The 230,686-nt window shown below is 70.9% G+C and carries 189 protein-coding genes and 2 pseudogenes (2 of these 191 cut by a window edge); 80 read left to right on the forward strand and 111 right to left on the reverse strand.

Annotation, left to right across the window (positions count from 1 at the left end; translation table 11 throughout):
- From ABH935_RS08930 to ABH935_RS08940, 3 genes are all read left to right on the forward strand, one after another.
- Positions 1–372, forward strand: the 3' portion of a protein-coding gene (locus ABH935_RS08930) for a DinB family protein (RefSeq protein WP_370377332.1). It extends 162 nt beyond the left edge of the window; the window shows 372 of its 534 coding nt (coding positions 163–534); the start codon falls outside the window, past its left edge; it ends in the stop codon at positions 370–372.
- 63 nt (positions 373–435) lie between these two features.
- Positions 436–2,430 carry a hypothetical protein gene (locus tag ABH935_RS08935; protein WP_370377333.1) on the forward strand — a complete coding sequence of 665 codons (1,995 nt, stop codon included), beginning with the start codon at positions 436–438 and terminating at the stop codon, positions 2,428–2,430.
- Positions 2,427–2,651 (forward strand): hypothetical protein, encoded by a 225-nt coding sequence (locus tag ABH935_RS08940; protein ID WP_370377334.1) that lies wholly within the window; start codon positions 2,427–2,429, stop codon positions 2,649–2,651. Before ABH935_RS08935 ends, ABH935_RS08940 begins: the two co-directional genes overlap by 4 nt.
- 54 nt (positions 2,652–2,705) lie before the next feature.
- Here ABH935_RS08940 and ABH935_RS08945 read toward each other — a convergent pair whose 3' ends face one another.
- Positions 2,706–3,125 (reverse strand): DUF4232 domain-containing protein, encoded by a 420-nt coding sequence (locus ABH935_RS08945; protein ID WP_370377613.1) that lies wholly within the window; start codon positions 3,123–3,125, stop codon positions 2,706–2,708.
- On the opposite strand from ABH935_RS08945, the gene ABH935_RS08950 reads away from it, so the two are divergent.
- The 5 genes from ABH935_RS08950 (at position 3,067) to ABH935_RS08970 (ending at position 10,157) form a co-directional block, all read left to right on the forward strand.
- Positions 3,067–3,387, forward strand: coding sequence for a hypothetical protein (locus tag ABH935_RS08950; RefSeq protein WP_370377625.1), 321 nt, complete (start codon positions 3,067–3,069; stop codon positions 3,385–3,387). The two genes, ABH935_RS08945 and ABH935_RS08950, sit on opposite strands and share 59 nt — an antisense overlap.
- Before the next feature lie 481 nt (positions 3,388–3,868).
- The gene (locus tag ABH935_RS08955) at positions 3,869–5,497 is read left to right on the forward strand and encodes a M4 family metallopeptidase (protein WP_370377335.1); all 1,629 of its coding nucleotides are present in this window, start codon (positions 3,869–3,871) and stop codon (positions 5,495–5,497) included.
- A gap of 155 nt (positions 5,498–5,652) precedes the next feature.
- Positions 5,653–6,417 carry a Clp protease N-terminal domain-containing protein gene (locus ABH935_RS08960; RefSeq protein WP_370377336.1) on the forward strand — a complete coding sequence of 255 codons (765 nt, stop codon included), beginning with the start codon at positions 5,653–5,655 and terminating at the stop codon, positions 6,415–6,417.
- Positions 6,418–6,444: 27 nt separating this feature from the next.
- Positions 6,445–8,247 carry an ABC transporter ATP-binding protein gene (locus ABH935_RS08965; protein ID WP_370377337.1) on the forward strand — a complete coding sequence of 601 codons (1,803 nt, stop codon included), beginning with the start codon at positions 6,445–6,447 and terminating at the stop codon, positions 8,245–8,247.
- Positions 8,244–10,157 (forward strand): ABC transporter ATP-binding protein, encoded by a 1,914-nt coding sequence (locus ABH935_RS08970; RefSeq protein ID WP_370377338.1) that lies wholly within the window; start codon positions 8,244–8,246, stop codon positions 10,155–10,157. The genes ABH935_RS08965 and ABH935_RS08970 overlap by 4 nt, the downstream gene beginning before the upstream one ends.
- Positions 10,158–10,160: 3 nt before the next feature.
- Here ABH935_RS08970 and ABH935_RS08975 read toward each other — a convergent pair whose 3' ends face one another.
- From ABH935_RS08975 to ABH935_RS08985, 3 genes are all read right to left on the reverse strand, one after another.
- On the reverse strand, positions 10,161–11,078 hold the full coding sequence (locus tag ABH935_RS08975; protein WP_370377339.1) for an NAD-dependent epimerase/dehydratase family protein: 918 nt from the start codon (positions 11,076–11,078) through the stop codon (positions 10,161–10,163).
- Between the two features lie 40 nt (positions 11,079–11,118).
- Positions 11,119–12,231 (reverse strand): glutamate-cysteine ligase family protein, encoded by a 1,113-nt coding sequence (locus tag ABH935_RS08980; RefSeq protein ID WP_370377340.1) that lies wholly within the window; start codon positions 12,229–12,231, stop codon positions 11,119–11,121.
- Positions 12,232–13,411: 1,180 nt separating this feature from the next.
- Complete coding sequence (locus tag ABH935_RS08985) at positions 13,412–14,314, reverse strand: LysR family transcriptional regulator (protein WP_370377341.1); 903 nt, start codon at positions 14,312–14,314, stop codon at positions 13,412–13,414.
- Between the two features lie 83 nt (positions 14,315–14,397).
- Between ABH935_RS08985 and ABH935_RS08990 the strand changes: the two genes are divergently transcribed.
- Entirely contained in the window at positions 14,398–15,441 is a 1,044-nt protein-coding gene (locus ABH935_RS08990; RefSeq protein ID WP_370377342.1) for a DMT family transporter, read from the forward strand.
- On the opposite strand, the gene ABH935_RS08995 is transcribed toward ABH935_RS08990, so the two are convergent.
- Entirely contained in the window at positions 15,345–15,890 is a 546-nt protein-coding gene (locus tag ABH935_RS08995; RefSeq protein WP_370377343.1) for a hypothetical protein, read from the reverse strand. The two genes, ABH935_RS08990 and ABH935_RS08995, sit on opposite strands and share 97 nt — an antisense overlap.
- Positions 15,866–16,735 (reverse strand): thioredoxin family protein, encoded by an 870-nt coding sequence (locus tag ABH935_RS09000; protein ID WP_370377344.1) that lies wholly within the window; start codon positions 16,733–16,735, stop codon positions 15,866–15,868. The genes ABH935_RS08995 and ABH935_RS09000 overlap by 25 nt, the downstream gene beginning before the upstream one ends.
- A 187-nt stretch (positions 16,736–16,922) precedes the next feature.
- Between ABH935_RS09000 and ABH935_RS09005 the strand changes: the two genes are divergently transcribed.
- Positions 16,923–17,789: an Fpg/Nei family DNA glycosylase gene (locus ABH935_RS09005; protein ID WP_370377345.1), complete on the forward strand. Its 867-nt coding sequence runs from the start codon at positions 16,923–16,925 to the stop codon at positions 17,787–17,789.
- A gap of 49 nt (positions 17,790–17,838) precedes the next feature.
- On the opposite strand, the gene ABH935_RS09010 is transcribed toward ABH935_RS09005, so the two are convergent.
- Both ABH935_RS09010 and ABH935_RS09015 read right to left on the reverse strand, forming a co-directional pair.
- Complete coding sequence (locus ABH935_RS09010) at positions 17,839–18,792, reverse strand: hypothetical protein (RefSeq protein WP_370377346.1); 954 nt, start codon at positions 18,790–18,792, stop codon at positions 17,839–17,841.
- A gap of 23 nt (positions 18,793–18,815) precedes the next feature.
- The gene (locus tag ABH935_RS09015; RefSeq protein ID WP_370377347.1) at positions 18,816–19,286 is read right to left on the reverse strand and encodes a GNAT family N-acetyltransferase; all 471 of its coding nucleotides are present in this window, start codon (positions 19,284–19,286) and stop codon (positions 18,816–18,818) included.
- Between the two features lie 124 nt (positions 19,287–19,410).
- On the opposite strand from ABH935_RS09015, the gene ABH935_RS09020 reads away from it, so the two are divergent.
- Genes ABH935_RS09020 through ABH935_RS09040 form a run of 5 tightly spaced genes read left to right on the forward strand, consistent with a single transcriptional unit; the run spans position 19,411 to position 23,299 of the window.
- Positions 19,411–20,502, forward strand: coding sequence for an alpha-hydroxy acid oxidase (locus ABH935_RS09020; RefSeq protein ID WP_370377348.1), 1,092 nt, complete (start codon positions 19,411–19,413; stop codon positions 20,500–20,502).
- Complete coding sequence (locus tag ABH935_RS09025) at positions 20,499–21,170, forward strand: 4'-phosphopantetheinyl transferase superfamily protein (protein WP_370377349.1); 672 nt, start codon at positions 20,499–20,501, stop codon at positions 21,168–21,170. Before ABH935_RS09020 ends, ABH935_RS09025 begins: the two co-directional genes overlap by 4 nt.
- Positions 21,171–21,225: 55 nt before the next feature.
- On the forward strand, positions 21,226–21,879 hold the full coding sequence (locus ABH935_RS09030) for a helix-turn-helix domain-containing protein (RefSeq protein ID WP_370377350.1): 654 nt from the start codon (positions 21,226–21,228) through the stop codon (positions 21,877–21,879).
- The gene (locus ABH935_RS09035) at positions 21,876–22,013 is read left to right on the forward strand and encodes a hypothetical protein (protein ID WP_370377351.1); all 138 of its coding nucleotides are present in this window, start codon (positions 21,876–21,878) and stop codon (positions 22,011–22,013) included. Before ABH935_RS09030 ends, ABH935_RS09035 begins: the two co-directional genes overlap by 4 nt.
- On the forward strand, positions 22,010–23,299 hold the full coding sequence (locus tag ABH935_RS09040; RefSeq protein WP_370377352.1) for an MFS transporter: 1,290 nt from the start codon (positions 22,010–22,012) through the stop codon (positions 23,297–23,299). The genes ABH935_RS09035 and ABH935_RS09040 overlap by 4 nt, the downstream gene beginning before the upstream one ends.
- On the opposite strand, the gene ABH935_RS09045 is transcribed toward ABH935_RS09040, so the two are convergent.
- The 11 genes and pseudogenes from ABH935_RS09045 to ABH935_RS09095 all read right to left on the reverse strand — a co-directional run bounded on the left by ABH935_RS09045 (position 23,288) and on the right by ABH935_RS09095 (position 34,783).
- Entirely contained in the window at positions 23,288–23,998 is a 711-nt protein-coding gene (locus ABH935_RS09045; protein WP_370377353.1) for an inositol monophosphatase family protein, read from the reverse strand. The genes ABH935_RS09040 and ABH935_RS09045 overlap by 12 nt on opposite strands.
- 139 nt (positions 23,999–24,137) lie before the next feature.
- Positions 24,138–24,398: pseudogene (locus tag ABH935_RS09050) on the reverse strand (hypothetical protein); the annotation flags it as partial.
- The gene (locus ABH935_RS09055) at positions 24,328–25,278 is read right to left on the reverse strand and encodes an ATP-binding cassette domain-containing protein (RefSeq protein WP_370377354.1); all 951 of its coding nucleotides are present in this window, start codon (positions 25,276–25,278) and stop codon (positions 24,328–24,330) included. The pseudogene ABH935_RS09050 and the gene ABH935_RS09055, both read right to left, overlap by 71 nt.
- Positions 25,275–26,405: an ABC transporter permease gene (locus ABH935_RS09060; protein ID WP_370377355.1), complete on the reverse strand. Its 1,131-nt coding sequence runs from the start codon at positions 26,403–26,405 to the stop codon at positions 25,275–25,277. Before ABH935_RS09060 ends, ABH935_RS09055 begins: the two co-directional genes overlap by 4 nt.
- Positions 26,405–27,493, reverse strand: coding sequence for a substrate-binding domain-containing protein (locus ABH935_RS09065; RefSeq protein ID WP_370377356.1), 1,089 nt, complete (start codon positions 27,491–27,493; stop codon positions 26,405–26,407). The genes ABH935_RS09060 and ABH935_RS09065 overlap by 1 nt, the downstream gene beginning before the upstream one ends.
- A 29-nt stretch (positions 27,494–27,522) precedes the next feature.
- Complete coding sequence (gene iolD / locus ABH935_RS09070) at positions 27,523–29,403, reverse strand: 3D-(3,5/4)-trihydroxycyclohexane-1,2-dione acylhydrolase (decyclizing) (RefSeq protein ID WP_370377357.1); 1,881 nt, start codon at positions 29,401–29,403, stop codon at positions 27,523–27,525.
- Positions 29,400–30,296, reverse strand: a complete 897-nt coding sequence (locus ABH935_RS09075; protein WP_370377358.1) for a deoxyribose-phosphate aldolase — start codon at positions 30,294–30,296, stop codon at positions 29,400–29,402. Before ABH935_RS09075 ends, iolD begins: the two co-directional genes overlap by 4 nt.
- A 281-nt stretch (positions 30,297–30,577) precedes the next feature.
- The gene (iolC, locus tag ABH935_RS09080) at positions 30,578–31,522 is read right to left on the reverse strand and encodes a 5-dehydro-2-deoxygluconokinase (protein WP_370377359.1); all 945 of its coding nucleotides are present in this window, start codon (positions 31,520–31,522) and stop codon (positions 30,578–30,580) included.
- A complete protein-coding gene (locus tag ABH935_RS09085) occupies positions 31,519–32,388 on the reverse strand; it encodes a sugar phosphate isomerase/epimerase family protein (RefSeq protein ID WP_370377360.1) in 870 nt (289 codons plus the stop codon). Before ABH935_RS09085 ends, iolC begins: the two co-directional genes overlap by 4 nt.
- Positions 32,385–33,389 (reverse strand): Gfo/Idh/MocA family oxidoreductase, encoded by a 1,005-nt coding sequence (locus tag ABH935_RS09090; RefSeq protein WP_370377361.1) that lies wholly within the window; start codon positions 33,387–33,389, stop codon positions 32,385–32,387. The genes ABH935_RS09085 and ABH935_RS09090 overlap by 4 nt, the downstream gene beginning before the upstream one ends.
- Positions 33,390–33,520: 131 nt before the next feature.
- Positions 33,521–34,783, reverse strand: a complete 1,263-nt coding sequence (locus ABH935_RS09095) for a cytochrome P450 (protein WP_370377362.1) — start codon at positions 34,781–34,783, stop codon at positions 33,521–33,523.
- An 84-nt stretch (positions 34,784–34,867) separates the two neighbouring features.
- Between ABH935_RS09095 and mug the strand changes: the two genes are divergently transcribed.
- From mug to ABH935_RS09115, 4 genes are all read left to right on the forward strand, one after another.
- Entirely contained in the window at positions 34,868–35,434 is a 567-nt protein-coding gene (gene mug, locus ABH935_RS09100; protein WP_370377363.1) for a G/U mismatch-specific DNA glycosylase, read from the forward strand.
- A 10-nt stretch (positions 35,435–35,444) separates the two neighbouring features.
- Positions 35,445–35,915, forward strand: a complete 471-nt coding sequence (gene paaI, locus ABH935_RS09105; RefSeq protein WP_370377364.1) for a hydroxyphenylacetyl-CoA thioesterase PaaI — start codon at positions 35,445–35,447, stop codon at positions 35,913–35,915.
- A gap of 112 nt (positions 35,916–36,027) precedes the next feature.
- Positions 36,028–36,246, forward strand: a complete 219-nt coding sequence (locus ABH935_RS09110) for a hypothetical protein (RefSeq protein WP_370377365.1) — start codon at positions 36,028–36,030, stop codon at positions 36,244–36,246.
- A 34-nt stretch (positions 36,247–36,280) separates the two neighbouring features.
- Positions 36,281–37,324 carry an N-acetylglucosamine kinase gene (locus tag ABH935_RS09115; RefSeq protein WP_370377366.1) on the forward strand — a complete coding sequence of 348 codons (1,044 nt, stop codon included), beginning with the start codon at positions 36,281–36,283 and terminating at the stop codon, positions 37,322–37,324.
- A gap of 203 nt (positions 37,325–37,527) precedes the next feature.
- Here ABH935_RS09115 and ABH935_RS09120 read toward each other — a convergent pair whose 3' ends face one another.
- Both ABH935_RS09120 and ABH935_RS09125 read right to left on the reverse strand, forming a co-directional pair.
- Positions 37,528–37,890, reverse strand: coding sequence for an ArsR/SmtB family transcription factor (locus tag ABH935_RS09120; protein ID WP_370377614.1), 363 nt, complete (start codon positions 37,888–37,890; stop codon positions 37,528–37,530).
- A 182-nt stretch (positions 37,891–38,072) separates the two neighbouring features.
- Entirely contained in the window at positions 38,073–38,513 is a 441-nt protein-coding gene (locus ABH935_RS09125) for an SRPBCC domain-containing protein (protein ID WP_370377367.1), read from the reverse strand.
- 174 nt (positions 38,514–38,687) lie between these two features.
- Here ABH935_RS09125 and ABH935_RS09130 point away from each other — a divergent pair, with 174 nt between their 5' ends.
- Genes ABH935_RS09130 through narI form a run of 4 tightly spaced genes read left to right on the forward strand, consistent with a single transcriptional unit; the run spans position 38,688 to position 45,455 of the window.
- Complete coding sequence (locus ABH935_RS09130; protein WP_370377368.1) at positions 38,688–42,443, forward strand: nitrate reductase subunit alpha; 3,756 nt, start codon at positions 38,688–38,690, stop codon at positions 42,441–42,443.
- Positions 42,443–44,032 carry a nitrate reductase subunit beta gene (gene narH, locus ABH935_RS09135; protein WP_370377369.1) on the forward strand — a complete coding sequence of 530 codons (1,590 nt, stop codon included), beginning with the start codon at positions 42,443–42,445 and terminating at the stop codon, positions 44,030–44,032. Before ABH935_RS09130 ends, narH begins: the two co-directional genes overlap by 1 nt.
- Complete coding sequence (gene narJ / locus ABH935_RS09140) at positions 44,032–44,718, forward strand: nitrate reductase molybdenum cofactor assembly chaperone (RefSeq protein WP_370377370.1); 687 nt, start codon at positions 44,032–44,034, stop codon at positions 44,716–44,718. The genes narH and narJ overlap by 1 nt, the downstream gene beginning before the upstream one ends.
- An 11-nt stretch (positions 44,719–44,729) precedes the next feature.
- Positions 44,730–45,455, forward strand: a complete 726-nt coding sequence (gene narI / locus ABH935_RS09145) for a respiratory nitrate reductase subunit gamma (RefSeq protein ID WP_370377371.1) — start codon at positions 44,730–44,732, stop codon at positions 45,453–45,455.
- Positions 45,456–46,209: 754 nt separating this feature from the next.
- Here narI and fusA read toward each other — a convergent pair.
- Complete coding sequence (gene fusA / locus ABH935_RS09150; protein WP_370377372.1) at positions 46,210–48,279, reverse strand: elongation factor G; 2,070 nt, start codon at positions 48,277–48,279, stop codon at positions 46,210–46,212.
- Between the two features lie 350 nt (positions 48,280–48,629).
- Here fusA and ABH935_RS09155 point away from each other — a divergent pair, with 350 nt between their 5' ends.
- Positions 48,630–49,172, forward strand: coding sequence for an N-acetyltransferase family protein (locus ABH935_RS09155; protein ID WP_370377373.1), 543 nt, complete (start codon positions 48,630–48,632; stop codon positions 49,170–49,172).
- Between the two features lie 227 nt (positions 49,173–49,399).
- Positions 49,400–51,394 (forward strand): LuxR C-terminal-related transcriptional regulator, encoded by a 1,995-nt coding sequence (locus tag ABH935_RS09160; RefSeq protein WP_370377374.1) that lies wholly within the window; start codon positions 49,400–49,402, stop codon positions 51,392–51,394.
- A 50-nt stretch (positions 51,395–51,444) separates the two neighbouring features.
- On the opposite strand, the gene ABH935_RS09165 is transcribed toward ABH935_RS09160, so the two are convergent.
- The 3 genes from ABH935_RS09165 to ABH935_RS09175 are packed head-to-tail and all read right to left on the reverse strand — an operon-like array spanning position 51,445 to position 53,045.
- The gene (locus tag ABH935_RS09165) at positions 51,445–52,194 is read right to left on the reverse strand and encodes a methyltransferase (RefSeq protein ID WP_370377375.1); all 750 of its coding nucleotides are present in this window, start codon (positions 52,192–52,194) and stop codon (positions 51,445–51,447) included.
- Between the two features lie 42 nt (positions 52,195–52,236).
- Positions 52,237–52,467: a hypothetical protein gene (locus ABH935_RS09170; RefSeq protein WP_370377376.1), complete on the reverse strand. Its 231-nt coding sequence runs from the start codon at positions 52,465–52,467 to the stop codon at positions 52,237–52,239.
- A 2-nt stretch (positions 52,468–52,469) separates the two neighbouring features.
- Complete coding sequence (locus tag ABH935_RS09175) at positions 52,470–53,045, reverse strand: hypothetical protein (RefSeq protein ID WP_370377377.1); 576 nt, start codon at positions 53,043–53,045, stop codon at positions 52,470–52,472.
- 244 nt (positions 53,046–53,289) lie between these two features.
- Between ABH935_RS09175 and ABH935_RS09180 the strand changes: the two genes are divergently transcribed.
- The gene (locus ABH935_RS09180; RefSeq protein ID WP_370377378.1) at positions 53,290–53,775 is read left to right on the forward strand and encodes a hypothetical protein; all 486 of its coding nucleotides are present in this window, start codon (positions 53,290–53,292) and stop codon (positions 53,773–53,775) included.
- A 132-nt stretch (positions 53,776–53,907) separates the two neighbouring features.
- Positions 53,908–57,036, forward strand: a complete 3,129-nt coding sequence (locus ABH935_RS09185) for a BTAD domain-containing putative transcriptional regulator (protein WP_370377379.1) — start codon at positions 53,908–53,910, stop codon at positions 57,034–57,036.
- A gap of 232 nt (positions 57,037–57,268) precedes the next feature.
- Here ABH935_RS09185 and ABH935_RS09190 read toward each other — a convergent pair whose 3' ends face one another.
- Entirely contained in the window at positions 57,269–57,454 is a 186-nt protein-coding gene (locus tag ABH935_RS09190) for a hypothetical protein (RefSeq protein WP_370377380.1), read from the reverse strand.
- 361 nt (positions 57,455–57,815) lie between these two features.
- Between ABH935_RS09190 and ABH935_RS09195 the strand changes: the two genes are divergently transcribed.
- Positions 57,816–60,266, forward strand: coding sequence for a PQQ-binding-like beta-propeller repeat protein (locus ABH935_RS09195; RefSeq protein ID WP_370377381.1), 2,451 nt, complete (start codon positions 57,816–57,818; stop codon positions 60,264–60,266).
- Between the two features lie 104 nt (positions 60,267–60,370).
- Here ABH935_RS09195 and ABH935_RS09200 read toward each other — a convergent pair whose 3' ends face one another.
- Complete coding sequence (locus ABH935_RS09200) at positions 60,371–61,156, reverse strand: nucleotidyltransferase domain-containing protein (protein WP_370377382.1); 786 nt, start codon at positions 61,154–61,156, stop codon at positions 60,371–60,373.
- A gap of 7 nt (positions 61,157–61,163) precedes the next feature.
- A complete protein-coding gene (locus tag ABH935_RS09205; protein WP_370377383.1) occupies positions 61,164–62,363 on the reverse strand; it encodes a D-alanyl-D-alanine carboxypeptidase family protein in 1,200 nt (399 codons plus the stop codon).
- Between the two features lie 95 nt (positions 62,364–62,458).
- On the opposite strand from ABH935_RS09205, the gene ABH935_RS09210 reads away from it, so the two are divergent.
- Both ABH935_RS09210 and ABH935_RS09215 read left to right on the forward strand, forming a co-directional pair.
- A complete protein-coding gene (locus tag ABH935_RS09210) occupies positions 62,459–63,109 on the forward strand; it encodes a MerR family transcriptional regulator (RefSeq protein WP_370377384.1) in 651 nt (216 codons plus the stop codon).
- A gap of 37 nt (positions 63,110–63,146) precedes the next feature.
- A complete protein-coding gene (locus ABH935_RS09215; protein ID WP_370377385.1) occupies positions 63,147–65,756 on the forward strand; it encodes a VIT domain-containing protein in 2,610 nt (869 codons plus the stop codon).
- 96 nt (positions 65,757–65,852) lie between these two features.
- Here ABH935_RS09215 and ABH935_RS09220 read toward each other — a convergent pair whose 3' ends face one another.
- The 4 genes from ABH935_RS09220 to ABH935_RS09235 form a co-directional block, all read right to left on the reverse strand.
- The gene (locus ABH935_RS09220; RefSeq protein ID WP_370377386.1) at positions 65,853–67,481 is read right to left on the reverse strand and encodes a GMC family oxidoreductase; all 1,629 of its coding nucleotides are present in this window, start codon (positions 67,479–67,481) and stop codon (positions 65,853–65,855) included.
- A gap of 407 nt (positions 67,482–67,888) precedes the next feature.
- Positions 67,889–69,031 (reverse strand): DNA gyrase subunit B, encoded by a 1,143-nt coding sequence (locus tag ABH935_RS09225; protein ID WP_370377387.1) that lies wholly within the window; start codon positions 69,029–69,031, stop codon positions 67,889–67,891.
- A 255-nt stretch (positions 69,032–69,286) separates the two neighbouring features.
- Positions 69,287–71,752: an FtsX-like permease family protein gene (locus ABH935_RS09230; protein ID WP_370377388.1), complete on the reverse strand. Its 2,466-nt coding sequence runs from the start codon at positions 71,750–71,752 to the stop codon at positions 69,287–69,289.
- Complete coding sequence (locus tag ABH935_RS09235; RefSeq protein ID WP_370377389.1) at positions 71,749–72,525, reverse strand: ABC transporter ATP-binding protein; 777 nt, start codon at positions 72,523–72,525, stop codon at positions 71,749–71,751. The genes ABH935_RS09230 and ABH935_RS09235 overlap by 4 nt, the downstream gene beginning before the upstream one ends.
- Before the next feature lie 163 nt (positions 72,526–72,688).
- Between ABH935_RS09235 and ABH935_RS09240 the strand changes: the two genes are divergently transcribed.
- Entirely contained in the window at positions 72,689–73,921 is a 1,233-nt protein-coding gene (locus tag ABH935_RS09240; RefSeq protein ID WP_370377390.1) for a sensor histidine kinase, read from the forward strand.
- Positions 73,909–74,550, forward strand: coding sequence for a LuxR C-terminal-related transcriptional regulator (locus ABH935_RS09245; RefSeq protein ID WP_370377391.1), 642 nt, complete (start codon positions 73,909–73,911; stop codon positions 74,548–74,550). The genes ABH935_RS09240 and ABH935_RS09245 overlap by 13 nt, the downstream gene beginning before the upstream one ends.
- Positions 74,551–74,705: 155 nt before the next feature.
- On the opposite strand, the gene ABH935_RS09250 is transcribed toward ABH935_RS09245, so the two are convergent.
- The gene (locus ABH935_RS09250) at positions 74,706–75,314 is read right to left on the reverse strand and encodes a hypothetical protein (protein WP_370377392.1); all 609 of its coding nucleotides are present in this window, start codon (positions 75,312–75,314) and stop codon (positions 74,706–74,708) included.
- Entirely contained in the window at positions 75,311–76,234 is a 924-nt protein-coding gene (locus tag ABH935_RS09255; protein ID WP_370377393.1) for a nucleotidyl transferase AbiEii/AbiGii toxin family protein, read from the reverse strand. Before ABH935_RS09255 ends, ABH935_RS09250 begins: the two co-directional genes overlap by 4 nt.
- 124 nt (positions 76,235–76,358) lie before the next feature.
- On the opposite strand from ABH935_RS09255, the gene ABH935_RS09260 reads away from it, so the two are divergent.
- From ABH935_RS09260 to ABH935_RS09270, 3 genes are all read left to right on the forward strand, one after another.
- A complete protein-coding gene (locus tag ABH935_RS09260) occupies positions 76,359–76,802 on the forward strand; it encodes a Fur family transcriptional regulator (RefSeq protein ID WP_370377394.1) in 444 nt (147 codons plus the stop codon).
- Positions 76,803–76,923: 121 nt separating this feature from the next.
- Positions 76,924–79,164: a catalase/peroxidase HPI gene (gene katG / locus ABH935_RS09265; protein WP_370377395.1), complete on the forward strand. Its 2,241-nt coding sequence runs from the start codon at positions 76,924–76,926 to the stop codon at positions 79,162–79,164.
- A gap of 137 nt (positions 79,165–79,301) precedes the next feature.
- Positions 79,302–79,814 carry a GNAT family N-acetyltransferase gene (locus tag ABH935_RS09270; protein WP_370377396.1) on the forward strand — a complete coding sequence of 171 codons (513 nt, stop codon included), beginning with the start codon at positions 79,302–79,304 and terminating at the stop codon, positions 79,812–79,814.
- A 344-nt stretch (positions 79,815–80,158) separates the two neighbouring features.
- Here the strand turns inward: ABH935_RS09270 and ABH935_RS09275 are convergent, their stop codons facing one another.
- A complete protein-coding gene (locus tag ABH935_RS09275; RefSeq protein ID WP_370377397.1) occupies positions 80,159–80,911 on the reverse strand; it encodes an NAD-dependent epimerase/dehydratase family protein in 753 nt (250 codons plus the stop codon).
- A 70-nt stretch (positions 80,912–80,981) separates the two neighbouring features.
- On the opposite strand from ABH935_RS09275, the gene cysC reads away from it, so the two are divergent.
- The 5 genes from cysC to ABH935_RS09300 all read left to right on the forward strand — a co-directional run bounded on the left by cysC (position 80,982) and on the right by ABH935_RS09300 (position 89,950).
- On the forward strand, positions 80,982–81,554 hold the full coding sequence (cysC, locus tag ABH935_RS09280) for an adenylyl-sulfate kinase (RefSeq protein ID WP_370377398.1): 573 nt from the start codon (positions 80,982–80,984) through the stop codon (positions 81,552–81,554).
- A gap of 29 nt (positions 81,555–81,583) precedes the next feature.
- On the forward strand, positions 81,584–82,090 hold the full coding sequence (locus ABH935_RS09285) for a methylated-DNA--[protein]-cysteine S-methyltransferase (protein ID WP_370377399.1): 507 nt from the start codon (positions 81,584–81,586) through the stop codon (positions 82,088–82,090).
- A 45-nt stretch (positions 82,091–82,135) separates the two neighbouring features.
- Complete coding sequence (locus ABH935_RS09290) at positions 82,136–82,843, forward strand: 2OG-Fe(II) oxygenase (protein WP_370377400.1); 708 nt, start codon at positions 82,136–82,138, stop codon at positions 82,841–82,843.
- 368 nt (positions 82,844–83,211) lie between these two features.
- On the forward strand, positions 83,212–88,776 hold the full coding sequence (locus ABH935_RS09295; protein WP_370377401.1) for a carboxyl transferase domain-containing protein: 5,565 nt from the start codon (positions 83,212–83,214) through the stop codon (positions 88,774–88,776).
- A 100-nt stretch (positions 88,777–88,876) separates the two neighbouring features.
- Positions 88,877–89,950: a phosphotransferase family protein gene (locus tag ABH935_RS09300; protein ID WP_370377402.1), complete on the forward strand. Its 1,074-nt coding sequence runs from the start codon at positions 88,877–88,879 to the stop codon at positions 89,948–89,950.
- A gap of 91 nt (positions 89,951–90,041) precedes the next feature.
- Here ABH935_RS09300 and ABH935_RS09305 read toward each other — a convergent pair whose 3' ends face one another.
- Positions 90,042–92,414, reverse strand: a complete 2,373-nt coding sequence (locus tag ABH935_RS09305; protein ID WP_370377403.1) for an SGNH/GDSL hydrolase family protein — start codon at positions 92,412–92,414, stop codon at positions 90,042–90,044.
- Between the two features lie 61 nt (positions 92,415–92,475).
- Entirely contained in the window at positions 92,476–93,387 is a 912-nt protein-coding gene (locus tag ABH935_RS09310) for a hypothetical protein (protein WP_370377404.1), read from the reverse strand.
- Between the two features lie 174 nt (positions 93,388–93,561).
- On the opposite strand from ABH935_RS09310, the gene ABH935_RS09315 reads away from it, so the two are divergent.
- On the forward strand, positions 93,562–93,756 hold the full coding sequence (locus ABH935_RS09315) for a DUF6229 family protein (protein ID WP_370377405.1): 195 nt from the start codon (positions 93,562–93,564) through the stop codon (positions 93,754–93,756).
- A gap of 7 nt (positions 93,757–93,763) precedes the next feature.
- Entirely contained in the window at positions 93,764–96,643 is a 2,880-nt protein-coding gene (locus ABH935_RS09320) for a type 2 lanthipeptide synthetase LanM family protein (RefSeq protein WP_370377406.1), read from the forward strand.
- Here the strand turns inward: ABH935_RS09320 and ABH935_RS09325 are convergent.
- The gene (locus tag ABH935_RS09325) at positions 96,577–98,583 is read right to left on the reverse strand and encodes an ABC transporter ATP-binding protein (protein WP_370377407.1); all 2,007 of its coding nucleotides are present in this window, start codon (positions 98,581–98,583) and stop codon (positions 96,577–96,579) included. The two genes, ABH935_RS09320 and ABH935_RS09325, sit on opposite strands and share 67 nt — an antisense overlap.
- Before the next feature lie 173 nt (positions 98,584–98,756).
- Here ABH935_RS09325 and ABH935_RS09330 point away from each other — a divergent pair, with 173 nt between their 5' ends.
- Positions 98,757–100,919, forward strand: coding sequence for an NEW3 domain-containing protein (locus tag ABH935_RS09330; RefSeq protein WP_370377408.1), 2,163 nt, complete (start codon positions 98,757–98,759; stop codon positions 100,917–100,919).
- Positions 100,920–101,044: 125 nt separating this feature from the next.
- Entirely contained in the window at positions 101,045–102,100 is a 1,056-nt protein-coding gene (locus ABH935_RS09335) for a LacI family DNA-binding transcriptional regulator (protein ID WP_370377409.1), read from the forward strand.
- Positions 102,101–102,357: 257 nt separating this feature from the next.
- Here ABH935_RS09335 and ABH935_RS09340 read toward each other — a convergent pair whose 3' ends face one another.
- The 8 genes from ABH935_RS09340 to ABH935_RS09375 form a co-directional block, all read right to left on the reverse strand.
- Entirely contained in the window at positions 102,358–103,725 is a 1,368-nt protein-coding gene (locus tag ABH935_RS09340) for a DUF4190 domain-containing protein (protein WP_370377410.1), read from the reverse strand.
- 110 nt (positions 103,726–103,835) lie between these two features.
- Complete coding sequence (locus ABH935_RS09345; protein WP_370377411.1) at positions 103,836–104,435, reverse strand: TetR/AcrR family transcriptional regulator; 600 nt, start codon at positions 104,433–104,435, stop codon at positions 103,836–103,838.
- Between the two features lie 40 nt (positions 104,436–104,475).
- On the reverse strand, positions 104,476–105,252 hold the full coding sequence (locus ABH935_RS09350; protein WP_370377412.1) for an enoyl-CoA hydratase family protein: 777 nt from the start codon (positions 105,250–105,252) through the stop codon (positions 104,476–104,478).
- Positions 105,249–107,303: a biotin carboxylase N-terminal domain-containing protein gene (locus ABH935_RS09355; protein ID WP_370377413.1), complete on the reverse strand. Its 2,055-nt coding sequence runs from the start codon at positions 107,301–107,303 to the stop codon at positions 105,249–105,251. Before ABH935_RS09355 ends, ABH935_RS09350 begins: the two co-directional genes overlap by 4 nt.
- A 21-nt stretch (positions 107,304–107,324) precedes the next feature.
- Positions 107,325–108,860 carry an acyl-CoA carboxylase subunit beta gene (locus ABH935_RS09360; protein WP_370377615.1) on the reverse strand — a complete coding sequence of 512 codons (1,536 nt, stop codon included), beginning with the start codon at positions 108,858–108,860 and terminating at the stop codon, positions 107,325–107,327.
- A gap of 59 nt (positions 108,861–108,919) precedes the next feature.
- Positions 108,920–110,119 (reverse strand): acyl-CoA dehydrogenase family protein, encoded by a 1,200-nt coding sequence (locus ABH935_RS09365; RefSeq protein ID WP_370377414.1) that lies wholly within the window; start codon positions 110,117–110,119, stop codon positions 108,920–108,922.
- Complete coding sequence (locus ABH935_RS09370; RefSeq protein ID WP_370377415.1) at positions 110,116–111,864, reverse strand: acyclic terpene utilization AtuA family protein; 1,749 nt, start codon at positions 111,862–111,864, stop codon at positions 110,116–110,118. Before ABH935_RS09370 ends, ABH935_RS09365 begins: the two co-directional genes overlap by 4 nt.
- Entirely contained in the window at positions 111,861–112,655 is a 795-nt protein-coding gene (locus ABH935_RS09375; RefSeq protein ID WP_370377616.1) for a TIGR03084 family metal-binding protein, read from the reverse strand. Before ABH935_RS09375 ends, ABH935_RS09370 begins: the two co-directional genes overlap by 4 nt.
- Before the next feature lie 171 nt (positions 112,656–112,826).
- Between ABH935_RS09375 and ABH935_RS09380 the strand changes: the two genes are divergently transcribed.
- Both ABH935_RS09380 and ABH935_RS09385 read left to right on the forward strand, forming a co-directional pair.
- Complete coding sequence (locus ABH935_RS09380) at positions 112,827–113,966, forward strand: serine hydrolase domain-containing protein (protein ID WP_370377416.1); 1,140 nt, start codon at positions 112,827–112,829, stop codon at positions 113,964–113,966.
- 165 nt (positions 113,967–114,131) lie between these two features.
- The gene (locus ABH935_RS09385; protein WP_370377417.1) at positions 114,132–115,127 is read left to right on the forward strand and encodes a hypothetical protein; all 996 of its coding nucleotides are present in this window, start codon (positions 114,132–114,134) and stop codon (positions 115,125–115,127) included.
- Positions 115,128–115,172: 45 nt separating this feature from the next.
- On the opposite strand, the gene ABH935_RS09390 is transcribed toward ABH935_RS09385, so the two are convergent.
- Positions 115,173–115,514 (reverse strand): metallopeptidase family protein, encoded by a 342-nt coding sequence (locus ABH935_RS09390; protein WP_370377418.1) that lies wholly within the window; start codon positions 115,512–115,514, stop codon positions 115,173–115,175.
- A 316-nt stretch (positions 115,515–115,830) separates the two neighbouring features.
- Between ABH935_RS09390 and ABH935_RS09395 the strand changes: the two genes are divergently transcribed.
- Positions 115,831–118,215: a DHA2 family efflux MFS transporter permease subunit gene (locus ABH935_RS09395; RefSeq protein ID WP_370377419.1), complete on the forward strand. Its 2,385-nt coding sequence runs from the start codon at positions 115,831–115,833 to the stop codon at positions 118,213–118,215.
- Between the two features lie 54 nt (positions 118,216–118,269).
- Entirely contained in the window at positions 118,270–119,040 is a 771-nt protein-coding gene (locus tag ABH935_RS09400; protein WP_370377420.1) for a putative hydro-lyase, read from the forward strand.
- Here ABH935_RS09400 and ABH935_RS09405 read toward each other — a convergent pair.
- Together ABH935_RS09405 and ABH935_RS09410 are read right to left on the reverse strand one after the other, a co-directional pair.
- Positions 119,024–119,392: a VOC family protein gene (locus ABH935_RS09405; RefSeq protein WP_370377421.1), complete on the reverse strand. Its 369-nt coding sequence runs from the start codon at positions 119,390–119,392 to the stop codon at positions 119,024–119,026. The genes ABH935_RS09400 and ABH935_RS09405 overlap by 17 nt on opposite strands.
- Positions 119,389–119,928: pseudogene (locus tag ABH935_RS09410) on the reverse strand (MFS transporter); the annotation flags it as partial. The gene ABH935_RS09405 and the pseudogene ABH935_RS09410, both read right to left, overlap by 4 nt.
- Before the next feature lie 38 nt (positions 119,929–119,966).
- Here ABH935_RS09410 and ABH935_RS09415 point away from each other — a divergent pair.
- Positions 119,967–120,251 (forward strand): hypothetical protein, encoded by a 285-nt coding sequence (locus tag ABH935_RS09415; RefSeq protein WP_370377422.1) that lies wholly within the window; start codon positions 119,967–119,969, stop codon positions 120,249–120,251.
- On the opposite strand, the gene ABH935_RS09420 is transcribed toward ABH935_RS09415, so the two are convergent.
- The 3 genes from ABH935_RS09420 to ABH935_RS09430 form a co-directional block, all read right to left on the reverse strand.
- Positions 120,248–121,183, reverse strand: coding sequence for an endo-beta-N-acetylglucosaminidase H (locus ABH935_RS09420; RefSeq protein WP_370377423.1), 936 nt, complete (start codon positions 121,181–121,183; stop codon positions 120,248–120,250). The two genes, ABH935_RS09415 and ABH935_RS09420, sit on opposite strands and share 4 nt — an antisense overlap.
- Positions 121,184–122,014: 831 nt before the next feature.
- A protein-coding gene (locus tag ABH935_RS09425) for an IS3 family transposase (protein ID WP_370377424.1) occupies positions 122,015–123,258 on the reverse strand; the annotation gives its coding sequence in 2 pieces (ribosomal slippage) (positions 122,015–122,976 and positions 122,976–123,258; 1,245 coding nt in all).
- Between the two features lie 127 nt (positions 123,259–123,385).
- A complete protein-coding gene (locus ABH935_RS09430) occupies positions 123,386–123,949 on the reverse strand; it encodes a hypothetical protein (protein WP_370377425.1) in 564 nt (187 codons plus the stop codon).
- A gap of 231 nt (positions 123,950–124,180) precedes the next feature.
- Between ABH935_RS09430 and ABH935_RS09435 the strand changes: the two genes are divergently transcribed.
- Both ABH935_RS09435 and ABH935_RS09440 read left to right on the forward strand, forming a co-directional pair.
- Positions 124,181–126,298 carry a TPM domain-containing protein gene (locus ABH935_RS09435; protein ID WP_370377426.1) on the forward strand — a complete coding sequence of 706 codons (2,118 nt, stop codon included), beginning with the start codon at positions 124,181–124,183 and terminating at the stop codon, positions 126,296–126,298.
- Positions 126,299–126,382: 84 nt separating this feature from the next.
- Positions 126,383–127,093 (forward strand): PspA/IM30 family protein, encoded by a 711-nt coding sequence (locus ABH935_RS09440; protein WP_370377427.1) that lies wholly within the window; start codon positions 126,383–126,385, stop codon positions 127,091–127,093.
- Between the two features lie 231 nt (positions 127,094–127,324).
- Here ABH935_RS09440 and ABH935_RS09445 read toward each other — a convergent pair whose 3' ends face one another.
- The 6 genes from ABH935_RS09445 to ABH935_RS09470 all read right to left on the reverse strand — a co-directional run bounded on the left by ABH935_RS09445 (position 127,325) and on the right by ABH935_RS09470 (position 135,428).
- Positions 127,325–129,085: a beta-galactosidase family protein gene (locus ABH935_RS09445; protein WP_370377428.1), complete on the reverse strand. Its 1,761-nt coding sequence runs from the start codon at positions 129,083–129,085 to the stop codon at positions 127,325–127,327.
- A gap of 126 nt (positions 129,086–129,211) precedes the next feature.
- Positions 129,212–130,579, reverse strand: coding sequence for a sugar ABC transporter substrate-binding protein (locus tag ABH935_RS09450; RefSeq protein ID WP_370377429.1), 1,368 nt, complete (start codon positions 130,577–130,579; stop codon positions 129,212–129,214).
- A 52-nt stretch (positions 130,580–130,631) separates the two neighbouring features.
- On the reverse strand, positions 130,632–131,570 hold the full coding sequence (locus ABH935_RS09455; protein ID WP_370377430.1) for a carbohydrate ABC transporter permease: 939 nt from the start codon (positions 131,568–131,570) through the stop codon (positions 130,632–130,634).
- A gap of 4 nt (positions 131,571–131,574) precedes the next feature.
- On the reverse strand, positions 131,575–132,495 hold the full coding sequence (locus ABH935_RS09460; protein ID WP_370352105.1) for a carbohydrate ABC transporter permease: 921 nt from the start codon (positions 132,493–132,495) through the stop codon (positions 131,575–131,577).
- A gap of 59 nt (positions 132,496–132,554) precedes the next feature.
- Entirely contained in the window at positions 132,555–133,745 is a 1,191-nt protein-coding gene (locus ABH935_RS09465; RefSeq protein WP_370377431.1) for an ROK family protein, read from the reverse strand.
- Positions 133,746–134,396: 651 nt separating this feature from the next.
- Entirely contained in the window at positions 134,397–135,428 is a 1,032-nt protein-coding gene (locus tag ABH935_RS09470; RefSeq protein ID WP_370377432.1) for a LacI family DNA-binding transcriptional regulator, read from the reverse strand.
- A 200-nt stretch (positions 135,429–135,628) separates the two neighbouring features.
- Here ABH935_RS09470 and ABH935_RS09475 point away from each other — a divergent pair, with 200 nt between their 5' ends.
- Together ABH935_RS09475 and ABH935_RS09480 are read left to right on the forward strand one after the other, a co-directional pair.
- A complete protein-coding gene (locus tag ABH935_RS09475; RefSeq protein ID WP_370377433.1) occupies positions 135,629–137,047 on the forward strand; it encodes an endo-1,4-beta-xylanase in 1,419 nt (472 codons plus the stop codon).
- A 121-nt stretch (positions 137,048–137,168) separates the two neighbouring features.
- Entirely contained in the window at positions 137,169–140,090 is a 2,922-nt protein-coding gene (locus ABH935_RS09480; RefSeq protein ID WP_370377434.1) for a DUF4132 domain-containing protein, read from the forward strand.
- A gap of 31 nt (positions 140,091–140,121) precedes the next feature.
- On the opposite strand, the gene polX is transcribed toward ABH935_RS09480, so the two are convergent.
- From polX to ABH935_RS09495, 3 genes are read right to left on the reverse strand one after another with little or no spacing between them, the layout of a single operon-like run.
- Entirely contained in the window at positions 140,122–141,849 is a 1,728-nt protein-coding gene (polX, locus tag ABH935_RS09485) for a DNA polymerase/3'-5' exonuclease PolX (protein ID WP_370377435.1), read from the reverse strand.
- Between the two features lie 9 nt (positions 141,850–141,858).
- A complete protein-coding gene (locus ABH935_RS09490) occupies positions 141,859–142,821 on the reverse strand; it encodes an NAD-dependent epimerase/dehydratase family protein (protein ID WP_370377436.1) in 963 nt (320 codons plus the stop codon).
- Positions 142,818–144,107, reverse strand: coding sequence for an enolase C-terminal domain-like protein (locus ABH935_RS09495; protein WP_370377437.1), 1,290 nt, complete (start codon positions 144,105–144,107; stop codon positions 142,818–142,820). Before ABH935_RS09495 ends, ABH935_RS09490 begins: the two co-directional genes overlap by 4 nt.
- Before the next feature lie 98 nt (positions 144,108–144,205).
- Between ABH935_RS09495 and ABH935_RS09500 the strand changes: the two genes are divergently transcribed.
- Positions 144,206–145,222 (forward strand): LacI family DNA-binding transcriptional regulator, encoded by a 1,017-nt coding sequence (locus ABH935_RS09500; RefSeq protein WP_370377438.1) that lies wholly within the window; start codon positions 144,206–144,208, stop codon positions 145,220–145,222.
- An 866-nt stretch (positions 145,223–146,088) separates the two neighbouring features.
- Here the strand turns inward: ABH935_RS09500 and ABH935_RS09505 are convergent.
- Positions 146,089–148,341 (reverse strand): MMPL family transporter, encoded by a 2,253-nt coding sequence (locus ABH935_RS09505; protein WP_370377439.1) that lies wholly within the window; start codon positions 148,339–148,341, stop codon positions 146,089–146,091.
- Positions 148,342–148,607: 266 nt separating this feature from the next.
- On the opposite strand from ABH935_RS09505, the gene ABH935_RS09510 reads away from it, so the two are divergent.
- Entirely contained in the window at positions 148,608–150,056 is a 1,449-nt protein-coding gene (locus ABH935_RS09510; protein ID WP_370377440.1) for a sensor histidine kinase, read from the forward strand.
- Between the two features lie 7 nt (positions 150,057–150,063).
- Complete coding sequence (locus ABH935_RS09515) at positions 150,064–150,729, forward strand: response regulator (protein WP_370377441.1); 666 nt, start codon at positions 150,064–150,066, stop codon at positions 150,727–150,729.
- A gap of 36 nt (positions 150,730–150,765) precedes the next feature.
- Here ABH935_RS09515 and ABH935_RS09520 read toward each other — a convergent pair whose 3' ends face one another.
- From ABH935_RS09520 to ABH935_RS09530, 3 genes are all read right to left on the reverse strand, one after another.
- Entirely contained in the window at positions 150,766–151,932 is a 1,167-nt protein-coding gene (locus ABH935_RS09520; RefSeq protein ID WP_370377442.1) for an alpha-hydroxy-acid oxidizing protein, read from the reverse strand.
- A 135-nt stretch (positions 151,933–152,067) separates the two neighbouring features.
- Entirely contained in the window at positions 152,068–154,107 is a 2,040-nt protein-coding gene (locus ABH935_RS09525; protein WP_370377443.1) for a phosphoesterase, read from the reverse strand.
- Between the two features lie 194 nt (positions 154,108–154,301).
- Positions 154,302–156,356: a discoidin domain-containing protein gene (locus tag ABH935_RS09530; protein WP_370377444.1), complete on the reverse strand. Its 2,055-nt coding sequence runs from the start codon at positions 156,354–156,356 to the stop codon at positions 154,302–154,304.
- A gap of 445 nt (positions 156,357–156,801) precedes the next feature.
- Between ABH935_RS09530 and ABH935_RS09535 the strand changes: the two genes are divergently transcribed.
- The gene (locus ABH935_RS09535; RefSeq protein ID WP_370377445.1) at positions 156,802–157,638 is read left to right on the forward strand and encodes an endo alpha-1,4 polygalactosaminidase; all 837 of its coding nucleotides are present in this window, start codon (positions 156,802–156,804) and stop codon (positions 157,636–157,638) included.
- Between the two features lie 133 nt (positions 157,639–157,771).
- Here the strand turns inward: ABH935_RS09535 and ABH935_RS09540 are convergent, their stop codons facing one another.
- Both ABH935_RS09540 and ABH935_RS09545 read right to left on the reverse strand, forming a co-directional pair.
- Positions 157,772–158,686, reverse strand: coding sequence for an alpha/beta hydrolase family protein (locus tag ABH935_RS09540; RefSeq protein WP_370377446.1), 915 nt, complete (start codon positions 158,684–158,686; stop codon positions 157,772–157,774).
- A gap of 23 nt (positions 158,687–158,709) precedes the next feature.
- On the reverse strand, positions 158,710–159,603 hold the full coding sequence (locus tag ABH935_RS09545) for an NAD(P)H-binding protein (protein ID WP_370377447.1): 894 nt from the start codon (positions 159,601–159,603) through the stop codon (positions 158,710–158,712).
- Positions 159,604–159,749: 146 nt separating this feature from the next.
- Here ABH935_RS09545 and ABH935_RS09550 point away from each other — a divergent pair, with 146 nt between their 5' ends.
- Positions 159,750–160,652: a LysR family transcriptional regulator gene (locus ABH935_RS09550; RefSeq protein ID WP_370377448.1), complete on the forward strand. Its 903-nt coding sequence runs from the start codon at positions 159,750–159,752 to the stop codon at positions 160,650–160,652.
- 47 nt (positions 160,653–160,699) lie between these two features.
- Here the strand turns inward: ABH935_RS09550 and ABH935_RS09555 are convergent, their stop codons facing one another.
- Positions 160,700–161,401 (reverse strand): TetR/AcrR family transcriptional regulator, encoded by a 702-nt coding sequence (locus tag ABH935_RS09555; RefSeq protein WP_370377449.1) that lies wholly within the window; start codon positions 161,399–161,401, stop codon positions 160,700–160,702.
- Between the two features lie 118 nt (positions 161,402–161,519).
- Here ABH935_RS09555 and ABH935_RS09560 point away from each other — a divergent pair, with 118 nt between their 5' ends.
- Positions 161,520–161,906, forward strand: a complete 387-nt coding sequence (locus tag ABH935_RS09560; protein WP_370377450.1) for a nuclear transport factor 2 family protein — start codon at positions 161,520–161,522, stop codon at positions 161,904–161,906.
- Between the two features lie 55 nt (positions 161,907–161,961).
- On the forward strand, positions 161,962–162,576 hold the full coding sequence (locus ABH935_RS09565; protein WP_370377451.1) for a hypothetical protein: 615 nt from the start codon (positions 161,962–161,964) through the stop codon (positions 162,574–162,576).
- Positions 162,577–162,580: 4 nt separating this feature from the next.
- On the opposite strand, the gene ABH935_RS09570 is transcribed toward ABH935_RS09565, so the two are convergent.
- Entirely contained in the window at positions 162,581–164,599 is a 2,019-nt protein-coding gene (locus tag ABH935_RS09570; protein WP_370377452.1) for a prolyl oligopeptidase family serine peptidase, read from the reverse strand.
- 51 nt (positions 164,600–164,650) lie between these two features.
- Positions 164,651–165,214 carry a GPP34 family phosphoprotein gene (locus ABH935_RS09575; RefSeq protein ID WP_370377453.1) on the reverse strand — a complete coding sequence of 188 codons (564 nt, stop codon included), beginning with the start codon at positions 165,212–165,214 and terminating at the stop codon, positions 164,651–164,653.
- Between the two features lie 267 nt (positions 165,215–165,481).
- Between ABH935_RS09575 and ABH935_RS09580 the strand changes: the two genes are divergently transcribed.
- The 5 genes from ABH935_RS09580 to ABH935_RS09600 all read left to right on the forward strand — a co-directional run bounded on the left by ABH935_RS09580 (position 165,482) and on the right by ABH935_RS09600 (position 172,866).
- Positions 165,482–166,657, forward strand: a complete 1,176-nt coding sequence (locus ABH935_RS09580; protein WP_370377454.1) for an ROK family protein — start codon at positions 165,482–165,484, stop codon at positions 166,655–166,657.
- Between the two features lie 73 nt (positions 166,658–166,730).
- Positions 166,731–168,578, forward strand: a complete 1,848-nt coding sequence (locus ABH935_RS09585; RefSeq protein WP_370377455.1) for a CBM35 domain-containing protein — start codon at positions 166,731–166,733, stop codon at positions 168,576–168,578.
- 78 nt (positions 168,579–168,656) lie between these two features.
- The gene (locus ABH935_RS09590) at positions 168,657–171,038 is read left to right on the forward strand and encodes a glycoside hydrolase N-terminal domain-containing protein (RefSeq protein WP_370377456.1); all 2,382 of its coding nucleotides are present in this window, start codon (positions 168,657–168,659) and stop codon (positions 171,036–171,038) included.
- Positions 171,035–172,249, forward strand: a complete 1,215-nt coding sequence (locus tag ABH935_RS09595; RefSeq protein WP_370377457.1) for an SGNH/GDSL hydrolase family protein — start codon at positions 171,035–171,037, stop codon at positions 172,247–172,249. Before ABH935_RS09590 ends, ABH935_RS09595 begins: the two co-directional genes overlap by 4 nt.
- A gap of 368 nt (positions 172,250–172,617) precedes the next feature.
- Complete coding sequence (locus tag ABH935_RS09600) at positions 172,618–172,866, forward strand: hypothetical protein (protein ID WP_370377458.1); 249 nt, start codon at positions 172,618–172,620, stop codon at positions 172,864–172,866.
- A gap of 30 nt (positions 172,867–172,896) precedes the next feature.
- On the opposite strand, the gene ABH935_RS09605 is transcribed toward ABH935_RS09600, so the two are convergent.
- From ABH935_RS09605 to ABH935_RS09620, 4 genes are all read right to left on the reverse strand, one after another.
- On the reverse strand, positions 172,897–173,295 hold the full coding sequence (locus ABH935_RS09605; RefSeq protein WP_370377459.1) for a VOC family protein: 399 nt from the start codon (positions 173,293–173,295) through the stop codon (positions 172,897–172,899).
- Positions 173,296–173,331: 36 nt separating this feature from the next.
- On the reverse strand, positions 173,332–173,850 hold the full coding sequence (locus tag ABH935_RS09610) for a hypothetical protein (protein ID WP_370377460.1): 519 nt from the start codon (positions 173,848–173,850) through the stop codon (positions 173,332–173,334).
- A 106-nt stretch (positions 173,851–173,956) separates the two neighbouring features.
- Positions 173,957–175,687 carry an NAD-dependent malic enzyme gene (locus ABH935_RS09615; RefSeq protein WP_370377461.1) on the reverse strand — a complete coding sequence of 577 codons (1,731 nt, stop codon included), beginning with the start codon at positions 175,685–175,687 and terminating at the stop codon, positions 173,957–173,959.
- A 19-nt stretch (positions 175,688–175,706) separates the two neighbouring features.
- A complete protein-coding gene (locus ABH935_RS09620; RefSeq protein WP_370377462.1) occupies positions 175,707–176,306 on the reverse strand; it encodes a TetR/AcrR family transcriptional regulator in 600 nt (199 codons plus the stop codon).
- A 60-nt stretch (positions 176,307–176,366) separates the two neighbouring features.
- Between ABH935_RS09620 and ABH935_RS09625 the strand changes: the two genes are divergently transcribed.
- Positions 176,367–176,876 (forward strand): cupin domain-containing protein, encoded by a 510-nt coding sequence (locus ABH935_RS09625; RefSeq protein WP_370377463.1) that lies wholly within the window; start codon positions 176,367–176,369, stop codon positions 176,874–176,876.
- Between the two features lie 12 nt (positions 176,877–176,888).
- Here the strand turns inward: ABH935_RS09625 and ABH935_RS09630 are convergent, their stop codons facing one another.
- From ABH935_RS09630 to ABH935_RS09695, 14 genes are all read right to left on the reverse strand, one after another.
- Positions 176,889–177,434: a CGNR zinc finger domain-containing protein gene (locus ABH935_RS09630; protein WP_370377464.1), complete on the reverse strand. Its 546-nt coding sequence runs from the start codon at positions 177,432–177,434 to the stop codon at positions 176,889–176,891.
- 100 nt (positions 177,435–177,534) lie between these two features.
- Positions 177,535–177,837 carry an adhesin gene (locus ABH935_RS09635; RefSeq protein WP_194911534.1) on the reverse strand — a complete coding sequence of 101 codons (303 nt, stop codon included), beginning with the start codon at positions 177,835–177,837 and terminating at the stop codon, positions 177,535–177,537.
- A 140-nt stretch (positions 177,838–177,977) separates the two neighbouring features.
- Positions 177,978–179,543 carry an FAD-dependent oxidoreductase gene (locus tag ABH935_RS09640; protein ID WP_370377465.1) on the reverse strand — a complete coding sequence of 522 codons (1,566 nt, stop codon included), beginning with the start codon at positions 179,541–179,543 and terminating at the stop codon, positions 177,978–177,980.
- Between the two features lie 426 nt (positions 179,544–179,969).
- A complete protein-coding gene (locus ABH935_RS09645) occupies positions 179,970–182,057 on the reverse strand; it encodes an ATP-binding protein (protein ID WP_370377466.1) in 2,088 nt (695 codons plus the stop codon).
- Positions 182,054–182,680 carry a DUF4255 domain-containing protein gene (locus ABH935_RS09650; RefSeq protein WP_370377467.1) on the reverse strand — a complete coding sequence of 209 codons (627 nt, stop codon included), beginning with the start codon at positions 182,678–182,680 and terminating at the stop codon, positions 182,054–182,056. Before ABH935_RS09650 ends, ABH935_RS09645 begins: the two co-directional genes overlap by 4 nt.
- Positions 182,681–182,819: 139 nt before the next feature.
- Positions 182,820–183,422: a LuxR C-terminal-related transcriptional regulator gene (locus ABH935_RS09655; RefSeq protein ID WP_370377468.1), complete on the reverse strand. Its 603-nt coding sequence runs from the start codon at positions 183,420–183,422 to the stop codon at positions 182,820–182,822.
- Between the two features lie 328 nt (positions 183,423–183,750).
- Entirely contained in the window at positions 183,751–185,169 is a 1,419-nt protein-coding gene (locus ABH935_RS09660) for a hypothetical protein (RefSeq protein ID WP_370377469.1), read from the reverse strand.
- Between the two features lie 19 nt (positions 185,170–185,188).
- Positions 185,189–185,728, reverse strand: a complete 540-nt coding sequence (locus ABH935_RS09665) for a phage tail protein (protein WP_370352061.1) — start codon at positions 185,726–185,728, stop codon at positions 185,189–185,191.
- Entirely contained in the window at positions 185,725–187,704 is a 1,980-nt protein-coding gene (locus tag ABH935_RS09670) for a putative baseplate assembly protein (protein WP_370377470.1), read from the reverse strand. Before ABH935_RS09670 ends, ABH935_RS09665 begins: the two co-directional genes overlap by 4 nt.
- Before the next feature lies 1 nt (position 187,705).
- Complete coding sequence (locus tag ABH935_RS09675) at positions 187,706–188,143, reverse strand: GPW/gp25 family protein (protein WP_370377471.1); 438 nt, start codon at positions 188,141–188,143, stop codon at positions 187,706–187,708.
- 50 nt (positions 188,144–188,193) lie between these two features.
- Positions 188,194–190,146 (reverse strand): VgrG-related protein, encoded by a 1,953-nt coding sequence (locus tag ABH935_RS09680; RefSeq protein WP_370377472.1) that lies wholly within the window; start codon positions 190,144–190,146, stop codon positions 188,194–188,196.
- 5 nt (positions 190,147–190,151) lie between these two features.
- Positions 190,152–190,865, reverse strand: coding sequence for a LysM peptidoglycan-binding domain-containing protein (locus ABH935_RS09685; RefSeq protein ID WP_194919642.1), 714 nt, complete (start codon positions 190,863–190,865; stop codon positions 190,152–190,154).
- A gap of 5 nt (positions 190,866–190,870) precedes the next feature.
- Entirely contained in the window at positions 190,871–191,308 is a 438-nt protein-coding gene (locus ABH935_RS09690; RefSeq protein ID WP_370352056.1) for a phage tail protein, read from the reverse strand.
- A 63-nt stretch (positions 191,309–191,371) separates the two neighbouring features.
- Positions 191,372–191,788: a hypothetical protein gene (locus tag ABH935_RS09695; RefSeq protein ID WP_370377473.1), complete on the reverse strand. Its 417-nt coding sequence runs from the start codon at positions 191,786–191,788 to the stop codon at positions 191,372–191,374.
- Between the two features lie 1,540 nt (positions 191,789–193,328).
- Here ABH935_RS09695 and ABH935_RS09700 point away from each other — a divergent pair.
- Positions 193,329–193,529 carry a hypothetical protein gene (locus ABH935_RS09700; RefSeq protein ID WP_370377474.1) on the forward strand — a complete coding sequence of 67 codons (201 nt, stop codon included), beginning with the start codon at positions 193,329–193,331 and terminating at the stop codon, positions 193,527–193,529.
- Positions 193,530–193,754: 225 nt separating this feature from the next.
- Complete coding sequence (locus ABH935_RS09705; RefSeq protein WP_370377475.1) at positions 193,755–194,042, forward strand: hypothetical protein; 288 nt, start codon at positions 193,755–193,757, stop codon at positions 194,040–194,042.
- A gap of 711 nt (positions 194,043–194,753) precedes the next feature.
- Here the strand turns inward: ABH935_RS09705 and ABH935_RS09710 are convergent.
- The 4 genes from ABH935_RS09710 to ABH935_RS09725 form a co-directional block, all read right to left on the reverse strand.
- Positions 194,754–194,909 carry a DUF6760 family protein gene (locus tag ABH935_RS09710; RefSeq protein ID WP_370377476.1) on the reverse strand — a complete coding sequence of 52 codons (156 nt, stop codon included), beginning with the start codon at positions 194,907–194,909 and terminating at the stop codon, positions 194,754–194,756.
- A complete protein-coding gene (locus ABH935_RS09715) occupies positions 194,906–195,487 on the reverse strand; it encodes a hypothetical protein (RefSeq protein WP_370377477.1) in 582 nt (193 codons plus the stop codon). The genes ABH935_RS09710 and ABH935_RS09715 overlap by 4 nt, the downstream gene beginning before the upstream one ends.
- A complete protein-coding gene (locus ABH935_RS09720; protein ID WP_370352050.1) occupies positions 195,487–195,930 on the reverse strand; it encodes a phage tail protein in 444 nt (147 codons plus the stop codon). The genes ABH935_RS09715 and ABH935_RS09720 overlap by 1 nt, the downstream gene beginning before the upstream one ends.
- An 89-nt stretch (positions 195,931–196,019) precedes the next feature.
- Entirely contained in the window at positions 196,020–197,666 is a 1,647-nt protein-coding gene (locus tag ABH935_RS09725) for a phage tail sheath family protein (protein WP_370377478.1), read from the reverse strand.
- Positions 197,667–197,962: 296 nt separating this feature from the next.
- On the opposite strand from ABH935_RS09725, the gene ABH935_RS09730 reads away from it, so the two are divergent.
- Positions 197,963–199,390, forward strand: a complete 1,428-nt coding sequence (locus ABH935_RS09730) for a hypothetical protein (RefSeq protein ID WP_370377479.1) — start codon at positions 197,963–197,965, stop codon at positions 199,388–199,390.
- A gap of 84 nt (positions 199,391–199,474) precedes the next feature.
- On the opposite strand, the gene ABH935_RS09735 is transcribed toward ABH935_RS09730, so the two are convergent.
- Positions 199,475–201,154 carry an MFS transporter gene (locus tag ABH935_RS09735; protein ID WP_370377480.1) on the reverse strand — a complete coding sequence of 560 codons (1,680 nt, stop codon included), beginning with the start codon at positions 201,152–201,154 and terminating at the stop codon, positions 199,475–199,477.
- Positions 201,151–202,671, reverse strand: a complete 1,521-nt coding sequence (locus tag ABH935_RS09740) for a long-chain fatty acid--CoA ligase (RefSeq protein WP_370377481.1) — start codon at positions 202,669–202,671, stop codon at positions 201,151–201,153. The genes ABH935_RS09735 and ABH935_RS09740 overlap by 4 nt, the downstream gene beginning before the upstream one ends.
- A 111-nt stretch (positions 202,672–202,782) precedes the next feature.
- Between ABH935_RS09740 and ABH935_RS09745 the strand changes: the two genes are divergently transcribed.
- A complete protein-coding gene (locus ABH935_RS09745) occupies positions 202,783–203,385 on the forward strand; it encodes a TetR/AcrR family transcriptional regulator (RefSeq protein WP_370377482.1) in 603 nt (200 codons plus the stop codon).
- Positions 203,386–203,456: 71 nt separating this feature from the next.
- Here the strand turns inward: ABH935_RS09745 and ABH935_RS09750 are convergent, their stop codons facing one another.
- The 3 genes from ABH935_RS09750 to ABH935_RS09760 all read right to left on the reverse strand — a co-directional run bounded on the left by ABH935_RS09750 (position 203,457) and on the right by ABH935_RS09760 (position 205,318).
- Entirely contained in the window at positions 203,457–204,218 is a 762-nt protein-coding gene (locus ABH935_RS09750) for a DUF4118 domain-containing protein (RefSeq protein WP_370377483.1), read from the reverse strand.
- Positions 204,219–204,300: 82 nt separating this feature from the next.
- A complete protein-coding gene (locus ABH935_RS09755) occupies positions 204,301–204,765 on the reverse strand; it encodes a hypothetical protein (protein ID WP_370377484.1) in 465 nt (154 codons plus the stop codon).
- A gap of 109 nt (positions 204,766–204,874) precedes the next feature.
- Positions 204,875–205,318 (reverse strand): DUF4395 domain-containing protein, encoded by a 444-nt coding sequence (locus ABH935_RS09760; protein WP_370377485.1) that lies wholly within the window; start codon positions 205,316–205,318, stop codon positions 204,875–204,877.
- Between the two features lie 97 nt (positions 205,319–205,415).
- Between ABH935_RS09760 and ABH935_RS09765 the strand changes: the two genes are divergently transcribed.
- The gene (locus tag ABH935_RS09765) at positions 205,416–205,844 is read left to right on the forward strand and encodes a thioredoxin family protein (RefSeq protein WP_370377486.1); all 429 of its coding nucleotides are present in this window, start codon (positions 205,416–205,418) and stop codon (positions 205,842–205,844) included.
- An 83-nt stretch (positions 205,845–205,927) separates the two neighbouring features.
- Here ABH935_RS09765 and ABH935_RS09770 read toward each other — a convergent pair whose 3' ends face one another.
- The 3 genes from ABH935_RS09770 to ABH935_RS09780 form a co-directional block, all read right to left on the reverse strand.
- Positions 205,928–206,965 (reverse strand): cation diffusion facilitator family transporter, encoded by a 1,038-nt coding sequence (locus tag ABH935_RS09770; protein ID WP_370377487.1) that lies wholly within the window; start codon positions 206,963–206,965, stop codon positions 205,928–205,930.
- Positions 206,966–207,078: 113 nt separating this feature from the next.
- The gene (locus ABH935_RS09775) at positions 207,079–207,705 is read right to left on the reverse strand and encodes a GNAT family N-acetyltransferase (RefSeq protein ID WP_370377488.1); all 627 of its coding nucleotides are present in this window, start codon (positions 207,703–207,705) and stop codon (positions 207,079–207,081) included.
- 84 nt (positions 207,706–207,789) lie between these two features.
- On the reverse strand, positions 207,790–208,335 hold the full coding sequence (locus ABH935_RS09780) for a carbonic anhydrase (RefSeq protein ID WP_370377489.1): 546 nt from the start codon (positions 208,333–208,335) through the stop codon (positions 207,790–207,792).
- Between the two features lie 120 nt (positions 208,336–208,455).
- On the opposite strand from ABH935_RS09780, the gene ABH935_RS09785 reads away from it, so the two are divergent.
- The gene (locus ABH935_RS09785) at positions 208,456–209,019 is read left to right on the forward strand and encodes a TetR/AcrR family transcriptional regulator (protein WP_370377490.1); all 564 of its coding nucleotides are present in this window, start codon (positions 208,456–208,458) and stop codon (positions 209,017–209,019) included.
- Between the two features lie 66 nt (positions 209,020–209,085).
- Here the strand turns inward: ABH935_RS09785 and ABH935_RS09790 are convergent, their stop codons facing one another.
- Positions 209,086–209,850: a hypothetical protein gene (locus tag ABH935_RS09790; RefSeq protein ID WP_370377491.1), complete on the reverse strand. Its 765-nt coding sequence runs from the start codon at positions 209,848–209,850 to the stop codon at positions 209,086–209,088.
- A 134-nt stretch (positions 209,851–209,984) separates the two neighbouring features.
- Positions 209,985–210,242 carry a type B 50S ribosomal protein L31 gene (locus ABH935_RS09795; protein ID WP_370377492.1) on the reverse strand — a complete coding sequence of 86 codons (258 nt, stop codon included), beginning with the start codon at positions 210,240–210,242 and terminating at the stop codon, positions 209,985–209,987.
- A gap of 135 nt (positions 210,243–210,377) precedes the next feature.
- Between ABH935_RS09795 and ABH935_RS09800 the strand changes: the two genes are divergently transcribed.
- The 3 genes from ABH935_RS09800 (at position 210,378) to rpsR (ending at position 211,965) form a co-directional block, all read left to right on the forward strand.
- A complete protein-coding gene (locus tag ABH935_RS09800; RefSeq protein ID WP_370377493.1) occupies positions 210,378–210,593 on the forward strand; it encodes a 30S ribosomal protein S14 in 216 nt (71 codons plus the stop codon).
- 261 nt (positions 210,594–210,854) lie between these two features.
- Positions 210,855–211,685: a GTP-binding protein gene (locus ABH935_RS09805; RefSeq protein ID WP_370377494.1), complete on the forward strand. Its 831-nt coding sequence runs from the start codon at positions 210,855–210,857 to the stop codon at positions 211,683–211,685.
- 22 nt (positions 211,686–211,707) lie between these two features.
- Positions 211,708–211,965, forward strand: coding sequence for a 30S ribosomal protein S18 (gene rpsR, locus ABH935_RS09810; RefSeq protein ID WP_370377495.1), 258 nt, complete (start codon positions 211,708–211,710; stop codon positions 211,963–211,965).
- A gap of 35 nt (positions 211,966–212,000) precedes the next feature.
- Here rpsR and ABH935_RS09815 read toward each other — a convergent pair whose 3' ends face one another.
- On the reverse strand, positions 212,001–213,092 hold the full coding sequence (locus tag ABH935_RS09815) for an aldose epimerase family protein (protein WP_370377496.1): 1,092 nt from the start codon (positions 213,090–213,092) through the stop codon (positions 212,001–212,003).
- 125 nt (positions 213,093–213,217) lie between these two features.
- On the opposite strand from ABH935_RS09815, the gene ABH935_RS09820 reads away from it, so the two are divergent.
- Positions 213,218–214,273: a LacI family DNA-binding transcriptional regulator gene (locus tag ABH935_RS09820; RefSeq protein WP_370377497.1), complete on the forward strand. Its 1,056-nt coding sequence runs from the start codon at positions 213,218–213,220 to the stop codon at positions 214,271–214,273.
- Between the two features lie 131 nt (positions 214,274–214,404).
- Here the strand turns inward: ABH935_RS09820 and ABH935_RS09825 are convergent, their stop codons facing one another.
- The 4 genes from ABH935_RS09825 to ABH935_RS09840 all read right to left on the reverse strand — a co-directional run bounded on the left by ABH935_RS09825 (position 214,405) and on the right by ABH935_RS09840 (position 219,619).
- Complete coding sequence (locus ABH935_RS09825) at positions 214,405–215,430, reverse strand: ABC transporter permease (RefSeq protein ID WP_370377498.1); 1,026 nt, start codon at positions 215,428–215,430, stop codon at positions 214,405–214,407.
- A complete protein-coding gene (locus ABH935_RS09830) occupies positions 215,427–216,398 on the reverse strand; it encodes an ABC transporter permease (protein WP_370377499.1) in 972 nt (323 codons plus the stop codon). Before ABH935_RS09830 ends, ABH935_RS09825 begins: the two co-directional genes overlap by 4 nt.
- The gene (locus ABH935_RS09835; protein WP_370377500.1) at positions 216,395–218,359 is read right to left on the reverse strand and encodes a sugar ABC transporter ATP-binding protein; all 1,965 of its coding nucleotides are present in this window, start codon (positions 218,357–218,359) and stop codon (positions 216,395–216,397) included. The genes ABH935_RS09830 and ABH935_RS09835 overlap by 4 nt, the downstream gene beginning before the upstream one ends.
- A 147-nt stretch (positions 218,360–218,506) precedes the next feature.
- Positions 218,507–219,619, reverse strand: a complete 1,113-nt coding sequence (locus tag ABH935_RS09840; protein WP_370377501.1) for an ABC transporter substrate-binding protein — start codon at positions 219,617–219,619, stop codon at positions 218,507–218,509.
- Between the two features lie 296 nt (positions 219,620–219,915).
- Between ABH935_RS09840 and ABH935_RS09845 the strand changes: the two genes are divergently transcribed.
- Positions 219,916–222,810 (forward strand): RICIN domain-containing protein, encoded by a 2,895-nt coding sequence (locus tag ABH935_RS09845; protein ID WP_370377502.1) that lies wholly within the window; start codon positions 219,916–219,918, stop codon positions 222,808–222,810.
- A 96-nt stretch (positions 222,811–222,906) separates the two neighbouring features.
- On the opposite strand, the gene ABH935_RS09850 is transcribed toward ABH935_RS09845, so the two are convergent.
- The gene (locus tag ABH935_RS09850; protein ID WP_370377503.1) at positions 222,907–223,608 is read right to left on the reverse strand and encodes an O-methyltransferase; all 702 of its coding nucleotides are present in this window, start codon (positions 223,606–223,608) and stop codon (positions 222,907–222,909) included.
- Between the two features lie 113 nt (positions 223,609–223,721).
- Between ABH935_RS09850 and ABH935_RS09855 the strand changes: the two genes are divergently transcribed.
- Positions 223,722–224,321: a TetR/AcrR family transcriptional regulator C-terminal ligand-binding domain-containing protein gene (locus ABH935_RS09855; protein WP_370377504.1), complete on the forward strand. Its 600-nt coding sequence runs from the start codon at positions 223,722–223,724 to the stop codon at positions 224,319–224,321.
- A gap of 18 nt (positions 224,322–224,339) precedes the next feature.
- Here the strand turns inward: ABH935_RS09855 and ABH935_RS09860 are convergent, their stop codons facing one another.
- Positions 224,340–226,028, reverse strand: a complete 1,689-nt coding sequence (locus tag ABH935_RS09860) for an MFS transporter (protein ID WP_370377505.1) — start codon at positions 226,026–226,028, stop codon at positions 224,340–224,342.
- Positions 226,029–226,160: 132 nt separating this feature from the next.
- Between ABH935_RS09860 and ABH935_RS09865 the strand changes: the two genes are divergently transcribed.
- Complete coding sequence (locus tag ABH935_RS09865) at positions 226,161–226,730, forward strand: MarR family winged helix-turn-helix transcriptional regulator (RefSeq protein ID WP_370377506.1); 570 nt, start codon at positions 226,161–226,163, stop codon at positions 226,728–226,730.
- Between the two features lie 413 nt (positions 226,731–227,143).
- The gene (locus ABH935_RS09870; protein WP_370377617.1) at positions 227,144–228,394 is read left to right on the forward strand and encodes an MFS transporter; all 1,251 of its coding nucleotides are present in this window, start codon (positions 227,144–227,146) and stop codon (positions 228,392–228,394) included.
- A 12-nt stretch (positions 228,395–228,406) separates the two neighbouring features.
- Here the strand turns inward: ABH935_RS09870 and ABH935_RS09875 are convergent, their stop codons facing one another.
- Positions 228,407–230,182: a serine/threonine protein kinase gene (locus ABH935_RS09875; RefSeq protein WP_370377507.1), complete on the reverse strand. Its 1,776-nt coding sequence runs from the start codon at positions 230,180–230,182 to the stop codon at positions 228,407–228,409.
- 15 nt (positions 230,183–230,197) lie between these two features.
- Positions 230,198–230,686, reverse strand: the 3' portion of a protein-coding gene (locus ABH935_RS09880) for a flavin-dependent oxidoreductase (protein WP_370377508.1). The gene runs 801 nt beyond the window's last position; only the last 489 of its 1,290 coding nucleotides appear in the window; the start codon falls outside the window, past its right edge; its stop codon occupies positions 230,198–230,200.

The following is a 230,686-nucleotide window of genomic DNA, read 5'->3' on the forward strand; positions in this document are numbered from 1 at the left end:
ATGATCCGCAACCTGACCGCGGCCGAACCCAGCCCCGACCCCGACCTCGACGCCCTGATGGACTCCGCGCAGCCGGAACGCCTCCGCGGAGCACTGCCCACCGTCAAACGGCTCACCACCTTCCGCGAAACCGTCGCCGAACGCGTCCACGCACGCATGAACGACATCGCCGGCGGCCGAGTCGCCGCACCGGGCCAGATGACGATCGTCGCCACCCATCTCCTGACCGCGCTGATCAACCACGAGTACCAACACGACCAGTGGATCGCCGAAGTCCGCGCCGAGGCGCTCGGGCATCCGCTTCCTCCGGACCCGGACACCGACCGGGTTCTGCGCCTGGACGGGTACCTGGTCCTCGGGGCTCTTGCATGAGGCTCCTGTCGATCTCGGACCTGGTACCGTCGCACCTGTCACCGGGGTGATCAGGAGTGGGGATTGAGGTCGGAACGGATCAGTGCATTGCGCCGGTGGGCGGGGCTCCTCAGCGCTGCCCGGCCCGGCGACATCCCGGTGGTCCTGGCCGGGCTGCCGGAGGCCGATCTCGTTGCCGTGATTGAGGTGGCCGACGCTCCGGTGAGCATCACCGTCTGCGAATACGTCCTGGAACACGGATCCACGTCCGCGTTGATCGCGTTGGCGGGGCGGGCTGTGCTCAAGGAGTGCGACGAGGGCGAGCAGTATCTGTACGGCACCGTGGCCCATCGGCGGACCGGCGTGCTGAACCGCATCCTGGTCCGGCGCGATCCGGACGTCGATGCCGCCATCTTCGACCTCGACGACACGGTGAAGCTGGTCGGGCAGGCTCGACGGGCCATCCTGTTCCGTCGCCGGGGGCATGACGGCCGGGCTTCGATTCCGCCGCCGGTCAAGCAGCGGCTGCTCGACGCCGTCGCGGAGTACGCCGCCCACGCCGCCCGCGCCGACGGCGGCCCGCGCCCGTCGAAGCTGCTGAGTGAGCTCGCTGCGGCCGACGACGCGGACCTGGTGTTGGCTGTCTTGCCCTACCACCAGCACCTCACCTTCATGGAGAGGTCTTCCGCCGTCGCCGCCTTGGTAAGGCAGGGCCGTAGGAAAGAGGTGATAGAGCGGTATCCCGAGCTGTGGAGTGAGTGCTCGCGCGCGGTCCGACGCCTGGCGCGCAAGACCGTGCGGCGTGCTGCGCGTACGTATAAGGAGGGCCCTGAGGGACCGGCCGCTCTGACCCTCGGCCAGTACGTCAAGCAGTCCAAGAAGAGGGACAAGCACCACCAAAACGGCTGGATGCTGCGCCATTTCGCCCTGGAAGCGCTACGGACCGGTACCGTCACCGCCGCCGAGGCGGTTGCCCATTCCCGCCCGGCCGCGGTGGCCTTGATCCTGGCGTGCTGCACGGATCGCGACCAGCTGCTTCCCGGCGCCCGACGCGCGGCCGCAGATATGCGTGCCCTGATCAGCGAACAGCTCGCGGCCGGCGTCGGCGACGACCCCGAGCGCTGGGCGATCGTCATCGACCGGGCCGCCGGATTCCGCGGCACCTTCCCGGAGCTGCTGGCCGGCCTCGACCGCGGCTTCCCGCCCCAGTCGTACACGCACAACGACAAGACGGTGCCCGGTCCGTGGAACGTCACGAACGTCCTGTTCGCCATGGCGCCACACGACGTCGCGACGTACATCCTCCACGACACCACCTACAACCGACACCGTCTCCACGACGACTTGGCCGAGGGCGCACCGTTGACCAGGCAGCTCGTGGAGCACATCGTGCGCGACGGCACCGCCGAGCAGCGCGCCGCACTGGCCGGCAACGACGCGACCCCGGACTCGGTCCTGGCCCGGCTGCTGGAGCACAAGGAGTTCGTGAGCGTCATCGCCGAGCGGCGGCACGTCGCTCCCGAGATCCGTCTCGCAGCACTCGTCCGTCTCAGCCGCGACAAATCCATCGGCAGCTTTACCCTTTCGATCCACGAGGTGACGAAACTCGGTCCCGAACCCCTCCTTAGCGCGTTGCGCACCGCGACCGACCCGGCTCAGCTGGTCTCTGTCGTCGAACCCGCCATAAGCAGCCTCAGGCCCGAAGTCCGCCTCGCGACGTACGCCGTCCTCGCCGAGTTCGTCGGCCCAGAGGCCGTGTGGGTGCTGGAGCTGGACCGCGCCGGCTCGACGGAGGAGATGGCCCCGGAGGTTCGCGCCTCCATGGCAGCCGGCACCTCGGAAGCGCTCAGCCGCGCCACCTTCCCCGAGCCCGGCGTCAACGATTCCGCGCCGGGCCCCGCCGACGACGTGTGGCGCGGCGACGCCCGGCTCGATCAGCCATTCGCTCAGCCCTTTGAGACTCTGGCCCAGACCCACCTCGACGGCCGGCCCGAGCGGTGGCTCGCGCTCGCGGATCTCCTGACGGCGGAGCCGGACGCTGATGCCCGGGAACTCGTCGCCCGGCTCGCGGCCGGGTGAGGGGCTGGGGCCGGGGGCAGGGCGGTTCCGGTGCCCAGGACGAACATGCCCGGCATCATGTACTCGCGGTAGTTCGAGGAACTACCTGCGCGGCATGGAGCGCGACCTCGCCGTCCTCGGCGGCGGAGTTCGCCGCGCCGGACGAGCAGTTCGAGACGGCACTCGCGGTGATTCTGGGCGGTATCGAGGCCCGCTACTCGACGGCGCCCGAGAAGGACTGAACGGCTGAGCGCGGTGCGCCGTACGGCCAAGCCGCGTCGGTGCGTCGGCTCGCCTCACTGGTCCTGACGGCCGGTCGTCCCGGAGACCACCGGGTGGATCTGGATCGCGGCGCACGTGCCCGCCGGGTTGGAGATCTCGGTGGGGGTGCCGGAGCCCGCGTTGCCGGGGAGCCACAGGTCCAGGGAACCCAGCACAGCGGAGCAGTGAGCGGTCGCCGGGATGGGGATGTCCGACCCCTCGACCACCGCGGAAGCGACCTGGCCCGGGGCCAACTCGACGTACGGCGCTTTCGCCGACGGCGTGGCCAGGCCGCCGATGTAGCCGTTGGGGGTCTGCTCGACGTGGGCCGTCAGACCTCCGGCGGCCTGGACCCGCGGGTAGCCGCTGAGCTCACACGTGCGCGGACCGTGGTTGGTGAACAGGAGCACGCCGCCGACGTGGCCGCTGGCCGCACCGGTGTGCCCGAGCGAGATCGCGACGTCGTTCGGGGTGCAGGCAGTGGCACGGGCCGCCGACGTGGGCGACGAGGCGCCAGACGGCGAGGCGCTCAAGGATGTCGCAGACGTCGAACTCGTCGGCGCGGACGTGGATGTCTGCGCCGACACACCGCCACCAGCCCCCGACGAGCCCGCCGCGGGCCCGCCGGCCGCCGACCGGCTGGCGCATCCGCCGACAGTGGCGACGAGCACCGCCCCGACCGCGAAGAGAATAAGGGTCCTGATTTTCAAAGCCTGACGCGAGCACTGCATGGGTCTGTCCCCCGGTGCGAAGTAATGGACGGTCGCTAACGAGACGTTCCACAGGGCCCTGAGGATGCGACGGCGGCGGGACCAAAATTGTGGCCACGCTCAGAGCCCTGACCGGATCGTGAACCCCGACATCGCGGCAGCGCGTCGGTGAGCGGGAGATGTTCGGGAGTGTGGCGGTGTCCAGGCTCAATGATGTCAGCCTTCTGACTGTGCTTTGTTCGTATACTGGCACCGGCCTCCCGCCACTGTGCGGCATCCTCGGCGATTGTCATGAATTGGCAAAGAGTCTGCCATCTACCGAATCCACTCTTTGTTCACTATTGACCGACATCAGGGTACAGCGATACGTTCCGCGTCAGCCCTCAGGATTCTGAAGATTTTCTGAAGGCTTGCGCGTTCGGGCCGCGCCGCGGGCGGTTCGAGCACGTTCCCCACCGCTCGCCTCGTCTTACGCGAAAGGAATGGCCGTGAGACAACGCAACCCCCTTGCCAAGCGCCGAAGCATCCGGCGTCTGGCGGTCGGCTTCACCGCCGGCGCGACTGTCCTGGCGATGTCCACCACGATGGCGGCGTATGCCAACGCGTCGCCGTCACACCGGGACGGCTCCGCCGCCTCCCCCGCCTCCCCCGCCGCGATCCAGGCTCTGGCCGCGCGCTCCGCCGACGCCCTGGTGGCCACCCACCCGGCGTTCCTGATGGCGACCGCGCACGACCAGTTCCAGCGGCAGCAGGTCGTCACCGCTCAGGGCACGCAGTACGTCCCCTACCTGCGCACGTATTCGGGCCTGCCCGTGGTCGGCGGCGACTTCGTCATCGTCACCGACGGCGCCGGGCACACCGTGTTCCACTCGGTCGCCCAGCAGCACCCGATCGGCGCGCTGTCCACCACGCCCAAGCTGAGCGCCGCCAAGGGCGCGGCAGTGGCCGAGCACCAACTGAAGAAGGTGTCGAAGGTCGAGCCCACCAGGCTGGTGGTGTTCGCCCTGGGCGCAGGTCCCGCCGCGCTGGCGTGGGAGACCACGGTGGACGGCATCGGCGGCGACGGCGTCAGCCGGCTGAGCGTGGACGTCGACGCGACCACCGGACGCGTGCTGCACACGCAGGAGCACGTCACGGAGGGCACCGCGAACGCGGTGTGGAACGGCCCGGAGCCGCTGAGCGTCGACACCACGAACTCCGGCGGGACGTACTCGCTGGCGGACCCGAGCGTCAGCGGGCTGGCCTGCCAGGACGCGGCGACGAACACCACGTTCACCAAGTCCACCGACTCCTGGGGCATCGGCGACGCCACCGACCGTGAGACCGCGTGCGCGGACGCCCTGTACAGCGCCGAGACCGAGAACCACATGCTGTCGCAGTGGCTGGGCCGCAACAGCTTCGACGGCAACGGCGGCGCCTGGCCGATCCGGGTCGGGCTGGACGACGTCAACGCCTACTACGACGGCTCCGAGGTCCAGGTCGGCCACAACACCGCGGGCCAGTGGATCTCGGCGATGGACGTCGTGGACCACGAGATGGGCCACGGCATAGACGACCACACGCCCGGCGGCATCTCCAACAACGGCACCCAGGAATGGATAGCCGACGTCTACGGCCAGTCGAGCAAGTACTTCGCGAACGAGCCCTCCCCGTACGCGGTCGTGGACTGGGTGGTCGGCGCCGAGGTCAACCTCGAAGGCACCGGCCCGATCCGCAACCTGTACGACCCCTCGCAGGTCAACGGCGACCCGGACTGCTACTCCGACGCCATACCGGGCGACGAGGTCCACCAGGCGGCCGGACCCGGCAACCACTGGTTCTACCTGCTGGCCCAGGGTTCCAACCCGAGCACCGGGCCGACCAGCCCGACCTGCGACGGCTCGACCATCACCGGCATCGGCGTGGAGAACGCGCTGAAGGTCCTGTACAACGCCCAGCTGATGAAGAACTCTGACAGCTCCTACCTGACCTACCGCACCTGGACCCTGCAGGCCGCGATCAACCTGGACCCGACCTGCGCCGAGTTCAACTCGGTCCAGGCGGCGTGGAACGCGGTGAGCGTGCCGGCCCAGTCCGGCGACCCGACGTGCACAGGCGGAAGCGCCGTTCGGCGATGACCTCAGTGTGCTGATACCTGCGCTGACACCTGAACAGGAAGGATGAAGGGACGCGTGCCCGTCGCTGCGGCGGCGGGCGCGCGGATCCGTGCTCGGATTGTGAGAGCGTCAACTACAAGTTGACGCTCCCGGATCGTCAAGCTACGGTTGACGGCATGAGCCCGCTCAACATCAGCCTCGCCGACCTCATCGCCCGCCTCGACGAGGAGCTGCCCGACGCCGACTACCTGGCCCGCGTGAGCGAGGCCCAGCTGCGCAACCGGACGCTGACCGACCTCGGCGACCAGCTCGTCGACTACTACGTCAGCAAGGCCAAGGAGGCCGGCGCCTCGTGGAGCGAGATCGGCGACGCCATCGGCGTGACCAAGCAGGCCGCCCAGCAGCGCCACCGGCCCAACCCCTTCGAGCGGTTCACGGACCTCAACCGGCACACCATCGTGCTGGCGCAGGAGGCCGCGCGAGCGTACAAGCACGACGCCATCGGCACCGAACACCTGCTGCTCGGCCTGCTCGGGGAACCGCGGGGCGCGGCGTATCAGGTGCTGACAGCGAAGGTCGGGTCGGAGAAGGGTATCCGCGACGCGATCGAGGAGGTGTTGCCGCCGGCCGGGCAGAAGGCACTGCGCGGCCACATCGCCTTCCGGCCGGAGAGCACGGCCGCCATCAAACTGGCGTCCGGCGTGGCGGCCGAGCTCGGCACCGGCTGGGTCGGCACGGAACACTCGCTGCTCGGCTTGATCCGCACGGAGGAGGGCCTGGCCGCGCGGATCCTGCGCGACCTCGGCTTCACGGCGGCCGGACTGTACGAGACGGTCAAGGCCGAGCTCGCCGAGCGGGCCGAGTCGTCTGAGACCCCTGAATCACCGGACTCATCCGAGTCGCCGGAGTCATCCGAAGCGCCCGAAGCGCCCGGCAAGTAGCGACCGGTCGTTGAGCGGGGAACTCAGGTGAGCAAGACGTATCCCCCGCCGAGCGCCGCCATCGACCCCGATCCGAGCCGCTCCTGGCTGCGCCGCGCGTGGCCGCTGGTTCGGTCGCACGGGTGGATGTTCGGCCCGGCGCTGGTGATGTCCGCGGCCGGCCTGCTGGTGGCCGTGCAGATACCGGCCCTGATCCAGGACGCGGTGGACAACTCGATCGTCGCGCGCGGGGTGACGCTGTCGCACTATCTGTGGTGGCTGGCCGGGCTGACGGTGGTCATGCTGGTCGTCGGCTACGCGTCCAAGCAGCTGCTGGCACGTGCCGCAGCCAAGATCGAGTACGACCTGCGCACCATCATGTACGGCCGCCTGACCGGCCTGTCGTTCCCCTTCTACGACCGTGTGCAGACCGGGCAGCTGATCTCCCGCGCCAACTCCGACATCCGCGCGGTGCAGCTGTATCTGTCGTTCGCGCCGTACCTGCTGGTGCAGTGCGGTGTCTCGCTGGTGGCGTTCGGGTACATGCTGGCGATCAACGTCCCGCTGGCCGTCCTGGCCATGCTGCCGATGCCGCTGTTGTTCGTGGCGAGCCGGCGCATGCAGCGCTCGCTGTTTCCCGCGTCCTTTCTGATCCAGGCGCGGTTGGCCGAGGTCGCGACCGTGGTGGACGAGAACATCAACGGCGTGCGCGTGGTCAAGTCGTTCGGGGCCGAGCGCAGTCAGCTGGCGTTGCTTCAGAAGGCTGCGACAGGTGTCTCGTGGGCCACCGTGAAGGACGCCGACCTGCGAGCCCGCTGGACACCGCTGGTGCAGAACCTGCCGCGCGTCGGGATGGCGATCGTGCTGTTGTACGGCGGGAACCTCGTCATCCGGGGCGAGATGCGCATCGGCGCGATCCTGGCCTTCAACGCGTACCTTCTGATGCTCCAGGTGCCCTTCCAGGTGTTCGGCAACCTGATCATGTTGGGACAGCGGTCGTCGGCCGGGGCCAAGCGCCTGTATCAGGTGCTGGACGAGAAACCGGAGATCGTAGACGCGCCTGGGGCACTGAAACTCACCGGGGCACGCGGCGACGTCCGGTTCGACGACGTCACCTTCGGTTATGGCGACGGCCCCGACGTCCTGAACGGCTTCTCGCTGCACCTGCGCCCCGGCGAAACGGTGGCGGTGGTCGGCCGGACCGGCTCTGGGAAGTCCACTCTGGCCAGGCTGCTGCCGCGTTTCTACGACGTACGCGACGGTTCGGTCAGCATCGACGGGCACGATGTCCGGGACCTGACCCTGCACAGCCTGCGGGACACCGTCGGCATCGTGCTCGACGAGCCGTTCCTGTTCTCGGCCTCGGTCCGCGACAACATCGCCTACGGCCGGCCGGACGCGGACATCACCGACGTCGAGCGCGTGGCCCGGCTGGCCGGGGCGCACGAGTTCATCAGTGGGCTGGCAAGCGGATACGACACCGTCATCGGCGAGCGCGGGTACACGCTGTCCGGCGGGCAGCGGCAGCGCGTCGCCATCGCCCGGACGCTGCTGGTGAATCCGCCGGTGCTGGTCCTGGACGACGCCACCAGCGCCATCGACGTCGAGGTGGAACAGGAGATCCATGCCGGGCTTCGAACCCTGCTCGCCGGCCGGACCACGCTGATCATCGCGCACCGGCCGTCCACGATCAGCCTGGCCGACCGGGTGGTGCTGCTGGACGGCGGGCGGATCGTCGCCGACGGCACGCACCAGGACCTGCTCGCGGGGACGCCGCTGTATGCGGAAGTGCTCGCGCAGGCGGACGAGGGCGTCGAGAGCATCGAGGAGCTTGGAGGTGTGAGCCGATGACGACTCCCGGAGGTGGCGGCCCGCCGCTCAACGTCGGCAGAGCGGCCGCGACTGGTTTGCCCTTCGCCGGCGTCCCGCCGGAGATGCGAGCGAGCGTCGACAAGCTGCTCAGAACCGAGCCGGAACACACCCTGCCCAAAGTCGTCTTCGACCACAGCCGCCCCGATCCCGATGGCGCCAAGCTGACGCTGCGGCGGCTGATCCGGCCCTACCGGTCGATGACCCTAGTGGCCGGCGTGCTCGTGGTCGTAGAAGCGCTGACGTTGCAGGCCGGTCCGAAGCTGACGCAGCTCGGGATCGACGACGGCGTATTGGCGCACAATCCCAGCACACTGACGCTGGTCGCGGTCGTGTACCTGGTCGGGCTGGTGGTCACCGGGCTCACGCAGGCCGCGCGGGTACGGGTGACGGGGCGGATCGCGGCGTGGGTGATGAACGATTTGCGAATCAGGGTATTCACTCAGTTGCAGCAGCTGTCGCTGAGCTTCTACACGGCTGAGAAGGCCGGGGTGATCATGACCCGGATGACCGGCGACATCGAGAACCTCCAGCAGCTGCTGCAGGACGGCTTGGCGCAGTTCGCCGTGCAGGGGCTGACCATGGTCGTCGTCTCGGTGCTGTTGTTCATGTACAACGTGGAGCTGGCGCTCATCACGATCGTGTTGGTAGTGCCGATCCTGACCGTGTTCTCGGTGTGGTTCCACCGCGCGTCCGCCAAGGGCTACCTCCAAGTGCGGGACACCGTCGCCGGCGTGACCGCCGATCTTTCCGAAAGCTTGCACGGCGTTCGCATCGTCACGGCGCACAACCGGCAGCAGCACAACGCCGAACACCACCGGCAGATCACCGGCGAGTACTACGACGCCAATGTGCGAACCGCACGCATCACCTCGATCTACACACCTGGCACCCAGGTCATCGGCATCGTCGGACAGACCGTGCTGCTGGCCGTCGGCGCCGCCATGGTCACCCACCGACAGCTGACCATCGGCCAGCTCGTGGCGTTCCTGCTCTCCCTGGGGGCTTTCTTCCAGCCCATCCAACAGCTGGTGCAACAGTTCAATACGTACCAGCAGGGGCAGTCGTCGATCGTGAAGCTGCGGCAGCTGCTGGGCACCCGGCCGGAGGTCGAGGAGGTCGCCGGTGCCGTCGAACTGCCGACGGTCGCAGGGCACGTGGTCTTCGAAAACGTGACGTTCGGGTACGACCCCGACCGGCCGGTGCTCTCCGGAATATCGCTGGAGATCCGGGCCGGCGAGACCGTCGCGTTCGTCGGTCCGACCGGAGCCGGCAAGTCCACCCTCGCCAAACTGGTCACGCGGTTCTACGACCCGACGTCCGGGCGGGTGCTGATCGACGGGCACGACCTGCGGGGCGTGCGGATCGAGTCGCTGCGCCGGCAGCTCGGCGTCGTGCCGCAGGAGCCGTTCCTGTTCGCCGGGCCGCTCCGCGACAACATCCGCTTCGCCGCACCGGACGCTTCCGACGAACGGATTCGGGAGGCGCTGCGGGTGGTCGGTCTGGTCGGCGTGGTCGACCGGCTGCCCGACGGCCTGGACACCGTGGTCCAGGAACGCGGCCAGTCCCTGTCCTCCGGCGAACGGCAGCTCGTGGCCCTGGCCAGGGCGTTCCTGGCTCAGCCCCGGGTGCTGGTGCTGGACGAGGCCACGTCGAATCTGGACCTGCGGTCCGAGTCGAAGATCGAGCAGGCTCTGGACGTGCTGTTGGAGGGGCGCACCGCGATCCTGATCGCACACCGGCTCTCCACTGCCAGGAAGGCCGACCGCATCCTGGTGGTGGACGAGGGGCGGATCGTCGAGGTCGGTTCGCATGAGCAGCTGGTCGCGGCAGCCGGGAAGTACAGCCGGATGTACGCCAGGTGGGCGAGTCAGGCTGCTGAGGTGCGCTGAGAGTCACCGCTGCGCGTCCCAGCAATCGCCGATGATCTGCTCCAGACTGGAGAAAACCGGGGACCACCCCAGTTCGCTCCGGGCGCGGGTGGTGTCGGCCCGGAGCTCTGGAGCCTCCGGCACCGGCGGGTTGTACTGGACGGGGATCTCTCGTCCGGTGATCGTCCGCGCCACGTCGATGATCTGGGCGACGCCGGCCGGGGTGGCACCGATGTTGTAGATCGCGAACGTGCCCGCCGTGGCGAGTGTCAGGGCTTTGACGAAGGCGTCGGCCACATCGGCAAGATGCACGTAGTCGCGGATCGCGGTGCCGTCCCCGTTGACGGTGAGGTGGTCGAACCGCCCGGCGGCGACCGCGAGCGTCTTGGGGATGATGCGGGTCAGGTCGGGGTCGGGGCGCCGGTCGACCGAACCTGCGATGTTGAAGGCGCGCAGGCTCACTCCGGCGATGATGCCTCGTGCGGCGGCTTCGCTCACCGCGGCGTCGGCGGCGAGCTTCGTCACGCCGTAGGGGCTGCTCGGCGCGGCATCGCAGTCCTCGTCGATGGGCTGCTTCGTCGGGGCCCCGTAGACAGCGGCGGTGGAGGCGTGGACGAAAGGCATGACGCGTCCGGTGTCCGCCACAGCCGCGAGGAGGTTTCGTGTGCCGATCGTGTTGACCGTGGCGTAGGCGTCGGGCTGCTCGAACGACTCGCGGACCCGGGTCAGCGCAGCCAGGTGGACGACCGCGTCGGCGCGGTCGACGACGGCTTTCAGCCGACCCGGGTCGCGCAGGTCCGCGACGGCGAGGCTCACTCCGGTGGAGGGGCGCGAGCGGTTCGGTTGTGTGGTCATGGCCACGACGTCGTGGCGGGCGTCGAGCAGCGCGCGGGTCACCGCGTGTCCTACGTAGCCGAACGCCCCTGTGACCAGCACCCGCACGTCGTCCTCCTCGCGTGGTAGCAGGGCTCGACGATGCAGACTACCGGCCCGGCCGTGCCGGCTCCGCCATCACGCTGTCATCGGCCACCTCCTCGATCGCGGCCATGCGCACCAGGTCACGCAGCGTTCCGCCACTCTGGACCAGGCCCAACTGGCGCTCCGCACCGGTGCGCCGGACGCGCAGGTTCGCCATCAGCTCCGCGACGAGCTCGACGTCGCCCGCCGCCTCCAGCCCGGGGCGGGCGCGGTCCAGTAGAAGTTGCAGGCAGGCGCTCATCGGGAGGGCGGCGCCCGTCAGGGGACTGATTCCCGGGCCGACGGGGCCGGTGGCGGCCGCCAGGCGATGAGCGCGCTCGACCTGGCCCCGGCCGATCTGCGGGAAGCAGCCGCCGGCGCGGATCTCGGCCAGCAGGGCGGTACCCAGACCGCGGGCCAGGAGGACCATCAGCATGATGACATCGAGGTCCCAGTTGGCATCTGCGACGCGGATCTCCACAGTCGGGACGTGCTCGGAGGGGCGCGCGTACCAGTACATCATCCGGCGATCCAGGATCTTGCCGTCGGACACCCAGGAATCCATCTGCCGGGCATAGACGGACTCGGTGAGGATGGGCGCCGGGCGGGCCTGCGGCCAGGTACCGAAGTCGAAGTAGCGCCACGACAGGCAGCCGCGCTGCCGCCCACCCGCGAACGGCGAGTTCACGCACAGCGCCTGCAGGACCGGCAGCCACGGCCGAAGGTGATTGGTCAGCGCGAGCGCCTCGGACCAAGCGAGCGTCCCGAGGTGGACGTGGCAACCGCTGGGCTCAGCGCGCATGCGATGCAGGACGGACTCGAAGCGGCGCCCGATCTCCCGATAGCGGCCCGTGTCGAACACCGGCAACGGCCAGTCATTCAACACCGCACTCCCGCACGCGACGAGCAGGCACCCCGACGACGCCGCAAAAGCCGCCCCGGTCTGCCGCAGAAACAGCAGCTCGTCGCGCAGATCCGCCGCCGCCATATGCGGCGCGGACACCAGCTCGACCTGACTGGCGAACAACTCCGCCTGAACCCGCTCCCCCAACACCGCCCCAGCATTGGCGACAACCTCACTCCCCCGCGACACCGCCCGCAACGACTCCCTGTCGGCCAGATAGAACTCCTCCTCCACACCGATCGTGAGGACCTGATCAACCGAGATGTGTGACGCAGACACCGAACACCGTCCCTTCCCTGATCATCACGGACGGGCCCGCCCGCACGAAGAACGGCGGAACAACGACACGACACCTCCGCACACGCACCCGAACGCGCACGCACATGTCTGCCCATCTCGTACCATCTCGTACCCCACACAGCTCCCCGCCCGCCCGGAGCGCCGCCCGGACCCAACACCAAAATCAGACCCCTGATGTCAATACGGCCACAGACTCTGGCGGTTCAACGGAATCCGCAGCCGGACGCGGCTCGGAAGCGCCAAATGACGCAACACGCAACTTGGGACGACGCCGGGAGGCATGGGGCGGGAGGGGCGGGTGTGGCGAGAGAGTCCGACCGGACCATGCGGGGTGTTGGTTCTGGGTCCCTCGCCGCGTCGGCGGGCGAAGCCAACCTGCCCGGGCCGGTGGTGTCCAGCCGGACGAAGCAGCACCACAGCAGCAGCGATGCGGCTGGACACCACCGGACCGGGCTGGTTCCGTTTACGGCGACGACGCGGCGAGGGGCCCAGAACCCTGGTGACCACAAGCAGCGACCGCCAGCAGACAGCGCAGCGCAGGCAACAGCGGATAGGAAGCCGACCAGTCGCGGACCGGCGCCCCCAAGCCCGACGCGCGGGTCGCCCCCTCGCTGTAGAGCGCCCGCCGGAGGCCTCAAGGCGCCCACCACGCACGACGATTGCCGCCTACGACATGCGCAGTGACTCGGACCGGCGCGTGGTCTTGCACGCGCAAACCGCCAGCCGCCAACGCGACGCCGCAGAAACCTGAACCGTCGCGCGGTCGTATATGGCGGCATTTTGTTAGGACATTATCGCCCCTTATCGATAGATATAGCACGCGCCACCGACACCAACACCACTGCCGGCGGCCGCCAGCGCGACCTGTGGCGCTCAACCGAACTGCGTCCCCCTGCGAGGCCATCAACCCATGCGCGAAGCCGTAAAAATCGCCTGTCAAACAACAGGCCAGCCGCACATACAGACCAACCTCACCCCAGATCACCCACCAACCACCTCGCCCCGCCCGGCGCCGAAACCCGCAACCAGTCCCCGCTCCAACTCCGGCCCCAGCCCTATCCCCCACTCCAGTTCCAGCCCCCGCTCCAGCCCCGACCCCACCACCAACCCCCACTCACCACCCTCCCACCTCCCCCGCCACCCGCCGCAACTCCCCCACCACCATCCGCACCGCCCGCCGCACCGAACCCTCAGGCCGCTGCAACACATCAATATGCCGCCGCGCCCGCACCCCCGACAGCGGCCGCAGCACCACCCCAGGATGCTCCCGCGTAGTCCAGCGCGGCAGCAACGCGATCACGCCACCCCCAGCCGCAACCAACTCCGCGACGACGCTGAACTCGTTCACCCGATGCACCAACTCCAGCCGCCGCCCGGCAGCCGTCCCGATCGCCTCGACCAGCGGCAGCACCGGGAACCCGTCGTGCACCGACACCCACGGCTCGCCGGCCACGTCGCTCGGCGTCAGCCGGGCCTTGGCCGCCAGGCGGTGCCCGACCGGCAGCGCAATATCCAGCGGCTCGTGCAGCAGCGGCGTAACGGTGACGGTGCGCGGCCACGGCGGCGCGTGGTCGAACCGGTGCGCCAGCACCAGGTCATACTCACGCGTCAGCTTCGGAAACTGCTCCTGCGCGACGTCCTGATCCGCCAGCGCCAGACGCGGCGACCCAGGCTCAGCCAGCGCCCGCAACAGCCTCGGGAAGAACACCAGCGCCGCACTGTGAAACGCCGCGACCGAAACCGTCCCGCCCGGCTCGGCCACGAACTCGTCCACCACCTGCCGAGCCCGAGCCAACGCAGCCTCGACCTCGATCGCCGCATCGGCGAGCGCCTGCCCAGCCGCGGTGAGCGTCAGCCGCCGCCCGGAGCGCTCGGTCAGCGGCACCGGGACGCTGCGTTGCAACAGCCGGAGCTGCTGCGACACCGCCGACGGCGTGACCAGCAGCGCCTCAGCGACAGCCGCAACGCTGCCCAGCTCACCGAGTTCACGCAGGATACGCAACTGGCGTTCGTCCATAACCCGACAGTGTAGAGAAACTTCATGGTTGGTTGAGAATGACGTCCTCGACTACACCATGCGCAGAACCCGACGATTGCCAGGTGACCTCCCCAGCCCCCAGCCACCCCGACCGCCCCAACCACCCCACCGCCCATCACCCCGACCACCGCACCGACGCGACCCTCCTCCTCGTCGCCTTCGTCTGGGGCTCCAGCTACCTCGCCGCGAAGTCGGCAGCCGCAGCGACCTCGGTCCTGGCAGTCCTCCTCGCCCGCTACGCCCTCTCGGCCATCTCCGGCTCAGCCCTGCTGGCCGCACGCCGCGAACTACGCCCGAACCGCGCCGAGCTACGCACCGGCACCATCCTCGGCCTCACTCAAGCTTCCGTATTGATCATCGAGACCTTCGGCGTGGCCCACACCTCCGCCGCCAACGCAGGCCTCATCATCAGCCTGACGATCATCCTCACGCCCCTCCTCGACCGCCGCGGCGCCGCACTCCCCGCGCGCTACTTCGCCGCATCAGGGCTCTGTATCGTCGCCGTCGGCCTATTGATGAGCGGCAGCGGCGGCCTCCACACGCCGAGCGTCGGAGACCTGCTGATGCTGGCCGCCGCAGTGGTCCGCGCGGGCCACGTGGCCCTCGTCGGCCGACTCACCGCCGCCGACGACATCCGGCCGCTCAGCCTGACGATCGTGCAGACCTACGTCGGAACAGCGCTGTTCGTCCTCCCAGCCGCCGCCGACCTACCGAAACTGGCGCACGCCAGCGCAACCACATGGGCCGAGATGGCGTACCTTGCCGTGTTCTGCAGCGTATTCGCCTTCGTGGCGCAGACCTGGGCCGTACGCCGAACCTCAGCCAGCCGCGCAAGCCTGCTGCTCGGCACCGAACCGGTATGGGCCGTGGCCGCCGGTGTCACACTCGGCGGCGAACACCTAGCAGCGCCAGCCATCGCCGGAGCAGCACTGATGCTGGCCGGGACCTACTGGGGCCAGTCCATCGAACGGACCCACCGGACCCACCGCGCCCACCGGACCCGCCAACCTCACCGCGCCCGCATCGCCGACAGCACAGACGCCGTCAACTGCACCGGATGCGAACTCACCGGCATCAAACACTCCTGCGCACTACACGCGGCATAGCTGACCAGCACCTGCGCTGTTCCGTGAGCATCCACATCCACCGGCAGTTCAGTAGTCACCGGGCCGTCGGGATAGACCGGAAACGTCACGTCAGTACCCTGCATCGACAGCATCCGCACCGGCGACTCAGCCGTCAGCGGACCCCGACTACGCAGCGCCCCGCCGACCTCCACCCGCGTCGGCCGGCCCAGACCCTGAATACCGTCGGCTGGCAGGCCCACGCTATACAGGTGGAACCCGGGACGCTGCGGCGTGAACGTGGTCAGCAGCTTCGAGCCGTCCGGCGACAGATGCATCGCGACGTTGACGCCCTGGTCGGTGAAGCCCACGTCGGAGGCGTGCCGGTGCACAGTCGCGGCGAACGCCAGCGCAGCGAGCACCGGCACGCCGGACAGCGCGGTGAGCGTCAGAACGCTGGACGCCTTCATCGCGCCCACTGATTCAGCCACGCCGCCAGGCCCGCCTCGTCGTACTTCGGCTGGCCGACGTGCGCCGAGTCGGCGCGGACGGTCCCGTCGGGGTTCAGCACCACCAGCAGCGGCATCCCGAACGTGCCCAATGCGGCGTACTGCGTGGCCAGCGCCATATGCTGCGGGTCGGAGTTGCCCAGGTCGATGTGCACGACGTGGTAATACTGCGCAAGGACGGCCTGCGCCTTCGGCGTGTGCATCGCCCTGTCCAGCGCCCGGCATGCGGTGCACCAGTTGGCGCCGAAGTCGAGCAGGACGGCCTTGCCGTCCATGTGCGCGGCGGCGACCGCGTCCACGATCTGTGCCGTCGCCGAGGCGGTCGGGTCGTAGGCGAGGTTCGGGTCCTGAGCGTGCGGGTCCTGTGCCGACGGCGGAGCCGGCGCCGGACGCGGCGAGGCGGGGACCAGCGCCGGGGCCGCGGGCGCGGCGGCCGGACGCGGCGCGGCGGCGTGCGGGTGCGCCGACTGCGGGGCGACGTCGGTGGTGCTGGAGGGGATGAGCACCGGGGCGCCGACGGGCCCGAGGCCTGCGGCGTTGGCCGTGGTACCGGGCGCGGCGGCGGTAGTGCCGAGAGCGCCAGGAGCACCGCCAGGAGCGGCAGCGCGTGCGCCCGGGGCCGCCTGCTGGTTCTGCCCCTGCCCCTGTCCCTGAGGCTGCCCCTGAGGCTGCCCCTGCGCCGCCGCCGGAGCCACCGCGACCGGCGCGGCATGCACCCGCCCCGCGTGCCCCTCGGCCTGCGCACTCAGCGGCTGCGAGGCTGCGGCCGGCTCCCGTCCCCGATCGGTGGCCGAACACGCGGCCAGCCCGAAGGTGGCCGACGCCACGGCGACCATTGACACGCACTTGCGCACGACTGCTCCCGATTCACTAGCGGATGGCCGGAATCTAGCCAACGCGGCCCGCCAAACCGCAGAACCGGCAGCGTGGCGCGCCCTTTTTCACCCGCCGGGCGCTCGCCGCCCCGAACCGCCCCAGCGAGCGCGGCGCCGCGCCAGCGGGCAGACTGCTGTCATGCCCGAACTGCCGGAGGTCCAGGCGCTGGCCGCGTTCCTGGACGAGCACCTCGCCGGACACGCCGTCGCGGCGGCCACGCCGGTCGCGATCCACGCGCTCAAGACGTACGACCCGCCGCTGTCGGCCCTGGAGGGCCAGGTGGTCAGCGGAGTGGGCCGGCATGGGAAGTTCCTCGACATCAGCGCCGGCGACCTGCACCTGGTCCTGCACCTGGCGCGCGCCGGCTGGGTCCGCTGGCAGGAGGAGCTGCCGACGGCGCCGCCGAGGCCCGGCAAGGGGCCGCTGGCGCTGCGCGTACGCATGGACGAGCCGGCCGGCAGCGGCATCGACGTGACCGAGTACGGCACGAAGAAGGGGCTGGCGGTCTACGTCGTCCGCGACCCGAACGACGTCCCGGGCATCGCGCGCCTGGGCATCGACCCGCTCTCGGCGGAATTCACCGTCGACGTCCTGCGCGGCCTGCTGGACGGCGAGCGCCGCCAGATCAAGGGCGTCCTGCGCGACCAGAGCGTCCTGGCCGGCATCGGCAACGCCTACTCCGACGAGATCCTGCACGCCGCCCGCATGTCCCCGTACAAGCTGGCGGCCAAGCTGACCCCCGAAGAAGTCGCCAACCTCTACGAAGTCACCCTCAGCACCCTCACCGACGCCGTCGAACGCTCCCGCGGCCTACCGATGAAGGACCTGAAGGCGGAGAAGAAGTCAGGCCTCCGCGTCCACGGCCGCACCGGCGAGAAGTGCCCGGTCTGCGGCGACACCATCCGCGAGGTCTCCTTCGCCGACTCCTCGCTGCAGTACTGCCCGACTTGCCAGACCGGCGGCAAGCCGCTGGCCGACCGGCGGCTCTCGCGACTGCTGAAGTGAGGGTCTGACGCGGCGGGGCTCAAAGCGGCGGGGCTCAAAGCTGCCCGACTCAGCGCGGTAGGGACTTGCCGCACTTGCTGCGTGCCGTCAGATACGCGCAGCGCATGTGAATCGCCTTGTCGAGTTCGGCCAACGTGCGGTCGAAGAACTCGCGGCGGTACACCGCGTCGGTCAGCGCCGTGATCGCGAAGTACAGCGCGCTCAGCCCTGCCAGCAGCACCGCGACGTGCAGCAACTCGCTGCTGACGGCCGGGATCCGGATCCCCCACAGGTGTGCGTCCGGCGGCACGTGGCCGAACCAGTCCTTGAGCACCTCCGGCCGGATCGCGATGGCGCCGAAGACCACATAGAAGAAGAACACCGTCCAGCTGAGCAGGCTGATCTGGATGGTCTGGGTGAGCACCAGGTACATGAACATGTTGCGGCGCTGCCCCAGGCCCAGCGCCGGGTCCGTGGCCAGTTCCTGCTCGGTCTCGGCGAGCGAGGCCAAGGGCGTGGCCACGCAGCTGGCTCGTATCCGCTCCGGTGTGCAGGCGCTGGGCAGGGTGACGAACTCCTCGGGCAGCCGCGCGATCAGGAACGCCTGGATCAACATGATGAAGAACGCCGAGGTCACCCACAGCCAGCCGGAGGTCAGGGCCGCCGAGATGAGCCAGAAGTCGCGGGTGAAGAAGATGACCATGCCGAACAGCGCCAGCAGCGGCAGCGCGCGCACGGCCAGGTGGCCGACCTCGCGGACCTCGGCGAACACCCGGCGCACCGACCAGAAGCCGATCATCGTCGTGAGCCGCGTCAGCCGGATCGCCGCCGCGAACGGCCGCAGGAAGGCGGGCAGGCCGGCGACGTAGTAGTGCTCTTCGACGAAGTGCGGCACGCCGTTGCGGACGAACCAGCGCTCTGCCGCGGCGACCGCGGCATCGGCGGTGTCGGCCGAACCGGGCCCGGGGTCAGCGCCAGACTCGGAACCGGAAGCCGCACCCGCGCTCGCGTCCGTATTCGTCATCAGGGTTCGATCATAATCGCCTCTCAGTCCAGCCGGAACATCACTTCCTCGATCTCCTCCCCGCGCGCCTCGGCGAACGCCCGCTCCTCCCCCACGCGCTTGAACCCGTTCTTCTCCAGCACCCGCATCGACGCCGCGTTGTCATACGCCGCCGAGGCGAACACCGGCCGCACCGCCAGCTGCTCCAGCACCGCCGCCAGCGCCGCACCGGCCAGGCCGCGGCCCCAGAACTCGCGCCGGATCCAGTACGTCACGTCGATCTCCTCCCCCAGCGGGAAGGACGCCGCGCTGCCGACGACCTCGCCGTCGAGCTCCACCACGACGCGCACGATCCGGTCGTCGGCCAGCAGCCGGCGGTGCTTGGCCAGATACGCCTCGCGATCGTTCGCGGTGCTCGTGAACGCCGCCATCTGCTGGCCCTCGGCGTCACACTGGATCTCGAACAGCACCGGCAGGTCGCTCTCGCGCATCTCGCGGAAGACGGGTTCGCTCATGGAAAAAGACTATTGCGACCTACTGACAACAAATCGCTGCCACCGCCCCTGACCCAGGTCGCGCCGCCCGCACCGGAGCGCCCGGCGGCGGTTTGGAGCGGCACCGCTCGGAAACGTGAACTCCATGGGGACCCAAAACGCCGCTCCACTGCGCCTGACCGACTTCCGCGACCTCGCGGCCGGCCACGTCACCCGCCCGGTGTGGGACTTCGTCGACGGCGGTTCCGGCGACGAGCGCACCCTGGCCGCCAACACCTCCGCCTATGACCGCCACCGTCTGCGCCCCCGCGTCCTCACCGACGTCGACAAGATCGACACCCGCACCGCCCTGTTCGGGACCGCCCTGGCGACCCCGGTCGGGCTGGCCCCGATCGCCTACCACCGCCTGCTGCACCCCGAAGGCGAGGCCGCCACCGTCCGCGGCGCGGGCCGGGCCGGGGCGCTGACGGTCGTCGGCATCTTCGCCAGCCGCACCCTGGAGGACATCGCCGAGGCCGCGACCGGCCCGCTGTGGTTGCAGCTGTACTGGCTGCGGCAGCGCGCCGTCCTGGAGCAGCTGATCGAGCGCGCCGAGGCCGGCGGCTACGAGGCGTTCGTGGTGACCCTGGACGCCAAGCGCATCGGGCAGCGGCTGCGCGACATGCGCAACGGCTTCACCCTGCCCGAGGGGGTCGCGGCCGTGAACGTCGACCCGGCGGTGATGGCCGAGGCGCACCGGGCCCACGAGGCGGACTCGGCGATCTCCGCGCACGCCGAGATCTCCTTCGACCGCACCCTGACCTGGGAAGACCTGGCCTGGATGCGCGGCCGGACGGCCAAGCCGATCCTGCTCAAGGGAGTGCTCACCGCCGAGGACGCGCGGCTGGCCGCCGAGCACGGCGTGGACGGCATCGTGGTGTCCAACCACGGCGGCCGCCAGCTCGACAACGCGGTGGCGAGCATCGACGCGCTCGAAGAATGCGTCGAGGCCGTCTCCGGCTCGATGCCGGTCCTCGTCGACGGCGGCATCCGGCGCGGCACCGATGTGTTCACGGCGCTGGCGCTGGGGGCCGACGCGGTGCTGATCGGCCGGCCGTTCCTGTGGGGGCTGGCCGCGGACGGGGCCGACGGCGTCGAGGCCGTCCTGCGGATGGCCACCTCCGAACTCGAACACACCATGACCCTGATGGGCACCGCGACCCTGGCCGACATCGACCGCTCGGCGGTGCGGCCATGACCGACCGGATCCGCGTGTGGATCATCGACACCGACACCACCCCGGACACCGCCGAGCGCTACGAGCGGCTGCTCGACGAGGGCGAGTTCGCGCACGCCGCCGACTTCCTGCGCGAGCGCGACCGGCACCGCTACCTGGTGGCGCACGGCGCGCGCCGCGTGATCCTCGGCCGCGAGCTGGACGTCGAGCCGCAGACCCTGGCCTTCGCCGCCGACGCCAACGGCAAGCCCGCCCTGGCCGACGGCGGCCCGCACATCAGCCTGGCGCACGACGGCGCGCTGGCGCTGCTGGCGGTGGCGGCGAACCGCGAGGTCGGCGTGGACGTCCGGCAGCTGACCGAGAGCCTGGACCCGGTGGACATGTCGGAGCGGTACTTCCTGCCGTTCGAGGCCCGCTACGTCGCCGGCGGCCAGGACCTGCTGGAGCAGACCGACCGCTACGCGCGCCTGTGGACCCGCAAGGAGGCGGTGGCGAAGGTGGCCGGCGGCCTGGGCTGGGCGAACACGAAGGCGGCGGTGTTACAGCGGGACCTGGTGGCGTGCGTGGAGCCGGCCAGCTCGCACCGGCACCGGGTGGCGCCGGTGGCGGTGCCGAGCGGGTACCGGGCGGCGGTCGCGATGTTCGGGGAGGCCCCGTTCCAGGTGGAGGTGCGGACCTACGAAGAGTGAGCCGAGGTGCGGCGCAGGCTTGTAAAGGTTTCTTTAGAAAGCTATCTTTAGATGCATGACCGGCTCAGAGCACGATGACGTCCTGCATCTGAACGACCCCCAGGCCATCCGCGCCTACGCACACCGCACGCGGATGCACCTGGTGGGACTGCTGCGCACCGAGGGCCCGCTGACCGCGACCCGCGCCGCCGAGCTGACCGGCGAGTCGGTGGCCAGCTGCAGCTACCACCTGCGCATGCTCGCGAAGTACGGCGTGGTCGAGGAAGTGCCCGGGCCCGGACGGCAGAAGCCGTGGCGGGCCACGGCGCAGTACACGAACATCCCGAGCACCTCGGCGGACCCGGCGGTCCGAGCCGCGTGGAGCGAAGCCCGGACGTTCTTCACGCAGTTCTACTTCGAGGAGGTGGCCCGGGCCCAGAGGACGGCCCACGAACTGCCCGCGGAATGGCAGGAGGCCGAGGAATTCGGCGACCGCCTGCTCTACCTGACAGCCGCCGAGCTCGCCGAGCTCTCCGAGGCGATCAGCGCCCTGACCGACCGCTTCGCCGACCGCAACACCCGGCCCGAGCTGCGGCCCGAGGGTGCGGAGCTGGTGCAGATGCTGCGGATCGCGTTCCGGAAGGATCGGGGGCCGGTTTCCGGGACCGACGCCGAGACCGAGGCCGACACTGAACCCAGCGGCGACGAGGCACAGGACGGTCGGTCATGATCGGCGCGGCATCGGCGGTCAACACTGCACTCATCCGGCCACCAGCCGGCGCACTCGCCACCGCCAAGCCCACCGCCGCGCCCGCCAGCATCTCGAAGTCCGCCGGCATCCTGAAGTCCGGCAGCCCCTCGTGACCGCCGCCGCCGAAGCGCCCCCCGAGGGCGCGATATCCCGCCTGGTCCCGTCCGCCCTCCAGCACCGCGTCCCCGCGGTCCTGCGCCGCCGCGACTTCCGCCGCTTCTGGCTCGGGCACAGCGTGTCGCTCATCGGCGACGAGGTGCATCGCATCGCGATGCCGCTGGCGGCTGTGCTCCTGTTCGGTGCGGGCGCGACCGCGATGGCGTGGCTCACCGCCGCGCCGATGATTCCCGCGCTGCTGCTGTCGATTCCGGCCGGTATCTGGGTGGATCGGCGGCGGAGTCGGCGGCTGATCATGCTGTTCGCCGACCTCGGGCGGTTCCTGGCCGTGCTGTCGGTGCCGGTCGCCTATGCCTTCGGCGTGCTGAGTCTGGCGCAGCTGATCGTCGCCGAGCTCGTGGTCGGGACGCTCGCCGTGCTCTTCAGCATCTCCGACAACACCCTGTTCGCGGCCATGGTCCCGAATGCCGAGCTGATGCAGGCCTCCTCGCTCAGCAACGGCAGTCGTGCCTTCGCCTACGTCTCCGGGCCCAGCCTCGGCGGCCTGGCGGTGCAGCTCCTGACCGCGCCGTTCGCGCTGGTCGCCGACGCGGCGAGCTACCTGGCCTCGGCCGTGGCGCTGAGCCGGATCTCGCCGACCGAGCCGGTGCCGGACCGCGAGGTCAAAGGCGGCTTCCTGGACGGCCTGCGCTGGATCGTCGCGACGCCCGGCATCAGGGCCCTGCAAGGCGCCGTCGGCACGGTCAACTTCTTCGACTTCATCTTCCAGGCCCTGTTCATCCTCTACGCGACCAAGCACCTCCACATCAACGCCGGCCTGCTCGGCCTGGCCCTCGGCGCCGGCGCGGTCGGCGGCCTGGTCGGCGCGGCGCTGACCAGCCGCGTCGTGGCGCGCATCGGCATCGGCATGGGCATGACGCTCGGCTTCCTCGGCTTCGCCGCGCCGCACATCCTGGTCGTGCTCGCCTCGGGCCCGAAGGCACTGATCGTGCTGACGCTGTTCGTGTACGAATTCCTGTCCGGCCTCGGCGTCATGGTCCTGGACATCTGCGGCAACGCCTACATCACCGCCGTCATGCCCGACGACCTGCGCTCCCGCATCTCCGGCGTGCTACAGACCATCAACTACGGCATCCGCCCCCTCGGCGCGCTGACCGGCGGCTGGCTGGCCACGACCGTGGGGATCCGCACCGCCCTGGGGATCTCCACGATCGGAGCCTGTTGCAGCGTCCTGTTCCTCCTCGGCTCGCCGCTGCGCAAGCTGCGCGAACTACCCAGCTGAAGCCGACGAGGCCGACGACGAGGCCGACGACGAGGAAGCCGAGGAAGCCGTCGACGAAGCAGGCGCAGCAACCGGAGCCACCGCCGGCGCACTGAACACCGGCTGCGGCGGCCGCGCCGGAAGACCGCCGTTCGCCCGAGCCTCACAGAACGCCTCGATCAGCGCCGGATGCACCGGCCCGTTGGAAGCCACCAGATCCGCATCCCCGGGATGCCACTCCAACCCGGCATACGTCGTCGCCTTCCCCCCGGCCTCCCGCACCAACAGCACCCCGGCGGCCCAGTCCCACGGCCCGCACCGCTGCTCCCAGTAGCAGTCCAGCCGCCCGGCGGCGACCCACGCCAAGTCGATCGCCGCACTCCCGGTCCGCCGCACGTCCCGCGACTGCCGGAACACCGAGGAGAACTCCGCGAGGTTGTCGTCGGTGTCGAAGGACCGGGTCGGCGGGAAGCCGGTGGCCAGCACCGCCCGGTCCAGCCGCCGCACCGGCGAGACCCGCAGCCGACGCCGCCCCTCGTAGGCGCCGCGTCCGGCCTCGGCCCAGTAGATGCGGCGCCGCGCCACGTCGGCCACCACGCCCAAGGCGAGCCGCTGCCCGTCCCAGAACGCGATCGAGCAGGCGCAGTGCGGGATCCCGCGCACGAAATTCGTCGTGCCGTCCACGGGATCGACGAACCACGTCGGCCGCGACGGATCCATCTCGGCCAGCCCGCCGCCCTCCTCGCCGACGATGGCGTGCTCGGGATGGGTGGCCTTCAGCCAGGAGCGACGGATCCATCTCGGCCAGCCCGCCGCCCTCCTCGCCGACGATGGCGTGCTCGGGATGGGTGGCCTTCAGCCAGGACCGGATCAGCCGCTCGACCCGCAGGTCGGTGGCGGTGACCAGGTCCGCGGACGAGGCCTTGAAGCGCAGCCGCCGAGGCGCGGCCGAGCGGCGGATCAGGGTGGCGGCCTCCCGGGCGACGCGGATCGCGCCGAGGGTGGCGGGGCGGGGCAGCGGCATGGCAAGGTCCCTCAGAGTCCTTCGATCAACCGTTTTCGTCGAGCGCTTCAGCCGGCGCCGGACCGGCCTGCGATTCCGTCGATACCGGAGCGGCATGTGTTTGAGCCGGTTCCGGACCGTCCTGCGATTCAGCCGGGGCCGGAACGGCCCGCAGATCAGACGGTGCCGACCCGGCCTGAGGTTCCGTCGGAGCGGCGATCCCTGGTATCCGCTCAAGCTCATGCCCCAGCGTCTCCAGCTCCGCCCCACCCGACATCAACCGCACCAGCTCGTCCCGCCCGATCTCGTCCTTGGCGAAATCCCCGAGCAGCCGGCCCCGGTTCAGCACCACGAACCGGTCCCCCACCGGATGCGCGTGGTGCGGGTTGTGGGTGATGAACACGACGCCGAGCCCGCGTTCGCGCGCCTGCACTACCCGACGCAGCACGACCCCGGCCTGTTTCACCCCGAGCGCGGACGTCGGCTCGTCCAGAATCAGCACCCTGGCCCCGAAGTGCACAGCGCGCGCGATCGCCACTGACTGCCGCTCCCCGCCGGACAACGTCCCGACCGGCTGGTCCGGGTCCCGCAGGTCGATGCCCATCGCCGCCAGCGCCTCGCGGGTACCGGCCCGGGCCGCGCGGGCATCGAAGCGCCGCCACGGCCCCCACCCCTTCGTCGGCTCCGAACCCAGGTAGAAGTTCCGCCAGATCGCCATCAGCGGCACCATCGCCAGGTCCTGGAAGACCGTGGCGATACCCGCGGACAGAGCATCGCGGGGGCTGTGGAACCTCACCGCCGCACCGTCGACGCGTACCTCGCCCTCATCCGGTGCGAACACGCCCGACAGGATCTTGATGAGCGTCGACTTGCCGGCGCCGTTGTCCCCCAGCACGCACGTCACCTGCCCGGCGCGCACCGACAGCGACACCTCGCTCAAGGCGCGCACGTTTCCGAAGTACTTACCGACGCCGTCGGCCTCCAGCAGCATGGTCATCGGCGCGCCCTCATCGCTCTCCGGTGAGTCAGGGTGTTGACGGCGACGGCCAGGAACAGGATCGCCCCGAGGAACGTGAAGTCCCACGAGCTGTCCCACCCGGAGTAGATGACGCCCTGCAACGCCATCCCGATGATGCAAGCCCCCAACGCCGCCCCGAGCGCCGAGCCGTGCCCGCCGGTGAGCAGGCACCCGCCGACCACCGCGGCGATGATGTAGTAGAACTCGTATCCCACGCCCTGCTCGGACACCGCGGTGTTGCTCTGCAGGAACGAGATGACGCCGACCAGCGCGGCGGCCGTCGAGGTCCCCATGAACAGCAGGACCTTCGTCCGCCGCACCGGCACACCGACCTTGCGGGCGGCGTCCGCGTCGCCGCCGACGGCGAACACCCAGTTCCCGAACCGGGTCCGGCCCAGCAGCCACACGGCGACCGCCGTGACGCCGACGAACCACAGGATCGCGTCCTGATATCCGGCGGGCAGACCGTTGCTGTGTGCGAAGGAACCGCCGAAGACGTCCTTGGCGCTCTTCAGCCCCGGATGATCGGTGCCGGTCAGGCCGATGCTGGTGCTGCCGTGGTTCACCTTCAGCACGCCGCCGACCGACAGGCCGCGGAACACGAAGTACGTCGCGAGCGTGACAATGAAGCTCGGCAGCCCCGACCGCGTGACGACGATCCCGTTGACCGCCCCGATCGCCGCTCCGAAGGCGAACGTCACCGCCACCGCGGCCCAGGCGTTCCAGTGCTCGTTCCCGACCAGCAGCGCCATGATGATGGCGCAGAACCCGGTCATCCCGCCGGTCGACAGGTCGAACTCGCCGCCGATCATCAGCAGCCCGACCGGCACCGCCATGATCCCGAAGAACGCCGCCTGCTGCGCCCAGGCCTGGAAGCCGGTCTGCGTCAGCCACAGGTGCTGCGGGGTGCTGTCGGTGACGGCGAACACCACGAAAACCGCGACCGCGCCGAGCAGCGCCCCGAGCGCCGGGCGTCGCAGGGCCCTGGTGAGCACGCCGGCCTCGGCGCCTCGGCCCTCGGCCGCCCCGACGTCGGCCTCGGGCGGGTCGCCGGGCGGCGGCCCGGCCTCCCCGGGCCCGGCCACCGCGACGTCGGCGCTGGTCATCAGTCGTCTCCGGCCGCGATCGCGGCGGCCACCGACTTGATGTTCGTGCTGTCGACGAGCTTGGGCCCGCTGGCCACGGTGGTGCCGCCGCCGACCGCGTTGCCCTCGTGCTTGGCGTACAGGTACAGGAACTCCACCGGCAGGTAGCCCTGCAGGTACTGCTGCTGGTCCACGGCGAAGTCCAGGGTCGGCGGCGAGGCCTGCAGGTCGTTCTGCACGTCGCTGGACAGGTCGAAGGTGGCGATCTTGACGTTCGCCGGCTTGGCCACCACCAGCGCCTGGCCGATCGCGTTGTTCAGCGTCATCACGGCGTTGACACCGGGGTGCGACTGGAGATAGGCGGTGACCTGGCCGACGGCCTGCTGCGGGTTGGAGGCGGCGTTCGGCGTGGACAGGATCAGCTCCGTGCACGCCGGGCCGGAGGCCGGGGCCGACGAGGTCGAGCACTGCTGCCCGACGCCCAGGCCCTGCGCGATGCCGTTGCAGCGGTCCAGCAGGTTCTGCCCGGACTGGTGGATCACGCACAGCACGTTGGTCGCGCCCTCTTTGGCGAACCGCTGCCCGGCCTGCTTGCCGGCCAGCTGCTCGGGCTGCCCGACGCAGGTCAGGGCCTTGGCGGCGGCGATGTCGGCGTCGTCGCAGCCGGCGTTGACCAGGACCACCGGGATCCCGGCGTCGGAAGCGGCGGCCAGCGAGGAGTTCATCACGCTCGGCGCGTGGTCGGAGACGATGATGCCGTTGACCTTGGCGTTGATCGCGTTCTGGATCTGCGCGTTCTCGGCGTTGTCGTCCGGCTGGGCCTGGCCCTGCTGCTGGGAACCGTAGGTCTCGGACAGCTTGCAGCCGGTGTCCTTGGCCGCGTCCTTGGCGCCCTTGTAGACCACGCTCCAGAAGTTGCCGTTGTCGCCGTGCGTGATGACGGCGAAGGTGTAGGGGCAGGAGCCGGAGGCGGCCCCGGTCTTGGACGATCCGGACGAGCTCGACGAACAGCCGGCGAGCAGGAGCAGGGCGGCCAGCGCCGCGGTCAGCAGCCGGCCGAATCCAGTTGTCTTGAGTCCAGGTTTCTGAAGACGTCTCCTCGGTGCCATACGTGCTGCCTCCACATCAGTTTGTGGTGTTACAGGTACGGGCGTTGAACTTTCTTCGCCTCCTCATACCCCGTTCTGGCCGCGCGAGTGGATTCCAGCTCTGACACCTGCGCGACCGGGACGTCCCACCAGGCGCCGCTGTCGGGCGCGCCGGCCAGGGGGTCGGTCCGGACGTGCACGACCGTGATGCGGTCGGCTTTCTTGGCGCGCGCCAGCGCCGCGGTGAACTCCTCCAGGTCGGCGGCGCGCTCGACGTCGGCGCCGAGGCTGGCGGCGTTGGCGGCCAGGTCGACCGGGAGCGGACCGCCGTCCAGGCGCCCGGAGGCGGCGCGGCGGTAGCGGTAGGCGGTGCCGAAGCGCTGGGCGCCGACGGATTCGGACAGGGCGCCGATGGAGGCGTAGCCGCTGTTGTCGACCAGGACCACGATCAGCTTCACACCCTCGGCGACGGCGGTCGCGATCTCCTGCGCGAGCATCAGATACGAGCCGTCGCCGACCAGCACGTAGACCTCGCGTTCGGGCGCGGCGAGCTTCACGCCGAGGCCGCCGGCGATCTCGTAGCCCATGCAGGAGTAGCCGTACTCGACGTGGTACGACTTCGGGTCGCCGGCGGTGCGCCAGAGTTTGTGCAGGTCGCCGGGCATGGAGCCGGCGGCGCAGACCACGACGTCGCCGACGTCGACCGCGTCGTTGACGGCCGCGATGACCTCGATCTGGGAGGGCAGGGGGACGTTGCCGAAGCGGTACGCGGCCTGGACTGTCGCCGCCCATTCGGCGCGTGCGTCGGCGATCTCGGTCTGGTACGCGGCGTCCGTGGACCAGCCTTCGAGCTCGCCAACCAGGTCTTCGAGTGCTGATTTCGCATCGGCGACCACTGCGACGCCGTTGTGCTTGGCGGCGTCGAACGCGGCGATGTTGATCGTGACGAAGCCGACGTCCGGGTCGGCGAAGGCGGTGCGCGAGGCGGTGGTGAAGTCGGAGAAGCGGGTGGCGACGCCGATGACGAGATCGGCCCGGGCGGCGATGAGGTTCGCGGCCCGGGTTCCGGTCGCGCCGATCGCGCCGAGGGCGAGCGGGTCGTCTTCGGGCATGGCGCCTCGGCCGGCCTGGGTCTCGGCGACCGGGATGCCGGCAGAGCGGGCCAGGGCGCGCAGCGTGTCAGTGGCCTGCGAATAGGTGACGCCGCCGCCGGCGACGACGAGGGGGCGTCGGGCGTTCTTGATCGCCGCGGCCGCACGGCCGATGCTCGCGAGGTCGGCGCGGGGGCGGGGAACGTGCCAGAGGCGGTGCTGGAACAGCTCCTCGGGCCAGTCCCACGCTTCGGCCTGCACGTCCTGCGGCAGCGCGAGGGTCACGGCACCGGTGTCGGCGGGGTCGGTCAGGACCCGCATGGCGGCCAGGAGCGCCGCCGGCAGCTGCTCGGGGCGGTTGACACGGTCGAAGTAGCGGGAGACCGGGCGCAGGGTGTCGTTGACGGAGACGTCGAGGCTGCGCGGGTCTTCGAGTTCCTGCAGGACCGGGTTGGCCGTGCGGGTCGCGAAGACGTCGCCGGGCAGCAGCAGGACCGGGAGGCGGTTGACGGTGGCCAGGGCCGCGCCGGTGACGAGGTTGGTGGCGCCGGGGCCGACGGAGGTGGTGCAGGCATAGGTGGACAGGCGGTCGCGCATGCGGGCGAAGGCGGCGGCGGTGTGGACCATGGCCTGCTCGTTGCGGGCTTGGCGGTATGGCAGCAGGGTCGGGTCCTGGAGTTCCAGGCCCAGGAGGGCTTCGCCGAGGCCTGCGACGTTGCCGTGGCCGAAGATGCCGAAGACGCCTTCGATGAGGCGGTGCTCGGTGCCGTCGCGTTCGGTGTGCTGGACCGCGAGGAAGCGCACCAGGGCTTGGGCCACGGTCAGGCGGCGGGTGCTCATTCGCGTGCCCCGGGCTTCACCAGCGCGGTGGCGGTGTCCACGGCGGCGGCGACGTCGCCGTCCGGCGGGTAAAGCAGGGCTCTGCCGACGACCAGACCGTGGACGCCTTCCAGCGCCAGCGCCTTCTCCCAGGCCGCGTACGTCTCCTGGGGCGCGCCGTCGGGGTCGCCGCCGAGGAGCAGGACGGGGAGCGTGGTGGCGGCCAGGACGCGTTCCATCTCCTCCACGACCGGCAGCTTGAGCCAGGTGTAGGCGCTGGTCGAGCCGAGGCCTCCGGCGATGGCGCAGGCGCGGACCACGGCGGCGGCGGTGAGGTCGTTGCGCAGCCGGCCGTCCCCGGCGCGCGCCGCCATGAACGGCTCGATCATCGCCACCAGCCGACGTGTGGCGAGCTCGGAGACGGCGCGTCCGCACGCTTCCAACGTCGAGACGGTGTCCGGGTCGCCGAGGTCGATGCGCAGCAGCATCTTGCCGCCGTCCAGATTCGCGGCGGCGATCCCGGCGGCGTCGTAGGCGGTGAAGCGGTCGTCGAGCTCTGAGACGGACCCGGCCAGCCCGCCCCGGTTCATCGACCCGACCACGACCCGGTCGTCCAGCGCCCCGAGCAACAGCAGGTCCTCGACGATGTCCGGCGTGGCGAGCACCCCGTCGACCCCCGGCCGCGCCAGCGCCACGACCAACCGCTCCAGCAGCTCCCTGCGATCCCCCATCGCCAGCGGATCGTTCCGCACACCGAGCGCCCCCCGCGCCGGATGATCAGCGGCGATGAGCATCAGCCGACCCCCAGCATCGACCAGCGGACGCCGCCGCCGAGCCGCGGCCGCGGCCGCGATGGCCTCCGGCTCCGCCACCCGCACCTGCCGCAACCGCCGCAGCTCCCCGACCTCAATCATGAACGACCTCCGCGATCGGTAGGGGGTGCGGGACGGAGACAACGGACACACACGCCGGCCCGGCGCCACACCGCCGAGCCGGCCGACTGGTATTCGGTGCGATGGTGGAGCTGACCGCGGAAGAAGCGCGGCCGGTTGCGACACCGGGACCGGCCGCTCGCCGACCCTGCGTAGGACTCTGCCTCCGCCCGCACCGAAAAGCTGTTTGCTGCCAGCTGAAAGAACCGATCCGCGCTGCCGGCCCGGCGATGCCGCACCGATGCGCCGCGCCGGCCGCCCCCTCACCCATCCCCGGCCTCCAGCGCGGCCAGCACCTCGCCGGTCTCCGGCATCGCCGTCGAGCACTCGATCCGCGCGGCGACCAGCGCGCCCGCGGTGTTCGCGAAGCGCAGTGTCTGCTCCAGCGGCCAGCGTTCCAGCAGTCCGTGGCACAGGGCGCCGCCGAACGCGTCGCCGGCGCCGAGGCCGTTCAGCACCTTCACTGGCGGCGCCGGTATCTCCAAGGTCTGATCCGCCGTGCGCGCCAGCACGCCGTCCGCGCCGAGCTTCACCACCACCAGCTCCGGCCCCAGGCCCAGCAGCGCCTCGGCCGCCAGGTGCGGGTCGCGCTCCCCCACCGCCGTGTGGCACTCCTCGACGTTCCCGACCGCGACCGTGACGCTCGGCAGCGCCGTCCGTGCCGCGCGGCCCGCCGCCATGCCCGACTCCCAGAACTGCGGCCGGTAGTCCAAGTCCAGAATCGTGTGCGCCCGGCGAGAGCGCGCCTGCCACGCCGCGTGGTGCGCCGAGCGGCTCGGCTCGGCCGACAGGCCGGTCAGCGTCGCCCAGAAGACGCCCGCCTCGGCGATCGCGTCCAGGTCCAGCTCGTCCGGGGCGATCATCAGGTCGGGGGCCTTGGGCCAGCGGTAGAAGTAGATCGGGAACTCGTCCGGCGGGAACATCTCGCAGAACGTCACCGGCGTGGGCAGGCCCTCGACCTCCGCCACGAACGCGTCGTCGACTCCGAACCCGCGGATCGCGCGCCGTACGAAGCGTCCGAACGGGTCCGCGCCGACCCGGGTCACCACCGCGACCCGGCGCCCGTGCCGCGCGGCGGCGACCGCGACGTTCGTGGCGCTGCCGCCCAGGAACTTCCCGAACGTCTCCACGTCCTCCAGCCCCACGCCGACCTGCAGCGGATACACGTCCACCCCGACCCGGCCCATCGTGACGACGTCGTAGGTCATGCCAGGGCCTCCAGGTAGGCGACGCACGCCCGCACGTCGGCAGCCGGGCCGGCGCCGGGCGCCGGCTCAGCCTCCAGGACCGTGTCCTGCTCCACCACGTACCAGCCCTGATATTCGTTCCCTTCCAAGGCGGATACGACTCCTGCGATGTTCGCGTCCCCGGCGCCCAGCGGCCGGTACATCCCGGCCCGCACCGCGTCGTAGTACGTCAGCTCCCCGGCGCGCACCCGCTCGGCCAGGGCCGCGTCCACGTCCTTCAGGTGCGTGTGCACGATCCGGTCCGCCGCCCGCGACGCGAGCGAGGCCGGATCCCCGCCGCCGATCAGCAGATGTCCGGTGTCCAGACACAGCGGCGTGTCCGAGGACTCCAGCAGCCGCTCCACGTCCTCGCCGGTCTCGATCATCGTCCCGACGTGCGGATGCAGACACGTGCGGATCCCCAGCCCGACGGCCCGCGCCCGGATCCGGTCCAGGTTCTGGAACAGCAGCCGCCAGCCCTCGACGTCCAGCACCGGCCGCGAGTCGTAGCCGTCGGAGCCGGTCGCGGCGGCCAGCACCAGCAGATCCGCCCCGGCCGCGGTGAACCCGGCCAGCGCCTCGGCCACAGCAGGCCACGGATCGCGGCCCGGCTCGTGCAGCACCGCCGGCACGAACCCGCCGACCGCGAGGAGCTGATGCTCCTTCAGCAGCGAGCGCCGCTCGTGCGGGTCCTCGGGCAGGAACCCGTCCGGCCCGAACTCCGTGGCCCGCAACCCGGCCTCGGCCATCTCCGTCAGCACCCGCTCGGCCGTCAGCTGGTGGCCCCAGCCCGGCACCTCGCACACGCCCCACGAGATCGGGGCCCCGGCGATCCGGTCCGCGATCACCGCCGCACCTCCGCGATCGTCACCGGCCGGTTCTCGGCCCGCGACAGGTCGCAGGCCTCGGCGACGTACAACGCTTCCAACGCGTCGCCCACCGGGCAGGGGCTCTCGATGCGGCCCTTCGCGAACTCCACAAACGCCTCCAGCTCGCCGACGTAGGCCTGGCGGAAGCGCTCCAGGAAGCCGGCGTGCGCCGGGCCCTTCGGCCACATGCCATCGCCGTCGCCTACCGGCCGCAGCGGCAGCCCGTCGTCGTACCCGGCCCCGACGCTGCCCCGGGAGCCCTGCACGTCCAACGTCACCGCGTAGCCCGCGCCGTGATACCGAGTCGCCGTCACCACCGCCAACGCGCCGTCGTCCAGTCGCAACACAGCCGCCGCGGTATCAGCGTCCCCGAACTCGGCGAAGAACGCCTCACCCCGATCCGAACCGGAGGCGAACACCGAGACCACCTCACGTCCGGTCACCCAGCGGATCGCGTCGAAATCGTGGACGCTGCAATCCCGGAAGATGCCGCCGGAGGTCGCGATGTACCCGGCCGGAGGCGGGAACGGATCGCAGGTCTGCGCGCGCAGCGTGTGCACGCGGCCCAGCGTCCCGGCGCGCACCGCGGCGCGCGCCGCCGCGTACCCGGCGTCGAAACGCCGCTGGAATCCGATCTGCACGCGACCGCCGTACTTGTCGACGCTCTTGATGACCTCCAGCGTCTTCGCGCTGTTCTCGGCGACCGGTTTCTCGCAGAACACCGGCACCCCGGCGGCGACGCCGCGCTCGATCAGCTCGGCGTGGCTGCCGGTGGGGGTGGCGACGACCAGGGCGTCCAGCTCGGTGCGCAGCAGCGAGTCGATGTCCGGGGCCCAGCGCACGCCCAGGCTCCCGGCCAGCGCCTCGGCCCGGCCGGACTGCACGTCGGCGACCACCACCTCGACGTCCGCCAGCCCGTGCAGCGTCCTGGCGTGCAGCGCCCCGATGCGCCCGACGCCGACCAGCCCCAACAGTGTCATGCCAGCCTCCGTCGCTACGGGTGCCTGTGGTGACCACTTGCTCGGAGCTTCCTGCGGACCGGGCAGCCGGTCAACCGAATGTTATGACATTTTAACGTCCGGACACATTGTCATCATGGCCTTGACACCCGTCAGACGGCCGGCGGTCCCAGGCGCACCGGCAGCGCCGACACCCCGCGGAACAGTCGGCTGTGCTCCCAGCGCAGCTCCTCCACCGGCCCGGCCAACTCAAGGTATGGATACGCGCGCAGCAGTTCGTCGAACGCCACGCGCCCCTCCAGCCGCGCCAGCGGAGCGCCGAGGCAGTGGTGCAGGCCGTAGCCGAACGTCAGGTGCGACGGCTCCGAGCGGTCGGCGCCGCGGCCGGGGCGGTAGACGGCCGGATCGCGGTAACGGCGCTGGTCACGGCTGACGGCGCTGAAGTGCACGACCACCGGCTCGCCGGCCTGGATCCGCACGCCGCCGATCTCCACATCGACCAGCGGATAACGCGGAAACACCGCCTTAACCGGCGGGTCCAGCCGCAGGAACTCCTCGACCGCCGCCGGCAGCAGCGCTGGATCTTTGCGCAGCGCGGCCAGCCGCTCGGGGTCCGAGAGCAGCATGATGGCGCCGTTGCCGATCAGGTTGACCGTGGTCTCATATCCGGCGCCGAGCAGCAGGAACAGCAACGACAGCAGCTCGGGCTCGTCGAGCGCGTCGCCCTCGTCCCGGGCCCGGATCAGGCCGTCGACGAGGGTGCCTTCGTGGGAGATGTCCAGCGGCGCGTCGCCGAGATGCGCACGGCGCTGCGCCACCAGCCCGGCCAGCAGCTGCCCGACCCGGCGCCCCGCCTCGGTGGCCAGCTCCACGTGGCGCTCGTCGGCGTGCAGGTAGGTGTCGGCCCAGTGCCGGAAGTCGGGGCGCTCGGCGGGGTCGATGCCGAGCAGCTCGGCGATCACCGTGATCGGCAGGGGCAGGGCGTAGGCGGACATGAGGTCGACCTCGCGGTCCCCATCGCTGGGGAAGGCCGCGATCAGGTCCCGCGCGATCTGGCGGATCCACGGCTCCAGCGCGGCCACGCGGCGCGGCGTGAACGTCTGCTGCACCAGCCCGCGCAGCCGCGTGTGGTCCGGCGGGTCCAAGCGGCCCATGTGCGACTGCAACCCGCGATCAGCCGCGCCGGTCCAGAACACCGACCGCGCCGCCGCCCCGGCGTTCTTGATCCCGTCGTTGCTCATCTGCGGCGAGGACATGACGAACAGCGCCTCGTCGTACCCGGTGACCAGCCACACCGGCAAGCCGTCCAGCACGACGCGCGCCACCGGCCCGCTCTCGGCGATCGGGGCCAGCAGGGCATAGGGATCGCGCGCGTACTCGGGGTCCGACGTGTTCAGTACAGGGAGATCCGACATAATCAGAATTCTGACTCGCAAGGCGCGCCGAGTCACGCTGGCGCGCGGGCGGCGGACGACGATCCTCGCCTAGGCTCCTGCTTCATGACCGCCCGCCACACCCCCGAAGACCTGGCCGCCGCCAACGGCCGCACGATCGAGGACGTCATCGCCCCGGACCTGAACATCCTGTTCTGCGGCATCAACCCCGGGCTCCTCTCGGCCCTGACCGGCCACCACTTCGCCCGCCCCGGCAACAGGTTCTGGCCGACCCTGCACCGCTCCGGCTTCACCCCGCGCCAACTGGCCCCCGCCGACCAGCAGCAGCTCCTCGACTGGGGCCTGGGCATCACCAACGTCGTGGCGCGCGCCACCGCCGGCGCCGCCGAGCTGCGCCCCGAGGAGTACCGCAGCGGCGGCGAGGTGCTGCGGGCGAAGGTCGAGGAGTTCCGGCCGCGGTGGCTGGCGGTCGTGGGGATCGGCGCGTACCGGATCGCGTTCGACGCGCCGAAGGCCGTGATGGGGCGGCAGGATCGCATGGTCGGCAAGACCGGGCTGTGGGTGCTGCCCAATCCGAGCGGCCTGAACGCGCACTACAACCTGGACTCCCTCGCCGCGGCCTATAGCGAGCTGCGGGAGGCGGTGCGGCCGGCGGGATCGGCGGGGTCATAAAGTCGCTGGCATGCACACCGAAGAAGAGGCGGCCGGGTTGGCCGCGGCACGCCGGATGTTCGACGCGGACAAGGCCTCGGCGGGGTTGGGGATCGAGCTGGTCGAGCTGGCGCCTGGGCTGGCCGTGGCGCGGATGCGGGTGGCCGCGTCGATGCTGAACGGGCACGCGATCGGGCACGGCGGGTACGTGTTCCTGCTCGCCGACACCGCTTTCGCGCTGGCGTGCAACAGTCACGGGCCGGCGACGGTCGCGGCCGGGGCGGACGTCAGCTTTCTGGCGCCGGTGGCCGAGGGGGACGTGCTGACGGCGCGGGCGGTCGAGCGGGTGGTGTTCGGGCGGAGCGGGATCTACGACGTGACGGTGACGCGCGGCGGTTCGGGGGCCGTGAACGGGGCGGCTGAGGCGGCTGAGGCAGGTGGGGCACCCGAGGAGATCGTCGCGGAGTTCCGCGGGCGGAGCCGGGTCATCGGTGGTCGCTGACGGCCGTGGGTGGCCGGAGATAGTCGCTCGATGGTCGTTGACCTTTCAAGCAGGTGTCGGCAATATGCCTGTAACCCAGATCACATCTGTCTGTCACAGTCAGGAGCCGCCGATGTCCGTCGCCGACCGGGACCGGGTGGTGTTCGAGCAGTACGCCGACGAACTCGGGCGCGAGCTGTCCGGGGCCTGGCGGCGGGAGCGGGCCCGGTGCGTGATGTGCCGGGCCGCGAGCGCGGTGTTCCTGAGTTACGCGCGGGCCGGGTTGACGATGGTGGGGATCAGTCCGCTGGCGGTCAAGCCGCGTACGAAGGTGCCGCCCAGCGGCGAGTGAGTGGTGATCGCCGCGTCCCGATAGGGTGCCGCCCATGAGCACCGCCGAGGGACGCCACGCCGATCTGCTGCTCGCGGTCGACGGCGGCAACAGCAAGACCGACGTGCGCCTGGTCCGGGCGGACGGCACGCCGGTGCGCCGGGCGATCGGCGGGCCGTTCCGGCCGCAGGCGCTGGGCGTGCCGGCGGCGATGGCCGTGCTGGACGGGCTGGTGGCGCAGGTGCTGTCGGGGGACGGCGAGCAGCTGTCGCTCGACGGCGCCGACAGCGATGGCAGCGATAGCAGCAATGGCGACAGCGGAGCCGGCAGTGACAGCCGCGAGCCGGTCCCGCTCGGCCCCGTCAGCCGGGTCCGCGGCATCGCCGCCTTCCTGGCCGGCGCCGACCTCCCGGAGGAGATCGCCACCCTCCAGGCCGAGGTCGAGGCGCGCGGCTGGGCCGACGAGGTCTACGTCGCCAACGACACCTTCGCCGTCCTCTACGCCGGCTCGCCGCGCCGGCAGGGCGTCGCAGTCGTCTGCGGCACCGGCATCAACTGCGTGGCGGTCGCCCCCGACGGCCGCACCGCGACGTTCCCGGGCCTGGGCTGGGAGTCCGGCGACTGGGGCGGCGGCGGGGACCTGGGACGCGCGGCGCTGTGGTGGGCGGTGCGCGCCGAGGACGGCCGCGGCCCGGCGACCGCGCTGCTCGACGCGGTCACCTCGCATTTCGGACGCCCAAACGCCCTGGACGTGGTCCTGGCCATCCACCGCGGCCAGGAGTCCGACCGCCGCCTGGCCGAACTGGCGCCCGCGGTGTTCGCGGCCGCCGACGCCGGCGACGAGATCGCGGGCTGGCTGATCGACGTCCTGGCCGACGAGATCGCGGGCATGGCCGCCTCGGCCGCCCGCCGGCTGGACCTGGAGGCGCCGGACGTGCTGCTCGGCGGCTCGGTCGCCGCGGCAGGACATCCCAGGTTGCTGGCGCGTGTCCGGGAACGCGCCCCCGGCCCGATCACCGTGGTCACCGACGCACCGGTCGTCGGCGCGGTGCGCTACGGGGTGGGACGCTGGGGCACCGACGCGCCGATCCCGGCCTGAGGCATAGCCGGGAAATCAGGCTCCGGTGATTCGCGCTGTCGACAGCAGCGCGAATCACCGGAGCTCGAAAGGGTCGCAGATCGACCTGAAAAACACGTTAAGAGCGGCGGCCAGGCGTCATCCGTGGACGTGCGCGCCATTCGTGCGTTGAGAAACACGCGTTCGGTAAGCACAGTGTTGCGACGCGTGCACGGTCGGCATCCTCACCGACTGCCGTCGCGAGCCGCAGCCTCGGCCGCCTCCGCCGCCTCGGCAGCCTCCGCGACCGCCTTGATCCGCGCGAGTCGCCGGTCCCAGTCGGCAGCCAGCGTGGCCATCCAGCGCGCGGTCGCGTCCAGCGCCGCCGACCGCACCTCATACCGCACCTCGCGGCCCGTGCGGCGGCCGGTGACCAGCCCGGCGGCGTCCAGCACCGCCAGGTGCTTCACCACCGCCTGCCTGGTCACCGGCAGATCCCCCGCCAACTCCGTCGCCGACGCGGCGCCGCGCACGGCCAGCAGGTCCAGCAGCCGCCGGCGGGTCGGATCGGCGAGCGCCGTGAGCACCTCGTCGACCGGCTCGGCCAGAACGGCCGGAACGCTGCCGCCCGTCGAACTCGCCGATCCCGCCGAATCCACCGAACCCGCCGCGCCGCCGCCCCCCGCATCGGCCGCGACGCCGACGCTGCCCGCCGCCGATCCCGCCGTACCCGCCGCGCCGCCGCCCGCCACGCCCGGCACCGCCCCGTCCATCGAAACCCCCTGCGACCTCACGCCGCCTCTTCAGCACGCTTCTTCAGCGCGGCGATCTCCTCAGCCCACCCCGACATATTGTCCCGCAGCGCCCCGCGCCGCACGTCCTCGCTCCCGTCGAGCACCGCGAAGCCGCTCTCGACCACGCGCAGCCGGGTGCCGTCGCCCTCGGGCGTGAGCGTGAACTCGATCAGCGTCGTGATCCCCTCGCGCAGCTGCTCACCCTTGTAGGCGCTGGCCCACCGGTAGGCGACGTAGCTCTTCGGATCGACCTTCTCCACCCGCACCGGGAAGTCGCCGTACTTCTCGTCGTGCGCGACCGTGGTCTGGCCGGCGACCGCGGTGGCCCCGGTCGGGGCGACCCAGAAGCCGGGCTCGGTCACCAGCGACCAGACCCGGTCCTGGGAGGCGGCGATCAGGGTCTCGCGCTCGATGCGGTCCTGGATGTCGGTGGTCATGGTGTGCTCCTTCGCTCGTCCGTAACCTGCAACTCCAGAGTTGCACATTGCCTCGCGACGCGCAACCCAAAGGTTGCACGTATCCCATCCCCGCTGCTCCGGACAGGTGACCGACCGGTTCGCCGCCTCCGCACGGGTCACCACCAAGGGGAAGCCAACGAGCGAGGAGGCCCGGTGCCGCGCGACGGATCCAAGGAGCCCGAGCAGCCCAAGGAACCCGACGCGCTCCTGCTCCAGGCCGGAAAGTACTTCCATCGCGGCACCACGGCCCCGGACCTGCACAGCGTCGCCTACCAGGGCGGCCGGGAAGGCGACGTCTTCTACCGCGACCGCTGGAGCCACGACAAGATCGTGTACTCCACCCACGGCGTCAACTGCACCGGCTCGTGCCGCTGGAAGGTCTACGTCAAAGACGGCATCATCACCTGGGAGACGCAGGCCACCGACTACCCCTCCGTCGGCCCGGACCGACCCGAATACGAGCCCCGCGGCTGCCCGCGCGGCGCCTCCTTCTCCTGGTACACCTACTCCCCCTCGCGCGTGCGCCACCCCTACATCCGCGGCGTCCTGCTCGAACAGTTCCGCGCCGCCAAGAAGGCCGCCGACGGGGATCCGGTCGCCGCGTGGGCCGCGATCCAGTCAGACCCCGAACGCCGCCGCGCCTACCAGAACGCTCGCGGCAAGGGCGGCCTGGTCCGCGCGACCTGGGACGAGGCCGTGGACATCATCGCCGCGGCGCACGTCCACACCATCAAGGAACACGGCCCCGACCGCATCGCCGGCTTCTCCCCGATCCCGGCCATGTCCATGGTCTCCCACGCCTCCGGCGCCCGCTTCATGTCGCTCATCGGCGGCACCATGCTGTCCTTCTACGACTGGTACGCCGACCTGCCCGTGGCCTCCCCGCAGGTGTTCGGCGACCAGACCGACGTCCCCGAGTCCGGCGACTGGTGGGACGCCGCCTACCTGATCATGTGGGGCTCCAACGTCCCGGTCACCCGCACCCCCGACGCGCACTGGATGGCCGAGGCCCGTTACCGCGGCCAGAAAGTCGTGGTCGTCGCTCCCGACTACGCCGACAACGCCAAGTTCGCCGACGAGTGGCTGCACCCGCACCCCGGCACCGACGCCGCGCTGGCCATCGCCATGGGCCACGTCATCCTCAAAGAGCACTTCGTCGACAACCACAACGAGTTCTTCGACTCCTACGTCAAACAGTTCACCGACCTGCCGTTCCTGGTCACGCTGACCGAACACGACAGGGGCGGCTACTACGTCCCCGACAAGTTCGTCCGCGCGGCGGATCTCGACGGCGCCGATGGAAGCGTCAACGGCAGCACCCCCGAAGCCGAAGGCGCCGCCTGGAAGACCGTCATCCTCGACGCCGCCACCGGCCGACCCGTCGTCCCCAACGGCTCCCTGGGCTTCCGTTGGACCGCCTCCGGCGAAGGCCGCTGGAACCTCGACCTGGACGACATCGAACCCCGCCTAAGCCTGCTCGGCATGCCCGAAGCCATCCCCGCCGAGGTCCTGCTCCCCCGCTTCGACACCGACGGCGGCCGGCACGGCCAGGGCCGCGGCGAGATCCACACCCGCGGCGTCCCGGCCGTCCGCCTGCACCCCGGCGGCCCGCTCGTCACCACGGTCTACGACCTGCTCCTGGCCCAGTACGGCGTGGCCCGCGCGGACCTGCCCGGCATCTGGCCCACCGGCTACGACGACGCCACCGCCCCCGGCACCCCGGCCTGGGCCGAGGCGCAGACCTCGGTCCCGGCCCGGCTCGCCGTGAAGATCGCCCGCGAGTTCGCCGACACCGCGACCAAGTCCGGCGGCCGCTGCATGATCCTGATGGGCGCCGGCACCAACCACTGGTTCCACTCCGAGACCATCTACCGGTCCTTCCTCGCCCTGCTCACCCTCACCGGCTGCCAGGGCCGCAACGGCGGCGGCTGGGCCCACTACGTCGGCCAGGAGAAGTGCCGCCCCTCCACCGGCTGGGCCACCCTGGCCTCGGCCAACGACTGGTCCCGCCCGCCGCGCCAGGCCATCGGCGCAGGGTTCTTCTACCTGAACACCGACCAGTGGCGCTACGACCAGTTCCGCACCGAAGTCCTCACCTCTCCCCTGGCCTCCGGCGCCATGAAGGGCATGTCCGGCGCCGACTGCCTGGCGCGCGCCTCACGCCTGGGCTGGATGCCGTCCTACTCGACGTTCGACCGGAACCCGCTGGACCTCGTCGACGAGGCCAAGGCCGCCGGGAAGGAGCCGGCCGACCACGTCGTCGACGAGCTCGAAGCCGGGCGGCTGGGATTCGCCTGCGAAGACCCTGACGCGCCGCAGAACTGGCCCCGGGTCCTGACTCTGTGGCGCGCGAACCTGTTGGGGTCCTCCGCCAAGGGCGCGGAGTACTTCGCCAAGCACCTGCTGGGCACGCACTCCTCACTCAGCGCCGAGGAAGCACGCGAGGACGTACGGCCCCGCGACGTGAAATGGCACCAGGACGCGCCGCAGGGCAAGCTCGACCTGCTGCTGTCGCTGGACTTCCGGATGACCTCCTCGGCGCTGCTGTCGGACGTCGTACTGCCCGCCGCCACCTGGTACGAGAAGCACGACCTGTCCTCCACGGACATGCACCCCTTCATCCACTCCTTCAGCCCCGCCGTCGATCCGCCCTGGCAGGCCCGCACCGACTTCACCGCGTTCCACACCATCGCGCGGCGCTTCAGCGAGCTGGCCGAGGGCCGCCTGGACACCCGGCACGACCTCGTCGCCACGCCGCTGCAGCACGACACGCCCGGCGAGACCGCGCAGCCCGGCGGCGTCGTCCGGGACTGGCGCCTCGGCGAGTGCGAACCCGTGCCGGGCAAGACGATGCCGGCGCTGGCCGTCGTCGAGCGCGACTACACGGCGATCGCCGCGAAGATGGCGGCGCTCGGGCCGAACGTGGAGAAGCTCGGGGTGCCGGTCAAGGGCCTGAAGTTCGTCCCGGACGAGGAAGTCGCCGCACTCAGGGCGCTCAACGGCACGGCGCGCGGCGGACCCGCCGACGGCCGTCCGCTGCTGGACACCGACGTCAAGGCCTGCAACGCGATCCTGCACCTGTCGGGCACCAGCAACGGACGGCTGGCCGTCCAGGGCTTCCACCAGCTGGAGAAGCGCGTCGGCAAGGAGTTCGCGCACCTGGCGGCCGAACACGAGGGTAAGCAGATCACCTACGCCGACACCCAGGCCGCGCCGGTCCCGGTCATCACCTCGCCGGAGTGGTCCGGCAGCGAGTCCGGCGGACGCCGTTATGCGCCGTTCACGCTGAACACCGAACACCTCAAGCCCTGGCACACCCTCACCGGCCGCCAGCACTTCTACCTCGACCACGATTGGATCCACGAGTTCGGCGAAGCCCTGCCGGTCTACCGGCCGCCCCTGGACATGAACCGGCTGTTCGGGGAGCCGCGGCTCGGTCCGGACGGGCAGAACGAGGTCACCGTCAGGTACCTGACCCCGCACAACAAGTGGTCCATCCACTCCGAGTACCAGGACAACCTGTTCATGCTGTCGCTGTCGCGCGGCGGACAGGTCATCTGGATGTCCGAGAAGGACGCCGCCGCGATCGGCGTGCGCGACAACGACTGGATCGAGGCGGTCAACCGCAACGGCGTGGTCGTGGCGCGCGCGATCGTCTCCCATCGGATGCCACAGGGGACCGTCTATATGCACCACGCGCAGGACCGCACTGTCGGCGTCCCCAAGACCGAGACCACAGGCAAGCGCGGGGGAATCCACAACTCCCTGACCCGGGTCATGCTCAAGCCCACGCACCTGATCGGCGGGTACGCGCAACTGTCCTGGGCGTTCAACTACCTCGGGCCGACCGGGAACCAGCGCGACGAGGTCACGGTTGTTCGGCGGCGTTCGCAGGAGGTTCAGTACTGATGCGCGTCATGGCTCAGATCGCGATGGTGATGAACCTCGATAAGTGCATCGGGTGCCATGCGTGCTCGGTCACTTGTAAGCAGACGTGGACCAACCGGCGCGGGATGGAGTACGTCTGGTTCAACAACGTGGAGACGCGTCCCGGGTTGGGATATCCGCGGCGGTACTCCGACCAGGAGAAGTGGAAGGGCGGCTGGGAGCTGGACCGACGCGGCCGGTTGAAGCTGAAGCAGGGCGGGCGGCTGAAGAAGCTCGCTGAGATCTTCGCCAATCCGGTGCTGCCTACTGTTGAGGACTACTACGAGCCCTGGACGTACGACTACGGGAACCTTCAGCAGGCGCCTCTGGGGAAAGACTATCCGGTGGCGCGGCCGCGGTCTCTGCTCACCGGAAAGCCGATGGATACGCTGCGCTGGAGCGCGAACTGGGACGACGATCTCGGCGGCGCGCCGGAGTATGGGCCTGAGGATCCGATCGTGCAGAAGATGCGCGAGGAGATCGGGGAGAAGGTGCGTTTCTCTTTTGAGCAGGCGTTCATGTTCTATCTGCCGCGGATCTGCGAGCACTGTCTGAACCCGGCTTGTGTGGCTTCTTGTCCCTCTGGCGCGCTCTATAAGCGGAGCGAGGACGGCATCGTGCTGGTCGATCAGGACCGGTGCCGGGGGTGGCGGCAGTGCGTCACGGCTTGTCCGTATAAGAAGATCTACCTTAACCACCGGACCGGTAAGGCAGAGAAGTGCACGTTCTGCTATCCGCGCGTAGAGGTGGGGCTTCCCACTGTCTGCTCAGAGACGTGTCCGGGGCGGCTGCGGTATCTCGGGGTGATGCTTTATGACGCGGATCAGGTAGCCGCCGCGGCTGAGACTGCTGATGACCGCGACTTGTATGAGGCGCAGCTCGGTGTGTTCCTGGATCCAAACGATGCAGAGGTGGCGCGCGCTGCGGAGGCTGCCGGCATCCCCTTTGAGTGGATGGAGGCGGCGCGGCGTTCTCCGGTGCGCAGGCTTATCTGCGACTACAAGGTAGCGTTGCCGCTGCATCCGGAGTTCCGCACTATGCCGATGGTCTGGTACATCCCGCCTCTGTCGCCGGTTGTGGAGGCCGTCTCGGAGTCCGGGTATGACGGCGAGGATGCGGACAACCTGTTCGGTGCGATCGATGCACTGCGGATTCCGATTGAGTACCTTGCCGGGCTCTTTACGGCTGGGGATGTGGTTCCGGTACGCACGGCGCTGGGACGGCTCGCTGCGATGCGCGCTTATATGCGGGAGCTGAACCTCGGTACTACACCTGAAGTGCCGTCGGTGGAGATTGAGGAGATGTACCGGCTTCTGGCGATCGCTAAGTACGAGGAACGCTATGTGATTCCTACTGCGGCGATGGCTGATGCGCACGCTATAGAGGAGGCGGCGCTCGGCGGCGGGTGCAGCGTCGATTACGACGGTGCTGATGGCGAGGTGGACGGGGTGGCCGGGGTGGCCGGGCCGTTCGGGGACGACTCGGGGAAGAAGGCGCTGCCTTTGATCTCTCTGGAGAGCTTCCACGCTATGCGGCGGCGGCAGACGGCGGATCGGGAGGAGGAGGTCTGATGGCCGGCCTCTTTAAGGGCTCTGGGTCTCCCCGCGCCACATCGATCAGCCGACGCGACCGAGTCGTGCTCCAGGCCGCCGCGCATCTGCTGGACTATCCCGACGCGGCGTGGCGTGAGCGTCTTCCTTTAGTGCGATCCGCTCTGGAGACGGTTGGTGGCGCCGCCGCGCGCAAACTGATTGCGTTCGTCGACGAGGCTTCCCTGACGCCGGCGGTAGACGCCTGCTCCCACTACGTCGACGTGTTCGACTTCAAGAACCGGCACAGCTTGTATCTGACGTGGTGGCTCGACGGGGACACGCGGCGTCGTGGTGCGTCGTTGGTCGAGCTCAAGGCCGTGTTCCGGGACGCCGGGTTCGTGTTCACCGAGGCAGAGCTTCCGGACTACCTGCCGGTAGTCCTGGAGTTCGTCGCCGCGAGCGGGGATCTCGGGCTCCTGCTGCGTCACCGTCCTGGCTTGGAACTGCTGAGGTTGGCGTTGGCCGAACACGGCACCGGCTACGCCTCCGTGCTGGAGGCGGTGTGCTCCACGTTGCCGGGCGCGTCGCCGAAGGACCGCGCCGCCGCGCGGGCGCTGGCTTCCGCCGGGCCGCCGCGCGAGACCGTCGGGCTGGATCCGGACACTGCGGCGTTGCGGCCGTACGGCCACCTCGACCTGCTGCCCGTCCTGAGCCCGGATCGTTAGAGGAGCACGACGTGAAGACGTTCCTGTGGGGTGCGCTCCCCTACATCGCCGCCGCGATCCTGGTCACCGGGCTGGCGTGGCGCTACCGGTATGACAAGTTCGGCTGGACGACGCGCTCCTCGGAAAGCTACGAGCGGCGGATCCTGAACATCGCCTCGCCGATGTTCCACTACGGCATCCTGTTCGTGTTCGTCGGACACCTGATGGGGCTGTTCATCCCGGCATCCTGGACGAACGCCGTCGGCCTGACCGAGCGCAGCTACAACCTGCTGTCCCTGTTCGGCGGCACGGCGGCCGGAGCGCTGGCCGTCACCGGCATCCTGATGCTGATCTACCGCCGCCGGACCACCGCCGCCGTGTACCGCGCCACGACACGGAACGACAAGCTGATGTACGTAGTGCTACTCGCCGCAATCATCATGGGCCTGGTCGCCAAGCTAACCCACGCCGGCATCCACGCGGGCTACAACTACCGCGCGACCATCGCCCCCTGGTCCCGCAGCCTGTTCCTACTCCAACCGAAGACCGGCCTGATGACTCAGGCACCAGCGGTGTTCCAGGTACACGCGGCGATCGGCCTGCTGCTCTTCGCCCTGCTGCCCTTCACCCGCCTGGTGCACACGTTCAGCGCCCCGGTCCAGTACCTGTTCCGGCCATACATCGTGTACCGCAGCCGCGACCCCCGCACCCTGTCCGAGGCCCCGGCCCGACGCGGGTGGGAACGCATCGGGAGCTGAGGCCGCACGGGGCGCTAGCCTGCGCTCCTGCGCGTCGATTCGGGGGACGAAGCGACGGTCCTGCCAGGCGCGACCGGCCAGCTGGCGACTACAGCCGCATGCCTCGCGGTGACCAATCCGGTGAAGGCGCCGGTTCAAGCGGGCTGGCGAACGTTGGCCGCAGGTCATGCCGCCCTGCTAGACCGGTGCAGGCAGGCGTGGTTGCAGATGGTTGTTTGGGCGCTTGCCGCGCTTGGGGCCTGTTATCCGCCCCGAAAGGCCAGACCGACCGAACCTCGCCGCGTGCACTGCCGCGCGCTCTTCTCCGAACCACCAATCCCGGGCGAGCTCGCCGCTCACGCCGCCGCCTTCCCGATCACTTGGGGCCTGTTATCCGCCACAGGCTCGGCCGGCCCACCCCGAAGGACAGGCCGGCCAAGCCGCGACACGCGCCGCCACTCGCGCCAAGCCGGCTCAGGCTCAGCGCCCGAGCCTCACCATCAGCGCCGCCGCTCGCACCAAAGCCTCGGGCTTCAGCGCCCGAGCCTCACCGCGAGCGCCGCGAACCGCTAGCCCGGGCACGCTCGCCGCACGCCGCGCCGCCGCGAGCACCCAAGTCTCAGGCTTCAGCACCTGAGCCCCGCCGCGAGCGCCGCCGCGCGCCCCGAACCGCTACCTCGGACACGCTCGCCGCAGACCCGTCGCCGCTCGCACCGAAGCCTCGGGCTTCAGCGCCCAAGCCTCACCGCAAGCGCCGCCCCACGCCCCACCGCACTCACCTCCCGACCACCGCCGCGTACCCGGCGGCCGCCATCGTGAAGCCGCCGCGGCCCTGCGTTCGGCTTCGCAGGCGCGTGGCGTAGCCGAAGACTTCCGCCAGCGGCACCGTTGCCGTCACCAGCGCTGTGCCGGCGCGGGTGGTCGAGGCGGTGACTCGGCCGCGGCAGGCTGCGAGGTCGCCGAGGACCGCGCCTACGGTGTCCTCCGGGGTCGTGATCGTCAGTTCGGCGATCGGTTCTAGCAGCACCAGCCTGCTCGCGCGCAGGGCGGCGCGCAGGCCTTGGGCGCCGGCTGTGCGGAAGGCCAGTTCCGAGGAGTCCTTCACGTGGGTCGCGCCGTCCACCAGCGTTACGTGCAGGCCGGTCACCGGGTGGCCGGCCAGGGGGCCGGTCGCGAGGGCGTCGCGGCAGCCGGCTTCGACTGCTCGGATGTACTCGCGGGGGACGCGGCCGCCGGTGACGTGGGATTCGAACGTGAAGCCCGTGTCGCCGAGGGTGGCGGTCAGTGGCCTGACGTCCAGGACCACGTGTGCCCACTGGCCTGAGCCGCCCTCCTGTTTGACGTGCCGGTATACGAAGCCGGACACGCCCGACACCACCGCCTCGCGCAGCGCGACCTGCGGTCGGCCGACGCTCACCGCGATCCCCCTCTCCCGCCTGATCTTCTCCACCGCGACCTCCAAGTGCAGTTCGCCCAGGCCCGACAGCAGCGTCTGCCCGGTCTCGGCGTCGGTGCGCACCGCCAGCGACGGGTCCTCCTCGACCGCGCGCGCCAGCGCCGCCGCCAGGCGCCCGGTGTCGGCGTTGCGGTCGGCCTCGACCGCGACCGACACCACCGGTTCGGACGTCGTCGGCGCCTCCAGCAGGACCGACGCGCCCGACGCACCCGGCCCGCCCGAAGCGCCCGACCCGCCCAGCGCCGCCAGCGTCGCGCCGGTCGCCGCGTGCTTCGGCCCGACCAGCGCGACGATGTCGCCGGCCGCCGCCTGCTCGACCTCGGTGTGCCGGTCGGCCTGCACCCGCAGGATCCGCCCGACCCGCTCCGTCCGCCCCGCCCCGACGTCCAGCACCGCATCGCCCTTGCGCAGCGTCCCGGAGTACACGCGCACGAACGTCAGCCGCCCCGTCCCGGTCGACTGCACCTTGAACACCAGAGCCGCCAACGGCTGCTCCGGATCGGCGCCCGTCCGGTCCAGCGGCGAAGGCAGGTAAGCCACCGCCGCATCCAGCAGCGGCTCGACACCCCGGTTCTTGTACGCCGCACCGCACAGCACCACGACGATCTCGCCCGAGGCCGTCAGCTCACGCAGCGCAGTCCGCAACGTCTCCGCAGAGAGACCGGATCGCGAGACGAACTCCTCCAGCGCGACCGCACTCCGCTCAGCCACCGCCTCCTCCAGCACACGCCGACGCCGAGCAGCCTCCTCGACCAGCGAAGAGGGAACAGCACCAGAGCTCATCCCACCGGAACCAGAACCGGAACCAGAATCGACCCACGTCAGAGCCCGCATACCGACGAGATCGACGACCCCGACGAACTCCCCCTCGCTCCCGATAGGCATCTGCACAGCCAGCGGCACCGGATGCAGCCGATCCCGGATCGACGAAACCGCCGTATCAAGATCGGCGCCAACGCGATCCATCTTGTTGACGAAAGCGATCCGCGGCACCCCATACCGATCAGCCAGCCGCCACACCGACTCACTCTGCGGCTCAACCCCCGCCACGGCGTCGAACACCGCGACCGCGCCGTCCAGCACGCGCAAAGCCCGCTCGACCTCCGCCGAGAAGTCGACGTGGCCAGGCGTGTCGATCAGGTTCAGCCGATGCCCGTCCCAGTCGCAGCTCACCGCGGCGGCGAAGATCGTGATGCCGCGATCGCGCTCCTGGGAGTCGAAATCGGTGACAGTGGTGCCGTCGTGCACCTCACCGCGCTTGTGTACGGCGCCGGTCAGGAACAGCACGCGTTCGGTGACGGTGGTCTTGCCCGCGTCCACGTGAGCCAGAATGCCCAGGTTGCGAACCAGGGAAAGGGATGGGGAACGGCGCGTCGAATCAGCACGCATGATCGGTCGGTCCTTCGTATTCGCTGCTGTGAATCAGGACAGCGCGATACCCGGGCACGGCGCCGCACCGAAAGGCAAGGGCGACGCAGAAAGGGAAAGCCCGGGAAAGTGTCTCAGCGCAAGCCGCGCAGCCGGCGCCGAGCCGGCGAAGACACCAGGATCACCTCGAACAGATGCCGGGAAGCGGTGCCATGTCCCCCGACGATGGCGATGGCAACAGCGCCGCGAGTCATGACCCCTCCCCCGTCTTCGAAGCATGCGATGGTCCGGGCCGTTCAGCGACGGACCCGATGCGGTGAGGCTAGCCGATGCCCCGAGACGGGCAAACCGATTTCCGCCACACTGACGCCATGCGCATCGATCTCTCCGTGGACGGCCACCCGGTCGTCGTCCGGGACCTGGAGCCCGCCGACGAGCGGGCGGTCCTGGCCGTCTTCGACGCCTCCGACGACTGGTTCGTCGCCGCCACCGGCCAGCCCTCGGCCCCTGGCGACGTACAGAGCGCCTACTACTCGCTGCCCGAAGGCTACGACTTCGATGACAAGGTCCTGCTGGTCATCGAGGCCGACCGGGAGGTCGTCGGCTTCGTCGACGCCCTGCGCCGCTACCCGCACACCGCCTCGGTCGGCATCGGCACGTTCCTGATCCGGCCGGAGTTCCGGCGCCTGGGCATCGGACGGAGCGTGGTCCGCGCGCTGTCGGCCGCGGCCGCCGAGCAGGACGTCGCCCAGATCAGCACGCACGTCGCCGAGGGCTGGGCGCCGGGCCGCAAGTTCCTGGCGGCGCTGGGTGCCGACTTCTCCGCGCCGGTCTCGCCCGGCGGCGGGAACCGCACCGTGGGGCCGGCCGAGGGCGCCAGAAAAGTGATCCCCGCCACCCTCGTGATCGCTTGACACGTGACAGAGCCCTGATCTTGGCGGAATCGGCCGAGTCGGGGCCGCGGATGCCGCTATCCCGCCGGCGTTCGACGATTTCGACAACCGTGAGCGATTCTCAGATCATCCTCAGTAGCCAGTGATAACCCTCTGTGCGATACTCTTCACAAGAACTGAACATTGGTTCCGAACATCGCACGCCTCGGCACCACGAGGTGAAATCAGACCTCTTGCCAGGGGGGAGCATGCGGTCAGCTCTCGACTGGGCGCCGACGCGCGCCCGGTTGCTGCCACCGGACACCACCGACTTCACCGGACGGCTCAGCGAGCTGACGGCTCTCACCGACTCCTCCACCTTCCCGGCGCACACCGCCGGACTGTTCGTCGTGATCGGCGCCGGCGGCACCGGCAAGACCGCCCTGGCCGTGCGCGCCGCGCGGTTGGCCGGGGACGACTACCCGGACGCGCATCTCTACGCCGACCTCGGCGGCTACACCGGCGCGCCGACCCCGGTGCCGGACGTGCTACGCCGCTTCTTGCGCGCCCTGGGCGCCACCGGACCGCTGCCCGAGGACCAGGACGAGCTCGTCGGCATGTTCCGCACCGCGCTGGCCGGCCAGCGCTGCCTGGTGGTCCTGGACGACGCCGCCGACGAGGCGCAGGTGCGGCCGCTGCTGCCGACCGGCCCGGACGCGCTGGCCATCGTCACCAGCCGCAACTGGCTCGGCGGGCTGGCCGGGGCGCTGCCGGTACGGCTCGGCCCGATGTCCGACGCCGAGGCCGCGGCGATGCTGGCGCGCGTCCTCGGCGCCCGCTGGACCGGCACCGAGGACGTGGACGGCCTGCTGGCGCTGTGCGGATACCTGCCGCTGGCCATCCGCATCGCGGCGGCGCGCCTGCTGTCTCGGCCGCAGATGAGCGTCGACGACCTCTGCGACCAGCTGCGCGACGAGCGCCGCCGGCTCAAGCGGCTCACCGCCGGCGACATCACCGTGCACGGCGTGCTGACCTCCTCCTACGACGGGCTGGAGCCCGGGGACCGCAGGACCTTCCGGCGGTTGGCGCTGTTGCGCGGCTACGACTTCTGCCCGGAGGCCGCCGCGCACGTCGCGGGGATCACCCGGGAGGAGGCGCAGGAGTCGCTGGACCGGATGGCCGATCGCAGCGTGGTCCGCGCGGAATCGGAGACGGGACGCTACAGCCTGCACTCGCTGGCGCGGCTGTTCGCGGCCGACCGGCTGACGGTGGATGAGGAGCCTGAGGCGGTGCTGGCTGCCGAGGCCGGGCATCTGCGGTGGGTACTGTCCCGGCTGCGGGCCGCGGCGGAGCTGGTGAATCCGCGCATGGTGCGGCTGCCGTGCACGCAGGCCAAGGCCGAGGCCGACGACCCCAAGGTGCTGACCCACGCAGTCGGCCACCCCGGGAACCACCCGACCGGCACCAGCCCGGCCGAAAGCGCCCCGGCGCACCGCGAGGCCGCGCTGGCCTGGCTGGACGCCGAGCGCCACAACCTGCTGGCGCTGGTCCGGCACCACCGCCGGCTCGGCGATCCGGCGGTGTGCTGGACGATCCCGGACGCCCTGCGCGGCTACTACCACCAGCGCAGGCACCTGCGTGAGTGGATACGCATGGCGGAGATCGGGCTCGCCGCCGCGCGGCACGAGCGGAACCTGCGCGCGCAGGCCGCCATGCACCTGACGCTCGGCATGGCCGGCTTCGCGGCCAACCGGGTCGCCGACGCCGAGGACCACTATCAGCGCACTGTCGAACTCGCCCTGGGCTCGGGCTGGCAGGAGATCGAGGCCGCGGCGTACCGCAACCTGGCCGGGGTGGCGCTCGCGCACGGCGACACGGCCACCTCGGAGAAGTACCTGTCGCTGTGGGCCGACCTGAACGAGCGGCTGGATCTGCGGCTGAACTCGGCGGTACCGGACATCGAGATACCCGAAGGCGAAGGCCAGGCCGGCGCCGAAAACCTCCCCGCGGCCGCAGAGACGTTCGACGTCCCGCAGCCCGGCCACGACGCCGCAGCCGCCGAGGAGTGGTCGGGCCTCAGCCGCCGCGAGCAGACCGTGGCGCGGCTGGTGGTGCAGGGGCTGACCAACCAGCAGATCGCCAAACGGATCCGGTGTTCGCCGGAGACGGTGAAGTTCCACCTGCGGAACATCTTCCGCAAGCTGGGCATCGGGTCCCGCGTGGAGATCGCCCGGTTCGTGCTGGCCTCGGGGGCGCCGAGCTAGGCAGTCGGGCCAGTCGGGCCGGCGAGCTGGCGACGAGCTGGCCGGCACGGTCAGCCGACCAGCACCTCCAGCAGGCTGAGCTCCACACCGATCCCGCCGACCGCGCCGGGGCGGCGGCGGAACGTGGCCAGCTCCAGCCCGAGCCGGTCGGCCATGACGCGCAGCCGCTCCTTGTTGCCCAGGGTGTTGAAGCCGAGGAACATACGGCCGCCGGGTGCCAGCAGCTTCGGGCCCTGGCTCAGGAACTTGCTGTGGGTGGCGTAGTCGCGGTCGAAGAAGGCCCACTGCAACTCGTCCAGGTACTCGAACTCCGGGGGCGCGTCGATGACGTTGGAGTTCCAGTAGATGACGTCGTACCGCTCGGCGGTGTCGAGGGCGTCGAACAGGTTGCTTCGCAGGACTCTGAGCCGGTCGGCCACGCCGTGCCGGCGGGCGTTCGCCTCGGTGTTCGCCACCGCGGCGCGGGAGATGTCCAGGGCGGTGACGTGCGCGCAGCCCGCGAGCGCGGCGGTCACCGCGGTGACCCCGGCGCCAGAGCCGATCTCCAGGAACGCCCCGCCGACCGGGAACGGCAGCCAGGAGGAGAACAGCTCGGTGGAGGCGGTGTGGACCGGGGCGAACACCCCGGGCAGCAGGGTCCAGGTGCGGCCGAGCATGGCGAACTGCTCCGGGCGGCCCTCGACGGCGCTGTGCTGGTCGGTCAGGGCGGCGCCGGCGGCCATCGGGTCGGCGAACTCGATCGTGGCGCGGACCGCGACTTCCCGCGGCGGCACCGCGATGCCGAGCTGGTCGGCGGTCATCTCGACACCGCTTCGCAGCCGGTACCGATCGGCAGGCGGCCGTCACAACCTTTCTGAAACGACAGGACGAGCATCGGCTTTCTCCTCCGGCACGAGGTGTGCCTGGGCGCCGGCCCTCGCAGCCGGCGCCCAGGGTTGGCCGCCCAGAAACGACTCGCCGCCCCACACAGCGGTCGTCTTGTCGGCCAGCTCGATGGTCCGCTCCAGCGTCGCGGCGGTCCGGGCGGCGACGATCACCGAGGTGATCCTCCCGGCCGGTCCGTCCGCGCGCATGGTCAGACCTCTGATTCGGACGCCGGATCGGCGTCCCGTTCGGCACCGGCGCCGGGCGGCGGGGCCCCGGCTCCGGCGAAGCTGGGCCAGGGCACCCGATGACGGGAGATCAGGACCCTGGCGGTCCGGTGGTCGACCAGCTCGCCGCCTGGCTCGACGGGGAACGCCACCCCGCCGAACGGTCGGAGACCCGCCACGAACTCCGAGGCGACGAGCCGGTCGTCAGAGAGCAACTCCACACCCCGGCGGCCCGGCGGCGGGACCAGGATCAGCGGCTCGCCCTCCGCCGATCCCATCACCCGCCCGACGTATGCCGGGAACCCCACACCGGGGTGCGACGGCGGAACCAGAACCTCACCGTCCCGCACGAACCGCACCACGGGGTGCGCGATCGCGGACGGGAACCGCCGGAATCCCGACGGCAGGGCGCCTTCGCCCTCGGCGGTCTCCTCGGTGAGCTGGTCGCCGATGATGAGCTGACTCATGTGGATCAGCTTCGCCGCGACCGGCCGGGGCGACAACTGCCCGTTGGGGTAGGCGGTGATCGCCGGGGCGTTCGGGTGGGGGTCGGTGATCACCTACCCGAACGGGTGGGTGTGAGTGCTCTGCGGTCTTCTTTAGAGTCCTGACACGTCACGGTAATCGGGGGGCACCCCAGAGCCGCCGGGGCCGGCGCTCCCAGCGCGCCGACCCCGGCTGAGCCCGGCACGCGTTCGGAGCAACGGCTGGTATCCGCCACAACGCGGGGCGGGCCCGGTTTGTCGCGCCGAACAAACCGCGGAACTGCGCGTAACGCAGCCGGGCACCCCGCGTTTGCCAAGCGTGGAGATCAGGGAAGCGGACATCGCCGCCATGGGCCGGGCCGAGCTCGAAGAGCTGATCGACCGCGCGGTACGCCCGGACGTACCGCTGCGGGTGCTGTTCGCCGCCCTGGACCGGTACACCGAGCTGCTGCGCCCGGTGCTCGACGACGAGCCCCTGCCGGGCCCCGGGCCGGGCACCGGGCCCGGCCGCGGTGCCGACGGCGGATCGCACGGATCACCCGGATCGCACCCCGGACAACACCCCACAGCGCACCCCACACCGCACCCCGCAGCCCACCCCGGCACCCACCCCGGCACCCACCCGGGCTCGCACGCCGCCCCGCGCGCCGGCTCGCACGCCGGGGCCGAGGCGCCGCCGATGGCCATTCCGGTCGCCCCGGGGTCACCGGCCGTAACCGGACTGCTGGGCGTCACCGGACCCCCGGCGGCGGCCGGACCGCCGGGGCCACCGGGCCCACCGGGACCGACGCGTTCTCCGGAATGACAATCCGTTGAACCCCGGCGTTCCCCTGATCGGACCGTCTGATCGGCCTCTCTTGCCCGCGCCGGGTCGGCCCTCATAGCCTGAACTGCGCCCCGGCGGAAAACGAGAGAAGTGCAGGGATCTGGTCAGAACGTGAACGCGATCCGGTTTCAGGTCCTCGGTCCGCTGCGGGGCCTTCGCGGCGAGGAGGAACTGGCCACGGGGAGCCCGCAGCAGCAGGCCATGCTGGCCGCCCTGTTGCTGCTGCCGGGCCGGACCGCGAGTTCGGCGGAGCTCATCGACGCCCTGTGGGGCGAGGAGCCGCCGAGCCGGGCGCGCTCCATCCTGAGGACTTACGCGTGGCGCTGGCGCCGGGTGCTGGACCCGGAGGCCGCCGACGGCGCCGCGTCCGAGGTGCTGGTCTCGCTGGCCGGCGGTTATCGGCTGGCGCTGCCGTCGTCGTTCGGGGGCGGCGGTGCCGGCTCCTCGCGGGGCTCCTCGCACAGCGCGGCGGACGGGTCGGCCGAACCGGTCGGCCTGGCCCCCGCCGCGCCGACCGGGTACGACGGCACCAGGTTCGAGGGCACCAGGTTCGACGGCGCCTGGCCCGAAGACGCCGAGGCCGAGAGCCTGCCGGTGGACGCCGAGCAGGCCGAGCGCTGGGCCTCCGAGGCGGACAAGGCCGGCGCCGAGGGCCGGCCGGAGCAGGCTCGGGAGCTGCTCCGGCGGGCCGTGGACCTGTGGACCGGGGTACCGCTGGCCGGGGTGCCGGGGCCGTTCGCCGAACGGCAGCGGCGGCGCTTCGCCGAGCTGCGGCTGAGCCTGCTGGAGCGGCGCATCGCGCTGGACGTGGAGCTGGGGCGCGGGGCTTCGTGCGTGCCGGAGCTGCGGGCGCTCAGCGACGAGTTCCCGCTGCGGGAGCGGCTGTACGCGCTGCTGATGCGGGCGCTGTCGCAGTCCGGACGCCAGGCCGACGCGCTGGCGGCGTTCACGGCGGCGCGCCGGCTGCTGATCGGCGAACTCGGCGTCGAGCCGGGCGCGGAGCTGCGCGCGGTGCACGCCGAGGTGCTGGCCGGCGGATCGCTCTCGCCGAGCCCGTCGAGTCTGTCGAGCCGGCCAAGCCAGTCGAGCCGGTCAACCTCATCGAGCCGGTCAACCTCATCGAGCGGGTCGACACTGCCGTCGGCCGCAGCCTCGCCGTCCAGGATCCCCGCAGGTCAGAGCACACGCGACAAGACTCCAGCGGTCCCGCGTCCAGCCCAGCTCCCCCCGGCCGAGCCGGACTTCGTCGGCCGCGGCGCGCTCGTGGAACGCCTCGGCGCCGAGTTGAGCGCCGTCGAGTACGCGGCCCCGACGGTGCTGGCCCTGGCCGGGATGGGAGGCGTCGGCAAGAGCACGCTGGCGCTGCACATCGCGCACCGCGCCCGGCCCTCTTTCCCCGACGGCCAGCTCTACGCCGATCTCCGCGGTACCGGCGCCTCGCCGGTCCCGCCGCAGGCCGTGCTGGAGGACTTCCTGCACGCGCTGGGGGTTCCGGCCAAGGAGATCCCGGAGGGCACCGCGGCGCGCTCGTCGTTGTTCCGGACCGTGCTCGACGGCCGGCGGCTGCTGCTCGTGCTCGACGACGCGGCCAACGCCGCGCAGGTCAGGCCCCTGCTGCCGGGCGCCGCCGGCTGCGCGGTGCTGGTCACCAGCCGGGCCCGGCTGGTCGCGCTGCCGAAGTCGGCGCAGGTGTGGCTGGACGTGTTCGACGACGAGGAAGCCCTCGGGCTGTTGGGACGCGTCGCCGGCCCCGAACGTCCGCAGGCCGAGCCGGAAGCGGCCCGGCTGCTGGTCGACGCCTGCGGACGACTGCCGTTGGCGGTCCGGATCGTGGCCGCACGCCTGGCCGCACGCCCCGCCTGGACCGTCGCCTCACTGGCCGGACGGCTGGCCGATGAGCGGTCCCGGCTGCGGGAGCTGCGGATCGGCGAGTTGGCGGTGGCACCGGCGTTCGAGGTCGGATACCAACAGCTGACCGCGCTCCAGGCCACGGCGTTCCGGCTGCTCGGCGCGGTGGAGGCGGTGGAGATCGGGCTGCCCGCCGCGGCAGCCGTACTGGCGCTCCCCGAGGCGGACGCCGAGGCGGTCCTGGAATCGCTGGTGGACGTGGCGATGCTGGAATCCCCCGCCGAGCACCGGTACCGGCATCACAGCCTGCTACGGGACTTCGCGCACGGCGCCGCCGGCAACCCCGACCGCGCGGCGGCCGAAGGACTCGCGGCGCGCTCGCGGCTGCTGCGCTTCCTGCTCGCCGGGGCGTGCGCGGCGTTCGAGTCGGCGGTGCCCGGGGACCCGATCCGCGAGACGCTGGCGCCGCAGGGCATCGGCGAGTTCGCGTTCGACTCCCCCGCCGCCGCGCGTGCGTGGGCCCGCGACGAGGCGGCCACCGCCGCGGAGCTGACCGCGCGGATCGCGACCGAGGCGTTGAGCGAGGGCCCGCAGGCCGCGCGCTATCGGGAGCTGGTCCCGGCCGCCATCAACCTGCTGATAGCGATGAGCCCGTTCGGGCCGGGGCCGTGGGGCCGCCGGATCGCGACGGCGGTGCAGGATCTGGCGCGGGCCGCCGAGCGGGCCGGGGACGTGCGGGGCCAGGGCCGGGCATGGTTCCTGGCCGGGAACACGGCGCTGGCCGCGGGCCGGTTCGACGAGGCCTCGCAGCACGGCCGGTGGGCGCTGGAGCTGTGCACGCTGGCCGAGGACCCGGTGATCGCCCGGCAGGTGCTCAACGACCTGGGGGTGATCGCGCACGGCCGGGGCGCGTACGACGAGGCCGCGGGCCTGTTCGGCGAGGCGGTGGCGCTGGCCCGGGCGCTGGGGCACCACAGCGGCGAGGCCGGCTCCCTGCTGAACATGGCCGTGTCCCGGCTGCGCGCCGGCCGCGCCGCCGAAGTGCTCGCCGACTGCGAGGGGATGCTGGCCTCGGCGCGCGAGCGCGGGGATCCGGCGACGGCGGCGCAGACCCGGTATGTCAGCGGCCTGGCACTGGCCGCCCTGGCGCGCCCGGCCGAGGCCGCGGAGCGGTTCGAGACGGCGGCCACCGACTGGAACGCCCTGGGCGCCCTGGACCGCGCCGCGCGAGCCCGGTTCCAGTTGGCCAAGGCGTTGCACACGCTCGGCGCCGACGAATCCGCCCGCGACCACGCGCACGCCGCACTGGCCGAGTTCGAGGCCGACGGACACGCGGCCGATCAGCGAGCGGTGCGCGCACTACTCGCTGATCTGGACGCGGCGCGGGACTGACGTCACGTCCGTGCGGCCGGGGCGGGCTGAGTGTCGCCTCGCCGACAGCCGCCATCAGCAGCCGACAACCGCCGGCTGACGACCGGCCACCAGTAGCGGCTACCAACCACCGGCTACCGAAACCGCCTGCCGCCGCACCGCTGCTGTCGACAGCGATGCGAGCCCCCGGGTCCGCTTCGGCGAACCCCGGTGGGGCCGCGTTCGCCGAAGCGGCCCGTGCACAGCGCGCCGCTCAGGACGCCTGCGCCGGATGCCCGCCTTCGGGGACCATCGTGTTCCAGTCCGAGCCCGTGGCGGTGTGCGTCTCGGCCGGGCGCGCCGCGGTGTGGACCGAGGCGGCCGTGGTGGCCAGGGCGGTGACACCGAGGGCGGCCGCGAGGGCGAGCTTCGGCAGGGCGGGGAGACGCCGGGGGGCCATCGTGTTCCTTCCGGGGGGACGAGCAGTCTGTCCACCCTGCCACAGTCGGCGTCTACATACGATCTACGGCCTGTTCGGCCGTCAATCGACCATGGCGTAAATCCGTTGAAGGGCCCCAAAACGTTCGCCGCGGCCGACCCCGGTCCGACCGATCCCAAACCGTTACACGTGCCGCACCCTGGGCGTCGCGTCCCCCTCACACCCGCTGTCACGCGGGAGTTCTGCAATACCTTGACGCTCCGTGGCGAAAACGAGTTACCGTTTGCCCCGGGGGTTGGGGTGAATCCTTCCAGGCGGAAGCCCTAACATGCTGTTCCGGTTCGGGCATGACAAAACAACGATTCTTGATGGGGGTCAGCGAATGCAACCGCTGGAAGCGGGGGATCCGACACGCATCGGCCCATATGCCATTCTCGGCGTGCTCGGCAGCGGCGGCATGGGGAAGGTCTATCTCGGCCGTTCCACTGGGGGCCGGACGGTGGCGGTCAAGGCGGTACGGCCCGAACTGGCTGACGACGCGCAGTTCCGTCAGCGTTTCCGCAACGAGATCGAAGCCGCCAAGTCCGTCTCGGGGGCGTTCACGGCGGCGGTCGTCGACTCCGACACCGAGGCACCCGTACCGTGGTTCGCCACCGCGTTCATCGCCGGCATCTCCCTGGGGGACGCCGTGAGCCGTTTCGGCGCCCTGCCCGAGCCCGCGCTGCGCACCCTGACCGCCGGTCTCGCAGAGGCCATCACCGCCGTGCACCGCGCGGGGATCATCCACCGGGACCTGAAGCCGGCGAACGTGCTGCTGGCGCTGGACGGTCCGTACGTCATCGACTTCGGCATCACCCGCGCCACCGAGGGCACCGCGCTGACCACGGCCGGCACGGTGATGGGCTCGCCCGGCTTCATGTCGCCGGAGCAGGCCTCGGGCGTGCGCGTGGGTCCGGAGACCGACATGTTCTCCCTGGGCGCGACCCTGGTGTACGCCGCGACCGCGCGCAGCCCGTTCGGGGACGGGCCGACGCCGGCGCTGCTGTACCGCGTGGTGAGTCAGGAGCCGGACATCACCGGGGTCCCGGACTCGCTGCGCGACATGATCTCGGCCTGTCTGCACAAGGAGCCGGCGCGCCGGCCCACCACGCAGCAGATCCTGGACTACCTGGACGCCAACGCCCCGGCGCCGACCACCGGCGGCTGGCTGCCCCCGCACTACACCGACGCGATCGTGCAGGCCAGCAGCGTCATGACGCACATGGGCATCAACTCCGGCCCGTCCGCGCACATGGGCCAGAACCCCGGACCCGGCACGCCTCCTTACGGCGCGCCCGGCTACCAGGGCCCCGGCACTCCCCCGCAGGGCAACAGCACTTACGGACCGCCGGCCTACGCCCCGACCGCGCAGAGCGGCATGATGGGCGTCGGCCCCTACGGCCCCGGCCCCGGCCCGAACAGCGGTCCGCAGCAGCCGCACGGCGCCGGCGCCGGCAAGCTGAGCCGCCGCGCACTGTTCGGCATCGTCGGCGGCGGCGTGGTCGTCCTCGGCGGCGGCGCGACCGCGATAGCCATGTCCGGCGGCTCCAGCAACAAGCCGAACACGCCGCAGGCCAACGGCTCCACCACCAGCAGCAGCGGCTCCGGCCCGTCCTCGCCCACCGGCAGCAGCGGCCCCAGCAGCCAGTCCTCCGGCGCGCTGACCGGACCGACGAACAACGCGCCGGTCCAGGACCCGAACACCGCGGCCTCGGCGGCGCTCGGCGGCGCCCCGCAGGCGAACCCGGCCTGGAACCAGACCACCAGCGACCAGATCTGGGGCAGCGCCATCGGCCAGGACGCGGTCCTGCTGATCGGCACGGACAAGACCCACGGCCTGAACAGCCAGGGCAAGCCCAAGTGGAACGACATCACCTGCGGCAGCGGCACCATCGGCATCATGACCGCCACCGACGGCGCCACGGTCTACTGCACCGGCCTGGACGGCACCGGCGGCGACCCGCTGTTCGCCATCGACATCCAGAGCGGCAAGGTCCTGTGGACGCTGCCGCAGTTCGACCACCAGTGGCAGGCGCAGGGCGCGGCCGGCGTCAACGGCAACCTGGTGATCGTCTCGGCCAACGTCAACGTCCAGGGCGACGGCCTGTTCGCGGTCGACAAGAACACGCACAAGATGGTCTGGAAGCAGAACAACGCCGACATCGGAGCCATCCACGTCCCCCCGACCGGCAAGTACATCTTCACCGGCCACGACTCCTCCAGCTCCGACACCGACTCCACGATCACCTGCCTGGACATCAGCACCGGCACCAAGGTCTGGCAGGTCTCCCGCAAGAGCGCGACCCTGGGCGGCGCCGGCTCGGACCCGTTCGCCTACGCCAACGGCTACCTGATCGCCGGCGGCGACAAGCTCACCGCCCTGGACCCGGCCACCGGCAAGACGGTGTGGCAGACCCAGGTCGGCGACTCCTCCCTGGGCGGCAGCATCGCCAACCACCCCTTCACCGACGGCAGCGGCCGCGTGTACGTCACGGCCGACGGCTACCTGGCAGCGGTCGACGCCAAGAACGGCAAGGTGCTGTGGCAGTCCTCGCTGCCGGCCTCGGACCAGTTCCAGGTCGACGGCGCCACCGCCACCGCCGACGGCCAGGTGTACGTCGCGGACTACAAGCTGGCGCTGTACGCCATCGACGCGAACACCGGCAAGTGCAACTGGTCGTACTCGAACTCGCTGATGGCGGGCCAGAACGTGTCGACGCTGACCGCCGGCGGCGGGAAGGTGTACTACACGTCGGGGCAGGCCGTGCTGGCGTTCAACGCGAACGGGAAGTAGCGGGAAGCAGCAGGCGGCGCCTGCGCGCGGGCGCGGGTTCTCCGGACGGCGTCCGGTCCTTCGGGGCCGGGCGCTGTTCGTCTTCGATTGTTTCCGACGCGGGATCAGGCGAGTTCGAGGCCGAGTTCGCGGCGCAGGCGGGCCCGCAGGGCTTCTTCGAGCTCTGCCGGCCACGGCGCGTCGGTGGCGTCGGCTAGTTCACGCGCGGCCGGCAGAAAGATGCGCGCACACGCCATATGCGCTTCCAGCACGCTGTCGTGCGTCGCCTCGGCCGCCGGCAGATCCGCCAGCTGACGCAACCGTTCGGGCGGAAGCAGTGCGTTGAGATGCAGCGCCCCGCCGCGGTCCTCGACCGCCACGTCCTCCAGGAACAGCTGCACGATCAGCCCGCGCAGCAACCCGGCCCCGGACACCCCGACCACGTGCTCACGACGCCCGAGCACCACCGGAAGCAGACCCATCACCCGCAGGAACTCGGTGGTCAGGGCGCTGACCTTCGCCGAGTCGGGCGGCGTCGGACCGCCGGGCGGCGCGAGCCGGTCGTTCAGGCCGGCCCGGTCGAACAGCGGCTTCACGGTGCTGCTCGTCCGGTGCGCGACGTCGTCCGGCACGCCGATCGAGACGTCCCAGCGCTGCCAATCGGGCGTGATGTGCAGGAAAGTGCTCCCGAAGACCCGCTGCCTGAGCACCGAAGGCGCGACTCGGTCGGACAACTCCGGCCACTCGTCGACGAACGCGTCCTTCGCCTCGGGCTCGACAACCAGCCAGAGGTCGATGTCACTGTGCCGATCGGCGGTCCCGCGCGCGTGGCTGCCCAGGAGCCAGGCCGCGAGGACGCGCGGATCCGACTGCAGGACTTCGACAACGTGGTCCAGGAACGGCTCGGGCATGTGTCAGTTACCGCCTTCGAGTCCGATGCATTCCCCGCGTCCCCACCGGCACCGCGACCGCCGCCAGCGCAGCTGCCGCCCCGTACCACGCGGCGCCAGGCCAGGGCGGACGCGACGCCGCGTCGACCCGCGTGATCGGGCTCGACTTCGATCGCAGGGTGAACGTGATGGTCACGGGTTCCGCCGATCTGCTCTGGCTGCTCTGGATGCCAGCCGGAGTCGGCGAGGCCGTCGTGGAACTCGGCGCGGGCGTCGGTTTCGGCGGCTGTGCCGACGTCGGAGTCGGCGTCGGCGTCGGCGTCGGCGCGGCCGACAACTTCGACCCCGAACCCGACGCCCCGCCGAGCACCCCCACCGGCGCGACCTTCCCATCGACCTCGAAAGCCCAGTCCATCAACCGCGCCGCCTGATCGAAGACGTCCGTCCCACCGAGCATCATCGTCTCGATGACCGTGTGGCCGCCGCGCGTCGCGGCACCGACATACGTGTGGCCGGCCTTGGTCGTCAGCCCGCCCTTGATCCCGATCATTCCCGGATACGCCTTGACCATCGGATCGTGGCTGGTGAGCGTGAGCGTCGTCCCCTTCGGCCCGGGAAACGTGGTCTGCTTCAGGTCGCAGTACCCACGAAACGCCGGAATGTGCAGGCCGGCCCGAGCGAACAACGCGAGGTCGTAGGCACTCGTGAGCTGCCCGTCCTGGTCGTACCCGTCCGCATCGACGACCGTGGTGTCGCGCGCGCCGAGGCTGCGCGCCTCCTGCTGCATCGCCGCCACGGTGGCGCCCAGGCCTCCGGACAGGTGCGCCAGCTCCGCGACGGCGTCGTTCGCCGACTCCACGAACGTCGCGCGCCACAGGTCGGCGATGGAGTACGTGACGCCGGCCGTCATGCCGACGACGCTGCCGTCCGGCTCGGCGGCGAAGTCCGAGGCCTGCGGCGTGACCTCGCGGCTCGGGTCCAGGCGCGGGATGAGCGTATCGGCGGTCAGGACCTTGAGCGTGCTGGCCGGATACAGCGCGCGGTGCGGGTCCTGCTCGGCGAGGATCTGGCCGGTGTCGTAGTCGACGACCATGTAGGAGGCGACGTCCACATCCGGCGGTGAGGGCACGGAGGTTCGTATGGCCGCCCCCGCCGACGGCACCACCGCCGACGCCGTGATGACGGCGCCGAGCAGAACGAGCACACGGAACCGGAGGCTCACGACCACACGCGGGACCGTATCAGTGCCCTTTGGCGAGATCAACAGCCGACACTGTCACTGTTCCATTGACACTGTCATATGACAGTGTCATCATCGGTCTCGTGAACGGTGACTCGGCGACCTGGACCATCGACCGGCTGGCGCGGCTGGCCGCGGCGGCGTTGGCGGCCGGGACACCGACCCAGCCAGTACCGACGCAACCCAACGGCCGGATCAGGGAGGTGCCCGACGTGCGGACCATCCGCTGGTACACCTCCATCGGTCTGCTCGGCCGCCCGGCGGCGATGCGCGGCCGGACCGCGCTGTACGGCCGCTCGCACCTGGCGCAGCTGGTCGCGATCAAGCGGCTGCAGGCCGAGGGACTGACCGTGGCGGAGGTGCAGGAGCGGTTGCTGGGTGCCGACGAGTCCGAGATCGAGGAGATCGCCGCGCTGCCCACCGATCTGGACGAACTCGTTGTCGACGCCAACGTCGATTCGGCGCCGGCCAGCTTGAAGTCGCAGCCCGCCGAGCCCGCAGTCCGAAATCGTTTCTGGGTGACCCCCTCGGCGCCGCCGGTCGCACCCGAAGTAAGCAGACCCATCACCGCCCCCGACGCCGCACCACCCGTCCACGGCATCCGCCTGGCCGCCGACGTCACCCTGCTCCTGCCGCCCGGCCGCGTCCCCGACGCCGCCGACCGCGCGGCCATCGCCGAGGCGGCCCGGCCGCTGCTGGCCCTGCTGGACCGGCTCGGCTTGTCCGAGGCCTGACACACCTGACACCGCACACACAGAGGGGGAACCATCCATGACAGTTCGCACCGGCGTCATCGAGGTCGTCGAGGAGGCGCCGCGCCCGGAGCCGGACGGCGGCCTCGGGGCACTGCGAACCGAGCGCGGGAACCTGCCGCTGGAGCTGATCGAGGTCCGCTCGTCGGTGGCCGGCCTGGCCGTCCGGACCGAGCTGGCGCAGGGCTTCCGCAACCCGTACGACGTGCCGTTGGAGGCCACGTACATCTTCCCGCTGCCGGACCGCGCGGCGGTGACGCGGCTGCGGATGGAGGCCGCGGACCGCGTGGTCGAGGGCATCGTGAAGGAGCGGGAGGAGGCGCGCGCCGACTATGACACCGCGATCTCCGAAGGCAAGCGCGCCTCGATCGCCGAGGAGGAGCGTCCCGGGGTGTTCACGCTGCGGGTCGGCAACATCATGCCCGGCGAGCGGGTCGTGGTGCGCACGACGCTGACCGGTCGGCTGCCCTATGAGGACGGCCAGGCCACGTTCCGGTTCCCGCTCGTGGTCGCTCCCCGCTACATCCCCGGAGGCGAGCTGCCCGGGGACCAGGTCGGCAGCGGCACGGCGGTGGACACCGACGAGGTGCCCGACGCCTCGCGGATCAGCCCGCCGATCCTGTTGCCCGGGTTCCCGAATCCGGTGCGCCTGTCGATCGAGGTGGCGGTGGATCCGGTGGGGCTGCCGCTGGCCGGGCTGACGTCGGGCCTGCACGGGGTGAGCGTGGAGGAGATCCGCGAGACGGCGACCGGCCAGGCCCAGGAAGGCGGCGCTCGGTACCTGGTCCGGCTGGACCCCGGAGCCCGCGCCGACCGTGACTTCGTGCTGCGGTTGGCGTACGGCGGTTCGGCGGCGGCGACGTCGTTGGCCGTGGCGCGGGACACAGCCACCGACGCCGACCCGGCCACCGACACAGCCACCGACCCGGCGAAGGATTCCGCCGGCACGTTCCTGCTGACCATCCTCCCGCCCGAACCGACCGGCGCGACCCGCCCCCGCGACGTCGCCCTGGTCCTGGACCGCTCCGGCAGCATGGACGGCTGGAAGATGACGGCCGCGCGCCGTGCCGCGGCCCGCATCGTCGACACCCTGACCGCCGCCGACCGCTTCACCGTGCTGACCTTCGACGACGAGATAGACACCCCCGACGGCCTGCCCTCCGACGCGCTGGCCGCGGCCACGGACCGGCACCGGTTCCGCGCCGTGCAGCACCTGGCCGCCGTCGACGCGCGCGGCGGGACCGAGATGGTGGCGCCGCTGAAGCAGGCCGCCGCGCTGCTGACCCGGGACGACGGCACCGCCCACGACAGGGCCGAGCGCGACAGAGTCCTGATCCTGGTGACGGACGGCCAGATCGGCAACGAGGACCGGGTCCTGTCCACGCTCCGCCCGCAGCTCTCCGCCCTGCGGATCCACACGGTCGGCATCGACACCGCGGTCAACGCCGGCTTCCTGCGACGCCTGGCCGCGCTCGGCGGCGGGCACTGCGAGTTGGTGGAGTCCGAGGACCGCCTCGACGAGGCCATGGACGCCATCCACCACCGCGTCGGCACGCCGCTGGTGACCGGGCTGCGGCTGGCCGGGGCCGGCGGGCTGGAGCTGGATCAGGGCTCGGTCACGCCGACCCGGCTGCCGGACCTGTTCGTCGGGGCGCCGCTGGTGGTGGCCGGGCGGCTCGGCGCCACCCCTGTTGTTACGGCTACGGCCACGGCGGAATCCGACACCGGACCCGCCATCGTCGTCACCGGCACCGCGGCCGACGGCTCGCCGTGGACCCGGCGCGTCCCCGCCGTCGAGGCCGACGACGCGGGACTGGCCCAGTTCTGGGCCCGCGGCCGCATCCGCGACCTGGAGGACCAGTACGTCTCGACGTACCAGGGCCAGCCGGAGATCGAGCGCGCGATCGTGGCCACGTCGGTCGGCTACAGCGTGCTGTCCCGCTTCACGGCGTTCGTCGCGATCGACACGCGCGTCGTGAACAAGAGCGGCGCGCTGAAGCAGGTGACGCAACCGGTCGACCTGCCCGCCGGCTGGCCCGCCTTCGAGGCCGACGCGCTCGCGGTCTCGGCCGGGGCCGTGATGCCTTCGATGCTCGCGGACTCCGCCTACGAGGAAGCCGCAAAGCTCGACACCTTCTCGGCGAAGTCCGCGAAGACCTTCTCCCGCCGGTCCCGCGGGGTTCCGCGCGGCATCGCCCCCGCCGGCGCCGGCCCGGCCGGCGCTGCTCCTCCGGCTCCCGGCGCCCCGCCGATGGTGTCGAGGCCCGCGGCGCCGCTGCTGCCCCCGCCGCCCCCGTTGCCTAAGGAGGCCAAGGAGCGCGAGCCGATCGAAGACCTCCACACCTTCGCGGCGGCCTGGCTCCCCCGCCTCACCGCCGCCGCGAACGACACCGCCGAGGCGCAGGAGGAGCTGCTGGCCGAGTTCACCGCGAGGTTGCAAGAGCTGGCCCCGCACGTCCCGGCCTCGCACGCCTCCGAGGTCGCCGACCTGCTCGGCACGCTGGCCGCGTCCGACAAGCCGGTCGGCGAGCGCCGACAGAGCGCTGTCACATTCCTGGAGTCGCTGGAACCGGAAGCGTCGGCAGAACCGGCCGCCAAGCCGCGACGCGCGCCCTTCTGGAAGCGTTAAGACCGGAGTTAAACACAGCTCCGGAAACCGTTACCAGGCAACAAATCAGGTCCGGCTCGGAACCTCTCCGAGCCGGGCCGTCTTGCTCCCCCACCCTCACCCCAAGATCAACGACGCCGCATGCTCGCCGATCATCAGGGCTGCGGCGTTCGTGTTCCCCCCGACGATGCTCGGCATGATCGACGCGTCGGCGACCCGCAGCGCCTCCACCCCGCGCACCCGCAGCGCGGGGTCGACCACCGCGCGCTCGTCGACGCCCATCCGGCACGTCCCGACCGGGTGGTAGACCGTGGTCGCGCGGTTCGGCAGCTCGGCGGCCAGCGCCGCCCGGTTCGCGTGGACCGAGCCCGGCGACGTCTCCCCGTGCACCCGGCCCGACAGCGACCGGTGGGCCATCGCCTCGCGCACCATCTCCATGCCGTCGAGCAGCAGCCCGGCGTCCGCCGGGTCGTGCAGGTACGCGGGATCGATCAGCGGTGCGGCCAGCGGATCGGCCGAGGCCAGGCGCACGGTGCCGCGGCTCTTGGGGTAGATCAGCGTCGGCATCACCGTCAGCGTGCGGCGCGGGTCGGCCTTGTGCCGTACCGGGGCGTCCTGGTTCGGTCCCGGATACGACCAGGGCAGCACGTGGACCTGCAGGTCCGGCACGGCGTCCGCTGATGGGCTCCGCACGAACCCCACCGCCTCGAACACCGTGCGCCCGACCCACGTCCCGCCGCGCGTGATCTCCTTCACGAAGCCGCGCGCGAAGTACGGCGCCGTGCCCTTGTTCCGGGCCTCGGGCATCAGGAAGCACATCGGGACGAACAGGTGGTCGTGCAGGTTGTCGCCGACCGGCAGGTCCTCAACCACCTCGACGCCGACCGACCGCAGGTGCTCCGCGGGTCCGATCCCGGACAGCTGCAGCAGCTGCGCCGAGCCGAAGACCCCGGCGCTGAGGACCACCTCGTGCGTGGCCCGCACGACCTGGCGCGCGCCGCCGTCGGCGATGATCTCGACCCCGACAGCGCGGCCCTTCGCCAGCACCACACGCGCGACGGTCACACCGGTGACGATGTCGAGCTGCGCCATGCCGTGATCGTCGAGGTAGCCCACCGACGAGCTGTACCGCAGGCCGCCGTCAGCGCTCTGCTGCACGATCGCGATGCCCTCCTGCGACTCGCCGTTGTAGTCGTCGAGGACCTTCACGCCGACGGTGTCGGCGAACGCCTCCATGAAGCCGAGCGTCGCGGTGGTGACGTCGGTCTGCCGCCGCACCTTGATCGGCCCGGAGCCACCCCGGAAGTCACCCTCGCCGTCCTCCCAGCTCTCCAGCTTCTTGAAGCTGGGCAGCACATCCGCGTAGGACCAGCCCCCGCAGCCCTCGGCGGCCCACGAGTCGTAGTTCGCAGCGTTCCCCCGCACGAACAGCATCCCGTTGACCGACCCGGAGCCGCCCAGCACCTTCCCCCGCGTCTGCGGGATCCGCCGCTCCAGCGCATCAGCCTGCGGCACCGAGTAATAACCCCAGTCCAGCCGCGCCTTGAGCTGCGGCACACTGTGCACCGCGGCGATCAGCCCCGGCTTACGCACCAGCGTCGTCCGATCAGACCCCCCAGCCTCGATCAGCACCACCCGAGCCCCACTCGCCGCGAGCCGCGCGGCCAGCACACACCCCGCACTCCCGGCCCCGACCACGACGTAGTCGGCCTCGCCAGGCACCGCACGCTTCGAACGCTGTCCCATCGGGCGTACCCCCTCCACGGCCGGAGCCGCGTGATCACGGTAGGTCGCTGCACTGTAGGAGGGACTGCGTGAGGGTACAAGGGTCATCTTCGGGCGGGGTGGTGCTGGGGGCTTTTGGGGCACTCACGGCGAGGACGACTCGCGGTCTACGAGCCCGAAACCGAACGAAACCAGACCGGAGTGACACCGGCGTGGGTCGGCTACCGCAACAGCCGCAGCCGCCACCGATCCTCGGAAGCGGCGTGCCCGCCAACCACTGGGGAGTGAACGGAGGCTGCGGGACCCTCCCTGACGGACACGCCGCGCATATCACGCCCCGGTGGCGTGTATGCCTGCATTACGCGCCATGGGGCACAGCGGTTCAGATGCACCATAGCAACCAGGCTCGGTGCGTGGCGGGGGCCGCGTCAGCGGATGTGGTCGAGGATCTCCGTTGCCTGCCGCGGGTTGGCCGCGAGCCAGTCGGCGAAGCGGTTCTGGACGGCTTGGCGGAGGTAGCCTCGGACGTGGGCGTTGCCCAGCGCGTCCCTCGTGCAGCCCTCGAACTGGGGATACTTCACTTTCACCGACACGACTGCCGTCAGGCCCCGACCGATCCGGTCCGCGCCGATGTCAGGGTCCGTTGACGCGAGCAGTCGCCGCTCCCGCGCGTAGCCGGTGAGCGCGGCGGCCATTCCGTCGCGGAAGCCCAGCAGGTGCGTGCCGCCTCCGGGAGTGGGCTGGCTGTTGGCGAAGCTCTGGATACGTTCCGGTTCAGAACCGTGCCAGCGCCAGGCGACTTCCATCGTCGTCTCTGTCTCCGGTTCCTCCTCCTCGAAGCCCACGATCGCGCCGCCATCGGCATCGGCATCGGCATCGGCATCGAGGGACGCGACCAACTCGCGCACGCCGTCCGGGAAGTGCAGCCGCACCGAGTGTGGTTCGGCCCCGCCGCGTTCGTCCGTCAGCGAGATGTCCAGCTCCCGGTTAACAAACGCCAGCTCCCTGAATCGCTCCGCCAGCGTCTCGAACGAGAACTCCGTGGTCGCGAAGATGGCGGCGTCCGGCCAGAAGGTGATGGCGGTCCCGCTGCCGCTCGTCGGCCCGGTCTCGGCGACCGGAGCGACCGGAGCGATCGGCACGCCACGCACGAACTCCTGCACGTACCGCCGCCCCTCCCGCCGGACCTCGGCCACCAGCCGGCTCGACAACGCGTTGACGACGGAGAGCTCCCCCAGCACACCGCTCATCGGATACCGCGGCCCGATCGTGCTCCAGCCCGCCGTCAGGACGGTCAGCGCGGTGGTGAGACCCGGACCGGTCCCGAAAGCGACGCCGGGACCATTGTCAGCGAGCCGCACCCCGCCGTCGCTCAGCAGCGTGACGTCCAACCGGCTCGCGCGGCCGTGCAGAATCTCGTCGAAGCCCCACCCCGCGGCCTCGATCACCAAGAGATGAAGACCGCGTTCGCCGGTCGAGCCGATATACATCCCGGGCCGCTTCCGGACGGCTTCCAAACCCTCCAAAACCGTAATGTGGCTCGCGTCGTACGTGAAAGGTTCCTGGCTCATGAAAATCCCCTCCAAGGCATGTCTTCCAGGGCACCTGCGAGCGTAGCCTAAATCGATGGAAAGGCCAGGTCAGAGCAGGCGGAGCGAACGCACGAGAGGTCCGGTGAGCACCTGCCCACCGGCCCTCGACTCCCGGGTTGCGAACCCCCGCGAAAAAGCGCACACGACCCCACAGGAGGCGACTAAGGCACCATTCCAGCCAGCCCCGACCCCACTATTTTTCGCGATTTCCCGGACGCAGCCCGCCCGCGCACGCTACTCGATCCGCGGCGACCGCCGTCGCAGAATCCTGCGACCGGGCACCAGCACCGCGGCCGCGCCCGGGATCGCCACCGCGGCCACCATCCCCGCGACCGCCAGCGGCGGGATCGACAGCATCGGCAGCCCGGTCACCCCGGCGGCGAAGGCGAACAGCGTCAGCCCCGCCACCGCCGCGCCGACCACCGTCCCGGTCCCGACGATGAGCACCGTCTCCAGCCGCAGCGACCGCATCAGCTGGTCCCGAGTCGCACCGACCAGCCGCAGCAGCGTCAGCTCCCGGCGCCGGGATGCCGTCGCCACCCCGAGCGTGGTGACCACCCCGACCAGGATGAACCCGGCGATCGCCACCACCGCGATCAGCCCCATGAGACCGTCGTGGCGGGCCTGCTCGCTCAGCGCCGAGCCGTAGTCCGCCGCGCTGGCGGTGTGCAGGCCGGCGAACTGTTTCGTCAGAGGGCTGAGATCCCCGCTCCCGTTGACCAGCAGGTCGTCGTCCAGCGTCGTGGCGGCGTGCGCGGCCACCAGATCCCGGGGCAGCAGCACGTCCCCGAACCCGAGCCCGCGCTCGTACAGCGCCACCACCTTCAGCGTGACCTGCGTCCCGTCGCCCAGCCACAGCTGCCGCGTGTCGCCCACCTTCGTGTCGTGCGCGACCGCCGAGCTCAGCGCCACGGTCTCCGGCTCGTTCAGCCCGGCCAGCGACCCGGCGGTGAGCTTCGGGTCCAGCGTCGCGGCCGATCCGCCCGCCAGCCCCTGCGCCTGCAACGACTGCAGCGACGTGTCCAGGTTCCACACCGGCATCAGCACCGTCGTCCGCTTCACCGCGGTCACGTCGGTCACCCCCGGCAGCGCGCGGGCGGCGTCGTAGGCGGCGTGCGGGATACCGGGACCGGACGACGTCAGCACCCGCGCCGCGCGCAGCCCGTCGCGAGCCTCGGCCGACGTGGCGTTCGCGCTGGTGGTCTGCGCGAACAACTGCGTGCCGCCGAAGGACAGCGCCAGCGCGATCGGCGTGATGACCGCGGCCATCCGCACCGCGGCGGCGCGCGCCGAGGTGGCGGCCAGGTCGCCGGCGATCGGCGAGAACCACCGCAGCGGCGCTCCCAGCACCCTGACGCCGAAGCGCGCGATCCACGGCCCGAGCAGCGCCACCGCCCACATCAGCGAGATCACCAGGCCGGCGACCGAGGACTGGGCCGCGGGGCCGCCGACGGTGAACGTCAGCACCAGCATCGCGCCGCCCAGCACCACGAACACCAGCCCCGTGATCACCCGCCAGCGCGGCGGCCGGGTCGGCTCCGTCGCGCTCTCGCCGAGCGCCTGGACCGGCTTGATCTTCGACACCCGCCGGGAGGCGAGCCAGCCGGTGCCGACCGCGGCCAGCACGGTGAGCAGCGCCGAGCCGACCACCGGGATCGGGCTCAGGGAGAGTTCGAAGCCTGCGGGCAGCACGCCCTCGGAGCTCATGATCGCCTTGAGCCACGCCCCGAGCCCGAGCGAGGCCACCGCCCCGACCAGCGCCGAGGGCACGGCGATCTTCAGCATCTCGCGCACGATGACCCGCCGCACCTGCCGCGGGGTGGCGCCGACGGCGCGCATCACCGCCAGCTCGCGGGTGCGGTCGCGCACCGACAGCTCCAGCAGCCCGGACACGACCAGCAGCGCCACCAGGAGCCCGGCGCCGCCGAGGGTGCCGGCCGAGCCCAGGTTGTCGGTGCGGCCGGCCTGGATCGCCGGGTGCTCGACGTCGCCGCGCGCCGCGCCGGTGGCGACGTCCAGCCCGGGCGCGGCGTGCCGCAGCGCGGAGGCGGAGACGTGAGCGCCGGCGGCCGGCAGCACGACCAGCGCGTCGGCGCGGTCCGGATGGCCGGAGAGCGTCGCAGCCTGCTGCTGGGTGAAGTACAGCGTCGCGGCGGGACCGCCGGAGCTGATGCCGGAGACGGCGTAGGTCTGCGGCGCGTCGCTGAGTTGCAGGCGGACGTCGGAGCCGGTGTGAACACCGAGGTCGGCGGCCGTGGCGGTGTCGAGGACCACGTCGTGTGCCGAGGACGGCGCGTGCCCGGAGGTGAACGTGGTCGGCGTGAGCTTCGCCGAGTCCCAGCCGTGGCCGGTGAGCGTCGGGACCGCAGCGCTCGGGCCACTTGTGGGCACCGCGACCACCGGCACCGAGAAGTCGGCGACCACGTCCCCGACCCCGGGCACCGCCGTCAGCGTCCCGCTCAGCGCCACCGGCACCCGCGCGGGCTCGACGAGCGGCCGGCTCTCAGAGTTCTTGTTGTCCCCACTGCCCTTGACATAGGTCACACTCTGCTCGCCGTGCACGACCGCGGCGGCCGAGGCGTAGCGGTCGAGCGTGCCGTGCGCCCGCACACCGGATTCGAGCAGCACCCCGAAGGCGCCGAGCACCATGGCCGCGACCGCCAGCGCGGCGGCGACCCCGAAGGCGATGCCCTTCCTCACAGCGTCTCCCAGCGGTTCAGGACCGTCGCGGCGGTCGGGCGGGTGAGTTCGTCGACGATCCGGCCCTGCGACAGGAACACGGCGCTGTCGGCCCACGCCGCGGCGGTGGGGTCGTGCGTGACCAGGACCACGGTCTGCCCGGTGGCGTCCACGGCCTCGCGCAGCAACCGCAGCACGTGCCCGGCGGTGCGGGGGTCGAGCGCGGCGGTGGGTTCGTCGGCGAACACGATCTCCGGGCGGGTCACCAGCGCCCGGGCCACCGCGACCCGCTGCTGCTGGCCGCCGGAGAGCTCGGAGGGCTTGTGGTCCAGCCGGTCGGCCATCCCGACCCGGTAGACGACCTCGTCGAGCCAGCCGGCGTCGGCGCGGCGTCCGCCGAGGAACAGCGGCAGCGTGATGTTGCGCCGGACGTCCATCGAGGGCACCAGGTTGTAGCCCTGGAACACGAAGCCGACGCGGTCGCGGCGCAGCCGGGTGAGCGCGGTCTCCTTCAGCGTGCCGAGGTCGGTCTCGCCTAGCCGGACGGTGCCGGAGGTGGGCCGGTCGAGCCCGGAGGCGCAGTGCAGGAAGGTGCTCTTGCCGGAGCCGGAGGCCCCCATGATCGCGGTGAACGTGCCGCGCCGGAAGGACCAGCTGACATTGTCCAGCGCGGTGACACGGCCGCGGTCGTAGGACTTGGTCACGCGTTCCAGGGTCACGGCGGCGCCGCCGGAGTCGGCGAGGCCGGCGGCGTGCGCAGCTGTCGCGGCGGGCACGGTGTTCGGGGCGGTCATAAGCGCTCCTGCGTCGGTGGATCAGTACGCCTTCGACGCTAGTTTTGGATCTTCGCCGGCCCCAGCGGCCCCGGTCCCCTCTTGAAGGTGTACCGCGCTACACCATGATGGTGGGGCCTGCCGTGCCGACTCGCGCCGACCTGGCCTTTAGAGTGGGGGGATCATGAAGATCCGCGCCCTGTTCGGCCGAAGCCTGCGCTCGACGTGGTACCTGGCCGCGGGCCTGCGCACCGCGGTGCCCGCGCTGCTCGGCGTCTGCCTGCTCCCGCTGGCCCTGCTGCTGGCGTTCGGCGTGCCGGGGCTGCCGTGGGTGGCCGGGCGGATCCGGGTCCTGACGAACATCGAGCGCCGCCGGGCGGCCAGGGTGCTGGGGTATCCGATCCGGGAGCCGTCCACGCCGGTGGCGGCCGACCCGTACCGGCAGTACTTCGCCCTGATGCGGTCCAGCTCGGTGTGGCGGGACATCGCATGGATGATCGTGCACGGCTTCCTCGGGCTGCTCATCGCCGTCGTGTCGATCGAGGTCTGGATCGGGATCCCGTGGGACCTGGCGCTGCCGTTCTGGTGGTGGACGGTGAAGCCCGGCACGCTCGGCGCCGGCGCGCAGATCTACACCTGGCCCCAGGCCATCGCCTACCCGCTGCTGATGGCGGTGGGTCTGACGGCTCTGCAACTGTGGCTCCAGCCGCAGCTGGCGAGGTTCCAGGGCTGGTACGCCAAGCGCCTGCTCGGCCCGACCCGCCGCACCGAGCTGGCGGCACGCGTGGAGTCGCTGACCGAGACCCGGGCGCAGGCGCTGGAGGCGCACGGCGCCGAGCTGCGCCGCATCGAGCGCGACCTGCACGACGGCACGCAGGCCCAGCTGGTCAGCGCCGCGCTCCGGCTGGGCCTGGCCGACCAGCGCTTCGACGCCGACCCCGGCGGTGCCAGGACCCTGATGCTGGACGCGCGCGCCGGCATCGAGGACGCGCTGGCCGAGCTGCGCACCGTCATCCGCGGCATCCACCCGCCGATCCTCAGCGACCGCGGCCTGCCCGGGGCGGTGCGCGCGCTGGCCGCCGGGCGCCCGATGCCGGTGACCGTCGACATCCCGGAGCCGGACCGGCGCTGCCCGGCGGCGGTGGAGGCGGCGGCGTACTTCGTGGTCGCCGAGGCGCTGACCAACGTCGCCAAGCACAGCGGCGCGGCGCACGCCTGGGTGTCGCTGCGGCATGATGGCCCTTACCTGACGGTGCGGATCCGCGACGACGGCCACGGCGGCGCGGACCCCGCGCGGGGCAGCGGCCTGGCCGGGATCCGGCGCCGGGTGGCCGCGCTGGACGGCGTGACCCGCGTGGACAGCCGCACGGACGGAACCGGGACGAACGTGGAGGTGGAGCTGCCGTGCGGCTTGTGATCGCCGAGGACAACGTGCTGCTGCGCGAGGGCCTGCAACTGCTGCTGACCACGGTCGGCCACGAGGTCGTGGCGGTCGCCGGCAGCGGCCCGGAGGTGGTCCCGACGCTGCTGGAGCACCGTCCGGACGCGGCGATCCTGGACGTCCGCCTGCCCCCGGGCTTCCGCGACGAGGGCCTGCGCGCCGCGATCCAGGCCCGCAAACTGCTGCCGGGCCTGCCGATCCTGGTCCTGTCGCAGTACGTCGAGGAGACCTACGCCGCCGAACTCCTGGCCGAAGGCGCCGCCGGCATCGGCTACCTGCTGAAGGACCGCGTGGCCCGCGTCTCGGAGTTCCAGGAGGCGCTGGAGCGCGTCGCCGCCGGCGGCACCGCCCTGGACCCCGAGGTCGTCTCGCAGCTGCTGACCCGCCGCGACCCCCTGGACGCCCTGACGCCGCGCGAGCGCGAGGTGCTGTCGCTGATGGCGCAGGGGCTGGACAACACGACCATCGCCGCGACGCTGGTGATCACCGAGCGCTCGGTGAGCAAGCACGTGGGGAACATCTTCGGCAAGCTCGGGCTGCCGCCGGACGAGGCCGGGGACCGGCGGGTGCGGGCGGTGCTGGCTTTCTTGGAGGCTGGGGACTGAGGGGGCGCGCGGCTGCGACTGCGGAACCGAAGCCCGCCGGACAAGGCCGAGCCCGACAGGTCCGGCCGGCACTGGCGGTCGCGGGACAGGCGGTGCTCGGCGCGGCTGGCGGCCGTGCGGCGGCGAGCGCCTGCTGACTGGATGTGGCCTGTCGCTCAGCCGATCCAGCCGGCGTCCACCGCGGGGCTGCTGTCGTGGACCACGTATTCGCGCTCGACGCTGACCAGCTCGTGGCCGGCGTCGTGCAGGGTCGCGATGAGCTGGTCCAGGTCCGCGACCGCGGTATCGGTCCCGACCCGATGGCAGCGCTGCGTCACGAACCTCTCTGCGCGTCCGTCATCGCGGACCCGGCGCGCGTTCCGCGACAGATGCGCACCATGCGGCATCACCAGATCAGCGAGCGCGGCCTCATCGACCCCCGGCGGCAGCAGCAGCTTGACATGATGCTCGAAGTACTTGTCGTCCACAGCCTGCTCGGCCGTGACAGGCACTCCGTCCGCGAACGGCGAGGACTCGACCTTCACCCGCGTGACCTGGAACCCCGCCTCCCGCAGTTCCCCCGCCATCGCCTCGGCGTCGGCGAGCACCGCAGCAACCGTCCCGGCACCTGGCAGCGTCAGCATCGGCTGTGACACCGTCTCGCCCCGCGCCAACACGATGTGCGTGAACTTCACCCCACGCTCCCCCGCCCACGCCGCGAGCCCGGCGGCGTCGTCGCCGGAAACAGTGATGTGGAACTCGAAGTCCCCCACAACCTCGCTCACACCAGCCCCAGCGCGTTCATCAACCGCTGCTTCCACTCCCCGACCGAGCCCTCGACCTGCGGATTCTCGGCCAGGAAAGCCTCCCAGTCGACCCGCAGACCGTCCACATCACGACGCCTCAGCCCGGCCTGTGCCGTGGTGAGCTCGGCCAGCACCACCGCGTCGTACAAGTCCTTGCCCCGGCTGACCCCGCCGTCACTGGAGTCCTCGACCAGCCACATCAGCTTCCACACCAGCAACAGCTCCGGACCTGCGGCCCACAGCACGCTGAAGCCCCCGGCCAGCCGCGGTATCCGCGTCCACACCGGCCGCCTCGGCATCGGCTCGTCCGCGGCGAAGTCGAGCTGCACCACGCCGGATATCCGCTGCGCCGAGTCGTCGCGCGTCTCCCACGGGATCTTCACCCGCGAGCCGAGCATCGCATAGCCCGAATACGTCCAGTCCCCCGACTCGTCGAACGCCTCCGGATCGAGCACGATCCCGTGCCCCGCGCTCGGGTTCTCCCGGATCCGTTGCCGCAGATCCTCATACGGCGCCGATTCCTCCCACTGCTCGGCCCGGATCCAGCTCACCCCGTCCGGCGACACCCGCGGACGCTGTCCCCCGGTGTCGAACTCGCCGTCGGCCCAGAGCTCGGCACGTCCGGCGCCGTCGGCGACCTCCGGCCACTGCTGCACGGTCGCCAGGTCGTCCACGTACGGATAGGGCTCCTCGTCGTCGACCGGCCAGCCGTCCTTCACCACCATGAAGTCCAGATCGCCTGGTTTGCGAGCCGCCGATCCGGCGTATGCCGTCATCAGCATGCTCCCGCGAAGCACGAGACGACTGCTCCACGGCGCCTCCGCGATCAGCGCCAAAACGTGGTCCAAGGCCAGGCGGTGGCAGGTGTCGCGGTCGCGCGGCAGCCCGAGGTCGTCCATGGCCGCCGATTATGGCGGACCGCTCCGACACCGGGCCCTCCCCCGGACGGAGCAGTCCGGCGCGTCAAAACTTGCACGACTCGTTATCTTGAATTGTTCGCCTCTAGCCCGATAGGTTGAAGCCATGACCGCACCACACCCGCCGACCGCCGCGGAGGAGTTGCGCGGCGCCGGACTCCGGGTGACCGCGGCGCGCGTGGCCCTGCTGGAGACCGTGCGCGGCGGCGACCACCTGGACGCCGACGCCATCGCCTCCGGGGTGCGCGCGCGGGTCGGCCACGTGTCGCTGCAAGCCGTCTACGAGGCGCTCCACGCGCTGACCGCGGCCCGGCTGGTCCGGCGCATCGAACCGGCCGGCAGCCCGGCGCGCTACGAGGGCCGGGTCGGCGACAACCACCACCACCTGGTCTGCCGGAACTGCGGCACGGTGGTCGACGTCGACTGCGCGGTCGGCGCGGCCCCCTGCCTGGACCCGGTCGACGACCACGGCTTCACCATCGACGAGGCCGAGGTCGTCTACTGGGGCCTGTGCCCCGACTGCGCCGTCCCGGCCGGTCCCCAGGGGTAGCCGGGGGTGGCCGCCGGCGACCCGGTACACCAGCAGCACAGAGCACCAAAGAACGACCGAGAACATCAGAGAACATCCGAACAAGCGTGAACCGCCAGAACCCGGAAGGACTCCCCCTAAGATGTCTGAGAAGCATGGCGACATCGACGTCGACATCGATCACGGCGCGCAGGCGAGTGTAGGCGGCTGCCCGGTCCCGCACGGCCGGGCCGCGCACCCGACCGCCGGCGGCGGCAACCGGCAGTGGTGGCCGAACCGGCTGAACTTGAAGATCCTGGCGAAGAACCCGGCGGTCGCGAACCCGAACGGCGCGGACTTCGACTACGCCGCCGCGTTCAACACGCTGGACCTGGCGGCCGTCAAGGCCGACATCGCCGCGGTGCTCTCCGACTCCCGCCCCTGGTGGCCGGCCGACTTCGGGCACTACGGCCCGTTCATGATCCGCATGGCCTGGCACAGCGCCGGCACCTACCGCGTGCACGACGGCCGCGGTGGCGGCGGCACCGGCCAGCAGCGCTTCGCGCCGCTGGACTCCTGGCCGGACAACGCCAGCCTGGACAAGGCGCGCCGCCTGCTGTGGCCGGTCAAGAAGAAGTACGGCCAGAACCTGTCCTGGGCCGACCTGATCATCCTGACCGGCAACGTGGCGCTGGAGACGATGGGCTTCAAGACCTTCGGCTTCGCCGGCGGCCGTCCCGACGTCTGGGAGCCGGACGACGACGTCTACTGGGGCCCGGAGCAGGTGTGGCTGGACGACCAGCGCTACACCGGCGACCGCAAGCTGGAGGAGCCGCTGGCGGCGGTCCAGATGGGCCTGATCTACGTCAACCCCGAGGGCCCGAACGGCAACCCGGACCCGGTCGCCGCGGCCCGCGACATCCGCGAGACCTTCGGCCGGATGGCGATGAACGACGAGGAGACCGTCGCGCTGATCGCCGGCGGCCACACCTTCGGCAAGACCCACGGCGCCGGCCCGTCCGAGGCCGTCGGCCCGGACCCCGAGGACGCCCCGCTGGAGAACCAGGGCCTGGGCTGGAAGAGCAGCCACGGCAGCGGCGTCGGTGCGGACGCGATCACCTCCGGTCTGGAGGGCATCTGGACCAACACGCCGATCACCTGGGACAACAGCTTCTTCGAGATCCTGTTCGGCTACGAGTGGGAGCTGTTCAAGAGCCCGGCCGGCGCCAACCAGTGGCGCCCGAAGGAGAACGGCGGCGCCGGCACCGTCCCGGACGCCTTCGACAGCGCCAAGAAGCACCAGCCGACGATGCTCACGACCGACCTGTCGCTGCGCTTCGACCCGATCTACGAGCCGATCTCGCGCCGCTTCAAGGACGACCCGCAGGCCTTCGCCGACGCCTTCGCCCGCGCCTGGTACAAGCTGACGCACCGCGACATGGGCCCGATCGTGCGCTACCTCGGCCCCGAGGTCCCCAGCGAGCGCCTGCTGTGGCAGGACCCGCTGCCGGCCGTCGACCACCCGCTGATCGACGACGCGGACGCCACCGCGATCAAGGCGAGCATCCTGGCTTCCGGCCTGACGGTGCAGCAGCTGGTCACCACCGCCTGGGCCGCCGCGGCCTCGTTCCGCGGCAGCGACAAGCGCGGCGGCGTGAACGGCGCCCGCATCCGCCTGGAGCCGCAGTCCGGCTGGGAAGTCAACGAGCCGGAGAAGCTGGCGCCGGTGTTGCGCAAGCTCGAAGGCGTCGTCTCGGCGTTCAACGAGGGCGCGAGCGGCGGCAAGAAGGTCTCGCTGGCCGACGTCATCGCCCTGGCCGGCGCCGCGGGCGTGGAGAAGGCGGCGAAGGACGCCGGCTTCGACGTCGCCGTGCCCTTCCACCCGGGCCGCACCGACGCCACCCAGGAGCAGACCGACATCGACTCGGTCGCCTACCTGGAGCCCCGCGCCGACGGCTTCCGCAACTACCAGGGTAAGGACACCTCGTTCCCGGCGGAGTACCTGCTGCTGGACAAGGCGAACCTGCTGAACCTGTCGGCCCCGGAGCTGACGGTCCTGGTCGGCGGCCTGCGCGTGCTCGGCGCCAACCACGGCGGCAGCACCGCGGGCGTGTTCACGGACAAGCCCGGCGTGCTGACGAACGACTTCTTCGTCAACCTGCTGGACCTGGACACCACCTGGAAGCCGGTCGACGCCGACTCGACCACCTTCGAGGGCAGCGACGCCTCCGGCGCGGTGAAGTGGACCGGTACGCGGGCCGACCTGGTGTTCGGCTCGAACTCCGAGCTGCGCGCGCTGGCCGAGGTGTACGCGGGCGACGACGCGAAGGAGAAGTTCGCGAAGGAGTTCGCGGCGGCCTTCGGCAAGGTGCTGGAGCTGGACCGGTTCGACCTGCACCGGTAGGTCCCGCACCGGTAGGTCGCGGGTCGGGACAGCGGTTCGACCTGGGCCCCGCTCGGACGCTTCGGCGTTCGGGCGGGGCCCCTCCTTGTGCGCGGCTTGTGCGCGGCTTGTCAGTGCCCGGTCGTACCCTGGTGACCATGGCCGACAGCACCATCCCCCTGATCAAGCTCGAACCCTGGTCCGACGCCGACTTCGACGTGCTCCGCCGCCAGAACACGCCGGAGATGACCGAGCATCTCGGCGGTCCGGAGAGCGAGGAGAAGCTGGCCGACCGGCACCGGCGCTACCTCGACCCGGCCGAGAACGGGTCCATGTTCCGCGTGGTCCTGCCCAGCGGCGAGGTCGCGGGCTCGACCGGCTTCTGGGACCACGAGTGGGACGGCGAGGCCGCCTACGAGACCGGATACGGCATCCTGCCCGAGTTCCAGGGCCGCGGCCTCGCGGTGGCCGCGACGGTCGCGGCGGCGGAGGCAGCGCGCGCCGACGGTCGGCACCGGTGGCTGTACGCGTTCCCGTCGGTCGAGCACGGGGCGTCGAACGCCGTGTGCCGGAAGGCCGGGTTCGAGCTGGTCGGGGAGTCCGAGTTCGAGTATCCGAAGGGGCACTTCATCCGCTCGAACGTGTGGCGGCTCGATCTGACGGCTGGCTGAGCTCAGCGCTGCCTGGCCTCAGCGCTGCCCGACCACGGCGCCGCCCGACCACGGCGCCGCCCGACCACGGCGCCGCCCGACCGCGGCGCTGCCTGGCCTCACCGCCGCTTGACCTCAGCGCTGCCCGACCGCGGCGCCGCCCGACCGCGGCGCTGCCTGGCCTCACCGCCGCTTGACCTCGGCACTGCCTGAGCTCAGCGCCACCCGACCGCGGCGTTGCCTGGCCTCAGCGCCACCTGACCTCGGCACTGCCTGAGCTCAGCGCCACCTGAGCTCAGCGCTGCCTGACCTCGGTACTCCCCGATCTCAGCGCGACCGAGTACGATGACCGGTCACGCCCGCTCTCACCTGCGCCGCGCGACCCACCCGAGCCCGTCGCGCGCCTTGGCCGCACTCCAGCCGCGCCCGGAATCGTCGGCGCCGAAGATGTGGAACACGTCGTAGCCGCCGGCGTCCCTGCGGACCGCGGCGGAGACCGCGGCAGCCAGGTCCGAGGCGGCGAGCGCCGGGATCTGCGTGCCGTCGGCGCGGCGGATGTCCATCGGTTCATCGAGAACCGGCAGCGCCCACAGCGGCCAGACGTCCTCCGGCGTCGGCCAGGCGAGGCGCAGGACCGTGACCGTCATGCCGTGAGCCTGCGCGGCGATGCGGCCCACCTGCTCGGCCAGGCGCTTCGTCACGCCGTACAAGTTGGTGGCGTCCGGCTCGGTGGTCTCGTCGACGTCGCGGGAGGACAGCCGCACCGGCTCGTTGGCGAACACCGACATGCTGCCGATCAGCACCACCCGCGACACGCCGGCGGTGTGGGCGGCCTCCAGCGTCGTGTAGACCGAGGCCACGTTCACCTCGAACGAGCTGGCCGTGTCCGGCTCCGGCCACGCGGTCTGGGAGCGCAGGCCCATCGCGCCGTGCACCACGGCGTCCATCCCGTCCAGCGCGGTCGCCAGCGCCGCCGGATCCGTCGCGCTGCCGGCGACGTAGTCGTAGTCCCCTTGCGGCGGCACCAGGTCCAGGACCCGGATCTCATGCTCCGCGGCCAGCCAGGGAAGCATCAGGGTACCGACATAGCCCGAACCACCGACTATCAGGATGCGCATTCACGTACGGTAGCAGGCAGGCACGACCGCTAACCGGAATTTCCGCTCGGCCACGCCGTACACTCGGCCCGTGATCAGCCGGAACACCTCGCGCGGCGCCACAGTGTGGCTGACCGGGCTGCCCAGCTCGGGCAAGAGCACGATCGCCGCTGCGGTCGCGGCAGAATTGCGCTCGCAGGGGCTGCCGGTCGAAGTGCTGGACGGCGACGAGCTGCGCCGGACGGTCTCAGCCGGCCTCGGCTTCAGCCGCGCCGACCGCGAGGAGAACGTGCGGCGGATCGGGACACTCGCCGCGTCCCTGGCCGGCGGCGGGGCGATCGTGCTGGTGGCGGTCATAGCCCCGTATGCCGACTCGCGCGCGGAGGTCCGGCGGCTGCACGCGACCGCTGGCGTTCCCTACCTTGAGATCCACGTCGCGACACCCCTCGCGGTATGCGTCCAGCGGGATGTGAAAGGCCTGTACCGACGGCAGGCGGCCGGCTCGCTCGTCGGCCTGACCGGCATCGACGACCCGTACGAGGCCCCGGAATCGCCGGAGCTTCGCATCGACACGCTCCACGAGCCGGTCGAAGCGTCCGCCAAAGCGGTCCATCACCTACTCATCCAGCTGCTCATCGACGCCATGTCCGAATCCCGCCAGTAGCGAGCACCGATCCGGCTCAGACTGGATCCATGAACGTTTACACCGAGATCGAGAGCCCCATCGGACCTCTGCTGCTGGTCGGCGAGAAGAACGCGGACGGTGTCGTGCGGCTGGCGTCGCTGTCCATGGACGGACAGCGGTACGCGCCGAAGGTCCGCGACGGTTGGACCGCCGACCCCGAGGCCTTCGCCGAAGTGACGCGGCAGCTGCGGGAGTACTTCGACGGGACCCGCACCGAGTTCTCGCTCGAATACGCGGTCGCGGGCACCGACTTCCAGCGCCGCGTCTGGGACGCGCTCGACACCGTCCCGCACGGCACGACCACCACCTACGGCGCGCTGGCGGCGCAGCTCGGCCTACCGCGCGACCGGGTCCAGGCGCTGGGCGCGGCGATCGGGGCGAACCCGCTGCTGATCGTGCGGCCGTGCCACCGGGTCATCGGCGCCGACGGGTCGATGCGCGGGTACGCCGGAGGTGTGGAGCGCAAGCAGTGGTTGCTGGCGCTGGAGGGGGCGATCGCGCCGCTGCTGGTCTGAGTCGCCGCACCGCACCGCACCGCACCGCCGAGTAAGGAACTTGCCATGCCCACCGCCACGACCCTCGCCACTGCCGACTGGACGTCGATCACCGCCGAACTCGACGCGTACGGCTGCGCCCCGACCCCGCAGCTGCTCACCCCCGAGCAGTGCGGCACCATCGCAGCCCTCTACGACCGCCCCGAGCTCTTCCGCACAACCGTCGACATGGCGCGCCACCGCTTCGGCTCCGGCCAGTACCGCTACTTCACCCACGACCTGCCCGACACCGTCAACACCCTGCGCCGTGCCCTCTGGCCGCACCTGCTCCCCGTCGCCCGAGACTGGGCCGCACGCCTGGGACGCCCGGCGCCGTGGCCCGACGACCTCGACGAGTGGCTGACGCAGTGCCACGCCGCCGGCCAGGCCCGCTCGGCCCAGATCCTGCTCCGCTACGGCCCCGGCGACTGGAACGCCCTGCACCGCGACATCTTCGGCGACATGGTGTTCCCGCTCCAGGCGGTCATCGGCCTGGACGCGTACGGCACCGACTACACCGGCGGCGAGTTCCTCCTCGTCGAGCAACGGCCCCGCGCCCAATCCCGCGGCACCGCCACCCCGCTCCCCCAAGGCCACGCGCTGATCTTCACCACCCGCGACCGCCCCGTCCCCTCAGCCCGCGGCTGGTCCACCGGCCCGGTGCGGCACGGCGTCAGCACCGTGCGCTCCGGCCGCCGCCACGCCCTCGGCCTGGTCTTCCACGACGCGGCATGAGCGGCGCCGCCGAAGCCACCGCGTCTTCGAGGTCTGGCACGGCAGAACAAACACGGGAGAACGCAGTCATCCCGCCAACATCACCCCGACCCCGCCTCACCAACTCAGCAATAACACACGCAGACCGGACGCAACCCCCGCGCTACCGTCGATACCGTGCCCGTAACCACCACCCCAGCGCCCGGCACCCTACCGACCGGTAGCCCGCCGGCCACCCCACGCTCCACGGACCCCCGCCCCCGTTGCACTACACTCCGACCAGTCACAACCAGCTCGTCCGGCCGACACCAACGACTGCGCGGGGAAACCGGCCAGCCCACGACCGGTCGCACGACTGGTGCCTTGGTATAGAGGAAGGGCCCCGGCCGGTGTTCAGTCGTGTCGCCATCGTCAACCGTGGTGAGGCCGCGATGCGCCTCATCCACGCGGTCCGCGAGCTGAGCGCGCAAAGCGCCGCGCCGATCGAGACCGTAGCCCTGCACACGGACGTGGACCGCGACGCCACGTTCGTGCGCGAGGCCGACGTCGCCTACGACCTCGGCCCCGCCGCCGCGCGCCCCTACCTGGACCTGAAGCTGCTGGAGCGCGCGCTGGTGGAGTCCGGCGCGGACGCGGCCTGGGTGGGTTGGGGCTTCGTCGCCGAGGATCCGGCGTTCGCAGAGCTCTGCGACCGGATCGGCGTCACCTTCATCGGGCCGTCCGCGGACGCGATGCGGCAGCTCGGCGACAAGATCGGCGCGAAGCTGCTGGCCGAGGAGGTCGGCGTGCCGGTGGCGCCGTGGAGCCGCGGCGCGGTCGAGACGCTGGAGGCGGCGATCGAGGCGGCCGGGCAGATCGGCTACCCGCTGATGCTGAAGGCCACCGCCGGCGGCGGCGGACGCGGCATCCGCGTGATCACCGACGAGGCCGAACTCGTCGACGCCTACGAGCGCACCAGCCAGGAGGCCGCGCGCGCCTTCGGCTCCGGCATCGTCTTCTTGGAGCGCCTGGTCACCGGCGCCCGCCACGTCGAGGTGCAGGTGATCGCCGACGGCCAGGGCACGGCCTGGGCCCTGGGCGTGCGCGACTGCTCGGTGCAGCGGCGCAACCAGAAGGTGATCGAGGAGTCCGCCTCCCCGGTCCTCGGTCCCGAGCAGGTCGAGCAGCTGAAGACCTCCGCCGAGCGCCTGGCGGTCCGCGTCGGCTACCGGGGCGCGGCGACCGTGGAGTTCCTGTACCACCCCGGCGACCGGCAGTTCGCCTTCCTGGAGGTCAACACCCGCCTGCAGGTCGAGCACCCGATCACCGAGCTGACCACCGGCTTCGACCTGGTCAAGGCGCAGCTGCACGTGGCCTCCGGCGGCCGCCTCGAAGGCCGCCCGCCGGCCGAGCGCGGGCACGCGATCGAGGCCCGGCTCAACGCCGAGGACCCGGACCGCGACTTCGCGCCCTCCCCGGGCCGGATCACGCGCCTGGACCTGCCGGCCGGTCCCGGCGTCCGGGTGGACACCGGCGTGTCCGAGGGCGACACCATCCCCGCCGACTTCGACTCGATGATCGCCAAGGTCATCGCCTACGGCCGGGACCGCGACGAGGCCCTGGGCCGGCTGCGCCGCGCGATGGCCGAGACCTCCGTGGTCATCGAGGGCGGCACCACCAACAAGAGCTTCGTGCTGGACCTGCTGGACCAGCCCGAGGTCATCGACGCCTCCGCCGACACCGGCTGGATCGACCGGGTCCGCGCCGAGGGCCGCCTGGTCTCGCACCGCAACGCCGCCGTCGCGCTGGCCGCCGCCGCGATCGACGCCTACGAGGACGAGGAGCGGGTCGAGCGGGCCCGGCTGCTGTCCACCGCCTCCGGCGGCCGCCCGCAGGTGCAGCACGAGTCCGGCCGGCCGCTGGACCTGAAGCTGCGCGGCGTGGGCTACCGGGTCCGGGTGGCCCGGGTCGGCGCGGCGCGCTTCCGGGTCGGGATAGAGGCCGGCGACGGCCACGGCGCGCAGTCCCAGACTCAGACACAGACACAGACACAGACCGCGGACGTCGTGCTGGACCGCTTCGACCGGCACACCGGCCAGATCGTGGTCAACGGCCAGCGCTTCCGCCTGCTGACCGCCACCCACGGCTCGGTGCACCAGGTCGAGGTGGACGGCGTCACACACCGCGTCAGCCGCGACGAGGGCGGCGTGGTCCGCTCCCCGGCCCCGGCCCTGGTGATCGCCACGCCGCTGGAGGTCGGCGCGGAGGTCGAGGCCGGAGCGCCGGTCGTCGTGCTGGAGAGCATGAAGATGGAGACGGTGCTGCGCGCGCCGTTCAAGGCCCGGCTGAAGGAGCTGGCGGTCAGCGTCGGCAGTCAGGTGGAGACCGGCGCCCCGCTGCTGCGGCTGGAGCAGATCGTCGAGGAGGACGCTTCTGACACCGCCGCCGCTGCCGGCGCGGCGCAGCAGACCGAGGCCGTCGAGCTGGACCTGCCGCCCGCCCCGACCGAGGTGCCGGTCCGCACCCGCGTGGCCCAGGGCCAGGAGGACCTTCGCAGCCTGCTGCTGGGCTTCGACGTGGACCCGCACGACGAGGACCGCATCCTGGAGGCCTACCTGGAGGCCCGCACCGTCGCCGGCGAGCAGGGCCTGCGGCCCCGGGCCGGCGAGCTGGGCCTGATCGAGGTCTTCGCCGACCTGGCCGACCTGGGCCAGAACCGTCCGGCCGGGGCCGAGAAGGACGAGGCCGGCGAAAGCCAGCTGCACAGCGCGCACGAGTACTTCCACACCTACCTGCAGAGCCTGGACGTGGAGCGCGCGGGCCTGCCGGAGTCCTTCCAGGCGGCCCTGCGCAAGGCGCTGGCGCACTACGGCATCACCGAGCTGGACCGCTCGCCGGAGCTGGAAGCGGCGGTGTTCCGCATCTTCCTGGCCCGGCAGCGTGCCGCGACGGACGCCGCCGTGGTGACCACGCTGCTGCGCGCCTGGCTGCGCGAACTCCCGCCGGACGAGCTGCTGCGCGAGCCCACGGGCCTGGCCCTGGAGCAGCTGATCGCGGCCACGCAGGTGCGCTTCCCGACCATCGCCGACCTGGCGCGCGGCGTGGTCTACGCCTGGTTCGGCCAGCCGCTGCTGCGCCGCAACCGGGCCCGCGTCTACGCCGAGGTCCGCAAGAACCTGCGCTACCTGGACGAGAACCCGCGGGCCGAGGACCGCGCCGAGCGGATCGCCGAGATGGTGCGCAGCACCGAGCCGCTGGTGCGGCTGCTGGGGCAGCGCCTGGTCCATCCGGACCTGGACAACTCGGTGATGCTCGAAGTACTCACCCGGCGCTACTACGGCAACAAGGGCCTGACCGGCGTCCAGACCACCGAGGTCGCCGGCAGCTCCTTCGTCGTCGCCGAGCACGACAGCTCGCGCCTGGTGTCCGCGGCCGTGCCCTTCGACCGGCTCGGCGACACCCTGGACGGCCTGGGGCAACTGGCCGCCTCCGACGGCGCGCTGGACGCCGACATCTACCTGCTGTGGGAGAACCAGCCGGACACCGACGAGGCCGCGACCGCGTTGCAGCGCGTGATGAGCGCGCACCCGCTGCCGCAGCAGGTGCGGCGGGTGACCGCCACGGTCGCCGGTCGGCGTGGCGCCGTGATGCACCACCACTTCACCTTCCGGCGCACCACCACCGGGATGACCGAGGAGCGGCTGATCCGCGGCCTGCACCCCTACATCGCCGAGCGGATGCAGCTGGAGCGGCTGACCAAGTTCGACCTCACGCGGCAGCCGTCCTCCGACGAGGACGTGTACCTGTACCAGTGCGTGGCCCGGGAGAACCCGGCCGACGACCGGCTGGTCGCCTTCACCCAGGTCCGCGACCTGACCGAGCTGCGCGACCACGACGGCCGCCTGGTGGCGCTGCCGACCGCCGAGGACGCGATCGCGGCGTGCGTGGACTCCATCCGGCGCGCACAGCTGCGGCGGCCGTCCAACAAGCGGTTCAGCACCAACCGGGTCGTGGTCTACCTGTGGCCGGTGTCGGACATCAAGCGCTCGGAGCTGTTCCTGATCGCGCAGCGCATCCTGCCCTCGACGGCCGGCGCGGGCCTGGAGGAGATCGAGCTCATCGGGCGTCAGCGCTCGTGGAAGACCGGCGAGCTGATCAAGATCGCGGTCCGGGTCCGCTTCGACACCGCGGGGAACCCCTCGCTGAGCGTGGGCGAGCCCACCCTGGACCCGATCGAGCCGCTGGACGACTACCGGCTGAAGGTGCTGCGCGCGGCCAGCCGGGGCACGGTGTACCCGTACGAGCTGGTGGACCAGCTCGGCGACTTCGCTGAATACGACCTGGACGACTCAGCCGGCTCAGCCGAGTCGGCCAACTCGGCCGACTCGGACGGGGAGCACCGGCTGGTCCCGGTGGACCGGCCCAAGGGGCAGAACAAGGCCGCGATGGTGGCCGGCGTGGTCACCACCCGGACCCGTCGGCACCGCCAGGGCGTCACCCGCGTCCTGCTGCTCGGCGACCCGACGAAGTCCCTGGGCGCGCTGTCGGAGCCGGAGTGCCGCCGGGTGATCGCCGCGCTGGACCTGGCCGAGCAGATGAAGGTTCCGCTGGAGTGGTACGCGCTGTCGTCCGGCGCGCGCATCTCGATGCAGTCCGGCACCGAGAACATGGACTGGGTCGCCGCGGCGCTGAAGCGGATCGTGGAGTTCACCCAGGACGGCGGCGAGATCAACGTCGTGGTCAACGGCATCAACGTCGGCGCGCAGCCGTACTGGAACGCCGAGGCCACGATGCTGATGCACACGCGCGGCGTGCTGGTGATGACTCCGGACTCGGCGATGGTGCTGACCGGCAAGCAGGCGTTGGACTTCTCCGGCGGTGTCTCGGCCGAGGACAACTTCGGTATCGGCGGCTACGACCGCGTCATGGGCCCGAACGGTCAGGCGCAGTACTGGGCGCCTTCGCTGGCGGCGGCTCGGGACGTGCTGATGGCGCACTACGACCACACGTACATCGCCCCCGGCGAATCCACGCCGCGCCGGGCCGCGACGGACGACCCGCACAACCGCGACATCAGCTCCTTCCCGCACACCTTCGCGGGCTCGGACTTCGCCACGGTCGGCGAGATCTTCAGCGCCGCGGCGAACCCGGACCGCAAGAAGGCGTTCGACATCAGGACCGTGATGCGCGCCCTGTCCGACCAGGACCACCCGGTGCTGGAGCGCTGGGCCGGGATGGCGGGCGCGGAGACCTCGGTGGTGCAGGACGTGCACCTGGGCGGGCTGCCGGTCTGCCTGGTCGGGATCGAGTCGCGGGCCGTGCCGCGCCGGGGGTTCCCGCCCACCGACGGCCCGGACACGTACACCGCCGGCACGCTGTTCCCGCAGTCCTCGAAGAAGGTCGCGCGCGCCATCAACTCGGCCAGCGGCAACCGGCCGCTGGTGGTACTGGCGAACCTGTCAGGGTTCGACGGCTCCCCGGAGTCGATGCGGAAGCTGCAGCTGGAGTACGGCGCCGAGATCGGGCGCGCGATCGTGAACTTCCAGGGGCCGATCGTGTTCTGCGTGATCTCGCGGTACCACGGCGGCGCGTTCGTGGTGTTCTCCAAGGCCCTGAACCCGAACATGACGGTCCTGGCGCTGGAGGGCTCCTACGCCTCGGTGCTCGGCGGCGCCCCGGCGGCCGCGGTGGTGTTCGCCGGCGACGTGAACTCCCGCACCGCGAACGACCCCCGCATCCGCGACCTGGAGGCGCGCGTCACGGCGGCCTCGGGCACCGACCGCGCGGCGCTGGCGGCGGAGCTCGACGAGCTGCGGGTGTCGGTGCGAGCCGAGAAGCTGGGCGAGGTCGCGACGGAGTTCGACCGGGTGCACAGCATCCAGCGTGCGGTGCAGGTCGGCTCGGTGGACGAGGTGATCAAGGCGGCGGAGATGCGGCCGAAGATCATCGCGGCTATCGAGGCTCGGTTGGGGTAGCGCTTCTCAGCTCTTTGATTCGCTTCGCTTGATTCGCTGATCGGTGGCGGCGGCCGTAATTGGCCGCCACCACCTTTCTGCCCTCGGGTAATCTCCACGAATGTCGACCGCCGCTGAGATCGCCAGATTCACAGGCCCCTACAACCTCCCCGACGGCGAAGTCCCGATCATCGACGGCACCCCACGCTGGCCGTGGGACGAGGCGGTCGCGCGGCGGCGGCTCGCTCGGGTCGCGGCCGCCGCAGGGTTGTCGCTGACCGGCGACGAGGCATTCGTCGAGAGCGGCTCCAACGACACGTGGCTGTTTCCGGACTCGGTCCTGCGGGTTTGCTGGCGCGGCGACATCGACCGCCTGCTGCGCGAAGCCGAACTGGCCGCGGTGCTCCCCGACGGTGTCCCGGGACCGCAGGTCTTGGACCACGGCCGTGACGACGCCCTGAGCTGGATGCTGGTCAAACGCCACCACGCAACGTCTCTGTGGCATGCGTGGCAGTCCGAACCCGCGCCGGTTCTCCGCGACTACGTACGGCAGCTCGCGGACATCATGCGGTGCTTGCACGAGTGGCAGCCCCCGACCTCGGTCCTGACGCGCTACCGCGCCGCCGAAGTGCCTGCGACCGAGACCGATCCGGTGCGCATCGCCGCCAGTACCCTGACACCACTGTCCGTGCCACTTCTGCAACGGCTCATCGAGCACGCGCGTGGGCGGATGTACGTCGACGGCAGCGTGCTCGACCGGATCGCGGCCCGACTCGACCACGTCGGTCGCGTCCCGATCGACCGCTCCGCCGACGTCCTCCTGCACGCCGACTGCACCCCGGCGAACGTGCTGATCCGGGACGGCCGCATCGTCGCACTCCTGGACTTCGAGTGGTCCCGCCTCGGCCCGCGCGACATCGAGCTCACGCTGCCGTCGTTCTGGGCCTGGGTCGACGGCCAGAGCGACGGCCGAAGCGTCCACCCGAGCCCCGACGACGGCCGCCCCGCCATCGTCCCCTGGCTCACCGAGGCCTACCCCGAACTGGCCAGCACCCCCGACCGCCTCTGGCTCTACCGCACCGGCTTCGCCCTCCGCGGCCTGATCCACTGGCCGGCCCACGCCCCCGAGCCGGACCTCCCGCGCGAACACCCCGTCGGTCAGCTCCGCCACCTCGCCGCCGCCGAACCGGAGTGACACCCGTGCCCACGGCACCTCGTGCGGGGCCGACAAGCTCACCTCGCCGACCCCACACGATCGCCTCACATCACCTCACACCCTCGATCCCTCACAGCTTCGAAAGATCCACCGCCCCCGCCATCACCTGGTACCCAGCCGCGCTCGGGTGCAGGTGGTCGCCGCTGTCGTAAGTCGCCAGCAGCGCCGCCGGGTTGGCGGGATCCCGCACGGCCGCGTCGAAGTCCACGTAGCCGTCGAAGACGCCGCCGCTTGACCTCACGAAGGTGTTCACCGCTTGCCGTTGCGCCTCGGAGGCGCTGGTCCAGGCGCTGTAGCCCTTGAAGGGGGTCACCGTGCCGCCGAGGACGGTGATGCCTTCGGCGTGTGCTGCCGCGGCGATCTGCTTCAGGCCCGCTATCACCGCGTCGGCGGAGGTGCCCGACTTGAGGTCGTTGACGCCCTCCAGGATGATCAGGGTCTTGACGTTGCTCTGGCTCAGGACGTCGCGGTCGAGCCTGCTCACCGCGCTGATGCCGCCGTTGCCGGTGCCCTGCACGCCGGTGAAGTCGTCGCTGACGACGCGGTTGGCGCTGATGCCCTCGTCGATCACGCCGCGGTGCGGGTCCTGGCTCGCCGCCAGGCGGCGCCAGAGGTCGTTCGGCCAGCGGTCGTTGCCGTTGTACGTGGAGCCGACGCCGTCGGTGATCGAGTCGCCGAGCGCCACGATCGTGCCCACCGGCGGGCCGCTGGGGACGACGTCCACGCCGGAGAGCAGCGTCCAGAAGCCGAAGGTGTTGTTCACCGGGTAGTTGCTCACGTCAGTGGTCTGATCGCCCGCTTCATCAGCGGTCGAATACATGTCCTGGGTGCCGAGGCTGTGCACCGACTCCAGCTGCACCGTTCCCGGGAAGTACACGCTGACCAGCAGGTTCGCGTCCGCTGGCACGGTGAACGGCACCGCGTCGCTGATCGCCTGGCCGCCGCCGGGGATCGTCGTGGCCTGATTCCCGTTGAAGGTCAGCGTGGCCGGCGTGCCGGTCGCCACCGACGTGCTGCTCTGCACCGCGACCGTGACGTGCCCGACGCTCACCGGCGCGCCGACGAACGCGTTGTCCAGCCGCACCCGCACCTGCGTGCCGCCGACGCTGGAGTGCTCGACCATGCGCAGCGTCCGGTCGGTCCACGGCCCCGGCACCAGCCCGTCGTCGGCGGCCGCGGCCCAGCTCCCGCTCCAGGCCCCGGCCGAGGCCCGCACGCCGAGCGCGAAGATGTGCAGCTCGGTGCCGCCCGCAGGCGACGCCAGGGTCGGCAGCGTCAGCGAGGCCAGCGTCTTGCCCGGCGCCAGCGGCACGGACTCCACGTACACCTTCGCCGACGCGCCCGCCTGGCCGCCGGCCTGGTTCCAGTGCGGCAACGAGACCGCCATCGCGTCCGTCGCGCCGACGATCCAGTCCGGCGTGCCGATCGTGTAGCCCTGCGTGCTGCCGTCGCTGTACGTCAGCGTCCCGGACCCGGACGCGGCGCCGTCGGTGCTCGTCGCCAGGAAACTCAGGGCACTGCCAGAAGCCGAATAGGAGATCTGCTGCCCGTTGGCCACCACGTTGTCCGGCTGCCCGGCCGCGACCTGCGGCAACGCCAACCGCGCGGCGCCGCCCACCACCTGTGCGCCGGGCGACCAGCCGGCGGCGATGAGGTCCTGCTGCGAGAAGCTGTTGCCCTGGCCGTCCAGGTTCGCCCCGGTGACGTTGCTGTCGTCGCTGACGCCGACGTTGTTGAACGCCGACGCCAGAGCGGCCACCGGCGCGGCCGGCCCGAACGCCGCGGCGAACACGTGCATCGCCGAGCCGCTACCGCCGGTCGTGTTCGGCAACGTCACCGACGCCACCGCCTTGCCCGCCACCAACGGCACCGAGGTCGGGAACAGGCTCACCTGGTGCACCTGCCGGCCGCCGGTCGAGTTCCGGTACGGCGACACGGCCGCGATCGCGACGGTCCCGGTCCACCAGTCCGGCACGGACATCGCAAAGCTCTGCGTCGACCCGTCGGCGTACGTCACCGTCCCGGTCCCGCTCGTGGGCCCGTCCGTACTGGTCGCCACCAGATCCAACGCGCCGCCGGACCCGGCGTCGGCGAACGTCTGCCCGGCGGCGACGGTGTTGTCGGCCTGGCCCGGCGCGATCTGCGGCACGCGCACGGCCGCGCCGTCGGCCAGCGTGTACACCGCGCCCGGCGACCAGCCGTCGGCAGCCAGCGCCTCGGCGGAGAAGCTGGACCCGCCGCCGTCCAGATTCGCCGCCGCCTGCGCGGCGTCGTCGCTGATCCCGGCGTTGTTGAAAGTCGCCGCCAGTCCGTTCGAAGTCGCGTGCGAAGTCGCGGACGCGGCACCCGCGGCGCCGTGCATGAGGCCTGCGAAACACAGGCACGAGGCGAACAAGAGCACTGCGGGCCGGCGCAGCCGGTCCCGGACGAAGGGAACGTTCACACCCCGAAGTGTCGAATTGCCCTGACAAGCTGTCAATGGCCTACTATTGAGTGAGGGAACGTTATCGCTCAGGGGAATCCGGGATCGCCGCCAGCAAGGCGACGAGCGAACCGTCCCCGACAGCGGCCAGATCCGAGGCCGCCTGCGCACGCTCCCAAGGCTCCGCGTCCCGCGCCACAACGGCGATCCGCTCCGACATCAAAGGGCTGATAGCAAGGTCACGACCGCCACCACCGGCCATCAACTCCGCCGCGACCCCGTGCACGCCACCCAGAAAACCAAGCCCGTGCACCGTCAGCTCGATCGTCCCGCACGCCCGCAAAGCGCTCCAATCACCGGCAGCCACAACCTCCCCGGCGACCCGTGCCGTCTCCCGCGCATCGCTCAAACAGCGGTACCCGACGTCGACACCGAGAACCAGAACCGCCCGATGAACAGCCACCGGAGCCCGAAATCGAGGATCGCCCAACGCGATCTCCGCGAGCGCGTCGTCAATATCCTGCGACCGGATTCCGCTTACGTCAGCGTCATAAATCGCCCTGGAGTCCTCCCACGACGCCGCCGTGAGCCACTCCCCGACCGCGTCGATGTCCCGATCCGACAGCGACGCCCACGACGGAAGATCCGTCTCCGTCAGGGCGAACCACGTCTGCCCGACGAGATCCGGCTCGACCCGCACTCGGTTGCGAACCAGCACCCTGATCTGCCCGCGCACCGACGACAACGGGCAATCCCGTAGCCCCACAGCCAGCCGCACCCCGTGCTCGACCTCCCCGTGCAGCGCCTGATACCACGCGTACGCAAGCGTGATCAGCGCCCGCGACTCCTCGTCCCGCAGCCCCGCGATGGCGTCCTCCCACAGCGCCGGCACGTCGGCGACCTGGCCCGCGGCCGCCATCTCGTTGGCCCGATCGCCCAAAGACGCTGCCAATGACCGCATAGCGTCTCGGCCCGCAGCCCGGACATCAGCCATGATCTACTCCCCTTGATATCAAGACTCTGTCAATGCTGGTCTAGGTACAAACTATCGTATGTTTCTCCTTGTCACTACGTACAGCCAGATATATACAGAACACATCGAGCACGATCGAAGACGGTGATCCCGGTTCGTGCTCTGTCACCTTCCCCCCACCTCTGGAGGTCTCGCATGCCCAAAACCGAACTCCTCGACACCGACAGCGTCATCAGCGGCTGGCTGAGCTCGGGCGACGACGAAAGCCCGGCCGGCCCCCTGTTCACCGGCGGCAAGTACGCCGAGGCCGACATCATCGGCGCGATCATCCGCGAGACCCGGGGCACGTGCAGCTCCTGCACCGCCTCGCGCGGCAGCCAGTGCTGCTGAACCGCAGGTGACCTCCCGTTTCTCCGGTGAGTTCGCCGGAGCACTGGGCTGCCTGGCCGCGCCGGTCACGGCCGGCCTGGCGGCCCGGCTCGCCGCCGTCGAGCCCCTGAGCGGGCCCGAGCGCGCGGCGATCGCCGAGGCCGCCGAGCGCGCCATTCTGGAAACCGTCCACCGCAAGGTCAGCAGGGTTCTGCTTCTCGAACTCAACGCCGCGCGCCTGACCGGCCGGCTCACCGCCGAGGATCCCGCCGCGCGCTGGGACGAGTTCCTGGCGATGGCCGACAACGCAGAGTTCTGGCACTCGCTGTCGGGCCGGTATCCCACGCTCCAGCAGCGCCTGGACGCCGTCATGCAGCGCCGCGCCGACGCCGCCTGGGCGCTGGCCCGCCGCTTCGCCGCCGATCGCAGCACCCTGACGGAGCTGACCGGCGTCGACCCCGGAGAGCTGCGGCACGTCGAGTTCGGCGCCGGCGACAGCCACCGGGGCGGACAGTCGGTCGCGATCCTGGAGCTGGCCGAGGCCACGATCGTCTACAAGCCGCGACCCGTCGAGGTCGACAAAGCTCTGACAGAGCTGCTCGAAACCGTATTCCCCGACGTCTCGGCCGCCACCCGCATCCGCGTACCGGCCGTCATAGCCCGCGACGGCTACGGCTGGAGCGAGTTCATCGAGCACCGCTACTGCGACTCCGACGCCGAGCTGACCGCCTTCTACCGCGGCGTCGGCCACTGGCTGGCCGTGATGCGCCTGCTCGGCGGCAGCGACCTGCACACCGAGAACGTCATCGCGCACGGCCCGATCCCGGTCGTCGTGGACTGCGAAACCCTGTTCAGCACCATCCCCGAGGGCCCGCCCTCGGGCCTGGGCCACGCCGTCGACACGGCGGCCAAGCTGGTCGACGAGACCGTGCTGCGCGTCGGCATGCTCCCGAACCGGGGTGCGGCCCTGGGCTGGCGCGGCGTGGACTCCTCCTCCGTGGGCGCGCTCCCGGACGAGCAGCCCTCCGGTCAGGTCCCGGTGATCGTCGACGCCGGCACCGACCGTGCCCGCCTGGGCTTCGCCGAGGCCACGCCCCAGCCCGCCGCGAGCCTGCCGAGCCCGAAGCCGGCGCTGGCAGAGTACTGGGAGACGGTCGCGGCAGGGTTCGAAGAAAGCTGCGACGCGCTGGCCGACGCCGACCGAGCCGGTGTCCTGGAACCTGCGATGTCAGCGTTCGGAGACTGCCAGATCCGTATGGTGCTGCGCGCCACGGACGTCTACGAAGAAGTCGCCCGCATGCTCTGGCACCCGGTCTCGCTGCACGACGAGCCCGCGGCCGTGCACCGCGCCACCGACCTGTTCGTCCAGATGGCCCAGCAGTCCTCGGCGGCGCCCGGCGAACCGGACGTCGTCGCAGCGGAGATCGCCGACCTGCTGACCGGCGACATCCCCTACTTCGGCACCACGCCCCGCACCGGCCGGCTCACCGGCCCCGGCGGCACGCACTGGCTGCCCGAGCAGGACCTGGTCGCCGACGCGCTGACCCGCTGGCGCGGCGCCGATTTGGGGTTCGACCGCGGCATCATCCGCGCGACGCTGGTCAGCGCGTATCTGAATGCTGACTGGACGCCGAGCAAGGGCCTGCGCAAACCGACCGCCGTGAGTACCAGCGGCATCGACAGGCGTCGCAGGACCCTGGCAGCCGAACTGGTCCGGCAGCTCCGTGACAGCGCCACGCGGGGCACGGACGGCACCGCCACCTGGATCGCGCCGGTCCTCAGCCTCACCGGCTGGGTCGTCCAGCCGCTCAGCCCGGACCTGTACAGCGGCCTGCCCGGCGTGGCACTGCTGCTGGCCGCCTATCAGCGCGAGGCCGAGGCCGGCCGCGCCGACGCCGTCGAAGGCGTCACCACGCTCCTCGACGCGACCGTCCAGACCATGCGCCTGGCCGGCGACCACTCAGCCAAGCTGCGTGCCGACGGCATCGCGATCCGGCCCCGCGAACCCGGCGGCTGGGTCGGCCTGGGCTCGGAGCTGTGGACCTGGCTGACCCTGCGCCGCCTCGGCGCGGTCGGCGACGAGGCCCTGGACCGGGCCCGGACCCTGGCCGCCCTGGTCCCCGGCGCGATCGGCGACGCCGAGGAGTACGAACTCGTCTCCGGCCCGGCCGGCGCCGTCGTGCCGCTGCTCCAGCTCACCGCCGCCACCGGCGAACAGCGCTGGACCGACATCGCCGCGCACATCGGCGCGGTGCTGTGCGACGCCGCGCTGACCAAGGACACCGGCGTGACCTGGCCGACCGCGCGCTGGCCCGGCGGCCTCGGCGGCTGCGCGCACGGCGCGTCCGGCATCGGCTGGGCGCTGGCCCGCCTCGCACTGGCCACCGGCGACGCCCGGGCGTCCGAGACGGCGCGCGCCGCGTTCGCCTTCGAAGAGTCCTGCTACGACCCGTCCGTCGGCGGCTGGACCGACCTGCGCGAGATCGAGCCCGGCCTGACCGCCAACGCCTGGTGCCACGGCTCGGTCGGGATCGCCCTGACCCAGCTGGACCTGGCGCGGCGCGGCTGGCCGTCCGGCAACGTCGACAGCATCCTGACGCGCGCCGCGGCCGCCGCCTACGCGCAAGGCATGGGCTGGAACCACACGCTGTGCCACGGCGAGCTCGGTGTCTGGGAGCTGATGGACGCTGCGCTGCGGGACGGCTTCGCCCCGGCGGGCGTGGATCGGAAGGGTTTCGAGGCGTACATCGTGGCCAGCCTGGAGGAGAACGGCGCGATCAGCGGCATGGCGCGCGAGGCGTTCTCCCCGGCGATGATGTCCGGGCTCGGCGGCGTGGCGTATCAGCTGCTGCGGATGGGCGCCGGCAGCGAGTTGCCGTCGGTGTTGGTGCTCGACGATACGTTCTGACGACTAGCGCGGTCGACCTTCTCAAAGCTCTGTCGCTGAAGAAGGTAGGACCGTGCGTACCAGCCGTCGGCCGAGACCAGCTCCGCATGCGTCCCCTGCTCGGCGACCCGCCCTTCGGCGAAGACGTAGATGTAGTCCGCGCATTCGGCGACGTTCCCCAGCCGGTGCGTGATCATCACGATCGTGCCGCCGTACTCGCGCAGCCGATGGTAGAACGCTGCTTCGGCGGCGGCGTCGAGACTGGATGTCGGCTCGTCGGCGATCACCAGCGCGGCACGCCGGAAGAAGCCACGGGCCAGCGCGAGCCGCTGCCACTGGCCGCCGGAGACCGACAGGCCGCCGCTGAGACTGCGTTCCAGCAGCGTGTCATAGCCGCGCGGCAGGGCACTGATGAACTGGTGCGCCCCGGCGTGCCGGGCCGCCTCCTCGATCCGTGCCGGATCCGGCTCCGCGGTCCACTCCCCGATGCGGATGTTCTCCCCCGCGGTGAACGGGAAGCGGGTGTGGTCCTGGTCGATGAAGGCGATCCGGGAGCGCAACGTGTCGATGTCCATCTGCGCGCTATCGCGGCCGTCCCAGGTGATGCGTCCTGAATCGGGCAGATACAGCCGGCCGAGCAGCTTGGCCATCGTCGTCTTGGCCGCGCCGTTCTCCCCCACGAACGCGACCACTTGTCCGCGCCGCACCCGCAGCGAGACACCCGCGACCGCCGGTGTCTTCGCCCCCTGATAGGTGAACTCCACGTCCTCGACGAGGATCTCCTCGAATTCCTCCGGCGCCGGCTCGCTCCCGGTCGGCGGCAGGTGGCCGGCGGCGTCGTCGCAGAACGAGCGGTAGTCCTCCAGGTACAGGCCCTCGGCATACAGTTCATTGATATCCATGGCCAGACCGAGCAGCGCCTGCTGCACCCGGCTCACGGCCAGGTACGCCGTCCCGCCGACGGCCAGCGGAATCGACTGCCGCCACAGCAGTAGCGCGAGCACGGCGTAGACCACACCGGTGAAGAACCCTGCGACGGCGTTCCCCACGACCATGGACGACGCCTCCGCGCGGACCAGTTGCAACCGCTCGGCCAGGTAGGCGTCGGTGATGCGGCGGTAGCGCTCGACCAGGTACCCGGACAGCGACAGCGCGCGTACCGCTGCGGCCGAAGTCGTCGTCACCGCCAGCCCGATCAACAGATTCTGCCGGCGCCGGCCCTCGACCCAGCGCACGAAAACCTTGTAGTCCAACCGGGCCACCCGCACCGCGGCCCACCATCGCGGCACCACCGACAGCAGAAGCAGCGGCACCAGCACCGGATGCAGCACGGCGAGCACCCCGGCCACGCCGATGAACGTCGCGAGGCTCTGCAACACCTGCTGCGTGATGGCCAGCATGCTGCGCGCCGAGATGGAGCCGCGCTCGGCGCGCTGCGAGGCGTCGACCCAGTCGGCCTTGTCGAAGGCGACCAGCTCGGCGCGCGTGCACAGCTCCTGCAGCCGGATCATCGCCCGCGCGTCCATCATCGGCCCGAGCTGCTGCGCGAACGCCTTGGCGATCGAGTCGCACAACGACCGCGAGGCGGTCAGCACCAGCACCACGAGCATCGACGGCAGCGCCGCGCGGATCCGGTCCGGGGTCGCGCCGGCGCCGAACAGCGGGGCCAGGACGTCGGTGGTGGCGTACAGGCTGAAGGCCCCGGCCAGCGAGGAGGCCGTCTGCACCACCAGCAGCGCTATGGTGCGCGGCTTGGAGGCCTCGGCGGCCAGCCGGATCGAGGTCGCGATCAGCAGCGGCAGGCGGCGCGCCACGGTGCGGTAGCCGGTGCCGGCGGTGTCGGCGTAGCCGGTGTTCCAACCATCCGGGTCCGGCGCCATGTCGTCGATGACGGTGACGGGCACCGCGTCCACGGAGAACGCCCGGGTCATCCGCCGCCAGAGCCCGGCCCATCGAGTCATCAGATCAGTCTCGCCGACCGGCCGTCGATCGTCGAGGGCTGAGATCGCCGCGGGCGCTGGTGCACGAACTCTGCGCGAAACTGATTGAAACTGACCCTTCACAAACACTTGCGCACGGCGCTCGCGCTTCTTACGGTGACTCGGCGAGATCAGTCCTCTCCCTCGGAGGTGAAATGTCCTGCACTGTCCCTCACCGACGGCTGCTCGGCTTCGTCACGGCGGCCGTGCTGGTGGTCGGCGGGCTGACCCCGGCCGCAGCCACCACCCCGCCGCCGATCAACACCCACCCCTCCTACAACGGCCTGGCGCTGACCCCGCCGATGGGCTTCAACGACTGGGCCGGCTTCGAGTGCAACAGCGCCATGAACGAGACGCTGTTCACCAAGACCGCCGACCAGATCGTCAAGCTGGGCCTGAACAAGCTCGGCTACGACTACGTCAACATCGACGACTGCTGGATGCAGAAGACCCGGGACGCCAACGGCAACCTCCAGGTCGACGCGACCCGCTTCCCGCACGGCCTGAAGTGGCTCGGCGACTACATCCACAGCAAGGGCCTGAAGTTCGGCATCTACGAGGACGCCGGCTACCAGACCTGCCAGGGTGCGGCCGGCAGCTACGGCCACTTCCAGCAGGACGCCGACCTCTACGCCTCCTGGGGCGTGGACTACCTCAAGCTCGACTACTGCTACCAGCCGATGGACCAGTTCCCCGGCAAGACCGCCAGCCAGGTCGCGCAGATCGTCTACACCGAGGCGAGCCAGGCGCTGCTGAACGAACCCCGGCCGATGATGTTCTCCGAATCGGCACCGGCCTACGTGTGCTGCTCCGGCGCGGACTTCACCAACGAGCTGACCTGGCTATACCAGCACGGCAACCTGTGGCGTTTCGGCTCGGACATCTACGACGCGTGGCCGAGCGTGCTGGAGAACTATAGCGAGGACAACACGCCGGGCCTGGCGCAGTGGGCCGGTCCCGGGCACTGGAACGACGCGGACATGCTGGAGGTCGGCAACGGCGGGCTGAGCCCGACCGAGGAGCAGACCCAGATGACGCTGTGGGCCGAGATGGCCTCGCCGATCCTGTTGTCCACGGACCTGTCGAAGCTGACGCCGACCGAAGTCGGGATCGTGGCGAACCCCGACGTGGTGGCCGTGGACCAGGACAAGCTCGGCGCGCAGGGGACGATCGTGCAGTCCGGCAACGGATATGACGTGCTGGCCAAGCCGCTGGCGAACGGCGACGTCTCGGTGGTGTTGTTCAACAAGGGCGACACCGCGCAGACCGTGACGACGAACGCCGCGACCATCGGACTCCAAGCCGGCGGCGCACCGTTCCAGCTGACCGATCTGGTGAGCAAGGCCAAGAGCGCGAGCGACGGCACGATATCCGCATCGCTGGCGCCGCATGCGACGGTCATCTACCGGGTCCACTCCCACGGCGACAAGCACCTGCCGATCCACACCGCGGCTACGATCAGCGGTGCTCCGCTGGCCGCCGGGGTGCCGACGCCGGTGACCGTGTCGTTCGGTGACTACGGGTACTTCGACGCACAGCAGCCCTCTGTCACGCTGAAGCTGCCCGCCGGGTGGACCGCGACGCCGTCGTCGGTGCGGTTGAAGAACGTCAAGCCGGGGACGTCGGCGACGGCCACGTTCATGGTCACCGCGAGCACTCCGCCGCCGGGGAAGGTGACGACGACGCTGAGCGCAACAGTCGCCTACCGCGATCGCGGGACGCCTTCGGTGGACGGCGCCGACTTGTCGAACGTCACGAACACGCCGTTCCCGACGCTGGCCAGTGCGTTCAACAACATCGCCATCAGTGACGAGACCAACCCGGGCCCCGGGAACTTCGACGGGGACAACGACAGTTATTCGGCGCAGGCACTCGCCGCGGCCGGTGCCACGCCGGGGGCCTCGATCAAGGCCGGTGGCACGACGTTCACGTGGCCGTCGTCGGCGACCGGGACGAACGACAACGTGGCCGGCAGCGGCGTGATGGTGAACGTCGCCGGGCAGGGGGCGAAGCTGGGCTTCCTCGGCGCGGAGGCCGGGTTCACCACGGACACGGTCACCGTGACGTACACGGACGGCTCCTCCAGCAGCGGGAGCCTCGGCTTCCCGAACTGGTGCTGCTCGTCGCCGACCGCGTACGGGGCGACGCCGGCGATCGTCACGACGCATCGGAACACGCCGAGCGGGCCGGCGAACTTCGGGATCGACTACGACGTGTTCTACAACTCGATCGCGATCGACGCGTCGAAGACCGTGAAGACGGTGACAGTGCCGAACGATCCGGCGATCCACATCTTCGCGATGGCGGTTCAGCCCTAGGATCGGGCGCGCCGCCGGGTTCTCGTTGCCCGGCGGCGCGCGGCAGCTGTTCTGCCCGGATACGTTTCCGCCCACGCGCCTAACGATCTATCGCAGCTAGCTGTCTTCCGCTAGGGTCACACTCCATGGTGGACATCCGCGAGCTGGCACGCCTCAGCGGCGTCTCCCCCGCCACGGTCTCGCGCGCCCTGAACGACCGCGCCGAGGTGAGCCCGGAGACCCGGCGGCGGATCCTGGAGATGGCCGAGCGGCTGGGCTACTCGCCGAACCAGCCGGCCCGCACCCTGGTGCGGCGGCGCTCAGACATGATCGGGCTGATCTGGGACACCGGGTACACCAACCAGGACCGTCGGCATCCGTTCCTGCTGGACCTGTTCGTCGGGATCAAGCAGACGCTCGCCGAGTCCGGGTACCACCTGATGGTGCTGTCCACGGCCGGTGCGGCCAGCCCCGGCGACGTGACGCTGTACCTGCGCGCGGCGCAGCAGCACAGCCTCGCGGGCGTGATCATGATGGGCGTCGACGCCACGCACCCGGCGATCACCGCGCTGGTGGACGCCGGGACGCCGTGCGTCGGGATCGACCTGCCCCTGCACCGGAACCGGACGACGTACGTCACCTCGGACAACCGGGCTGGCGCGGCCACCGCGGTCCGGCACCTGCACGGCCTCGGGCACACCGCGATCGCCACGATCACCGGGCCGCTGAGCCTGATGCCGGCCACCGAGCGGCTGGCGGGGTACCAGGCGGAGATGGCGCGCCTGAACCTCACGCCGGACCCCCGGCACATCGTCGACGGAGACTTCTTCCTCGCCAGCGGCTACGAGGCGGCGCGCCGGCTGATCGAGCTGCCCGAGCCGCCGACCGCGATCTTCGCCGCCGGCGACGAGATGGCGATCGGGGCGCTGCACGCGCTGGCCGACGCCGGGCTGCGGGTGCCGCACGACATGGCGGTGGTCGGCTTCGACGACATCGAGGCCGCCGCACTGGTACGGCCGCCACTGACGACGGTCGCCCAGGACCGCGTGGCGCTCGGCGCGGGAGCGGTCGAGGCGCTGGTGGACGCGTTGGACGCGGATGACGGGTCGGCCAGCGCGCCTTTGCAGGTGGCTACGCGGTTGGTGGTGCGGGCGTCTTGCGGGGCGGAAGCGGGGGCGGAGGGGACGACGGGGTCGCGGTAGGGCGGCTTCGGCCGGACACCGGGCTCCGATCACCGATCACCGATCACCGATCACCAGGCTCCAAGTCCCGAGCCGCGATCACCAGACTCCGAGCGCCGAGCACCATGCACCGAGAACCGAGCACCGAGCCAAGCACCAAGCACCAAGCTCCAAGACCGGGCACCGAGCACCGGGCTCCTGTCTCCGAGCTCCGAGCGCCACGCTCCTGTCTCCGAGCTCCGAGCTCCGGGCTCCGGGCCCCCGTCTCCAGGCTCCGATCAGGCTGACGCCTGGCCGGTTCCACCGCTCGCGCCCTGCGCGGGCGTCGTCAGGCCGAGGGCCGTCCGGGCCGCGATCATGTCTCGCGAGTCGAAGGCTGTTTCGGCCCTCCGCGCCTGGTCGATGAACGAGGTGACGTCCGTGGCGTCCGCGACCTGCTGCCAGACCGCGGCTGCCTTGGTGTGGTTGGCTGCGAGGGCGTCCATCGCCGGCTGCACGGAGTCCGGCCACGGCGCCGACGTCAGTGCGGACACCTCGGTCTGCGTGGCGGACACGATGTCGTTCGCGCGCTGCTGGAAGACCGAGATGTCCGCCGAATCCGGCGTCGCGACCAGTTGGCCGACGGCCATCGACAGGGGGCCGACGGCGTTGAGGAAGCGGAGCTGGTCGGCGTTGTAGGTCGACGGGTCGCGGTACACCGAGTGCGTCATCGTGGCCGTGCGGAACTGCAGGAAGCACGTCACGCGGCGCTCGCCGACGTCCCAGGCCTGCTGGTTCGGGTAGATGAACTGGAGCTGGGTGCCGGCCGGCAGCGAGACCGGGTCCGGGACGAACGAGCTGAGCTGTCGCCCGCACTGCGCCATGCTCTCGTCGCGCAGGCTGTCCACACCGGGGAAGGTGCCCTCGGCGGCGGAGAACGAGCCGAAGGCCTCGCTGTCGTGCGCCGTGGTGCAGGGGACGACGTTGAGAGTCCGGGTGTTGCCGTTGGAGCCGACCGCGCCCGGCGGCAGGGTGAAGCAGTCCTTCGGGTGCAGATCGAACACCGGGACCTTGCCCGGGCTGACGACGGTGCCGTCGGCGCCGCGCTGCGCGGGGTGCGGCGCGTTGATAGCGGCGATCGTGATGAGCGTGCCGAGGACGGCGATCCACGCGCTGGACAGGACGATCCCGCTGACCGCCAGGCCCTTGCCCTTCTGGCCGGTGCGGCGGACCGCCGCGAGCGAGACGATGCCGAAGACCAGGCCGATGATCGGCGTGACGATGAAGAACCCGCAGATGCCGAGCACGAGGGCGGCGATCGCCAGGCCGTTGGTGCCGGTCGGGGGCTGCGGCCGGCCGTAGGGCGAGTAGCCGTAGGGGCTGCCGTAGGGCGGGTAGCCGTAGAGGTTCGGCGGCTGCTGCCCGGAGGGCGGCGCGGGCCACGCTTGCGCCGGGTAGGGCGGCAGCCCGGGCGGCGGGCCCATTGGTGCCGGTGCCGGGGCGGGCGGCGGGGACATCGGCTGCAGAGAGTTCGTCGGCGTCGGCGAGCCCACCGCCCCGGACACCGTCGGCGGAATCGGTTCGACCGCTGCGAACTGCGTGCTGTCAGCGGCGGGCTCGGCGGAGCGTGACGAGTCGCCCGCGTCGGGTCCTATCTCGGTGTCCATCCCCGGTTCCTCTCCCTGACCGACCACTCGCGGGTCGGCTCACGGAGCATACACCGCAGGTCAGGCATACAATTACCGGGCCCGTCGCACCCCGCCCGCCACCCCGCCCCTCACGCCGCCGCGCGCTCGCGCAGCACCGCGTCCAGGTGCGCCGACCAGGCCCGCACCACCTCGGCCCGCCGCGCGGAGTCGTCGGTCAGCACGTCGGCGAGCCCGAGGCCGCGCGCCAGGTCGAGCGTGGCCTGCACCAGACGATGGACGGTCTCGTCCTCATCGGCGACCCCGAGTGCTTCGATCGCCATGCGGTACGCGACGCGCCCGAACTTCTGCTCCAGCGGCACCACCCGCCGGCGCAGCGCCTCGTCGGCGGCGGCCGCCGTCCACACCTGCAACGCGGCCTTGAACAACGTGCCGGTGAAGTGCTCGACCAGCCGCGAGACCACCGCCTCGGTCGTGACGACGCTGCCGGGCGCACTGAGCTCGGCACGCGCCGACTCGATGCGCTCATCGAACATGTGCTCCAAGGCGGCGGTGATCAGATCCTCGCGAGTCGGAAAGTGATGCTGCGCCGCGCCCCGGGAAACACCCGCGTGCTCAGCCACCACCGCCACAGTCGTGGCACTCCACCCCGTGTCCGCCAGGCACTCCACGCACGCCTCCAGCAAGCGGCGGCGGGTGGCCCGGCTTCGGTCCTGCTGAGGTTCGCGCATCGGTGGTGGTCGCCTGTTCGGTCAGTGGATGGTGGAACGCTTATTCTGCCCAGCTCGGAGCCCGCCGCTGCAAGAACGCGGTCATCCCCTCCCGCGCCTCCTCCGAGGCGAACAGCCGCGCCGACGCTGTGGCCAGCGCGTCCGCGTCGGCGTCGAATGCGGCGAGGACCGGGGCCGTGAGCAGCTTCTTCGACTCGGCCAGCCCCTGCGGCGAGCCCTGGCGCAGGGCCGCGACCAGTTCCGCGACCGCCGTCGGCACGTCGTCGGCGGCGAGCGTGATCAGGCCCAGCGCCTCGGCGCGCGGGGCGTCGAACTTCTCGCCGGTCAGGAAGTAGCGTGAGGCGGCCCGCGAGGTGAGCCTCGGCAGCACGGTCAGCGAGATGATCGACGGTGCCACGCCGAGCCGGGCCTCGGTCAGCGCGAAGCTCGACGCGGGACCGGCCACCGCCAGGTCGCACGCCGCGACCAGACCCATCCCGCCGGCCCGCACGTGACCGTCCACGGCCGCGATCACCGGCTTCGGCAACTCCACCAGCGCACGCAGCAGCCCGGCGAGAGCCCGTGCGCGTCCCGCTACCGGGCCCTCGGGATCCACCGGCTCCGACGTCGCCTCCGACAGGTCCGCTCCGGCGCAGAAGGTATTGCCGGTGTGTCCCAGCACGACCACCCGCACGCGCGGATCAACCGCCGCCTCCCGCAAACCGGCGTGCAACTGCGCCACGAGCGTGGACGACAGCGCGTTGCGGTTGGCCGGCGAATCGAGCGTCAACGTCGCCACTCCGCCCTCGGCCATGTACCGCACCAAAGTCTCAGTCACGCTGACTCGCCCTCCTCAACAACCGCCACGACTGCCAACACAGTCCCGACCTCCACCTGACTGCCGATCGAAACCGGCAGCGCACTCAACACCCCCGCGACCGGCGCGGACACCTGATGCTCCATCTTCATCGCCTCCAGCCACAGGATCGGCTGCCCCGCCTCGACCACATCACCGACGCCCGCCACGCCGAGCCGCACCACCGACCCGGGCATCGGCGCCAGCAGCGAACCGGCGGCGACCGCGTCGGCCGGATCGGTGAACGTCGGGACCACAGTGAAGGCAACCGACCCCAGCGGCGAGTCGACGACCACCGCGTCGGCGTGTCGGCCGACGCGAAAAGCACGTCGCAAACCCTTGATATCCAGGACCACCTCAGCAGGTGTGGCCGACACCAACCCGACACCGTCGAACCCCGAAGCGACAAGCCCGTCGCGTCCGAAGCGATACCGCACCTCGTACTCCGAAGCCCCCGCGGCAAGCACCCGCCGCTGAGCCTGCGACGGCACGTTCCGCCACCCGCTCGGCAACCCGCCGAGCACCGACGCCTCGGCCCGATGCGTCGCCGCCACGGCCAACGCCCCGGCAAGCGCCGAAATCCGCTCCGTCTCCGGCGACGCCAAAGGCGCAGCCAGCACGTCCAACCCATGGGTTGAGAAGAACGCCGTATCCGTGTCGCCGGCCAGGAAAGCCGGGTGTCGCAGCACATTGACCAACAGATCCCGGTTGGTCACGACACCATGGATCTCCGACCCCGCAAGCGCCGAAGCCAACACCCGAGCCGCTTCAGCACGCCGAGGCGCCCAAGCAATCACCTTCGCCAGCATCGGGTCGTAGTACACCCCCACCACCGACCCCGACTCGACCCCGGAATCCAAACGCAGCAACGGTTCCGTGCGCGTGGCGGTTTCCACGACCTCGAACTCGCACGAGACCCCCGGCACCGCGAACCGGTGCAGCGTCCCCGAAGCCGGCTGCCAATCCTTCGCCGGATCCTCGGCATACAGCCGCACCTCGATCGCCGACGCGCACGTCCCCGGCTCCCCCGACGCGGGCAACGCCTCCCCCGCAGCGATCCGCAGTTGCCAAGCGACCAGGTCGAGACCCGTCGTCAGCTCCGTCACCGGATGCTCGACCTGCAGCCGCGTATTCATCTCCAGAAACGCGAACGACCCGTCCGGCGCCACCAGGAACTCCACCGTCCCCGCGCCGACGTACCCGATCACCGCAGCCGCGTCCCGAGCCGCCGCGAACAGCTTCTCCCGCAACTCCGGATGCGCCTGCACGAACGGCGACGGCGCCTCCTCCACCACCTTCTGATGCCGCCGCTGAATCGAGCACTCCCGCTCCCCCACGGCCCACACCGTGCCGTGCGCGTCAGCCAGAACCTGCACCTCGATGTGCCGCCCGGTCTCGATGTACTGCTCGCAGAACACCGTCCCGTCCCCGAACGCCGAGGCCGCCTCCGCCTGCGCCGCGTCCCACTGCCCCGGCAACTCCGCGAGGCTGCGCACCACGCGCATCCCCCGGCCGCCGCCACCGGCCGAGGCCTTGATCAGCACCGGCAGATCGGCCTCGCCGACCTCGTCCGCACTCAGCTCCCGCAGCACCGGAACCCCCGCGGCGGCCATCATCTTCTTCGCCGCGACCTTCGACCCCATCGCGGCGATCGCCGAGGGCGGCGGCCCGAGCCAGCGCAGCCCCGCATCGACCACGGCCTGCGCGAAGTCCTCCTTCTCGGACAGGAACCCGTATCCGGGATGGACGGCGTCGGCCCCGGCCGCCAGCGCCGCCGCGATCAGCAGATCAGAACGCAGATACGTCTCGGCGGACGTGGTGCCGGGCAGCCGGACCGCGACGTCGGCCTCCCGCGCGTGCACAGCATCCGAGTCGGCGTCGGAGAACACCGCGACAGTGCCATACCCGAGACGCCGGCACGTCGCGAACACCCGCCGCGCGATCTCGCCGCGGTTCGCGACCAGGACGGTGTTCAGCGGTCCCGTCGCGAAATCGGCCGTCTTGTCGAAGTCGGCTGTTGTGAAGTCAGCCATAACAGAGTCCTCCCAGCCCTTCTAAAGACGGAACACGCCGAACTTCTCAGTGCCCTGAACCGGCGCGTTGGCGATCGCGGACAGACAGAAACCGATGATCGTCCGGGTGTCGCGCGGATCGATGACCCCGTCGTCGTACACCCGCCCGGACAGGAACAACGGCAACGACTCGGCCTCGATCTGCGCCTCGACCAGCTCCCGCATCTGCGCGTCGGCGGCCTCGTCGAACGGCTGGCCCTTCGCCGCCGCCGAACCCCGCGACACCAGCGAGATGACGCCCGCGAGCTGCGCCGGGCCCATCACCGCGGACTTGGCGCTCGGCCAGGCGAACAGGAAGCGCGGATCGTAGGCCCGGCCGCACATCCCGTAGTGCCCGGCGCCGTAGGAGGCGCCCATCAGGATCGAGATGTGCGGCACCGTCGAGTTCGACACCGCGTTGATCATCTGCGCGCCGTGCTTGATGATCCCCTTCTGCTCGTACTCCTTGCCGACCATGTAGCCGGTGGTGTTGTGCAGGAACAGCAGCGGGGTGTCGTACCGGTTCGCCAGCTGGATGAACTGCGTGGCCTTCTGTGCTTCCTCGCTGAACAGCACGCCACGCGTGTTGGCCAGGATGCCCACCGGGTAGCCGTGGATCTCCGCCCAACCGGTGGCCAGCGAGGAGCCGTACAGCGGCTTGAACTCGTCGAAGTCCGAGGCGTCGACGACTCGGGCGATCACCTCGCGCGGATCGAACGGCGTCTTCAGGTCCGGCGGCACGATCCCGAGCAGTTCCTCCTCCGCGAACAGCGGCGGGAGCACCGTCGAACGGGGCTCAGGACCCTGCTTGCGCCAATTCAGCCTGCTGACGATCCGCCGCCCGATCCGGATCGCGTCGTGCTCGTCGGCCGCGAGGTAGTCGGCCAGGCCCGAGGTCCGCGCGTGCATCTCGGCGCCGCCCAGCGACTCGTCGTCGGACTCCTCGCCGGTGGCCATCTTCACCAGCGGCGGGCCGCCGAGGAAGACCTTGGACCGGTCCTTGATCATCACCACGTGGTCGGACATGCCGGGGATGTAGGCGCCGCCGGCCGTGGAGTTGCCGAACACGATGGCGATCGTCGGGATGCCGGCCGCCGAGGCGCGCGTGATGTCCCGGAAGGTGCGGCCGCCGGGGATGAAGACCTCTTTCTGCGTCGGCAGATCCGCGCCCCCGGACTCGACCAGCGCGATGACCGGCAGCCCGTTCTGCTCGGCGACCTCGTGCGCCCGGAACGACTTGCGCAGCGTCCAGGGGTTCGTCGCGCCGCCGCGCACGGTCGGGTCGTTGGCGACGATCAGGCACTCCACTCCGGACACCACCCCGATGCCGGTGACCAGCGCCGCGCCGACCGTGAACTCGCTGCCCCAGCCGGCCAGCGGACACAGCTCCAGGAACGGCGAGTCGGGGTCGAGCAGCAGTTCGATGCGCTCGCGAGCCAGCAGCTTGCCGCGCTCGTGGTGCCGGGCGACGTACTTCTCGCCGCCGCCGATCAGGGCTTTGGCATGCTCGGTCTCGATCTCGGCGAGCTTGGCGCGCATCGCCTCGGTGTTCGCCAGGTGCTCGGTGGAGGCGGCGTCCAGCGCCGTACGCAGCGCGGTCACGAGCGGAAGCCCAGCACGCGGGCCGCCAGGCCGTTCATCACCTCGGTCGCGCCGCCGCCGATACCCAGGATCCGGACGTCGCGGTAGTGGCGTTCGACCTCTGATTCACGCATGTAGCCCAGGCCTCCGAACAGTTGCAGAGCCTGCGTCGCGACCCATTCGGCGGTCTCGACCGCGGTGTTCTTCGCGAAGCAGACCTCTGCGATCAAGTCGGGCTGTGCCTGCCCGGGAGCCGCCCCAGCAATGGACCGGTCGATCAGGGCATGGGTATAGGTACGCGACACGTCGATCTTCCGGGCCATTTCGGTGAGGGTGTTCTGGACGAGTTGCCGGTCGATCAGCGGCTTGCCGAACGTCTCGCGGTTCCGCGTCCACTCCACGGCCAGGTCCAGGCAGCGCTGCGCGTGTGAGTAGGCCTGCGCGGCCAGCGCGACGCGTTCGGACAGGAAGTGCTCGGCGAGCTGGAAGAAGCCGCTGTTCTCCGCTCCGACCAGGTTCTCGGCCGGGACTCGGGCGTCCTGGAACGCCAGTTCGGCCGTATCAGAACACAGCCATCCCAGCTTCTCCAGCCGACGGCTGACCGTGAAGCCCGGCGTGCCCTTCTCGACGACCAGCAACGAGATCCCGCCGGCTCCGGGACCGCCGGTGCGCACGGCGGCGACCACGTAGTCGGCGCGCACGCCGGAGGTGATGAAGGTCTTCGCACCGTTCACGACGAAGTGGTCGCCGTCGCGCCGGGCCGCGGTCTGGATGCGCGCCACGTCGCTGCCGCCCCCGGGTTCGGTGACGGCCAGCGCCCCGATCAGCTCCCCTGCCAGCGCCGGCTTGACCCAGCGTTCGATCTGCCACTTTTGCGAAGAGCCGGCGCGATCGTTGGCGGCGACCAGGTGCGGCGTGGATATGCCGCAGGTGAACAAGGATGCGAACAGGCCGCCGGAGCCGCCTGCGTAGTGCATCTCCTCGTTGACGGTGATGGCGTCGATCAAGTCCCCGCCACCGCCGCCGACTTCGACCGGATGTGCGACGCCGAGCAGGCCCAGCGCTCCGGCCTTCTTGGACAGCTCGCGCGGCAGCTCACCGGCACGCTCCCAGCCGTCGAGGTTCGGCAGCACTTCTTGTTCGGTGAACCTGCGGACAGTCGCCCTCAGGGCCCTGCGTTCCTCCGTCGACCAGGCAGGACTGGACAGCCGGTTCACCGCTCACTTCCTTTCAGCAGCGACACCGGAAGCTCGACGTTGCGGCCCCGCAGCCATTCGCCCAGGCCCTTGGCCTGCGGGTCGAACCGGGCCTGGGAGGCGACGCCGGCGCCGAGGACGCCCTCGACGACGAAGTTCACGGCACGCAGGTTCGGGAAAACGTGGCGGGTGACGGCCAGATCGGCGGTCTCGGGAAGCAGAGCCTTGAAACGCTCGACGGTGAGCTCGTGCGCGAGCCAGCGCCAGGCCTCGTCGCTGCGGGCCCAGACGCCGACGTTCGCGTCACCGCCCTTGTCGCCGCTGCGCGCGCCGAAGACCAGACCGAGCGGGGCCAGGTGGGTCTCCTCGGCGGGATGTCGTTGTGGCAGAACGGGATCCGGTGCTGTACCGAGCTCCAGTGTCTGGTCCGGGTGTGCGACGACGACTCGCTCGCCGTCGGGCAGCACCGCGACGTGCGTGACCTCGGCGGCGTCAACATAGGCGGCGGTGTAGACGCCGTAGGGCGAGGCCGCCCCGGGCGGGGCCGTCACGTGGAAGCCCGGATAACCGGACAGCGCGAGTTCCACGGCAGCGCCGGTGAAAGCGCGGCCGATTGTGTCAGCGTTCTGATCGCGGACCACGCACCGCAGCAGCGCGCTCGCGGTCTCCTCGGTGTCGGCGTCGGGCTGGTCGGTACGGACCAGGGTCCATTCGATCGACTCGGGGGTGTCGGTCAGCCCGGCGAGCAGTTGTTCCTTCGCCAGGTCCGCCTTGGACTCGATCGACAAGCCGGTAAGCACGAACTCGACCTCGTTGCGGAAGCCGCCGAGCTTGTTCAGGGCCACCTTGAGCTGCGGAGGCGGCGCTTCGCCGACGACGCCGCCGATGCCGACCCGGTCCGGGCCGTCCTGCGTCAGCGTCACGCTGTCCAGGCGCGTGGTGACGTCAGGGTTCGCATACCGGTGGCCGGTGATCTCGTACAGCAGCTGCGCGGTGACCGTCCCGACGCTGACGGCGCCACCGGTCCCGGGGTGCTTGGTGATGACGCTGGAGCCGTCGGCGTGCAGCTCGGCGATCGGGAAGCCGGGACGACGCAGGTCGGCGATCTCGGTGAAGAAGGCGTAGTTGCCGCCGGTGGCCTGCGCGCCGCACTCGATGACGTGCCCGGCCGCGACGGCGCCGGCCAGCCGGTCGTGGTCGGCGGGCTGCCAGCCGAAGTGCGCGACGGCCGGGCCGACGACCAGCGAGGCGTCGGTGACGCGGCCGGTGACCACGATGTCGGCGCCGGCACGCAGGCACGCGGCGATGCCGAAGCCGCCGAGGTAGGCGTTCGCGGTCAGCGCCCCGGCGAATCCGAGCTCTGACGCGCGCGGCAGGAGGTCGTCGCCCTCGACGTGCGCGATCGCGGCGTCCAGGCCGAGTTTCGCGGCCACTTCCCGCAGCCTGTCGGCCAGTCCCGCCGGGTTCAGCCCGCCGGCGTTCGCCACGATCTTCACGCCGCGCTCCAGCGCGAGACCCAGGGCGTCCTCCATCTGGCGCAGGAAGGTCTTGGCGTAGCCGGCGTCCGGGTTCTTCATCCGATCGCGGCCGAGGATGAGCATGGTCAGCTCGGCGAGGTAGTCGCCGGTCAGGACGTCCAGCTCACCGCCTTCGAGTATCTCGCGGACGGCGCTGAAACGGTCGCCGTAGAAGCCGGAGGCGTTGCCGATGCGGAGGATGTCCGGGTCCTGTGACAGCTTGTACGGCAACCCGTTGGCGTCGGTCATGCGAACTGTCCCTTGCTCCGGCCGGGCCCGCTCGGTCCGGCGAACACCTGCGCGATGTCAAGCCACTGATCCGCCTGGTTCCCGACGGCCTGCACGGCCAGGTCGTCCCGGTGGCGCCGTTGCGCCACCAGCAGGCAGAAGTCGAGCGCCGGGCCGGTCACACGCTCGGTCGCCGTCTCCGGACCCCAGCTCCACGAGCCGCCGTCGGGTGCGGTGAGCTCGATGCGGAACTCGGCGTCCGGCACCGGCAGGCCGCGCTGGACGAAGGCGAAGTCGCGGGTGCGGACGCCGAGGTGCGCGACGTTGCGCAGCCGCGCGGTCGGCTCGCGCCGCACGCCGAGGGCGTCGGCGATGTCCTGGCCGTGGGCCCAGGTCTCCATGAGCCGGGCGGTGGCCATGGTCGCGGCGCCCATCGGCGGGCCGAACCAGGGCAGCTTGCCGCCGGGCGGGACTTCGGGGAGCGCCGTGGCCAGGTCGTGACGGTCGGCGCGCCAGGCCGCCAGCAGCTCGGCCGGTTCCAGCCGCGCGCCGTGCTCAGCCTGCTGATCGACGAAGCCGGCGCCGCCCTCTTGTAGAGCGCGGGTCAGCATCGCGTTGAACGCGTCCGGGTCGCGGGCGGCGAGCGCGGCGACGCGGTCGGTCCAGGCGAGGTGCGCGATCTGGTGCGCGATCGTCCAGCCGGGGGCCGGCGTCTCGGTGCGCCAGGCCGCGGCGTCGAGGGGGCTGACCAGGGCGTCCAGTACGCCGCTCTCCGCGGCCAGGTCTTCGAGCAGGTCGTCGAGCACTGCCATCGCGCCTCCCGGGTCGGTGTTCGGATCGGTGTTCGGTTCGGGGCCGGTGTTCGGGGCCGGTGTTCGCTTCGGGGCCATCGCGAGCCTTTCAGCTCGGCAACAAAAAATCAATCATGCACGCTTGATTTCTTCCCCGGGCGACTGTCCGTGGCCGCGCGTACGGTGGCAGGCGTGGCGACCGACCTGCAAGACCTTCTCCAGTCCGCAGTGGACGACGGCAAGGCGCCCGGCGTCGTGGCGCTCGTGGCGCGCGGCGAGGACGTCGAGTTCGCGACCGCCGGGACGACCGAACTCGGCGGCTCCACGCCGATGGCCCGCGACACGCTCTTCCGCATCGCCTCCCTCACCAAGCCGATCACCGCGGCGCTGGCGATGTTGCTGATCGAAGAGGGCCGCATCGGGCATGACGACCCGATCGCGCAATGGCTGCCGGAGCTGGCGCACCCGATGGTCGTGCGCACCCCCGACGCCCCGCTGGACGACGTGGTCCCGGCCGCGCGCCCGATCACCGTGGCCGACCTGCTCACCTCGCGCGCCGGCTGGGGCTTCCCCGACGAGTTCAGCTGGCCGGCGGTCGGCGCGTTGTTCGACCGGGGCTACCAGCGCGGTCTGCACGTGCAGGAACCGCCCGTGCCGGACGAGTGGCTCAGCAGCCTCGCCGGAGTCCCGCTGGTCTACCAGCCCGGCGAGCGCTGGCTGTACAACACGTGCAGCGAAATCCTCGGCGTGCTGCTGGCCCGCGCCGCCGACACCCCGCTGCCGGAGCTGATGGCCGAGCGTATCTTCGACCCGCTGGGCATGAAGGACACCGCCTTCGCGGTGCCCGCCGCGAAGGTCGACCGATTCACCTGGTTCTACGAATCTGGCGACAGCGGACTGGTGCTGGCCGATCCGCCGACCGGGGACTGGAGCAGCCTGCCGGCATTCCCGTCCGGTGCGGGCGGCCTCGTCTCCACCCTCGACGACTATCACGCCTTCGCCCGCACGCTGCTGCCGACGACGACGAACAGCTTGCTGTCGCCGCAGTCAGTCCGGGAGATGGTCACCGACCACCTCACCGCGGACCAGCGCGCGGCCTCGCGCCTGTTCCTGGACGGCCAGGGCTGGGGCATCGGCGGCTCGGTGGACATCGCCGAACTCGACCCCTGGAACATCCCGGGCCGCTACGGCTGGACCGGCGGCTCCGGCACGAGCGCCCACGTCGTCCCGGCCGCCGACACCGTCGCGATCCTGCTGTCGCAGGTGGCGATGGGGTCCCCGACCGCGTTGGGGCTGCAGCAGGACTTCTGGACGTACGCGGCTCGCGGCTAGGGCTCGTCCTGCGCCTGCTCCGTATCACTGAACCCATGCCGCGTCACATCAGGGTAATCACAGGGCTCCGGGGTTCGGCAAACGTGTCGACGCGAACTGAATCAGGGCTCTAACTTACCAGTGGGGACCGCGCAGGGCGGTTTTCGCGACAAGGCGGAGGGGCCCATGTTCTCGGTGAACGAATACGTGAAGCGTCGGTACGCGGACGCGGAGGACAAGCCCACCGAGGTCGTGATCCAGCGGGTACAGGCTCTCGTTGACGCCTCCGGGCTGGCGGAGCACGACGCGTTGGTCGAGACGCTGCTGGACGGTCTCACCGCGCCCGAATATTCCGCCGTGATGGACCTGCCGGAGATCCGTACGTGGCTCCAGCGGACCGCGACGCTCCGGGGGCTCGGCACCCCGTGGGAGACGGCGCTCACCGATTACGCCCGCGGCTTGAGCGCCGACACCGGCCTGGAGGTCACAGAGTTCTACAAGCACTGCTTGAGCACTGGCGTACTCCCCTTCCTGGCTGCGGAAAGCGGGGCCATCGCCAGGACCCTGCCCCTCATCCTCATCAGCCCAGCGGTCACCACGAAGCAGACCGGGACCGGGTTCAGGCGCAGCGTCCGTTACAGCAACAAGGAAGAGATCACCATCGGCGCGGGACTGTTGGAGGTCGTGGCCGGGTTCCGGGCGCCGGCGGGCCAAAAAGGTCAGCCCAGGGTAGGCGTCCTGCAATTCGTCACCAGCGACCGGACCGCGAAGTTCAACGACGGGACCACGGTTCGCAGATCGTTCCAGCACGCCTTGGACAGCGAGCAGCGGCCGTGGCTCAAGGATGTGTCCGTGCAGCTCGCCCCGGACTCGCCGACGGTCCTGACGGTCAACGACGCACCGAAGTGGGACCTGCCAGTAGAGGACGACCAGAAGCGGGAGCTGGTCAGCGTCGCGATCAACGACCGGTTCACGACCCATGTCGTCACGCAGACCGGGCCCAACACCTTCAGCACGTTCTACACGTGCGACTGGACCTTCACCGCCGCGTACGCGACCGCGAACCACCAGACCGCCACGCAGAGCTATACGGTCATCAGCAAGGGACCCTCGAACACCCAGATCCGGCTCACCGGGCAAGAGCTACTGGCGAACGAACAGCCGGACCTGGTCACCGAGTAGGGCAGCACAGATCCTCGGAGCGTCGGCGACACCCGAGCCGCCGCCTCACCACCCGAGCTCGTGCAACCGCTCGTCGTCGATCCCGAAGTGGTGCCCCACCTCGTGGACGACCGTCGTGCGCACCTCGCGCACCACGTCCTCGTAGCTGTGGCAGATCTTCAGGATCTCATTGCGGTAGATGGTGATCCGGTCCGGCAGCACGCCGGAGTACCACTCCCCGCGGCCGGTCAGCGGGATGCCCTCGTACAGCCCCAGCAGCCCGGCGTACGGCGCCTCGGCCTCGACGACCACCGCCACGTTCCGGATCTGGCGCGCCAGCGCCTCCGGGATGGAGTCCAGCGCTTCGCCGACCAGTTGCTCGAACTGTTCGGGCTCGATGCTGATCACGGTTCAATTGTGGCACGCGAGGGCGGTCTGCGTTGCCCGCTGCGCCCGGGTGCAAACATGGCGTTAATCTCAGAGTTCGTAAATACGGGCTTCAACTACTATTGTGGTACGGAGTCGTTTCGTATTGGGGAAGGTGGTGCGGATGTCCATAAATCAGTCGCGTACCACACGTCGGCGGCATCGCAATGCGCGAATAAGCCGCTGATAACCGGCGTTCCCAGAGCCATCGCATTGTCATAGCGAATTTCCGCTCGTCGCCCCCCCGTCTTCGAATCCTGATAATTCCTTGCAGTAGTTCCGATAGGTGTATTCCCGCATGTCCTCAACCAATCCCGCCGCCCCACCGCTCATCGACCCACGCCGCTGGAAGGCCCTGGCCTTCATCGGCCTCGCGCAGCTCATGGTGGTGCTCGACGGCACCGTGGTGAACATCGCGCTGCCCTCGGCGCAGCATGATCTGGGCTTCTCCGACGCGGACCGGCAGTGGGTGGTCACCGCCTACGCGCTGCCGTTCGGCGCGCTGCTGTTGTTCGGCGGCCGGCTGGCCGACCGGCTCGGGCGCAAGCGGACGTTCCAGGTCGGCGTCATCGGGTTCGCGCTGGCCTCGGCACTCGGCGGGGCCGCCGTCGACACCGGGATGCTGCTCGGCGCCCGCGCGCTGCAGGGCTGCTTCGGCGCGATGCTGGCGCCGTCGGCGCTGTCGCTGGTGGCGGTGATGTTCACCGCGCCGGCCGAGCGCGCCAAGGCGTTCGGCATCTGGGGCTCGATCGCCGGCGGCGGCGCGGCGGTGGGGCTGATGCTCGGCGGGCTGCTGACGCAGTACCTCAGCTGGCGCTGGACGATGTTCGTCAACGTCGTGTTCGCCGTCATCGCCTTCGCCGGCGCCGCCATCACCGTCCGCGAGCCCACGCGGCACCGCGACCACGGACGGCTGGACTTCCTGGGCATCTTCCTGGTGACCGGCGGACTCGGGTCCCTGGTCTACGGCCTGTCGCGCGCCGAGTCCGACGGCTGGAGCGCCCGAATCACCATCAGCCTGCTGATCGCGGCCGGGGTGGCGCTCGTCCTGTTCGTCATCGTCGAGGCGATCTCCAAGGCCCCGCTGCTTCCGTTGCGCGTGGTCTGGAACCGCGATCGGGGCGGGGCGTACCTGTCGCTGGGGCTGGCGATCGTCGGCATGTTCGGCGCGTTCCTGTTCCTGACGTACTACCTGCAGGCGGTGCAGGGGATGTCGCCGATCCGCAGCGGCGCGGCGTTCCTGCCGATGGTCGGCGGCATGCTGATCGGCGCCACGCAGATCAGCGCGCGGCTGATGACTCGGGTCCGGCCGCGTTACCTGATGCCGCCGGGCTTCCTGCTCGGGTCGGCGGGCATGCTCGCGTTGACGCGGATCACGGCCGACAGCCCCTATCACACGTGGGTGTTGCCCGGCACGATCGCGCTGGGGCTGGGCATGGGGTGCGCGTTCATGCCGGCGATGAACGTCGCGACCGGTGGCGTGGATCCGCGGGACGCCGGGGTCGCGTCGGCGATGGTCAACACCTCGCAGCAGGTCGGCGGTGCGATCGGCACGGCGCTTCTCAGCACCCTGGCACTGAGCGCCACGCGCAACTACACCGCCGCGCACACCGATCCGCACGCGACGTCGCAGCAGGTTGCGACGCTGCACACCCAGGCTCAGGTGCACGGGTACGTCACCGCGTTCTGGTGGGCCGCGGGGTTGCTGTTGGCGGCGGCCGTGGTGTCGTTCGTGCTGATCAGCTTCCGGGTCGGTCAGCCAGCGCCCGCGGTGCAGGCCGTGCAGGCCGCCTCCACGCCGGCCACACATTCCGATCCGACAGAGTTTCTCCTTCCGCTGCACGACGCGATCCCTGTCCCGGAGCCGCAGCCAAGGGTGACGGAGCCCGCGTACAACCACATCCCGATCCCCTACAACGGCGACGGCGTCCTGATCCACGGCCGGGTCCGCGACCGCGACGGCGCGCCGATGCCGCTGGCCGTGATCACCGCGGTCTCGCCGCAGGGCCGGCAGGTCGGCCGGGCGCGCAGCGGCGACGACGGCGGCTACCGGCTCGGCGTCCCGCGCACCGGGGCGTACGTGCTGATCGTCGCCGCCGACGGCCGCGAGCCGGAGGCCTCGACCATCACCGCACGCGAGCGCAGCGTCCGGCACGACATCCAGTTGGCCGAACGCGGCCGGCTGGCCGTCACGGTCCGCGCCACCGACGGCAGCCGCATCGGCGGCGCCACCCTGATGCTCACCGACGCCGCCGGCGACCTGGTCACCAGCCGCCGCACCGGCGAAGACGGCACGCACACCTTCCGCGACCTGCCGGTCGGCCCCCTGACGCTGGCGGTGAACGCGATCGGCCACCGGCCCGGCGCCCTGTCGATCGCCATCGACGGCCACGGGACGACCCGCGCCGAGGTCGAACTGCACCCGGCGGTACGCCTGATCGGCACGGTCCGTGCCTGGTCCACGGACTCGCCCCTGGCCGACGCCCGCGTGATGCTGATGGACGGCGCCGGCAACGTCGTGGCCACGGCGGACAGCGACCCGGAGGGCTCGTTCGCCTTCGCCGACCTCGACGCCGGCGAGTACACGCTGATCGCCAGCGGGTATCCGCCGGTGGCGAGCGCGGTGCGGGTGGACGGGCGGATCGACAGCCGGCATGACGTGCAGTTGGGGTATCCGGAGTGAGGACCTGCGCCGCCTCGTGTTGAAGCCCGGCCCGGATCGGCTTAGCGTGCCGATATGCCCGAAACAGCAGCCGAGCTGCGGGCCGGGTTCCGCGCCGGGGCGCGTGGGCCGACGGCCGGGCTGGCGCCTGGCCTCCGGCAGGCCAACTTCCTGGCCGTGCCCGCCGACTGGGCCTACGACGTGCTGCTGTTCATCGAGCGCAACCCGGATCCGTGTCCGATTCTCGACGTCACGGACACCGGCTCGCGGCACACGCGGCTGGCCCCGGGCGCGGACCTGCGGACCGATCTGCCGTTGTACCGCGTCTGGCGTGACGGGCGGCTGGTCGAGGAGCCCACCGACGTCGTCGACGTGTGGCGCGAGGACTCGGTGACCTTCCTCACCGGCTGCAGCTTCACGTTCGACAGTGCCCTGACTCAGGCCGGGGTGCCGTGGCGCTACCCGGGGCGGAACGTCGCCATGTACAAGACCAATCGGCAGTGCCGGCCGGCCGAACGGGTCCGTGGACCGCTGGTGGTCTCGATGCGGCCGGTGCCGCCGGCACTGGTCGGCACCGCCGGGCGGATCACGGCCCTGATGCCGTCGGCGCACGGCGCGCCGGTGCAGATCGGCAATCCGAAGCAGCTCGGCATCCACGACCTGGACCGGCCCGACTTCGGCGACCCCGCCGAGGCCGAGCCCGACGACGTCCCCATGTTCTGGGCCTGCGGCGTGACCCTGCAAGCCGCGGTGGTCGCATCCCGGCCACCGTTCGCCATCACGCACGCCCCCGGGCACATGTTCCTCACGGATGTCCGGGAGCCGCAGGTCACGGCACCCGAGTGAGGATCTCCATGGCATGCCCGTCGGGATCGTCGAAGTACACCCCGCGCCCGCCCCACCGCGTGTTGATCTCCCCGCGTCCGTCGCCGCCCGGCTCAGCGTAGTAGCCCAAGCCCTGCTCCTGAATGCGGGCGAAGGCGGCGTCGAACTCGTCGTCGTCCAGGAGGAACGCGTAGTGCTGCGGCTGCGGATCGGACGAGGTCATGTAGTCGAGCGTCACACCGTTGGCGACAGCGACCGGCACGAACCGCCCGAAGTCGGCCCCGACCTCCAGCCCGAGGATGGTGGCGAGGAACGCGGCCGAGGCGCGCTTGTCCCGGGCCCGGACGATGGTGTGGTTCAGCTGAATGGTCATGACTCTCCTCGGTGGTACGGATCATCACCAGCATCGCCCCGGCCATGGCGGCCGGAGGCGGTGAGCGGACGGGAAACGAGATAGGCGGCGGTCGCACTCACCGCGAGCGAGTTGAGCACCGCGCTCCCGACCGAGCTGCCGACCTGGGTGGCGGCGTTGACGACAGCGGACGTTATACCCGCGTCGCGATGCGTCACGCAGCGGATGGCGAGCTGGAAGGAGGGCGGGAACAGCAGCCCCATGCCGGTGCCGACCAGGATCTCGGCAGGCAGGATCGGCACCAGGTAGCCGCTGCCGGGCGTCAGCCGCGTCATCAGGACCAGCCCGGCGGCGGCCACGAGCAGCATCAGCCGGTTGCCCAACTGGTATCCGCTGGCCGCGTTGGCCAGCGCCATCGGCAGCACCGCCGCGCCGGCCTTCGCCGGTGAATAGTGCAGCACCTCCTGCAGGTGATACGTCAGCATCAGGAACATCCCGAACGCTCCGATCACCGCGGTACCGACCGCGAGACAGGCGCCGGCCCGGCGTCGGCATCGCCACGCTCTACCGGCACTTCGCCGACCGCGGCACGCTGATGGACGCGGTGGTGCTGGAGGCGCTGATCTCGACCGCCGAGGCGGTACAGCAGGCCCGCCGCGAGCACTCCGATCCGATGGACGCGCTGGCCACCTACATCCACGCGGTCATCGACCTGCGCACGTCGGCGGTGATCCCGGCGCTGCTCGGGGCGATCGATCTGGACGAGCCGCGGATCTGCTCATCGCCGGATTGCGGGCCGGCGAGGACGGCTCGTGAAAACGCCGCGGTGCGGGCCCCTCCCGCCTGGGAACCCGCACCGCGAGACTTCGGTTATAGCTAGCCGCTGTAGACGGCGTTGCTGCCGTACAGGACGTTCGTGAAGCTGGAGATGTAGTCGTGAATGTCGCTGGCACCGAGGTTGTACGTCATGAAGACCCCGTAGCCGCCGTCCACCGTCTGCTGCGCGAGGCTGGCCGCGTCGCTGGACGGCGTTGACGTGACGTCGATCGCCGCCGGCGAGAGCTGGCTGTTCGGCAGGTTGATGCTGGGCACGTTCCAGGAGTCGTAGTACGGGTTCCACGCGTAGTCGAACAGCGGGCCGACGTCAGTACCGTTGTAGGTCAGGCTGGAGGCCGCCGGGCCGATGTCGTACATGGTGATGAGCTTGTTCGGCATGTCGTTGCGCAGCGCCTGGACCAGGTACACGAAGGAGCTGGCGTTGGGCTGGCCGGTGCCGTTCGTGCCATAGTCGGCGTACTCGTCATCGAAGTCGATGCCGTCCAGACCGTACTGTGTGACAGCGTTGGACAGCTGCTGAGCGAAGGCCGCGGCGGCCGCCTGGGACGGAAAGTTGGCGAAGCCGGCGCCCTGGTGGTTGCCCAAGACCGACAGCTCGACCTTGATGCCCTGCGCCTGCAGCGGCCGGACCTGCGTCGCGACGTTGTCCAGGACACTCTGCACCTGCGGGTTGAAGGACAGGTAGGCATTGCTGCCGTCGTAGTTGATGTTGGCGGCGAATATCACGGCTATGTCGAAGACGTTCGCGCCACCGTTGGCGAGCGTGTACTTGCCCACGTTCAGCATGCTGTTGTTGTTGACCTCCACGTACGCCACGGAGACCGGGCCACTCTTGCCGGCCGAGGCGCCGCTGTGGCGCGCGCCGTGCCCGACCTTGGCCGGGGCGGCCTGCGCAACGCCCGCCATCCCGGCGAACGCCAGCGTCAGCACGCCGGTGGCAAGCAGGACCTTCCACCTCGATCTGGATCCGCGCATCGTCGATCAAGCTCCCTTGCTGGATGAGGGTGACAGGTGGGGCGCTCGGCAGATAAACCGATTCAGTGAGGTGAATATGCTCTCGTGTCGGGGAGGTGTCAAGACCCGCGCATCAGATGTCGCACACTGTGATCATGCGCCAGTTTTCTGCCGTTGCGGCGTTGACATGCCAGTGAAACGAGTGCATCCTGAGGCGACCCTGAAGCGTTTTAGGTACGCGACCGCTCGGGTGGCGACGGGCCTGCGCGACCGGTGTTGTGGTTCGACGGGTCCTCCGGACCATGCGGGGTGTTGGGTTCTGGGTCCCTCGCCGCGTCGGCGGGCGCAGCCAACCTGGCCGGTTTGGTGGTGTCAAGCCGGACGAGGCTGGACCACAGCAGCAGGGGTGCGGCTTGATTCCGCCAAACCGGGCTGGTTCCGTTTACGGCGACGACGCGGCGAGGGGCCCAGAACCTCGGTGACCACAAGCAGCGACCGCCGGTAAGCAGCGCGGCGCACCACGAGCGGACAGAAAGCCGACCAGTCGCGGACCGCCGCCAAAGACCAGCACGCGCGGGTCGCCCCCTCGCTGTAGAGCGCCCGCCGGAGGCCTCAAGGTGCCCACCACGCACGACGATTGCCGCCTACACAACGTGTGCGCAGTGACTCGGACTCATGCGTGGTCGTGCACACGAAAACCGCCAGCCGCCAGCGCAACACGCGGGGCACAACCGAACTGCGTCCCCCGCGAGGCCATCAACCCGTGCGCGAAGCCGTCAAAATCGCCTGCAAACCACAGCCCAACCGCACCCCGGACACCCCACATGAACCGCTCCGGGATCGGTCCAGACTCTATGGCTGGGTTGTGAGCTGCTGGTTTTGCTGGTTTTGGTAGAAGGTTGATTCGTATTCTGCGGGTGGTTTGTGTCCTATCTCACCGTGGAGTCGGCGGTTGTTGTACCAGTCGGTCCATTCTGCGGTGGCGAGTTCGATGTCGGTGAGGGTGCGCCAGGGGCCGTGTCGGTTGATCAGTTCGGTCTTGAACAGGCCGATGGCTGATTCCATGAGCGCGTTGTCGTAGGCGTCGCCGACTGATCCGATGGAGGCGGCGATGCCTTCGACGGCCAGGTGCGCGGCGAGCCGGAAGCTCGTGTATTGCGATCCGGCGTCGGAGTGGTGGATCAGTCCGTGGCGCGGCTCGCCGGTGCGGTCGCGTTGCCACAGGCCCATCTCCAGCGCGGCGAGCACCAGGGGTGTGGTCTTGCTGGTGGCAGCGGACCAGCCGACGATCCGCCGGGAGAAGGTGTCCAGGACGAAGGCCACGTAGACGGTGCCGGCGTGCGTCGGCACATAGGTGAAGTCGGCAACCCACACACGGTTGGGTGCCGGGGCGACGAAGGCGCGATTGAGCAGGTCCGGTGCCCGGTCGGCGGCCGGATCCGGCACGGTGGTGCGGATCTTGCGCCGGCCGCGGGTCGCTCCGGCCAGGCCGAGCTCGCGCATCAACCGCTCCACGGTGCAGCGGGCGACCTGCTCTCCTTGCCGGTTCAGTGCGGCCCAGATCTTGCGGGCGCCGTAGACGCCGTAGTTGTCGGCATGGATACCGGCGATGAGCTCCTTCAGCTCGGTGTCGCGGATGGTCCGTGCCGAGGGCGGGCGTTTCTTGAAGTGGTAGTAGGTGGAGGGGTCGATGCTGCAGCCGTGCTGGGTGAGGGTGGTGCAGATCGGCTCGACGCCGCCGAAGCGGTCCCGGTGCTCGTCGATGAAGGCTACGAGCGTCTTAGTGGCCGGTCGAGCTCGGCCGCGAAGAAAGACGCCGCGGCTTTGAGGATCTCGTTGGCCCGCCGTAGCTCGGCGTTCTCCCGCTCCAGCGCCTTGATCCGGGCGGCTTCCTCGGTGGTCACCCCGGGGCGGGCGCCGGCGTCGATCTCGGCTTGGCGGACCCAGTTGCGCAGCGTCTGTGCGGTCCCGATCCCCAGCTTCGCCGCGATCGACTTGATCGCGGCATCCCGGGACGGGTACTGGTCGGTCGTCTGCAAAACCAGGCGGACTGCCCGGTCCCGCAGGTCAGCAGGGTATGGCTTGACATGAGGCATAACGACTTGATCCTTACAAACTGATCGAGTCTGGATCAAATCCGGAGCGGTTCAACACCAGCACCCACACACGAAGCAGTGCCACGAAAACAGCCAACCACCGACAGGTCCGCCTACCCGACCAACCTCAGGCCTTCACGAGCTTGAACTGAAAGACCGCAGCAGGAACCAGACCCCTGTCATCCGGCGGCGGAGTGCTTCCCTCCGGGTAGAACGCGAAGTTCACATCGACCGGACTGATGTCACTGTCCGCCCCGGCGGGCACGACCGCGTCGAGGTTGTCCGTCGTGTCCGAGTAGACCGCGACCGGCTCGTCGCTCCGGTTGTCGACGTTGGCCGCCGTCATGCCCATCACCTGGAAGTCCGTACCGATCGGCAGGCCATTGCCGCTGATCACGTCGCATCCGCTCCCCGTGCGCCCCGGGCCCGTGTACAGCGCGACGTTGCCGATGCCGACCAGGCCCAGCGCCATGGACATGGCCTGGACGTCGGCGGCCGGCCCGCAAGCGGCGTCGTAGCCGTTGTTGCTCTGGACCGGCAGGCCCTGGGAGTGGTTCGTGACGCGGGTGGTGTGCGTCGTGTGGTTGACGCCGGTGGCTGCGGCGGCGATGGCAGCCGGGGTTGCGATGAGGCCGGTGGCCGCGAAGGCGACAGCGGCGGCACGTCGAGGACGGAGACGGGGATGGGTCATGAAGTGAAGCGCCCTTCGCTCGATCGACGGAAGCGCTCAGGCTGGCAACGGCGGCGCGCCGGAATCAAGTTCTGATACTCCGTTCGTGGCGCTGTTACTCCGAACGGGTCCACGCCGCGCCGAGACCAGCCCGATGACCGGTCGGCCCAGTCCGGTCGCGGGTCGCCGGAAGCGCCGCCTACGGTCGGACCGACGGAGCGTGGACCACTTCCGAGCGCGGGAGAGACCGGCATGGCGACGGTGACGGCGACGCGGATGCGGGTGGTCGTCTGCCGTTCGGCCGCCTTGGGGCTGCTGCTGATTGGCGGTTCGTTCGGGTGGAACGTGCCGCAAGCGACGGCGCACGCCGCGATTGCGACGATCAGCGCCGACGCCCCGATCCAGCTCGACCGAACCGGTCAGATCACCGACAAGGTCGGCGCGCTCAGCGACCGTCGTGATCAAGTCGCGACGGCCCTGAACCAGCTCGACTCGCAGCGCGGAATCCAGCTCTTCGTCGCGTATGTCCGCGACTTCTCGGGAAAGGCCCCGGCGGACTGGGCCAACGAGACCGCAACCAAGAACGGCCTCGGCCTGCACGACGTGCTCTTGGCCGTCGCGACGCACGCGCGTCAGTACGGCTACTCGACGGACACCGACTCCGGCGTGACGCCCGCGCAGCTGGCCTCGGTCGCCACGTCCGCGATCGAGCCCGCACTGCGCCAGAACGACTGGGCCGGTGCGGCGATCGGCGCAGCTGACGGCATCAACGCCGTGGTGGTCGGCCAGCCGGTGCCAGCCGTGGCCATCACGCCTGGCCATCCGGATCCTGGGGCGTCGTCGTCCTCGTCCTCCTCGGATGCCGGCTGGATCGCGGGGACGGTGGTGGTCGTGGGTGCCGTCGGTGTGGGTGCCTACGCGTACTCACGCTCACGCCGACGACCGACAGCGGCAGGCGGACCGGGCGGACCCGGCGGCCCGGTTCCGCTCAAGGAGCTGGACGCATCGGCCAAGCACGCCCTAGTCGCCACCGACGACGCGGTACGTACGAGCGAGGAGGAACTCAGCTTCGCCAGTGCCGAATTCGGGGACGAGGCGGCAGCTCCGTTCGCGGAGGCATTAGCCGAGGCGAAGGCCGAGTTGATGGCGGCGTTCCGGGTACGCCAAGCGCTGGACGACGAGATCCCGGAGGACGAACCGACGCAGCGTCGCATGCTCGCCGAGATCATCGAGCGCTGTCGGCGTGCCAATACCCGGCTGGACGCCGAGGCCAAGTCCTTCGATCGGCTGCGTGCCCTGGTCGAACACGCTCCATCCGCGCTCTCCGCCGCGACCGAGGCCGCCTCGGCGCAGACCGCGCGCGTCTCCGCCGCGACAACGCATCTACAGCAGCTACGTACCACTTATGCCGATTCGGCCACCGCTCCCGTCGTCGGACATCCGCAACAGATCGCCGACCGGTTGGCGTTCGCAAACGAAAGCCTCTCCGCCGCTCGGACCGCCCTGGACGGCAACGACCGGCGGCGCGCAGCCGTACTCATCCGGGGTGCCGAAGCCGGCGTCGAGCAAGCCGAGCTACTACTGGACGCGATCGACCGGCGCTCGGCCGAGCTGGACACGGCAGCCGCCAAGCTCCCCGCAGCGCTGGCCGAGATGGACTCCGACCTGGCCGACGCGCACGGCTTGAGCACGTCGCAGGGTGCTGCGTCGGCGTCGGCGTCGGCGTCATCGGCCGACTTGGCCGGACGCGCGGCACGTGCGCGTCAGGTGCTGACGACGCTGCGGCAGGAGATGGCCGGGCGATACGACCCGATCGACGCGTTGCGACGTGCCGAGGAGGCCGACGCGCTGCTCGACGAGGCGCTGGACGCGGTGCGAGAACGGGAGCAGAACGATCGGCGGGCGCGCAGCCTGCTGGAGCAGGCGACGTTGACGGCGCGGAGCGAGATCGCCGCCGCGGAGGACTTCATCGCCACGCGGCGCGGTGCTGTCGGGAGCCAGGCTCGGACCCGGCTGGCCGAGGCCAAGCGGCTGTTGCAGCAGTCGGCGGCGGCTGCGGGCAGCGATCCGTCGCAGGCGCTGGCGTTGGCGCAGCAGGCCGACGGCCGCGCTCGGCAGGCGATGGCCTCGGCTCAGAGCGACGCCGACCGGTACCGCTCGCCTTACGGCGGCCAGTCGGGGTCGATGGGCGGCGCCGTGCTGGGCGGGATCATCCTCGGCGACCTGCTCGGCGGTGCGCGGGGCGGTCGCAGCGGGCGTGGTGGCGGCGGCTTCGGCGGCGGTGGGGGTGGCGGCTTCGGCGGTGCCGGCCCCGGCAGCTTCGGGGGCGGCGGCACGCGGGGGCGCCTCGGAGGCGGCGGCAGGTTCTGAGTTCGACCGACGACGTTCAACCACCAACGTTCGACCACCAACGTTCAACCACCAACGTTCGACCGACGACGAAAGGGCACGACGATGACCAAGCAGACCATCCTGGGCCGCGTGAAGCAGCTGGCGAAGGCCAACATCAACGCCCTGCTGGACTCGGCCGAGGACCCGCAGAAGATGCTGGACCAGCTGATCCGCGACTACACGAACAACATCTCCGAGGCCGAGGAGGCGATCGCCACCACGATCGGCAACCTGCGGCTCATGGAGGCGGACAACGCCGAGGACGTGAAGTCCGCCAAGGAGTGGGGCGACAAGGCCCTGGCCGCGAGCCAACGCGCCGACGCCCTGCGCACCACCGGCGACAGCGCCGAGGCCGACCGCTTCGACAACCTCGCCAAGGTCGCCCTGGAACGCCAGCTCGCCGCCGAACGCCAGACCGCGGCCGCCGCGCCGACCATCAAGGGCCAGCAGGAAGTGGTCGACCAGCTGAAGACCGGCCTGAACACCATGAAGGAAAAGCTGAACCAGCTCCGCACCAAGCGCGACGAGCTGGTCGCGCGCGCCAAATCGGCCCAGGCCCAGTCGCACGTCAACGACGCGCTGAAGAGCATCGACATCATGGACCCGTCGAGCGAGGTCAGCCGCTTCGAGGAGAAGGTCCGCCGCGAGGAGGCGAAGGTGAAGGGGCAGCAGGAGCTGGCGGCTTCGAGCCTGGACTCGCAGTTCAACGACCTGGAGGACCTGGCCGACAAGGCGGAGGTCGCGAAGCGGCTGGCGGCGCTGAAGGCGGGGTGAGGCGGCGCGGGCGCGGGCTCAAGCGCAGGCGCGGGGTCAGGCTCGGGCTCGGGCTCGGGCGCGGCGGCCGAGTCAAGCTCCGAGCAGCCAAGGTGCGGATCGCGCCAGCAACAGAAATGGCGAGGCCGCCGCTCCCTCACAGGCGGCGGCCCCACCGGTCTCACAGCACAGCCGGTCTCCCAGCACAGCCGACCTCAAAGCTCGGCCGCACTCACAACGCAACGGCCGCCCTCACAGTTCGGTCGGCCCCAGCACGGGCACCGACCGCAGCTCGACCTCCGTGACCCGCGCGCCGTGCAGCTCCAGCACCACGACCTCGTTCGCCCCGGCACGCAGCACCGGGCCCGGCACGTACAGCGAGCCCTGCGGGCCGCGCGACCAGTAGCGGCCGAGGTTGAAGCCGTTGACCCAGGCCACGCCCTTGGTCCAGCCGTTCAGGTGCAGGTAGGTGTCCGCGGGCTGTACGACGTGGAACTCGCCGCGGTGGAAGCAGGGTCCTACCACCGCTCCCTCGGCTTCGGCGAAGTGCAGGCCTGACAGGTCGTCGAGGGTCAGGGGCCGCGAGGTCCAGGCGGTCAGCGGTGCGTCGTTCAGGTACACGCCGCCGATCAGGCCCTTGCGGTCGGCCAGCTTCGCGCCGTAGTTCACCCGCCCCTGGTTCTCGACCAGCACCCGCAGCCGCGCCCCGCCCTGCGGCACCGTGAACGACACCACGTGCTCGTGCCGCTCCCGTTCCAGCACGCCGACCGGCTGGCCGTCGACGAACACCTGCGCGCGGTCGCCGATCTGGTCGAAGGCCAGCGTCGCGGGGCCCGCGGCCGAGGCCGGCAGCCGTGCCTCGTACAGCACGAACCCGAAGTCCTGCCCCAGCTGCTCCATCGTCAGCGGCGCGTCGGAGGCCTGTGCCGTGCCCAGAGCGGACAGCGCGGCGTCGGTGAACAGCGGCGCGCGCCGGGTCAGCTCGACCGAGACCGGCGGCAGCTTCTCCCCCGGCGCGGGGATCTCCTCGTCCGGGACCGCCTCGTATTTACCGATAATGGACCGGAACCGGCGGAACTTCTCCGTCGGGTCCCCGGCCTCGTTCAGCGGCGAGTCGTAGTCGTAGGACGTGACCGTCGCGCGGTACGTGCCCTTGTCGTTGGCCCCGTTCAGGAACCCGAAGTTGGTCCCGCCGTGGAACATGTAGAAGTTCACCGACGCCCCGGCCTGGAGCATCTCGTCCAGCGCGGCTCCGGCGTCGTCCGCCGAGCGCTGCGCGTGCACGCCGCCCCAGTGGTCGAACCACCCGTTCCAGAACTCCGCGCACATCAGCGGCCCCGTCGGCTGCTGCGCGCGCAGCGCCGCCAGCGAAGCCGTCACCTTGCCGCCGAAGTTCGCCGTGGCCAGGACGCCGGGCAGCGCGCCCGCGGCCAGGTCGCCGGGCTGGTCCGAGGTGAACAAGGGCACGTCGATCCCCCGCGACGTCAGCGCCTCGTACAGCCGCTCCATATAGGCGGTGTCGGATCCATACGCCCCGTACTCGTTCTCCACCTGCACCGCGATGACCGGCCCGCCGGCCGTCCCCAGGCGCGGCAGCACGATCGGCATCAGCGCGTCGAGGTAGCCCTCGACCGCCCCCAGGAACGCCGGATCCGTGCTGCGCAGTACCAGGTCCGGGTCGGCGAGCAGCCACGACGGCAGCCCGCCGCCCTCCCACTCGCCGCAGATGTACGGCCCGGGCCGCAGCAGCACGTGCAGCCCCTCGGCTGCGGCGAGGTCCAGGAACGCCGCCAGGTCCAGGATCCCGTCGAAGTCGAACTCGCCGGGCCGGCGCTCGTGCAGGTTCCACGGCACGTAGGTGTCGATGGTGTTCAGGCCCATCAGGCGGGCCTTGCGCAGCCGGTCGGACCACTGCGCCGGATGGACTCGGAAGTAGTGCAGGCCGCCGGACACGATCCGGAACGGCCGACCGTCGAGGACGAAGCCGTCGTCGGTGATGTCGAGTACTGCCACGTTCGTGTTGCTCCCTGTGCTACGTCACGGCAAGCTCCAGGGTGCGGCCGGGCGCCCATCGATCGCGATGGATCAGCCCCGGCCGCACCGGCCCCGCGTGAGTCGGACTCCTCTGGCGCCGCGCCGCTACTTGACGGTGAAGCCCTGGTCCTTGGCGTACTTGGTCGAGGCGTCCTGCCAGGCCTTGAGCCCGTCGGCCAGCGACGAGCCGCCGATGTAGGCCTTGCCGGCGGTGTCGTTGAAGACGCTGTTGGCGTAGACCTGGAACGGCAGGTACGTCCAGCCCGGCGCGACCTCGGACGCGCTCTGCGCGAGCACCTGGTTGATCTTCTGGTCGCCGAAGTAGGCGTCCGACTTGTTCAGGAAGTCCGGCGAGTTCAGCTGCTTCACCGTGGCCGGGAAGGCGCCGTTGTCCACGCGACTCTGCGCGCCCTCGTCGACGGTGGCGTACTTCAGGAAGGCGTAGGCCAGCTTCTGGTTGGTGCTGGCCTTCATCACGGCCAGCGAGCTGCCGCCGTTCTCCGAGGTGACCTTGCCGCCGGCCGTCCACTGCGGCATCGGCGCGACCCGCCACTGGCCGGACCCGTTCTTCACACCGGACTCCAGCGAGGCGGGCATCCAGGCGCCGATGGTCAGGGAGGCGATCTTGCCGGTGTTCATGCCCTGGTACCAGGCGTCGCTCCAGGAGCTGATCGGCGCCAGGTCGTGCCCGTCGATGAGCTGCTGCCAGGCGGCGGTGAACTTCTGGGTGCCGGGGTCGGTGGCGAAGTTGACGCCGACGTTGGTGCCGTCGACCGTGTACGGCTTGCCGCCGGCCTGCCAGATCATGCTGGTGGTGAAGCCCGCGTCGCCGGTGTCGTTGGTGATGTAGGCGGTCGGGTCGGCGGCGTGGATCTTCTTCGCGTCGGCGATGTACTCGTCCCACGTGGCCGGGGGCGTGGTGATGCCGTTCTTGTCGAAGACCGTCTTGTTGTAGAACAGCGCCATCGGGCCGGAGTCCATCGGCAGGCCGTAGACGCCGCCAGCGGATTGGACCGCGTTCCACGGGCCGGGGGTGAAGGTGCCGTTCAGCGCCGCGGCGCCGAACTGGTCCAGGTTCGCCACCGACTTGGTCAGCTCGAACTGCGGCAGCGCGTAGTACTCGATGTGCGCGACGTCCGGGACGCCCTTGCCGGCCTGGACCGCGTTCTGCAGCGCCTTGTACTCGTCGTTGCCGGTGCCGGCGTTGACCAGGTTGACGTGCACGTTCGGGTACTTGGTCTGGAAGTCGGCGACCACCTTCTTCAGGGTCGGCTCCCAGGCCCAGACGGTCAGGTTCCCGCCGGCGGTCAGCGCCGCCTGCAGGTCGGCGTCGGTGACCGTGGCGGACTGCGACGAGCCGCCGGAGCCCTTGCTGCCTCCGCTGCTGGAGGAGCTGCCGCAGGCGGTGGCCGCGAGCGCCACGGCCAGTGCGGTCGCGCCCAGCAGGACGCCGCGACGACGGGTTATGGTCATTGCTGTTCCCTTCTCTTGCATCGGAGGGTTCCGCGGTCGGGCCGGGGCGCCGTCAACCTTTCACGCTTCCGGCGCTCAGGCCCGACTGCCAGTACCGCTGGAGCAGCAGGAACGCCGCGATCAGCGGGATGATCGTGATCACCGAGCCGGTGATGACGAGGTTGAAGACCACGTCGCCGCCGGCCGTGTGGGCCTGGTCGTTCCAGGTGCTCAGGCCCAGCGTCAGGGGGTACCAGTTCTGGTCCTTCAGCATGATCAGCGGCAGGAAGTAGTTGTTCCAGGTCGTGACCACGTTGAACAGCAGCACCGTGACGATGCCGGGGCCCAGCAGCGGCAGGCTCACGGAGAAGAAGGTGCGGAACTCCCCCGCGCCGTCCATCCGGGCCGACTCCATGATCTCGGCCGGGACCGCCTCGGCACTGAAGGTCCACATCAGGTACAGACCGAACGGCGAGATCAGCGAGGGGATGATGATCGCCCACGGGGTGTCGGTGAGCCCCATCTTGGAGAACATCAGGAACGTCGGGACGGCCAGCGCCGTGGCGGGGACGGCGACCGCGCCGATCACGATGGCGAAGACAGCCTTCTTGCCCACGAAGTCGAACTTGGCCAGGCCGTAGCCGGCCAGCGTGGCCAGGACGGTGGCGCCGCCGGCGCCGACGACGACGTACAGCAGGGTGTTGAGCAGCCAGCGGCCGAAGATGTCGTGCTGGTAGCTGAAGGTGCTGCCGACGTTGGAGAAGAACCCGAATCCCTTGAACCACAGCCCGAAGGAGTTGAACAGGTTCTGCTGGGTCTTGGTCGCGTTGATCGCCAGCCAGGCCAGCGGCAGCAGCGTGTAGACCGCCATCACCGCGCACAGCACGGTCAGCGTCACGCTCTTGCGCGGTCGCTGCGACACGCGCCGGGCCTTGGCCCGGATCGGCGGGGTGGCGTTACGGGGACGTCCCCGGTTAGCCGTCTGCACCGTTTCCAAAGGCTCCGTGGTCATCGGCTCAGCCCGCCTTTCGCATGCCGCGCAGCTGGACGGCGTAGGCGACGATCATCGTGGCCACGCCCATGACGATGGCGACGGTCGCGGAGTAGTTGAACTGCTGGCCGTCGAAGGACAGCGAGTAGGCGTAGTAGTTCGGCGTGTAGTACGTGGTGATCGCGTTCGGCGCCAGGTGCTTGAGGATGCTGGGCTCGCTGAACAGCTGGAAGCTGCCGATGATCGAGAAGATCGTCGCGATGACCAGGGCCGGACGCAGCGCCGGGAGCTTGATCGACCAGATGATGCGGAACTGGCCGGCGCCCTCGATCGCCGCCGCCTCGTACAGCGAGGGGTTCACCACCCGCAGCGCGGAGTAGATGATCAGCATGTTGTAGCCGACCCACTCCCAGGTCACGATGTTGCCGATGGAGGCCAGGATCAGGTGCGGCGAGAGCGGATCGGGCAGCGTGACGCCGAAGTGCTTGTCGATGTCGCGGACCAGGCCGAACTGGGTCCCGTACATGAAGCTCCACATGAGCGTGGCGACGACGGCGGGGACCGCGTAGGGAAGGAACACCGAGATCCGGAAGAACGCCGCGCCGTAGAGCCGGCCGCTGTCGATGGCCAGCGCCAGCAGCAGGGCCAGGCCGAGCATGATCGGGACCTGGACCACCAGGAACAGCGCGACCCGGGCGAAGGACGTCCAGAACTGCGAGTCGTGGATCGCGTCGCTGTAGTTCTGCAGGCCGACGAACTGTGTGCCGCCGATCAGCTTGGTCTTGTACAGGCTCAGGTAGATCGAGTAGCCGATCGGGGCGAGGAAGACCAGCGCGAACAGGGCCATGAAGGGGCTGACGAACTTCCAGCCGGCCAGGGACCGCCGCCGTCCCGCGGCGCGGCGCGGGGCCGGGCGGCGGGCGAGGTCCAGGGGTGGGGACGTCATGGTCTGTCTTCGCTCCTTGCTTCGCTTCGGATCTGCGGTACTCGGGGGGACCGCGGGCACTAGGGCAGGACGAACGTCTCGAAGGCCAGCACCGCCATGCCCAGGGACACCGGGTTGTCGGCGATGCGGGAGGCGGCCAGGGTGACCGCGTCGTAGGGGACGGTCAGGGAGAACTCCTTGACCACCGGCTCGACCGCGGCCAGCAGCGGCTCGCCGAAGGCGGCGCTGACCCAGCCGCCGACCACCAGCAGCTCCGGGTTCAGCATGTTGACGGCGTTGGCCAGGGCCATCCCCAGCGGCCGGGCGAACCGCTCCAGCGTGGCCACCGCGACCGGATCGGCGCGGCGGGCCGCCTCGGCCAGCTTGGCCACGGTCGCGGCCTGGTCGCCGGGGACCAGCAGCGGGCTGTCGGGATCGACCTCGGTCAGCAGGTCGAGCAGCGCGGCGGCGCCGACGTAGGCCTCGACGCAGCCGCGGCTGCCGCAGTGGCACGGCAGGCCGTCGGCGACGAGCACCGTGTGGCCCCACTCCCCCGCGCTGTTGGTGCGGCCGCGCAGCAGTCGGCCCTCGGCGACGACGCCGAGCCCGACGCCGGTGCCGAGGTTGACCACCACGCTGTCGTCGTGGTCGCCGGCCTCGCCGAACATCATCTCGGCCAGCGTTATCGCCTTCAGCGGGTTGTCCAGCAGCACCGGCAGGTCGCAGCGCTTGGTGAACAGGGAGGTGAACGGCACGCCGTGCCAGCCCCAGTTCGGCGCGTGCACCGAGACCCCGCCCTCGCGGTCCACCTGGCCGGGCAGGCTCACCCCGACCCCGGCGACGTCGGCCGCGCTGACCCCGGCCAGCCCGGCGATCACGCCCTGGATGCTGTCCACGACGTGCCCGACCACCGAGTCGGGGTCGTCGTCGGTCGGCGCCACCGGCATCTGGAAGTGCCCGATCCGCGTCATCGCCTGGTCGAAGATCTCGGCGATGACATGCGTCTCGGCGAGGTCCACGCCGACCAGGTAGGGCGCACCGGCCCGCATCGTCAGCTGGCTGGCCGGACGGCCGCCGCCGGAGCGCGTGCTCTGCGTCTCGGCCAGCAGGCCGGCCGCCGTCAGCTCACCGATGATCGTCCCGGCCGTGGCGACGGACACCCCGAGCTGCGCCGCGACGTCGCCGCGGGTCAGCGTGCGGCCGCCGTAAAAGCTCCGCATCACTTCCACGCGGTTCGCACGGCGCAGGTCGCCGGACAGGCGGGGTCGCATCTCGGGGGCTCCTCGCGGTTCGCAAGTGGTGGGTCGCCGGGCCCGCCGGGGGCTCGGTGAGGCTTGAGATTACGCAGACGTGTCGGGTTCGTAAACCCCTTAGCGAAACCGTTATTAAAAGGGTTATCAAATCGAGGCGCGCGTGCGCGGCCGGCGCGGGTACGGCAGCGCGACCTCAGGAAACAGCGCTCTTTCGGCGCCGGGCGTGCGCTTCGGGCACGTGTGAGCACCACCGGCACGGCCGCGCGGGTGCTGGTGCTGGCGCTGGCGCGTGAACCGGTGCTGGCGCGGGAGCGGGAGCTGGCCCGTGAACCGGTGCTGGTGCTGGTGCTGGTGCTGGAGCTGGCGCGGGAGCGGGAGCTGGCCCGTGAACCGGTGCTGGTGCTGGTGCTGGAGCTGGCGCGGGTGCTGGCGCTGGCGCGGGCGCCGGTGCTGGCGCTGGCGCTGGCGCGGGAACTTGCACGGGCACTGGCGCTGGAGCTGGCGCGGGAACTCGACCTAGAGCTGGCGCGTGAACCGGTGCTGGAGCTGGAGCTGGCGCGTGAACTGGTGCCGGTGCGGGAGCTGTCGCTGGAACTCGACCTAGACCTGGCGCGTGAACCGGTGCTGGAGCTGGGATGTCGGCAGCCGGGCCGCCACGGCCCGCCGCGATCAGCCCTCCGCCGTCGCCGGCCCCGCCGTCGAAGCCCTGACCACCAGCCGGGTCGGCAGCATGATGTGCGTGGTGTCCGGCTCCGCCTCGCCGCGGATCAGTCCGATCAGCAGCTCGACCGCGCGCCGGCCCATCTCGCGGATCGGCTGCTCGACCGTGGTCAGCATCGGGGTGCAGCGCGTGGCCTCGGGGATGTCGTCGAAGCCCACCACCGACAGGTCCTCCGGGACGCGCAGGCCCATCCGGTGCGCCACCTCGATCGTCGCGATCGCCGAGAGGTCGTTGGCCGCGAACACCGCGGTGGGCCGGTCGGGGGCGGCCAGCAGGCGTGCGGCCTGCTCGGCGGCGGTGTCCGGGTCGTAGGAGCCGAGCCGGAGGAGGTCTTCGTCCACTGCGACGCCGGCGGCGGCCATCGCCTGGCGGAAGCCCTGCTCGCGTAGCTGCGCGGACAGCAGGTCCGGCCTTCCGGTGAGCATCGCGATCCGGCGGTGGCCCAGGGCCAGCAGGTGCTCGGTGGCCGCGTGCGCGCCGCGCAGGTTGTCCGAGTCGACGGTCGGGCGGCCGCCGGGGCCGGTGTGCGGGTCGACCGCGACCACCGGGGCGCCGTATTGCAGGTCCACCACGGTCGGGGTGACCAGGACGGCGCCGTCCACCAGTGTCCCGGACAGCCGCGACAGGTAGCGGCGCTCCCAGCCCACCTGGTCGCGGGCGCGGCCGCCGGCCGAGTAGACCACGAGCTCGAAGCCCGATCCGCGGATCGCGTCGCCGGCGCCCTTGAGCAACTCGGCGCTGAAAGGTTCAAGGTCGGCCACCAGGATCCCGATGACGTTCGTCTGGTGGTTGCGCAGGCTCTGCGCCACCAGGCTCGCCTCGTATCCGAGCTCTTCTATCACGGCCTTGACACGGGCCGTGGTGTCCGCGGACACGCCGTAGCGGTCGTTGAGCACCTTGGAGACCGTGGCGACCGAGACGCCGGCCAGCCGGGCGACGTCGCGGATGGTCACGCGCGAAGGAACGGGATCGGTCTGCACGCGGCCCAGGATACTGCCCGCCGAAAACGATATCGATAACGATTGACACGATGTTTCGGCGAGCGCAGACTCTGACCCGCCCGCCCCCGGCGCGGATCTGGTGGCTCTCGCGTTGCCAAGGCTTTGTCCAGAAGTGGATCAAGGTGAGCACCCGCGCTCGCAGGCGGACCGGTAGTCCTCCGACGGAAGGAGCACCACCCATGCACAACCGCAGACTGGCCGCCGCGCTGGCGGTCGTGGCCAGCGCCGCGCTGGCCGGCAGCCTGGCCCTGGTCAGACCGGCGGCCGCGGACACCTCGCTGAAGCAGCTCGCCGAGGGCAAGGGCAAGTACTTCGGCACCGCGCTGGTGCAGTCGAACCTGTCCAACTCCACGCTGGTCGGGGTCGCGACGTCGCAGTTCGACATGATGACGCCGGGCAACGAGATGAAGTGGGACACCACCGAACCCTCGAACGGGAGCTTCAACTTCGGCCCCGGCGACGCCCTGGTCGCCTTCGCGCAGGCGCACTCGATGCGCGTGCGCGGGCACAACCTGGTGTGGCACAGCCAGCTGCCCGGGTGGGTGTCGAGCCTGCCGTCGAACCAGGTGCAGGCGGCGATGGAGACCCACGTCACCACCGAGGCCACGCACTACAAGGGCGAGGTGTACTCCTGGGACGTCGTCAACGAGCCCTTCAACGAGGACGGCACGCTGCGCCAGGACGCGTTCTACAACGCCATGGGCACCGGCTACATCGCCGACGCGATACGTACGGCGCACGCCGCCGACCCGAACGCAAAGCTCTACCTGAACGACTACAACATCGAGGGCGAGAACGCCAAGAGCAACGGCATGTACTCGCTGGTGCAATCGCTGCTGGCGCAGGGCGTGCCGATCGGCGGGGTCGGCCTGGAGAGCCACTTCATCCTGGGCCAGGTCCCGTCCACCATGCTGGCGAACATGCAACGCTTCGCGGCGCTCGGCCTGGACGTGGCGGTGACCGAGCTCGACGACCGCATCCAGCTCCCGGCCAGCTCGGCGAACCTCCAACAGCAGGCCACCGACTACTCGACGGTGGTCTCGGACTGCCTGGCGGTCACGCGGTGCGTCGGCGTCTCGCAGTGGGGCGTGGGCGACGCGGACTCGTGGATCCCGGGCGCCTTCTCCGGCTACGGCGCGGCGACCATGTACGACCAGAACTACCAGCCGAAGCCGGCCTACACCGCGTCGGTCAACGCGCTCGGCGGTTCGGGCGGGTCGAGCTCGTCGAGTCCGAGCACGCCGACGTCGTCGAGCTCGTCGTCGGGCGGCGGCGGTGGCGGTGCGGCGTGCAAGGTGAGCGACACGGTAGACGCCTGGAACACCGGGCTGACGGAGAACATCACGATCAGCGACACCGGATCGGCGGCGGTCAACGGCTGGCGCCTGGTGTTCACGCTGGCGCCGGGCCAGACCATCACCAACGGCTGGAACGCCACCTACAGCCCGTCCTCCGGCCAGGTGACGGCCACGAACGCGAGCTACGACGGGGCGATCGCGCCGGGCGGCTCGGTGAGCATCGGGTTCCAGGCCACCCACACCGGGAACGCCGCGGCGCCGGCGTCGTTCAGTCTCAACGGTCAGGCCTGTAGCAGTTAACAACCAGCGAGCGGCAACGGTGCCGACCGCGGTCAGCACCGTTGCCGCTCAGCGGTTGTCAGGCCTCTGGAGTGCGGACAAGCCCTGCTCCGGAGCGCTTCGTACTGGCTACGCTCTGGGCATGAGCGTGGATCCCGAGGACCGGTTCGAACTGCCGCGGAAGTTCCAGCACGGAGTCATCCGGCGGGAGCGCTGCGACCGGGTGGACGTCGAGACGGTCTCGACGGGCGCCTCCGGGACGGACCCGCAGGGGCATGCGACGTGGCGCAGCATCGACCTCGTCGTGGCGAAGCAGGGGCCGGCCGCGGCGGTGCGCGCGTTCGCCGAGACCAGCGCCGAGGACGTGAACTTCACCGGCTACAGCTGGGGCCGCGGCACCGTCTACGACAGCAAGCTCGCCGACCGTCGCTGGCCTTTGATGCTGCGGCTGCTCGATCTGGTGCGCTCGGCGTCGGACGAGGAGTACGCCGAGGCCATCGCGACGGCGGAGAAGATGCGCGACGAGTTCCCGGTGCCGGCGGCCCGCGCGGCCATGGCGGTGCTGGCGCTCGACCGGCCGGAGTGGTGCTCGGCGGACATCGCGGACTACTCCGCGGAGAGCGACCACGACAACTACACCGCCAGGCTCCTGATGCTCGCGTCGACTTCGCGGGAGCAGGCGCGGGAGTTGGGCCGGCGGATCCGGGACTGGATGTGGGTCAACGACGACCGGCGCGCGGAGGGGACGTTCCTGGCCACGATCGACGCCGGGGCGGACGAGTTCTTGATCGGGTGTCTGGAGAAGAGCCGGTGGCACGCGCTCAATCTGCTGCCGAAGCTGCCGAGCGAGTTGGCCGTCAACACCCTGATCGGGGAGTTGGGGCCGAAGGACGCGCAGGCCGCGTTGCTGGACGCGGCCAAGCGGTTCCCGCGCCGGGTGCTGCGGTGGTTGGCCGAGGCGGAGCCGGCGACGCAGGTGGATTACGTGCTGCGGTTACATGTCGCGGCTGATCCTGAGCGTGCGCGTTCGGAGCTGGGAAGGCTTTCGGACGTCGCACGGCAGCGGGTGGAGGCGTTGCTCGGTACAGCTGGTACAGGCGGTGGTTCCGGGGCTGCCACCGAGGCCGAACTCCCCCGGGTTCTGGTCGTACCTCCGTGGACGGATCGCGAGGCGGGCAAACCGGTCCCGCTCAAGGGCCTGCCGATTCCGGCGCCGTACTTCTGCTGGCCCTCGCGCCAGAGCGCGGGACGGACCTCGATCCCCGAGCCGGATCCTTCGACAGCGGACCCGAAGGATCAGAGCACGATCGTGCTGACCTTGGCGGACTGGTTGAACTCGGAGTACGAGCCGTATTCGGAGGCCGCTGACGTCTTCTTCCGGCGCTATCCGGAGCAGGCGGTGCGGCACCTGTTGCCCAGCGCGCTCGGCACGGCCGGCCCCGAGCGCAGGTCGGCCGAGGCCGCGGTGCGGTTCGTGGCCCGGCACCGGCTGGCCGACGTCGTCGCGCTGGCCGCCGAGTCCGGGGCGGAGGCGGCGGCCGCGACGCGGGCCGTGCTGGACCGGCGGGGGCTGGACGTCTTCCCGAAATCGATGCCGGCGGTGCCGTTGTGGGCCGATCCGGCTTCGCTGCCGGGGATCCTGCTGGCCGGCCGGGAGGCGGCGCTGCCGATATCCGCCGTACGCGTGGTGGTGCAGATGCTGACCATCTCCTCGCGCCGGGAGGCGGCGCCTTACGGCGGGATCGAGATCGTCGCAGAAGTCTGTGATCGCGATTCGCTGGCCGAGTTCGCGTGGGGGCTGTTCGAGAACTGGGCCGGGGCCGGGTATCCGACCAAGAAGCTGGGCTGGGCGTTCGACTCGCTGCTGTGGTTCGGGAACGAGGAGACCGTCCGACGGCTGGCCCCGCTGGTGCGGGCCTGGCCCGGCGAGGGCGGGTCGGCGCGGGCGGCCGGCGGGCTGGACGTGCTGATCGCCGTCGGCGGGGAGGAGGGGCTGCGCGAGGTCTACGACATATCGCAGCGGTCGCAGTTCGCCGCGCTGCGCACCGAGGCCGCCAAGCGGATCGCGAAGGTGGCGGCGGCGCGGGGGCTGAGCGCGGACCAGTTGGAGGATCAGCTGGTGCTGGATCTGGGCGCCGGAGTGGAGGGGACGGTGCGGCTGGACTACGGCGCGCGCCAGTTCAACGTCGGGTTCGACGAGTTCGTGCAGCCGTATGTCATCGATGCTGTCGGCAAGCGTCGTCGGTCGCTGCCGAAGCCGACCGCGAAGGACGACGCCGAGCTCGCGGCCGAGGCGCAACAGCGTTTCAGTGAGCTGCGGAAGGACGCGAAGACGCTCGCGGTGCGGCAGGCGGCTCGGCTGGAGCGGGCGATGGTGACCGGTCGGCGCTGGTCGGGTGCGGAGTTCCGGGCCGTGTTCGTCGAGCATCCTCTGATGCGGCTGCTGGGGCGGCGGCTGGTGTGGGGCGAGTTCGACGGGGCGGGGACGCTGGGTGCGACGTTCCGGATCGCGGAGGACGGGACGCTCGCGGACGTCGCCGACGAGCGGTTCGTGTTCGGCGCGGGCACCGCCCCGAGCACCATCGGCCTGGTGCACCCCGTGGACCTCGGCAGCGACCTGGCGCGCTGGGCCGAGATCTGCCACGACTACGAGATCATCCAGCCCTTCCCGCAGGTCGGCCGCCCGGTGTTCACCCTGACGCCGGCCGAGCGCGAGGCGACCCGCCTGGACCGCTTCTGCGGCGCGCAGCTGCCGACCGACCGCCTGCTGACGCTACATCGCAGCCCCGGCTGGGGCTCGGCCGCGCTGTGGGACGCCGGACGCACCGTGGCGACGGGGCGCCGGCTGGCCGATCGCAGGATCCTGATCGTGCGCGTCAGCCCCGGCTACCGCGAGGGCCGCCTCGCCGACACCCCGGAGCAGACGATCGCGGACGTCTGGATCAGCGCCACCGACGCCAACGGCCGGCACGGCAAGCGCGACCAGGCGCTGAAGCTCGGCGTGCTCGACGCGGTGGCGGCCAGCGAGATCGTCGCCGACCTGGCCGCGGCAGTGGGGGCATGAGACTTCGCGGCGCCCGGCAGCGGATCAGCGGCTACCGGACCTCGGGCTTTCGCAGGAAGCTGCGAAGCCGCGTCAGGCTCCAGGTGTTGATGACGTCGTCCTTCGTGAGCCAGCCGCGCTGCGCCATGGCGATGCCGAAGCGCTGGTTCTCCAGGGCCGGGGTGGAGTGCGCGTCGCTGTCGATCGCGAACTTCACGCCGTGCTTCTTCGCGGCCATGACCTGCTCGTCGTTCAGGTCGAGGCGTTGCGGTGAGGCGTTGATCTCCAGGGCGGTGCCGGTGCGGGCGGCTGCGGCGAAGACGGCGTCGAGGTCGACGTCGATGGGGGCGCGGCGGTCGAGGAGGCGGGTGGTGAGGTGGCCGATGATGTTTACGTAGGGGTTCTCGCATGCTCGGATCAGGCGTTTGGTCTGGGCGGCGCGGTCCAGGCCGAAGGAGGAGTGGATGGAGGCCACGCAGATGTCGAAGCCGGCCAGGAACTCCGCGGGCCAGTCCACGTCGCCGGCGGCGTCGATGTTGAGTTCGGTGCCGTGGAGCAGGCGCATGCCGCGGTAGGTGCGGTCCAGTTCTCGGACGCGGTCGCGCTGGGCCAGCATCTTGTCGTCGGTCATGCGCTGCATCACGAGGTTCGGCGCGTGGTCGGTGACGGCGTAGTAGGCGTATCCGAGGTCCGCCGCCGTCTCCAGCATCGTCTCCAGCGACGCCAGGCCGTCGGTGAGGTCGGTGTGCGTGTGCAGGTCGCCGCGCAGGTCCTTCAGCTGGACCAGGTCCGGGAGGTCGCCGGCCAGGGCGGCTTCGATCTCGCCGCGGTCCTCGCGCAGGGTCGGCGGGATCCACGGGAGGTCCAGCGCGGCGTAGACCTCCTTCTCGGTGCGGGAAGCGAGCTTCTTGCCGGACTCGACGTCGAAGAGCCCGTACTCGGAGAGCTTCAGGCCCTGCTTGACGGCCCGGCCGCGGAGCTTGATGTTGTGGGCGCGGGAGCCGGTGAAGTAGATCAGGGCGGCACCCCAGTCGGCCGGCGGGACGACTCGCAGGTCCACCTGCAGGCCCCTGTCGGTGCGGATCGAGGTCTTGGTCGTGCCGCTGCCGATGACGTCGGCGACCTCGGGACGACTGAGCAGCGCGGCCATCAGCGGCGCGGAGTCGGTCGCCGTGGCGAGGATGTCGATGTCGCCGACGGTCTCCCGCATACGGCGCAGGGACCCGGCGTAGTCGCACTTCTTGCAGCCCGGGACCGCCCCGATCTCGGCGACCAGGTCCTCGGCCAGGTCCAGGGCGGTGTTCAGCAGGGTCCGCCCGGAGGTCAGGCTGAGCTGGTCGATGCCGTGCCGGATGTTCTCAACGGTCTTGTCGCCGAGCCCGGGCAGGCCTTTGAGCTTGCCCTCGTCCACAGCCTTGCGGAGCTCGTCGACGGACTTGATACCGAGCTTGCGGTAGAGGAGTACGGCCGTCTTGGGCCCGACGCCGGGGATCTGGGTGACCTCGCGGACCCCCGGCGGCATCTTGGCACGCAGCGCTTCGAGCGCGGCGATGCGGCCCGTGGCGAGGTATTCGGTGATCTTGTCCGCGGTCGAGTCGCCGACGCCGGGGATGGCGCGCAGGCCTGCCTCGTCCAGGTGCGCCAGGTCCCCCGGATAGCCGCCGACCGAACGGGCGGCCTTCTCGTAGGACCGGGCCCGGAACGCGTTGCCGCCGGTGAGGAGGATGAGGTCGGCGTACTCGCGGAGCAGCGCGCCGACCTCGTCGTTGAGCCGGGCCATGGGGTCAGTCTAGGAAGGCGGCGGGGTTGGCACATCCTGCGCGGTCGCGGTGGGCTGGGGCGGCGGCCACGGCCGGGGCTCCAGGTCCAGCACGTGCCGGGCCTCGAACCCGAGCAGCCGCTCCGCAGCCCGCAGATCCAGCGGCGCCGCGCGTCCCGGCATCGGCGCGCGCACCTCCGCATCCGGGTGGTAGGCCGCGAGTAAATCAGCAGTCGGATACGGCGCCATCGTGTCGGGCGCGGCCACGAACACCGTGTGAAACCCTTGCAGCGGCACGGTTATCGCCAGCCACGCCGCCTGCGCCGCGTCGCGTACGTCAAGGTACGCCCACAGCTCCGGTGCCCCGACCGCCGGGTCGTCGGCGAGCAGCGGCAGCCGGTGGGCGGCCCGCGCGTCGTCGCTGACGAACGGGAACCTCAGCGCGACGACGTCCATCCCGTGCCGCCGCGCCATCATCTCCGACGTCGCCTCGTCCACCTGCTTGGACAGCCCGTACGGGTCCTCCAACTGCAACGGCGCGTCCTCATCGATCGGGACGTACGTCGGGTGCAGCGTCCGACTGGCCCAGGGCAGGCCGAGGATCGACAGGCTACTGGCCACCGCCGCGCGCCGGACGCCCGAGCGGCCCGCCTCTTCGAGCACGTTGAACGTGGCGCGGGTGTTGCCGCCGAACACCTCCAGCGCGGCGCCGTGCAGCGGCGTCGGCAGCGCGGCCAGGTGCACCACCGCGTCCACGTCTGCCAGGGCCTCGCGCACCAGGTCCGGGTCGCCGGCGTCGCCGACCGCGACCCGGTCCGCGCCGATCGCGGCCAGGTCGCCGGGGTCCTCGTAGACCAGCGCGGTGACGGCGGCGCCGTGCTCGGCGAAGGCGCGCGTCACCACCCGGCCGACCAGGCCCGCGGCGCCGGTCACCAGGACCCGGCGCGGCGTGGGGAACTGCGGCGTGGGGAGCTCCGGGCTCACAGGGCTCACGGGGCCTCCAGCCCGCCGTCGGGACGGCGCACGCCGGCCGACCACCGCTCGTGCAGGAACTTCACCGGCGGGTGCTCGGCCGCCGCCTTCTCGTCGAGCTCGATGCCCCAGCCAGGCGCGTCCGAGGGGTACATGTGCCCCTCGCGCACGACCGGTGTGCCGGGGAAGACCTCGTGCGTGGCGTCGTTGTACGTATGCGACTCCTGATACCCGAACGCGGGCGTGGATATGTCCACGGCGAGGTTCGCCGCGACGCCGACCGGCGAGACGTCCGCCGGGGAGTGGAACGCGGTGCGCACGCCGAGCAGTTCGCACAGCGCGACGATCTTGCGGGTCGGGGTCAGGCCGCCGACCGCCGACGTGTGCAGCCGCAGCAGGTCCACGCCGCCGTCGCGCACCAACCGGACCGCGTCGGGCACCGAGCCGAGCTGTTCACCCACTGCGATCGGCACCGGCGAGGCGGCGCGCACCTCGGGCAGGCGGTCGTAGAGCTCGGGGGCGATGACGTCTTCCAGGAAGGAGAGCCGGTAGGGCTCCAGGGCGCGCGCCAGGACCACGGCCTGCTTCGGGGTGAGGCGGCTGTGGACGTCGTGCATCAGGTTCACGCTGTCGCCGAGCCGTTCGCGGGCGGCGGCGAACAGCCGTGGGGCGTCGCGCAGGTACTGCTCGACGGCCCAGCCGTCCGGATGCGGTGAGCGGGGATAGCCGCCGGGGGTGCCGGGGGCGCCGTACGTGCCCAGGCCCGGGCCGCCGACCTGGAGCCGCACGTTCCGGTAGCCCTCGGCCATCAGCTGCTCGGCCTGCTCCAGCGTCGCCTCGATCGTGCCGCCGGCGGCGTGCGAGTAGACCTCGACCGCGGCGCGGCTGCGGCCGCCGAGCAGCTCGTAGACCGGCATGCCGGCGCGCTTGCCTGCGATGTCCCACAGCGCCTGGTCCAGGCCGGACAGGGCGTTGTTCAGCACCGGGCCGTTGCGCCAGTAGGAGGAGTAGTGGATCAGCCTCGTGATGTCCTCGATGTCGGCCGGGTGGCGGCCGACCGCGAGCGGGCCGACCTGCTCGTCGACCGCGGCGGCGACGGCCGCGTAGCGCTGGGTGAAGGTGGCGCAGCCGAGGCCGTGGAGGCCGTCTTCGGAGGTGTCGACCCGGACCACGACCAGGGGCTGGCCCTCGGGGGCGGTGACGATGGCCCGGACGCGGGTGATGCGGAGGCTGTCGCGGGACGACCACGGGGGTTGGGCTTGCGGGAGGGCTCCGGAGGCGTCGAGGAGGCGGTTGGGGTCGCTCACGGTGTTCCTTTGCAAAACGTTTTGTATTCTGGCTCAGAAGAATGTCATGGGCCCCAACCGGTGTCAACGATTACCACCCCGACGGATCGGAGAGCTCAGTGGCGCAGCAGGGCCGCAAGCGGCACGTCAGCATCACCGACGTCGCCCAGCAGGCGGGGGTCAGTATCACGACGGTCTCGCACGTGCTGTCCGGCCAGCGGCCGGTGTCGGCGGCGACCACGGCGAAGGTGCGGCGAGTGATCGCAGAGCTCGGGTACGAGCCGAACCAGCTGGCGCGCGGGCTGCGGTTGCAGCGCACGAACACCGTGGCGCTGGTGATCCCCGACATCACGAACCCGTTCTACCCGCAGATCGCGCGCGGGCTGCAGAACGTGCTGGGCCCGGCGGGGCTCCAGGTGCTGGTGACCAGCACGGACGCGGACCCGGCGGTCGAGGACGCCGCGGTGCAGCAGATGATCACGCGCCGCGTCGACGGCCTGGCGTTCGCCGGCTACCAGACCGACCACCGGCGCGTCTCCCCCGCCGCCGAGGTCGGGATCCCGGTGGTGCTGCTCGGCGGCCGGACCGCGCGCCCGGGGATCGACGTGGTCAGCTCCGACGATGTGGCGGGCGGCGAGATCGCGGCCGGGTACCTCGTCGAGCGCGGCTACCGGCGCATCGCCTTCATCACGGGCCCCGGACGCGTCGGGGCGCCCGCCAACCGCGTCCTGGGCTACCGGCACGCACTGCGCGAGGCGGGGATGCCGAGCTCGGCGCCGCTAGTGGTGCGCGAGGAGATCAGCCGCGACGGCGGCGCCCGCGCGATGGAGCGGCTGCTCGCGCTGCGCCAGCCGCCCGACGCGGTGCTGTGCACCAACGACGTGGTGGCGCTCGGCGCCCTGGACGCGGCGAAGGCACGGGGGCTGAGCGTGCCGGGGGACGTGGCGGTGATGGGCTTCGACGACATCGAGATCGCGGCTCTGACCACGCCGCCGCTGACCACGGTCTCGATCCGGCCGCTGGAGCAGGGAGAGGCGATCGGGCGGCTGCTGCTGGGGCGGCTTGACGGCTCGGCGCCTCGGGGGGCGCAGCGGATTCTGTTCGATCCGGCGGTGGTGCGGCGGGAGTCGGCTTGAGGGGGCGCAGGGCAAGAGCGCGGGGGGCGGCGACGCGGCGAGCAGGCGCGTGGCGCGAGCATGGCGGCGCAGCTAGCGGGGAATGCGGCACGCGCGGGGGCACGGCACGTCGCTCAGACGCGGCCGGCGGCGCGGCTCGGCGAGCGAGGCACGCGGCGCGAGCTCGGCAGCGCGGCGAGCAGGGAATGCGGCACGCGCGGGGGCACGGCACGTCGCTCAGACGCGGCCGGCGGCGCGGCTCGGCGAGTGAGGCATGCCGCGCGAGCTCGGCAGCGCGGCGAGCAGGGAATGCAGCACGCGCGGCGGCACGGCAAGTCGGTCAGAGGCGGCAGGCGGCGCAGCTCGGCGAGCGAGGCATGCGGCGCGAGCTCGGCAGCGCAGCGAGCAGGGAATGCAGCACGCGCGGCGGCACGGCAAGTCGGTCAGACGCGGCCGGCGGCGCGGCTCGGCGAGTGAGGCATGCGGCGCGAGCTCGGCAGCGCAGCTAGCGGGGAATGCGGCACGGGCGGCGGCACGGCACGTCGCTCAGACGCGGCAGGCGGCGCGGCTCGGCGAGTGAGGCATGCGGCGCGAGCTCGGCAGCGCGGCACACTCGGCGGCTCGGCGGCTCGGCGGCTCGGCGGCTCGGCGGCTCGGCGGCAGCATCCTGACTCACCGCCCCGCAATCCGGCGCGCGCCTATTGACAGTCCGTCTACTACCGGCGACCGTTGGAGCAGCGCGAAAAGAAACGAGTCCCGTGGCGACGTGCGGTCGCCACGGGACTCCTCGCATCGGTTGATGTCGGCACTCGGGGGGTGTGTGCCACCAACCTAATCGCGATAGTAGCAGTGTTCGAAGATAGTGGAAGGGTCCGCGGGACAGAGCCCTACCGGCGCACCGAAGCCTGCGTGGCCCCGTACTCCTGCGTCCCCTCCGGACCACCACCACCGCCGCCACCACCGCCGCCGCCGTGCCGCGCCTCCCCCGACGGCCGCACCGCGTCAGCGCGCCCCGGCCACCAGGCCGCGTGGCCGACCAGCGCGGTGATCGCCGGCGTGAAGAACATCGACATCACGAACGCCGCGATCGCGATGCCCGCCGAGATCGCGAAGCCCATCTGGGTCAGCGTCGACTGGCCGGCCAGCATCAGCGAGGCGAACGAGCCGGCCAGGATCAGGCCGGCCGCGGCGATCGTCGGCCCGGCGTGCCGGACCGCCTCGGCCGCCGCCTCGCGGGGATTGCGTCCGGCGCGGGCCTCCTCCCGCAGCCGGGTGATCATCAGGATGTTGTAGTCCGTGCCCAGCGCCACCACGAACATGTACATGATCACCGGCAGCATGAAGATCAGGCCGTTGTTGCCGCCGGAGTTCTGGAACAGCAGCACCGTCGCGCCGAGGGTGGCGCCGAAGCCCAGCCCGACCGAGGCCATCAGGTACAGCGGCGCCACGACCGCGCGCAGCACCAGGCCCAGGATCAGGGTGATGATGACCGCCGCGACCGGGAACACCACCGCGTAGTCGTGGTTCACCGCGGACTGGATGTCCACGAAGATCGCGGTCGTGCCGCCGACCACCGCGGCCGTGCCGGCCGGCGCCGCGTGGTGCGCGGTGGTGCGCAGCGGGCCCTTGACCGTGTCCATCGCCGCCGAGGAGGACGGGTCGTGGTTCAGCGTCACCGAGTACAGCGCCACGGTGTTCGTCTCGTTCGGGAACGGCGTCGACACCTGCGCCACGCCCGGGACCGCGGCCAGCGTGCCGCGGTAGGAGTCCAGCTCGCCGGGGGTGAGCTTGGCGCCGTTCGTGGACTTCAGCATGACCTGGCTCGGCATGGTCGCCCCCGCCGAGGCGGCGTCCTGCAGGTTCTTCTGCCACACCGTCGACTCCGAGCCCTTGCCCTGCGAGCCGGAGGACAGGTCGAAGGTCGGGCGGAAGCTGAAGGCGGCGACCGCCAGGGCGGCCATGATGATGCCGGAGACCGCGGCGAAGCGCGCCGGGTGGCGGCCCATGGACCGGCCGATCGCCGCGAAGCGCGCGCCGCGCGGCTCGGTGCGCCAGGCCTTGGACGGCCAGAACACCCGCGTGCCCAGCAGCGAGACCACCGACGGGATCAGCGTCAGGCCGGCGACCAGGGTGACCGCGACGGCGATCGCGAGCGCCGGGCCCAGGGAGCGGAACAGGCCCAGGGTGGACAGCGCCAGCGCCATGAACGAGACGATCACCGCGCCGCCGGCCGAGACGATGGCCTCGCCGGCCCGCGTGACGGCGCCGGCCACGGCCTCCTTCGGGTTGTCCCCGGCCCGCAGCCGTTCCCGGTAGCGGAACATGAAGAACAGGATGTAGTCGGTGCCGACGCCGAACAGCACCACGATCAGCATCGAGGTGACCGAGCTGTCGGTCTTCAGGTCGAAGGCCTTGCTGGCCCAGGCGATGAGCCCGTCGGCGATCTGGGAGACCACGCCGATGGTGATGATCGGCAGCAGCGCCACGACCGGGCTGCGGAAGATGATCAGCAGCAGGATCAGGATCAGGCCGATGGTGGCCACGCCGATGAGCGCCTCGGCCTTGTTGCCGGAGGACTGGGAGTCCAGGGTCTGCGCCGCCGAGCCGGTGATGCCGCCCTTGAGCCCGCTGCCGGCCAGGTCGGCCTGCAGCTGGGTGCGCAGCGCCTTGACCGCGTCGGTCTGGTGCTTCTGCTGCGGGTCGTTGTCGGTGGGCATCTGCACGCCGATGGTCTGCAGGCGGCCGTTCGGCGTGGCCTGGCCGGCCTGGAACGCCGTGATGTCCGGGATGTGCGCGGCCTCCAGCTTGGTGGCCAGCGCGCTCACCCCCGCTGAGTCGGCGGCGGTGAGCGCGCCGTTGTCGGCACGCTCCAGGACGATCATGGCGGCCGGAGCGGCGGCTTGTGGGAAGGCGGCCTGCTGCAGGTTCAGGGCCTGGACCGACTCGTAGTGGCTGGGCAGGAAGCTGGCCTCGTCGGTGGTGGTGGCCAGTTTGGGCGCGAACCCGACCACCGCGACCGCGACGACCACCCAGGCCCCGATCACTCGCCACGGGTGATGGGCCACCCACCGGCCCAGTCGAGGGAAGAAGCCCCGTTCGGCGTCTCCGCCGCCACGGGCCCCCTGCACAGCTTCCTTCATGATCGTTCCTCTCCACGGACCCGCCGGCGCCGCCGGGACGGCCCCGTATCGGCCGCTGGGAGTCGACGCCTGCGGCCGAGCCCGGGATTCGAGCCTAGGTACGCTTCAAGTGTCCGATCGCCGTCCCGGAGTGCCGATTCGACCCGATCGTGTGGCACCGCGGTACCGGCCCGGGCCCATCCTCAAGGCGGACGACCGGCCCTTCGACCGTCGACTATCGTCGAGCTTCGGCCAGCTCATCGGCCATCCGGAGGTGACGGAGAACCATGGTGGACCTCCTGGTGAGGGAAGACAGCGCGACCGCCGCGCCGGCCGGTCCGGCCCTGACGCCAGGCTCGGCCGAATCGGCGGTGCGGCCGGTCACGCCGGGTCTCACGGCTGCCGCGCCCGGGTTCGAGGACGCGCCCGGGTTCGAGGAGCCGGGCACGACGCCGCGGCCGGTCGGGCCCGGATTCGAATGGCCGAGGTCGGCCCGCCGAGTGCAGGCCGCGTTCCGGGGGCACCCCTACCGGCAGGACGTGGTCCTGGCGCTGGGGGTGTTCCTGCTCACCTTGCTGCCCACGCAGGCCGGACAGGGATCGGAGTTGCTGCACGCCTCTCCGCTGTTGGTGGTGACCTCCGTGGTGGAGTCCGCGGCGATCATCTGGCGGCGTCCGGCTCCGGTGGTCATGTACAGCGTGGTGGTCGCCGCCTGCACCGTCGAGTGGGCGGCGGCGCTCAGTTCCTCCAGCGACATCAGCTGGATGATCTGCCTGTACACCGTCGCCAGATACCGCTCCATGACGACGCTGCGGGTGGCGCTGAGCGCCATAGTGCCGAGCCTGGTGGTGCTGGTATGGCGGATGGCGCCGGTGCAGGGCCCGATCCTGGTCTCGTTGTTCTTCCTGGCCACCGGGATCATCGCCAGCGCCGCGCTCGGGCTGATGGCCCGGGAGCGGCAGGCCCAGCTGGCGGCGCTGGCCGAGCGAGCGCACCACGCCGAGCAGCACCGCGAGCAGCAGGCCCGGCTGGCCGTGCTGGCCGAGCGGGCCCGGTTCTCCCGGGAGACCCACGACATCGTCGGGCACAGCCTGGCGGTGATCATCGGGCTGTCCGACGGCGGCGCGCGCCAGGTCGAGGCGCATCCGTGGCGGGGCCGGCAGGTGTTCGAGCTGATCGCCGAGACCAGCCGGCAGTCCCTGGCCGACCTGCGGCAGACGCTCGGGGCGCTGCGGGAGCAGCAGGGCGACGAGGGCGGGAGCGGCGCCGGCGTCCTGGGAGGCGTCGACGCGGAGGCGTTCGCGCCGCAGCCGGGGGTCGCGGACATCTCGGACCTGCTGGAGCGCACCCGCTCGGCCGGGCCGGAGGTGTCCTGCCGGGCCAGTGGCGACACCGCGGCGCTGCCGCGCGGGCTGCAGTCGGCGATCTACCGGATCGTGCAGGAGTCGCTGACCAACAGCCTCAAGCACGCCGGGCCGGACACCACCGTCGAGGTGGTGATCGAGGCCGACGCGCGGTCGCTGCGGATGAGCGTGGCCGACACCGGGCCGGCCAGGACTGCCGGGGCGGCCGGCGCGCGTCGGAGCGTGCCGGCGCCGCACGGCTCGCGCGGGCAGGGCCTTGCCGGGGTGCGGGAGCGCGCGGCGCTGGCCGGGGGCCGGGCCGAGGCCGGGCCGAACGATGCCGGGGGCTGGACCGTGACCGCCCGGTTCCCGCTCGCGGCGCCGGGAGTCTGAGGCGTCGATGACCAGTGTTCTGATCGTCGACGACCAGCCGTTGCAGCGGATGGGTTTCCGCATGGTGCTGGAGACCGAGCCCGGGGTGAGCATCGCCGGCGAGGCCGAGAACGGGATCGAAGCGGTGCGCCGGACGGCGGAGCTGACCCCGGACGTGGTCCTGATGGACATCCGCATGCCGGGGATGGACGGGATCGAGGCGACCCGCCGGATCACGGCGGCCGGCGGGCGCTCGCGGGTGCTCGTGCTCACCACGTTCGACCTGGACGAATACGTCTACGCCGCGCTCCAGGCCGGGGCCAGCGGATTCCTGTTGAAGGACGCCCGGCCGGACGAGTTGCTGGCCGGGATCCGAGCGGTCGCGGTCGGCGACGCGGTGGTGGCCCCGGCGCTGACCCGGCGGCTGCTGCACGCGTTCGCCAAGGTGATGCCGGGCAACGACCGCCGCCCGGCCGAGGACCCGCGGCTCAGTGCCCTGACGGAGCGGGAGCTGGAGGTACTGCGCGTGGTGGCGGCGGGGCTGACCAATCTGGAGATCGCGGCCAAGCTGCATCTGTCGGAGTCGACGGTGAAGACGCACGTCAGCCGGGCCATGGCGAAGATCGGCGCCCGCGACCGGGTGCAGGCGGTGATCATCGCCTACGACGTCGGGCTGGTCGATCCGCGCGGCTGACCCGGCCGCGAGACAGCTTCCTGACTCGTCGCTCGCCTATCCGGCGACGGTGCGCAGCGCCTCCGGCGTGAGGTCGGCGAGCGTGGGATACCCGTCGACGGCCATCAGCAGGTCGGCCTCGGCCAGGATGCTGCGCAGCACGTGCACCAGTCCGTCCAGGCCGCCGAGGGCCAGGCCGTAGAGGTAGGGACGGCCGATCGCGACCGCGCTGGCGCCCAGCGCCAGGGCCTTGACTAGGTCCGCGCCGCTGCGCACCCCGGAGTCGAAGATCACCGGCAGCCCGTCGGCGGCGGCGACCACCTCGGGCAGCGCGTCCAGGGCCGCCAGGCCCCCGTTGGCCTGCCGGCCGCCGTGGTTCGAGCAGTAGATGCCGTCCACTCCCCCGTCGCGGGCCCGGCGCACGTCCTCGGGGTGGCACAGGCCCTTGACGATCAGCGGCAGCGTCGTGAGCGAGCGCAGCCAGGGCAGGTCGTCCCAGGTCAGGGGGTTGCCGAAGATCCCGGCCCAGTGCAGCACGCTCGCGCCCGGATCCGTCTCAAAGGGCTGCGGCACGGCGGCGCGGAACACCGGGTCGCCGGTGTAGTTGGCCAGGCAGTGCCCGCGCAGCTGCGGGAAGTTCGAGGTGGACAGGTCCCGGGGCCGCCAGCCGGTCACCCAGGTGTCGAGCGTGACGACGATGCCCTTGAACCCGGCCTTCTCGGCCCGCTGCACGAGGCTCGCGGCCAGGTCGCGGTCGGTCGGGGTGTAGAGCTGGAAGAAGCCGGGGGTGTCGCCGAACTCGGCGGCGACCTGCTCCAACGGGTCGACCGACAGCGTCGAGGCGATCATCGGGACGCCGGTCTTCGCGGCGGCGCGCGCCGCCGCGAGGTCGCCGTGGCCGTCCTGGGCGCACAGGCCGAGCACTCCGACTGGCGCCATCATCAGCGGCGAGGGCAGCGTTAGACCGAACATCGAGACCGACAGGTCGCGCTCCTTGGCACCGACGAACATCCGCGGGATCAGGGCGTGGCGCAGGAAGGCGGCGACGTTAGCGCGCTGGGTGTGCTCGTCCCCGGCCCCGCCGGCGACGTAGGACCACACCGACGGGGACATCGCGGCCTGCGCGGCGGCTTCCCAGCCCTCGTACGCCATCGGGAAGCGCGGCACCACCCCGCGGAGCCCGTCGAAGTAGATCTCGTACTGATATCCGCCGAAGTCCGCCATCCGCTGTCAGCCTGCTTCCTCGTTATTCGTGGACTGCGTAGGTATGCCTGCCGGTGCGACCGACAGGCATCCTACGACCGTAGGCCTGGTGTCGCGCGCGTGGCGACGGTCGGAATGACGACTTGCGACTGACCGCTACAGACTGTACGGGCCGCGCCTGCGCACGTCGCGCTTGAACACGACGCGGTCGAACTCCACGCCCTGCTCGTTGATGGCCCGCATGGTCATCGTGGCGGTGCCGTCGGGGGCGGCGGGAACCACGTCGAGCGCGATGAAGGCGTAGTCCCTGTAGCGGGCCTGCGACCAGTCCACCGTCTCGTACTCGCGGGTGAAGTCGAGCTGCGCGGCCGACGGCCCCTGGGAGGTCGCCGGATCCGCGATGACGGTCGTGCCGTTCCCCGGAGCGCCGGTGTCGACGCCGGTGAGGAAGTTGCGGTCCGTCTCCACCGCGCCGGACCAGCTGTAGCGCGGCCGGCCGCCCGATCCCACGGTGATGTAGGTGGTCCCGTCGGTCTGCGGATGCACGGTCGCCGCCTCGTGGGCGGACTTGGAGGTCGCCTGCACGCTGGAGGACCCGGTGTTGGTGGCGGCGTCGTACTTGATGGGGTTGGAGCGTTCGTAGATGTGGTTGTGGCCCTGGACCGCGAGGTCGACTTCGAACTCGGAGAGCAGAGGCGCCAGCACCTTGCGCACCCCGCCGTCGGAGGAGTGGCCGTCGCAGGTGGAGAAGGCGCAGTGGTGGAAGAACACGACGATGAAGTCGATCGCGGGATCGTGGCGGAACTCGCCGAGGCGCCGGCGCAGCCAGGACGCCTGCTCGCCCTCGCTGTAGCCGAGCAGGCCCTGGATCTCCCAGCTCAGCTCGTTGGCGTCGGCGCTGACGATGCCGACGTTGCCGTAGGTGAAGCTGTAGACCGACGGGCAGGACCGCGGCCCGTTGGTCGGCATGTCGATGCGGCTGGCGTGGCCGCCGTAGCCGAGCCTGCCGTAGGCGTCGACGGTCGCGGCGTCGGCGTCGAGCGAGGTCGTGAACAGCTCGACGTCGTGGTTGCCGGTGTTGAACATCCACGGGGCGGACGCCGAGCTCGGCTCGATGGTGGTGAGGTAGCTGGTCCACACGTACGGGTCGTAGTCGTCCCAGCCACCGCTGTTCGGCGGCGGAACCGGGGTGTTGGAGTTCCCGGGCTGGTTCCCGCCCGGGCCGGCCGGGTTGATGATCGGCTGCGCGTTCCCGCTCGGGTTGGCGTAGCACATGTCGCCGGCGAGCAGGGTGAACCGGGACGGCGTGTGGTTGACCGGGTTGCGCACGCGGGTGATCTGCGTGACCAGCGCGGCCACCGGTGAGATGTCGGTGGGGGCGGTCGTGGAGGCCGGGTCGTAGTAGTCCGGGTCGCTCGGGTTGTAGTAGTCGTCGGTGATGTGGCTGGAGGACTCCGGCTGGAGCGAGGGCGCGTCGTCGAGCGTGCGGCCGGTGCCCGGGGCGCCGGTGATGCCCTGGTCGCCGTAGGCGGTGAAGGTGAACGGGGACAGGAAGCGGCGGACGTCCGGTGCGGTGGTGAAGGTGGCGTCCGGGGTGTGGCCGCGCTCGCCGTGCCTCGTGTAGACGAACCGGTAGTGGTACGTGCGGCCGGGTTCCAGGCAGTCGATCAGCGCGTGGACGTAGAACTGGTCGGCGCGCAGCAGATCGGTCAGGGACGCGGTCACCGGGCCGGTCGGCACCCCGTTCCACACCGGCACGTGCGTGACCAGCTGCCTGATCTCGGCGGCGACGGTGTGGCCGTAGGCTCCGGCCTCGTGGCCGTACTCGACCTCGACCTTGATGCCGGAGGGCACGGCGTTGTAGGTGTTGAGGTTGAACAGCTGTCCGGCCACCCACATCTGCCGCTTCGGGTCGGGACCGAAGGACAGGTGGCGGCCGTTGACGACGAAGCCGCCGGCGATCGTGCCGGTGGTCGTCAGGTCGTCGGCGGAGGAGGACGCGGAGGCGGAGGCGGAGCCCGCGAGGCTCCCACCCACCAGGAACGACGCTCCGGCGGCACTCACGCTGCCGCGCAACACACCGCGGCGGCTGACCGGATTGCGACGCAGGATCTGCTGGAAGAACTCGTGTTGTTCGACCAGCGGAATCACGCGGTGGCGGTTGTCGGCACTGCCGGCACTCGAATTCTGAGTCACTCAGCCATGGTCCTGATACGAGGCCAAGGACCGGCATGAACATGCTTTCGCCCGGACGAACAGCCGGTGGCCTGTTCATGAGCAGGGTGTGGAGCCGAGGTCAGCGCCCCGGCTCCACACCCTTGATCTTGTCAATCGCTGGTCAATCGCCGGTCCGGCGGCTGCCGGCTGCTGTCAGCGGCCGTCAGCGGCTGTCACCAGCCCACGGCGACGACCGCGTACTGCGGGTTGGTCACCGAGATGTCAGAGGACTGGCCCGCGTCGTCGTCGTACGGGAATCCGTACTGGGCACCGTTGATGGCGTTCTGGTGCCAGAACTGCGCGTAGTAGTTGGCCGGAGCCGCCTGGTAGAAGTTCGCCGGGTTCGACTGCTGCGCCGCCGGAAGCTGCGCGACATGCCGGTTCAGGCCGGCGCACAGCGGCGGGTTGTTCGCCAGGGTGCCGCCGCAGCCGAAGATCTGCGCCGTACTGTCCGCCGTGTCGCCGTTGGCTGCGGCGTAGCTCTGGAAGTAGTTGGCGTAGGCGCCGCCGGTCTGGAACGCGGGGTCGTTGCCCGGGGACGGGATGCCGTACGGGGCCTGGTCCGTCGCCAGTTCCTTGAACTCGGTCGGCACCGAGCTCTGGAACCGGGCGAAGGTCGCCGAGCGCGACTCCTGGAAGGTCGCGTAGTTCTCGCCGATCTGCTGGTCCGATCCGTCGTGGGCGTGCAGCTTCAGGGCCAGCTTCAGACCGAAGCGGTCCACGCGGGTGGTGTCGACGTTGATCGACGCGGTGCCCACGGTGAACTCGATGAAGTCGTAGTACTGGCCGTTCGGGGTGCCCAGGTAGAAGTACATCCGGCCGGCCGAGTTCGCCGGCATGTCGATGTACGGCTGCTGGGCGATCGACTTCGTCGTCCCGTTGAAGCTCCAGAACACCTGGCTGTCAGGGTACTGACCGTCGGTCTGGTTCACGATCGCGAACTCCAGCACGTTCTGCGCGGTCGGGATGGCGCTGGTGTTGCCCCAGAACGCCGGCGGCGGCGCGCCGCCGTTGCCGCCGGAGCCGCCCACGGTCCACGTGAAGCTCGTGCTGCCGCTCGCGCCGGTGCCGTCGGTCGCGGTGACCGTGACGGTCGAGGTGCCCGTGGCCGTCGGCGTCCCGGTGATCAGGCCGGAGGAGCTGATCGACAGCCCGGCCGGCAGGCCGGTCGCGCCGTAGGTCAGGGTCTGGCCGGCCGCCGAGTCGGTGGCCTGGATCTGCAGGTTGACGGCGGTGCTGGCGGCGGTGGACTGGTTGCCCGGGTTGTTCACGGTGACCGCGTTGCCGGTGCTGCCGGTGGTGAACACCGAGAACTCCCACAGGGAGTAGCCGTAGGCCGTGTTGCGCGCCGTGCCGTACATGCGGATGTACCGGCCGGAACCGCTGACGGTCAGGTTCTCGGTGCCGCCGGGACCGGTCGTGGTCGAGTAGACGGAGGTCCAGGTGGAGCCGTCGTTCGAGGTCTGGATCTGGTACGCCTTGGCCGAGGCGGTCTCCCAGGCCAGCTGGACGCCGCAGATCGTGCGGGTGCTGCCGAGGTCGACCTGGAGCCACTGCGGGTCGGAGAACTGTGACGACCAGCGCGTGCCCAGGTTGCCGTCGACCGCGTTCGACGCCGGGAGCGTCGCGTTCTCCAGCGAGGACGCCGTCGCGGGGCGGTTCAGCGCGGCGTCGGTCGTGCCGCAGGTGCCTCCGCCGCCGGAGCCGAAGACCTGGAACTCCCAGATCGAGTAGCCGTAGGCGGTGTTGCGCGCCGTCCCGTACATACGGATGTACCGGCCGGAACCGCTGACGGTCAGGTTCTCGGTGCCGCCGGGGCCGGTGGTGGTGGAGTAGATGGAGGTCCAGGTGCTGGCGTCGTTGGAGACCTGGATCTGGTAGGCCTTCGCCGACGCGGTCTCCCACTGGATCGACACCTGGCAGATGTTCTGCACACTGCCCAGGTCGACCTGGAGCCACTGCGGATCAGAGAACTGCGACGACCAGCGGGTGCCGGTGTTCCCGTCGACCGCGGCGGAGGCCGGGAACGTCGCGTTCTCCAGCGAGGACGCCGTCGCCGGCGCGTTCAACGCGAGGTTCGTGGTGCCGCAGGACGCCGCGGCGGCACGGTGCGCGCCGGCCGTCGTGCCGAACAGGGCGGCCAGCAGCAGGGCGAGCACGACCGCCAGGGCCGTCGCCGGCTTGCCGCGCGGCTGCCGCGTCAGTGGTGCCGGGAAGGGGGATCTCATCACAACTCCTTCGTGAAATGTGGGGTTATTCAGAAGGCGCCAAGGCCGTCGGGAGGCCTCTCGTACAAGTGAGGGTTCTGACACAGGCTCGACTCGTCGATGGTGCGGCCGTGTCGCCCGCAAACGTTTCCGGAAGCTGCGATGCACAACATAGGGACTGTGACAGGACCTTGCAAGACTTCGACCGCGGAATGAAAGTTGCGCAACTCACGGCGGGTGGGCGTCCGACCCGAGACCGCTTCGCGATCACCGGTGGTGGTGATTGTCCGGATGCTGCCACGCACGCGAGACGGTTCGAATCAGTAATTCGCTCACCCCCGATGAGCGTTTCAGGGTCTGTCACTGGACGGCCTATTCCGACGGCTGTAGAAAATCGCCAAGAAGAATTCCGAGCACGGATCGATGCTGGAGGACCGAAGTGCCCATTGGACGTAGACTGCTGCCCGTGGCCGCGACCGCCGCACTTGCCACCGCCCTGCTCAACTCCCCCGCCGCGTTCGCCGACGCACCGGCGCCGCCGAGCCCGGTGGCCTGCGACAGCTGCTGGCACCCGGACCTGAACACGTCGTGGAACTGGGTGCTCAGCCAGGTTCCGACCGCTCCTTATCGCGCCGTCTCGATGTACGACGTCGACGGCTTCAACAATTCCGCGAGCGACGTCAATTCGCTGCACGCCGCCGGGATCAAAGCGGTGTGCTACATCTCCGCCGGCAGTTTCGAGAACGGCAGACCCGACGCGTCCCAATTCCCAGCTTCCGTGCTGGGAAATGTGATGGACGGCTGGCCGAATGAGAAGTGGCTGGATGTCCGGGAGATTCAGAACTCCGCAAGCGCGCTGCGCCAGATCATGGACGCCCGGCTGGACATGTGCCAGTCGAAGGGCTTCGACATGGTCGAACTCGACAACGTCGACGGCTACACCAACAACACCGGCTTCCCGCTGACCGCGGCCGACCAGCTGTACTACAACGCCACTCTGGCCGACGACACCCACGCCCGCGGCATGAGCGTGCTGCTGAAGAACGACGGCGCGCAGATCCCCGACCTGCTGCCGTACTTCGACGGCGCCCTGGACGAGCAGTGCAACCAGTACAGCCAGTGCACCACCGCGCAGAACGGAAGCTACGGGCTGGACCAGTTCGTCTCCGCCGGCAAGCCGGTCTTCCAAGCCGAGTACAACCTGTCGACCGACGCCTTCTGCGCCTCCGACAATGCCAACAACTTCAACGGTGTGCTGTACGCCCTGAACCTGGACGACAGCGTCTTCCAGCCCTGTCGCTGACCCCTGACTGACCACTGACACTGACCGAGGCGGTATGGCAGTGGGCTGTCGGCGACGCGATACGCGCAGCCGGCAGCCTCCTCACCCGACCCCGGCAGACGACGGCGCCGACCGCAGCCAGTGCGCCGCGCGCCTATGACATGTGCCTGTCGAACCAGTCGAGCATCGGGGCCGGGCGGCGCTGGAACTCCAGGTAGCCGTCGAACCTGGCCGTGGTGCCCTCGATCCAGGCGAGCTTCTTGTCGGCGACGGGGATGTTGGCGAACATCGTCTGGACGTCGCCGGGTTCTGTGAGCACGTCGTCGCGCACCTGGTAGAGGAACGTCGGTACGCGCACGTTCTTCGCCCAGCTCTGGGCGTCGCGTTCGGCGAACCCGATGCTGGTCCGCAGGATGATCTTCTGCTCGAACTCGTCGATCCGGTCGGCGAGCCCGAGCATGCCGAGGCGGCGTTCCACGATGGTGCGGGCTGTCACCGGTTGCGGCGCGACCAGCGCCCGCACACCGTCGAACGCGTCCGGGAACTGTGTCATGGCCGCGAACGTGGAACTCGCGCCCATGCATCGGCTGAACAGGCCGATCGCCAGGTCGCGGGTCTCGGGGCGGCTGCGGGCGAAGGCGAGCGAGCCGACGACGTCGCGCGCCTCGTAGACGCCGCTGGAGGTGACGCCTCCGTTGGCGGCGCCGCTGTGGCCGTGGTTGCGGAGGTCGTAGGCGAGCACGTGGTAGCCGGCGTCGTGCAGGATCTTGTAGTCGGGGACGAAGTCGACCTCGAACGCGTTGCCGCTGGCGGTCCACTCCGTGCGCCACGGTTCCAGGTGCGTCGGGAGGCCGGCGCGGTTGAAGCCCATCGGGTGGTTCGCGATGATCAGCCGGTCCGAGCCGGGGGCCGGGATGTACCAGCCCTCCAGCGGGACGCCGTCGTGGGACGGGAAGCTGACGCGCTCGTAGTCGAGGCCGTAGTCGCCGGGCGTGTGCAGGATCGGCGAGCGGCGCTGGAAGCTGAAGCCTTCGGCGAAGCGTTCGAGGATCTGCTCGGGGTCAGACATTGGTCGGTTCCTCGTTGTCGGCTCTACTGGGCCCGGATGGCAGGCTTGAGCGTGTCCTGGCACCACTGGCGGAACCTGGTGGGGCTGGTGGTCAGCGGTGTGCGGACGGCGGCGTTGTCGAGCCCTGCGTTCTTGGCGGACAGCATGTCGGTCATGGCCTGGGCCATAGCCGGGCTCATGCCGCGCTCGGCGAGGTTCGCGGTGAACGTCTCGAACGGGATCTGCTGATAGCGCACCGGGGCGCCCAGCACCTCGGAGATGATCCGCGCCATGTCGTTGAAGGACAGGTCCTCGGGGCCGAGCACCGGTTGTTCGGCCACGCCGGTCCAGGTCTCGTCGAGCAGCAGTCGGGCTGCGACCGCGGCGATGTCGCGGGTGGCGACCGAGGGGAGTTCGCGGTCGGCGTCGATCGGTCCGTAGAACGTGCCGCTGTTCTTGATCGGGACGGCCTGCCAGAGCAGGTTGTCCATGAACGAGGGCATCGTCAGGGCACGGTAGGCGACGCCGCTGCTCGCGATCAGGTCGTCCATCGCCAGGGTCGCGGTGACGTGGCCGGCCTTGGCAGCGATGTCGGTGCCGCGGCCGAGGGCCGAGATGCCGACGACGCGGCGTACGCCGTGGCGTTCGAACGCCTCCACGGCCGGGCGGGCGAAGCCGACGTAGGCCTCTTCGACGCTCACGGCCCGGTCGTCCGGCGGCACCAGCCAGAACACCGCGTCGGCGCGCTGGAACGCGCGGTCGAGCACCGCGGCGTCGCCGTGTGAGCCTTCGACGACTTCGACGCGGCGACGCACCCGCTCCGGCAGCCGGGCCGGGTCGCGGACGATGACGCGCACCGGTTGGGCACCCACGCCGTCGAGGACGTTCGCCAGAACCTGGCGGCCGATCTGACCGGTCGGCGTAGTGATGACGATCATGACTTCTCCTGGCTTCGGTGGTGTGATCTCCACAGTGCGCGCCGGCTGCCGTTCCCGTCCAAGACGTGTTCCTGAATGCAATGCGTATTGCTTATGGCTGCAGTTCAAGACCGCTGGTGTTGGCGAGCTACTGCTATGGTTGAGGGGTGTCTGACATCCCGTACGCCGCCGCGGACGATCTCGGCCTGCGAGCCGTGCGGTTGTTCGTCGCGGTCGCCGAGGCCCGGCACTTCGGCCGCGCGGCAGCCGGGTTGCACGTCTCCCAGCCGTACCTGAGCCAGCAGATCCGCGCCCTGGAGCAGCGCCTCGGCGCGCGCCTGCTCGACCGCAGTCCGCGCGGCACCAGCCTGACCGAGGCCGGCGAGGTGTTCCTGCCGCGAGCCAGGGCGCTGCTGCGCTCTGCCGTTCAGGCCGAGGCGGCGGCGCGCGCGGCGGCCACGCCGAGCCGCATCACCGTCGGGCACACCAGGCACATCGACGTCGAGGCCGCCGTCCGCGAACTGCACAGGCTGCATCCGGATGCCGAGGTGCACGTCGTGGACCTGAGTTGGAACGAGCCGCGCGAGGCTTTGCTGGAGCGCCGGGTGGACGCGGCGGTGGCGCGTTTTCCGCTGACCACCGACGCGTTGGACGTCACCGTCCTGTATGACGAGCCGCGCGAACTGCTCGTCCCGCTGGACCACCGGCTCGCCGGCAAGGAGTCGGCCGCGCTGTCAGACATCGCTGACGAGCCACTTCCGAAGCTGCCCGACCCGGCGTGGAACGCCTTCTGGCGGATCGACCCCCGCCCGGACGGCAGCCACGCGCCGGACGGTCCGGCCATCGAAGTCCTCGAAGACAAGCTTGAGCTGATCGCCGCCGGGCAGGCCGTCGCCATCGTCGCCGCCGGGTTCCGCGGTATCCGGCCGGACCTCACGACCGTGCCGCTGCCCGACATCGAGCCGAGCCACGTCGTCCTCGCGACGCGGTCCGGTGACCGCGACCGGCTCGTCGAGGCCTTCCGCAAGTGCGCTCGACAGCAGCTGACCGGGCCACCGGCAGACGCCTAGACACCCAGACGCACAGACGCACAGACACCTGGGGCGCTGCGAGCCGGTCAGGATGCGAAGGCGGCCAGGCCGGTGGCAAGCAGCTGCGCCGCGCGGCGGACCTCGGCGGTGACGGCGTCGCGGACCTGCGCCGGGTTCCGCTGCCCGTCCAGGTGTGCGCAGGAGGAGTTGACCTGGACGCTCCACAGGCCGACCAGCGCCGTCGCAGCGATCTGCGGCTCGGGATCGCTCGGGGCCAACCCGGCCCTCGCGGCCAGCGCCTCGCAGGCCGTGTCGGTCATCCGGGCGAGCATGTCGCGGTGGTGCGCCCGCAGCGCGGGGGTGTCGCGGACCATCGCCTCGAAGCGCTGTACCGCCGCGGCTGCCCACACCTGGTCGTCCTGGGCTTCGAGCCAGGTGATCAGGTTATCCAGCTCGCCGGCCAGGATGCGCGCCATGGCCTCGACCGGCGGCGTGCCTGGATCGGCCAGCCCGGCCCGGAGCGCGGCGAGGAGGTCCGCCGGCAGGTCCAGAACCAGGGACTCCTTGGTCGGGAAGTGGTTGAACACAGTGGTCGGCGACACCCCGCACACGCGGGCGATCTCCACCACCGTCACGGCGTCGAAGCCGCGCTCCAGGAACATCTCGGTGGCGGTGTCGACCAGCCGTTGGCGCGTCGCGCGTTTGCGGCTCTCCCGGCGGCCGCCGGCCGGGCCGGCGTCGGCGCCCGGGGCCCGCAGCGCACTCCAGTCGACCGTGTGGGAACTCATGGCGTCCCAGGATAGCCAGGTTGCGCGATCATGAGGGTGGGCTAAAGTTGTAGTGACACCAGTTTTGAGGACCCACCCGCGATCATCCGCGATCATTTGCAGCAGATCGGAGCGTTCCATGACGGACGTCGAGCGCAACAAGCAGGTCGTCGTCGACTACTACCAGACCGCGTTCGGCGGGAACCCGCAGAAGGCGATCGCCGACCACTTCGGGCCCCGCTACGTGCAGCACAACCCGGACGCCCAGGACGGCCCGGAGGCCTTCATCGGCTTCGTGACCTGGCTCCGGGGCGAGTACCCGAACCTGCGGCTGGACATCAAGCGCGTGATCGCCGAGGGCGACCTGGTCGCCACGCACTCCCACCTCGATCTGGAGCCCGGCACGGACAACCCCGGGCGCGCGCTGGCGGACTTCTTCCGGCTGGAGGACGGCAAGGTCGTCGAGCACTGGGACGTCATTCAGGAGGTGCCCAAGACTGCTGCGAACGACAACGGGATGTTCTGACGGCGGCCGGCGGTGATGACTTGTTTCGTCGCGGCAGCGCTGCGACCGTGACGAAATGAAGGCCACCGAGATATCCGCTACCGACCCGGACCATCCGGTGACAGGGTTGGGCCCCGTGCCAGAACCGACCCCATACGACGAAGACCGTGCCGCCTTCTCCCGCACGGCACTCGCCCGCCTGGTGCTCAGCGACCTCGCAGCAGGCATCTCCGCCTCCGGATCGGCCCTGATCAGCACGCGCAACGACGCCGATGTCGGGTTCGGCGGCCGGGTGAGCGAGGCCGCCGTGCTGACTTGCCTGGCAGAGGAGTTCCTCGTCGCCGCGGTCGTCTACGAGCGCGAACGTGGGGCGACCTGGGCTGAGATCGGTGACTACCTCGAACTGGACGCAGAGGCCGTCGCCGAGCGCTTCGGCCCGGACATCGAGCGCTGGCAGGAGGCGTTCGAGCAGCCCTATCGGCTCGACGAAACCGGCCGCAAGCGTGTTCATCAGCTTCCGGGAGCCGCCTACAACCCCAAGGCGGCGATTCAGCGGCTCGACACGATCGCCTCGACGCGCATATTCGGCCACTACGACCCGCACGAGGTCAGCGAGTGTCTGGACTCGGGCTCAGCGGCGCGACGGCCCGGGGACACCGACACGGCGCCCCCGGGGAAGCGGAACCTCTGAAGAGCTACCGCCGATCGATGTACGGCTTCCCGGTCGAGGCGTCCCGACCCGTCCTCAGCTCCACGACGGGGATCCCGGCGGGCTCGAAGCCGAGTACCTGCCCGTAGAACGAGAGCTCCGCCTCCAGCGACGTGATCTGGTTCTCCGCCTTGCGGAAGCCGTGCTGCTCGCCGGCGAACAGCAGGTAGGCGTAGGGAATGTCCTTGTCGGCGAGGGCTGCGGCGAACTTCTCGGACTGCGCGTGGGGGACGACCGGGTCGTCTTCGCCCTGGAGGAGGAGGACCGGGCAGCTCAGGGTGCTCACTCGGTTCACCGGGGCGCGGTCGGCGTAGATCTGTGCCGCCTCGGGGAGGGGGCCCACCATGGAGTCGAGGTAGCGGGACTCGAAGTCGTGGGTGTCCTCGGCCAGGGCGGTCAGGTCCGAGACCCCGAACAGGGATGTGCCGCAGGCGAAGACATCCGTGCCGACCAGGGCGCACAGGGTCGTCCAGCCGCCGGCGCTGCCGCCGCTGATCGCCAGGCGCGTACGGTCGGCGCGGTCGGCGTCGGCCAGGCCGGTGATGGCGGCGACGGAGTCTTCGACGTCCACCACGCCCCACTGGCCGCGCAGCCGGTTGCGGTACTCGCGGCCGTAGCCGGTCGAGCCGCCGTAGTTGACGTCGAGGACGCCGATGCCGCGGCTGGTGAGGTACGCGACGTCGAGGCTGAACTCCATCCTGGACTGCGCGGTGGGCCCGCCGTGGACGTGCACGACGTAGGGCGGCAGTTCGCCCTCGGGCGCCGTGAAGTCGCGGTTGTTCGGCGGGTAGACGTTGGCGTGGACGTCGCGGCCGCCCGGGCCGGTCGACACGACGGCCTCCGGCACCGGCAGGTAGCCGGCGTCCGGCATGTTCGCCGAGTCCACGGACTCCGCGACGACCTCGGCCGCGCCGGTCGCGATGTCGACGCGCACGATCCGCGAGGCGGTGGTCGGGCTCGCCGCCCACGCCGTGACCACGTCTCCGTCGGTCGCCATGGTGCCCCAGGAGGTGTACGGCAGGTCGAGGTCGTTCAGCTCACCGGTCTTCGGGTCGAGCACGCCGAGGGCCACGCTCCCGAGACCGTGCGTCACGACGATCCTGCCGTCGCGCAACACGACGTAGGTGTGCCAGCCCAGGAGCCACGGTGCCGCGCAGAACTCCTCAGCACGCGGACACAGCGCCTGCGGGCCATCGCCGTCCCCGAGGCCGACCCGGTACAGGTTCCACCAGCCGGAACGGTCCGAAATGGCGTACAGCGACGTGTCGTCGATCCACTCCGGCTGCGTGACCGACTCCTCGGCACCGCCGAGCACCGTCACCGGCTCGCCGAGCACTCCCCCGTCGCCGATCTCCGCGACCCGCAGCAGCGTGCCGTCCCAGGGCATGTTCGGGTGCTCCCACCCGATCCACGCCAAGCGACGACCGTCGGGCGAGATCCGGGGCGCGGACAGGAAGTGCGTGTCAGTGCCGAGGACGCGAACCGGGCCGGCGCCGGACAAAGGGACCGCGACGAAAGCCCGGCTGACCTTGTGATCGTCTGAATGCGATTCCCGCACGCACCAGATCTCGCGACCGTCGCGCGACAGCGTCAGGTCCGCATAGCGCAGCGCACCAGGCCTCGAAGGCTCAGGCGTCAGCGCGACCGGCTCGGACGCGCCCGGCGCGAGCCGATAGATCCGCTGGTCGGCGAAGTTCGCGAAGATCAACGAATGCCCGCCGTCGTCGGGGATCGCGATCCAGGACCGGCCGCCGTACTCGTGCACGCGGGTCCGTGCGTACCAGGGCGCGGGAAGCAGCTCCACGCTCCCGCTCCCGCTTCCGTCCCCACTGCCATCCGCCGCCGAACGCATGACCGTGATCCGGCCGCCCTCGTCGGGCCGACTCTCACTCCACCAGACCTCGTCGCCCACCATCGCGGGCCAGCCCAATACCTTCGTACCGCGGGCCACGTCGGCGGCGCTGATCGGAGAACGCCAGGTCCCATAAGGTGAAGTCGTCGTCATGCCTCAACCATAGGCGGCGCCGGGCATCACCACAGCGCGGACCCACCGTGGTCAGCGAAGAGCGGCGAACGAGGCTTCCAGGTCCACTGTCGTCGAAGGGATGGCCCGAAGGCCGTCGTACAGCACCGCGTTCGCGACCGACCGATGCCGACCGCGCCCGCTGCCGACCCACCCGACCAGCAGTTCCAGCCGCCGGCGTGGATCGCGGTGCTTGCGCCCCTTCAGATGCACCTGCGCGCGCCCCATCTGCTCGGCCAGAACGACGAAAGCCAGATCCCTGTCATCAGGATGCTGATCCGAATTGAGGATCCGCACCAACCGGTCCACGGCCCGCTCCAGCGGCCACCGGTCGGCGACCCGGATCCGCGTGTGCCCGAAGTAGCCCTCCCGGCGCACGCTGACCTCCAGGATCCCGAGCTCCCTGGCGGCCTCGACGTACCGTTCCAACCGGCCCGGCGCACGGGTCCGCAGATAGTCGGCCATCGAGTCCGGTGCCGGCCGGCCGCGCCTGGTCTTGTCCAGGAGGTCGGCCAGGACGAGCGTCGGCGCGAGCGCGGGCGTGAAGCGTGGCCGTCCGTCGCGGTCGGGATCGACGGCGAGCAGGAGGAGGTGCATCCCGTTCTCCACACTCCAAAAATACGGAGCCGCCGGAAGGATGTCAGCCCTCGAACAAGGATCGGCGCAAGAGTTCATCCGCGGTTACCGACCGCGTCACACGCCGATGACCCGCTCGATCGGCGGCTGTGGGCCATACCTTCGATCGAATATCGAAAATCAATCGCGGCACTGCTTTCCCAGGTAATCAACGACTAACGATCACTCTTCGCAGAGCACCCACTTCTTTCATTGACAACAGAAAAGAACAGTCCTAGGTTTCCGGCCGTGCACACCACTCCCGCCGACGACCTGGTCCTGACCGCGACGCCCGCCGCGTCCCTGGTCTTCACCACCGTGCTCGCCCACGGACCGATCACCCGGAGCGAGATCGCGCAGCGGGCCGGCCTGTCCGCGGCCGCCGTGACCAAGGCGGTGCGGCCGCTCATGGACGTGGGCTACCTCGTCGAAGACCTCAACGAGGGTGCGCGGTCCGCTCTGGGACGCCCGGCCAATCCGGTCCGGGTGAACGCGGGGCGGGCGTGGTTCATCGGGGTCAAGGTGACCGCCGACGAGATCATCGCCGTCCTGACCGATCTGCGCTGCCGGGTCCGGGCGGCCCGGCACGTCCGGCTCACGGACCGGGAGCCGGAGGCCGTACTCCCGGCCATCACCGCACTGGTCGGGGAACTGTCCACGGAAGCCGACGGACTGGGTGTGCCGGTACGGGGCCTGGGCATCGCCGTCTCCGGTGACGTGGACCGGGCCGAGGGCGTGGTCCGCTACTCGCCGTTCCTGGAGTGGCGGGACGTGCCGCTCGCCGAGATCGCCGCCACGGCCACCGGGCTGCCGGTCACGGTCGACAACGACGTCCGGGCCCTCACCGTCGCCGAGCAGTGGTTCGGGGCCGGGGTCGGGCTGTCGGACTTCGCGCTGGTGACCGTGGGCGCCGGCATCGGCTGCGGCCTCGTGGTCCACGGACGCGTGGTGTCGGGCACGCACGGGGTGGCCGGAGAGATCGGCCATCTGCCCATCGAACCGCTCGGTCCGCAATGCCACTGCGGCAACTACGGGTGCGTCGAAGCCATCGCGGCGGACCCGGCGATCCTGCGCGACGTCCGCGAGGCCTCGGGGGAACCCGTGGCCACCGTGGCCGACGCACTGGAGATGGCCCGGCGCGGAGACCCGGGGGCCCGCGCGGTCTACGCCCGGGCCGGCGCGGCGATCGGCCGGGCCATCGGCTGCGTCGTCAACCTGTTCGGCCCGGACCGGGTGATCATCTCCGGCGAGGGGCTGGCCGCCTACGACCTGTTCGCCGACGGGATCCGCGAGGCGTTCGTCGCGGCGGCGTTCGGCACCGCGGCCCAGTGCGACCTGATGACACGGCCGCTGTCGTTCGAGGAGTGGGCTCGCGGCGCCGCGGCGACCTCGATCCAGTCCTTCATCGGCTCGGACACGCAGTAACACGCACTAAGCAGTCCAAGGCAGTCCCAGCACCAAAAAACCTATCTCCCACCCCACACAGGAGGTTCGACCCATGCGGTCATCCTCGTACCCCCGCCTGCCCAAAATCGCGAGAGCCGCGCTGGTCCTGGTCTCCGCGGGCACGGTCGCTGCAGTCATCCCCGCAGCGACCGTGCAAGCCGGCACCCACAGCTCTGCCACCCGAACAACCGCGACCACCACCGCGACCACCACCGCGACCACCATGGCCGCCACGCCCTACATGGGTTGGTCGAGCTGGAGCATGCAGTCCTCGTCGTATCCGGGCCTGAACACCAACGGCAGCTACAGCTACCTGGCCGAGGCCAACGTCCTGAAGCAGACCGACGCCTTGGCGGCCAACCTCAGCGCCTACGGTTACAACTACGTCAACATCGACGCCGGCTGGTGGCGCGACAACACCTGGAAGCCGGAGTACGACCAGAACGCCCGGCAGGCCCCCGATCCGGTCCGCTTCCCGAACGGGATGAAGCCGGTCGCAGACCACATACACGCCAAGGGACTCAAGGCCGGGATCTACCTCCCCGTCGGCCTGGAGAAGGAAGCCTACGGCGGTGGCACCGTCCCGATCTGGAACGCCCCGGGCTGCACCACGGCCGACATCGTCTATCCGGACCTGCGCACCACCAACGGCTGGGACAGTTCCTACAAGCTGAACTTCGCCAACGCCTGCGCGCAGAAGTACGTCGACTCCCAGGCGCAGATGCTCGCCGACTGGGGCTACGACTTCCTCAAGGTCGACGGCGTCGGGCCCGGCTCGGGCAAGTCCGGCGACAACTACGACAACACCCCGGACGTGGCCGCCTGGAACCAGGCCATCGCCGCCACCGGCCGCCCCATCCACCTGGAGCTCTCCTGGTCGCTCGACCGGGGCGCCGCCGCCACCTGGAAGCAGTACTCGAACGGCTGGCGCATCGACACCGACGTCGAGTGCTACTGCAACACGCTGGTCACCTGGGACAACTCGGTCAAGGCCCGCTGGAACGACGCCCCGGTGTGGAGCGACGTGGCCGCCCCCGGCGGTTGGAACGACCTGGACTCCCTCGACGTCGGCAACGGCACGATGGACGGCCTGACCAACGCCGAGCGGCAGAGCTACGAGACGCTGTGGGCCATCAACAAGTCCCCGCTGTTCACCGGCGACGACCTCACCCAGCTGGACAGCTACGGCCTGTCGTTGCTGACGAACCGCGAGGTCATCGCCGTCGACCAGAGCAGTGCGCCGGTCGCCCGGCCGATCAGCACGATGGGCGACCAGCAGGTCTGGGCCACCAAGAACGCCGACGGCAGCTACACCGTCGCGCTGTTCAACCTCGCCGGCGCGCCTGAAGCCGTCACGGCCTACTGGGCCGCCCTCGGATTCCAGGGCGACGCCGCGGTACACGACCTGTGGAACCACCAGGACCTCGGCAGCTACCGCACCCAGATCACCGAGGCGCTGCCCGCGCACGGCTCGCGGCTGTTCACCGTGCGGCCCGCCGGCAGCACCCTGACCACCACCGCCTACGAGGCCGAGTCCCCGAACAACACGCTGTCCGGCAGCGCCGCGATCGTCGCCTGCCCGGAGTGCTCGGGCGGGAAGAAGGTCGGCAACCTCTACGGCACCGCGAAGCTTCAGTTCAACGGCGTCACGGTGAAGAAGGCCGGGATCTACACCATCACCGTCGCCTACGTGGACGGCAGCACCGACCGGACCGCGACCATCTCCTCCAACACCGGCAGCGGCACGAACATCGCCTTCCCGTCGAGCGGTGACTGGAACACCGCCCACTCCATCAGCTTCCAGCTGGGCCTGAACGCGGGCGCCAACACGATCACCTTCGACAGCAACGGGTGGTACTCCCCCGACATCGACAAGATCGACGTCCCCGCGTCCTCCTGACCCGCCGGCGCGGGGCCGGGCCCGGTGACAGGGACCGGGCCCCGCGCCGTCCATCCCTCACGTACGGAGTGCACGACCATGGACATCCCTCGCAGAAGCTTCCTGGCCGGCGCCGCAGCCGGCGCGGTCACCGTGTTCGGCGTCCGGCCCGCCTTCGCCGCCACGCCGGCGCCGGTGCGTCCGACGCAATCCCCGCTGCTGGCCCCGGCTCAGGCCGCGAAGAACCAGCTGTGGTGGCAGGCGCCCGCCTCCCCCTCCTCGATGATGACGCAGGGCCTGCCGATCGGGAACGGCCGGCTCGGGGCGCTGGCGAGCAACGACCCCGGCTCCGAGTTCCTGACGATCACCGACGACACGCTGTGGACCGGCGGCCGCAACGACTCGCTGCAGAGCGACGGCCAGTTCCCCTACAGCGCGAACGATTTCGGCTCCTTCGCCCTGCTCGCGCAGCTGACCGTCGCCGTCCCGGCCCATGACCTGAGCGTGGTCAACAACTACCGGCGCACGCTCGACCTGGCCCAGGGGCTGCTGACGACGTCGTACGACGTCAACGGCGTCACCTACCAGCGGCAGATCTTCGCCAGCCGACCTGACGACGTCATAGTCCTGCGATTCACGCAACATGGCGGCGGCACGTACAACGGCACCGTCTCCCTGGCCGGTACGCACGGCGAATCCACTTCCGTCGACAGTTCCCAGATGCTCGCCTCGTTCGGTGGCACGCTCGCCAACGGTTTGACGTATGGCGCGGCCCTCACGGCTCAGAGCAGCACTGGCACGGTCGCCGTCAACGGGACGTCGCTGTCCTTCGCCGACTGCCGGGACCTCACGATCGTCGTCAGCGGCGGCACCGACTACGCGCCGGACTTCGCGGCGGGTTTCCGGAACCCGGACGCCGATCCGCTCAGCCTGGCGCAGACCAAGGTCCTCGACGCGGTCCAGCAGTCGCCGACGGCTCTGCTGTACACGCACGTCGCCGACTTCCTCGGCGCGTTCGGCACGTTCGCCGTCGACTTCGGCGCGTCGTCCGCGTCCCAGAAGGCGCTGGACACCTGGGACCGGATCCAGGCCCGCGCCCGGGACGACATCCCCGACCCGGAGCTGGAAGCCGCGTACGTGCAGTTCGGGCGCTATCTGATGATCTCCGGGTCCCGGGGCGGTCTACCGCTCAACCTCCAGGGCCTGTGGCTCGACGGCAACAATCCGGCGTGGATGGCCGACTACCACACCGACATCAACCTGCAGATGAACTACTGGATGGCCGACCGCGTCGGGCTGTCCGACTGCTTCGACGCGCTGACCGACTACTGCCTCGCGCAACTGCCCTCGTGGACCGACATCACGCAACGGCTGTTCAACAGCCCGACGAACCGGTACCGCAACTCCAGCGGGAAGATCGCCGGCTGGACCATCGCCATCTCCACCAACCCCTACGGCGGAGGCGGCTGGTGGTGGCATCCGGCCGGCAACGCGTGGCTGTGCCACAACCTGTTCGAGCACTACGAGTACACGCAGGACCGCGCATACCTGGCGAAGATCTATCCGCTGATCAAGGGCGCCGTGCAGTTCTGGGAAGCGCGGCTGATCACGACGACCGTGACGGATCCCTCCGGTGGTACACGGCAAGTCCTGATCGCGGACAGCGACTGGTCACCGGAGCAGGGACCGCTCGACGCCAAGGGCATCACTTACGCGCAGGAACAGGTGTGGAGCCTGTTCAGCCACTACCAGACCGCGGCTCAGGTTCTCGGCCGGGACTCCGGATACAGCCGGACCGTCCAAGGACTTCAGCAGCAGTTGTACCTCCCGGTGGTCAGCCCCACGACCGGGTGGCTGGAGGAATGGATGACCCCTGACAACCTCGGGGATCCCCAGCACCGCCACCTGTCCCCGCTGTTCGGACTGTTCCCCGGCGACCGTATCCGGCCCGACGGTTCGACCCCCGCGGACATCGTCGCCGGCGCGACCGCGCTGCTCACCGCGCGCGGGATGAACAGCTACGGCTGGGCCAACGCGTGGCGCAGCCTGTGCTGGTCGCGCCTGAAGAACTCGCAGAACGCCTACCAGTTGTATGTCAACAACCTGAAGCCGTCGACTGACGGGAGCAACGGCACGGCGCGGAACCTGTTCGACATCCTCAACCTCTCGGCCGGCAGCGGCGCGTTCCAGATCGACGCGAACTTCGGGACTCCGTCCGCGGCCGTCGACATGCTGGTGTACTCCCGTCCCGGGTACGTCGAGTTGCTGCCGGCGCTGCCTGCCGCGTGGGCTGCTTCGGGCTCGGTCACCGGGGTCGGCGTGCGGGGCGGCTTCACGGCCGATATCAGCTGGAAGGGTGGCAAGGTCACCCGGGCCAGGCTGTCCAGCGTCGGCGGTCAGAGCACGACCGTGGTGGTCAACGGCAAGGCGCAGGCCGTGCGCTTGCGGGCCGGGCAGTCCGTCTCCTTGGAGGAGCTGTGAGACGCGCCGTCCTGAGATCCGTCGCAGCCGCCATGGTCGGCCTCGCGCTGACGATCGCGCCGCAGGGCGCCGCGCAGGCGTCCGGGACACGGGTCGGTGCGTGGTCGCCGAGCATGACGACCGGCGGGCCGTCGTTCACCGACCAGACCGTTCGGATGGTCGCGCACAGCAGCGTGGCCGGCTCGGATGCTCGCATCACGCTGTCCAACCGGTACAGCAGCAGCCCGCTCGTGGTGAGCGCGGTGGCGATCGCGCCGCAGGCCAGCGGTGCGACGCCGGTGGGTGGCAGCACCCTGACTGTCACCTTCGGCCGATCCGGCACGGTCACCGTGCCCGCCGGGCAGGAGATGGTCAGCGACGCCGTTCCGATCACGGTCAGCGCCGGGGAGAACCTGCTCGTCAGCCTCTACCTGCCCGGCCCGACCGGCACCTCCACCTGGCACTCCGACGCCTTCGACACGACGTACCTCGCCTCCGGCGACCACAGCGGCGACGAGAGCGCGGCGGCGTTCGGCAGCACGACGACCTCCTGGTACTACCTGGCCGGGCTCGACGTCGTCCCGGCGACGGCTCGGGGCACCGTGGTGGCGTTCGGCGACTCGATCACCGACGGCTACCACTCCTCGACCGGGACGTACACCCGCTGGCCGGACCTGCTGGCCGACCGCCTCGGCGCGGGGCCGGCTCCGCAGCGGCTGAGCGTCGTGGACGCCGGGATCGGTGGCAACCGGGTGCTGACCGACGTGCCGAACATCTGGCAGGGTGTCAGCGCCCTCAAACGCTTCGGGCACGACACGCTCGGGCAGCCCGGGGTGAAGGACGTGATCCTGCTGGAGGGCATCAACGACATCGGGAACAACGCCGGCCCCGGCGGCGCGCCGCTGACCGCGCAGGATCTGATCGCCGGCTACCAGACACTGATCGCGCAGGCGCACGCGGCGCACGTGCGGATCATCGGCGGGACGCTGATGCCGATCAAGGGCAACGGGTACTACACACCCACCGCCGAGACGCTGCGGCAGACCGTCAACGAGTGGATCCGGACGAGCGGCGCGTTCGACGGCGTCGTCGACTTCGACCAGACGATGCGGGACCTGAACAACATCGCGTCGCTGAATCCTGTGTACGACTCCGGCGACCACCTGCATCCCAATGACGCGGGGATGAAGGCGATGGCGGACGCGATAGATCTGCAGCTGCTGCGGGAGTGATCGAAATGAAGGAGCTGATCGGGGCGGATGACGATCTGCCCCGATTCGTCAGTTGACGACGAGGTCAGTCCATCGTCGACCAGGATTTCCGTGCCGACCCGCCGACCACCCCCTCCCCGGCACGTCGACCGGATGGACCAGCACGCTCGGCGGCACGTCTTCACAGCTCGCGCAGGTGTCGCTCTCGTTGCGAACCGGCTGCCGGATGGCGGCGGCGGCGTTTACGACGCAGAATCCGGGGCAACCGGTCGCGATCAGTTTGAGTCGCCCATGGCCCGAGTGTGACGAGGCGGTGGTGGATGATGTTCGGCCCGGCAACCTGGCGTCGGTATCGTGCGGCGAGGCAGAAGGCGGCATGCGAACGCCTGATGCGGGAGCTGTGCGGCCGGGCGCTGGTCCGCGAGGCCGAGGACCTCGTGGAGACGGTGTGGATCGAGGGCCTGGACCGCGCCGAGCACGCCGATCCCACCGTGCGCCTGATCCTGGAACGCGAGCGCGCCGCTTTCGTGCGCGCCGCCCGGCGTCGCGCGGCCGAGGCGGACAAGGACCAGCGACGGCTGGCGGCGGTGACCGCCGAGATGGTGCAGCTGACGCGGACCGGGCCGCCCGCCGACTGAGTCTGACGGACCGCGCAGATCCGAGGTGACTCAGACGTCGGATTCGAGCGCGAACGTGTTGCCGTCCGGATCCTGGAACCACGCGATCCGCCCGCCGCCGGCCCGCGGCGTGATCCCCCGCGCGTCGTGCTCGAACTGCTCATACCGCGTGAACTCCACGCCGGCCGCGGTGAGCTCGCCGACGATCCGGTCGAGGTCGTCGACGTACCAGACGGCCAGCGTCGCCGCCGTCGTCCCGGCGGTCGCCGACTGGTACACGTTCAGCGCCGGCCCGCCGCCGGATGCGTAGATGCGCGCGCCGCCTGCGATGTGGGCGCTCGGCACGGTTTTCACCACCGGCAGGCCGAGCTTGCCTTCGTAGAAAGCGACGGCCTGCTGAATGTCGGAGACGGCGATCGAGGTTCGGAGTTCGTATTCGCTCAAGGGCATGAAAACCACTTTCTCACAGCACGAAGAAACTCCGCCCTACACCAGCGGGAACTCCGCCACATGCTCCCTGGTCAGCAGCAGGTCCAGACCCGCGAAGCCGAGCCCTGCGACGTAGTCGACCGGCACGGCGACGTGCTTGCGGTGCCACAGATGCCCGGCGGTCACCAGCACGTGCGTGATCGCGCCGTCCCCGCAGCGCACGACCAGCCCCAGAACGCGCCCGACGTCGCCGTCCAAAGCCTGCACATGCTCCCCCCGCCGGATCCGGGTCTGCGCGTCGGGCACGCTCGGCGTCACCGCCGGAGCCTCGACGTCGCGCACCCGCGCGGCCGGAAGCCGGTTGAACCCGAAGCGGTCGCAGTCCAGCAGCACGCCGTATGCCGTGGGCCGCGCCGACGAGGCCGCGACCAGCCGCGCACCGCCGCCGACCGAGCACACGACCAGGTCGGTCAGGCGCGGGACGTCCGGTTCGACGACGAACTGCAGCAGCTCCCCGCAGTCGGCGTCGGAGCAGTACACCCTGCTCCCCAACTCGAATATCGCGGAATCGCTCATCGCCGCACTCCTCGACCCGTGGGTCTCTTTCGAATATACGGCGCTGCTCAGGCGAGCAACAGAGCGATCAGGCCGGTCAGGACGGTCAGACCCGCCAGGGGCGCGGTCAGATGGCGACGATCTCCGGATACACCGGCTGCCACATCGCCGCCCGCACCTGCTTCTCGATCCCGTCCCCGACCTCGGCCCCGGCCACTCCCGCCGCGGCCGCCGCCCGCGCCACCGCGACGGCGACCGCCACCGACGTCTCGCGCAGCTGAGGCACTGGCGGCAGGATAGGCGCGCCGGGCGTGTCGGTGTCCACGCGGTCGGCGACGGCCTGGGCCGCGGCGGCGAGCATGCCGTCGGTGACGCGCGAGGCCCGCGCGACGATGGCCCCCAGGCCGAGGCCCGGGAAGACCAGGGCGTTGTTCGCCTGCGCGATCTGGTAGGTCACGCCGTCCCGCTGGACCGGGTCGAAGGGACTGCCGGCGGCGATCAGCGCCCGGCCGTCGGTCCAGTCCAGCAGGTCGGCCGGGGTGGCCTCGGCCAACTCGGTGGGGTTCGACATCGGCAGGATCAGCGGCCGGTCGGTGTGCGCGGCCATGGCGCGCACGATCGGCTCGGTGAAGGCGCCGCCGCGGCCGGAGGTGCCGATCAGGATCGTCGGGTGGACGCGGTCCACGACCTCGGCCAGGGTGACGCCGTTCCGGTCGGCGTCGTGGGCCCAGTCCGCGCTCTCGGCGGCGGGCCTGGCGTAGCGGACTTGGAAGTCGCGCAGAGTGTCCTGGTCGTCGGTCAGAAGGCCGTAGCGGTCGACGCACCAGATCCGCGCCGTCGCCTCCTCCGGAGACAGACCATCGCCATGCAGGGCCTCGCGCAGGTCGTCGGCGATCCCGACGCCGGCGCTGCCCGCGCCGAACACCACGATGCGGTGCTCGCGCAGCGGCCGGCCGCTGGCCGCGACGCCGGCCAGGACCGCGGCGAGGGTGACCGCGCCGGTGCCCTGGATGTCGTCGTTGAAGGTGAAGACCTTGTCGCGGTAGCGGTCCAGGATCCGGTGCGCGTTCGCCGTCCCGAAGTCCTCCCAGTGCAGCAGCGCGTTCGGGAACAGGTGCCCGGCGGCCTGCACGTAGGCGTCGATGAACTCGTCGTACGCCTCGGGGTCCACCCGCGGGTGCCGGTTGCCCAGGTAGCCGGGATCGTCCAGCAGTTCCTGGCGGTTGGTGCCGACGTCCAGCATCACCGGCAGCACCCGGGCCGGGTCGATGCCCGCGGCGGCGGTGTAGACGACCAGCTTGCCGACCGCGATGTCGACGCCGCCGACACCCCAGTCTCCGATGCCCAGGATCGCCTCGCCGTCGGTGGCCACGATCAGGTCCACGTCCTCCGGTCCGAGCCCGGCGGCGCTCAGCGAGCGCTCGATGTCCTGCGGCGCGTCCACCGACAGGTACACGCCGTGCGGCCTGCGGTATTCGGCGTTGTAGTGCTGGATCGCGGTGCCGACGGTCGGGGTGTAGACGATCGGCAGGATCTCGGCCAGATGCTCGGTGACCAGGCGGTAGAACAGGACCTCGTTGCGGTCGCGCAGCGCGGCCAGCGAGACGTACTTCTCCAGCGCCGTCGGCTGGGACCGGAACTGCTCGTAGACGCGCGCCGCCTGCTGGTCCTGGGTGACCACGGCCTGCGGCAGCAGCCCGACCAGGCCGAGGGCGTGCCGCTCGGCGAGGGTGAAGGCGGTGCCGCGGTTCAGGCGCGGATCGGTCAGGACCGAGCGGCCCCGGGCCATCGTCGCCAAGCGCCTGACCTGCTCTGTCCCCGTGCCGTGCGCGCTGTGCGCGTCACCCTGGTTCGTCACGGAACCAGCATCTGCCCCATCAAGGGCGGGCTGCAACTAAGGGGGCTAAGGGTTCATCCCGTGGCCTCGCGCCGTCCCGGACGAGGGACAGCAAGCGGAGCGTATCGGCCGCCGGGGCACCAGCTGTCGCCCCGGCGATCGCGTTGACGACGACCAGAAGGTCGGCGACGGAGACGTCGGCGCGCGCCGAACCGGCTGCCACGGCCGAGCGCAGCAGCGCTTCGCCGGCGGCCTCCAGGAGCGTGAAGCTCTCGGCGCGTGACGTTGAGGTGGCGGCGCCGTCGCGGATCAGCTGTGAGAGCGCATCATCGGCGGCGCAGTGCACCGCGACGTGGGCGAGCCAGTCCCACAGGGCCTCGGCCGGCGGACGGCTCGCGGCGGTGTCCCGGCCGTCCTGGCAGAGCTGGGTGACGTCGTCGAGGAAGACCGCGTCCAGCAGCGACTGCCTGGTGGGGAAGCGTCGGCGCAGGGTGGCCGAGCCGACCTTGGCCACGCGGGCGATCTCCTCGAAGGAGGCGTCGGCGCCGTCGCGGCGGAACACCTCGGCGGCGGCCTCGATGACGGCCGCGCGATTGCGGGCCGCATCTGCCCTCAACGTGTGCGGGCTCTTGGTGTTCACAGCGCTATAGCCTAACTGGCGGACCCCGCCACTTATCCCCGATTTCCAGAAGGAGACCCCATGAGCCTGGCACACATAGCCCGCGCAGGGCAGGAGCAGCAGCTGGCCTGGATCGCCGGCACCGTGCACCGCATCGTGCTCGACGCCGCCGCGACCGAGGGCCGGCTGGCCGCGGTCCGCTCCACCATGAAGGGCGGCGCCGCCTCGCCGGTCCACGTGCACGAGCGCGAGGACGAGACGGTGTTCGTGCTGTCCGGCACGGCCGTGGTCTGGGCCGGTGACCGGCGCTGGGAGCTGTCCTCCGGGGACACCGCGTTCCTGCCCCGGGGCCTGCCGCACACCTACCTGTTCACCTCCGACACCGCCGAGCTGCTCACCGTGTGCAACCCGGCGGGGATGGAGGAGTTCTTCCGGGCCGCCGGGTGGGACCTGGCCGATCCGATGCCCGAGGACTGGGCCGTCGACGTCAGGTCGCTGGGCGGGATCGGCGCGGAGGCGGGGCAGATCGTCCTCGGCCCGCCGCTGAGGGCCGAGGACGCGATGCCGGAGGCGTACCTCCAGCGTTCCTAAGCAGTTCGGTTCCTAAGCGTCGCTGCGCTTGCGTGCCCGATACGCCGCGACGTTGGCCCTGGTCGCGCACTTGTCCGAGCAGTAGCGCCGGGAGCTGTTCGTGGTGGTGTCCACGAACACCTTCCGGCACGGCAGCGCTTCGCACAGCCCCAGCCGCTCGGGGCCGCGCTCGGCGATCGTGTACGCCAGGCCGAAGGCCGCCCCGGTCACGTAGGACCGGGCCGGCCCCCTCGGTTCGTCGGTGAGGTGCAGGTGCCAGTCGCCGTTCATGTGGTCGCTGATCGTCGCCGAGACCGGGAAGTCGCACAGCAGCTTGTTCAGGGCGTCGGTGGCGCGCTCCACCCGGCCGGTGGCCGCGAGCTCGAAGACCCGCCGCAGCCGGGGCCGGGCCTCGCGCAGCTCGTCCAGGCCCTCCTCGGCCGCGGTGCGGGACACGTTCCAGCCCTGCGGCATCAGGCGGCACACGTCGTCGCACGATTGCAGCCGGTCCAGGCCGGCCCCGTGGTCGTCCGTGTTCACCAGCTCGACTGCTCGGTCGGCGTAGGCGAGGAGCTTCATGCCGGGCCCGTTGCCCGGAAATCGGTGGTCGATTCGAGAACGACGAAACTCGCGAATCGTTCGATCATCGGACAAAAGGTCCCGGCACACACCGAGACGGCTACAACCCCGGCTCCCCGACCACGAACTTCACGCTCCCGTCGACGTCCACCGTCGCGTCGAGCTCCCGGCCGTCGAGCACGGTCGCGGCCGTGGACTCCAGGAAGATGCGCGCCGGACCGGACTCCACGACCTGGTCGCCGGCGTCGGGGCCGGTGGCCAGCGACGCCGAGAACTGGTCCTGGTTGCCGTTCAGGCTCGGGTCGGCGGCCACGATGCGCAGCCCGGCGGTGTCCGGTGGGAGTTCGGAGTTCGAGGTCAGGACCTGAATGGCGGCCGCGGCCCGATCGGTGAGAGACAGCACGACATCCTCCAGGTGCTGGGACGTTCGGAGAAACCCACGGATCCATGGGTTCCCCCTTGGTTACCCGATCACGGCCGGTCAAACGTCCGCGGAACGAGCCAAAACTGCGGTGCGATCATCACACCTTCAGGGTGCGTCCATCACTCCGCCGCCGCCAGTGCCAGATAGGCCCGGGCCGGAGCCAGCGGCTCGACGGCTGGGCCCTGCAGCAGCGCGCCGTCCGGGGCGAAGCGGGATCCGTGGCACGGGCACTCCCAGGTCTTCTCCGCGTCGTTGAAGCCCACGGTACAGCCGCGGTGCGGGCACAGCGCCGAGACCATCCGCAGCAGCCCGCTCTCGTCGCGGTAGGCCGCGCAGTGCTCGCCGCCGACCTCCACCACCGCGCCCTCGCCGGGGCGGATCGCGTCCAGCGCCTGCCGCTCGTCGGGTTCGACGCGGTGCCGGACGATCGAGCGGACCGGACCGCTCCAGGTGTCCTCCGGCCGCAGGTCCTGTTCCAGCCGTATCGGCGCGAACGGCCCGGCCCACGCCGGCAGCCGCTCCCCGCGGATCCCGGCGGTGATCAGGCGCCCGGCCAGCACCGCGTTCGTCGCGTCCCAGCCGCCGAACCCGGTCGCGAGCCACACGCCGCGCCGGTCCGGGGCGGCCGAGGCCCGCCCGATCACCGGCAGGTGGTCGGGGGTCGCATAGTCCTGAGCCGACCAGCGGTACGTCACGTCGGTCAGGCCCACGGCCGCCGCGGCCCACGCGGACAGCCGGGCGTAGCGCTCGGCGATGCCCCCGGAGCCGGGCTCGTGCTGCTCCCCCGAGATGACGACCATGCGGCGGCCGTCAGCTCCGTCAGCCCCGGCAGCTCCGCCAGCCCCGTCGGCCAGCGGCGCGGTACGGACCGATGCGCCGAGGTCGCCGACCGCCGTGTACATCCCGTCCGGGGCCTGCCCGGCGGACACCGGCCCGGCCAGCAACAGCTCACGCCGGGGCCGCAGCGCGCGCCGGACGGCCGAGGGCGCCGCGATCGGGAAGCCGGTGGCGACCACCACGTGCTCGGCGGCGACCGAACCGCCGGACTCGGTCATGACGACGCAGGGTTCTCCTTCGTCGACCGTGACCACGCGGCTGTGTTCGTACACTGTCGAACCGCGCCGCACGAGGTCGCGGGCCAGCGCCAGGAGCAGCTTGCGGGGATGGAACTGGAGCTGGGCCTCGACGCTCATCGCCCCGAGCATCGCCGACGGCAGCCCGCTGCCGGCGCCGTAGACGGCCGGGACGCCGGCCTCGATCGCGGCGGCCCACTCCTCGTGCAGCTCCGGCAGCGCGTGCTCGTCGGCGGCGTAGATGTACGCCGGGCGCCGCTCCAGCTCGCAGTCGGCGTCCAGGGCCTGGGCCACCTGGGCGAGGCGTTCCACGGCGAGGGCCTGCGCCTCGGCGAAGCACCGGGCCGCGTCCGGGCCGGCGGTGCGCGCGATGCGGTCGTAGGCGAGCGTCTGAATCATCGAGGCCTGACCCGCTCCGCCGCCTTTGGCCGCCTCCACGATGCGCCCGGCCTCCAGCAGCGCGACCCGCCGTCCGGTCCGGGCCAGCTCCCAGGCCGTCCACAAGCCGGCGGCGCCGCCGCCGACGACCGCCACGTCGGCTCTACCGCGACCGTCCAGCCTCGGGTACCCCGTCTCGCCGCCGCTGTCGGTCCAGTAAGCCTCGTCGGTCATGGACGCCGGGTAACCGACCTGAAGCAGTTGAAACCCCGTTCACCCACATAGACGCAAGGCGGCCGTCGGCGGTCGTCGGCGGCCAACGAGCACGCCGCCGACGGCCGCCACGCTCACCGACGCCGCAGTGCGTCCACACTCACGGCCATGAGCAGCAGCGTGATGATGACGAGCATTCCGTTCCCGGCCTGGATGGCTCCGACCATCAACAGTCCACCGGCGATGAAAACCATTAGCATGAGCCCCGAGGGACGTCCTCTTGACGCAGCCACAGCGGCCTCCTTCCGGTCGAGACCGACAGATGCGCACATCTTGTCGACTTCGACCCTAACCGCGTGGCGCCGCACGCACTGTTTGTGCGTGCGGCGGCTCAGGTTGAGGCAAGCCTGCCCTTAATCTCCGCGATCGCGTCCTGACACAGTCGGCTCAGAACTCCAGGCCCACCAGGTCCTCCTCCGACAGCCGGCCCATCTTGCGGTACTCCCTGCGGGCCCCGGTGAGCAGATCCTCCCCGCTCACCGAACGCCCCTCGGCCGCCGCGAGGTACGCCGCGGTGGTGGCGGCGGCCCGGATCGCGCCGCCGGCCAGCTCGAAGCGGTCGGCGACCGGGGCCAGGGCCGAGCCGTCGGCGACGTCGGGCTCCAGCGGGACCGGCCCGGCCAGGCAGCGCTGCCACAGGGCCTTGCGCAGCGCGGCGTCGGGGAAGGGGAAGTCGACGATCAGGTCGAAGCGCCGGGTGAAGGCGTCGTCGATGTTGGCGCGCAGGTTGGTGGTGAGCAGGGCGACGCCGTTGAAGGATTCCAGGCGCTGCAACAGATAGGCGCTCTCCATGTTGGCGTAGCGGTCGTGCGCGTCCTTGGTCTCCGAGCGCTTGCCGAAGACCGCGTCGGCCTCGTCGAACAGGATGACCGCGTCGACCCGGTCGGCCTCGGCGAACAGGCGCTCCAGGTTCTTCTCGGTCTCGCCGACGTACTTGTCGACCAGGGCGCTGAGTTCGACCACGTACAGGTCCAAGCCCAGCTCGCCAGCCACTACCTCGGCCGCGAGGGTCTTGCCGGTGCCGGACTCCCCCGCGAACAACGCCGCGACGCCGCGTCCCCGTCCGCCGCCGGTGCGCAGGCCCCAGGCGCCCAGGACGCGGTCGCGGTTGCGGACGCGGTCGACGAGCTCGCGCAGGCGCGCGCCCTCGGTCTGCGGCAGGACCAGGTCGGGCCAGCCGACGGCGGGTTCCACGTGCCGGACGCCGGGTCCCATGCCGCGGGCGTTCTCCTGGCGCGCGGCGCGGCGGATGTGCGTCTCGTCCGGCTGGCGTCCTTCGAGCGCTGCGAGGGCGCGGGCCGTGCCGGCGGCGCGGGCGATGCCGGTCGCGGTGAGACGGAACGGTGCCACGGTCGCTTCCAGATCCGTGCCGGGGGCGAGGGAACCGAGTTCGGTGCGCCATCGGGCGATCCACTCCGGTGCCCCGCCGGGCGGGGACTCGATGTCCACGACGAGCGGACGCTCCGGCCAGCCGCCCGATTCACGCCGGATCTCGCCGACGAGCAGCACCGGCACCCGGTCCGTGCACAGCGGGCCCGGATCCACGGGCTCGGGCAGGAACACGACCAGGCCGGCGCGGCGCAGGCGGGCTTCGCGGATCAGCGCGGGCACGATCTGGTCGGCGCGCGCCAGGACCTGCTCGGTGAGGGTGATGCCGAGCGCGGGGCGGCCGGCGGCGGCGAACAGGGCCAGGGCGACCGCGTCGGCACTGCCCTTGCGGCGCTCGCGGAGCTGGATCAGGGTGGGACCGGCGCGCAGGAGCTCGACCAGGCCGGGGCGGCGCTCGATTTCGGCGAGGGTCGCGGTGTCGGCGGCGGCTGGATCGGGGGCGGCGGGATCGAGGTTGCGGGTGTCGGAGATGCCGGCGGCGGAATCAATGGCCTGAATCAGGCCGTGCAGGACATCGTCGGGGGTGTCGTCGCCGAGCAGGTGCGCGACCACCCGGTCCGGCACCCGCAGCGCCCGGGACAGCAGCGGCCGATCGGCGTCTTCGAGCTCCAGCAACCCGCCTTCGACCAGCGGTGCTCCGGCCCCGAAGCGGGCACGCGCCACCGGATCCCAGGCGTCGTATCCGCACAGGTCGAGCGCCAGGCCGACCGTGGCGCGCCTTCGGGTCACGTCGTCGTTCAGATAGCCGTAGCAGGACTCGAAGACCCGGTCGAGGTCGGGCGCCAGGGCCAGCACCAGCACCGCCAGGTCGAAGTCGGCGAGCCCGAACGTCACGCTCAGCCCTGCCAGCCGTGGCCACTCGGCGCCTGGAGCCACCACCACCGCCTGCCCGTGCGCCGGGTCGGCGTCCAGCAGCCATTCGACGTGGTCCGCGGAAAGCCGCAGCCCGCGCAGCGGATCGTCGGCGCTCGGGTCCCTCTCCGAGCGCGCGTCGATCAGGTCTCTGACCTGGTCCGCCAGCCGGTCCAGGCAGCGGCGGGCGGCTGCCGCGTCGATGGGGACGTCGGCGGGGATCCCGCCGCTCATCGCTCGATCTTCCCGTAACGGCGCAGCCGCAGCGGCGCCTCGGCCTCCGGTTCGTCGAGCCGGTGGCTGCGCAGTCCGGCGCCCTCGGTGACCGCGGGCCCGACCGGGAGTTCGGGGCCCACCGGGTACGGCGCGGTGATCACCAGGTCCAGGGAGGGCTTGAGGTCGCCGCCGAGCGCCGACCAGATGTCGGCGATGGAGCGGGACTCCTGCGGCGGGGCGGCCGGGGTCATCGGGATCTGCAGGCCCAGGGCGGAGAGTTGGCCGGGGCCTTCGGGGATGGGCAGCGAATCGTGCAGGAGCAGGCAGCCGAGCACCACCGCCAGCAGCCGGTGCTCGTCCTCGGCACGCTTGGTCCAGGCGGTCACCAGGTAGGACAGGCGGAAGTAGCGCGGGGGTTGGCGGCGGCGTACGACGATGCCGCGCTCGTCGCGGATCGCCATGGCGCCGCGCTCGCGGCGGGTCAGGTCTTCGCGGATGTCGTAGAGGTAGGCGTCGACCGTGGGCGTGTTGCGGCGCGCGGCCCAATCCCGGGTCGGGGCGTCGAAGGCGATCTCCACGCCCTTGTCCGGCAGTGAGGTTCGCAGCAGGCTGCGCAACGCCTCGTCGATTTCGGGGATCAAGCTCGGTTCTCTTCCACTCCACTGGCCGCTCTACTCATCGCCACCACATCCTCGGCGCCTGCGGCCGGGGCCTGCCAGGTGCACGGGGACGGCGTGCCGGGCAGTGCCCGATGTCCGGACGGGCAGCGCGATCCGCCCCTCAGGTCCAGCGCAGATAGCCCTCGCGGGCGGCGTGCGCGACCACGTGCGCCCGGTTGCGCAGCTCCAGCCGCGTCATCACGTCGTGCAGCACGCCCTTGATGGTGCGCTCGGAGTAGCACAGCTTCGCCGCTATCTCCTTGGTCTCCATGCCCTCGGACACCAGGCGGATGACGTCCACCTCGCGGCTGGACAGCCCCATCGGCAGCGGCTCGGTGCCGGCGCCGCGGGCCCGCCGGGCCCGGCCGACCTCGCCGAGCAGCCCGCCGAGCAGATCGGCCGGCAGGTCGCCGGCGCCCCGGTCGACCAGCTGCACGGCGCGCACCAGCCGGTCGGCGGTCGCCTCGCGCCGCCAGACCACGGCGGTCACGCCGAGCTCGACCACCTCCAGCAGCTGGGCTTTGTTCATCCGGCTCACCACCAGCACGGTGTACGCGGGCTTCGGCGCGTTCTGGGGGCCGGCGGCCAGCAGCTCGCCGGCGTCGTCGGCGCACATCACGATCAGCGGGTCGCGGCCGGGGCCGTCCTCATCCAGGAGCTCGATCTCGGAACGGTGGTCGAGCAGGTTGACGATCCCGGCGCGGAGCACCGGATCGGCGGCCATCACCACAGTCTGGACGCGTCGCACAGGATGTCCCCCTCACCTTCTCCGGCCAGGGTCGCCGAAGCCGGGACGGCGGCTGCCGCCGCATGAAGGACATCACGGGAACGTTTGCGAAACCAACGCACCTCAACGAAACAGCACGGGAACGCCCACGCCGGCATCCGCGCCTTGATCGAAAACCGCCAGGCGAGGGGGACGTGAGCGGCTCAGGGCCGGACGATGAGAATTATGAGGTTGACGGTGACGGGGCCGGTTCGGCGGCCCCGTCGGCCATGGATGCCAGGGGGTTGGTCCAGTGTTGGCTCAGCCTTGGCTCAGCGACGGCCGTTCAGTGGCGCGTGTAGAACTCCAGCTCCGTGATCGCCGTCTCCACCGCCTTCGGGGGGTTGGCCGAGGTGGGCGGGTACGACGAGGTGACGGTGAGCACCACCTGGCGGATGTCGTCGCCGCGCAACTGGAGCTTCTGGAATCCGGGCTGGTCGTCGAGCGTGAACGTCTTCTTGACCGGGTCGCCCTTGCCCGGGATCGGGATCAGCACGGCGTCGACGGTCTCCGGCGAGCCCTGCGCGCCGAAGGTGTCCGCGGCGGTGCCGGCGCCCGGCGTCAGGCCCATGTCCAGCAGGTTCACCGGCTGGGTGAAGGTCACCGTCAGGCTGGTGCCGTTGCTGTTCTGCGGCGCGAAGCCGCTGCCCCACCAGGTGTCGGAGTAGGTGTCGTGGAGCAGCTTGGCGGCGTGGTTCGGGTCCTCGTTCGAGGCGGTGATGGTCCAGTTGGAGATCTCGTTGGGCTTGGCGAAGTGGTCCCGGACGTTCGTGGAGACCGGCTTGTACTCCTGGACCACGACGACGACCACCACGACCCCCACCGCGGTCCACACCACCGGCCGGATCGCCTGGCCCGGACCGCGCCGCAGCCGGGGCCGCTGACCGGCGTACGGCAGCGGCCGGTTGCGCCAGAAGAAGATCAGCCGCCGCCACCACGACGGACGCCGCGCCTCCACCGGCGCGTACGCCAGGCGCTGGCCGCAGCGCCGGCAGAAGTGCCGCTCCGGAGGGTTGCGGGTCGCGCACCACTGACATTCGATGCCGGCGTCCAGCGCCTCCAGCCGCTCGGAGCCCCTGCGCTGCGGGGCGATCGGCTCGGGCTTGCCGGGCAGCACCGGAAGGATCTCGCTCGGCGCGCTCTGGTCGGCGACCGGGACCAGCAGGGCTCGGGCGCGTTCGGCGCGCTCGGCCTCGGCCTGCTCGCGCTCGGCCTGCTCGGCCTTCTCCGCGGCGGCGCGGGCGACCTCGACCAGGGGCACCGTGTCCGCCTCGTCGGTGACGTGTGGCTCGGGCTCCACAGAGGTCGGCTGACTCTGGACCGGCGCCGACGCGGACACGGACGCTGACACCGACTCGGACGCCGCGATGCGGTCGGCGAAGGACGCGACCGGGTTCGCGGTCAGGCTCGCGGCCGGGTTTGTGTTCGCTGACGCAGCGTCGCGCTGGCTCGGCACCGGGCTCTGACTCGGCACCGGGCTCTGGCTCGCGCCGGAATCCGCCTTCGGGCTCCGGCTCGGGGCGGAGCGCTCGACGGAATCCGGAGCCGATTCCTCGGCCGGCGGCTCGTCGAAGGCTGCCGCGCCGACCGCGACCGGTGCCGGCTTGGCCCGCGTCAGCGCCGCACCGCAGCTGTCGCAGAAGGCCTCCCGCTGGTCGCGCGCACCGCAGTCGGGGCAGGTCAGCTCACTGAGATCGGTGGACATCGGCGGGGAACGCTACCTTTCAGGATTTTTCGACGACGATGGAACACGGCACGTGCGCCGGCCGGACCGAGGCGACGAGCGCCTGCAGCCGGGCCAGGTCGACCGAGCGGGCCTGCGCGGCGGTGAGCCGCACCTCCAGGCGCGGTTCGGGCTCCCCGGGCAGCGGCCCGAGCGGGCGCGCCGACCAGGACATGCCGCCGCTCTCGGTGATCCGGGGCTCGATGCCGAAGCCGAGCCGGACCGCCTCGGCCAGGCCGTGCACGGTGCCGCGGTGCCGGTGCATGGCGGCCGCGCCGGACACCGCCGCGCGCAGGTCGGGGTCGGACTCGTCCCCGGACAGCTCGGCGCCGACCCAGCCGCCGAGCCAGGACACGAAGTCCGGCGGCGCGAGCTCGGGCCGCAGGTAGGCCGCGATGTTGTCCAGCACCGACAGCAGCGGCGCGAACAGGTCGTCCAGGCCGCCGACGAACCGCTGCGCGAAGTCGTCGTCGGCGTAGACGCTCGGCAGCTGCTCGCCGAGCGGGAACGGGCTGCCGAGCCCGTCGACCGCGCCCCTCATCCGCCCACCACCTTCACCCGGTGGTCGTAGGAGAACACCAGGGCCGAGGGGTCCAGCTCGATCCGCTCGGCGGCGTCGCCGCGCTTGCCGGTCAGCGGGTCGGCCGGGTGCAGCCGCACCTCGTCGACCATCTCCACGCCCGGCACGCGCTGCAGCACCGCGTACAGCTCGCCGGAGTGGACCGCGCGGCCGAACGGCCAGCCGTCGCCGGTCGGGCCGCCGGTCAGCGGATCGAGGTAGGAGTACAGGGCGTTGATCGCGCCGGTGCGGACCAGGTCGGTCTCGGCGCCGCGGAACGCGTGCAGCGTCACCGCGGCCGTGACGCCCTGGTAGTACGGCGGGCCCACGGCCAGCCGGGTGCCGATCGGGCGCCGCTCGTCCAGGTAGGCGGCGATCCGGCTGAGCAGTTCGTCGCCCGGGACCAGCTGCTCGAAGCGCAGGAAGCCGCCGACGTCCGGCACCGCCTGCGGCACCACGAGGAGCCGGACCGCGCCGATCCCGGCCTCCTTGCCGTTGAGCTTGGTCTGCTCGTCGACCGACAGGCAGTGGATGCGCGCGGCTTCCGGAGCCGCGCGGCGGGTGAGCTCTTCGTAGTCCCGCACCGTCACCGCGCGGTCCTGGGCCCGCAGCGAGATCGGCGCGCGCACCTTCGCCTCGGCCACCGACTCGCCGTCCACGCCTCCGCGCGCGGCCTCGCGGTTCGCCACGCTGGAGACGTAAGGGATCGAGGTTCGCAGGACACTGAGAGCGCCGCGTGCGACGTTCCCGGACCGGCCGCCGCCGATCCGGTAGGCGGTGGCCCGGATCCGCACGCCCTTGAGCGGGACCGCGCCGTACTGCCGCACGCTCCCGTCGGGCTGCCGCAGCGCCGGGCCGAAGGCGATCTCGCCGGTCACCGGGTCGAGCTGGAAGTGCCGGTCCTCAGGCCCGGAGCCGGCGAAGGTGTCGACGAGCTCCCAGCGCTTCCAGCCCTCGCCGTCGGAGGTGTCAGAGGTGTCGAGCTGGAGCATCGGGTCGTCGACGGCGACCGGTCTGCGGGACAGCCGGAAGCGCTGCCCGGCCACCCCGGAGGACTCGCCGAGGTCTTCGTCCCGGACCGCCTCGGAATGCAGAGCCCTGACAGTGCCGCCCATGGTGCGCGCGGTGGCGCCGCGCAGGCTCGGGCTGACGGCGTAGAACGGCTGCGCCGCACGGGGTTCCAGCACGCGGCAGCGCAGCCACGCCGCCTCGATCCCGGCCAGCCGGGAGACGATGTGCCGGGACGGGACGTGCACGGCCACGTCGCCGGGCCGGTTCAGGCCGCCGGTGTCGTCGGCGTCCACCTCGCACGGCAGCCAGCCGTCGGCCGACCACGCCTCCCAGACCAGCGGCGGCTGCCGCGGGTCCACGCCGACGCCGTCGACCTGGCTGCTCAGCCGCAGCACCGCCAGGCACGAGGGCACCGGCGACGACAGGCCGAAATACAGCGCGTCGCCCGGGGAGGGGGCCGGGGAGAACACCGGCACGTCCTTGCCGTCGAGCACGTCGACGGTGCGGTCGGTGGGGCCGGCGCCGTTGTTCTGCACCACCACCGCGGTCAGCGAGCACGGCACGATCCGCAGCGGCTCGGCGGAGCTGAAGACCAGCGCCTCCTCGGACTCGGTGCGCAGGGTCGCGATCTGCGAGCCGACCGGGACCAGCACCGTGTTCGGCTGCGGTGCGGACAGCCGGAAGGTGACCTCGGCGCGCGCCGGCGCCGGCGGGAACCGGTTGATGCCCAACAGGTCCAGGAACGCCAGGTAGTTCTTGTCCGGGACCCGGTTCAGCCGGTAGACCAGCTGGTCGGCCATGTAGGCCACGGCCTCGATCAGCGTCACGCCGGGGTCGGACACGTTGTGGTCCGTCCACTCCGGGCAGCGCTGTTGGACGTACCGCTTGGCGTCGTCCACGAACTGCTGGAACCGGCGGTCGTCGAGGTTCGGCGAGGGCATAGCCATGTCAGGCTGCTTCCGTATCTGTAGCTGGCGCGGTCCCTGGGCCCTCGTGGTCGGGGATGACGTAGAAGGGGAAGACCAGGGACCGCGGGTTGTTGGTGCCGCGTAGCTGGTAGTGCACGTCGATGTAGAGCACGGTGGGGCGGTCGGGGTCCACGCTGACCTCGACGCCGGTGACCGAGATGCGCGGCTCCCAGCGGTCCAGGCTGGAGCGCACCTCGTGCTGGATGCGGCCCACGGTCTTGTCGTTGACCGGGGCGAAGACCAGGTCGTGGACGGCGCAGCCGAACTCCGGGCGCATCGGCCGCTCCCCCGGCGCGGTGGCCAGGACCAGGCGCATGGCCTCCTCGATCTCCTGGTCGTGGGAGACCAGGCCGATGCGGCCGCCGGCGTCCACGCGCATCGGGAAGCCCCAGCCGGAGCCGACGAATCGCTCACCCATGGCGGATCAGGCCCCTCATGATCAGCACCGTCGTATCGGAATGCGGCATCTCATATCACCACGATCTGCTGACCCTCGATCGTGCCGTCGCCGATGATGTTGACGGCGCCCTCCAGCGTGATCATGGCGGCCGTGAGATTGATCTCCGCGGACTCCACGGTGGTCAGCGGTGCGGACAGGTTCAGCTCGGTGGCCTTCAGCGACATCGAGACGTCGCTGGTGAGGCTGATGGCGGTGGCGCCGTAAATGCTCACCGCGCCCTCCGGCGTCATGGTGATGCTGGTGCTACCGGCGCGGATCGTGACGCCGCCGACCGGGGTCTTGCTCTCGATGGTGATCGGGCCGGTGGTGTTCTTGACGGTGATCGCGTTCTCCGTCTTGTCCAGATGGACGCTCTGCTCGCCGTCGTTCGTCAGGAGTTTGGCACCGGCGTTCATGGCGTACTCGTCGTCGAGCAGTTCCAGCCGGTGGCCGCGCCGGGAGGACACGGCCAGCACGTTCGGGATGCCGTCCTTGGAGACCAGGTCGTCGACGGTAAACTTGGTGGGCTTGTTCACGCCGTTGTACAGGCCGCCCAGGACGTAGGGCTGGTCGAAGTCGCCGCGGTCGAAGGTGACCAGGACCTCGTCGTTGACGGCGTAGCCGATGAAGCCGCCGGAGCCCGGGGAGCCGGCGGGGATGTGGCCGCCGGCGCCGCCGATGGTCGGGGCCATGCCGCCCGCGGCGCTGACGCCGCCGTGCTGCACGGTGCGGGCCCAGTCGCTGACGTAGTCGTCGTCGAGCCAGGGGAAGCGCAGCTTGACCCGGCCCATACGCAGCGGGTCGTGGATGTCGGTGACGATCGCGCTGACCACGCCGCTCATCCGGTGCCCGGTGCCGCCGGGTCCGCCCGGACCGCCGGCGCCGCCGGAGGCCAGGCCGTACAGGGAGCGGAACTGGCGGCCGGTCATCGAGACCCAGGTCTCGTACGTGCCCTGTTCGAACACGTGCCGGACGCCGGTGACGGTGTAGGCGCCGTCGAAGGGCGTGCCGGCCTTGGTCAGCGTGACGGACTTGTCGGGCAGCAGCTGCGGCGTGCCGCGGACCGCGACTTCGAGCTCTGCAAAGGACGAGGTGACGTCGGTGGCCAGGGACTTGGCCGCGGAGTCGGTCTCGGTCTGGCTGACGTAGGGGGTGCCGGTCTCGACCAGGGTGCCGGTGCCGAACGGCGAGGACACCTGCCCCGGGATCAGGCCGGCCAGCACGTCGGGGTTCTCCACCGCCGGGGCCCGGCCGACCAGGGTCTGCTTGGTGACCATGTTCCAGCCCCGCGAGGTGACCATCGAGACCTGGTCGGCGGCGGTGAAGCCGGAACGGCAGCGCAGGGTGTTGGCGCCGAACTCCAGCACGTACGGACTCTTGGCCGCGCTGAGGCCGGCCAGCGGCACGGCCTTGACCGGGGCCCGGAAGTGCAGCAGGCCCATGTTGTCGAAGTACACGACCTTGCCGCAGCGCTCGGCCAGGCCCTGGATGAAGGTCCAGTCGTCGATGTTGGGCTGCGAGGTCTGTGAGTCCGGGGGCGGCGGGGGCGTGGACTCGATCTTGCCGATCGAGACCCCGTGCTCGCCGGCCACCTGGCGGACGATGTCGGAGGCGGACATGTTCTTGTACAGCGCCACCCGCCGCTTGCGCAGCAGCTTGAAGGCGTGGTCCATGCCGCGGATGACGGTGTAGAAGTCGCCGCCGGAGTAGTCGGCCTCGATACCGGTGACCTGGCCGGTGATCAGCGGCTGGTCCTCGCCGATGAGCCCGGCCACCGCGAAGACGGTCACCGGGGCGCCGATCTTCAACTGCCCGTAGAGGGACATCAGCAGGCGGGTCTTGTCCTTGAAGGCGATGTGGAACGTGGAGGGCACGTTGAGGCTGGACTCCACCCAGCAGGAGTCCAGGGAGGCCTTCAGGAGCCGGGGCAGCGCGCCGCCGATCTCGACCTTGGGGACCGAGGAGAAGGAGCCGAAACTCACGCCGGTTACCTCCGGACCTGGTCGGGGGCGGGGATGAGCAGTTCGTGGCCCGGGGTGAGGCGCATCGGGTCGTCGATCTCGTTGGCCTCGGCGATGGTGCGCCAGGCGGTCGCGTCGCCGTACTCGGACCAGGCCATCGACTGCAGCGTGTCCCCGGCGCGCACGCGGTGTGAGCGGTGCGCGGACAGCGCGCCGGACGTTGGGTTCTGACCGAGGGTGAGCGAGGGGATCTGAGTAATCGTCAGATCACAGGTGGCCCGGAGGGGAACTCCGGAGGGGTCGAAGTACGTGTAGTTGGCAGAGATGTTCTGGACATATGCGTTGAAACTGACCGTTGAGAAGCTGCCCCACTGGAAGAAGACCCACGGCGTGGAGGGCTGGAAGGCGGCGATCGACTGGTCGGTGACCTCGCAGCACTTCAGGAGGGCTTCGACGTCGTCCTGGACCTTGGTGCCGGCCGGGGTCATGGAGGAGTCGAGGAAGAGCTGGAAGGAGAGGGTGTAGGGATCGGCGCCGCCGAAGCTGGGGATGCTGACGTACTTGAACAGGGGCAGCGGCGTGCTGCTCCAGTTGGCGCTCTTGGCCAGCGTCAGCGTCTCCGGGTTGAACTGGAAGTTGATCTCCCGCATGGTGCCGCCGGGCTCCAGGGCCGGGCCGATCGGCGGTTCCTTGATGGTGAGCGAGGCCTTGACGAGGCTGACTCCGGGCTGCGAGGACATGCGGATCACGCTCCCGATTCGGTGAAGCCGTGGTGGGCGATGACCAGCCGCTCGGTGGCCACGGTGTTGCTGGTGGGGTCCAGCGTCGGGCCGCTCCAGCTGACCGGCAGCACGTCCAGCAGGCCCCACTGCACGACCAGCGAGCCGTCCGCGCGCAAAGCGGCGATCTGCGCGGTCGGACGCTGGATGCCGGTGGCGATGGAGGAGATCCAGGCGGCGATCTTGCTGCTGTCCGGAGTCAGGGGGCGGATGAGGGTGATGTTGCCGTGGCTGACCCGGCCCGGGAGGTAGGTGGTGTAGCCGTTGTTGCCGCCCTCTTTGTGCTGGTAGACCTCCACCTCCGCGGTCAGGCCCTCGCACTGGTTGAACAGGCCGAGGTCCTGGCCGTCGATGGTCAGCTTGAAGAACAGGCTGGAGCCGGGGTCCTGGGTGGCGGTGGTCATGGTTTCGGTCTGTCCTTATTCGAGGTGCTGGTTTGCTTGTGGAGCGCCGGCATGCCGGGAGTATTAGCGTCCTGAGTCACGTAGGCGCCCCGTCCGTTCACGGTCCATGCGCAACTCAGTGCGAAGCAGCCGGGCCAGCGGCGCCACCAGCTTCTCGGCGAGCTGCTCCATCTCCTGGTGCTCGCCGCGACCCCGGTTCCGTCCGGAGCCACCGCCGCGTGACCCGGAGCCGGACCCCTGGTCGATACGACGGTGGCCGAGCAGCGTCCCGGCGATGGGATTGGCGTCGGCGACCATGTCCAGGCCCCGCTGCTTGACGACCTCCCGGAACTGCGAGGGGTCGCGGATGAGCGTGGCGGCGTCACGGACGTCGGCGATCTTGTCGGAGAAGCCGCCGACCTGGTCGCCGACGGTGTAACTGAGGCGCTGCCGGCTGTCGCGCGCCTGCTCGCTGACGGCGTCGGCGAGGAAGGAGGACATCGGCGCACGCTGCACTGGCGGCGGCGCGGCCGGGGCACGGAACGCCATCGGGAGGGGCAGCGGAGCGGCGGCGGGTGTGGCGGGGCGGTGGATGGGGATGGCTCGCTGGATGCGGGTCGGGGTGAGGCTGGTCGAGGTGGAGCCAGTCGGGATGGAGCCGGTTGGGGCGGAGCTTGTTGGGGTGGCCGGGCGCGTGGGTACTGCGGCGGGGCGGCCGGACGCCGGGGCTGCGTGCCCAACTGCGGCGGCGGTGTAGCTGGCCGCCGAGGCTGCGCGCCCGACTGCTGCGGCGGGACGGCCGGCTGCTGATGTGGCGTGGCCGAGTGGTCCGGCGGGGCTGGTGGCTGAAGTAGTCGGCGTCTCGGAAGTCGAGCGACTGAGCGAGTCAGACACCTGGCCGGCCGATGGGACCATCGCCGAGCGCTGGATCGGCGGCAGGCTGGTTGTTGAGGCTGCTGCCAGGCGCCGGATCGGGGTGGGCTGAGCGTTCGCCGAGCGCCGAACAGGTCCGGGAGCGGCTGCCGATGCACCGGCACCGGTCTGGCCAGATGCCGGTGAGTCCGAGCCCGAACTGTTCGAATCAGCCGCCGTGGCCGAACGCTGAATCGCGCCCGTTGAGATCGCCGGACCAGCAGCAGTCGTGGAGGCCGAGGCCGAACCTTGGAGCGAGCTAGCTGCATCCGGGCCCTCAGACGAGCCAGGATTCGATGAGACTGCGGCCGAGCGCGCAATCGGAGCAGCGGTTGAGGAGATCGGTGCCGGGCCCACGGCCGGGGCATTCCGGGTCACGCGCCGGATCGGGGCGGCCGACGCCGTGACCGAGCGCTGGACCGGGGCGGCGGGTGCCGATGAGCCTGCGGGTGCCGAACCCTCGCTCGTGCCAAGAGTCGCCGAGCGCTGGATCGGGCTGGCAGCAGTGTTCGGCGAGCTCGATGCCGGGCCCTGAATCGGGCCGGCCTGCGAGCCCACGCCGGTTGAGCCGGAGGTCGGCGCGGCTGTGGCTGAGCGCTGGATCGGGCTGGTGGCCGCGCCGGTCGACTCATCAATGCTGCTTGGCGGGCTCGATACAGGACGCTGAATCGGCCCAGCCTGCGGGTCTGCGCCAATCAGACCGGAACTTGGCAGGGCTGTAGCCAAGCGCTCGATCGGCCCTGCGCCGGTCGGACCGGGACTTGGCAAGGTTGTAGCCGAGCGCTCAATCGGGCCGGTGCCAGTCAGACCGGGGCTTGGCGAGGCTGCGATTGAGCGCTGGATCGGGCCAGCGCCAGTCAGACCGGAACTTGGCAAGGCTGTAGCCGAGCGCTCGATCGGCCCCGTGCCAGTCGGACCGGGGCTTGGCGAGGCTGCGGCTGAGCGCTCGATCGGGCCGGTGCCAGTCAGACCGGAACTTGGCGAGGCTGCGGCTGAGCGCTGGATCAGGCCAGCCTGCGAGCCAGCGCCGGTCAGTCCAGAACCCGGCAAAGGCGCGGTCGAACGCTGGACCGGGCTAGCGCCAGTCGGGCGCGAATCAGGGGCCGCATCGGGTGAGCTGGCGGCGTTGGTGATCGGGCGCGCTGTCGAGCGCTGGATCGGGCCGGCACCGGCCTGCGAAGGTGAGCCACCGACTGGGCCGGTCGCCGCCGAGGCCGCGGGTGAGCTGGCCGAGCTCATGCCCATCGCTGCGGCCGATGCCTCGCGCTGGATCGCGCCGCTGTCGGCGTTCGGCTGGGTCGGTGCTTCGGCGGCGTGGGGGCGGTTGTAGACCGGTCGGACCGGTTCGCGTCGGCTGGCACGCTGCACCGTTGCGGCGCCGCCGGCCGATGCTGGCGCCTCGGGGGCGGGGAAGCCGGAGAGGTGTCGTGATCCGAGCAGTGGCCTGGTTTGCGTGGTCGGGGTGGGGGAAGCCGGTCGCGAGTTGAGGCGGACCGGGGCGGTGTGGCGCGCTGCTGCGGGGGTCTGCGGCTGCACGCCGGTGGAGGCCGCTGGCGTGGCGGGAAGAGACTTCGTGGCCGAGGGCGTGGGGGCCGGCGATTCCGGGGCGACGCTCGGGGGTGGCGCGGCGCTCGGGGGTGGCGTTGAGCCTGCGCGCCGCTGGACTGCGCGGATCGGCATGGATTGTGGCGTCGATGGGACAGTGCGCTGCACCGTGGGCAGGCTGAAGCCTGCCGGGGTGGAGGTGGGGCGCTGGGCGTTCGTCGCGTCGGGTGCCGAGGCGCGCTGGACTGTCGACGGGTCGCCGACGCCGCCTCGCGGGTTCGCGGGCTGCGAGCGCTGAATCGCCGGGGGCGTTGGTGAGGCCGGCGGAGGTTGCGCTACCGAACCCGGCGTGGCGCGCTGGACCGGTGCGACCGACCGTACGCGGGGCGCCACCGCGGCCTCGGTCAGGCGGGGTCGAGTCGTGCGCGTCGGGTTGGGGCGTGCGACGGGCTGCGCGGGGGTGCGGATCGTCGACTGGCGTACCACCGGCGTCGGTATAGGCGACGTGGCAGGAGCCGACGCAGGTTCGGACGCCTCCGCGCTCCGCTGAACCGGCGTGGTCAGCGGCAGGTTCAGTGCCGGGAGCCCGAGCGACGCGGGGTTCCCGGTGCGCGCGATCGCGCGAGCGACCACACGGCCGGTCGGCGCGTCCGTGCGGACCTGGCGGCGCGGCTCGCGCTGGAACGAAGGGTTCTGCCACGTCGCCAGGCGCGCGCCGAAGTTCGACTCCGAGACGCCGCCCGCGCCGGAGCGGCTGACGCCGCGCATCGTCGGGACCGCTGCCCATTCACGTCGCTGCACCGCTGCTCCGCCTGACGAGACCTCTGAAGCCGAACCATCGCCTGACGAGTCAGCCGACGGTGCACTTGTGCTCGGGCCGACGGTGCTCATGCCAGCCATCGGCCCGGCCGACCCCGCGTCAAGACCAGCGTCGGCACCGACGTCAGTAGCGGCACCGGCGTCACCACCACCCGCACCTTGCACCCGTCGCGAGAAGATCCCCATCGGCTCAGCCCTCCGAAGCGCGCGCGTTGAGCCCGGCGATGCCGGTCACGAAGCCGCGCCGGTCGCCGTGCTCCAGGTCGAGGATCTGGTCCAGGCCCCAGTGGAAGTGGTAGGCGACGTACGCGACCTCGTCGCGGAGCTGGTCGGCCGCGTACGTCACGATTCCCCCAGGCGGCTCCCGCCGAGGTCGATCTCGAAGTCCTCCGCGCAGTTCGGGCACGTCACCGAGGCCAGGGTGTGGCCCTCGGCGTTGATCTGCTCGTAGAAGTCCTGCAGGAAGGCCAGGTCCGAGGCGAACATGTTCTCCACGATCCCGTCGTGGACCATCGGCAGGGTGCCCAGGCGGGTGATCACGCGGCCGAGCAGGACCACCGACAGGTACGCCGGGTTCTCGCGCACGCGCACGTCCCGCAGCGGGACGAGTTCGTCGCGGGCCGTGGACAGCCGCATGGAGCCGCGGCGGTGGACCGTGCCGGCGTCGTCGACGTAGCCGCGCGGGAGTTCGAAGTCGAATTCCGTACGGAGGGTGTCGACGCGAGCGGAGCCGGAGGTGGAGGCGGAAGCAGGGGCAGCGGCAGCCAGAGAGCCGGCCTCGGCCAGCGCGACCGCCGTCCCGCCGCCGTCCGCCAACCCGGAAGCCGCACCGGAAGCCGTACCAGGCACCGCCCCAGAAGCCGCGGCAGCCTGCGCCGGCACCGCCGGGGCCGCCGTCGCGGCCCCCGGGAGCGAGCGCTTCATCAGGCGATGACCAGTTCTTCGAAGGTGATCGTGACCTGCTCGGTCAGCACCTGGGCCTCACCGGCCTTGGTCCCGGCCGTCTCGACCTTGCAGCACCACGCGTTGCGCAGGTCGTAGCGCTTGATCGGGTTGTTCATGTAGTCCATGTAGATGATCGTCGCGTTCTTGCGCGCCGAGCCCATGTTCCCGGCCAGCGACTCGTTGATCCAGTTCGTGAAGGACGAGCTCTGGGTCTGGCCGCGGGTCACCGACACGGTGCCGCCCTGGGAGATGCCCGGCATCATCCGGACGATCGGCTTGCCCTGCGGGTTGTTCTGCACGTGCTTGATCACATCCTGCTCCAGCTGGAGCGCGCCGACCTCGGCCAGGTACTCGACCTGCACGCCGTCGATCTGGAGGGCGAAATTGTGCGCGGCGGCGGAGTCGCCGTTCATCAAACCCATGGTGATCCGATTCCTTTAAGTGTGCGTGAGTGTGCGCTCACCGCGGTGAACGTGGTGAATAAGGGGTCGAAGATGGTGAGCGGGCTCACCTACTCCTCCAGTTCGCTGCCGCCGCCGGAGATCTGCGCGAGGCGGAACACCACGAACTCGGCCGGCTTCACCGGGGCGATGCCGATCTCGCAGATCACCCGGCCGACGTCCACCGACTCCGGGGGGTTGGTCTCCTCGTCGCACTTGACGTAGAACGAGTCCTCGGCGCGGGAGCCGAACAGCGCGCCGCCGCGCCATTCGTTGACCAGGAACGCCGAGATGTTGCGGCGCACGCGCGCCCACAACGCCTGGTCGTTCGGCTCGAAGACCACCCACTGCGTCCCGGAGAGGATCGACTCCTCCAGGTAGTTGAAGTAGCGGCGCACGTTCAGGTAGCGCCACGCCGGGTCCGAGGACAGGGTGCGGGCGCCCCAGATGCGGATGCCGCGGCCGGGGAAGGCGCGGATGCAGTTCACGCCGATCGGGTTGAGCAGGTCCTGCTCGCCCTTGGTGATCTGCAGCTCCAGGTCCACCGCGCCGCGCACGATCTCGTTGGCCGGGGCCTTGTGCACGCCGCGCTCGGCGTCGCTGCGGGCCCAGACGCCGGCCATGTGGCCGCTGGGCGGGACCGCGATCGACTTGCCGGCGGCCGGGTCGAAGACCCGGATCCACGGGTAGTACATCGCCGCGTAGTGCGAGTCGTAGCCGGCTCCGGTCTGGCGCCAGGTGCGGATCTGCTGGGCGTTGAGGTTCGGCAGCGGGTCGATGATCGCGACCCGGTCGCCCATCAGTTCGCAGTGCCCGATCAGCGCCGTCTGGACCGCCTTGACCTCCTCCTCGGAGATCGTGCCCTGCTGGTAGGCCGACATCAGGTCCGGGACCGCGACCATGGTGATCTCGTCGATGGCCTCCAGGCCGCCGAAGCCGGTGCGGTCGGCGGAGTCGCCGATGTAGGAGCCGGTGGACACCGGGGCCGACGACGGCGCGTCGCCGCCGGCAGCGCCGCTACCAGCGGCCGAAGCCGGGACCGCCACGCTCTGGTTGTCCGGCCGGGCCAGGGTCCCGGACCCGGCCTCCTCGACGATGATGAGCTTGGAGCGCTCGCGCACCTGCGTGGTGACGTACGACCGGCCGGCCTTCTTGTTCGCCGACACGTCGAAGGTCTCTGCGACCTTGTCGTCGACCTTGACCAGCAGCCGGAAGCGGTCCGCGGCGTCGCCGCCCTTGTCGCCGCCGCTCTCGCCGGCCGGGACGTCGGTGACCTCGACCGTGACCGGCCCGGAGGCGCCGGGCTGGGTGGTGACCTTGAACCCGCCCAGCGCGACCGGCTCGCCGGCGGTCAGAGCCTGGCGCTCGGCACCGGTCACGACGCCCCGGTGGCCGGAGCTGACGGCCCGGCCGTTGCCCCCGTTCACGGCGCCCGGACCGGCCAGGCCGCCCTCGACGCCGCCGACGCGGACCACGTAGGCGGTCGTCCCGCCGTTGTTGAAGAACCCGTACACCGAATGGGCCAGGTAGTAGCCCTCGGTGAACTCGCCGAACTCGGCGACGAACTGGGACCAGTTGGTGACCAGCGTCGGCGCGTTCAGGGCCCCTCGCGGCGCGAGGCCGACAAAGGCCGCGACCGAGGTGCCCACGCCCTCGATCGGCCGCGAGCCGCTGGCGACCTCTTCCACGTAGACGCCTGGCGACAGATATGTCGGCATGGTCGATGTCTCCTCGAAAAACCGTACTCGGGTGCGAAACCCGTACTCGGGCAAAAAAGTTCAGCCGCCACACTGACCGATGTCGGCGCCCCCTCGACAGGTCCACAGGGACGGACACAGGTGCACTCGGTTCTGCCCCTACGGGCGGGGCCGGTAGACCCCTGAGTCCGGGATTGGTCCGGGAATCCCCAAGCCGTGGTCGAAAGCCTCTGACCGGCCCGTAAGGTGTCCGGGCAGGCCCGGCCGAGCAGTCGGCGCGGGCGCACGCCGGCAAGGAACGCAGGGAGCAGCGGATCGTGTGGGTTGATGTGAACCCGGTGACGGCGGACGTCGAACCGGGTGGCGAGGCGACGGTGACGATCACCGTGCGCAACACCGGCGACATCGTCGAGGAATACCACCTGCAAGCCACCGGCGACCCCGGACAATGGGCCGTCGTCGAACCACAAACCCTGCGCCTGTACCCCGGAACCACCGGCACCGCACAACTCACCTTCACACCGCCACGCAGCTCCGAAGCCCAAGCCGGCCCACAGCCCTACGCGGTGAAAGTCACCCCGCGCGAAGACCGCGAGAACACCTTCGCCATCGAAGGCATCCTGCGCGTCGCAGAATTCGCCGACCTCCGCGCCGAACTCGTACCGGCCACCACCCGAGGCTGGCACCGCGGCCGCGTCCGACTCGCCGTCGACAACTACAGCAACATCGCCACCAGCGCCGCCGTAACCACCACCTCCAACAACACCAACCTGCACATCGACATCCGCACCCCAGCCCTGCGACTCCAACCCGGACGCGCACAATTCAGCAAATTCGCCGTCCGACCCGGGCGACTGCTGTGGTTCGGCGTCAAAGCCCGGCACCAATACAGCATCACCGTCACCCCGTCGGGTTTGGGACAACCGGTCAGCCTGCAAGGCACGTATCTGCAATCGGCGCTACTGCCACGCTGGCTTCAACGACTACTGATGTTCTTCGCCGCCGCAGCCGCGGCTGTGCTGGCGCTGTGGTTCGGCATCCACCCCTCCTTCGCCTCCAGCACGCAGGCTTCACCACAACCCGCCGCCGCGACCGGCCCGCAGGTGATCGTCGTCCAGCCGACACCGTCCGCACCGCCCAGCACCCCGTCGCCGAAGCCCCCGACGTCCTCGACCGCGCCGCCGCCTTCGACCTCCAGCGCCGTCGCCCCGCCGCCGTCGACGTCCAAGCCCGCTCCCCCACCGCCTCCCTCGACGTCCAAGCCCGCTCCGCCGCCCCCGCCGAAGCAGACCAAGACGACCAACATCCTCAATTACGCGGCCAACGGCTCGATGGACCTGAACATGGACCAGTTCAACGACGGCCAGCCGATCGGTGTCTGGGAGACCAATCACAGCAACGCGCAAACCTGGACCGTCTGGCAGTACTCGGACGGGACCATCGTCATCCAGTCCGATGACAAGCCGGAGAGCGCCGGTACGAAGGTCCTCCAGGTGGATCCCACCAACGCCACCGACGTCGACATCTCGGACGACTGGGCCGGAGTGCAGGGACTCCAGGCGCACCTCACGGCCGACTTCCAGCTGTGGACCTGGACCAGCATCCCGGGCAACACCAACTACGGCGTGCTGAAGAACAAGCACACCGGGACCTGTGTCTCCAACACCGGCATGCACGGGTTCTTCACGATGGCGCCGTGCAACACCGGGGACCAGAACCAGTGGTTCTGGCTGTTCGCCGTCTGATTCGAGGCGACAACCGACGGCCCGCCGTCACGCAGTGCGTGACGGCGGGCCGTCGTATCAGGGAGCGACTAACGAACCATCAGCTCACGTGGCCGGAGCCTCCTGCAACTTGGCCAACTCCGCCGCGACCGCCTGCTCGTGCGCCTCGGCGTCCTCCCGCGCCTTGCGCGGACTCCACCGGCCGCGCATGGCGGCCGCGAAGGGCAGGAACAGGATCTGCCCGGCCAGCGCCACCCACCACCAGGTCTGCCACTGCTTGGGCCCGTCCTTGACCGCCTTGGCCACGGACGCGCCGTGCGCCTGGAGGATCGCGATCTCCGGCTGCGCCTGCTGCACCGTCTGCAGGTTCGCCAGCCCGACCTGGGCCACCGCCTGCCCGAGCACGTCCGGCGGGATCGCGGCCGGGTTCGGCGGGTACTTGGCCAGCTCGGCGAAGATCGCCGGGTGCGCGTCGATAATTGCCAGCGCCGGTCCGGCCTTCGCCTGCGCGGCGGCCACCTCGGCGCCGTGGTCCACGATCGGCGTCACCGACGTCACCACCACCGGCACGAACGCCGCCGACACCGCGACCACCACGCGCAGGATCCAGCCCCACACCGCCAGGCCGGTCGCCGTGGCCGCCGGGTTCTTCTCCTCGACGGTCTCGGTGAACGCCGCCATCCACGGCGCGTAGGTCACCCCGGCCAGCGCGCCGCCGATCAGGAACAGCACGGCGAAGGTGTAGTAGCCGGTGTGCGCGTGTGTGGCCAGCAGCGCGAAGATCGTCGTGGTGGTGATGGTGCCGACGCAGCCCACGATCATCAGGGGTTTGCGGACCTTGAGCTTGTCCGAGATCAGCCCGGCGGCCACCAGGGAGACCGCGTTGGAGGCCCAGTACCAGTTCGCGACCGCGTTGGCGCGCTGCTCGCTGTAGCCGTAGACCGAGGAGAAGTAGATGACCAGGTTGCCGACCAGCGCGTAGTACAGCAGCAGGTACACGCTGACCGCGAACGCAGGGCCCGCGATGCCCGGCCGCAGCATCTGCCGCCAGTGCCCGGCCAGCGCCTGCTCCGGGTCGATGCCGCGGGCCCGTGCCTCGACCAGCGCGCGGTCGCGCATGCTGACCATGATCTGGTCGCGCAGCCGGGGCGAGAGCTCGCGCAGCGCGAACAGCGCCAGCACGAACACGATCAGGGAGCTGATCCCGGAGTAGTGGAGTTCGTCCTGCCAGGTCGAGCTGCCCAGGGTGTGGCTGGTCACGGTGGTCACCACCAGGCTGCCGACCACCGGTCCGATGGCCCAGAAGCCCATCGCGGTGGCCCGGCCCAGCTGCGGCGAGAAGTCGCGGATCAGCGCCGGGGTGGCGACCAGGATGATGCCCTCGACGAAGAACAGCGCGGCGAACAGGGCCAGGAACTCGCCCTTGCTCGACGTGCTGGGCAGGATCAGCACCAGGATGCCGGCCACGAGAAGCCCGTAGACGACCAGGTTGGCGCGGCCCCAGCGGTCGGCCAGGCCCGCGAGCAGCGAGGAGGCGGCGCCCACGGCGTTGCCGATGACCGACATCCAGATGAAGTAGGTGAAGGTCATGTGGTAGCGGGTGATGATCGACGTCGCCACCGCGTACTGGATGTAGAGGAGGTAGTACAGGACGATGGTGGTCAGCACGACGATGCCCAGATAGGCGTAGCGGCGTGCGGACTCCGGATAGGCGGCCAGGTCTCGGCGCCAGAGGCGGTTCAGGACACCTGGTCCGGCATCCACTGCGATGCTCGAAGAACTCACGTCCGCAACTCCTTCTTCAGGATCTTGCCGGTCGGCCCTATCGGTAGGGCACTGAGAAACTTCACTTCACGCGGGTACTTGTAGGCCGCCATCCGGTCTTTGCAGAACGCAATGACGTCCTGCTCGTCCGCCTGCGCTCCGGCCTTGAGCGCGACGTACGCCACCACCTCCTCCCCCAGCCGCTCGTCGGCGCGTCCGATGACCGCGGCCTCGGCGATCGCCGGATGCGTGTACAGGACTTCCTCGACCTCGCGCGGGTAGACGTTGAACCCGCCGCGGATGACCAGGTCCTTCTTGCGGTCGACGATGTAGAAGTAGCCGTCCTCGTCGGCGTAGCCGAGGTCGCCGGTGTGGAACCAGCCGTCGCGGACCGCCTCGGCGGTGGCCTCGGGGTTGTTCCAGTAGCCCTTCATCATGTTGTGGCCGCGGATGACGATCTCGCCGACGTGCTCGGGGCCCGGCGGCAGCGTGCGGTCCGCGTCGTCGACCACGCGGGTCTCGATGCCCCAGACCGCTTTGCCGATGGAGCCGACCTTGCGTTGTTCGGCGCTGATGTTGAAGGTCGTGGTGCTCGCCGACTCCGACAGGCCGTAGCCCTCCAGGATCACCACGCCGGGGAACTTCTCCTCGAAGGCCCGGATCACCTCGCCGGGGATCGCGGCGCCGCCGGAGCAGCCGACGCGCAGCGCCGACAGGTCGTGCTCCGAGGTGTAGGCGTGCAGGAGCGCGAAGAACATCGTGGGGACGCCGGAGAAGATGGTGCAGCGGTGCTTCTCCATCGTGTCCAGGACCGGGGTGGTCTCGAAGCGCGGGACCAGCGCCATCGTGCCGCCATAGCGGACCACGACGTTCAGGACGCTGGACAGGCCGAACACGTGGAAGAGCGGGAGGACCGCGAGGATCACGTCGTCTTCGCGGATGCCGAAGAGCTCGCCGGAGACGGTGCAGTTCATGAAGAGCTGGAAGTGCGTCAGCTCGGCGCCCTTCGGCTTGCCGGTGGTACCGCTGGTGTAGAGGACCACGGCGGTGTCGTCGGCGTTGGTCGGTGCGATGTCGCCGGTGTCGGTGGCGTTAAGGAGTTCTGCGAAGGGATGCGTGCCGGCCGGTGTCTCGTCGAATCCGGGCACACCCACGACGTAGACCGGGATCCCGCCGGCCTCCTGGGCCCCGGCGACCGCCTCGGCCGCCAGCGGAGCACAGGCCACCAGGATCCTCGATCCCGAATCCTGCAGGTGGTAAGCGATCTCGTGGCCCTTGAGCAGCGGGTTCAGCGGAACCATGATCAGCCCGGCCTTGAGGATGCCGAAGTAGCAGAGCAGGAACTCCGGCAGGTTCGGCAGCTGCACCGCGACCCGGTCCCCGCGTTCCAGACCGAGCGCGAGCAGGGCGGCGGCCACTCGGCCGGAGTCCTCGTCGACCTGCTCGTAGGTGAGGGTCCGGTCCTGGCTGTGGCACAGCGGCTTGCCCGGATGGGCGTACCGCGACTCGCGGAGGATCGTCGCGAGGTTGAAGGTCATCGGCGCTCTCACTTCCCGGTCACAGACCGACCGCCCGGTATGTTTCGCCTTAGTATCGTCTTGAATCCCGTGCTGTCAATGGGTGCGATCAGGACCCTGACGAGGAGCGACATGACTGAGCAGGACCGGACGAAGGTGCAGCGCGGGCAGGCCCGGGAGCGGATCGTCGCCGCCGCCACGAACCTGTTCGGCCGCCAGGGCTACGAGGCCACGACCACCCGCCAGATCGTGGAGGCCGCGCAGGTCACCAAGGGCGCGTTGTACCACTGGTTCAGCTCCAAGGAGGAGCTGCTCACCAGCATCTACCGAGAACTGCTCGCCGAACAGACCCAGCGCCTGGAGGCGATCACGGCCGCCGACGGCCCGGCCGACGTCCGCCTGTCCCGCGCGGTCACCGACCTGTTCGCGCACATGGACGACCACGCCGAGCCGCTGACCGTCTGGGCCCGCTCCATGCACCTGGTGGCCGGCGAGCACGCCGCGGCCGTGCGCGCCGAGCGCCGCCGCTACCAGCACCTGTTCCAGGACCTGGTCGAGGAGGGTCAGAAGGCCGGGGTGTTCCGGGCCGACGTGGCGGCCAGCGTCATCACGAACACGTTCCTGAGCAGCGTGGTGCAGATCCACCGCTGGTTCCACGCGGACGGGCCGCTGACGCGCCGGGAGTTGGGGACGCAGATGGTGAGCTTGTTCCTGGACGGCGTGCGGGTCGCCTGAGGCGACAACCGGCTCACGTCGGCAGCACTATTGCCAAGCCAGCACTATCGCCAAGCCACAGATCAGCAAGCTCAGGCGTCCACCGGCACCCGCCCCGCATCGCGCGCGAGCACCACCCCGACCTGCGCCGCGAGCATCGCAGCGACCTGCCGGGCGGCCGGCGACGGGGTCGTGCCGGGCTGCGGGGTGAGCATGAAGCGGCCGAGGGTGCGACCGCCGGAGCGGGCCAGCAGTTCGACGTCCGCGTCGGGGAATCCGTAGCCCTCGACGTTCCAGGGCTTGCCGTTCCAGATCAGCGTGCCGTCATCGGTGAGGCGCGGCGGATGGCCGAGGATACGGCCGCGCTCGAAGCGCGCCGCGCGCAGGCCGAGCAGCATCACGAGTTGGGCCCGCACGTGCTCGACCACTTCCGGAGACCGGTGCTGGTCCGCGACGAGCCGCGACGTGAAGCGCAGTTCGGCCAGGTACGCGGTGTCGTAGACGAAGGTGCGGTGGGCCCGGCGGGCACGCGCCGCGAGTTCGCTCACCGCCGCACCGACGGCCAGGAGCAGAACGGTGGTCTGGATGTCGGTGCCGCGCGTGATGCTCAGCCGCTCGTAGGGCACGGTCCAGAAGAAGTCGAACCACAGCGCGGCCGACGCTGCCGCGACGATGCCGGCCACCCGGTGACCGTTGGCCGCGACCGCGACGACGACCGCCACGAGCAGCAGCGCCATCGCGGAGTTCGCCAGCGAGCCCCGCCAGGGCAGCAAGACCGTCGCGACCGCCAGGGGCAGGAGCACGGCGGCCGTCCCGGCCCAGCGGTCGCGGTGCACTCGGTCGAAAATCCTCATACCCCACGAATACCCCGGTTCGGGGCGTCCGGCTGTTTGCATCGCGTGTGCGTTCAGCGAGGCTTTCAACCGGCGGGGCGGCTCACATCCCGCAGATGCTGGCGACGATCTGCGCGTCGCGCAGCGCCTCCGAGGTGTCGGGCTGACGCCCGGCAGCCGCCTGGCTCACGATCGCCTGCAGGTCGTCGGCGACCTTGTTCATCGCGTCCTTCCCACCGGGCTTCTGCGTCACTGCGGCGGCGGCCCGCAACTGGCCGATCGAAGTGTTGGCGGCGCTGACGGCCGCCTGCAGGTTGGTGTTGGTCTGGGCCCGCTCAGCGTTCTGAATCGCGAGCATGGCCTGGGTGCAACCGGTGTCGGTCCCGCTGTTCCCGCCCGTGCCGCCCGAGGTCCCGCCGGTGCCGCCGGACGTCCCGCCGGTCAAACCGCCCACGCCGCCGCTCGACGTCCCGCCCGCGCCGACCGTGCCCGAACTCGAACACCCGGCGAGCAGCAGCGCGGCACACACGGTACCGACCACCGCAGGTATACGAGGACGAGTGGACATGGATCGACCCCCACTGTTCAACTAGCTCGTTCTCCACGAGGCGCCCGTTGTCAGCGGCCGTATGGACGAGCCAGGCCGCTGACTTTAGGTCAGGACCCTAGCATCGAACTCAGGTGGCTTGTCCCCGCACCCGGACCAGGATCAGGTACATCTCGCACCCGAGGCAGAACCCGAACGCCGCGTTGAGGAACGCCGCAGCCAGCGCCAACGCGGTGGCGGCGATGCCCAGCGCCGGCACGCCGGCCAGATAGCCGGCGGCCCCGACGACCGCGAACACCACGCCGACGCCCTGCGCGAACCGCGGCGGCGCCTCGTCCTCGAACGCGGTCGGCGGCCCGAGGCGCGGACGGACCAGGTGCGCGAACAGCAGACCGTAGGGCGCACGCCGGAGGCCTGCGAGAGCACCGACGGCGAAGACGAGCGCCTGCGCGGCCAGGAGCCATCCGCTCCCGGTCGCGAGCACCACCACGAGCACGACGGTAGTGACCGTCGCGCCGAACCTCGGGCCGCGGACGTCGATGCCCGCGGGCGCTGTGACCTGCGTTTCCGTCATGCGGCAAAGGTAGGTCGGAGTTCTCGATGAGACGATAGGTGTCTCACGCACCGGACAAGGGGGGAATAACCCGCGAGACGTCGTCACTGTGTCCTGCATGGATGTCACGGGAGTACTGGCGGCGGTGGGCGTGCTGGCGGCGGCCTCGGCCTTCGGGCTGTGGCGCCGACGGACCGACGGCGCGGTGAAGGCGGCCCCGTCCACGGACACGGACCAGCTGACGGCCTCGGACCTCGGCATCGACCTGGATCCGCGGGCGACGCTGGTCCAGTTCTCCTCGAAGGTCTGCCAGTACTGCGGACCGACCCGCCGTGTCCTGACCGAGCTGGCCGACCGGCACGCCGTGTCCTTCCTCGACATCGACGCCGAGGAACGGCTGGATCTGGCCCGCCGCCTGACCGTGCTGCGGACGCCGACCGTGCTGCTGCTCGACGGCGCGGGCCGCATCACGCACCGGGTCTCGGGCCCGCCGCGGCGGGCCGAGCTCGCGGCCGCCGTCGGGTCGCTGGTCGGCGCGGATCAGTAGCCGGTAGGCGGATCCAGTAGCCGGTAGGCAGATCGATAACTTCCGGCAGAGTAGTTGTCGATAGTCAGATCAGCGGCCGGCAGTCAGTGATCGTGCGGTCCGGTCCGATGCACCGGTCCGTGCGTGTCCTCGCAGTGCCCGGAACCGTTGTCCGGCGCGCTGTGCGCGATCTGCAAGACGTCGCCCTCGACGTCCCCGAGATGGTCGACCTGCAACGTCGCGTGGCTGATCCCGTGCGCGTCCTGCAGCTGCTGTTGCAGCACGCGCCGCACGTTGTGACAGTCCCCGCCGGGCACCACCAGGACATGCGCGCTCAGCGCCGCCTGCCCCGAGGTGATCTCCCAGATATGCAGGTCGTGGACCTCTATCACCTGCTCGACGGCCGCCATCTGGTCCCCCACCGCGTCCGGGTCGACGCCGGCCGGCGCGGCCTCCAGGAAGATCCGCCCGGCCGCCGTCACCAGCCCGAGCCCGGCCTTGAGCATCAGCGCCACGACCACCAGCGTGGCGATCGCGTCGGCGCGGGCGAAGCCGGTCAGCACCACGACCAGCCCGGCGGCCGCGGTGGCGATGAAGCCGTACAGGTCGGTCAGGATGTGCTGGAAGGCGCCCTCGACGTTCAACGAGGTCCGGTTGGCCTTGGAGATCGACCAGGCCGCGGCGATGTTCACCGCCACCCCGACGAGCGCGGTGGCGAGCACCAGGCCGCCGGTCACCTCCGGCGGGCTGATCAGCCGCCGCACCGCCTCGAACGCCAGCACCGCGGACAGCACCAGCAGCGTCACGCCGTTGGCCTGCGCGGAGAGGATCTCGGCGCGCTTGAGCCCGAAGGTGTAGCCGCCGCGCGCGGGCCGGGCGGCCAGCCGCATCGCGAACAGCGCCAGCAGGATCGAGCCGGCGTCGGTGAGCATGTGCGCAGCGTCGGAGAGCAGGGCCAGGGAGTGCGCGAGCACGCCGATGACGACCTCGACCGACATGAAGCCGAGGATCAGCGCCAGGCCGATCAGCAGCCAGCGGCGGTCGGCGTCGCCGGCCACGCCGTGGCTGTGGCCGGCGTGGCCGCGGCCGCCGCCGTCGCCGTGGCCGCCACGCTCGTCGTGGTCGTGGTCATGCTCAGACACTCTGCTCCCACCGGGCCGGGATCCTGAAGGTGACACCCGAAGTGAATCGCACATTTGCGTACGGACGCAAAGATGGGAACGACATCGGTTTCCATGTCACCGCAGATGACGGCCTACCGCTTGTAGACGAAACCCGCCAAAGGCGCGTGCACCTTCCAGCCGAGCGACTCGTACAACGCCCGGCCCTCGATCGTCGCGCCCAGCACGCTCGTGGAGGCGCCCAGCTCGTAGGCCTTGTTGGCCAACGCGTTCATCACGACCGAGCCCAGCCCGCGGCGCCGGTGGTCGGGTTCGGTCGAGATCTGGTCCACGGTGCCGTGGTCCCCGACGTAGCCGTACTGCCCGCGCGCCGCGAGCGCTCCGTCGGATGTCAGGATCCGCACATAGGTGGTACCGTCCCTCGACTCGGAGGTGAGCCGGTAGCCGTCCGGGACCGCGACGGCCGCCGGCGCCACGTCCACCGCCATCAGCCAGCCCGGCTCGTCCTCGGCCCAGCCGGCCGGCAGCCACGGCGCCAGCTCGGAGGGCTCCACATGGCTCTTGAGCCACGTCAGCGGCTCATCGATGGAGGCGACCAGTTCGCGCACGCCCTGCTCCTGGGGGTCGAGCAACAGGTGGCGGCGCAGCTGGTTCTCGGCACCGACCTCGATCCGCAGCCCCCACCGCGTCGGGACCGGTGCTTCGGTACCGCGGGAGACGCTCCAGCCCTCGGCCCAGCGGTGCATCAGATCGGCGGTCATGCGGCCCTCCCGGTAATGAGTCCTTTTAAGGATTGAACCTTACCGAGAAGGACCGACAGAGTCACTGGTTCCTGACCGGTCAGCTCACTCCGGCGCCACCACGGTGGTGATCACGCCGGTCTTGAGGTCGTAGGCGTAGCCGCCGATCCTGAGCTTGTCGATGCTCGGCGCCAGCACCGGCGCGCGCCGCAGCGCCTCGACGTCGTGCCGTACGGTCGCGGCCGGGTCGAGCACCGCCATCGCGGCGGCGGCCTGCTCGTCGTACCCGCCGCGCTCGGCGAAGGTGCGCCGCAGCTCCGGGTCGGCGAGCAGGGCGGAGCCGCAGTCGGTGTGGTGCAGGATCGCGACCTCGAACCAGTCGGCGTCCGGGGTCTTGTTCTCGTGCAGGTGGCAGACCCAGGCCAGGTCGTTGATCGCCGACTCGGTGACGCGGCCGCCGATGTTGCGGGCCACGATCGCCTCCCCCAGTTCCACGCCGGCGATCGCCGCCGGCTCGACGCGCGGGTCGACACAGGTCAGCAGGTAGACCTGCCGGAAGGGGATGAACGGGATCTCCGGGATCCGCAGCTTGCCGTCGGTGGCGGCGAAGGCCTGGTTGCGGTCGAGGTAGGTGCTGAAACGGGACGACATGGAGTCGGGTCCTCTCGATGGCTGCTCGCACAGAAGGAACGTTCGTTCTCCCTCTGCTCCGACTCTAGGAGGCCGCGCCGCGCGAAGTCAACAGAACGTTCCTTCCACTATCATCGAGATATGCCGAACACCGGGCAGAGCCCCAGAGACCGCCTGCTGGAGACCGCGCGGAGGCTCTTCTACACCGAGGGCATCCACACCGTGCCGGTCGACCGGCTCGTGACCGAGGCCAACGTGACCAGGGCGACCTTCTACCGGCACTTCCCGGCCAAGGAGAACCTGGTCGAGGCCTATCTGCGGGCCACCGACGACGAGTTGCGCGCGGCGGTCGCCGAGGCGCTGGACAAGGGGACCCCGCAGGAGAGCGCCGCCGCGCTGCTGGAGCTGATCGGCCAGGTCACGTGCTCAGCGGGCTTCCGCGGCTGCCACTTCATCAACGCCTCGGCCGAGTACCCGGACCCCGAGGACCCGATCCGGGTGGCGGTCGCCGAGCACCGCGCCTGGTTCCAGGACACGGTGACACGCCTCGCCGAGCGGGCCGGCCATCCGGATCCGGAGTACGCCGGACGCGTGCTGGTGCTGCTGCACGACGGCGCGTTGTCAGCCGCCGAACTCGACGATCCGCAGCAGGTGCGGGACACGGTGATCCGTGCCGGGCGCGACCTGCTGCGTCTCGACGGCTGAGGGGCTGAAGGGCTGTACGGCGATACGGCGCGTTGCGAGGCTGATCGCCGCGACGGTGGCTGCCGACTATTGCAGGTCGCAGTGCCCGTATTCGGCATCAGTGGACACGTCGTGACAGGTGAAGTTGGCGACCGGTCCGGAGGTCTGCGGGGTGGTGAGCGCCACGCCCCATGAGGCCGTCGTGCCTCCGCAGCCGACGTGCAGGGAGAACGACATCGTCGAGGGCAGCGTGTACCAGTAGCGCGACGTCGATCCGTTGCCGATGCCCTGCCACGGCGAGTAGCCGGAGCCTTGAGCCGCCTGCACCCAGACCCCCTCGACCGACTGCCCGGAGACGCAGGAGACCGTCCCACTGATCTGGTACGTCGTCGGAGCCTTCGACGTCGGAGGCGGGGGCGGCGCCGAGGTCTTCGGCGGCGCGGCGACCTTGGTCGCCGTGGAGGGAGGCGGCGCCACGACCGAAGTCGACTGCACCGGATTGCCGACCGGGCCGGTCGGCGGCGGTGCCGCGACGGACGACGACGGTGGTGTGGCCGGCGACGACGGCTTGGAAGTCGGCGATCCCGGCAGCAGGCTGGCCCGCGCGGACCACGTGAACGACGGCTGCTGCGAGTACCCGCCCCCGGAATCGGTCGCGTACGGCGACGAACTCTCGGTGGCCGCCGCCACGCCGACCGCGGGCTTGTGTGGGGACGACCCCCCGGCCACCGCTACCACCGACACCACGGCCACCGCCACGGCGACGACTGCTCCCGCGGCGATCGCGATCGTGCGCTTGCGCCTTGCGTTGAGCGGATCCGCCGGCAGCGGGATCGTCCGCTTCTCCTCCATGGCATCCCTTCACCCGAGCCCGCCGCAGCGGGAGACAAACCAGGATCGTTATACGCGACCCCGACTTCGGGTGCTCCGATTCCTCAACGGAATTCTAAGGAGTTCGGGATGCCTCGCATGGAGAGAGGGTCACCTCACTCGCCGGAGGTGGGGCGCTGGTAGCGCCGGTTGAAGCGCTCGACGCGTCCGGCGGTGTCCACGACACGGCTGTTGCCGGTGTAGAAGGGGTGGCTGGCCGAGGAGACCTCGACGTCGATGACCGGGTAGGTCTTGCCGTCCTCCCACTCCACGGTGTGCGCGCTGGTGGCGGTGGACCGGGTGAGGAAGGCGTAGTTCGCGGCCTGGTCGCGGAACACGACGGCGTGGTATTCGGGGTGGATTCCGGGCTTCATGATGTTCCTCCTGCGCTCTTCGCGGGGTTGACAGTGCGATGAACGATCGGGCCCGCGGTGTTCAACGCGATCCGCGCCGGGTTATTCCGCGAGCTTATTGGCAACCGTTTTCATTTTCATCTAGGCTACCGCTTGATGGCCAAGTCCTCGAAGATCGCCAAGAACGACCAGCGGCGCGAGGTGGTGGCCCGGTACGCAGGGAGCCGCGCCGAGCTCAAGATGCTGATCGCGTCCCCGCACACTTCGGACGAGGCGCGCGGCTACGTCGGCGCGTTCGGGCTGTCGCGCATCAACCTGCGCACGCATGCCCACGCCGGACACCTGCCCGGCGTCCGCAAGTCCAGCTGGTAGCCGGCAACTGGTACCTGATCCACCCAGAGCGGAAAGAGGAACCACCGTGTCCGTCGCGAGTCTGCTGCCCGTGGTGGTCGTGACCGGCCTGCACCGGGAGCAACGGCGCAGGGCACGAGCTGTCCCGCTACCCGCAGTCCGTCGTGCTGTACCAAGGCATGTCCTCGGGCTGCCCGTGCTGCGCGCTGCGGGAGGACCTGCTGCCGCATCTGGTCCGGCTGTCGGTGGCCGGTCGGCCCCGACGGCACCGGCGCGAGCCACATGGACGAGTACGTGAAGGTGGTCGGCGTGGTCGCGGCCGTCGATCCGCTGCGCGTCCTCGCCGATCTGCAGCGCGACGACGCGCTGGCCGACCACGGCCTGCACACCAACCCCGCGGACGACGGCACCGTCGCCGAGACGCTGGCGCACCAGATCGAGTACGCGAACGTGCTGGCCGTCGGCTACGACCCTCACCGGGGCACGGACTCCGACGAGCGCGAGCTGCGCACCGGCCTGGCCATGATGCGCCGGCTGAACCCGACCGCCCGCGCGCTGACGCTGGAGACCCGGCAGCTGATCCCTGCGGCGCTGGCCGGGTTCGACGTCGAGGAGGCGGCGCAGCGTGTCGATCCGGCGCTGGCGCTGCTGCCCGCGCAAGGTGAGGACGACGGTGTCCACACCCTGTTGTGGCGGCGGCGCCGTCCACTGCATCCGGGGCGGCTGTACGAGGCGCTGGAGCAGCTGGTGCCGGTCGCCGAGCGCAGCCGCGGCAGGTTCTGGCTGGCCAACCGGCCCGGCGTGCTGCTGGCGTGGGACGCGGCCGGCGCGAGCCTGAGCGTCGGCGACTGCGGACCGTGGCTGGCCGCGCTGTCGGACGAGGAGTGGGAGGAGTTCCCGCCGGAGCGCCGGGCCGCGGCCGCGCTGGAGTGGGATCCGCGCTACGGCGACCGCATGCAGCTGCTCTCCTTCACCTCACCCGGGCTCGACGTCGAGGCGCTCACCGAGATCCTCGACGGCTGCCTGCTCACCGCCGACGAGGTCGCGGCCGGCGAATCCGCGTGGCGACTGCTGCCCGACGCTTTCGAGGAACTCCTCAACCCCGTTGCTTGAACCTTTGGAAGGAAGAACCCTGATGCCACGCCTCTCCCCCGCCGGCAAGCCGCGCAAGAAGAAGCGCCTCGACAAGGCGCTGATCGCCCGACTGGAGCACATCGACTACAAGGACACCGACCTGCTGCGGATGTTCATCTCCGACCGCGGCAAGATCCGCAGCCGCCGCGTGACCGGACTGACGGTACGGCAGCAGCACGCGATGGCTCGTGCCGTGAAGAACGCGCGGGAGATGGCGCTGCTGCCGTATGCGTCGAGCTCGTTCAAGGGCGGCCGATGATCCACGCCGCCTGATTCAGCTCTCGTCGCGGCGTATCAGCGCGTCGCGCTCAAGCCCTGAACGCCGAACTCCAGGACCGTCGTCGAGGTGAAGACCCGGCCCGGCAGCAGCAGGGTCGAGGGGTAGTCGGGGCGGTGAGGTGAGTCGGGGAAGTGCTGGGTCTCCAGCACGATGCCGCCGTAGCGCTGGTAGGGGCGCCCGCCGGGGCCGGTGAGGGTGCCGTCGAGTTCGGAGGACAGGTAGAGCTGGAGGCCCGGCTCGGTGGTCGCGATGCGCATCGTCCGGCCGCCAGCCGGGTCGTGGAGGGTGACGACCGGGCGCGGGACGGCGGTGCGGCCGCCGCGCAGGACGAAGCAGTGGTCGTAGCCGCCGACGAGGGTGAGCTGCGGGTGCGGGTCGGACAGGCGCGCGCCGACCGGGGTCGGGGTGCGGAAGTCGAAGGGGGTGCCGGCCACCGGGGCGGCGCCGTCGAGGGGGATCAGGGCGGCGTCGACCGGGAGGAAGCCGTCGGCGGCGACGGTGAGCTCGTGGTCCAAGACCGTGCCCACGCCTTCGCCGGCCAGGTTGAAGCGGGCGTGGTTGGACAGGTTCAGGACCGTGGGGGCGGTCGTCTCGGCGCGGTAGTCCAGGGTGAGGCGGCCGGCGGCGAGGGTGTAGCGGAGACTCACGGTGACTTCGCCGGGGAAGCCTTCCTCGCCGTCGGGGCTGACGCGCGTCAGGGTCACTGAGGTGCCGTTCGGAACGTCGGTCACGCCGTCCGGGGCGCTCCACAGGCGGGAGCCGAATCCGGGGGTGCCGCCGTGCAGGGTGTTGGGGCGCGGGCCGTCGTTGAGCGGCAGGCGGATCTCGCGGCCGTTCAGGGAGAAAGTTCCGCCGGCGATCCTGTTCGCGTAACGTCCGACGACGCAACCGAAGTAGGCGCTGCGTTCGATGTAATCGGCCAGGTTGTCGAAACCCAGCACCACATCGGCCATCCGGCCGTCCCGGTCCGGGACACTGATTTCCTGCAAGGTCGCGCCATAGGCGAGGATCGTGGCGCGGGCGCCGGAGGAGTCGGTCAGCCGCCAGTCGTCGACCGGTGTGCCGTCGGGCAGAGTGCCGAATGGTCGGAGGGCTGGAGATCGCAAGGGGCTGCTCCTCGGCGCGGTTCACGGTGAATCAGAAGCTTGTGAAGATTGTCAGGAAATGAGCTATTCTAACGTTGGAACACTGACATCAGATCACATCAGGCGGACGGAGCGTTGAGGCGACCATGGATGGGGCGATAGGCGGGGCGGCGGACGGCACGAACGGCGCCGGCTCCGCACCGCGGCTGAAGGACGTCGCCGAGGCCGCCGGCGTGTCGGTGAAGACGGTGTCCAACGTGGTCAACGGCACGGTGCACGTCGCCGCCGACACCCGGGCCAAGGTCCAGGCCGCGATCGACGCCCTGGGCTACCACCCCAACATGGCGGCCCGCCGGCTGCGCACCGGCCGCAGCGGCGTGATCGCCCTGGCGTTCCCCGAACTGCCGTCCCCGTACTTCGCGGAACTGGCCGTCGAGGTGATCGCCGCGGCCCGCCGCCACGGCTGCACGGTCCTGATGGACGACACCGCCGGCGACCCCCGCGCCGAACTGCGCATCGCCAGCGGCCTGGGCGACCCGATGATCGACGGCGTGATCCTCAGCCCCCTGGGCCTGGACCAGCACGAACTCGCGGCGCGCGAACGCCAGATCCCCCTGGTCCTGCTCGGCGAGGCGGACCTGGGGCTGGTCTGCGACCACGTGCACATCGACAACGTCGCCGCCGCCCGCGAGGCGGTGGACCACCTGATCGCCGCCGGCCGCCGCCGCATCGCCGCGATCGGCTGGCAGGACCCGAGCCCCCGCGCCACCGCACAGCAGCGCATGGCCGGCTACCGCCAGGCGCTGGCCGCGGCGGGACTGCCGGCCGAACCCGCGCTGTGCCCGCCGGTCCGCGCCTACTTCCGCCCCGACGGCGCGGCCGCGATGCGGCGCCTGCTGAAGCTCCCGGAGCGGCCGGACGCAGTGTTCTGCTTCAACGACCTGATGGCCCTCGGGGCACTGCGCGCGATCCACGAGGCGGGCCTGCGGGTGCCGCAGGACATCGCCCTGGTCGGCTTCGACGACGTGGAGGAGGCGGAGTACGCGATCCCGTCGCTGACGACGGTGGCGCCGGACAAGACCGGCATCGCCGAGGCGGCCGTGGACGCGCTGCTGCTGCGGATCGCGGAGGGGTACGCGGAGCCGGGGCGGCTGATTCAACCGGGGCACCGGTTGGTGGTGCGGGAGAGCAGCGGGGAGTGAGGGGCGCCGGGCGGGTTGCCGGCTCAGGCTTATGCCATGCGGGCTTATGCCATGCGGGCCGGCACTCGTCGCCGGGCACGCTCCACCCGGCGGGCCCCCGAGACAGCCGGCAGCCCCCTCCCCCGCCTCCGTCATCGCCGGCGCGAGCGCTCAAGCAGCGCCTGCGCCAGTACCACGACGGCCAGGAACGCGCCGTTGACCGCGTCCGTCATCGCCGAGCCGTACTGGGACAGGTACCGGTCGATCAGGTGGTGGATCACCGCCAGCAGCAGGACGCCGCAGACCGTGCCGCCGATCGTGCCGTAGCCGCCGGTCAGCAGGGTCCCGCCGATCACCACCGCGGCGATCGCCGTGAGTTCGTAGCCGACGCCGATCGTGGTCACGCCGGAGCCCAGGCGCGCGCCGGCCAGGGCGCCCGCCGCGCCGGCGAGGGTGCCGGACAGCAGGTAGACCAGGACTTTCGCGCGGGCCACCGGCAGGCCGAGCAGGACCGCGGAGTCCTGGTTGCCGCCGATCGCGGTCAGCGTGGCGCCGTAGCCGGTGCGCTCCATGAGGATCCAGCCGAGCGCGAACAGCACCGCCACGATGCCCACCGGCACCCACGTGCCGGCGCCGAGGTGCCGGAACCAGGAGTGCGCCGGGACCAGGTACGTCGTCGAACCCTGATTCGTCAGCGCCTGCAGCAGCCCGCGCGCGCCGAGCAGCCCGGCCAGCGTGACGATGAACGGCGCCATCCCGCCGTACGCCACCAGCAGCCCCTGCACCGCGCCCCAGGCCGCGCACACCACCAGCGGCAGCAGGATCGCCAGCCACGGTCCACTCGACGAGGCCCGCGCCGCCAGCACCCCGCCGAGCGCGTACAGCGACCCCACCGACAGGTCGATGCCGCCGGTCGTGATGACGAACGTCATCCCCAGCGCCAGCAGCCACACGAAGGCGTTGTTGCCCAGGATGGTGCTCACGTCCGACCACGACGCGTCCGACGGCGAGGCCGCCGTCGCCGCCGCGCACACCGCCACCAGCACCACCAGCGGCCCGCGCCGCTCCGCGCGCCGGATCCAGCGCTCGCGCGGCGTCTCCAGCAGCCCGTCACGGCCCGCGCGCCGGGGCGGCGGGGCCGGCAGCGGCGCCGCGGTCTCCGGTGTCCGCACGCTCATCGCGTCCCCCGTTCCCTGGACACGTAGACGGCCAGGCAGATCAGCACGGCCTCGACGATCTGCGTGGTGGACGTCGGCGCGTTGTGCTGGATCAGCACCGCCGAGGCCAGCTGCATGAACATCGCCCCGGCCACCGTGCCGAGCACCCGCACCCGGCCGCCGGACAGCGGCGTGCCGCCGACCACCACCGCGGTGATCGCGTTCAGTTCCATGTTCAACCCCTGATTCGCCGGATCGGCCTCGGCCCCGTGCCCGACGATCAGCACGCCGGCCAGCGCGGCCAGCACCCCGGACAGCACGTACACGGTCACCAGCACGCGCCGCACCGGCAGCCCGGCCAGTAGGCTGGCGCGCTTGTTGTCGCCGATCGCGACCAGCTGGCGGCCGAAGGTCGTGCGCCGCACGGTGTACGCCACGGCCCCGGTGGCGGCCAGCGCGATCCACGCCATCAGCGGCACCCCGGCCAGGTTGTGCTCGCCGAGGTCGAGGATGGTGGCGTCGGCCACCGGCTTGGCGGCGGCGCCGTTCATCAGCTCGGCGACCCCGCGTAGCCCGATCATCAGCGACAGCGTGGCCACGATCGGCTGCACCCCGGCGAAGGCCACCATCGCGCCGCCGACCAGACCCGCCGCCGCCCCGAGCAGCAGGGCCAGCGCGATCGCCGGCACCGGACCGTAGCCGATGTAGAGCGGGATGACCGAGGCGGACAGCGCGATCGTCGCGCCGACCGACAGGTCCACGCCCTCGGTGCCGATCACCAGCGCCATGCCGAGCGCGACGAGCACGATCGGCGCGGCCTGGAACAGCTGCACGCGCCAGTTGGACACGGACATGAAGTCACTGTTGAGCGCGGTGGCGACGGCTATCAGGACGGCCAGCGCGGCGTAGACGCCGTAGCGCTGCGCCAGGTCCAGGATCCGTTCGCGCGTGCCGGCGCCGTCGGCCGGCTCGATCACGGCGGCGGTCACGGGGCTCCCTCCTCGTCGGACTGCTCAGTGCCAGAGGACTCCCCGGCCAGGGCGCGCATCAGGTTCGGCGCCGTGACCTCCTCGCCGTCCAGCCGTGCCGCGACCGATCCGGTGTGCAGGACGACGACCCGGTCGGACCCCTCGATCAGCTCGTCGAGTTCGGAGGAGATCAGCAGCACGCCGACCCCCTCGGCCGCCAGCTGGTCGATGATCGTCTGCACCTCGGCCTTGGCCCCGACGTCGATGCCGCGGGTCGGCTCATCGAGGAGCAGCACGCGCGGGTTCAGGCACATCCAACGGGCCAGCAGCACCTTCTGCTGGTTGCCGCCGGACAGGTCCTGCACCTTCTGCTCGGGGCTGGAGGCCTTGATCCGCAGGCGCTTCATGAAGAACTCGACGATCCGGTCCTGCCGCCCGGTGGAGACGATCCCGGCGCGCGACAGGCGCGGAAGCGCGGCCAGCACGATGTTCTCCCGCACGGACAGGCCCGGGATGACCCCCTCGGCCTTGCGGTCCTCAGCGAGCATCGCGATCCCGGCCCGCACGGCGGCCTGCGGACTGCGGCGCCGGATCAGCTTGCCGTCGACGGAGACCGCGCCGGCAGCCGGATGCGCGCCGATCACCGCCTGCGCGGTCTCGCTGCGGCCCGCTCCGAGCAGACCGCCCAACCCCACCACCTCACCGGCAGCGACATCCAGGCTGACATCACGCAGCCGGTGCCGGTCGGTCAGGCCGCTGATGCTGAGCGCCGGATGGCTGGGAGCGCCCGCACTCGCACCATCGCGAGCCGCACCCTCCCAACCCGCAGCACCCGCACTCATACCATCGCCAGCACCGGGCCCCGAGCTCGGAACGCCCGCACTCACACCACCACCGGCGCCGGGCCCTGAGCTCGCAGCACCCGCACCATCGCGCGCCGCACCCTCCAAGCCCGCAGCCTCGGCTGCCGCGGCCGCGGCAGCGCGCGCCCCGAACTCCATGCCGGCATCGACCACGGCGCCGGGGTGCAGAGCCGCAGCCGGCGCGCTCGAGTCCGAGCCACCGGCGAGCGCCGCGCCGGAACCCGGACCCGAGCCACCGGGGCCGCCCGCCTGACGGTTCCGATCGCCGCGAACCCGGTCCCGGCCGCGCCCCCACCCCGAACGGCGCCCCCGCCCCCGCCGCGCCGCCGGCAGCAGGTCACCCAGCGCCGCGTCATCGGCCGCCGGCCGCCGCAGCGCCTTGTCCGGCGCGAACGCCGTGACCCGGCCGTCGTGCGCGGCCAGCAGCGCGCGGCCCAGCATGAGCGCGACCAGCTCCGTGCGCGGCAGGCCGGCCATCGGGCCGCTGTGCACCGTGCGGCCGTCGCGCAGCACCGTGACCCGGTCGCAGATCTCGTACAGCTCGTCCAGCCGGTGGCTGACGAACACCACCGCCGTCCCCTGGTCCCGCAGTGTCCTGATCGCCCCGAACAGGGTCTGGACCTCGCGCGGCTCCAGGCTGGAGGTGGGCTCGTCCATGATCACCACCCGGGCGTCGGTGCGCACCGCCCGGGCCAGCGCCACCATCTGGCGGGCGCCCAGGCCCAGCGTGTGCACCGGCGCGGTGACGTCCACCCCGACCCCGTAGCGCAGCAGGATCTCCGCGGCCATCCGGTTCATCGCGCGCAGGTCGACCAGCCCCCGGCGGCGCGGCTCGCGGCCCAGGAACAGGTTCCGGGCCACCGACATCATCGGCACCAGGTTCACTTCCTGGTAGATCGTCGAGATCCCGGCGGCCTGCGCCTCCTGCGGCGTGCGGAAGGTGCGCTCCTGCCCGTGCAGCGCGATGGCGCCGTCGTCCGGGCGGTAGACGCCGGTGAGCAGCTTGATCAGCGTGGACTTGCCCGCGCCGTTCTCCCCCATCAGGGCGTGCACCTCGCCGGGGCGCACCAGCAGGTCCGCACCGCGCAGCGCGTGCACGCCGCCGAAACTCTTGGCCACCTCGCGTGCCTGCAACGCGGCAGGAGCGCCCGTGGGCGCTCCTGCCTCCGGCGGCCCGGAGGGGTCTGGTTCATCCGGCCTCGACGGCACGGTTCCTCCCTCAGTCAACCCAGGAATCTCAGATGTCACAGACCCCCGGCCGCCAGCTCAGTAGACCTGCCCGCCGGCGAGAGCCTGCTGGGCGTTGGCCTGGGTGAAGTGGCTGTCCTTGATGATCACCTTGCTGGACACCCCGGTGGTGCCGTAGAAGGCCTGCAGGGACTGGAACGCCAGCGGGCCGAACCGCGGGTTGGTCTCCACGTCGGCGTAGATCGAGCCGGAGACGACGTCCTGCACGGCCTGCTGGGTGCCGTCGATCGAGACGATCTTGATGTCCTTGCCCGGGACCTTGCCGGCGGCGATGATCGCCTGGATCGCGCCGAGGGCCATCTCGTCGTTCTCCGCGTAGACGGCGTTGATGCCCGGGTTGGCCTGGAGCATCTGGGCCATCACCGACTGGCCGTCGGTCTGGTCGAACTTGCCGGTCTGCGAGGCCACCACGGTCAGGCCCGGGTACTTGGCCTTGAGCTGGTCCTGGAACCCGCTGGTCCGGTCGGAGCTGACGTTGTTGCCCGGGGTGCCGGACAGGATCGCGACCTTGGCCTGGTTGTTGGTCGCGGCCGCGAGGTCGTCGGCGGCGATCTGGGCCTGGCCGTAGAAGTTCGAACCGATGAAGGCGATGTAGTCGCCGCACGCGGTGCCGGTGACCGTCCGGTCGATGGTGAGCACCGGGATCTTCTTGGCCTTGGCCTCGGCCAGCGCCGGGCCCAGCCCGTCGGAGTTCTCCGGCGCCACGATCAGCACCTTCGCGCCCTGCGCGATCATGTCCTCGATCTGCGAGTTCTGCGCGTTCACGTCGGCGTTGGCGTTGCGCTGGATCAGCTTGATCCCCAGCGACTTGGCCTGGTTGGTGATCGAGTCGGTCTCGGTGGAGCGGAACGGGTTGCTGGTGGACTCCGACTGCGAGAAGCCGACGATCGTCGAGGGATCGGTCAGGTTCAGCTGCGGCACGCCGCCGCCGTAGGTCTGGTACGTACAGCCCGGGCCGGAGGCGGACGTCGCCACCACCTGCTGGGCCGCGGTCCCGGTCGAGGTCGCGCCGGAGGCGGCGGCCTTGGGCGCCGACTTGGCGCAGGCGGCGGTGCCGGCCAGGCAGGCCGCGACGATCGTCGCCGCCGTCGCCGACCTGGTCAGAGTCCTTACACGCAAGCGGGCAGGCATGTTCACATCCTCGTCACAAGGGAATCGGGATGGTGCGTGTGCGCCACCGAGGAAGTTCATTCCAACGATGTAACGCTAGTCATGCACGTCCGGCGGATGTGTGTCAACCCTCTTGTCTCGTCGCGCAAAGCCGTACTCAGGGTTCGATGACCGACCGGAGCTGCGGTTATACCGTCGCGATCAGTACCCGATGAATCTCGCACCTCAACACAGGGTCTTGACGCACCCCGCGACCGGTGCCTGAATGAGGCTTTACATCGTTGAATCAGGGCTGCTCTACCCACCGGAGCCTCATCATGCCCGTGCCCCAAGATCCCCATGTGCCCCACGTGTCGCTGACCCGCCGTGCGTTGCTCCGCACGAGCGCGCTCACAGCCGCCGCACTCACCACCGGTCCCTCCCTGACGTCCTCGGCCTCGGCCGCCACCGCCCGCCTCGCCCCGGCCGGCGGAGGCCTGTACACGCCGAACGCCGCTCCTCTGGCACCGACGGCGCTGCTCCGCCTGCCGCCCGGCGCCGTCCGCGCTTCCGGCTGGCTGGCCGGCCAGCTCCAGCTGCAGGTGGACGGCCTGTGCGGGAAGTACCAGGACACCTCCCACTACCTGGACACCAGCACAACCGGCTGGCTCAACCCGTCCCAGAACGGCTGGGAGGAGGTGCCGTACTGGCTGCGCGGCTACGGCGACCTCGGCTATCTCACCGGCGACGGCACCGTCCAGGCGAACACGGCGACCTGGATCGACGGCATCCTGGCCACGCAGGCCTCCGACGGCTTCTTCGGCCCTACCGGCCTACGCACCAGCCAGGGCGGCTACGGGGATTTCTGGCCGTACCTGCCGCTGCTGCAAGCCATGCGCAGCCGCCAGGAGTACACCGGCGACCAGAAGATCCTGAACGCCATGACCGCGTTCTGCCGGTTCATGCACACGCAGCCGGGCTCAGTGTTCTCCGCCTTCTGGCTCTCGTTCCGCGTCGCGGACGGCTTGGATGTCCTGTTCTGGCTCTACAACCGCACCGGCGAGACCTTCCTGCTCGACCTGGCCGACACGATGCACAGCAGCAGTGCGAACTGGCTGAACAACCTGCCCACGCCCCACAACGTCAACCTGGCCCAGGGCTTCCGCGAACCGGCGGTCTACGCGCTGCGCTCCGGCCAGTCCGGCATGACACAGAACTCGTACCAGAACTACGCCTCGATCATGGGCCGCTGGGGCCAGTTCCCCGGCGGCGGCTTCGCCGGCGACGAGAACGGCCGCATCGGGTATACCGACCCCCGGCAGGGCTTCGAGACCTGCGGCATCGTGGAGCTGATGGCCAGCCACGAGCTGATGAACCGGCTCACCGGCGACCCGGTGTGGGCCGACCGCTGCGAGCAGCTGGCGTTCAACATGCTGCCCGCGGCCCTGGACCCGCAGGGCAAGGGCACGCACTACATCACGTCGATGAACAGCGTCGACATCTCCAACAGCACGCCGAGCCACGGCCAGTTCAGTAACGCCAAGCCGATGCAGGCCTACATGCCCGGCGTGGACCAGTACCGCTGCTGCCCGCACAACTACGGCCAGGGCTGGCCGTACTTCACCGAGGAGCTGTGGGCCGCCACCCCCGACAACGGACTGTGCGCGGCGATGTACGCCCCTTGTTCGGTCACCGCAAACGTATCCGGCGGCTCCTCGGTCACCATCACTGAGGACACCGGGTATCCGTTCACTGACACCGTCACGCTCACTGTGACGATGTCTAACCCGACGATGTTCCCTCTATACCTGCGGGTCCCGGGCTGGTGCTCGGCGCCGTCGATATCCGTGAACGGACGCGGCGTGAGCGCGCCGTCCGGCCCGGCCTACACCTCGATCTCCCGCACGTGGCACAACGGCGACACGGTGAGAATCCAGCTGCCGTCCACTCCCGTGGTCACGTCGTGGAGCGCGGCCGGTGGCGCGTTGTCGGTGTCGAAAGGCGCGCTGGACTACTCGCTGCAGATCGGCGAGAACTACGTCCAGTTCGCCGGGGATTCAGAGTTCCCCGAGTACGAGGTGCACGCCACGACGGCCTGGAACTACGGCCTCGCGCTGCCCGCGTCGAACCCTGCCAGTGCACTGACGTTCAACGGCACCAACGGCTCGGTTTCGGCGAACCCGTTCACCCAGCAGAGCGTCCCGGTCAGCATCACCGCCCCGGCCGCGCAGATCGCCGGATGGACCGCCGACGATCAGAACATCGCGACCGAGCTCCAGCCCGGGCCGTTCCAGGCCTCCGGGACGACCGACGTCACGCTCATCCCGATGGGCGCGGCGCGGCTGCGGATCACGGCGTTCCCGGCCGTCGCGTCCGGCGGCACCGCCTGGAACCCGGCCGGCGGCTACTTCAGGCTGCTCAACGCCAACAGCAACAAGGTCATGGGCGTGTCGAACATGTCCTGGGACGACAGCGCGCAGGTGGTCCAGTTCGACGACAGCGGCACCGCCGACCACGTCTGGCAGCTGCTCGACAACGGCGACGGCAACGTCCGCATCCGCAACGCGAACAGCGGCCTGGTGCTCGGCGTGGACGGTATGTCCACGGCCAACTCGGCGAACATCGTGCAGTTCGAGAACACGAACACCCTGGACCATGTCTGGACCCTGATCGACAACGGCGACGGCCGGATGCGCATCCGCAACGTCAACAGCAACAAGGTGGCCGGCGTGGCGAACATGTCCACGGCTGACTCGGTCAACGTGGTCCAGTACGACGACAACGGTACCGCCGACCATCTCTGGACCCTGATCCCCGACGGCCCGGTCCGCGTCATCAACAAGAACAGCGGCAAGGTGCTCGGCGTGGCGAACATGTCCACCGCCGACTCGGTGAACGTCGTGCAGTACGACGACAACGGCACCGCGGACCACCGGTGGACCTTCCTCAGCGACTCCAGCGGCTGGTGGAAGATCCAGAACCTGAACTCCGGCAAGGTCATGGGCGTGGCGAACATGTCGACCGCGGACTCCGCGCAGGTCGTGCAGTTCGACGACAACGGGACCTCGGACCACCTGTGGCGGCTGCGGCCCGGCGGCGGTCCGTGGTTCCGGATCCAGAACATGAACAGCGGACTGGTGCTCGGCGTGGACGGCATGTCCACGGCCGACTCGGCGAACGTCGTGCAGTTCGAGGACAACGGCACCGCCGACCACCTGTGGCGGTTCCTCTGACCGGCCCGGATCCGCGGATCAGGCCTTGGTGGCCAGCGGACGCCAGGCCTCAGGCCGCGGCGGGGAGTCGGTCCGCCGACGCGCTGGCCCGGTTGCTCACAGACGGCAGCTGATCTCCATGCCGTCCTCGACCGGGAACGCGACGCCCTCGTAGCCGTTGGCCGGGTCGCGGACGTAGTCCAGGTAGGGCCGGACCGAGGCCATGTCGATGTCGTCCGCGATGACCAGGGCGCCGCGGTTCAGGCGCGGTTCGAGGGCGCGGAGGACCGGGACGTAAAGGTCCTTCCAGCCGTCGAGGAGGACGAAGCCGACGCCGTCGCTGTGGCCCGCGGCTGCGTTGTCGGCGTCCAGACGCTGCGGGAGGGTCTGGAGGGCGTCGCCTTCGAGCACGGTGATGACGTCCTGCAGGCCGACCTCCGCGAACGTGGCCCGCGCGGCCTGGACCTTGGCCGCGGACATCTCGGTGGTCACCACGTGCCCGACGCCGTTGTCCCGGACCGCGGCGGCCAGGTGCAGCGTGGAGATCCCGAAGGACATGCCGAACTCGACCACTGTCCTGGGCTTCACGGCGCGCACGAGGGTGTAGAGCAGGCGCCCGGCGTCGACGGAGATCGGCATGTAGATCTCCGACCAGGCGTCCGCACGCTCTTGATGATCGGTCGGGTTGAAGCCGTCGGGGCGGCCGGCCAGGGCGCGCTGGTAGGCCGCGTCGTCCTGCTGCGCGTCGGCGAAGAGGCGCTGGAGGACTTCGGAGACGCGCGGGTCGCGCAGGGTGCTGAGGGTGCTGGTGGAGGTCATGCACTGTAGAGTAGACGCAACGTTGCGTCTTGTCTAGGGCATCGGGCCCTATCCTGTCCTTTCACGATCGGGACACGGCTCCCGATCGGGACACGGCACGGCACGTCGAGGAGGTGGCACGCTTGCCGGCACAGCACCACGGCAACCGGCACGGACGCAGCGAGGACGCCCGGCAGGCGGTGCTCCAGGCGGCCGACGACCTGCTGGTCGAGAAGGGGTTCGCGGGCGTCACGATCGAGGGCGTCGCGGCCGCCGCCGGCGTCGCCAAGCAGACGATCTACCGCTGGTGGGGCTCCAAGACGGACATCCTGCTGGACACGTTCCTGGAGGACGCCGCCCGCGACCTGGTCACCCAGGAGCACGACACCCTGGCCGAGGACCTGCGCGGGCATCTGCGGCAGCTGGCGGGCTTCCTGACCGGCGAGGACGCGGGTGCCGTCTTCAAGGCTCTGATCGGCCACGCGCAGCACGACGCCGTCTTCGCCGAGAAGCTGCGCACGCACTACCTCGACGAGCAGCGGCAGCGCGACCGCGTGCCGCTGGACCGCGCGATCGCGCGGGGCGAGCTACCGGCGGATCTGGATGTCGCCGCCGCGGTCGACCTGCTGGTCGGGCCGGTGTATCACCGGATCCTGATGACCGGCGATCCGGTCGACGACGGGTTCGTCGAGGGGCTGGTCGAGCACTTCATCAAGGGGTACGGCGTCGGCTGAGCGGGCTCGGCCGTTCCGTCACGGCCGCCGGCAGCCCGATCCGCGAGGCAGGGCGTAGTCGCTGTCGATCGTGTAGCGGCCGGGGGTGGTGACCTGCAGCTGCGTCCAGTCGCCGTCGCGGACCAGGCAGGCGCCGGCCGGGCCGTCGACGCGGAGCCAGGGGGACCACTGAATCCGGACGGTCGCGGTCACTGTTGATTGCGGGGTCTGCGGCACGTCGAGGACCACGTGCGCGGCGTCGGTGGCGACGATCGTCGCGGGCGGCGAGGCCAGGGCGACGGCGTCGGTGAACTTCAGCAGGCGCCAGGAGGAGTCCTGCCAGACCTGCTGGAGCCAGGCGGGGTGGGTGGCGATCAGGACAGCCTCGGCGCGCGCCGAATAGTCCAGCTCCTCGGCGGGCAGCGTGGGGACCGCGACGTAGCCGACGGCCCACTTCTGGAGCCAGTCGTAGTACGCGGTGCCGGTGAGAGAGCCGTCGTAGAACAGGGGGTTGCGTTGCACGTCGGCCTGGCGGTTCCAGCCGCGGGCGAGTTCGGCGACGCCGGTCAGGCCCCAGGATTCCCAGTGGTTCTGCATCGGGACGGCTTCGACGCGTGCGCCGGTGGCTTCGACGTGCAGGCTCTGGAGTTCCGCGACGAGGCCGGCGCCCTGGGCCTTGGACGACGGCATCGGGATGCCGACGATGTCGCTGCTCACGGTCCAGAAGCCGGCGATGGCGAACGCGATGACCAGAGCACCGGTGCGCAGCCACGTCAGACTCGGGCGCGGCAGCTTCGGCCAGGGCACGTCGCCGCGGGCGCAGAGCGCGGCTAGGAAGACCACGCTGCCGAAGATCAGCGCCAGGCGTTCGACGTTGCTGCCCAGCGGCGTGTCGATCAGCAGGGTCAGGCCGGCGCCGGCGGCGTAGAGCAGGGAGCCGATGCGCACCACGCGCCAGACCGGCGCGGCGTCGGGGCCGCCGGGAACGAGCAGGGCGGCCGCGACGGCGCAGCCCGCGGTAACCATGATCGTCGGGCCGCCGACCGGGTCCACGCCGCCGAAGGGGAACAACAGGCTGGTCAGCAGGACGACGGCCGGTCCCGGCACGCCGAGCGCGATGCCGGCCCGAACGCGTCCGGTGAGGAGCAGCGCCGCGGCGGCGACCTCGACGAACAGGCCGGCCAGCGGGCTGGCGCAGACGGCGAGGAAGGACAGGACGGCGGCGAGCGCGACCCGGCCCCAGCCGGGCGTGCGCTCGTTCCCGGCGGCGGCGACCGCGGCCAGGCCGAACATCAGGCCGATGGCGAAGGTGACGCGGCCGGCGGCCAGGTCGCACCAGAGCGCGAAGGTCCCCCACAGCGCCACGGGCAGCGGCCAGCGCAGGCCGGCGCGGGTGAGGATGTGGGCGAGCAGGACCGCCGAGACCACGACCGACAGGACGCCGGCGGCCCGGACCCCGACCGCGGCCATCAGGAACGGGGCGAGCAGGCTGTAGGAGGCGGGGTGGATGCCGCCGTACCAGGCCAGGTCGTAGGCCGAGCCGGGGTACTTGGCGGCGAAATCGGCCCAGGACCACTGGGCGGCCAGGTCGCCGCCGACGCCGGCCAGGTAGCGGGCCCAGATCGCGGCGAGCACGAGCGACATCAGCGCCGCGGCCCAGACCGTCGACCGGCCGCGCAGGACGCCGGCGGTCCGGGCGTCGGGCTGGGTGTCTCGTCCTCCGGGCACCGGGCCGGCCACCTTTCTCACTTCTTTCCCTCAAGATAGTGATCAATCGACTACTCGGCACGACGCCACGCGGGCGGCGCACTGCCCGAATAATTACAACAGCACTTATAGAAGTGCTGTTACGATTGCGGCATGACCGATGATCAAGCCGCCGAGTGGCCGGTCGCGCACGCCGCCGACCGACCCGGCGACCAGGCCCCCGACCAGCCCTTCGAGGACCCGACCGGCACCAGCCTGTGGCGTCCGCTCCAGCTGCTGACGGCGGGCATCGACGCCTCGATCGCCCAGGTCTACGCCGACGCCGACATCGAGGGCGTGAAGCCGACCTGGGTGATGGAACTCCTCCGCCTCCACCTCCACGGCCCGATGACCATCACCGAACTGGCCGAATCCGTCGGCCGCACCCACTCAGCCCTGAGCCAGAAGGTCGCCGCCATGCGCACCGCCGGCCTCGTCCGCACCACCCCCGGCCCCGACGCCCGCACCAAGCGCGTAACCCTGACCGCCAAATCCCGCCGCCTGGCCCCCCGCCTCGCGGCGGAGTGGCGCGCCACCGAAGCCGCCCTGGCCGAGCTGGAGTCGGAGATCCCGTACCCGATCAGCAAGGCGGTCGCCGACGTGGAACAGGCGCTGGCGCGCAAGAGCTTCCGCGACCGCATCACGGAACGCCTGAGGGAGGACCCGGCATGGCGCGGCGCATAGGGTGGCCGGGGCGCCGGCGGGGTGCGGCGCTGCAGGATTCGACGCAGCACACCGCTGACACCGCTGACACCGTTGACACCGTTGACACCGCACAGCCCACCGAATCGCACAGCGCTCGCGCCACCGCGAGCAGCAGTCAGCTGCCCGACTCGCCGCGCACCGAGCTGCGGAAGAGTTCCGGCGCCCAAAGCATCAGCCCGGTGCAGCCGCAGCAAGGCCCCGGCGCCGCTCAGAGCAGCAGCCAGCCGCCCGAACCGCCGCAGCAGAACTCTGCCACGGCCCATCGCAGCGACCGACCGCAGCCGCAGCAGACCTCCCGCGAATCCGAGTCGGGCAGCCAGCCGCCGGAGCTGGCGTGCCCTGAATCCCAGCCAAGCCCCAGCACCGGCAGCCGCACCCGCCGCCTCACCGCGATGCTCGCCGACACCGCGCCGCTGCGCGAGTCGCCCGCGTTTCGGCGCCTCTGGCTGAGCAGCCTGTGCTCCAGCTTCGGCGGGCAGATGACCACGGTCGCGGTGCTCTTCCAGATCTGGCACTCCACCAACAGCGCGGCGTGGACCGGGGCCATCGGGCTCGCGCAGGCGGTGCCGCTCATCGCGTTCGGGTTGTTCGCGGGGGCGTTGGCTGATCGGCTTGATCGGCGTCGCTACTTCATGGCGTGCACCGTGGGGCAGGGCGCGTGTTCCGCGCTGCTCGCGACGCAGGCTTTGCTCGGGACGTTCCCCGTCCTGGCCGTGTTGTTCATCGTGGCGGGGCAGTCCGTGTTCGGGGCCGGGGCGGGGCCGACCGCGCGGACGTTCCTGCCGCACCTGGTGCGTACTGAGCACATGGGGTCCGCCATCGCGCTGAACCGGATCTCGTTCCAGGGGTCGATGATGGTGGGGCCGGCGCTCGGTGGGGTCGTCGTGGGGGTGGCGGGGGTCGGGGCCTGCTATCTCATCGACACGCTGTCCTTCGGCGTCGCGCTCTACGGCGCCTTCCGGTTGCCGCGGCTGGCGATGCGGTCCGAGCAGGCGCCGCGTCCGGGGCTGCGGGGGGTGGCCGACGGCCTCAGCTACCTCGTGCACGCCGCGCCGGTCCGCGGCGCGCTGCTCACCGACCTCGCCACGACCGTCCTCACGATGCCCATCAGTCTCTTCCCGCTGCTCAACGCCGAGCGCTTCGGCAACAACCCGCGGACGCTCGGCCTGTTCCTGACGGCCATCGCCGTCGGCGGCGTCGTCGCGTCGGTCTTCTCCGGCACGTTCACGCGCCTGCCCCGCCCCGGCGCGGTCATGCTCCTCGGCTCGACGGTCTGGGCCGCCGCCCTGCTCATGCTCGGCCTGGTCGCCAACGCCTGGCTCGGCCTGGCGTGCCTGGCCGTGGCCGGCGCCGCGGACACCCTGGCGGTGGTCTCGCGCAGCACCCTCGTCCAGCTCAACACCCCCAACGAGATGCTGGGCCGGGTCGCCGCCGCCGAGCAGATCGCCGGCCAGGCCGGCCCCGAGCTCGGCAACCTGCGCGCCGGCCTCACCGCCGCCGCGACGTCCGGGCAGGTCGCCCTGGTCAGCGGCGGCATGCTCTGCCTGGCGGCGCTCGCGGTGATCGTCGTCAAGACACCGCAGCTGCGGGAGTTCACCCGGCCGGTGGCGGTCGAGACGCCACAGCCGGTCGGAGTGGCATGACGAAGGCGACGCTCAGCAGGGTGCTGAGTTGTTCGACATCCAGACCCACCGGTCGTTCGTGTTGGCGTTCCCACTCAGGTCACTGACACTCGTCCCGGGATTGACGCACAGCTCGGTCCCGGCGCTGGTGTGGCCGTCGTTCTGCTGAAGCCACACCCGATACGGCGTGTTGTTGATGAAGGACAGAATCGGCGGATACCCACCCGGGAATCCGCGCGAGCAGAACCACTCGCTGTGATTCAGGGAGGAGTCCACGCAGCCACCGGTCTCCCGGCCCGGCATCGCCGGTTGATTCCACCAACAGAAGTAGTGCTGGGGACAAGTGAACGGCGCGGGCGGAGGAGGCGCCGGCGCGCTCGTGCTCGTCGGCGGTCGGGGCGGCGGAGCGCTGGACGACGGCTGGCGCGAGGCAGAAGCCGAAGTGCTGTGCCCGCCGCCACCGGCAGGCGCTGTCGACGAAGTGCCCCCTACCGGCGCACCTTGAGAACTACTCGGACCGGTGACACCACCAGCCGCTCCCCCCGAAACAGGCGCACTACTAGAGCTCACCGCCACATGCCCAGCCGCGACCGAAGGCGTAGCACCGTTCGTAGAACCGACTCCAGCGGGCGGAATCCCCGCGCCCGCCCGATCCGCGACGCTCGTCCCCGAGCCACTGGGAGCCCCAGAAGACACCGTCCCGTCACTCCCCCCGATCCCCCACGCGATCAGCGCCACGACCACCACCAGCGCCACCCCGACCGGAACCGCCACCGCACGCCGCTGCACCGCCGCCAGTCGAGGCTCACGACCACCCCCGGCCGTCGTCCCCGCCGCCCCCGTCACCACCCGAAGCGGCGCCCCGGGCAACACCGCGTCAATCGCCGCACGCCGCGCGGTCACCAGATCCGCCACGTCCCGAGGCAGCCACGGCGCCTCACCGTCGGACAACCACGGCGCCCCCACCGACGGAGCGCACGCCGCGACGATCGCCCGCGCGTCCGGGCGCTCCGCAGGGTCCTTACTCAAACACGCCGCTATCAGCTCCCTGAGAGACACGCTGAGCCGGTCCAGCCCGGCGAGATCCGGCTCGTTGTGCACCACCCGCGCGTACAACACCGCCGCCGCCTCGTCCCCGAACGGCGGCGACCCGGTCGCGGCGTAGACCAGCAGCGCCCCGAGCGCGAACACGTCGGTCGCGGCACTCACCGCCGCCCCGGTCACCTGCTCCGGCGCGATGAAAGCCGGCGTGCCGACCGCCGCGCCGGTGGCGGTCAGCCGAGTCGCGGCGGCGATGTGCGCGACGCCGAAGTCGATCAGCTTCGGCCCGTCGGCGTCCAACAGCACGTTGCCCGGCTTCAGATCCCGGTGCACGATCCCGGCGTCGTGCAGATCCGCCAGCGCCTCGGCCAGATGCGCGGCCAGCAGCCGGATACAGCTCTCCGGCAGCGGCCCGTGCACCTCCAGCGCCTGCTCCAGCGTGGGCCCGGCGATGCAGGCCATCGCCAGCCACGGCGCCTCGTCGTCGGGGTCGGCCTCGACGATCGGCGCCCCGCGCTCACTGCGCACCCGCCGGATCACGTCCAGCTCGCGCCGGAACCGGGCCCGGAACACGGCCGAATCAGCGTACTGAGGCCGGATCGCCTTGACCGCCATCGGCCGCCCCTGCGCGTCGCGCGCCAGGTAGACCCGGCCGGACCAGCCGGAGCCCAGGACGCCGACCAGCGGATAGGGGCCGATGAAGTCCGGGTCGCTGCGCCCCAGGGGCTCGACCACCGCGGATTCGAGATTCGGCTCCGAGCGCTCCACACCCCACCTCCGGTATCAGTGCCCTACATTGTTCACCTGTTCGGTGCGCACCGAAAGGGAGGCGCGCGCATTCAACTCCTGCACGTCGGTCCCCGTCGTACTCCGGAACGCCGCGGTGATCTCCGCCATCTCCGCCGCGCTCAGCACCTCCTCGATCGCCTCGAACCCCTGCGGAGCCCGATCGGCGACCAGGTTGAGGATCCGGTCCATCGGGAACGACCGGTTCGTCCGCACGATCGCCGCCGTCGCCGGACGCCGCACGGCCTCGTACGCGGCCAGCCCCGCAGCCGGGTCGTCGGCGTGGTGCGCCAGCTGATACGCCAGATGCCGCGCGTCCAAAATGGCCTGCGAGCCGCCGTTGGAGCCGATGGGGTACATCGGATGCGCCGCGTCCCCAGCCAGCGTGACCCGGCCGGTACCCCAGGACGGCAGCGGATCCCGGTCCACCATCGGGTATTCCAGGACCTTCGGGCTGGCGGCCATCAGCCCGCACACGTCCACGCC

The sequence above is a fragment of the Catenulispora sp. GAS73 genome (assembly GCF_041262085.1).
GTDB lineage: Bacteria > Actinomycetota > Actinomycetes > Streptomycetales > Catenulisporaceae > Catenulispora.

Excerpts from the sequence above, each read along its gene's own strand:
- ABH935_RS08960 (WP_370377336.1), top strand. The coding sequence starts at position 5,653 with ATGAGCCCGCTCAACATCAGCCTCGCCGACCTCATCGCCCGCCTCGAC.
- ABH935_RS08970 (WP_370377338.1), top strand. The coding sequence starts at position 8,244 with ATGACGACTCCCGGAGGTGGCGGCCCGCCGCTCAACGTCGGCAGAGCG.
- ABH935_RS08985 (WP_370377341.1), bottom strand. The coding sequence starts at position 14,314 with ATGGACGAACGCCAGTTGCGTATCCTGCGTGAACTCGGTGAGCTGGGC.
- ABH935_RS09005 (WP_370377345.1), top strand. The coding sequence starts at position 16,923 with ATGCCCGAACTGCCGGAGGTCCAGGCGCTGGCCGCGTTCCTGGACGAG.
- ABH935_RS09010 (WP_370377346.1), bottom strand. The coding sequence starts at position 18,792 with ATGACGAATACGGACGCGAGCGCGGGTGCGGCTTCCGGTTCCGAGTCT.
- ABH935_RS09015 (WP_370377347.1), bottom strand. The coding sequence starts at position 19,286 with ATGAGCGAACCCGTCTTCCGCGAGATGCGCGAGAGCGACCTGCCGGTG.
- ABH935_RS09020 (WP_370377348.1), top strand. The coding sequence starts at position 19,411 with ATGGGGACCCAAAACGCCGCTCCACTGCGCCTGACCGACTTCCGCGAC.
- ABH935_RS09025 (WP_370377349.1), top strand. The coding sequence starts at position 20,499 with ATGACCGACCGGATCCGCGTGTGGATCATCGACACCGACACCACCCCG.
- ABH935_RS09030 (WP_370377350.1), top strand. The coding sequence starts at position 21,226 with ATGACCGGCTCAGAGCACGATGACGTCCTGCATCTGAACGACCCCCAG.
- ABH935_RS09035 (WP_370377351.1), top strand. The coding sequence starts at position 21,876 with ATGATCGGCGCGGCATCGGCGGTCAACACTGCACTCATCCGGCCACCA.
- ABH935_RS09045 (WP_370377353.1), bottom strand. The coding sequence starts at position 23,998 with ATGGATCCGTCGCGGCCGACGTGGTTCGTCGATCCCGTGGACGGCACG.
- ABH935_RS09055 (WP_370377354.1), bottom strand. The coding sequence starts at position 25,278 with ATGACCATGCTGCTGGAGGCCGACGGCGTCGGTAAGTACTTCGGAAAC.
- ABH935_RS09060 (WP_370377355.1), bottom strand. The coding sequence starts at position 26,405 with ATGACCAGCGCCGACGTCGCGGTGGCCGGGCCCGGGGAGGCCGGGCCG.
- ABH935_RS09065 (WP_370377356.1), bottom strand. The coding sequence starts at position 27,493 with ATGGCACCGAGGAGACGTCTTCAGAAACCTGGACTCAAGACAACTGGA.
- iolD (WP_370377357.1), bottom strand. The coding sequence starts at position 29,403 with ATGAGCACCCGCCGCCTGACCGTGGCCCAAGCCCTGGTGCGCTTCCTC.
- ABH935_RS09075 (WP_370377358.1), bottom strand. The coding sequence starts at position 30,296 with ATGATTGAGGTCGGGGAGCTGCGGCGGTTGCGGCAGGTGCGGGTGGCG.
- iolC (WP_370377359.1), bottom strand. The coding sequence starts at position 31,522 with ATGACCTACGACGTCGTCACGATGGGCCGGGTCGGGGTGGACGTGTAT.
- ABH935_RS09090 (WP_370377361.1), bottom strand. The coding sequence starts at position 33,389 with ATGACACTGTTGGGGCTGGTCGGCGTCGGGCGCATCGGGGCGCTGCAC.
- ABH935_RS09095 (WP_370377362.1), bottom strand. The coding sequence starts at position 34,783 with ATGTCGGATCTCCCTGTACTGAACACGTCGGACCCCGAGTACGCGCGC.
- mug (WP_370377363.1), top strand. The coding sequence starts at position 34,868 with ATGACCGCCCGCCACACCCCCGAAGACCTGGCCGCCGCCAACGGCCGC.
- paaI (WP_370377364.1), top strand. The coding sequence starts at position 35,445 with ATGCACACCGAAGAAGAGGCGGCCGGGTTGGCCGCGGCACGCCGGATG.
- ABH935_RS09110 (WP_370377365.1), top strand. The coding sequence starts at position 36,028 with ATGTCCGTCGCCGACCGGGACCGGGTGGTGTTCGAGCAGTACGCCGAC.
- ABH935_RS09115 (WP_370377366.1), top strand. The coding sequence starts at position 36,281 with ATGAGCACCGCCGAGGGACGCCACGCCGATCTGCTGCTCGCGGTCGAC.
- ABH935_RS09125 (WP_370377367.1), bottom strand. The coding sequence starts at position 38,513 with ATGACCACCGACATCCAGGACCGCATCGAGCGCGAGACCCTGATCGCC.
- narH (WP_370377369.1), top strand. The coding sequence starts at position 42,443 with ATGCGCGTCATGGCTCAGATCGCGATGGTGATGAACCTCGATAAGTGC.
- narJ (WP_370377370.1), top strand. The coding sequence starts at position 44,032 with ATGGCCGGCCTCTTTAAGGGCTCTGGGTCTCCCCGCGCCACATCGATC.
- fusA (WP_370377372.1), bottom strand. The coding sequence starts at position 48,279 with ATGCGTGCTGATTCGACGCGCCGTTCCCCATCCCTTTCCCTGGTTCGC.
- ABH935_RS09155 (WP_370377373.1), top strand. The coding sequence starts at position 48,630 with ATGCGCATCGATCTCTCCGTGGACGGCCACCCGGTCGTCGTCCGGGAC.
- ABH935_RS09160 (WP_370377374.1), top strand. The coding sequence starts at position 49,400 with ATGCGGTCAGCTCTCGACTGGGCGCCGACGCGCGCCCGGTTGCTGCCA.
- ABH935_RS09165 (WP_370377375.1), bottom strand. The coding sequence starts at position 52,194 with ATGACCGCCGACCAGCTCGGCATCGCGGTGCCGCCGCGGGAAGTCGCG.
- ABH935_RS09170 (WP_370377376.1), bottom strand. The coding sequence starts at position 52,467 with ATGCGCGCGGACGGACCGGCCGGGAGGATCACCTCGGTGATCGTCGCC.
- ABH935_RS09190 (WP_370377380.1), bottom strand. The coding sequence starts at position 57,454 with ATGGCCCCCCGGCGTCTCCCCGCCCTGCCGAAGCTCGCCCTCGCGGCC.
- ABH935_RS09195 (WP_370377381.1), top strand. The coding sequence starts at position 57,816 with ATGCAACCGCTGGAAGCGGGGGATCCGACACGCATCGGCCCATATGCC.
- ABH935_RS09200 (WP_370377382.1), bottom strand. The coding sequence starts at position 61,156 with ATGCCCGAGCCGTTCCTGGACCACGTTGTCGAAGTCCTGCAGTCGGAT.
- ABH935_RS09215 (WP_370377385.1), top strand. The coding sequence starts at position 63,147 with ATGACAGTTCGCACCGGCGTCATCGAGGTCGTCGAGGAGGCGCCGCGC.
- ABH935_RS09220 (WP_370377386.1), bottom strand. The coding sequence starts at position 67,481 with ATGGGACAGCGTTCGAAGCGTGCGGTGCCTGGCGAGGCCGACTACGTC.
- ABH935_RS09225 (WP_370377387.1), bottom strand. The coding sequence starts at position 69,031 with ATGAGCCAGGAACCTTTCACGTACGACGCGAGCCACATTACGGTTTTG.
- ABH935_RS09235 (WP_370377389.1), bottom strand. The coding sequence starts at position 72,525 with ATGACCGCCCCGAACACCGTGCCCGCCGCGACAGCTGCGCACGCCGCC.
- ABH935_RS09240 (WP_370377390.1), top strand. The coding sequence starts at position 72,689 with ATGAAGATCCGCGCCCTGTTCGGCCGAAGCCTGCGCTCGACGTGGTAC.
- ABH935_RS09255 (WP_370377393.1), bottom strand. The coding sequence starts at position 76,234 with ATGGACGACCTCGGGCTGCCGCGCGACCGCGACACCTGCCACCGCCTG.
- ABH935_RS09260 (WP_370377394.1), top strand. The coding sequence starts at position 76,359 with ATGACCGCACCACACCCGCCGACCGCCGCGGAGGAGTTGCGCGGCGCC.
- katG (WP_370377395.1), top strand. The coding sequence starts at position 76,924 with ATGTCTGAGAAGCATGGCGACATCGACGTCGACATCGATCACGGCGCG.
- ABH935_RS09270 (WP_370377396.1), top strand. The coding sequence starts at position 79,302 with ATGGCCGACAGCACCATCCCCCTGATCAAGCTCGAACCCTGGTCCGAC.
- ABH935_RS09275 (WP_370377397.1), bottom strand. The coding sequence starts at position 80,911 with ATGCGCATCCTGATAGTCGGTGGTTCGGGCTATGTCGGTACCCTGATG.
- ABH935_RS09285 (WP_370377399.1), top strand. The coding sequence starts at position 81,584 with ATGAACGTTTACACCGAGATCGAGAGCCCCATCGGACCTCTGCTGCTG.
- ABH935_RS09290 (WP_370377400.1), top strand. The coding sequence starts at position 82,136 with ATGCCCACCGCCACGACCCTCGCCACTGCCGACTGGACGTCGATCACC.
- ABH935_RS09300 (WP_370377402.1), top strand. The coding sequence starts at position 88,877 with ATGTCGACCGCCGCTGAGATCGCCAGATTCACAGGCCCCTACAACCTC.
- ABH935_RS09310 (WP_370377404.1), bottom strand. The coding sequence starts at position 93,387 with ATGGCTGATGTCCGGGCTGCGGGCCGAGACGCTATGCGGTCATTGGCA.
- ABH935_RS09315 (WP_370377405.1), top strand. The coding sequence starts at position 93,562 with ATGCCCAAAACCGAACTCCTCGACACCGACAGCGTCATCAGCGGCTGG.
- ABH935_RS09325 (WP_370377407.1), bottom strand. The coding sequence starts at position 98,583 with ATGACTCGATGGGCCGGGCTCTGGCGGCGGATGACCCGGGCGTTCTCC.
- ABH935_RS09330 (WP_370377408.1), top strand. The coding sequence starts at position 98,757 with ATGTCCTGCACTGTCCCTCACCGACGGCTGCTCGGCTTCGTCACGGCG.
- ABH935_RS09335 (WP_370377409.1), top strand. The coding sequence starts at position 101,045 with ATGGTGGACATCCGCGAGCTGGCACGCCTCAGCGGCGTCTCCCCCGCC.
- ABH935_RS09340 (WP_370377410.1), bottom strand. The coding sequence starts at position 103,725 with ATGGACACCGAGATAGGACCCGACGCGGGCGACTCGTCACGCTCCGCC.
- ABH935_RS09345 (WP_370377411.1), bottom strand. The coding sequence starts at position 104,435 with ATGCGCGAACCTCAGCAGGACCGAAGCCGGGCCACCCGCCGCCGCTTG.
- ABH935_RS09355 (WP_370377413.1), bottom strand. The coding sequence starts at position 107,303 with ATGGCTGACTTCACAACAGCCGACTTCGACAAGACGGCCGATTTCGCG.
- ABH935_RS09360 (WP_370377615.1), bottom strand. The coding sequence starts at position 108,860 with ATGCGCGCCAAGCTCGCCGAGATCGAGACCGAGCATGCCAAAGCCCTG.
- ABH935_RS09370 (WP_370377415.1), bottom strand. The coding sequence starts at position 111,864 with ATGACCGACGCCAACGGGTTGCCGTACAAGCTGTCACAGGACCCGGAC.
- ABH935_RS09375 (WP_370377616.1), bottom strand. The coding sequence starts at position 112,655 with ATGGCAGTGCTCGACGACCTGCTCGAAGACCTGGCCGCGGAGAGCGGC.
- ABH935_RS09385 (WP_370377417.1), top strand. The coding sequence starts at position 114,132 with ATGTTCTCGGTGAACGAATACGTGAAGCGTCGGTACGCGGACGCGGAG.
- ABH935_RS09395 (WP_370377419.1), top strand. The coding sequence starts at position 115,831 with ATGTCCTCAACCAATCCCGCCGCCCCACCGCTCATCGACCCACGCCGC.
- ABH935_RS09400 (WP_370377420.1), top strand. The coding sequence starts at position 118,270 with ATGCCCGAAACAGCAGCCGAGCTGCGGGCCGGGTTCCGCGCCGGGGCG.
- ABH935_RS09405 (WP_370377421.1), bottom strand. The coding sequence starts at position 119,392 with ATGACCATTCAGCTGAACCACACCATCGTCCGGGCCCGGGACAAGCGC.
- ABH935_RS09415 (WP_370377422.1), top strand. The coding sequence starts at position 119,967 with ATGGACGCGGTGGTGCTGGAGGCGCTGATCTCGACCGCCGAGGCGGTA.
- ABH935_RS09420 (WP_370377423.1), bottom strand. The coding sequence starts at position 121,183 with ATGCGCGGATCCAGATCGAGGTGGAAGGTCCTGCTTGCCACCGGCGTG.
- ABH935_RS09430 (WP_370377425.1), bottom strand. The coding sequence starts at position 123,949 with ATGACCCATCCCCGTCTCCGTCCTCGACGTGCCGCCGCTGTCGCCTTC.
- ABH935_RS09435 (WP_370377426.1), top strand. The coding sequence starts at position 124,181 with ATGGCGACGGTGACGGCGACGCGGATGCGGGTGGTCGTCTGCCGTTCG.
- ABH935_RS09440 (WP_370377427.1), top strand. The coding sequence starts at position 126,383 with ATGACCAAGCAGACCATCCTGGGCCGCGTGAAGCAGCTGGCGAAGGCC.
- ABH935_RS09450 (WP_370377429.1), bottom strand. The coding sequence starts at position 130,579 with ATGACCATAACCCGTCGTCGCGGCGTCCTGCTGGGCGCGACCGCACTG.
- ABH935_RS09455 (WP_370377430.1), bottom strand. The coding sequence starts at position 131,570 with ATGACCACGGAGCCTTTGGAAACGGTGCAGACGGCTAACCGGGGACGT.
- ABH935_RS09460 (WP_370352105.1), bottom strand. The coding sequence starts at position 132,495 with ATGACGTCCCCACCCCTGGACCTCGCCCGCCGCCCGGCCCCGCGCCGC.
- ABH935_RS09465 (WP_370377431.1), bottom strand. The coding sequence starts at position 133,745 with ATGCGACCCCGCCTGTCCGGCGACCTGCGCCGTGCGAACCGCGTGGAA.
- ABH935_RS09475 (WP_370377433.1), top strand. The coding sequence starts at position 135,629 with ATGCACAACCGCAGACTGGCCGCCGCGCTGGCGGTCGTGGCCAGCGCC.
- ABH935_RS09480 (WP_370377434.1), top strand. The coding sequence starts at position 137,169 with ATGAGCGTGGATCCCGAGGACCGGTTCGAACTGCCGCGGAAGTTCCAG.
- polX (WP_370377435.1), bottom strand. The coding sequence starts at position 141,849 with ATGGCCCGGCTCAACGACGAGGTCGGCGCGCTGCTCCGCGAGTACGCC.
- ABH935_RS09505 (WP_370377439.1), bottom strand. The coding sequence starts at position 148,341 with ATGAAGGAAGCTGTGCAGGGGGCCCGTGGCGGCGGAGACGCCGAACGG.
- ABH935_RS09510 (WP_370377440.1), top strand. The coding sequence starts at position 148,608 with ATGGTGGACCTCCTGGTGAGGGAAGACAGCGCGACCGCCGCGCCGGCC.
- ABH935_RS09515 (WP_370377441.1), top strand. The coding sequence starts at position 150,064 with ATGACCAGTGTTCTGATCGTCGACGACCAGCCGTTGCAGCGGATGGGT.
- ABH935_RS09520 (WP_370377442.1), bottom strand. The coding sequence starts at position 151,932 with ATGGCGGACTTCGGCGGATATCAGTACGAGATCTACTTCGACGGGCTC.
- ABH935_RS09530 (WP_370377444.1), bottom strand. The coding sequence starts at position 156,356 with ATGAGATCCCCCTTCCCGGCACCACTGACGCGGCAGCCGCGCGGCAAG.
- ABH935_RS09540 (WP_370377446.1), bottom strand. The coding sequence starts at position 158,686 with ATGTCTGACCCCGAGCAGATCCTCGAACGCTTCGCCGAAGGCTTCAGC.
- ABH935_RS09545 (WP_370377447.1), bottom strand. The coding sequence starts at position 159,603 with ATGATCGTCATCACTACGCCGACCGGTCAGATCGGCCGCCAGGTTCTG.
- ABH935_RS09555 (WP_370377449.1), bottom strand. The coding sequence starts at position 161,401 with ATGAGTTCCCACACGGTCGACTGGAGTGCGCTGCGGGCCCCGGGCGCC.
- ABH935_RS09560 (WP_370377450.1), top strand. The coding sequence starts at position 161,520 with ATGACGGACGTCGAGCGCAACAAGCAGGTCGTCGTCGACTACTACCAG.
- ABH935_RS09565 (WP_370377451.1), top strand. The coding sequence starts at position 161,962 with ATGAAGGCCACCGAGATATCCGCTACCGACCCGGACCATCCGGTGACA.
- ABH935_RS09570 (WP_370377452.1), bottom strand. The coding sequence starts at position 164,599 with ATGACGACGACTTCACCTTATGGGACCTGGCGTTCTCCGATCAGCGCC.
- ABH935_RS09575 (WP_370377453.1), bottom strand. The coding sequence starts at position 165,214 with ATGCACCTCCTCCTGCTCGCCGTCGATCCCGACCGCGACGGACGGCCA.
- ABH935_RS09585 (WP_370377455.1), top strand. The coding sequence starts at position 166,731 with ATGCGGTCATCCTCGTACCCCCGCCTGCCCAAAATCGCGAGAGCCGCG.
- ABH935_RS09590 (WP_370377456.1), top strand. The coding sequence starts at position 168,657 with ATGGACATCCCTCGCAGAAGCTTCCTGGCCGGCGCCGCAGCCGGCGCG.
- ABH935_RS09600 (WP_370377458.1), top strand. The coding sequence starts at position 172,618 with ATGCGGGAGCTGTGCGGCCGGGCGCTGGTCCGCGAGGCCGAGGACCTC.
- ABH935_RS09605 (WP_370377459.1), bottom strand. The coding sequence starts at position 173,295 with ATGCCCTTGAGCGAATACGAACTCCGAACCTCGATCGCCGTCTCCGAC.
- ABH935_RS09610 (WP_370377460.1), bottom strand. The coding sequence starts at position 173,850 with ATGAGCGATTCCGCGATATTCGAGTTGGGGAGCAGGGTGTACTGCTCC.
- ABH935_RS09625 (WP_370377463.1), top strand. The coding sequence starts at position 176,367 with ATGAGCCTGGCACACATAGCCCGCGCAGGGCAGGAGCAGCAGCTGGCC.
- ABH935_RS09630 (WP_370377464.1), bottom strand. The coding sequence starts at position 177,434 with ATGAAGCTCCTCGCCTACGCCGACCGAGCAGTCGAGCTGGTGAACACG.
- ABH935_RS09640 (WP_370377465.1), bottom strand. The coding sequence starts at position 179,543 with ATGACCGACGAGGCTTACTGGACCGACAGCGGCGGCGAGACGGGGTAC.
- ABH935_RS09645 (WP_370377466.1), bottom strand. The coding sequence starts at position 182,057 with ATGAGCGGCGGGATCCCCGCCGACGTCCCCATCGACGCGGCAGCCGCC.
- ABH935_RS09655 (WP_370377468.1), bottom strand. The coding sequence starts at position 183,422 with ATGGCCGCCGATCCGGTGCTCCGCGCCGGGATCGTCAACCTGCTCGAC.
- ABH935_RS09660 (WP_370377469.1), bottom strand. The coding sequence starts at position 185,169 with ATGTCCACCGATCTCAGTGAGCTGACCTGCCCCGACTGCGGTGCGCGC.
- ABH935_RS09665 (WP_370352061.1), bottom strand. The coding sequence starts at position 185,728 with ATGAGGGGCGCGGTCGACGGGCTCGGCAGCCCGTTCCCGCTCGGCGAG.
- ABH935_RS09670 (WP_370377470.1), bottom strand. The coding sequence starts at position 187,704 with ATGGCTATGCCCTCGCCGAACCTCGACGACCGCCGGTTCCAGCAGTTC.
- ABH935_RS09675 (WP_370377471.1), bottom strand. The coding sequence starts at position 188,143 with ATGGGTGAGCGATTCGTCGGCTCCGGCTGGGGCTTCCCGATGCGCGTG.
- ABH935_RS09685 (WP_194919642.1), bottom strand. The coding sequence starts at position 190,865 with ATGTCCTCGCAGCCCGGAGTCAGCCTCGTCAAGGCCTCGCTCACCATC.
- ABH935_RS09690 (WP_370352056.1), bottom strand. The coding sequence starts at position 191,308 with ATGACCACCGCCACCCAGGACCCCGGCTCCAGCCTGTTCTTCAAGCTG.
- ABH935_RS09695 (WP_370377473.1), bottom strand. The coding sequence starts at position 191,788 with ATGTCCTCCTTCCTCGCCGACGCCGTCAGCGAGCAGGCGCGCGACAGC.
- ABH935_RS09715 (WP_370377477.1), bottom strand. The coding sequence starts at position 195,487 with ATGAAGCGCTCGCTCCCGGGGGCCGCGACGGCGGCCCCGGCGGTGCCG.
- ABH935_RS09720 (WP_370352050.1), bottom strand. The coding sequence starts at position 195,930 with ATGGGTTTGATGAACGGCGACTCCGCCGCCGCGCACAATTTCGCCCTC.
- ABH935_RS09725 (WP_370377478.1), bottom strand. The coding sequence starts at position 197,666 with ATGCCGACATATCTGTCGCCAGGCGTCTACGTGGAAGAGGTCGCCAGC.
- ABH935_RS09740 (WP_370377481.1), bottom strand. The coding sequence starts at position 202,671 with ATGACCTTCAACCTCGCGACGATCCTCCGCGAGTCGCGGTACGCCCAT.
- ABH935_RS09745 (WP_370377482.1), top strand. The coding sequence starts at position 202,783 with ATGACTGAGCAGGACCGGACGAAGGTGCAGCGCGGGCAGGCCCGGGAG.
- ABH935_RS09750 (WP_370377483.1), bottom strand. The coding sequence starts at position 204,218 with ATGAGGATTTTCGACCGAGTGCACCGCGACCGCTGGGCCGGGACGGCC.
- ABH935_RS09755 (WP_370377484.1), bottom strand. The coding sequence starts at position 204,765 with ATGTCCACTCGTCCTCGTATACCTGCGGTGGTCGGTACCGTGTGTGCC.
- ABH935_RS09760 (WP_370377485.1), bottom strand. The coding sequence starts at position 205,318 with ATGACGGAAACGCAGGTCACAGCGCCCGCGGGCATCGACGTCCGCGGC.
- ABH935_RS09765 (WP_370377486.1), top strand. The coding sequence starts at position 205,416 with ATGGATGTCACGGGAGTACTGGCGGCGGTGGGCGTGCTGGCGGCGGCC.
- ABH935_RS09775 (WP_370377488.1), bottom strand. The coding sequence starts at position 207,705 with ATGACCGCCGATCTGATGCACCGCTGGGCCGAGGGCTGGAGCGTCTCC.
- ABH935_RS09780 (WP_370377489.1), bottom strand. The coding sequence starts at position 208,335 with ATGTCGTCCCGTTTCAGCACCTACCTCGACCGCAACCAGGCCTTCGCC.
- ABH935_RS09785 (WP_370377490.1), top strand. The coding sequence starts at position 208,456 with ATGCCGAACACCGGGCAGAGCCCCAGAGACCGCCTGCTGGAGACCGCG.
- ABH935_RS09790 (WP_370377491.1), bottom strand. The coding sequence starts at position 209,850 with ATGGAGGAGAAGCGGACGATCCCGCTGCCGGCGGATCCGCTCAACGCA.
- ABH935_RS09795 (WP_370377492.1), bottom strand. The coding sequence starts at position 210,242 with ATGAAGCCCGGAATCCACCCCGAATACCACGCCGTCGTGTTCCGCGAC.
- ABH935_RS09800 (WP_370377493.1), top strand. The coding sequence starts at position 210,378 with ATGGCCAAGTCCTCGAAGATCGCCAAGAACGACCAGCGGCGCGAGGTG.
- ABH935_RS09805 (WP_370377494.1), top strand. The coding sequence starts at position 210,855 with ATGGACGAGTACGTGAAGGTGGTCGGCGTGGTCGCGGCCGTCGATCCG.
- rpsR (WP_370377495.1), top strand. The coding sequence starts at position 211,708 with ATGCCACGCCTCTCCCCCGCCGGCAAGCCGCGCAAGAAGAAGCGCCTC.
- ABH935_RS09820 (WP_370377497.1), top strand. The coding sequence starts at position 213,218 with ATGGATGGGGCGATAGGCGGGGCGGCGGACGGCACGAACGGCGCCGGC.
- ABH935_RS09825 (WP_370377498.1), bottom strand. The coding sequence starts at position 215,430 with ATGAGCGTGCGGACACCGGAGACCGCGGCGCCGCTGCCGGCCCCGCCG.
- ABH935_RS09840 (WP_370377501.1), bottom strand. The coding sequence starts at position 219,619 with ATGCCTGCCCGCTTGCGTGTAAGGACTCTGACCAGGTCGGCGACGGCG.
- ABH935_RS09845 (WP_370377502.1), top strand. The coding sequence starts at position 219,916 with ATGCCCGTGCCCCAAGATCCCCATGTGCCCCACGTGTCGCTGACCCGC.
- ABH935_RS09850 (WP_370377503.1), bottom strand. The coding sequence starts at position 223,608 with ATGACCTCCACCAGCACCCTCAGCACCCTGCGCGACCCGCGCGTCTCC.
- ABH935_RS09865 (WP_370377506.1), top strand. The coding sequence starts at position 226,161 with ATGACCGATGATCAAGCCGCCGAGTGGCCGGTCGCGCACGCCGCCGAC.
- ABH935_RS09870 (WP_370377617.1), top strand. The coding sequence starts at position 227,144 with ATGCTCGCCGACACCGCGCCGCTGCGCGAGTCGCCCGCGTTTCGGCGC.